Source organism: Streptomyces roseoverticillatus (genome assembly GCF_000719265.1).
GTDB classification, from domain to species: Bacteria; Actinomycetota; Actinomycetes; order Streptomycetales; family Streptomycetaceae; genus Streptomyces; species Streptomyces roseoverticillatus.
Genome location: NZ_JOFL01000003.1, coordinates 1 through 229,935 on the forward strand (window position 1 = coordinate 1; position 229,935 = coordinate 229,935).

At 73.8% G+C, this 229,935-nt stretch carries 189 protein-coding genes, 3 pseudogenes and 2 riboswitches; of the genes and pseudogenes, 103 read left to right on the plus strand and 89 right to left on the minus strand.

Annotated features, from left to right (window positions below; translation table 11 throughout):
* The coding region (locus IF61_RS0103860) for a serine/threonine-protein kinase (RefSeq protein ID WP_030364779.1) at window positions 1-924 on the minus strand (924 nt) is incomplete at its 3' end.
* 154 nt (window positions 925-1,078) lie between these two features.
* Window positions 1,079-1,843, minus strand: a complete 765-nt coding sequence (locus tag IF61_RS0103865; RefSeq protein ID WP_030364780.1) for a DUF72 domain-containing protein — start codon at window positions 1,841-1,843, stop codon at window positions 1,079-1,081.
* Window positions 1,844-1,970: 127 nt separating this feature from the next.
* Here IF61_RS0103865 and IF61_RS0103870 point away from each other — a divergent pair, with 127 nt between their 5' ends.
* From IF61_RS0103870 to IF61_RS0103880, 3 genes and pseudogenes are all read left to right on the plus strand, one after another.
* Window positions 1,971-2,420, plus strand: a complete 450-nt coding sequence (locus IF61_RS0103870; protein ID WP_030364781.1) for an HIT family protein — start codon at window positions 1,971-1,973, stop codon at window positions 2,418-2,420.
* Between the two features lie 138 nt (window positions 2,421-2,558).
* Window positions 2,559-3,209: pseudogene (locus IF61_RS0103875) on the plus strand (phosphoribosyltransferase); the annotation flags it as partial.
* Window positions 3,210-3,217: 8 nt separating this feature from the next.
* Window positions 3,218-3,493, plus strand: coding sequence for a DUF1876 domain-containing protein (locus tag IF61_RS0103880; RefSeq protein ID WP_030364783.1), 276 nt, complete (start codon window positions 3,218-3,220; stop codon window positions 3,491-3,493).
* 100 nt (window positions 3,494-3,593) lie between these two features.
* Here the strand turns inward: IF61_RS0103880 and IF61_RS0103885 are convergent, their stop codons facing one another.
* Complete coding sequence (locus tag IF61_RS0103885; RefSeq protein WP_030364784.1) at window positions 3,594-4,877, minus strand: erythromycin esterase family protein; 1,284 nt, start codon at window positions 4,875-4,877, stop codon at window positions 3,594-3,596.
* Window positions 4,878-5,026: 149 nt separating this feature from the next.
* The gene (locus IF61_RS0103890) at window positions 5,027-6,376 is read right to left on the minus strand and encodes a radical SAM protein (RefSeq protein ID WP_030364785.1); all 1,350 of its coding nucleotides are present in this window, start codon (window positions 6,374-6,376) and stop codon (window positions 5,027-5,029) included.
* A gap of 246 nt (window positions 6,377-6,622) precedes the next feature.
* Here IF61_RS0103890 and IF61_RS0103895 point away from each other — a divergent pair, with 246 nt between their 5' ends.
* The gene (locus tag IF61_RS0103895; protein ID WP_030364786.1) at window positions 6,623-8,029 is read left to right on the plus strand and encodes an amino acid permease; all 1,407 of its coding nucleotides are present in this window, start codon (window positions 6,623-6,625) and stop codon (window positions 8,027-8,029) included.
* Between the two features lie 223 nt (window positions 8,030-8,252).
* Here the strand turns inward: IF61_RS0103895 and IF61_RS0103900 are convergent, their stop codons facing one another.
* Window positions 8,253-9,917 carry an APC family permease gene (locus IF61_RS0103900; RefSeq protein WP_030364787.1) on the minus strand — a complete coding sequence of 555 codons (1,665 nt, stop codon included), beginning with the start codon at window positions 9,915-9,917 and terminating at the stop codon, window positions 8,253-8,255.
* Between the two features lie 332 nt (window positions 9,918-10,249).
* Window positions 10,250-11,212, minus strand: coding sequence for a threo-3-hydroxy-L-aspartate ammonia-lyase (locus IF61_RS0103905; RefSeq protein WP_030364788.1), 963 nt, complete (start codon window positions 11,210-11,212; stop codon window positions 10,250-10,252).
* A 154-nt stretch (window positions 11,213-11,366) separates the two neighbouring features.
* On the opposite strand from IF61_RS0103905, the gene IF61_RS0103910 reads away from it, so the two are divergent.
* On the plus strand, window positions 11,367-14,357 hold the full coding sequence (locus IF61_RS0103910) for an AfsR/SARP family transcriptional regulator (RefSeq protein WP_030364789.1): 2,991 nt from the start codon (window positions 11,367-11,369) through the stop codon (window positions 14,355-14,357).
* Between the two features lie 53 nt (window positions 14,358-14,410).
* On the opposite strand, the pseudogene IF61_RS0103915 reads toward IF61_RS0103910, so the two are convergent.
* From IF61_RS0103915 to IF61_RS0103940, 6 genes and pseudogenes are all read right to left on the minus strand, one after another.
* Window positions 14,411-20,371, minus strand: a pseudogene (locus IF61_RS0103915) (amino acid adenylation domain-containing protein); the annotation flags it as partial.
* 46 nt (window positions 20,372-20,417) lie between these two features.
* Window positions 20,418-20,618 carry an MbtH family protein gene (locus tag IF61_RS0103920; RefSeq protein WP_030364791.1) on the minus strand — a complete coding sequence of 67 codons (201 nt, stop codon included), beginning with the start codon at window positions 20,616-20,618 and terminating at the stop codon, window positions 20,418-20,420.
* 68 nt (window positions 20,619-20,686) lie between these two features.
* Window positions 20,687-21,475, minus strand: coding sequence for a thioesterase II family protein (locus IF61_RS0103925; RefSeq protein ID WP_052392373.1), 789 nt, complete (start codon window positions 21,473-21,475; stop codon window positions 20,687-20,689).
* A gap of 184 nt (window positions 21,476-21,659) precedes the next feature.
* Complete coding sequence (locus IF61_RS0103930; RefSeq protein WP_030364793.1) at window positions 21,660-23,513, minus strand: non-ribosomal peptide synthetase; 1,854 nt, start codon at window positions 23,511-23,513, stop codon at window positions 21,660-21,662.
* Complete coding sequence (locus IF61_RS0103935) at window positions 23,510-24,523, minus strand: TauD/TfdA family dioxygenase (RefSeq protein ID WP_030364794.1); 1,014 nt, start codon at window positions 24,521-24,523, stop codon at window positions 23,510-23,512. The genes IF61_RS0103930 and IF61_RS0103935 overlap by 4 nt, the downstream gene beginning before the upstream one ends.
* Window positions 24,524-24,881: 358 nt before the next feature.
* The gene (locus IF61_RS0103940) at window positions 24,882-26,165 is read right to left on the minus strand and encodes an MFS transporter (protein WP_043187740.1); all 1,284 of its coding nucleotides are present in this window, start codon (window positions 26,163-26,165) and stop codon (window positions 24,882-24,884) included.
* 195 nt (window positions 26,166-26,360) lie between these two features.
* On the opposite strand from IF61_RS0103940, the gene IF61_RS0103945 reads away from it, so the two are divergent.
* A complete protein-coding gene (locus IF61_RS0103945; protein WP_245684388.1) occupies window positions 26,361-27,410 on the plus strand; it encodes a helix-turn-helix transcriptional regulator in 1,050 nt (349 codons plus the stop codon).
* Between the two features lie 34 nt (window positions 27,411-27,444).
* Here IF61_RS0103945 and IF61_RS0103950 read toward each other — a convergent pair whose 3' ends face one another.
* Complete coding sequence (locus IF61_RS0103950) at window positions 27,445-28,749, minus strand: condensation domain-containing protein (protein WP_245684389.1); 1,305 nt, start codon at window positions 28,747-28,749, stop codon at window positions 27,445-27,447.
* A 392-nt stretch (window positions 28,750-29,141) separates the two neighbouring features.
* Between IF61_RS0103950 and gndA the strand changes: the two genes are divergently transcribed.
* The 5 genes from gndA (at window position 29,142) to IF61_RS0103975 (ending at window position 35,626) form a co-directional block, all read left to right on the plus strand.
* Window positions 29,142-30,602: an NADP-dependent phosphogluconate dehydrogenase gene (gndA, locus tag IF61_RS0103955; RefSeq protein WP_030364798.1), complete on the plus strand. Its 1,461-nt coding sequence runs from the start codon at window positions 29,142-29,144 to the stop codon at window positions 30,600-30,602.
* Between the two features lie 233 nt (window positions 30,603-30,835).
* Entirely contained in the window at window positions 30,836-31,339 is a 504-nt protein-coding gene (locus IF61_RS0103960; protein WP_030364799.1) for a DUF6643 family protein, read from the plus strand.
* 84 nt (window positions 31,340-31,423) lie between these two features.
* Window positions 31,424-32,260, plus strand: a complete 837-nt coding sequence (locus IF61_RS0103965) for an MOSC domain-containing protein (RefSeq protein ID WP_030364800.1) — start codon at window positions 31,424-31,426, stop codon at window positions 32,258-32,260.
* Window positions 32,261-32,481: 221 nt separating this feature from the next.
* Complete coding sequence (locus IF61_RS0103970) at window positions 32,482-33,087, plus strand: Rv1733c family protein (RefSeq protein WP_078659951.1); 606 nt, start codon at window positions 32,482-32,484, stop codon at window positions 33,085-33,087.
* 106 nt (window positions 33,088-33,193) lie between these two features.
* The gene (locus tag IF61_RS0103975; RefSeq protein WP_030364802.1) at window positions 33,194-35,626 is read left to right on the plus strand and encodes a right-handed parallel beta-helix repeat-containing protein; all 2,433 of its coding nucleotides are present in this window, start codon (window positions 33,194-33,196) and stop codon (window positions 35,624-35,626) included.
* Here IF61_RS0103975 and IF61_RS0103980 read toward each other — a convergent pair.
* Window positions 35,596-38,022 (minus strand): hypothetical protein, encoded by a 2,427-nt coding sequence (locus IF61_RS0103980; protein WP_397945293.1) that lies wholly within the window; start codon window positions 38,020-38,022, stop codon window positions 35,596-35,598. The genes IF61_RS0103975 and IF61_RS0103980 overlap by 31 nt on opposite strands.
* Before the next feature lie 188 nt (window positions 38,023-38,210).
* On the opposite strand from IF61_RS0103980, the gene IF61_RS0103985 reads away from it, so the two are divergent.
* Window positions 38,211-39,071, plus strand: a complete 861-nt coding sequence (locus IF61_RS0103985; protein WP_030364804.1) for a DeoR/GlpR family DNA-binding transcription regulator — start codon at window positions 38,211-38,213, stop codon at window positions 39,069-39,071.
* Window positions 39,072-39,082: 11 nt separating this feature from the next.
* On the opposite strand, the gene cds1 is transcribed toward IF61_RS0103985, so the two are convergent.
* A complete protein-coding gene (cds1, locus tag IF61_RS0103990; protein ID WP_030364805.1) occupies window positions 39,083-40,180 on the minus strand; it encodes an L-cysteine desulfhydrase Cds1 in 1,098 nt (365 codons plus the stop codon).
* Between the two features lie 133 nt (window positions 40,181-40,313).
* Here cds1 and IF61_RS0103995 point away from each other — a divergent pair, with 133 nt between their 5' ends.
* Both IF61_RS0103995 and IF61_RS32010 read left to right on the plus strand, forming a co-directional pair.
* Entirely contained in the window at window positions 40,314-40,667 is a 354-nt protein-coding gene (locus tag IF61_RS0103995) for a hypothetical protein (RefSeq protein WP_030364806.1), read from the plus strand.
* Window positions 40,668-40,866: 199 nt separating this feature from the next.
* A complete protein-coding gene (locus IF61_RS32010; RefSeq protein ID WP_043187744.1) occupies window positions 40,867-41,433 on the plus strand; it encodes an ATP-binding protein in 567 nt (188 codons plus the stop codon).
* 236 nt (window positions 41,434-41,669) lie between these two features.
* Here IF61_RS32010 and IF61_RS0104005 read toward each other — a convergent pair whose 3' ends face one another.
* Window positions 41,670-41,960 carry an SHOCT domain-containing protein gene (locus tag IF61_RS0104005; protein WP_030364808.1) on the minus strand — a complete coding sequence of 97 codons (291 nt, stop codon included), beginning with the start codon at window positions 41,958-41,960 and terminating at the stop codon, window positions 41,670-41,672.
* A gap of 205 nt (window positions 41,961-42,165) precedes the next feature.
* The gene (locus tag IF61_RS0104010; protein ID WP_030364809.1) at window positions 42,166-43,386 is read right to left on the minus strand and encodes an ROK family protein; all 1,221 of its coding nucleotides are present in this window, start codon (window positions 43,384-43,386) and stop codon (window positions 42,166-42,168) included.
* A gap of 17 nt (window positions 43,387-43,403) precedes the next feature.
* Here IF61_RS0104010 and IF61_RS0104015 point away from each other — a divergent pair, with 17 nt between their 5' ends.
* Both IF61_RS0104015 and IF61_RS0104020 read left to right on the plus strand, forming a co-directional pair.
* Window positions 43,404-44,648 carry an MFS transporter gene (locus IF61_RS0104015; protein WP_030364810.1) on the plus strand — a complete coding sequence of 415 codons (1,245 nt, stop codon included), beginning with the start codon at window positions 43,404-43,406 and terminating at the stop codon, window positions 44,646-44,648.
* 80 nt (window positions 44,649-44,728) lie between these two features.
* Entirely contained in the window at window positions 44,729-45,628 is a 900-nt protein-coding gene (locus IF61_RS0104020; protein ID WP_030364811.1) for a DUF2797 domain-containing protein, read from the plus strand.
* Between the two features lie 25 nt (window positions 45,629-45,653).
* Here the strand turns inward: IF61_RS0104020 and IF61_RS0104025 are convergent, their stop codons facing one another.
* The 3 genes from IF61_RS0104025 to IF61_RS0104035 form a co-directional block, all read right to left on the minus strand.
* Entirely contained in the window at window positions 45,654-46,364 is a 711-nt protein-coding gene (locus tag IF61_RS0104025) for a response regulator transcription factor (RefSeq protein WP_211264829.1), read from the minus strand.
* An 82-nt stretch (window positions 46,365-46,446) separates the two neighbouring features.
* Complete coding sequence (locus IF61_RS0104030; RefSeq protein WP_030364813.1) at window positions 46,447-47,691, minus strand: sensor histidine kinase; 1,245 nt, start codon at window positions 47,689-47,691, stop codon at window positions 46,447-46,449.
* Window positions 47,692-47,805: 114 nt separating this feature from the next.
* Window positions 47,806-49,032, minus strand: a complete 1,227-nt coding sequence (locus tag IF61_RS0104035) for a geranylgeranyl reductase family protein (protein WP_030364814.1) — start codon at window positions 49,030-49,032, stop codon at window positions 47,806-47,808.
* 176 nt (window positions 49,033-49,208) lie between these two features.
* On the opposite strand from IF61_RS0104035, the gene IF61_RS0104040 reads away from it, so the two are divergent.
* Complete coding sequence (locus tag IF61_RS0104040) at window positions 49,209-50,606, plus strand: dipeptidase (RefSeq protein ID WP_052392374.1); 1,398 nt, start codon at window positions 49,209-49,211, stop codon at window positions 50,604-50,606.
* A 404-nt stretch (window positions 50,607-51,010) separates the two neighbouring features.
* On the opposite strand, the gene IF61_RS0104045 is transcribed toward IF61_RS0104040, so the two are convergent.
* Together IF61_RS0104045 and IF61_RS0104050 are read right to left on the minus strand one after the other, a co-directional pair.
* Complete coding sequence (locus IF61_RS0104045; protein ID WP_030364816.1) at window positions 51,011-52,048, minus strand: NUDIX hydrolase; 1,038 nt, start codon at window positions 52,046-52,048, stop codon at window positions 51,011-51,013.
* A gap of 139 nt (window positions 52,049-52,187) precedes the next feature.
* Window positions 52,188-53,159 (minus strand): ROK family protein, encoded by a 972-nt coding sequence (locus IF61_RS0104050; RefSeq protein WP_030364817.1) that lies wholly within the window; start codon window positions 53,157-53,159, stop codon window positions 52,188-52,190.
* Window positions 53,160-53,344: 185 nt separating this feature from the next.
* On the opposite strand from IF61_RS0104050, the gene IF61_RS0104055 reads away from it, so the two are divergent.
* The gene (locus IF61_RS0104055) at window positions 53,345-54,331 is read left to right on the plus strand and encodes a LacI family DNA-binding transcriptional regulator (protein WP_245684409.1); all 987 of its coding nucleotides are present in this window, start codon (window positions 53,345-53,347) and stop codon (window positions 54,329-54,331) included.
* Between the two features lie 347 nt (window positions 54,332-54,678).
* Here the strand turns inward: IF61_RS0104055 and IF61_RS0104060 are convergent, their stop codons facing one another.
* From IF61_RS0104060 to IF61_RS0104080, 5 genes are all read right to left on the minus strand, one after another.
* Complete coding sequence (locus tag IF61_RS0104060) at window positions 54,679-55,959, minus strand: DUF6986 family protein (RefSeq protein ID WP_030364819.1); 1,281 nt, start codon at window positions 55,957-55,959, stop codon at window positions 54,679-54,681.
* A gap of 143 nt (window positions 55,960-56,102) precedes the next feature.
* Window positions 56,103-57,065 carry an electron transfer flavoprotein subunit alpha/FixB family protein gene (locus IF61_RS0104065; RefSeq protein ID WP_030364820.1) on the minus strand — a complete coding sequence of 321 codons (963 nt, stop codon included), beginning with the start codon at window positions 57,063-57,065 and terminating at the stop codon, window positions 56,103-56,105.
* A 57-nt stretch (window positions 57,066-57,122) separates the two neighbouring features.
* The gene (locus IF61_RS0104070) at window positions 57,123-57,911 is read right to left on the minus strand and encodes an electron transfer flavoprotein subunit beta/FixA family protein (RefSeq protein ID WP_030364821.1); all 789 of its coding nucleotides are present in this window, start codon (window positions 57,909-57,911) and stop codon (window positions 57,123-57,125) included.
* Between the two features lie 188 nt (window positions 57,912-58,099).
* Window positions 58,100-58,603: a flavin reductase family protein gene (locus tag IF61_RS0104075; protein ID WP_030364822.1), complete on the minus strand. Its 504-nt coding sequence runs from the start codon at window positions 58,601-58,603 to the stop codon at window positions 58,100-58,102.
* A gap of 332 nt (window positions 58,604-58,935) precedes the next feature.
* The gene (locus IF61_RS0104080) at window positions 58,936-59,262 is read right to left on the minus strand and encodes a TlpA family protein disulfide reductase (protein ID WP_030364823.1); all 327 of its coding nucleotides are present in this window, start codon (window positions 59,260-59,262) and stop codon (window positions 58,936-58,938) included.
* Window positions 59,263-59,526: 264 nt separating this feature from the next.
* Between IF61_RS0104080 and IF61_RS0104085 the strand changes: the two genes are divergently transcribed.
* Window positions 59,527-60,258: a lysophospholipid acyltransferase family protein gene (locus IF61_RS0104085; RefSeq protein ID WP_030364824.1), complete on the plus strand. Its 732-nt coding sequence runs from the start codon at window positions 59,527-59,529 to the stop codon at window positions 60,256-60,258.
* Window positions 60,259-60,358: 100 nt separating this feature from the next.
* Here IF61_RS0104085 and IF61_RS0104090 read toward each other — a convergent pair whose 3' ends face one another.
* From IF61_RS0104090 to IF61_RS0104100, 3 genes are read right to left on the minus strand one after another with little or no spacing between them, the layout of a single operon-like run.
* Window positions 60,359-61,441, minus strand: a complete 1,083-nt coding sequence (locus tag IF61_RS0104090; RefSeq protein ID WP_030364825.1) for a threonine aldolase family protein — start codon at window positions 61,439-61,441, stop codon at window positions 60,359-60,361.
* Window positions 61,438-62,199 carry an SDR family NAD(P)-dependent oxidoreductase gene (locus IF61_RS0104095; protein WP_030364826.1) on the minus strand — a complete coding sequence of 254 codons (762 nt, stop codon included), beginning with the start codon at window positions 62,197-62,199 and terminating at the stop codon, window positions 61,438-61,440. Before IF61_RS0104095 ends, IF61_RS0104090 begins: the two co-directional genes overlap by 4 nt.
* 23 nt (window positions 62,200-62,222) lie before the next feature.
* Entirely contained in the window at window positions 62,223-63,620 is a 1,398-nt protein-coding gene (locus tag IF61_RS0104100; protein WP_052392378.1) for a DUF6421 family protein, read from the minus strand.
* A gap of 371 nt (window positions 63,621-63,991) precedes the next feature.
* On the opposite strand from IF61_RS0104100, the gene IF61_RS0104105 reads away from it, so the two are divergent.
* From IF61_RS0104105 to IF61_RS0104115, 3 genes are read left to right on the plus strand one after another with little or no spacing between them, the layout of a single operon-like run.
* The gene (locus tag IF61_RS0104105; protein ID WP_052392379.1) at window positions 63,992-64,927 is read left to right on the plus strand and encodes an ABC transporter substrate-binding protein; all 936 of its coding nucleotides are present in this window, start codon (window positions 63,992-63,994) and stop codon (window positions 64,925-64,927) included.
* Between the two features lie 38 nt (window positions 64,928-64,965).
* Complete coding sequence (locus tag IF61_RS0104110; RefSeq protein ID WP_043187822.1) at window positions 64,966-65,844, plus strand: amino acid ABC transporter permease; 879 nt, start codon at window positions 64,966-64,968, stop codon at window positions 65,842-65,844.
* Window positions 65,841-66,593: an amino acid ABC transporter ATP-binding protein gene (locus tag IF61_RS0104115; protein ID WP_030364830.1), complete on the plus strand. Its 753-nt coding sequence runs from the start codon at window positions 65,841-65,843 to the stop codon at window positions 66,591-66,593. The genes IF61_RS0104110 and IF61_RS0104115 overlap by 4 nt, the downstream gene beginning before the upstream one ends.
* A 143-nt stretch (window positions 66,594-66,736) precedes the next feature.
* Here IF61_RS0104115 and IF61_RS0104120 read toward each other — a convergent pair whose 3' ends face one another.
* Window positions 66,737-67,279 (minus strand): GNAT family N-acetyltransferase, encoded by a 543-nt coding sequence (locus tag IF61_RS0104120; RefSeq protein ID WP_030364831.1) that lies wholly within the window; start codon window positions 67,277-67,279, stop codon window positions 66,737-66,739.
* A 227-nt stretch (window positions 67,280-67,506) separates the two neighbouring features.
* Here IF61_RS0104120 and IF61_RS0104125 point away from each other — a divergent pair, with 227 nt between their 5' ends.
* The 6 genes from IF61_RS0104125 to IF61_RS0104150 all read left to right on the plus strand — a co-directional run bounded on the left by IF61_RS0104125 (window position 67,507) and on the right by IF61_RS0104150 (window position 73,103).
* The gene (locus tag IF61_RS0104125; RefSeq protein WP_030364832.1) at window positions 67,507-68,091 is read left to right on the plus strand and encodes a DUF5134 domain-containing protein; all 585 of its coding nucleotides are present in this window, start codon (window positions 67,507-67,509) and stop codon (window positions 68,089-68,091) included.
* An 87-nt stretch (window positions 68,092-68,178) separates the two neighbouring features.
* Complete coding sequence (locus tag IF61_RS0104130; RefSeq protein ID WP_030364833.1) at window positions 68,179-69,129, plus strand: M56 family metallopeptidase; 951 nt, start codon at window positions 68,179-68,181, stop codon at window positions 69,127-69,129.
* Between the two features lie 83 nt (window positions 69,130-69,212).
* Entirely contained in the window at window positions 69,213-69,941 is a 729-nt protein-coding gene (locus IF61_RS0104135) for a phosphatase PAP2 family protein (protein WP_030364834.1), read from the plus strand.
* Between the two features lie 163 nt (window positions 69,942-70,104).
* Window positions 70,105-70,800: an HAD family hydrolase gene (locus IF61_RS0104140; RefSeq protein WP_030364835.1), complete on the plus strand. Its 696-nt coding sequence runs from the start codon at window positions 70,105-70,107 to the stop codon at window positions 70,798-70,800.
* Between the two features lie 197 nt (window positions 70,801-70,997).
* On the plus strand, window positions 70,998-71,615 hold the full coding sequence (locus tag IF61_RS0104145; protein WP_030364836.1) for a TetR/AcrR family transcriptional regulator: 618 nt from the start codon (window positions 70,998-71,000) through the stop codon (window positions 71,613-71,615).
* A gap of 132 nt (window positions 71,616-71,747) precedes the next feature.
* Window positions 71,748-73,103, plus strand: coding sequence for an FAD-dependent oxidoreductase (locus tag IF61_RS0104150; protein ID WP_030364837.1), 1,356 nt, complete (start codon window positions 71,748-71,750; stop codon window positions 73,101-73,103).
* 24 nt (window positions 73,104-73,127) lie between these two features.
* Here the strand turns inward: IF61_RS0104150 and IF61_RS0104155 are convergent, their stop codons facing one another.
* A complete protein-coding gene (locus tag IF61_RS0104155) occupies window positions 73,128-73,496 on the minus strand; it encodes an ArsR/SmtB family transcription factor (protein WP_030364838.1) in 369 nt (122 codons plus the stop codon).
* A 167-nt stretch (window positions 73,497-73,663) separates the two neighbouring features.
* Between IF61_RS0104155 and IF61_RS0104160 the strand changes: the two genes are divergently transcribed.
* The 4 genes from IF61_RS0104160 (at window position 73,664) to IF61_RS0104175 (ending at window position 77,995) form a co-directional block, all read left to right on the plus strand.
* The gene (locus IF61_RS0104160) at window positions 73,664-74,758 is read left to right on the plus strand and encodes an NADH:flavin oxidoreductase/NADH oxidase (RefSeq protein ID WP_030364839.1); all 1,095 of its coding nucleotides are present in this window, start codon (window positions 73,664-73,666) and stop codon (window positions 74,756-74,758) included.
* A 192-nt stretch (window positions 74,759-74,950) separates the two neighbouring features.
* Window positions 74,951-75,628: a uracil-DNA glycosylase gene (locus IF61_RS0104165; protein ID WP_030364840.1), complete on the plus strand. Its 678-nt coding sequence runs from the start codon at window positions 74,951-74,953 to the stop codon at window positions 75,626-75,628.
* 237 nt (window positions 75,629-75,865) lie between these two features.
* Window positions 75,866-76,930 (plus strand): N-acetylglucosamine kinase, encoded by a 1,065-nt coding sequence (locus tag IF61_RS0104170; protein WP_030364841.1) that lies wholly within the window; start codon window positions 75,866-75,868, stop codon window positions 76,928-76,930.
* Between the two features lie 126 nt (window positions 76,931-77,056).
* On the plus strand, window positions 77,057-77,995 hold the full coding sequence (locus IF61_RS0104175; protein WP_078659953.1) for a sirohydrochlorin chelatase family protein: 939 nt from the start codon (window positions 77,057-77,059) through the stop codon (window positions 77,993-77,995).
* 227 nt (window positions 77,996-78,222) lie between these two features.
* Here IF61_RS0104175 and IF61_RS0104180 read toward each other — a convergent pair whose 3' ends face one another.
* Together IF61_RS0104180 and IF61_RS0104185 are read right to left on the minus strand one after the other, a co-directional pair.
* Entirely contained in the window at window positions 78,223-79,287 is a 1,065-nt protein-coding gene (locus tag IF61_RS0104180; RefSeq protein WP_030364843.1) for a lactonase family protein, read from the minus strand.
* A gap of 64 nt (window positions 79,288-79,351) precedes the next feature.
* Entirely contained in the window at window positions 79,352-80,854 is a 1,503-nt protein-coding gene (locus IF61_RS0104185) for an FUSC family protein (RefSeq protein ID WP_245684410.1), read from the minus strand.
* A gap of 279 nt (window positions 80,855-81,133) precedes the next feature.
* On the opposite strand from IF61_RS0104185, the gene IF61_RS0104190 reads away from it, so the two are divergent.
* From IF61_RS0104190 to IF61_RS0104200, 3 genes are all read left to right on the plus strand, one after another.
* A complete protein-coding gene (locus IF61_RS0104190; protein ID WP_030364845.1) occupies window positions 81,134-81,616 on the plus strand; it encodes an Lrp/AsnC family transcriptional regulator in 483 nt (160 codons plus the stop codon).
* Window positions 81,617-81,651: 35 nt separating this feature from the next.
* Window positions 81,652-82,347 (plus strand): HAD family hydrolase, encoded by a 696-nt coding sequence (locus IF61_RS0104195; RefSeq protein ID WP_030364846.1) that lies wholly within the window; start codon window positions 81,652-81,654, stop codon window positions 82,345-82,347.
* A 107-nt stretch (window positions 82,348-82,454) separates the two neighbouring features.
* A complete protein-coding gene (locus tag IF61_RS0104200) occupies window positions 82,455-83,375 on the plus strand; it encodes a D-alanyl-D-alanine carboxypeptidase family protein (RefSeq protein ID WP_030364847.1) in 921 nt (306 codons plus the stop codon).
* Window positions 83,376-83,441: 66 nt separating this feature from the next.
* Here IF61_RS0104200 and IF61_RS0104205 read toward each other — a convergent pair whose 3' ends face one another.
* Window positions 83,442-83,873 carry a YjbQ family protein gene (locus tag IF61_RS0104205; RefSeq protein WP_030364848.1) on the minus strand — a complete coding sequence of 144 codons (432 nt, stop codon included), beginning with the start codon at window positions 83,871-83,873 and terminating at the stop codon, window positions 83,442-83,444.
* A gap of 54 nt (window positions 83,874-83,927) precedes the next feature.
* Here IF61_RS0104205 and IF61_RS0104210 point away from each other — a divergent pair, with 54 nt between their 5' ends.
* From IF61_RS0104210 to IF61_RS0104230, 5 genes are all read left to right on the plus strand, one after another.
* Window positions 83,928-85,022 carry an FAD-dependent oxidoreductase gene (locus IF61_RS0104210; protein ID WP_030364849.1) on the plus strand — a complete coding sequence of 365 codons (1,095 nt, stop codon included), beginning with the start codon at window positions 83,928-83,930 and terminating at the stop codon, window positions 85,020-85,022.
* An 85-nt stretch (window positions 85,023-85,107) separates the two neighbouring features.
* Complete coding sequence (locus IF61_RS0104215) at window positions 85,108-85,896, plus strand: (Fe-S)-binding protein (protein WP_030364850.1); 789 nt, start codon at window positions 85,108-85,110, stop codon at window positions 85,894-85,896.
* Window positions 85,893-87,380 carry a lactate utilization protein B gene (locus tag IF61_RS0104220; RefSeq protein ID WP_030364851.1) on the plus strand — a complete coding sequence of 496 codons (1,488 nt, stop codon included), beginning with the start codon at window positions 85,893-85,895 and terminating at the stop codon, window positions 87,378-87,380. The genes IF61_RS0104215 and IF61_RS0104220 overlap by 4 nt, the downstream gene beginning before the upstream one ends.
* On the plus strand, window positions 87,377-88,045 hold the full coding sequence (locus IF61_RS0104225) for a LutC/YkgG family protein (protein WP_030364852.1): 669 nt from the start codon (window positions 87,377-87,379) through the stop codon (window positions 88,043-88,045). The genes IF61_RS0104220 and IF61_RS0104225 overlap by 4 nt, the downstream gene beginning before the upstream one ends.
* Window positions 88,046-88,145: 100 nt before the next feature.
* Complete coding sequence (locus tag IF61_RS0104230; RefSeq protein WP_245684392.1) at window positions 88,146-89,342, plus strand: CaiB/BaiF CoA transferase family protein; 1,197 nt, start codon at window positions 88,146-88,148, stop codon at window positions 89,340-89,342.
* On the opposite strand, the gene IF61_RS0104235 is transcribed toward IF61_RS0104230, so the two are convergent.
* Together IF61_RS0104235 and IF61_RS0104240 are read right to left on the minus strand one after the other, a co-directional pair.
* Entirely contained in the window at window positions 89,339-90,655 is a 1,317-nt protein-coding gene (locus IF61_RS0104235) for an MFS transporter (protein ID WP_030364854.1), read from the minus strand. The two genes, IF61_RS0104230 and IF61_RS0104235, sit on opposite strands and share 4 nt — an antisense overlap.
* Window positions 90,656-90,787: 132 nt before the next feature.
* The gene (locus tag IF61_RS0104240) at window positions 90,788-92,605 is read right to left on the minus strand and encodes an ABC transporter ATP-binding protein (RefSeq protein ID WP_030364855.1); all 1,818 of its coding nucleotides are present in this window, start codon (window positions 92,603-92,605) and stop codon (window positions 90,788-90,790) included.
* A gap of 96 nt (window positions 92,606-92,701) precedes the next feature.
* Here IF61_RS0104240 and IF61_RS0104245 point away from each other — a divergent pair, with 96 nt between their 5' ends.
* Entirely contained in the window at window positions 92,702-93,142 is a 441-nt protein-coding gene (locus IF61_RS0104245) for a MarR family winged helix-turn-helix transcriptional regulator (protein ID WP_030364856.1), read from the plus strand.
* A 69-nt stretch (window positions 93,143-93,211) separates the two neighbouring features.
* Here the strand turns inward: IF61_RS0104245 and IF61_RS0104250 are convergent, their stop codons facing one another.
* Window positions 93,212-94,828 (minus strand): peptide-N4-asparagine amidase, encoded by a 1,617-nt coding sequence (locus tag IF61_RS0104250; RefSeq protein WP_030364857.1) that lies wholly within the window; start codon window positions 94,826-94,828, stop codon window positions 93,212-93,214.
* Between the two features lie 150 nt (window positions 94,829-94,978).
* Between IF61_RS0104250 and IF61_RS0104255 the strand changes: the two genes are divergently transcribed.
* Both IF61_RS0104255 and IF61_RS0104260 read left to right on the plus strand, forming a co-directional pair.
* Window positions 94,979-96,802, plus strand: a complete 1,824-nt coding sequence (locus IF61_RS0104255) for an ABC transporter transmembrane domain-containing protein (protein WP_030364858.1) — start codon at window positions 94,979-94,981, stop codon at window positions 96,800-96,802.
* Window positions 96,799-98,580, plus strand: a complete 1,782-nt coding sequence (locus IF61_RS0104260) for an ABC transporter ATP-binding protein (RefSeq protein WP_030364859.1) — start codon at window positions 96,799-96,801, stop codon at window positions 98,578-98,580. Before IF61_RS0104255 ends, IF61_RS0104260 begins: the two co-directional genes overlap by 4 nt.
* Before the next feature lie 30 nt (window positions 98,581-98,610).
* On the opposite strand, the gene IF61_RS0104265 is transcribed toward IF61_RS0104260, so the two are convergent.
* Window positions 98,611-99,402, minus strand: a complete 792-nt coding sequence (locus IF61_RS0104265) for a metal-dependent hydrolase (protein ID WP_030364860.1) — start codon at window positions 99,400-99,402, stop codon at window positions 98,611-98,613.
* Window positions 99,403-99,537: 135 nt separating this feature from the next.
* Between IF61_RS0104265 and IF61_RS0104270 the strand changes: the two genes are divergently transcribed.
* Both IF61_RS0104270 and IF61_RS0104275 read left to right on the plus strand, forming a co-directional pair.
* The gene (locus IF61_RS0104270; RefSeq protein ID WP_030364861.1) at window positions 99,538-102,051 is read left to right on the plus strand and encodes a DEAD/DEAH box helicase; all 2,514 of its coding nucleotides are present in this window, start codon (window positions 99,538-99,540) and stop codon (window positions 102,049-102,051) included.
* Between the two features lie 49 nt (window positions 102,052-102,100).
* Window positions 102,101-102,964: an acyl-CoA thioesterase gene (locus IF61_RS0104275; RefSeq protein WP_030364862.1), complete on the plus strand. Its 864-nt coding sequence runs from the start codon at window positions 102,101-102,103 to the stop codon at window positions 102,962-102,964.
* 30 nt (window positions 102,965-102,994) lie between these two features.
* Here the strand turns inward: IF61_RS0104275 and IF61_RS0104280 are convergent, their stop codons facing one another.
* Both IF61_RS0104280 and IF61_RS0104285 read right to left on the minus strand, forming a co-directional pair.
* On the minus strand, window positions 102,995-103,945 hold the full coding sequence (locus IF61_RS0104280; protein WP_052392382.1) for a DUF6397 family protein: 951 nt from the start codon (window positions 103,943-103,945) through the stop codon (window positions 102,995-102,997).
* A gap of 89 nt (window positions 103,946-104,034) precedes the next feature.
* A complete protein-coding gene (locus IF61_RS0104285) occupies window positions 104,035-104,457 on the minus strand; it encodes a roadblock/LC7 domain-containing protein (RefSeq protein ID WP_030364864.1) in 423 nt (140 codons plus the stop codon).
* 125 nt (window positions 104,458-104,582) lie between these two features.
* Here IF61_RS0104285 and IF61_RS0104290 point away from each other — a divergent pair, with 125 nt between their 5' ends.
* Window positions 104,583-105,236 (plus strand): class I SAM-dependent methyltransferase, encoded by a 654-nt coding sequence (locus tag IF61_RS0104290; protein ID WP_052392383.1) that lies wholly within the window; start codon window positions 104,583-104,585, stop codon window positions 105,234-105,236.
* 27 nt (window positions 105,237-105,263) lie between these two features.
* On the opposite strand, the gene IF61_RS0104295 is transcribed toward IF61_RS0104290, so the two are convergent.
* On the minus strand, window positions 105,264-106,034 hold the full coding sequence (locus IF61_RS0104295; RefSeq protein ID WP_030364866.1) for an alpha/beta fold hydrolase: 771 nt from the start codon (window positions 106,032-106,034) through the stop codon (window positions 105,264-105,266).
* 101 nt (window positions 106,035-106,135) lie between these two features.
* Between IF61_RS0104295 and IF61_RS0104300 the strand changes: the two genes are divergently transcribed.
* Window positions 106,136-106,663, plus strand: coding sequence for a PadR family transcriptional regulator (locus tag IF61_RS0104300; protein WP_030364867.1), 528 nt, complete (start codon window positions 106,136-106,138; stop codon window positions 106,661-106,663).
* Here IF61_RS0104300 and IF61_RS0104305 read toward each other — a convergent pair.
* The gene (locus IF61_RS0104305) at window positions 106,646-107,632 is read right to left on the minus strand and encodes an oxygenase MpaB family protein (protein ID WP_078659955.1); all 987 of its coding nucleotides are present in this window, start codon (window positions 107,630-107,632) and stop codon (window positions 106,646-106,648) included. The genes IF61_RS0104300 and IF61_RS0104305 overlap by 18 nt on opposite strands.
* Before the next feature lie 125 nt (window positions 107,633-107,757).
* Between IF61_RS0104305 and IF61_RS0104310 the strand changes: the two genes are divergently transcribed.
* Entirely contained in the window at window positions 107,758-108,021 is a 264-nt protein-coding gene (locus tag IF61_RS0104310) for a hypothetical protein (RefSeq protein WP_052392415.1), read from the plus strand.
* A 19-nt stretch (window positions 108,022-108,040) separates the two neighbouring features.
* On the opposite strand, the gene IF61_RS0104315 is transcribed toward IF61_RS0104310, so the two are convergent.
* Window positions 108,041-108,583, minus strand: a complete 543-nt coding sequence (locus IF61_RS0104315; RefSeq protein ID WP_245684393.1) for an MOSC domain-containing protein — start codon at window positions 108,581-108,583, stop codon at window positions 108,041-108,043.
* Window positions 108,584-108,722: 139 nt separating this feature from the next.
* On the opposite strand from IF61_RS0104315, the gene IF61_RS0104320 reads away from it, so the two are divergent.
* From IF61_RS0104320 to IF61_RS0104330, 3 genes are read left to right on the plus strand one after another with little or no spacing between them, the layout of a single operon-like run.
* Window positions 108,723-109,619, plus strand: coding sequence for an alkaline phosphatase family protein (locus IF61_RS0104320; protein ID WP_078659956.1), 897 nt, complete (start codon window positions 108,723-108,725; stop codon window positions 109,617-109,619).
* Window positions 109,620-109,621: 2 nt separating this feature from the next.
* The gene (locus IF61_RS0104325; RefSeq protein WP_052392384.1) at window positions 109,622-110,941 is read left to right on the plus strand and encodes an MFS transporter; all 1,320 of its coding nucleotides are present in this window, start codon (window positions 109,622-109,624) and stop codon (window positions 110,939-110,941) included.
* Window positions 110,938-111,954 (plus strand): TolB family protein, encoded by a 1,017-nt coding sequence (locus IF61_RS0104330; protein WP_030364873.1) that lies wholly within the window; start codon window positions 110,938-110,940, stop codon window positions 111,952-111,954. Before IF61_RS0104325 ends, IF61_RS0104330 begins: the two co-directional genes overlap by 4 nt.
* A gap of 54 nt (window positions 111,955-112,008) precedes the next feature.
* Here IF61_RS0104330 and IF61_RS0104335 read toward each other — a convergent pair whose 3' ends face one another.
* Window positions 112,009-112,191, minus strand: a complete 183-nt coding sequence (locus IF61_RS0104335) for a hypothetical protein (RefSeq protein WP_030364874.1) — start codon at window positions 112,189-112,191, stop codon at window positions 112,009-112,011.
* Window positions 112,192-112,258: 67 nt separating this feature from the next.
* Complete coding sequence (locus IF61_RS0104340) at window positions 112,259-113,293, minus strand: fatty acid desaturase family protein (protein WP_030364875.1); 1,035 nt, start codon at window positions 113,291-113,293, stop codon at window positions 112,259-112,261.
* A 239-nt stretch (window positions 113,294-113,532) separates the two neighbouring features.
* Here IF61_RS0104340 and IF61_RS0104345 point away from each other — a divergent pair, with 239 nt between their 5' ends.
* The 3 genes from IF61_RS0104345 to IF61_RS0104355 all read left to right on the plus strand — a co-directional run bounded on the left by IF61_RS0104345 (window position 113,533) and on the right by IF61_RS0104355 (window position 118,729).
* Window positions 113,533-116,433 (plus strand): DEAD/DEAH box helicase, encoded by a 2,901-nt coding sequence (locus IF61_RS0104345; RefSeq protein ID WP_030364876.1) that lies wholly within the window; start codon window positions 113,533-113,535, stop codon window positions 116,431-116,433.
* A complete protein-coding gene (locus tag IF61_RS0104350) occupies window positions 116,430-117,746 on the plus strand; it encodes an SWIM zinc finger family protein (protein ID WP_030364877.1) in 1,317 nt (438 codons plus the stop codon). The genes IF61_RS0104345 and IF61_RS0104350 overlap by 4 nt, the downstream gene beginning before the upstream one ends.
* A gap of 101 nt (window positions 117,747-117,847) precedes the next feature.
* Window positions 117,848-118,729, plus strand: a complete 882-nt coding sequence (locus tag IF61_RS0104355) for a YceI family protein (RefSeq protein WP_030364878.1) — start codon at window positions 117,848-117,850, stop codon at window positions 118,727-118,729.
* 578 nt (window positions 118,730-119,307) lie between these two features.
* Here IF61_RS0104355 and IF61_RS0104360 read toward each other — a convergent pair.
* Entirely contained in the window at window positions 119,308-120,192 is an 885-nt protein-coding gene (locus IF61_RS0104360) for a phosphatidylinositol-specific phospholipase C/glycerophosphodiester phosphodiesterase family protein (RefSeq protein WP_030364879.1), read from the minus strand.
* 268 nt (window positions 120,193-120,460) lie between these two features.
* On the opposite strand from IF61_RS0104360, the gene IF61_RS0104365 reads away from it, so the two are divergent.
* The 3 genes from IF61_RS0104365 to IF61_RS0104375 all read left to right on the plus strand — a co-directional run bounded on the left by IF61_RS0104365 (window position 120,461) and on the right by IF61_RS0104375 (window position 124,754).
* Window positions 120,461-121,678: a phosphodiester glycosidase family protein gene (locus tag IF61_RS0104365; RefSeq protein ID WP_043187755.1), complete on the plus strand. Its 1,218-nt coding sequence runs from the start codon at window positions 120,461-120,463 to the stop codon at window positions 121,676-121,678.
* A gap of 151 nt (window positions 121,679-121,829) precedes the next feature.
* Window positions 121,830-123,242 (plus strand): family 2B encapsulin nanocompartment shell protein, encoded by a 1,413-nt coding sequence (locus IF61_RS0104370; protein ID WP_030364881.1) that lies wholly within the window; start codon window positions 121,830-121,832, stop codon window positions 123,240-123,242.
* 105 nt (window positions 123,243-123,347) lie between these two features.
* Window positions 123,348-124,754, plus strand: coding sequence for a family 2B encapsulin nanocompartment shell protein (locus tag IF61_RS0104375; RefSeq protein WP_030364882.1), 1,407 nt, complete (start codon window positions 123,348-123,350; stop codon window positions 124,752-124,754).
* Between the two features lie 72 nt (window positions 124,755-124,826).
* On the opposite strand, the gene IF61_RS0104380 is transcribed toward IF61_RS0104375, so the two are convergent.
* Entirely contained in the window at window positions 124,827-125,021 is a 195-nt protein-coding gene (locus IF61_RS0104380; protein ID WP_030364883.1) for a hypothetical protein, read from the minus strand.
* Window positions 125,022-125,175: 154 nt separating this feature from the next.
* Here IF61_RS0104380 and lysX point away from each other — a divergent pair, with 154 nt between their 5' ends.
* Together lysX and IF61_RS0104390 are read left to right on the plus strand one after the other, a co-directional pair.
* The gene (lysX, locus tag IF61_RS0104385) at window positions 125,176-128,535 is read left to right on the plus strand and encodes a bifunctional lysylphosphatidylglycerol synthetase/lysine--tRNA ligase LysX (protein ID WP_030364884.1); all 3,360 of its coding nucleotides are present in this window, start codon (window positions 125,176-125,178) and stop codon (window positions 128,533-128,535) included.
* A gap of 87 nt (window positions 128,536-128,622) precedes the next feature.
* Complete coding sequence (locus IF61_RS0104390; protein WP_078659957.1) at window positions 128,623-129,561, plus strand: DMT family transporter; 939 nt, start codon at window positions 128,623-128,625, stop codon at window positions 129,559-129,561.
* A gap of 31 nt (window positions 129,562-129,592) precedes the next feature.
* Here IF61_RS0104390 and IF61_RS0104395 read toward each other — a convergent pair whose 3' ends face one another.
* From IF61_RS0104395 to IF61_RS0104425, 7 genes are all read right to left on the minus strand, one after another.
* A complete protein-coding gene (locus IF61_RS0104395) occupies window positions 129,593-130,273 on the minus strand; it encodes an ABC transporter ATP-binding protein (protein WP_030364886.1) in 681 nt (226 codons plus the stop codon).
* Window positions 130,266-131,165: an ABC transporter ATP-binding protein gene (locus tag IF61_RS0104400; protein WP_052392386.1), complete on the minus strand. Its 900-nt coding sequence runs from the start codon at window positions 131,163-131,165 to the stop codon at window positions 130,266-130,268. Before IF61_RS0104400 ends, IF61_RS0104395 begins: the two co-directional genes overlap by 8 nt.
* Window positions 131,166-131,296: 131 nt before the next feature.
* Window positions 131,297-132,121 (minus strand): ABC transporter permease, encoded by an 825-nt coding sequence (locus IF61_RS0104405; protein WP_030364888.1) that lies wholly within the window; start codon window positions 132,119-132,121, stop codon window positions 131,297-131,299.
* Entirely contained in the window at window positions 132,114-133,070 is a 957-nt protein-coding gene (locus IF61_RS0104410; protein ID WP_211264832.1) for an ABC transporter permease, read from the minus strand. The genes IF61_RS0104405 and IF61_RS0104410 overlap by 8 nt, the downstream gene beginning before the upstream one ends.
* A 41-nt stretch (window positions 133,071-133,111) precedes the next feature.
* Window positions 133,112-134,707: an ABC transporter substrate-binding protein gene (locus tag IF61_RS0104415; protein WP_030364890.1), complete on the minus strand. Its 1,596-nt coding sequence runs from the start codon at window positions 134,705-134,707 to the stop codon at window positions 133,112-133,114.
* 124 nt (window positions 134,708-134,831) lie between these two features.
* Complete coding sequence (gene lepB, locus IF61_RS0104420) at window positions 134,832-135,518, minus strand: signal peptidase I (protein WP_342667962.1); 687 nt, start codon at window positions 135,516-135,518, stop codon at window positions 134,832-134,834.
* Between the two features lie 171 nt (window positions 135,519-135,689).
* Window positions 135,690-136,766, minus strand: a complete 1,077-nt coding sequence (locus IF61_RS0104425; RefSeq protein WP_030364892.1) for a LacI family DNA-binding transcriptional regulator — start codon at window positions 136,764-136,766, stop codon at window positions 135,690-135,692.
* 113 nt (window positions 136,767-136,879) lie between these two features.
* On the opposite strand from IF61_RS0104425, the gene IF61_RS0104430 reads away from it, so the two are divergent.
* From IF61_RS0104430 to IF61_RS0104470, 9 genes are all read left to right on the plus strand, one after another.
* Window positions 136,880-138,178 (plus strand): ABC transporter substrate-binding protein, encoded by a 1,299-nt coding sequence (locus tag IF61_RS0104430; RefSeq protein WP_030364893.1) that lies wholly within the window; start codon window positions 136,880-136,882, stop codon window positions 138,176-138,178.
* A complete protein-coding gene (locus IF61_RS0104435; RefSeq protein WP_043187842.1) occupies window positions 138,175-139,074 on the plus strand; it encodes a carbohydrate ABC transporter permease in 900 nt (299 codons plus the stop codon). Before IF61_RS0104430 ends, IF61_RS0104435 begins: the two co-directional genes overlap by 4 nt.
* Window positions 139,071-139,901: a carbohydrate ABC transporter permease gene (locus IF61_RS0104440; RefSeq protein ID WP_030364895.1), complete on the plus strand. Its 831-nt coding sequence runs from the start codon at window positions 139,071-139,073 to the stop codon at window positions 139,899-139,901. The genes IF61_RS0104435 and IF61_RS0104440 overlap by 4 nt, the downstream gene beginning before the upstream one ends.
* Before the next feature lie 40 nt (window positions 139,902-139,941).
* A complete protein-coding gene (locus IF61_RS0104445) occupies window positions 139,942-141,174 on the plus strand; it encodes a glycoside hydrolase 5 family protein (RefSeq protein WP_030364896.1) in 1,233 nt (410 codons plus the stop codon).
* 148 nt (window positions 141,175-141,322) lie between these two features.
* On the plus strand, window positions 141,323-143,416 hold the full coding sequence (locus IF61_RS0104450) for an endo-beta-N-acetylglucosaminidase (RefSeq protein ID WP_030364897.1): 2,094 nt from the start codon (window positions 141,323-141,325) through the stop codon (window positions 143,414-143,416).
* A gap of 27 nt (window positions 143,417-143,443) precedes the next feature.
* Window positions 143,444-146,461 (plus strand): alpha-mannosidase, encoded by a 3,018-nt coding sequence (locus tag IF61_RS0104455; protein WP_030364898.1) that lies wholly within the window; start codon window positions 143,444-143,446, stop codon window positions 146,459-146,461.
* Between the two features lie 165 nt (window positions 146,462-146,626).
* A complete protein-coding gene (locus IF61_RS0104460; RefSeq protein WP_078659959.1) occupies window positions 146,627-147,202 on the plus strand; it encodes a DUF1697 domain-containing protein in 576 nt (191 codons plus the stop codon).
* 60 nt (window positions 147,203-147,262) lie between these two features.
* On the plus strand, window positions 147,263-149,986 hold the full coding sequence (locus tag IF61_RS0104465) for an alpha/beta fold hydrolase (RefSeq protein WP_030364900.1): 2,724 nt from the start codon (window positions 147,263-147,265) through the stop codon (window positions 149,984-149,986).
* Window positions 149,983-150,858, plus strand: a complete 876-nt coding sequence (locus IF61_RS0104470) for an ABC transporter permease (protein WP_030364901.1) — start codon at window positions 149,983-149,985, stop codon at window positions 150,856-150,858. Before IF61_RS0104465 ends, IF61_RS0104470 begins: the two co-directional genes overlap by 4 nt.
* Window positions 150,859-151,011: 153 nt before the next feature.
* Here the strand turns inward: IF61_RS0104470 and IF61_RS0104475 are convergent, their stop codons facing one another.
* Both IF61_RS0104475 and IF61_RS0104480 read right to left on the minus strand, forming a co-directional pair.
* Window positions 151,012-151,899 (minus strand): SDR family oxidoreductase, encoded by an 888-nt coding sequence (locus tag IF61_RS0104475; RefSeq protein WP_030364902.1) that lies wholly within the window; start codon window positions 151,897-151,899, stop codon window positions 151,012-151,014.
* Complete coding sequence (locus tag IF61_RS0104480) at window positions 151,896-152,690, minus strand: SDR family oxidoreductase (protein WP_030364903.1); 795 nt, start codon at window positions 152,688-152,690, stop codon at window positions 151,896-151,898. The genes IF61_RS0104475 and IF61_RS0104480 overlap by 4 nt, the downstream gene beginning before the upstream one ends.
* A gap of 91 nt (window positions 152,691-152,781) precedes the next feature.
* On the opposite strand from IF61_RS0104480, the gene IF61_RS0104485 reads away from it, so the two are divergent.
* From IF61_RS0104485 to IF61_RS0104500, 4 genes are read left to right on the plus strand one after another with little or no spacing between them, the layout of a single operon-like run.
* Complete coding sequence (locus IF61_RS0104485; RefSeq protein WP_030364904.1) at window positions 152,782-153,570, plus strand: enoyl-CoA hydratase family protein; 789 nt, start codon at window positions 152,782-152,784, stop codon at window positions 153,568-153,570.
* 53 nt (window positions 153,571-153,623) lie between these two features.
* On the plus strand, window positions 153,624-154,472 hold the full coding sequence (locus IF61_RS0104490) for a CoA transferase subunit A (RefSeq protein ID WP_030364905.1): 849 nt from the start codon (window positions 153,624-153,626) through the stop codon (window positions 154,470-154,472).
* A complete protein-coding gene (locus IF61_RS0104495) occupies window positions 154,469-155,230 on the plus strand; it encodes a CoA-transferase subunit beta (protein WP_030364906.1) in 762 nt (253 codons plus the stop codon). The genes IF61_RS0104490 and IF61_RS0104495 overlap by 4 nt, the downstream gene beginning before the upstream one ends.
* Window positions 155,227-156,288, plus strand: coding sequence for an NAD(P)H-dependent flavin oxidoreductase (locus IF61_RS0104500; protein WP_030364907.1), 1,062 nt, complete (start codon window positions 155,227-155,229; stop codon window positions 156,286-156,288). Before IF61_RS0104495 ends, IF61_RS0104500 begins: the two co-directional genes overlap by 4 nt.
* A 92-nt stretch (window positions 156,289-156,380) precedes the next feature.
* Here the strand turns inward: IF61_RS0104500 and IF61_RS0104505 are convergent, their stop codons facing one another.
* The 3 genes from IF61_RS0104505 to IF61_RS0104515 are packed head-to-tail and all read right to left on the minus strand — an operon-like array spanning window position 156,381 to window position 159,008.
* Entirely contained in the window at window positions 156,381-157,538 is a 1,158-nt protein-coding gene (locus tag IF61_RS0104505) for an acetyl-CoA C-acetyltransferase (protein WP_030364908.1), read from the minus strand.
* 28 nt (window positions 157,539-157,566) lie between these two features.
* Window positions 157,567-158,181 carry a TetR/AcrR family transcriptional regulator gene (locus IF61_RS0104510; RefSeq protein ID WP_030364909.1) on the minus strand — a complete coding sequence of 205 codons (615 nt, stop codon included), beginning with the start codon at window positions 158,179-158,181 and terminating at the stop codon, window positions 157,567-157,569.
* Between the two features lie 14 nt (window positions 158,182-158,195).
* Entirely contained in the window at window positions 158,196-159,008 is an 813-nt protein-coding gene (locus tag IF61_RS0104515) for an SDR family oxidoreductase (protein ID WP_052392389.1), read from the minus strand.
* A 135-nt stretch (window positions 159,009-159,143) separates the two neighbouring features.
* Between IF61_RS0104515 and IF61_RS0104520 the strand changes: the two genes are divergently transcribed.
* The 6 genes and pseudogenes from IF61_RS0104520 to IF61_RS33895 form a co-directional block, all read left to right on the plus strand.
* On the plus strand, window positions 159,144-159,998 hold the full coding sequence (locus tag IF61_RS0104520; protein WP_030364911.1) for an enoyl-CoA hydratase: 855 nt from the start codon (window positions 159,144-159,146) through the stop codon (window positions 159,996-159,998).
* On the plus strand, window positions 159,998-161,224 hold the full coding sequence (locus tag IF61_RS0104525) for an acyl-CoA dehydrogenase family protein (protein ID WP_078659960.1): 1,227 nt from the start codon (window positions 159,998-160,000) through the stop codon (window positions 161,222-161,224). The genes IF61_RS0104520 and IF61_RS0104525 overlap by 1 nt, the downstream gene beginning before the upstream one ends.
* 67 nt (window positions 161,225-161,291) lie before the next feature.
* Entirely contained in the window at window positions 161,292-162,314 is a 1,023-nt protein-coding gene (locus IF61_RS0104530; RefSeq protein ID WP_030364913.1) for an acyl-CoA dehydrogenase family protein, read from the plus strand.
* Window positions 162,315-162,336: 22 nt separating this feature from the next.
* Complete coding sequence (locus IF61_RS0104535) at window positions 162,337-163,938, plus strand: FUSC family protein (protein WP_030364914.1); 1,602 nt, start codon at window positions 162,337-162,339, stop codon at window positions 163,936-163,938.
* Between the two features lie 71 nt (window positions 163,939-164,009).
* Entirely contained in the window at window positions 164,010-164,516 is a 507-nt protein-coding gene (locus tag IF61_RS0104540) for a MarR family winged helix-turn-helix transcriptional regulator (RefSeq protein WP_030364915.1), read from the plus strand.
* A gap of 209 nt (window positions 164,517-164,725) precedes the next feature.
* Window positions 164,726-165,428, plus strand: a pseudogene (locus IF61_RS33895) (HAD family hydrolase); the annotation flags it as partial.
* Here the strand turns inward: IF61_RS33895 and IF61_RS0104550 are convergent.
* The 4 genes from IF61_RS0104550 to IF61_RS0104565 all read right to left on the minus strand — a co-directional run bounded on the left by IF61_RS0104550 (window position 165,324) and on the right by IF61_RS0104565 (window position 168,973).
* Window positions 165,324-165,878 (minus strand): hypothetical protein, encoded by a 555-nt coding sequence (locus IF61_RS0104550; RefSeq protein WP_052392390.1) that lies wholly within the window; start codon window positions 165,876-165,878, stop codon window positions 165,324-165,326. The pseudogene IF61_RS33895 and the gene IF61_RS0104550 sit on opposite strands and share 105 nt — an antisense overlap.
* Window positions 165,875-167,374: an ATP-binding protein gene (locus IF61_RS0104555; protein WP_052392391.1), complete on the minus strand. Its 1,500-nt coding sequence runs from the start codon at window positions 167,372-167,374 to the stop codon at window positions 165,875-165,877. Before IF61_RS0104555 ends, IF61_RS0104550 begins: the two co-directional genes overlap by 4 nt.
* Window positions 167,371-168,069, minus strand: coding sequence for a response regulator transcription factor (locus IF61_RS0104560; protein ID WP_030364919.1), 699 nt, complete (start codon window positions 168,067-168,069; stop codon window positions 167,371-167,373). Before IF61_RS0104560 ends, IF61_RS0104555 begins: the two co-directional genes overlap by 4 nt.
* A gap of 154 nt (window positions 168,070-168,223) precedes the next feature.
* The gene (locus tag IF61_RS0104565) at window positions 168,224-168,973 is read right to left on the minus strand and encodes a PaaX family transcriptional regulator C-terminal domain-containing protein (RefSeq protein ID WP_030364920.1); all 750 of its coding nucleotides are present in this window, start codon (window positions 168,971-168,973) and stop codon (window positions 168,224-168,226) included.
* Window positions 168,974-169,100: 127 nt separating this feature from the next.
* On the opposite strand from IF61_RS0104565, the gene IF61_RS0104570 reads away from it, so the two are divergent.
* From IF61_RS0104570 to IF61_RS0104590, 4 genes are all read left to right on the plus strand, one after another.
* Window positions 169,101-170,747 carry an acyl-CoA dehydrogenase family protein gene (locus tag IF61_RS0104570; RefSeq protein WP_030364921.1) on the plus strand — a complete coding sequence of 549 codons (1,647 nt, stop codon included), beginning with the start codon at window positions 169,101-169,103 and terminating at the stop codon, window positions 170,745-170,747.
* The gene (locus tag IF61_RS0104575) at window positions 170,744-171,616 is read left to right on the plus strand and encodes a crotonase/enoyl-CoA hydratase family protein (RefSeq protein ID WP_078659961.1); all 873 of its coding nucleotides are present in this window, start codon (window positions 170,744-170,746) and stop codon (window positions 171,614-171,616) included. Before IF61_RS0104570 ends, IF61_RS0104575 begins: the two co-directional genes overlap by 4 nt.
* A gap of 83 nt (window positions 171,617-171,699) precedes the next feature.
* Complete coding sequence (locus IF61_RS33175; protein ID WP_157848540.1) at window positions 171,700-172,716, plus strand: hypothetical protein; 1,017 nt, start codon at window positions 171,700-171,702, stop codon at window positions 172,714-172,716.
* 139 nt (window positions 172,717-172,855) lie between these two features.
* The gene (locus IF61_RS0104590; RefSeq protein ID WP_030364923.1) at window positions 172,856-173,611 is read left to right on the plus strand and encodes a bestrophin-like domain; all 756 of its coding nucleotides are present in this window, start codon (window positions 172,856-172,858) and stop codon (window positions 173,609-173,611) included.
* Between the two features lie 87 nt (window positions 173,612-173,698).
* On the opposite strand, the gene IF61_RS0104595 is transcribed toward IF61_RS0104590, so the two are convergent.
* Window positions 173,699-174,988 (minus strand): cytochrome P450, encoded by a 1,290-nt coding sequence (locus IF61_RS0104595; protein ID WP_245684394.1) that lies wholly within the window; start codon window positions 174,986-174,988, stop codon window positions 173,699-173,701.
* Window positions 174,989-175,084: 96 nt separating this feature from the next.
* On the opposite strand from IF61_RS0104595, the gene egtA reads away from it, so the two are divergent.
* From egtA to IF61_RS0104625, 6 genes are all read left to right on the plus strand, one after another.
* On the plus strand, window positions 175,085-176,383 hold the full coding sequence (gene egtA / locus IF61_RS0104600) for an ergothioneine biosynthesis glutamate--cysteine ligase EgtA (protein ID WP_030364925.1): 1,299 nt from the start codon (window positions 175,085-175,087) through the stop codon (window positions 176,381-176,383).
* Window positions 176,380-177,705, plus strand: coding sequence for an ergothioneine biosynthesis protein EgtB (gene egtB, locus IF61_RS0104605; RefSeq protein WP_030364926.1), 1,326 nt, complete (start codon window positions 176,380-176,382; stop codon window positions 177,703-177,705). The genes egtA and egtB overlap by 4 nt, the downstream gene beginning before the upstream one ends.
* On the plus strand, window positions 177,705-178,460 hold the full coding sequence (gene egtC, locus IF61_RS0104610; RefSeq protein WP_030364927.1) for an ergothioneine biosynthesis protein EgtC: 756 nt from the start codon (window positions 177,705-177,707) through the stop codon (window positions 178,458-178,460). The genes egtB and egtC overlap by 1 nt, the downstream gene beginning before the upstream one ends.
* Entirely contained in the window at window positions 178,457-179,449 is a 993-nt protein-coding gene (gene egtD, locus IF61_RS0104615) for an L-histidine N(alpha)-methyltransferase (RefSeq protein WP_030364928.1), read from the plus strand. The genes egtC and egtD overlap by 4 nt, the downstream gene beginning before the upstream one ends.
* A gap of 9 nt (window positions 179,450-179,458) precedes the next feature.
* Window positions 179,459-179,944 (plus strand): universal stress protein, encoded by a 486-nt coding sequence (locus IF61_RS0104620; protein ID WP_245684395.1) that lies wholly within the window; start codon window positions 179,459-179,461, stop codon window positions 179,942-179,944.
* A gap of 273 nt (window positions 179,945-180,217) precedes the next feature.
* A complete protein-coding gene (locus tag IF61_RS0104625; RefSeq protein ID WP_030364930.1) occupies window positions 180,218-180,433 on the plus strand; it encodes a dodecin in 216 nt (71 codons plus the stop codon).
* 21 nt (window positions 180,434-180,454) lie between these two features.
* Here IF61_RS0104625 and IF61_RS0104630 read toward each other — a convergent pair whose 3' ends face one another.
* Complete coding sequence (locus IF61_RS0104630) at window positions 180,455-181,777, minus strand: NAD(P)/FAD-dependent oxidoreductase (protein WP_245684396.1); 1,323 nt, start codon at window positions 181,775-181,777, stop codon at window positions 180,455-180,457.
* Between the two features lie 271 nt (window positions 181,778-182,048).
* Here IF61_RS0104630 and IF61_RS0104635 point away from each other — a divergent pair, with 271 nt between their 5' ends.
* Window positions 182,049-182,747 (plus strand): PAS domain-containing protein, encoded by a 699-nt coding sequence (locus IF61_RS0104635; protein ID WP_169748796.1) that lies wholly within the window; start codon window positions 182,049-182,051, stop codon window positions 182,745-182,747.
* Here IF61_RS0104635 and IF61_RS37405 read toward each other — a convergent pair.
* Entirely contained in the window at window positions 182,678-183,400 is a 723-nt protein-coding gene (locus IF61_RS37405; RefSeq protein WP_030364933.1) for a (2Fe-2S)-binding protein, read from the minus strand. The two genes, IF61_RS0104635 and IF61_RS37405, sit on opposite strands and share 70 nt — an antisense overlap.
* A 77-nt stretch (window positions 183,401-183,477) precedes the next feature.
* On the opposite strand from IF61_RS37405, the gene IF61_RS0104645 reads away from it, so the two are divergent.
* From IF61_RS0104645 to IF61_RS0104655, 3 genes are all read left to right on the plus strand, one after another.
* On the plus strand, window positions 183,478-185,871 hold the full coding sequence (locus tag IF61_RS0104645; protein ID WP_078659963.1) for an excinuclease ABC subunit UvrA: 2,394 nt from the start codon (window positions 183,478-183,480) through the stop codon (window positions 185,869-185,871).
* 88 nt (window positions 185,872-185,959) lie between these two features.
* Entirely contained in the window at window positions 185,960-187,117 is a 1,158-nt protein-coding gene (locus IF61_RS0104650) for an FAD-dependent monooxygenase (RefSeq protein ID WP_030364935.1), read from the plus strand.
* Window positions 187,118-187,502: 385 nt separating this feature from the next.
* A complete protein-coding gene (locus IF61_RS0104655) occupies window positions 187,503-188,369 on the plus strand; it encodes an Fpg/Nei family DNA glycosylase (protein WP_030364936.1) in 867 nt (288 codons plus the stop codon).
* A gap of 73 nt (window positions 188,370-188,442) precedes the next feature.
* Here IF61_RS0104655 and IF61_RS0104660 read toward each other — a convergent pair whose 3' ends face one another.
* Window positions 188,443-189,885, minus strand: a complete 1,443-nt coding sequence (locus tag IF61_RS0104660; protein ID WP_030364937.1) for an amino acid permease — start codon at window positions 189,883-189,885, stop codon at window positions 188,443-188,445.
* 99 nt (window positions 189,886-189,984) lie between these two features.
* Entirely contained in the window at window positions 189,985-192,312 is a 2,328-nt protein-coding gene (locus IF61_RS0104665) for a GH92 family glycosyl hydrolase (RefSeq protein ID WP_030364938.1), read from the minus strand.
* Window positions 192,313-192,726: 414 nt separating this feature from the next.
* Between IF61_RS0104665 and IF61_RS0104670 the strand changes: the two genes are divergently transcribed.
* Window positions 192,727-193,938, plus strand: coding sequence for an MFS transporter (locus tag IF61_RS0104670; protein WP_043187765.1), 1,212 nt, complete (start codon window positions 192,727-192,729; stop codon window positions 193,936-193,938).
* Between the two features lie 19 nt (window positions 193,939-193,957).
* Here IF61_RS0104670 and nicT read toward each other — a convergent pair whose 3' ends face one another.
* Together nicT and IF61_RS0104680 are read right to left on the minus strand one after the other, a co-directional pair.
* On the minus strand, window positions 193,958-195,070 hold the full coding sequence (gene nicT, locus IF61_RS0104675; RefSeq protein WP_030364940.1) for a Nickel transporter NicT: 1,113 nt from the start codon (window positions 195,068-195,070) through the stop codon (window positions 193,958-193,960).
* A gap of 29 nt (window positions 195,071-195,099) precedes the next feature.
* A riboswitch (cobalamin riboswitch) is annotated at window positions 195,100-195,319 on the minus strand.
* Between the two features lie 411 nt (window positions 195,320-195,730).
* Window positions 195,731-196,960, minus strand: a complete 1,230-nt coding sequence (locus tag IF61_RS0104680; protein ID WP_030364941.1) for an FAD binding domain-containing protein — start codon at window positions 196,958-196,960, stop codon at window positions 195,731-195,733.
* Between the two features lie 173 nt (window positions 196,961-197,133).
* Between IF61_RS0104680 and IF61_RS0104685 the strand changes: the two genes are divergently transcribed.
* Both IF61_RS0104685 and IF61_RS0104690 read left to right on the plus strand, forming a co-directional pair.
* A complete protein-coding gene (locus IF61_RS0104685; protein WP_052392395.1) occupies window positions 197,134-198,693 on the plus strand; it encodes an APC family permease in 1,560 nt (519 codons plus the stop codon).
* A gap of 11 nt (window positions 198,694-198,704) precedes the next feature.
* Entirely contained in the window at window positions 198,705-199,304 is a 600-nt protein-coding gene (locus IF61_RS0104690) for a hypothetical protein (RefSeq protein ID WP_030364943.1), read from the plus strand.
* Between the two features lie 133 nt (window positions 199,305-199,437).
* Here the strand turns inward: IF61_RS0104690 and IF61_RS0104695 are convergent, their stop codons facing one another.
* From IF61_RS0104695 to IF61_RS0104715, 4 genes are all read right to left on the minus strand, one after another.
* Window positions 199,438-200,649 carry a cytochrome P450 family protein gene (locus IF61_RS0104695; protein WP_030364944.1) on the minus strand — a complete coding sequence of 404 codons (1,212 nt, stop codon included), beginning with the start codon at window positions 200,647-200,649 and terminating at the stop codon, window positions 199,438-199,440.
* A gap of 249 nt (window positions 200,650-200,898) precedes the next feature.
* Complete coding sequence (locus IF61_RS0104705; RefSeq protein ID WP_030364945.1) at window positions 200,899-202,110, minus strand: MAB_1171c family putative transporter; 1,212 nt, start codon at window positions 202,108-202,110, stop codon at window positions 200,899-200,901.
* A complete protein-coding gene (locus IF61_RS0104710) occupies window positions 202,103-202,693 on the minus strand; it encodes a hypothetical protein (RefSeq protein ID WP_245684411.1) in 591 nt (196 codons plus the stop codon). The genes IF61_RS0104705 and IF61_RS0104710 overlap by 8 nt, the downstream gene beginning before the upstream one ends.
* Window positions 202,694-202,755: 62 nt before the next feature.
* Window positions 202,756-203,238 carry a helix-turn-helix domain-containing protein gene (locus IF61_RS0104715; protein ID WP_030364947.1) on the minus strand — a complete coding sequence of 161 codons (483 nt, stop codon included), beginning with the start codon at window positions 203,236-203,238 and terminating at the stop codon, window positions 202,756-202,758.
* 511 nt (window positions 203,239-203,749) lie between these two features.
* Between IF61_RS0104715 and IF61_RS0104720 the strand changes: the two genes are divergently transcribed.
* Entirely contained in the window at window positions 203,750-204,688 is a 939-nt protein-coding gene (locus IF61_RS0104720) for a trypsin-like serine peptidase (protein ID WP_030364948.1), read from the plus strand.
* 40 nt (window positions 204,689-204,728) lie between these two features.
* Here IF61_RS0104720 and IF61_RS0104725 read toward each other — a convergent pair whose 3' ends face one another.
* The 5 genes from IF61_RS0104725 to cobN form a co-directional block, all read right to left on the minus strand.
* On the minus strand, window positions 204,729-205,490 hold the full coding sequence (locus IF61_RS0104725) for a hypothetical protein (RefSeq protein WP_030364949.1): 762 nt from the start codon (window positions 205,488-205,490) through the stop codon (window positions 204,729-204,731).
* Window positions 205,490-206,761: a VWA domain-containing protein gene (locus tag IF61_RS0104730; RefSeq protein ID WP_030364950.1), complete on the minus strand. Its 1,272-nt coding sequence runs from the start codon at window positions 206,759-206,761 to the stop codon at window positions 205,490-205,492. Before IF61_RS0104730 ends, IF61_RS0104725 begins: the two co-directional genes overlap by 1 nt.
* Before the next feature lie 10 nt (window positions 206,762-206,771).
* Window positions 206,772-206,990, minus strand: a complete 219-nt coding sequence (locus IF61_RS0104735; RefSeq protein ID WP_030364951.1) for a hypothetical protein — start codon at window positions 206,988-206,990, stop codon at window positions 206,772-206,774.
* A gap of 123 nt (window positions 206,991-207,113) precedes the next feature.
* Window positions 207,114-207,830, minus strand: a complete 717-nt coding sequence (locus IF61_RS0104740) for a Crp/Fnr family transcriptional regulator (RefSeq protein ID WP_052392396.1) — start codon at window positions 207,828-207,830, stop codon at window positions 207,114-207,116.
* Window positions 207,831-207,840: 10 nt separating this feature from the next.
* Window positions 207,841-211,455, minus strand: a complete 3,615-nt coding sequence (gene cobN / locus IF61_RS0104745; RefSeq protein WP_030364953.1) for a cobaltochelatase subunit CobN — start codon at window positions 211,453-211,455, stop codon at window positions 207,841-207,843.
* Between the two features lie 112 nt (window positions 211,456-211,567).
* Window positions 211,568-211,641: riboswitch (cobalamin riboswitch) on the minus strand.
* A 160-nt stretch (window positions 211,642-211,801) separates the two neighbouring features.
* Between cobN and IF61_RS0104750 the strand changes: the two genes are divergently transcribed.
* The 3 genes from IF61_RS0104750 to IF61_RS0104760 are packed head-to-tail and all read left to right on the plus strand — an operon-like array spanning window position 211,802 to window position 215,381.
* A complete protein-coding gene (locus IF61_RS0104750; protein WP_245684397.1) occupies window positions 211,802-213,223 on the plus strand; it encodes a cobalamin biosynthesis protein CobG in 1,422 nt (473 codons plus the stop codon).
* Entirely contained in the window at window positions 213,220-213,870 is a 651-nt protein-coding gene (locus IF61_RS0104755; RefSeq protein WP_030364955.1) for a precorrin-8X methylmutase, read from the plus strand. The genes IF61_RS0104750 and IF61_RS0104755 overlap by 4 nt, the downstream gene beginning before the upstream one ends.
* Complete coding sequence (locus IF61_RS0104760) at window positions 213,867-215,381, plus strand: precorrin-2 C(20)-methyltransferase (protein WP_030364956.1); 1,515 nt, start codon at window positions 213,867-213,869, stop codon at window positions 215,379-215,381. The genes IF61_RS0104755 and IF61_RS0104760 overlap by 4 nt, the downstream gene beginning before the upstream one ends.
* Before the next feature lie 21 nt (window positions 215,382-215,402).
* Here the strand turns inward: IF61_RS0104760 and IF61_RS0104765 are convergent, their stop codons facing one another.
* From IF61_RS0104765 to IF61_RS0104775, 3 genes are all read right to left on the minus strand, one after another.
* Window positions 215,403-215,672: a hypothetical protein gene (locus IF61_RS0104765; RefSeq protein WP_030364957.1), complete on the minus strand. Its 270-nt coding sequence runs from the start codon at window positions 215,670-215,672 to the stop codon at window positions 215,403-215,405.
* Entirely contained in the window at window positions 215,665-216,024 is a 360-nt protein-coding gene (locus tag IF61_RS0104770; protein ID WP_030364958.1) for a hypothetical protein, read from the minus strand. The genes IF61_RS0104765 and IF61_RS0104770 overlap by 8 nt, the downstream gene beginning before the upstream one ends.
* A 159-nt stretch (window positions 216,025-216,183) precedes the next feature.
* Window positions 216,184-216,942, minus strand: a complete 759-nt coding sequence (locus IF61_RS0104775; RefSeq protein ID WP_030364959.1) for a cobalt-precorrin-6A reductase — start codon at window positions 216,940-216,942, stop codon at window positions 216,184-216,186.
* Window positions 216,943-217,047: 105 nt separating this feature from the next.
* On the opposite strand from IF61_RS0104775, the gene IF61_RS0104780 reads away from it, so the two are divergent.
* Window positions 217,048-218,238 carry a cobalt-precorrin-5B (C(1))-methyltransferase gene (locus IF61_RS0104780; RefSeq protein WP_030364960.1) on the plus strand — a complete coding sequence of 397 codons (1,191 nt, stop codon included), beginning with the start codon at window positions 217,048-217,050 and terminating at the stop codon, window positions 218,236-218,238.
* Here IF61_RS0104780 and IF61_RS0104785 read toward each other — a convergent pair.
* The 3 genes from IF61_RS0104785 to IF61_RS0104800 form a co-directional block, all read right to left on the minus strand.
* The gene (locus tag IF61_RS0104785) at window positions 218,235-219,485 is read right to left on the minus strand and encodes a serine hydrolase domain-containing protein (protein ID WP_030364961.1); all 1,251 of its coding nucleotides are present in this window, start codon (window positions 219,483-219,485) and stop codon (window positions 218,235-218,237) included. The genes IF61_RS0104780 and IF61_RS0104785 overlap by 4 nt on opposite strands.
* A 41-nt stretch (window positions 219,486-219,526) precedes the next feature.
* Complete coding sequence (gene cobM, locus IF61_RS0104790; RefSeq protein ID WP_030364962.1) at window positions 219,527-220,288, minus strand: precorrin-4 C(11)-methyltransferase; 762 nt, start codon at window positions 220,286-220,288, stop codon at window positions 219,527-219,529.
* A gap of 118 nt (window positions 220,289-220,406) precedes the next feature.
* A complete protein-coding gene (locus IF61_RS0104800) occupies window positions 220,407-221,687 on the minus strand; it encodes a bifunctional cobalt-precorrin-7 (C(5))-methyltransferase/cobalt-precorrin-6B (C(15))-methyltransferase (protein WP_052392397.1) in 1,281 nt (426 codons plus the stop codon).
* Between the two features lie 131 nt (window positions 221,688-221,818).
* On the opposite strand from IF61_RS0104800, the gene tsaD reads away from it, so the two are divergent.
* On the plus strand, window positions 221,819-222,883 hold the full coding sequence (gene tsaD, locus IF61_RS0104805) for a tRNA (adenosine(37)-N6)-threonylcarbamoyltransferase complex transferase subunit TsaD (RefSeq protein ID WP_030364964.1): 1,065 nt from the start codon (window positions 221,819-221,821) through the stop codon (window positions 222,881-222,883).
* 259 nt (window positions 222,884-223,142) lie between these two features.
* Here tsaD and IF61_RS0104815 read toward each other — a convergent pair whose 3' ends face one another.
* Together IF61_RS0104815 and IF61_RS0104820 are read right to left on the minus strand one after the other, a co-directional pair.
* On the minus strand, window positions 223,143-223,817 hold the full coding sequence (locus IF61_RS0104815; RefSeq protein ID WP_030364965.1) for a PhzF family phenazine biosynthesis protein: 675 nt from the start codon (window positions 223,815-223,817) through the stop codon (window positions 223,143-223,145).
* 10 nt (window positions 223,818-223,827) lie between these two features.
* Window positions 223,828-225,321 carry an SDR family NAD(P)-dependent oxidoreductase gene (locus IF61_RS0104820; RefSeq protein ID WP_030364966.1) on the minus strand — a complete coding sequence of 498 codons (1,494 nt, stop codon included), beginning with the start codon at window positions 225,319-225,321 and terminating at the stop codon, window positions 223,828-223,830.
* A 256-nt stretch (window positions 225,322-225,577) separates the two neighbouring features.
* Between IF61_RS0104820 and IF61_RS0104825 the strand changes: the two genes are divergently transcribed.
* On the plus strand, window positions 225,578-225,820 hold the full coding sequence (locus tag IF61_RS0104825; RefSeq protein WP_030364967.1) for a chaplin: 243 nt from the start codon (window positions 225,578-225,580) through the stop codon (window positions 225,818-225,820).
* 344 nt (window positions 225,821-226,164) lie between these two features.
* On the opposite strand, the gene IF61_RS0104830 is transcribed toward IF61_RS0104825, so the two are convergent.
* On the minus strand, window positions 226,165-226,995 hold the full coding sequence (locus IF61_RS0104830) for a SigB/SigF/SigG family RNA polymerase sigma factor (protein WP_043187769.1): 831 nt from the start codon (window positions 226,993-226,995) through the stop codon (window positions 226,165-226,167).
* A gap of 378 nt (window positions 226,996-227,373) precedes the next feature.
* Here IF61_RS0104830 and IF61_RS0104835 point away from each other — a divergent pair, with 378 nt between their 5' ends.
* Window positions 227,374-229,794 (plus strand): phosphoketolase family protein, encoded by a 2,421-nt coding sequence (locus tag IF61_RS0104835; protein ID WP_030364969.1) that lies wholly within the window; start codon window positions 227,374-227,376, stop codon window positions 229,792-229,794.
* Window positions 229,795-229,935: the final 141 nt, after the last annotated feature.

Consider the following 229,935-nt stretch of genomic DNA (forward strand, 5'->3'; position numbering starts at 1 on the left):
GGCGGGGGCCGGCGGGGGCGGCGGGGTGGGTGCGGAGGCCGCGGTGGGCACGTACCCGGCGGGCTCGGGCCTGCTCCAGTCGGGCTGGGTGAGCAGCCGGCCGGAGGCGACGGCGTCCAGCAGGCGCTGTGCCTCGGTCGAGCCCATGCGGGTCTGCGGGTCCTTGCGGAGCAGGCCTTCGAGGAGCGGGGTGAGCGGCCCGGCGCGCCGCGGCGCGGGCGGGTCGTCCTGGACGACGGCCTGCAGCGTGCTGAGCGCCGACGTGCGGCGGAAGGGCGAGACGCCCTCGACGGCCGAGTAGAGCGTGGCGCCCAGGGACCACAGGTCGGAAGGGGTGCCGGGCCGTTCGCCGAGGGCGCGCTCGGGCGCGAGGTAGTCGGGCGAGCCGACGAGGTCGCCGGTGCGGGTGAGGGTGCCGGAGCCCTCCACCAGGGCGATGCCGAAGTCGGTCAGCACGACGCGGCCGCCGGGCTCCAGCAGGACGTTGGCGGGCTTGACGTCGCGGTGCAGGACGCCGCAGGAGTGCGCGCTGCGCAGCGCCTGCAGCACCATGGAGCCGACCTTGGCGGCCTCTTTGGGGCTGAGCACGCCTTCGTGCTGCAGGATCTCGGCGAGCGACCGGCCGCGGACGAACTCCATGACGATCCAGGGGCGGCCCTCCTGCTCGACCACGTCGTGGACCGTGATGACGTTGGGGTGGCTGATGCGGGCGGCGGCGCGGGCCTCCTGCTTCAGGCGCGCGTAGAGGGTGCGGACGTCCTGCTCGCGCATGTGGTCGGGGGCCCGGACCTCCTTGGCGGCGACCTCCCGGTCGAGGAGCTCGTCGACGGCGCGCCAGACCACGCCCATGCCGCCGCTGCCCAGCTGGTCGATGAGCCGGTACCGGCCGGCCAGTAACGGATGCCGCTGCTGCTCGCCGTCCATGATTCGTGCGCCCCCTTCCCCGTACGCACGGCGCCCCGGGCCGTGCGCGTTTTCGGGCCACACCGGCTGGGACGAGCCGGGTCCGGGCGGCGTTCCCGGTTCCGCTGCCGTCCGGGGAGGCATGCGGCGCACGGTGCGGCGCACCGGCGTGAGCTCAGGCGCGCACGTCCGGGGTGCGGCTCACCTTGCGCCCGAGCGCGGCCGCCGCGCGGGCGAAGGCGGCGGCGTCGTGGACGGCCGCCCCGCCGGGGTCGTTGTTGAAGTAGGCGTAGACGTGGGCCCGGCCGGGCCAGGTGCCGGCGATGCGCGCGGCCCAGCTCGCGAGCGCGGTCCGGCCGTAGCGCGGCCAGGGCCGGGCCCGTCCGCTGTGGAAGCGCACGTACCCCCAGGAGGCCGTACGCCACAGCGGGGTGACGGGCCGGGAGCCGTGGTCGGCCCAGCACAGGGCGGCGCCGTTGCCGTGCAGGACGTCCTGCACCTCGTCGGTCCACCAGGAGTCGTGGCGGGGCTCGACGGCCACGCGGACGCCGTCGGGGAAGCAGCCGAGCGCGGTGTCCAGGAGCGCGGGGTCGGCGCGCAGGGTGGGCGGCAGCTGGAGGAGGACGGGGCCGAGCCGGGAGCCCAGCCCGGCGGCGTGGCGCATCAGCCGCCCGACCGGCTCCTCGGGGTCGCGCAGCCGCTTGATGTGGGTCAGGTAGCGGCTCGCCTTGACGGCCATGACGAAGTCGGCGGGCGTGCGATCGTGCCAGTCGGCGAAGGTCCCGGGCGTCGGCAGCCGGTAGAAGGCGTTGTTGTTCTCGACGGTCGCGAACTGCCGCGCGTACTCCTCCAGCCACAGGCGCTGCGGGCAGCCGTCCGGGTAGAGGACCCCGCGCCAGTCCTTGTACTGCCAGCCCGAGGTTCCGACGTGGAGAGGCATGGGTCTTCCCTGCCCCGGCCGGGCGGGGGCGTCACGGGCGGCCCGCGAGGAACGCCGGATCGGCGGCGGTGCGGGACGCCGGCCGGGGATCGCGGGGGCGTGCGGCCTGCTGCGGTTGACTGGGGGCATGGACGAGGCTGCCTGCATCTTCTGTGAGATCGCCGCGGACGGCTCCGCGGGGCACCGGGTCTTCGAGGACGCGACGGCGGTCGCCTTCCTGGACGCCCGGCCGCTCTTCCCCGGCCACGTGCTGGTGGTGCCCCGGCGGCACGCCGAGACGCTCACCGACCTGTCCGCGGACGAGGTGGGGCCGTTCTTCGCCCGGGTGCAGCGGATCGCGGGGGCCGTGGAGCGCGCGATGGGCGCCGCCGGGTCGTTCGTGGCCGCGAACAACCGGGTGAGCCAGTCGGTGCCGCACTTCCACGTGCACGTGGTGCCGCGCAACCGCAAGGACGGCCTGCGGGGCTTCTTCTGGCCGCGGGGGCGCTACGCCTCGGACGAGGAGGCGGCGGAGGTGGCGGCGCGGGTCCGGGCGGCACTCGCGGCCGGGCCCGGGGACACGGAGCCTGTGCCCTGACGTGGACGAGCGCCTGACGTGGACGAGCGCCTGGCACGGACGATCGTCTGACATGGACGAGCGGCGGGAATCTGACCATATTGGAGGTATGGCTTCCCTCGTTCTCCGGAGCGCCGTCCCCGGGAGAAGAGGTGGATCATGAGATTCCGCGACCGTGTGGATGCCGGCCGCCGTCTGGCCGAGCGGCTGGGCCACCTGCGCGCCGAGGACCCCGTCGTCCTGGGCCTGCCGCGCGGCGGCGTCCCCGTGGCCTACGAGGTCGCCCGGGCGCTCGGCGCCCCCATGGACGTGGTGCTCGTGCGCAAGCTCGGGGTGCCCTTCCACGAGGAGCTGGGGTTCGGTGCCATCGGCGAGGGCGGGGTGCGGGTCGTGCACAGCGACATCGTCCGGATGAGCCGCGTGGAGGAGGACGACCTCGCCGAGGTGCAGCGGCGCGAGGAGGCGAACCTGGCCCGCCAGGCCGAGCGGTTCCGCGGCGGCCGCCCGCGGATCCCCCTGAAGGGCCGCACCGCGATCGTGGTCGACGACGGCATCGCCACCGGCGCCACGGCGTCGGCCGCCTGCCAGGTGGTGCGGGCCCAGGAGGCGGCCCGCGTGGTGCTCGCCGAGCCGGTGGCGCCGCCGGACGCGGCACAGGCGCTCCGCGCGGAGGTGGACGAGCTGGTCTGCCTCAGCACGCCGGAGGTCTTCTTCGCGGTCGGCGAGTGGTACCAGGACTTCTCCCAGACCCCGGACGAGGAAGTCATCGACCTGCTGGAGCGCAACAGGGCGGCAAGGACGGACCCCGGAGGTGTGCGATGACCACGGAGAAGATCGTCGAGAGCCCCATCGACATGGAGTTCCGCGAGGCCGGCGCGCTGACCCAGGCGGCGGTGCGACTGCACATGCACGACGGCACGGACTTCACCGCCGTCGGGACGACCAACCGCAACCCCGCCGACCCCTCCCAGCAGCGCGTCGGCGAGGAGGTCGCGGCGGCGCGGGCGCTGCGCGACCTGTCCGAGCAGCTGCTCGACAAGGCGGGGGTGGACATCGAGGAGGCCACGCACGTCACGACACGGCTGAACCACTGACCGGGACGTGGCCGCCCCACTGACCGGCCCGGGCGCGACCCCGCCGCGCCCGCGGCCGTCCGGGCCGACCGGATGCCGGCCCGGAACGAACGGTCACCGGTCAGATCTCGATGCCGTCGGCCACCCTTGAGGACGGGACGCAGAGCATCCCGTCGAAGGCGTCGGTGACCGGTACGTGCAGGTACGCGCTCTGCAGCCGGGTCCGGTCGGGGCTGCCGCCGCCCTTGGGCGCCCGGCGCAGCCCGGCGAGGCCGATGGCCCCGGCCGGCAGGGCGCCGGCGAAGGCGGCTTCGATGCTTCCCCGCTCGGGCGGCTCCAGCTCCGTGTCGTCGACGGTGAAGCCGAACCGGGCGTTCTCGTCGAGCGGCATCTCCGCCGTGCGGCCGGCGGCGCTCGTCACGCCGAGGGCGAAGTAGTCGTCGCCCAGGGCGCGGTGGAGGTAGTGGCCCATGGGCAGCGTCGCCGGGGACCCGTCGAAGGCGACGGGTTCCTTCTGGAGGTGGGCGTTGTGGGCCATGAGCACGACGCGTGTTCCCGGCTCGGCGCGTTCCAGGTGCCACAGGACGGACCCGGCCATGTAGGTCTCGCGGGCCGAGAGGTCGGGGGTGATTCCGTCGCCGGCGAAGAGAGCGGCCATGGCCCGGAGGGTGTGGTCCGCGTGGGCGGCGGCTTCCAGGCGCCGGAGGGCGACCTCGTACGCGTACCGGCCGGTGCGGGCCACCTGCAGGGGCTCGGTGGCGCGGAAGCGGATGAGGAGGCGGGCGAGGGCGGCCGTGAGGGCGTCCTGCTCGGCGGCGGCCAGGCGCCCCCACGCGGGCGCCGCCGCGGCGGCGGACCCGGCGGCGAACCGCTCGGCGGTCCCGATGGCGGTCTCGGCGAGCGGGAGCGCCCCGGGGTCGGCCTCCCGGAGGTGGTCGGCGACCGGGCGCAGCGCGGGCAGGAGCGAGCCGCCCGCCGCCGGGATGTCGACGCCCGCGAAGCCCACGGGCCGGGCCGCGGTGCGGTTGTGCAGGCGCAGGGCGTGCAGCAGCTCCCGCGCGCCCACGGGGAGGTCCGCCGCGGTGATCCGGGCGAGGTCGTCGTCCGGGCCGGCGCCCCGGACCCAGGCGTCCAGGGGCAGGGCTTCGCTGAACCCGTACTCGAAGGCGAGGACGGTGAAGCCGCAGCGCTCGACGAGGAACCGCAGGAGGCGCCGGCGCGTGAGGCCGAATTCGTGGATGAAGTGCGAGTTCTCGCCGATGCCGACGACCCGGGCGTCGCCGATGAGGGCGCGCAGCGGCTCCAGGTCGTCGAGCGGTGCGTCCGGGTCGAGGGTGGTCAGGGTGGTGGCGTGGTCGCGCAGCCAGTACGCGAAAAGGTCATGGCCGGAAGGCTGAACAGGCATGCTGAAGGCTCGTCTCTCGGTGTGCGGTGCACAGGTGCGGAACCGCACCTGTGCAGGGGTATGCGGCTTCCCGAGGGAGCGTCAGCGGAAGAGGGTGCCCGGAACCATGATCGAAGGCTAACCGGCGCCGTGAACCGCGGGCAAAGGGTTTATTGCGGCGCGGTCCGCTGACCGGCCGCTGCCGGTTCCTCCGCCGGGAGGCTGTCCATGAAGGAGCTCACCGAGAAGACGGCCCGCCCCGGCCCGGGCGGCCCGTAGCCGGGGGGCGAGGCCAGTCCGTACTCCTCCAGGGTCGCGCGGTACACCTCCAGCAGCCGTACGTGGTACTCCAGCGGGGCGCCCTCGGGGTTGAGCCTGCCCAGGGGCGTGGTCGGTTCGGGGCACCAGGTGGTGAACCGCGGGACGATGCCGTGGGACATGAAGAACCGCAGCCCCTCCGCGGTGGACGCGATCGCCTCGTCGACGCCTGCGAATCCGTCCGGGGCGGCCATCTCCACGCCGGCGACGAAGTTGGGGATGACGTTGCGGGCGCCGAAGACGTCGGCGGAGTCGAGGATCCGCCGGTGCCACTCGGCGCGGCCCACGTAGCGCTCCTTGCCCGGGCAGTAGAGCTGGAAGAGCCGCTCGTCCCACACCTCGAAGTTGGGGTGGTAGATGCGGACGCCGTAGTCGTGGAAGCGCTGCACGTCGGCCTTGGGGAGGGCCTGGGCGACGACCTTGCCGATCCAGCGGCCCGGAAAGCGCTCCTCGATGGCCTGGGCGTAGCGGCCGTAGAAGTCGGCCTCGGTGTGCCCCGCGACCTTCGAGGTGATGGCGCCGCCGGTCAGGGTGTACGCCTGCGAGGCCCGGCCGGTGTCGTACCGGTCGATGATCTCCAGGGCCTCCAGCACCTCCTCGACCGGCTTGACGCCGGTGTAGGGGCGCCCGGCGGCCTTGTGCTGGCGCCAGTTGTGGTTGATGTCGCAGTACTGGCACTCCTCCTTGGCGCCGAAGTACTGGCACACGCGGAAGACGGTCAGGTAGACGAGGTAGCCCCACTGGATGGTGGGGGCGACCTCCATGACCGACTTTCCGTTGGAAAGGGTCTGCCGGTAGTAGTCGGGCATCGGCGGCAGGCCGACGTCGGAGATCCGCCGCCCGTCGAGGTAGAGGCCCAGCGCGCCGTCCTCGCCCGCCCGGACCCGGTAGGGCGAGGCGGGGTTGACGCGGACGGAGACGACCGTGCGGCGCAGCTCGTAGGGGCCGCCCGTCAGCACGATCTCCTCGGGCGGGCGGCGCAGGGCGGCGGCGCCGAGCTCGGGGAGGGTGCGGTGGTCGAAGGAGAAGATGAAGTACGACTTGGGTTTGATCCCGCCGGACGCCTCGTTGGCGGTGTCGCTGAGCGCGGAGTCGTCGAAGGCCATGCCGCCGCGCAGCAGGTCCTCCTTGATGACGGCTTCCCGCGGGATGTGCGGGAACCGTTCCATCAGGCCCTCGATCAGGTGGGTACGGCCGGTCATGTGCGGTGCTCCCCCTTCGTGCGTGCGCTGCGGGCGGGGTCCGCCCTTGATCACTGACGCTAGTCCCGCGCGGTGCGGGGGACGCAGCCGGGTCCGCCGTTCCGGGCTGTACGGTCCTCGGATGGAATGCTGCGAAACGATCACCCTGTGTGAAGGGACTGTCCGGATAACGGACGAGTTAACCGGATCTCCGTTTGCCTGCACATACTCGAACATCCCGATCTCGCATGATGGACAGGCACGACCATGAGCCGGACAGACATAACTTCTCCCCCGCAGACGGAGGACGCCCCCGCGCAGGGGTCGCCGCTCTCGAACGGGCTCAAGCAGCGGCACTTGTCGATGATCGCCCTCGGCGGCGTCATCGGCGCGGGCCTCTTCGTGGGCTCCGGTGCCGGCATCGCCGCCGCCGGCCCGTCGATCGTGCTCGCGTACGCCGTCTCCGGACTGCTCGTGATGTTCGTGATGCGGATGCTCGGCGAGATGTCCGCCGCCAACCCCGCCTCCGGCTCCTTCTCCGTCCACGCCGACCGGGCGATCGGCCCGTGGGCCGGCTTCACGGCGGGCTGGATGTTCTGGACCCTGCTGGTCGTGGGCGTGGCGATCGAGGCGATCGGCGCGGCCCACATCGTGCAGGGCTGGCTCCCGGGCACCCCGTCGTGGATGTGGGTGCTGGTCTTCATGGCACTGTTCTGCGGCAGCAACCTGGCCGCGGTCTCGAACTTCGGTGAGTTCGAGTTCTGGTTCGCCGCCCTCAAGATCGGCGCCATCGGGCTCTTCCTGGTCCTGGGCGCGCTCGCCGTCCTCGGCGTGCTGCCCGGCAACGACTCCCCCGGCGCGGCGCACCTGTTGCACGACGGCGGCTTCCTGCCCACGGGCGTGAACGGCCTGCTGATCGGCCTGCTGGCCTCGCTCGCCGCCTACGGCGGCCTGGAGACGGTGACCATCGCCGCCGCCGAGGCGGAGGACCCCGTGCGCGGCGTGGCCAAGGCCGTGAAGACGACGATGTGGCGGATCGGCATCGTCTACGTCGGCTCGATGCTGATGATCGTCACGCTGATCCCGTGGAACGACAAGAGCGTCACCGAGAGCGGCCCGTACGCGGCCGTGCTCGACCGCCTGAGCGTCCCCGGCGGCGGGCAGATCATGAACGTGGTCGTCCTGATCGCCCTGCTGTCGGCCATGAACGCCAACATCTACGGCTCCTCGCGCATGGCCTACTCGCTGGTCTCCCGCGGCCAGGGCCCCAAGGCGCTGGGCAAGGTCTCCGGCGGGGTGCCGCGCCGCGCGGTGCTCGCCTCCTCCGCCTTCGGCTTCTTCGCCGTCCTCCTGTCGTACTGGTACCCCACCACGGTCTTCGCCTGGCTCCTGAACATGGTCGGCGGCGTCGTGCTGGTGGTGTGGGGCTTCATCGCCGCCTCCCAGCTGGTGCTGCGCCGCCGCCTGGAGCGCGAGGCGCCCGGCACGCTGGTCGTGCGGATGTGGGCCTTCCCGTACCTGACCTGGCTGACGCTGGCCGGGGTCGTCGGGGCCCTGGTGCTCATGCTGCTGGAGGACGACACCCGCGTGCAGCTGTACTCGACCGGTGGCCTGGCGCTGGCCCTGGCGCTGGTCGGGTACGTGCAGCAGCGCCGCGCGGCCGCGAAGCGCTGACCACGCGGCGCACCCCGGCAAACGGCGAAGGCCGGTTCCCTCGGTGAGGGAACCGGCCTTCGCCGCACGTACGGGGCTCGTGACCCCGCCGCACGTACGGGGCTCGTGACCTGCCCAGCGGGCCTTTCCGGGCTGCACCCGGTTCGGCACCGCCGGTCAGCAGCGTCGTGGCGCGCCACCGTCGCGGCGGGAGGAAGCCGCCCGCCGCAACGACGAGGGGGACCTAGGAGGCGGCGGCAGCCGCTTCACGCTCGCGCCCCTGCGCCGGGACGGTGCCGGTGGCGGGCTCGGCGTCCGCGCCGGCGAGCACCGGGTCGGGGCCGGGCAGGCCCGCGCGGTGGGCCTGGACGCCCGCGCGCACCGCCCAGAAGTAGAAGCCCAGGGCCGACACGCCGACCAGGGCGGTGTCGAGGCCGCCCGGGATCACGCCGTGGCCGCCGAACTCCTTGCTGCCGAGGGCCGACAGCAGGGACAGCCACAGCAGGAACCCGACCATCCACCAGGCCGGCGCGAACTGGCGGCGCAGGTTCTCGCCCCGGCGGCGCAGCACGACGGCGGCGATGGGGACCGAGACCAGGGTGAGCAGGGTCACCTTGCCGGTGTTGGGCCACTTCGACCAGTACAGGGCGCAGGCCGCGAAGGCGAAGATCAGCGGGCAGAGGACCTTGGCGGCGGGCAGCCGGAAGGGGCGGGGCAGCTCCGGCTTGGTCTTCCGGAAGACACCGACGGCGATGGGGCCCATGAGGTAGGAGACGACCATCGCGGCGGAGACGACGCTGGCGAGGGCCTCCCAGCTGTGGCCGATGGTCAGCAGCAGGAGGACGGAGAAGCCCAGGTTGAGCCACATGGCGGGGCGGGCGACGCCGTAGCGGGGGTGCACCTCGGCGATCTTCTTGGGGAAGAAGCCGGTGTCGGCGAGGTTCTGCGCCAGGTAGGCGGAGGAGGCGACGTTGCCGATGTTGGCGCCGTTGGGCGAGATGAAGGCGCCGAACTGGAGCATGGTGACGACCCAGTGCAGCATCAGCAGCTTGGCGAGGTCGGCGAAGGGCGAGGCGAAGTTGATGCCGCTCCAGCCGCCGGCTTCGGCAAGCTTCTCGGGCGGGACGGCGCCGAGGAAGGCGACCTGCAGGGCCAGGTAGATCACGAGGCCGAGGGAGAGCGCGCCGACGAGGGCGAGCGGGATGGCGCGGCCGGGGTTCTTGGCGTTGCCGCCGAGGTTGACGACGGCCTGGAAGCCGTTGAAGGCGAAGACGACGCCGGAGGCGGTGACGGCGGTGAGGACGGCGGACCAGCCGTTGGGGGCGAAGCCGCCGTGCGCGGTGAAGTTGTCCGTGTGGAAGCCGGAGGCTATGAGCGCGCCGACCGCGAGGACGGGGATGGCGAACTTGACCAGGGTCAGCAGGTTGTTGGCGCGCGCCAGCAGCTCGACCGACCAGTAGCAGGCCAGCCACAGGGCGAAGGTCAGGAGGAGGGCCATCGCGATGCCGGTGCCGGTGAGGCTGCCGTCGGCGACCAGCCCGCGGGCCCAGCCGAAGCTCCACGAGGACATGTACTGGGTGCCCGCGATGGCCTCGATCGGGATCAGCGAGGCGGTCGCGATCCACACGGCCCAGCCGGTGATGAAGCCGAGCACCGGGCCGTGCGAGATGGAGCCGAAGCGGGCCATCGCGCCGGGCAGCGGGTAGGCGGCGCCGACCTCCGCGTACGACATGGCGATCATGCCGATGAAGATCGCGCCGATCACCCAGGCGACCAGCGCGGCCGGGCCCGCGACCTGAGCCGCCTGACCGGCTCCGAAGAGCCAGCCGGAGCCGAAAATGGACCCCAGCCCGATCATGATCAGGGCGAAGAGGCTGAGGCCTTTTCGATTGGCCGCGCTCAGATCCACGACGTGCATTCCGTTCTGCCGGAGACAAAGTCTGCGGGCAGCACGGTGCACCTCATCGGCCGTCCGGCTGCCCTGCCTGCGTCGGCTCGCGCCGACGGGTACTCCGTCTTCCGGGCCGGGCGGGAAATGCGGCAGGGAATTCGATCAGCAGTGGTCCGATCTCGCCTGCGACGAGATCACCGAGGGCGCAAATAACGACGCCGGTCATGCTACGGCAATGGACGGATCCACTCCAATCGCCCTTGATCGGAAACTTATTTCCAAAATAATTCCTGTATTTCGGCGCACGCGGAGCACGGACCCGTTCCTCCGGCCCGTTCGCAAGGCGTCGTTCACGAGCCGAGGAGCGCCGAGAACCGTCCGAGGTCGATGTTGCCGCCGCTGACGATCACGCCGACGCGCTGTCCGCGCAGCCGGCCGGCCGTGCGCCGCAGGGCGGCGAAGCCCAGGCACCCGGTGGGCTCGGCCACGATCTTCATGACGCCGGCGAAGGTTCCCATGGCCTCGACGAGTTCGGCGTCGGTCACGGTGAGGACTTCGGGGGCGGCGCTGCGGAGGACGGCGAACGTGAGAGCGCCCAGGGCCTCGGTCCGCGCCCCGTCGGCGATGGTCCGCGGCGTGCCGATGCGGACGATGCGGCCCTCGCGCAGCGACCGCCGGGCGTCGTCGCCCGCTTCCGGCTCGACGCCGTAGAGCCGGCAGCCGGGGGACAGCGCGGCTGCGGAGAGCGCCGTGCCGGACAGCAGACCGCCGCCGCCCAGCGGCACGAAGAGCGCGTCGAGCTCTCCCGCTTCGTCGAAGAGCTCCTTCGCCGCGGTGCCCTGACCGGCGATCACGTGGGCGTGGTCGTAGGGCGGGATCAGCGTGAGGCCGCGTTCGGCGGCGAGCGCGCGCCCTATCTCCTCCCGGTCCTCGGTGTCGCGGTCGTAGGCGACGATCCGGCCGCCGTACGCCTCGGTGGCCGCCCTCTTCACGGCCGGGGTGTCGTGCGGCATGACGATCGTGGCCGGAATGTCCAGCAGGCGGGCGGCCAGCGCGACCGCCTGGGCGTGGTTGCCCGAGGAGTACGCGACGACGCCGGCCCGCCGCTGCCCGGGCGAGAACCGGGACAGGGCGTTGTACGCGCCGCGGAACTTGAAGGCCCCCGCGCGCTGGAAGTTCTCGCACTTGAACAGCACCCGCGCCCCGGTCTGTTCGTCGATCAGCCGCGAGCGCAGCACCGGGGTCCGGTGGGCGTGGGGCGCGATCCGCTCCGCCGCGGCCAGGACGTCCTCATACGTCGGAAGGTCTCGCATGCTGATCCTCTCGGTTGGGAACCACGGCACGGCGACGATATCCGGTCAACTGCCCCTTACACCGCACGGATTTCGGGCCGCCCCATGTTTATGATCAACGGCAGAAGATCCACAAGGTCCGGAAGGTCGGCGTACGGGAGACGTGCGGGTGGAGATGTCACAGGTGCCTGCGGTGGACGGGGCGGTCCGCATCCGTCTGCTGGGGCCCGTCCGGTACGTCTCGGCCCGGGGGGACGTCAGCCGGCCCGGGGCTCCCGGGCCGCAGGCCGTGCTGGCGGCGCTGGCGCTGAGCGCGGGGACGCTGGTGACGGTCGACGAACTGGTCGACGGCCTCTATGACGACCACCCGCCCGCCTCCGCCCGGCGGGTGGTCGTCAACTACGTCCACCGGCTGCGCACCCATCTGGAACGCGAGGACGGCGCGGAGCCGGGCGGCGAGGGGCGGGGCGCGGTCATCGCGACCACGGCCGACGGGTACGTGCTCCGGCTTCCCCGGGAGCAGGTGGACGCCCTGCGCTTCGGCGAGTTCACAGCGCGGGCCCGGCGCCACGCCGAGGCCGGCGGACCCGCGGCGGCGGGCGCCTGTCTGGAGGAGGCGCTCGCGATGTGGCAGGGCCCCGCGCTGGCGGGGCTGCCCGGGCCGTTCGCGCAGGCCTGGCGCCGCACGCTGGGCGAGCAGCGCGCGTCCGCGCTGGAGCTGCGCCTGGAAATGCTGCTGGCGTGCGGACGCCATGCGGAGGCCGTGCCGGACATCGTGCAGGCCCTCAAGGCGTACCCGTACCGGGAACAGCTGCACGGTGCGCTGATGCTGGCCCTGTACCGGTCGGGGCGCGGCGCCGAAGCGCTGGCGGCGTACGACCGCGCCCGCCGGGTGCTCGCCGACGACCTGGGCATCGGCACCGGCCCCGCGCTGCGCGAGCTGCACGCCGCGATCCTGGCGGGGGATCAGGCCCTCCTCCTGCCGCCCGCCGACGGCGGCAGGGACGCCGCCGCGCCGCCGGACGTCCCCGGGACGCAGGAGCCCGCCCAGCTGCCGCCGGTGCCGTCCGACTTCACCGGCCGCCACGAGCAGGTGTCCACGCTGGTCGCCGCGCTCACCGCGGGCCGCCCGCACGCCGTGGCCGTCATCACGGGCATGGGCGGGGTCGGCAAGACGGCGCTGGCCCTGCGGGCGGCGCACGCGGTCGCCGGTTCCTACCCGGGCGGGCAGTTGTACGCGAGCCTGCGTGCCCCCGACGGCACCCCGGGCGAACCGGCCGGGATCCTGGCGGGCTTCCTGACGGCACTGGGCGTCCCCGGTGAGCGGATACCGGTGTCCCTGGCCGATCGCGCGGCGCTCTTCCGCACCCTGCTCGCGCGGCGGGCCGTCCTGGTAGTGCTCGACAACGCCACGACCGTCGCCCAGGTCGAACCGCTGCTGCCGGGCGCGGGCCGGTGCGCCGTGCTGATCACGGCCCGTTCCCTGACCGCCATGCCCGCCACGGTCACCGTGCCGCTGAAGGGGCTCGGCGCCGACGACGCCGTGGAGCTCGTCGGCAGGATCGCGGGGATCCGGCGGATCGAGGAGGAGCCGGACGCCGTCGCGGCGCTGGCGGCGACCTGCGGATCCCTGCCGCTCGCGCTGCGGGCGGCCGGCGCGCGGCTGGCGGCCCGGCCCGCGTGGAGCGTCGCCGCGCTGCTGGAGCGGCTCTCGGACCAAGCCCGGCTGCTCAGCGAGCTGCGGGTGGGCGACGCGACGGTCGAGGCGGTGTTCGAGATGTCGTTCGCGCAGCTGTCCGCCCCGCACGCCGGAGCGTTCCTGGCCCTGTCGATCCCGCACTGCACCGAGTTCGGCGTCCAGGCGGCCGCGGCGGTCCTGCGGATGCCTGAACGGGACGCGGAGCACACGCTGGAGGCGCTGGTCGACGCCGCGCTGCTGGAGGCCGGCGCACCGGGCCGCTACCACTTCCACGACCTGGTCGGGGCGTACGCGCGGGAGAAGGCCCGCACCTCGCTGTCCGCGTCCGAGCGCCGCGAAGTGGTGCGCAACGCGGTCGACTTCCTGTGCGCCGGGGTCGTCGCGGCCGTGGTGGCCTCCCAGCCGCTGGCCGGCCCGCTGACCGCTGACCTGCACCCGCGCCGGACCGTGAACGTGGACGTCGGCAGCGGGCGCGACGCGGTGCTGTGGATCCGCCGCGTGCTGCCCGAGCTGACCGCCGTCGTCGAGCAGGCGGCGGTCAGCGGCGACGCGGAGTCGGTGGCGCTGGCCGTGGACGTACTGGTCCTCGTGCCCTGCTTCGAGGAGGTGCTGCCCCTGGGGCAGCTGGCAGGGGCGGCCACCGCGCTGGTCCCGGCCGCGCTGGCGCACTGCGGCGAGAGCGTGGTCGGCACGGCGTACTACGCGGCGGGGGTTGCCCTCAAGAAGCACCTGTCCCCCGGTTCCCTGCGCCGCTCCCGGGAATACCTGCTGAAGGCGGTGGAGATCTTCGGTGAGGCGCCCCGGCCCGCCGACGGCCCGCGGCCCTTCCTCGCGGTGCTCTTCGCCCTCGCCATGCTGGCCCAGATCGACGTGCAGCTGGAGGACTTCGCCTCGGCCCGCGGCCACGCGCAGCGGTCGGTGGCGCTGGCCGCGGCCACCGGCGACCAGTCCCTGGTCGCACGGCGCAGCACCGTCCTGCTCCAGGTCGAGGTCCAGGACCCCGGCCGGCGCACGGACCTGGCCGCCATCGGGGCGCGGTGCCGGGAGCTGGCCCGGGTCTTCACCCGCGGTGAGGACGTGAAGTGGCTGATCAGGGTGATGATGACGGAGGCTGACAGCCTGTCGTACGGCGGTGATCACGCGGCGGCGGCCCGCCTCTACCAGCGGGCGCTCGAACGGGCCCGGGCCACCGACCACGTCCGCAACGAGACGGAGTGCCGGTTCCGGCTGGCCGGGGCCCTGCTGGCGACGGGGGAGGCTGAGGCCGCCGTCGGCCACGCCCGGGAAGCCGTGGCCGTGGCCCGGCTCACCCAGGAACACCAGCTGATGGCGGGCAGTCAGCAGGCGCTCGGCGAGGCCCTGCGGGCCGTGGGACGGACCGCCGAGGCGGACGGCCATCTCGCGCGGGCCGCGGAGCTGTACCGGGAGATGCGGCTGCGCGGGCCGGCGGACGCCGTGACGCCGTGACGCGGCCCCGCCCGGGCGATGGGGGGCACCCGGGCGGGACCGCGCCGTCCATGTCACCCGCGCGCGGGTGTCCGCAGCCCTCCGGCCAGCCGGTCGGCGAGTACCGGCCCTATCTGAGCGAGCCGGTCCGGGCGGGTCAGCTCGCCGTGTTCGCCCTTGACGGGGGTGACGTCGATGCGGCCCGTGACGTACGGCCGCCAGGCACCGGGCCGGGGCGAGCCCGCGGCCTTGCCCTCGGTGGCCTCGAAGAGCAGCACGTCGCCCTGGAAGGCCCGGGGCACGAAGCCGCTCTGGAGGGCGCCGTGGTGGGCGAACACCCGGACCATGGCGGCGAGGCCCCGTTCGCCGAGCAGCGCGAGCGGCCCGTCGGGGTCGGCGGCGTCCGGCCGGTGTCCCAGCGAGGCGAAGAGCGCCTGCCGGAGCTCGTCCTCGTCCGCCGCCTCTCCCCCGTCGGGGACGCCGCCGGCCGGCGGATAGCTGTCCATCAGCACGAGGGAGGTGACCTCCTCCCCCTCCTCCTGCAGCCGTACGGCCATCTCGTGGGCCACCAGCCCGCCGAAGGACCAGCCCAGCAGCGCGTAGGGACCCTGCGGCCGCACCGAGCGGATCTGCGCGAGATACGCCTCCACCATCTCGGTCATGCTCGCGGGGGCGGCGTCCGGATCGGTGAGCCCGTGCGCCTGGAGGCCGTACACCGGCTGGTCGGGCGCCAGGTGGCGGAGCAGCCCGGAGTACACCCAGCTGACGCCCGCCGCCGGGTGGACGCAGAAGAGCGGGGCGGGCGCGGCGGCCGTGCGGGAGGGCGCCGTACGGGCCGTGGAGCGCGCCCTGCGCAGGGGCAGCAGGACGGCGAGGGAGTCCTCGCGCCGCTCCTCGGTGAGGCGTTCACCGAGCTCGGCGACGGTGGGGGCGTCGAACAGGGTCCTGATGTCCAGTTCGGCCCCGAGCACCGAACGCACCCGGCTGATCAGCCGGGTGGCGAGCATCGAATGGCCGCCCAGGGCGAAGAAGTCGTCGTCGACGCCCACTTCCGGCACGCCCAGCACCTGCGCGAACAGGCCGCACAGCAGCTCCTCGCGCACCGAGCGGGGGCCGCGCCGGTGCACCGTCGCGCCGTCGCCCGGTGCCGGCAGCGACCGCCGGTCCAGCTTGCCGCGCGAGGTCAGCGGCAGGGCGTCGAGGAGGACGAAGGCGGACGGGACCATGTGGCGCGGCAGTGCGGACGCCGCGAAGCGCCGCAGGTCGCCGGCGTCCGGTGCCGCCGGGCCGCCGCCGGAGCGCGTGCTGTCCCGCTCGGGGACGACGTAGGCCACGAGCCTGCGGTCGCCCGGCCGGTCCTCGCGGACGACCACGGCGACCTGGCGGACCGCCGCGTGCGCGGCGAGCACCGTCTCCACCTCGCCCGGTTCGATCCGGAAGCCCCGGATCTTGACCTGCTCGTCGGCTCGGCCCACGTACTCCAGCGCCCCGTCGGCGGTCCACCGCACCAGGTCCCCGGTGCGGTACATGCGCTCGCCGGGCGCGCCGTACGGGCAGGCCACGAACCGCTGTGCGGTCAGCGCGGGCCGGCCGACGTAGCCGCGGGCCACCCCGGCACCGGCCAGGTAGAGCTCGCCGACGACCCCCGCCGGAGCGGGCCGCAGACCCGGGTCCAGGACGTACACCCGGTTGTTGCCCATCGGCCGCCCGATCGCCGGCCGCTCGTGCTCCGCGGCGTGCGCGTACGAGACGTACACGGTGGCCTCGGTCGGGCCGTAGCCGTTGACGGTGGCGGTTCCGGGCACGGCCCGCAGCTCGCTCCACAGGGCCTGGTCGCAGCCCTCGCCGCCGAGCTCGATGATGCGTGGCCGTGAGGGCCGCGCGTCGGAGAGCAGCCCCGCCGCCAGCAGTTGGCGGCAGAACGTCGGTGAAACCTCCAGGTAGTCGACGGCCTCGGCCGCGACGTACTCGACCAGCGCCTGCGGGTCCCGGCGGATCTCGTCGTCGACCAGGTGCAGCTCGTGGCCGCCCATCAGCCACAGCAGCGGGCACCAGGAGGAGTCGAAGGTCAGCGGCCCGGTCAGCGCGGCCCGGACGCGTCGCCCGCCGGCCGTGTGGGCCGCGTACACCTCGCCGAGGTGGCCGTGGAGCAGGTTGACCAGGCTGCGGTGTTCGACCGCCACGCCCTTGGGCCGCCCGGTCGAACCGGAGGTGTAGATCACGTAGGCGAGGTGGTCGGGGCGCAGGCGTACGGGCCGGTCCTCGCGGGCGGGATCGACGTGCGCGTACCGGGTGCGGACGGCCTGGACGGAGGGGTCGTCGACCGGCAGGACCGGCAGGTCCGCCGCGCAGTGCGGCCGCAGCCGGGCCTCGTTCGCCACGTCGGTCAGCAGCAGGGCCGGGGCCGCGTCCGCCAGCATGAGGGCGAGCCGCTCCACCGGGTCCTCCGGGTCCAGCGGTACGTGGCAGCCGCCGGCCTTGAGCACGGCCAGTTGTGCGACGACGTGCTCGCTGGTGCGCGGCAGCAGCGTGGCCACGTGCTGGTCCGGCCCCACGCCCTGGCCGATCAGCATCCAGGCCAGCCGGTTGGCGCGGCTGTTGAGCTCGTGGAAGGTCACCGGGCCGTGCGCGTCGACGAGGGCCGTGGCGGCGGGCGTGCGCCGGGCGTGCTCCTCGAAGACCTCGTGCAGCAGCCGGTCGTCCGGCAGCGCGCGGGCGGTGTCGTTCCACTGGGTGAGGATGCGACTGCTCTCCTGCGGGGACAGCAGGTCCAGTGCGTCGACGGGGGTGTCCGGGGCCCCGGTGACGGCGGTCACGAGGCGCAGCAGGCGCTGGGCCAGGGACGCGGCGGTGCCGCGGTCGAACAGGTCGGCCGCGTAGTGCAGGACGCCGCGGATCCCTTCGGGCGATCCGTCCGCCGCGTGCCGCTCGACGAAGGTGAAGTCGAGGTCGAACTTGGTGGGCGCGGCGTCGAGGGGCTGCGCCGTGACGGTGGTGCCGGGGAGGTCCAGGGCGGCCTCGGCGTTGTTCTGCAGGACGAGCATGGTCTGGAAGAGCGGGTGCCGGTTGCTCGTGCGGTCCGGGTTGAGCTCCTCCACCAGCCGCTCGAACGGCAGGTCCTGATGGGCCAGCGCGGCGAGGTCGGCTTCCCGTACCCGCTGCAGCAGCTCCGCGAAGGTGGGGTTGCCGGAGGTGTCGGTGCGCAGGACCAGCGTGTTGACGAAGAAGCCCACGAGGTCGTCCAGGGCTTGGTCGGTGCGTCCGGCGGTGGCGGTGCCGAGCGGGATGTCGGTGCCGGCGCCGAGCCGGGTGAGCAACGCCGCCAGCGTGGCCTGGAGGGTCATGAAGAGGGTCGCGCCGTGGTCGCGGGCGAGGGACTCCAGGCGGGTGTGGAGTTCCGCCGGGATGTCGAAGTGGAGGAGTCCGCCGGTGTGGGTGGGGTGGGCCGGGCGGGGCCGGTCGGTGGGCAGGGCCAGTTCCTGCGGCAGGCCGGCCAGGGTCCGGGTCCAGAAGTCCGCCTGCTCCTCGGCCGTCTCTTCCAGGAGCTCACGCTGCCAGAGCGTGTAATCGGCGTACTGGACCGGCAAGGGCTCCCACTGCGGCGCACCTCCCGCGCGCCGGGCCTCGTAGGCGGCCGACAGATCCCGCAGCAACGGCGCCTCCGACCACCCGTCACTCGCAATGTGATGCAAGGTCAGCAGCAGGGTGTGCTCGTCGGGGGCCGTCGTGAACAGTGTGGCCCTGACCGGGAGTTCGTCTGCGAGCCGGAAGGGGGCGAAGGCGTCCGCGTGGAAGCGGGCAGTGACGTCCTCGGGCGCGCACCGGACCACAGCGAGCTCTACGGAAGCCTCCTCAGGAGCGAGGACCCGCTGGAAAGGCTCGCCGTCGACAGCGGGGAACACCGTCCGCAGCGACTCGTGACGCCCCACGACGTCACCGATGGCCGACCGCAAGGCACCCACATCCACCACGCCCCGGACCCGGAAGGCGAACGGCGCGTTGTACGTAGGACTCTGCTCGAACCCGTCAAGAAACCACAGGCGCTGCTGAGCGAAGGACAACGGCAGCACCTCCGGCCGCGCGCGGCGCGTCACCGCCGGACGAGCCGTCACTCCGTCGGCCAGGCAGGCGGCGATCCCCGCCACGGTGGGGGCGCCGAACAGCGCACGGACGCCCAGTTCCACGCCCAGCACCGAGCGGATCCGGCTGATGAGCCGGGTGGCCTTGAGGGAGTGGCCGCCCAAGGCGAAGAAGTTGTCGTCCACACCCACGCCCGGCACGCCCAGCACCTGTGCGAACAAGCCGCACAACAGCTCTTCCTGCACCGACCGCGGGCTCCGCTCCTCGCGGACCGCTACCGCCGCGGACGCCGCTGCCGCCTCGTCGGCGACGGCTCTGCGGCGCTCCTGGCTGCGGCTGCGGAACGCGCGCTCCTGCTCCGCCGTCTCGAAGATCTCCAGCGCGCCGACGGGGGCCTCCGGATCCGCGGCGGCGGCACCGAGGAGACGCGCCAGGAGGCGGTGGAGGGACTCGGCGGTCTCGTGGTCGAAGAGGTCGGTGGCGAACTGCAGGATGCCCGAGATTCCCGCCGGGTTGCTGCCGGCGTCCCGTTGCTCGGTGAAGCTCCAGCCGAGGTCGAACTTGGAGGGCGCGGCGTCGAGGGGCTGCGCCGCGACGGTGGTGCCGGGGAGGTCCAGGGCGGCCTCGGCGTTGTTCTGCAGGACGAGCATGGTCTGGAAGAGCGGGTGCCGGGCACTGGTGCGGTCCGGGTTGAGCTCCTCCACCAGCCGCTCGAACGGCAGGTCCTGATGGGCCAGCGCGGCAAGATCGGCTTCCCGTACCCGCTGCAGCAGCTCCGCGAAGGTGGGGTTGCCGGAGGTGTCGGTGCGCAGGACCAGCGTGTTGACGAAGAAGCCCACCAAATCGTCCAGGGCCTGGTCGGTGCGTCCGGCGGTGGCGGTGCCGAGCGGGATGTCGGTGCCGGCGCCGAGCCGGGTGAGCAACGCCGCCAGCGCCGCTTGCAGGGTCATGAAGAGCGTCGCCCCCTGCCCGCGGGCGAGGGACTCCAGCCGGGAATGGACCTCGGCGGGGATGTCGAAGTGGATGAGTCCGCCGGCGTGGGTGGGCTGCGCCGGGCGGGGCCGGTCGGTGGGCAGGGCCAGTTCCTGCGGCAGGCCGGCCAGGGCCTCGGCCCAGAACTCCGCCTGTTCCTTCCCCGTCTCCTCCAGGAGCTCACGCTGCCAGAGCGTGTAATCGGCGTACTGGACCGGCAAGGGCTCCCACTGCGGCGCGCCTCCCGCGCGCCGGGCCTCGTAGGCGGCCGACAGATCCCGCAGCAACGGCGCCTCCGACCACCCGTCACTCGCAATGTGATGCAACGTCACGAGAAGGATGTGGTCGTCGGGCGCGACCGAGAACAACGTCACCCGGATGGGAAGCTCGATGGCCAGCTGGAAGGGCGCGAAGGCGTCCTCGTGAAAGCGCGCGGTGACCTCCTCGGCCGCGCACCGGACCACAGCGAGGTCCACCGAAGCCTCGCCGGGAGCGAGGACCCACTGGAAAGGCTCGCCGTCGACGGCAGGGAACAGCGTCCGCAAGGACTCGTGACGCCCCACGACATCACCGATGGCCGACCGCAACGCATCCACGTCCACCACGCCCCGGACCCGGAAGGCGAACGGCGCGTTGTACGTAGGACTCTGCTCGAACCCGTCAAGAAACCACAGGCGCTGCTGGGCGAAGGACAACGGCAGCACCTCCGGGCGCGTGCGGGGCGTCACCGCCGGACGAGCTGCCGCCGCACCGTCCGCGGTCCGTGCCGCCAGCCGCTCCGCCAGGCCCGCCACGGTGGGCGCGCCGAACAGCTCCCGCACACCCAGTTGGACGCCCAGCACCGTCCTGATCCGGCTGAGCAGTTGGGCGGCCTTGAGCGAGTGGCCGCCCAGGGCGAAGAAGTTGTCGTCCACACCCACGCCCGGCACATCCAGCACCTGCGCGAACAAGCCGCACAACAGCTCTTCCTGCACCGACCGCGGGTTCTGCGAATGCGTCATGACGCTCCCTTGAAGATCCGAGACGGATTCACTTGCCGACGGCCGGTTTCGGCGTCAGGTCGCGCCAGTGCTCGTCGACGTAGTCGAGGCACGCCTGGTAGCCGGCCGCGCCGTGCGCCACGGTCCAGCCCATGGGGGGTGCCAGCCGCGCCGGCCACAGGGAGTGCTGGTTGCTGTCGTTGGTCAGGACCAGGTAGGTCCCGTCGGCGTCTTCGAAGGGGTTCGTCACCACTGGGGTGTCCTTTCCGGCAAGGCAAGGAGGGAGGAGGGGAGGGGAGGAGGGGGTACGGTGCAGGCTCAGGCGGGGGCGCCGAGCGGTGCCTCGGTCAGCGCGCGGATGCGGACCGGCAGCTCTCGCCAGATGTCCGGGGTGTAGAAGTGGCCCCCGGGCAGCACGTCGTGGCGGTACGGGCCCGTCGCGACCCGGCGCCACTGGTTCCCGGCGTCCTGCTCGATGACGTCGTCGCCGGTCGCCGAGAGCATCTGCACCGGGACGCTCACGACGGTCCCCGGCGTGTAGCGGAAGGTGTCGCGGACCTGGATGTCCGCCCGCATGAGCTCCACCGCCATCTCCTGGAGGTCGGGGTCCTCCAGGACGTGCGCGGGCATCAGGCCGTTGGCCCGCATCCAGTCCAGGAGCGACGCGTCGGTGTCCTGCCGGGCGGGGAACATGTCACGGGGCGTCAAGCCGCGGTCGGGCGCGTTGCACGAGGAGACGACCAGCGTCTCGGGCAGCGGCCCGCCGCCGCGCTCGATGCGGGCCGCGACATCGAAGGCCATCCAGCCGCCCATGCTGTGGCCGAACAGGACGTACGGGCCGTCGACGGCGGAGAGCACGGCGGCGGTGGTGTCGGCCGCGAGCTCGTCCCAGTCCGTCGCGCAGGGCTCCGCGAACCGCCCTTCGCGGCCCGGGTAGCAGACGGCGGACAAGGCCACGTCCGCCGGGACGCACGCGCTCCACTCGTGGTACGGCCCGGTGCCGCCGCCGCAGAAGCCCAGGCAGATGAGCGTGCGCGAGGTGTGCTCGTCCCGCTCCTTGATCCGGATGACGGTGGTGTCCTGTTTTTCAGGCGTTCGTCCAGCCATGGCGGTCTTCTTCCTCATCTTCTCGTGCTTCTCGTGCTTCTTGCACTTCTTGTGCTTCTTGCTGCTTCTTGCTGCTTCTTGTGCTTCTTGTGCTTCTCGAACGGATGCCGGCCGGGCGTCGCCGGTCCCGGCGGCGGGGCGGTGACCGGCGGGCCCGTGCCCCGCGTGCCCCGTCGCGCTGCGGTCAGGCGCCGGCGCGCAGCGCATCGACGTGGCGGGCCAGGTCCCGGAGCCGGGGGTGCCGGTAGACCTCGCGGGCCGACATGGCGATCCCGAACTGCTTCTTGATCCGGGCCACGACGCGCAGCGCGATCAGTGAGTGGCCGCCCATGGCGAAGAAGTCGTCGTCGGCCCGGATGCGCTCGCGGCCGAGCACCTCGGACCACACGGCCGCGATCAGCGTCTCGGCCTCGCCTTCGGGGGCGTCGTCCGGGGCCTCGTGCGCTGCCGGTTCCGCGCTCTCCTCGGGTGCGGGCAGGGCGGCGACGTCGACCTTGCCGTTCACCGTCAGCGGCAGGGCGTCGAGGGCGGTGTAGACGGTGGGGAGCATGAACTGCGGCAGGACGCCGGCCAGCCGCCCGCGCAGCGTCTCGGCGGTCGGAACCCCGTCCGCCGCGTCGGCCGCCGCCACGTAGTACGCGACGAGCTGCTCGCCGGTGACCGGGCTGCTGTGCAGCGTGACCGCGGCGGCGGCCACGCCCGGCTGACCGGCCAGCGCCGTCTCGATCTCGCCCAGTTCGACGCGGTAGCCCCGGATCTTGACCTGCCGGTCGATGCGGCCCAGGTACTCCAGGGCCCCGTCGGCACGGGTGCGCACCTTGTCCCCGGTGCGGTACATGCGGGTGCCGTCGGCGGCGAAGGGGTCGGCGACGAACCGCGTCGCGGTCTGCGCGGGCCGGTTCACGTACCCCAGGGCCACCTGGGGCCCCGCGAGGTAGAGCTCGCCCTGCGCGCCGCCGGCCACCGGCTGCAGATCGGCGTCCAGGACGTACGCCCGTACGTGCGCCAGCGCGGGGCCGATGTGCGGGGTGCCGCCCTCGATCCAGGCCGCGGTGGCGTCCACGGTGCACTCGGTCGGCCCGTACAGGTTCAGCGCTTCGAGCCGCCCGGCGGTGCGTGCCTCCGCCAGCTCGCGCCAGGTCTGCTCGGGCACCGGCTCGCCGCCCATGAACAGCCGCAGCGTCCCGGCCCGGCCCTCGGCCGCGCGCACGAGCAGGTCGGCGCGGAGCAGGTGCCAGTGCGAGGGGGTCAGGTCGAGGTCCTGCACGCCGTACGCGTCCAGGGCCGCGACCAGCCGCGCGGGGTCGGTGCGCTCGTCCTCGCCGAGCACGACCAGCGTGTCGCCCCGGCACACCCGCGCCCACTGCTGGACCGAGGCGTCGAAGGAGACGCTGGCGTTCCAAGCGACGACACGAGGCCGCGCGGCGTACATGCCCGCCTCCTCCAGCCCGTCCACCAGGGCGGCCGCACCGCCGCGCGTGGTCTCGACGCCCTTGGGCGTGCCCGTCGAACCGGAGGTGTAGATCACGTAGGCCGGGGTGTGGGCGGCGACCGGCACGGGCGGCGCCGGGGGCTGGTCCGCGGCGGCTACGGGCCGGCCGGCCTCCACGGTCCGCACGCCGTCCGGCCATGCGCGGCCGGCACCGGCGGTCACCAGGACCCGGACTCCGGCGTCGCGCACCATGCCGTGCCGCCGCTCCTGCGGGTACTCGGGGTCGATGGGGACGTACGCCGCGCCCGCCCGCCAGACGGCGAGCAGCGCGACGACGAGGTCCGCGCCCCGGGGCAGGCTGACCCCGACCCGGTCGCCGGGGGCGACGCCCAGCCCGGTCAGCACGCCGGCCGTCTCGGCGGTGCGCCGGTCGAGTTCGGCGAAGGTCAGGCGGCTGCCGTGGTCGTGGACGGCGGTTCCGGACGGGTCGTTCGCCACGGCCTGCGCGAAGCGCGTCAGCAAGTCGACGGGCACGGGCCGGCCGCACGCCGCGGCCGGGGAGACGGCCGGCTCCGGGCTGTGGGGGCCTTCGAGAACGCCGGTCACGCGGCCTGCTCCTCTCGTGCGGCGGCGGCCACGGTGGGCCGGCAGGCGTCGAGTCCGACCGGGTCGCCCATGGCGACGACGATGCGCCGGTCGCCGCGGAAGGGGTCGCGGCCGTGGGTGGCCAGGACGTTGTCGACGAGCAGGACGTCGCCCGGACGCCAGGTCCGGCGCAGCGTCGCGCCCTCGTAGGCGGCGTTGATCGTCTCGATGTCCTCGCCGGTCAGGGGCTTCCCGTCGCCGAGGGCGGTCTCGAACGGCAGCCCGTCCGGGCCGAACTCGTCGAGCAGCGCCTCCCGGATCTCCTCGTCGAGCGACCACGAGTTCCAGAAGGCCATGTGGTTGAACCAGACCTCCTCGCCCGTCGCGGGGTGCCGGATGATGCCCGGCCGCAGCTGCCGTGTGCGCAGCGCGCCGGAGGAGTCCCACTCACAGGAGATGAGGTTGTCCGCGCAGTACTTCTCGACGTCCTCGCGGCTCTCGGTGGCGAACGCCGTGCGCCAGTCCAGCGAGATGTGCTCCGAGTAGGTGCGGGACAGCACCCAGCCCGCGGCGCGCATCCGCGCGACCAGGCCGGCGGGAAGGCGGCGCAGCACCTCGCGGCAGTCGGCGACCGGCGTGGCCCCGCCCTCTTCGGGGGCCGTCAGGCAGGCGAACAGCAGCAGACCGGGGAAGGTCAGGGTGTAGCTGTTCTCGTTGTGCATGCGGATCGGCTGATTCGGCGGCAGGTCGGTGGAGGAGTAGACGTCGTTGCCGTAGCTGCTGCGCGGGGTGGCCTTCTCGCGGTAGGGCGTGCGCTGCGGGATGAGGACGTCCCGCACCTTCGCGAAGTCGTCGACGTCGTGCACGGGCAGGCCGCGGAGGTAGAGCGCGCCGTGCCGGTGCAGTGCCGCGCGCAGCTCGGAGCGGACCGAGGCGAGCCAGGCGCACGCCTCGGCGGCGTCCGCGAACTGCGGGACCCGGGTCGTCGCCGGTTTCCCGGTCTCGGTGGCCCAGGAGAGAGAATCGCTCATCGTGTTGCGCGTCCTGTCGTGTCGTTGCTGACGGATTGCCTCGTACGCCGCCGGATCCCGCGCGTCATCCCCATCCGGTGTCGTCTCCGTCGTTCGCGTCGCGGTGCACGGCTGTCGGGAATCGGCGTAGGAGCATGGGGGATTTCCTCGTACTTCCAAAACGGGAGGGTGGATTCTTTTTCTGACCGGCGTCTTCGAGCTCAGCCATGGGTTGCGGCCACCGGATTCGGGCGCCGGATGCGTTCGCCGGCCAACGGGATTCACGTTGTCATCCGAAATGCACACCGACCAAGGCCGTTCGGGGCTGGTGTTCACGCCTGTCGCATAGATGAGAGGGGGACGAAACGGGCAATTAAGGTCACAGGGAGTGCCCGGCCCGGGCCGTCGCCTCCGCTCGTACCGGCAGGTCGCGACGGGTTCGGACGGGCGAACAGAGCAGGATCAGCGCGGTCAGCGGGATGCCCGCGGTCATCAGCCACAGCGTCGGGCGCACACCGAGCCAGGTGCCCAGCCCGCCGGCGAGCAGTGCGCCCAGCGGCAGGGTGCCGTAGTTGAGGAACGACGAGCACGCGGTGACCCTGCCGAGCACGCGCGGCGGGCAATAGGCCTGGTTGAAGCCCGCCTTGATGACGTTGCCCGCCACGACGCCGACCGAGGCGGACGCGTAGCCCACGACGAAGAAGGCCAGGCCCGCGCCCCGGGTGGTGAGCGCCATGAGCGGGGCGAGCGCGGGCACGCCGAGTTCGAACACCAGCAGCGCCCGGGCGGTCCCGAAACGGGCCACGCCGCGGCGCACCAGGAGCGCGCCCAGGACACCGCCCGCCCCGCCGATCGCCATCAGCACGCCCACCCCGGTGCCGGTCAGACCGACGTCGCGCACCAGGAACACCACGAACAGCGTCTGGCACCCGCCCAGGAAGAGGTTCGAGGCGGCGCCGAAGCACGTGAGGCTGCGCAGGTAGGGATCGCGTGCCACCAGCCGCACACCCTCGCCGACCTCCTTGAAGAGGGCGCCCCGCGCCCGTGCGACGGCGGGCGCCGGCGGCTCCCGGTGCCGGATCCGGGCCACGCACACGAGGGACACGAGGAAGGTCGCCGCGTTGGTCAGCATGCCGTCGACCGCGCCGGCGGCCTGGGCGATCAGGCCGCCGGCGCCGGTCCCGGCGAGCTGCGCGGCGGAGGCGCTGCCGTGCAGCTTCGCGTTGCCCTCGGCCTGGTCCGCCGCGCCGACGATGCCGGGAAGGTAAGCGGTGTACGCGGTCTGGAAGAAGACCGCCGCGGTGCCGGCCAGCAGGGCGGCCAGCAGCAGCCCGCCCACGTCGAGCACGCCGAACCGGTGGGCGAGCGGCACGGCCACGAACAGCGCGCAGGAGACGGCGTCGGCGGCCAGCATGACCGCCCTGCGCCGCAGCCGGTCCACCCAGACCCCGGCCGGCAGGCCGATGACGAGCCAGGGCACCCAGGTCGCGGCGTTGAGCAGGCTCACCTCGAAGGTGCCGGCGTGCAGGACGGAGACGGCGACCAGCGGCAGCAGCACACCGGTGACCGCGGCGCCGAATTTCCCCGTGGTCTCGGCGTACCACAATTGCCGGAAGTCCCGGTTCCGGCTCAGCAGCCCGCCGTTCCCGGACCGGCCCGCCATTCGCCTCCCGGCGGCCTTCCCGCTGCTGTCCGCCACCCCTTCTCCGCGGTTCTCCCGCCCCCTCACCGCCATGGGAACAATTCCGTCTGCTCACCGTTGACCGGTTGTTGATCAGTCATCTCTAGACTGCTCCCGATCGGGGGAAATCTCGGGTACGGCAGGGGGGCCATGAATACCTCACACTCACTCGGTGAAATGCAGCTGAGCCGGGAAGCACTGGACGTCTTCGCATTCGCGGCGGACCGGACCGTATTCGGCACCGGAGAACTCACGGCCGTCGGTCTCGACGCCGACGACGCGGAGCGGGCGGTCAAGGAGCTCGTGGAACTGCGGCTCCTGTGCTACGCCGAGGGCGTGCCGGACCGACTCACCGTCGTGCCGCCGGCGGTCGCCGCGAGCCGGCTGCTGCGTCCGATGGAGCGCCGGATCCAGCACCAGCAGGAGGAGATCGAGCGGTTCCGGTGGATGTTCGACGCGCTGCTGCCCGCCTACGAGTCGAGCCGCGCGCGCAACTCCTCGGCCGCGCCCGTCGAGCTGGTCACCGACCTGCACGTGGTCCAGGAGGTCATCGAGGAGCTGACCCTGACCTGCCGAGAGGAGGTCCTCACCGCACAGCCCGGCGGGGCGCGCTGCCCCGAGGCGCTGACGGCGGCTCAGGAGCGGGACCGCCGGATGCTCGCGCGCGGCGTCGCCATGCGCACCCTGTACCAGCACCCCGCCCGCTACCACCAGCCGACCATCGACCACGTGCAGCGCGTGACGGGCCTGGGGGCGGAGGTGCGCACCCAGTCCGAGGGCTTCTGCCGCATGCTGATCTTCGATCAGCACACGGCGCTGCTGGGCGTGCCGGACGATCCGCGAGCGGCCCTGCTCGTGCGCGAGCCCCACCTCATCCACAGCATGCGGGTCTTCTTCGACTGTGCCTGGCGCAGCGCCTCACCCTTCCCGCTCGTCTTCGACGCCGCGTCGGCCGTCCGCATCTCGGGCGAGATCCAGGAAGCGATCGTCGCCATGCTCGCCGAGGGGCTGGAGGACAAGTCCATCGCGCGGCGGCTGGGAATGTCGGTGCGCAGTTGCCAGCGCCACGTCGCGGAGGTCATGAAGGCGCTCGGCGCCAAGAGCCGCTTCCAGGCCGGATTCCTCATCGGACAGTTGCGCAACGACTCGACGGAGGGGGCACTGCCCGGGTCCGAGTGCCGCGTGCTCGCGAGCGCCGGCCCGCCGGACGCCCGGCGCCGGGGATGACGGCGAGGATCCGGCCGCCCCGGGGGGCGAGTCCTCAGCCGGACCGGCGGGCCGGGACGGGCACGGGTGGTCCGGGGTCGGCCACGGCCAGGTCCACGACGAGACGGCCGAGGTCCTCGGCGTGGCGGTCGGCCTGCTCGGGCGAGTAATTGGCCGGATTGGCCTCCACGCACACGGTCGTCCCCTCGCCCGGCGACCCCACGTCGAAGAACAGGCTGAGGTCCGGGACGGGACCGGTGACCAGCGTGCGCACCGAGCCCCGGGCCGTCCCGAACTCCAGGGCTCGGTCGAAGTTCACGACGTTGACCAGCGGTCCGACTCCGAGCGGAGCCACCGGGCCCGCGGCGGCGAGCAGCGCGCGCCGGAACTCCTCGTAGCGGTGCCGGTGGTGACGCATCGCCTTCCTGACCCGGCCGTCCGCCTGCAGGCAGGCGTCCCGTAGCGAAGCCTTCGGATCCACGCCCACCCGCACGGGCAGGATGTTCGCCAGCGGCGCGACCACGCCGCGCAGCACGCGGGTGGGCCGGCCGGCCACGGAGCACCCGAAGGTCACCTCGTCCGCTCCGGTGACCTGCCGCAGGTAGAGGGCGGTGGCAGCGATCAGGAAGTGGGCCGAGGGGATCCCCAGGAGCTCGCTCTGCTTCTCTATCGCCTCGACCGCGGACGCCGGCAGGTGGTGACGGCCGTGCAGGGCCGCGGACGCGGGCGGCGCCTCCGCGTGGAGCCGTCCCGTGGCGGGCCAGGCCGCCGCCTCCTGCGCCCAGAACTCCTGGTCCGCCCGGTACGTGCGGCCGGCCGCGTACGCCCGGTCGTGCTCGACGGCCGCCGTGACGGGCTCGAAGGGATGCGGCTCCGCAGCGCCTCCGCTCAGCAGCGCGTTGTAGACGCCGGCCGTCCTGCGGGCGAGGGCGGCCTGGCCGTAGCCGTCCGCCACGATGTGGTGGACACGGCGGTACCACAGGTGGCGGTCGGGCGACACCCTGATCAGGGCGGCGCCGAGCAGCGGGCCGGTGGTGAGGTCGAACGGCCGGGCGAGGTCGGCGCGCATCCAGGCCACGGCCCGCCCGTCCGGGTCGGGCCCCTCGCTCATGTCGAGGACCTCGAACTCCCACTGTGCGGGCCGCAGCTCCTGCACCGGCGTCCCGTCGGGCTCCGTCACGAACCGCGCGCCCAGCGACCCGGCCTCGTCCACGGCGGTGCGCGCCGCCCGCTCCAGCAGCGCCGCGTCGAGAGCGCCGGTGATCTCGTAGTAGTCGCCCACGTTGTAGGGCGTGCCGGCCGGCTCCAGGATCTGGGAGATCCAGATCTCCAGCTGGCCTGCTGTCAAAGGGACTCGCACGTTTGCGCTCCAGACGCCTCGGGACCGTCGTCCCCTCACCCTGGCACCCGCCCCGACCTGCGCACAGGCCTCACCGGGGGTGGTGTTCCCGCCTGTCGTGCACCCGAGGGGGGACGGCAGGCGGGAACACCCGGGCCGGTCCCTGCACCGTGTGCGGATCACACCGTGCGCCTTGTCCGGATCACACCATCGGACCACGCGTACCGGGGTTTCCGTTGCGCGAAGAAGGTGACAGTCTCCGAGCGGCCCCCGGCGCGCACCCGGTCATCCGACACGCCCCGTGTCACGATGGCCGGGCGGTATCCGGCTGCCCGCGGGGAAGTTCCCGGTGCCCTCCGGCGCCGGGTCCTCGCGCAAGCCTTTCGACGTACGTGACAGGAGTGGAGCCCGCCATGCCCAGCACCCCCGCCCCCACGGCCACCGCTCACATCGGCGTCACCGGGCTCGCCGTCATGGGCAGCAACCTCGCCCGGAACTTCGCCCGGCACGGCCACACCGTCGCCGTCCACAACCGCACGTACGCCAAGACCGAGGCGCTCATCGACGCGCACGGCCACGAGGGGAACTTCGTCCCCGCCGAATCCGCCGAGGAGTTCGCCGCCGCGCTCCAGAGGCCGCGCCGCATCGTCATCATGGTCAAGGCCGGAGACCCCACCGACGCCGTCATCGAGGAGTTCGCCGCCCTCCTCGAACCCGGGGACGTGCTCATCGACGGCGGCAACGCCCACTTCGGCGACACCCGGCGCCGCGAGAGGCAACTCCGCGACAAGGGCATCCACTTCGTCGGCACCGGCATCTCCGGCGGTGAGGAAGGCGCCCTCCACGGGCCCAGCATCATGCCCGGCGGCTCGGCCGAGTCCTACGAATCCCTCGGCCCGCTCCTCGAATCCATCGCCGCCGAGGCCCCCGACGGCACCCCCTGCTGCACCCACATCGGGCCCGACGGCGCCGGACACTTCGTCAAGATGGTCCACAACGGCATCGAATACGCCGACATGCAGCTCATCGCCGAGGCGTACGACCTGCTGCGCCACGTCGCGGGCTACGAGCCGGAGCGGATCGCGGAGACCTTCCGCACCTGGAACACCGGCCGGCTGGACTCGTATCTCATCGAGATCACCGCCGAGGTGCTGGCGCACACCGACGCCGCCACCGGCCGCCCGTTCGTGGACGTCGTAGCCGACGGGGCCGAGCAGAAGGGCACCGGCCGCTGGACCGTGCAGACGGCCCTCGACCTGGGCATCCCCGTCTCCGGCATCGCCGAGGCCGTGTTCGCACGGTCCGTTTCCGGCCACGCGGACCTGCGCGGCGCCGCGCGCGAACTCCCGGGCCCCGGACGGGAACCCCTCGCCCCGGCCGAGGCCGGGGAGTTCGCTTCCCTGGTCGAGGAGGCGCTGTACGCGTCGAAGGTCGTCTCGTACGCCCAGGGCTGGAACATGATCACCGCGGCGAGCGCCGAGTACGGGTGGGACATCGACCTCGGGGCCGTCGCCGCCATCTGGCGCGGCGGCTGCATCATCCGGGCCGCGTTCCTCGACCGCATCCGCGCCGCGTTCGCCGCCGACCCGCAACTGCCCACGCTACTCGCCGACAAGGGGTTCGCCGCGGAGGTCGGCAAGGCGCAGGACGCCTGGCGCTCGGTGGTCGCCACCGCGGTCGGCCGGGGTGTGCCCACGCCGGGTTTCTCTGCGGCGCTCGCGTACTACGACGCGCTGCGCGCCGAGCGGTTGCCGGCCGCTCTGACGCAGGGACAGCGCGACTTCTTCGGTGCGCACACCTACCGGCGCACCGACCGCGAGGGCTCGTTCCACACGCTGTGGGGCGGGGACCGCAGCGAGGAGCAGACCGGCTGAAACCGCCCTGCCCTTACCGTGCGTACGGCCGTCCGCGCGGCCGCACGCACCTCCGCCCGCACGGCTCCGCACGGTGGCGACGGGTGCACAGCGCGATACCCCCGGATGGCCGTACGTACGGATGTGTCCGACCTTGACGGTTCTGTCCTGACCTGCGTCTTTGCAGGTCAGGGAAGTGTTAGTACGGACCGGGGCATGGACCGGGCGAGGGGCGTGGGCTTAACTTATGCGCTATGACCTCCCCCCGCAGCACCTACGGCGGCGGCTACTACGCCTCGTCGTCGTTCCCGGACACCCCGATTTACGACAGCCTCGTCGCCGAGCGGGGCACCCCGCAGATCGCCCCGATCCGCGTGTCGTCCCCGTACGACGGCGGCGGCAGCAACCTGCCCGCGCTCCCCGCACTGCCGTCCGGCCCCTCGGCCGCCCCGGCGGCCCCGGCCCCGCAGGCCCAGTACGGCGCCCAGGGCGGCGCCCCGTACGGATATCCCGCGCCCGGCCCGCAGCAGCCCGCCGGACTGCAGCAGGCGGCCGCCCCGTACATCCCGCAGCAGACGCCGCAGCGCGCCTACCCGGGGCCGGGCCCGCAGCAGTACCAGCAGCGGCCCGGGGCGGCCCCGGCAGGCCAGGCAGGCCCCTCCGGATACGACGCCATGCGCCCGGCCACACCCCGCCCGGCGGCGGGGCAGTACGAGGACCCGTACAACCGCCAGTACCCGAATCAGGGGGGTTACTGACCTTCTGTCCGTTGTGCTGGGGGTCCCGCTACGGCGGGCAGGGGTACTCGTTCAACCGCCCGGCCGGGGTGGCAAGATGACCGCATGTCCACGTCGCCCACGCTGACCGCGCTGCACTTCTACCCCGTCAAGTCACTGGCGGGGTGCACCGTCCCGGAGGCGGCCCTCGAGCCGTGGGGTCTGGCCGGGGACCGGCGGTGGATGGTGGCGGACGCCGACGGGATGATGATCACCCAACGGCAGCAGCCGAGGCTCACCCTGGCCTCGGCCCGCCCGCTCCCGGGCGGCGGCGTCCTGCTCGACGCGCCCGGGGCGGAACCGCTCGACGTCGCCGTGCCCTCCCTCGCGGAAGCGGAGGGCACGGTCACGGTGCAGGTGTTCCGGGACAAGGTCGAGGCGGTCCCCGCGGGGGCCGCCGCCGACGCCTGGCTCAGTGCCCATCTCGGGACCACGGCCCGCCTCTTCCACATGGACGAGCCCGCGAGCCGCCGCCCGATCGATCCCGGATTCTCCCTCCCGGGCGAGACCGTGAGCTTCGCCGACGGCTATCCGCTGCTGGTGACCACCCTCGCCTCGCTCGACGCCCTCAACGCGCTCGTCGCGCAGGGCGACCTCCCCGGCGAGGGCCCGCTCCCCATGAACCGCTTCCGCCCCAACGCCGTGGTCGACGGCACCGAACCCTGGGCCGAGGACGGCTGGCGGCGCGTGCGGATCGGCGAGGTGACGTTCCGGGCGGTCAAGGATTGCGGCCGGTGCGTAGTCACCACCACCGACCAGACCACCGCCGAGCGCGGCAAGGAGCCCCTGCGCACGCTCGCCCGGCACCACCGCATCGGCACCAAGGCCGTGTTCGGCAAGAACCTCATCCCCGAGCACACCGGGACCCTGCGGGTCGGCGACACCGTCGAGATCCTCGACTGAGCAGCGCGCCCGCTCGCCCTTCGCCGCATTTCCCTCACTCTTCTCCCTCCGCGCCGTCACTCCTCTCCCCCCGGCTTCCTCACTCCCCTCCCCCGCCGCACGCCACCCGTCAACGCGCTGCCGTGAACGGCATCCGGAGGAGGTGATTTTGCTCTCTCCGCCGTCTTCCTCCGCATGCGGTGCCCTGTGTGAGGTATTTACGGACCCGGAAGGGGGTGAGCATGGTGCGCGCTACGGCACTCGCATGGCGATGGCGGCGCAATCCCCTGCGTCGCCGGACCGACGTCCTGGAGTCATGGGTGGGACTGGTCGCCGTGGTTCTCATGCTGCTCGCGGGCCCGGTCACCGGCTGGGTGACGGGGTCGCTCGCCCACGAGGCCCTGCGGCACACGGTCCGCGAACAGCATCGGCACCGCCATCTGGTGACGGCCACGACGCTGCGCGCCCTGCGCGGCGGACCGGCCGAGACCGACCGCGAGGCCACGGCCGGCCGGGAGGGACACCATCGGGTGGTCGCCCGCTGGCCCGGACCGGACGGCGGGGAGCGCTCCGGTGTGGTCGCCGTGCGCCATGCCACGCGCCCCGGGCAGCCGTTCCCGCTGTGGACGGACGATCAGGGACGGCTCTCCGGCAGGCCCATGGACCCCGACACGGCCGCCGTCCACGCCGGTCTGGCGGGCGCCGGGGCGGCCATGGTCGCCTGCGGCCTGCTGGAGGCGGTGCGCCGCCTGGTCGTATGGCGGCTCATGCAGCGGCGGTACGCCCACTGGGACCGCGCGTGGGAACGGGCCGGGCAGACCTGGGGCCGGGCCGACGCGGGCAGCTGACCGGTCAACTCCCGGGGCCTGCGCGCGCTACGGTGGCTCCGGTGGCCGGTCCGGTACGCACCGGTCCCGGGTGGACGCACGCACGAGGTGGGGGCAGAGCAGCACCATGGCACAGGGCTCGGTCCAGGTGACGCACACCGGCACGGCGCGATGGCGGCGGCGCACGGGCGAGTACGACTCCCTCGCCTCGGCCCTGGAAGCGGCGGCCGACGGGGACGTGCTGTCCGTCGCGCCCGGAACCTACCGGGAGAACCTGGTCGTCACGCGCGCGGTCACGCTGCGCGGCGCGGAGGGTTCGCGCGGCAGCGTGCGCATCGCTCCCCCCGACGGGGTCGCCCTGACCGTACGGGCCTCCGCCGCGCTGCAGGACCTGCACGTCGAGGGGCACGACGCGGCGGCGCCCGCGCTCGTCGTCGAGGACGGCGCCCCGGAGCTGTCCGGCCTGCGCATCGTGACCCGCTCCGCGGTGGGCATCGAGGTGCGCGGCGGCTCCCGGCCGACGGTGCGTCAGTGCACGGTCGACAATGCGGGCGGCGTCGGCATCAGCGTGCTGGACGGTGCGGGCGGCGTGTTCGAGGAGTGCGAGGTGGTGGCCGCCGGCCAGTCGGGAATCGCGGTCCACGGCGGGGCGCATCCGCGCCTGGAGCGCTGCCGGGTGCACCACGCGTCGGGCGCCGGGCTCTCCCTCACGGGCGAGGGCAGTTCGCTGGAGGCGGTGGGCTGCGAGGTGTACGAGGTGCGGGGCGCCGGAGTGCAGGTGGCCTCCAGAGCCGCCGGCCGGCTGACCGACTGCCGGGTCCACCGCACGTCCGGTGACGGCGTGACGCTGGACACCGACGCCGTGCTCTCCCTCGTCGACTGTGACATCCACGACGTTCCGGAGAACGGGGTGGACCTGCGCTCCCGTTCGGTGCTGTCGATGACGCGCTCGGCGATCCGCCGGTTCGGGCGCAACGGCCTGTCCGTCTGGGATCCGGGCACGCGTGTCGACGCCGACCTGTGCGAGATCCACGACAGCAAGGGCGACTATCCGGCGGTCTGGATCAGCGACGGGGCGACCGCCTCCCTCGGCTCCTGCCGCGTGCACGACGTCCCGGACGCCCTGTTCGTCCTCGACCGCGGTTCCCACGTCGACGTGGTCGACAGCGACCTCTCCCAGGTCCGCAACACGGCGGTGTCGGTGAGTGACGGGGCGTCGGCCCAGCTGGCCGGGTGCCGGATCCGCGAGGCGGGCACGGGCGCCTGGTTCCGCGACCACGGCAGCGGCGGCTCCATGGCGGGCTGCACCATCGACGCCGCGGCGACGGGCGTCATCGTCACCAAGGGCGCCGACCCCGCCGTCGAGCAGTGCACGGTGAGTTCGCCGGTGGAGGCGGGCTTCTACGTGTCGGCGGGCGGCCGGGGCACGTTCCACGAGTGCCGGGTGACGGGCAGCGGCGGCTACGGCTTCCACGTCATCGACGGCTGCCGCTCGACGCTCACCCGCTGCCGCACCGAGCGCTGCGAGCGCGGTGGTTACGAGTTCGCCGAGGCCGGCCCCGTCAGCGAGGGCTGTACGAGCGACGAGCCCGTGACGTCGGCGGCCGTGGCCGCGCTGCCCTCCGGGGGCGGCGCGGGCGCGGCGCCGGTGGCGACGGCCGTCCCGCGGACGGTGCTGAAGCCGGTGGCCGTGCCGGTGCAGCGCTCGGCCGAGGAGGCGTCGCCCGCGCCCGCCACCGGGCCCGGGGCGCGCGCCTCGGTGACCGTGCTGCAGGAACTGGACGCGCTGGTGGGCCTGGAGAGCGTCAAGAAGGAGGTCCGCGCCCTCACCGACATGATCGAGGTCGGGCGGCGCCGGCGGGAGGCCGGGCTGAAGGCCGCCTCGGTCCGCCGGCACCTGGTGTTCACGGGCTCGCCCGGCACGGGCAAGACGACGGTGGCCCGGCTCTACGGCGAGATCCTCGCCTCGCTCGGCGTGCTGGAGCGCGGCCATCTGGTCGAGGTGTCGCGCGTGGACCTGGTGGGCGAGCACATCGGCTCGACGGCCATCCGCACCCAGGAGGCCTTCGACCGGGCCCGCGGGGGCGTGCTGTTCATCGACGAGGCGTACGCGCTCGCCCCGGAGGACTCGGGGCGCGACTTCGGCCGGGAGGCCATCGACACCCTGGTGAAGCTGATGGAGGACCACCGCGACGAGGTCGTGGTGATCGTCGCCGGCTACACCGAAGAGATGGAGCGCTTCCTGACCGTCAATCCGGGCGTGGCCTCGCGGTTCTCACGCACCATCACCTTCGGCGACTACGACGCGGAGGAGCTGCTGCGCATCGTGCGGCGGCAGGCGGACGAGCATGAGTACCGGATCGGAGCGGGGGCGTCGGAGGCCCTGCTCCAGTACTTCCGCGACATCCCGAGGGGGCCCGCGTTCGGCAACGGCCGTACGGCGCGGCAGACCTTCGAGGCGATGGTCGAGCGGCACGCGGGCCGGGTCGCGCAGCTGGCCGACCCGAGCACCGACGACCTCACCCTGCTCTACGCCGAGGATCTGCCGGCGCTGCCCTGAGGGGGCACGGGCATCCAGGCGGCGAGGCGCGCGAGCAGGGCCGCGCGGGTCCGGGCGAACTCGGGGTCGGACTGGTACTGGGAGTGGCCCAGGATGCCCGCGGGCAGCGGATGTTCGGCGGTCCGGCCGTAGGCGAGGGGGTCCTTGAGGGGGCCGTGGTCCACGGCGGCGACGCCGGCGCCGTCACCGTCGCCGGGGAGGCTGACGGGGCCGCCGATGGGGTCGGTGAGCCGCCACAGGTTGCACCAGCAGTGGACGTCGTCGTGGAGGGCGGCGAGCTTCACGGGGCCGAAGTAGGCGGGGAACCAGCGGCCGTAGAGCCGCTCCAGGGGCGAGCCGTAGGTGAGCAGTGCGACGCGGCTGCGCGTGGCGGCGGGCAGCTGCCAGACGGCGGCCGCGGCGAGGACGCTGCCCTGGGAGTGGCCGGAGATGACGAGGCGGCCGCCGGTGCGTTCGGTCCAGGTGCGCATCCGCCAGGTGAGGTCGGGGACGGCGCGCTCGGCGTAGCAGGGCGGGGCGAAGGGGTGGGCGGCGCGCGGCCAGAAGGTGCCGACGTCCCAGAGGATGCCGACGGTGCGCCGGGCGGCGGGGTCGCGGTAGGCGCGGCGGCCCCAGGCGATCAGCAGGACGAAGCCGAGGCCGACGCACCACGAGCCGAGCGCCTGGGCGGTCTGGGCGACGTCCTCGACGGCGGCGGGGGCGCCCCCGGCAGCCCGGCCCGGGACGTCGTGGGTGCCCCAGGCGCCGGCGACCGCGCCGCCGCCGAGGAGGAGCGTGAGCGCGGCGACGGTGCCGAGCACCCAGGGGGTGGCGTCGGTGAGCCCGGCGCGGGCGATGCTGCCGGCGATGGCGCGCGTACGGGCCTGCTCGTGCCGCTCGTCGGGATAGCCGTCGGGGACGGTGCGGCACAGGCGTTTGCGCAGGCGCAGGGTGCGGGCGGCCAGAACGAGGAGCAGCAGGAGCAGGACGGCGAAGAGCGGCGGGATGACGGACGCCTGCCAGGTGAGCAGCACCGGCGGGCCGCCGATCGGGCCGTCGCCCATGCCGGGGGTGGCCGGGCCGTCGAGCCAGTCCGCGACGCGGTGGGCGACGCCCGCGGTCATGACGCCGCCGAGGGCGCAGGCGAGGGTGGCGACGGCGGGGCCGGCGAGGCCGCCCAGCGGGGTCCGCTCGACGGGGGCGGCGCGGTGCAGCCGGCGGGCGGCGAGCGCGAGGAGGAGGACGAGGGCGCCCTGCCCGAGGGCGATGAGGCCGAAGACGCGGTCGCCGGGGAGCATGCCGTGGGACTGCCAGCCGGGGCGGTCCCAGGCGGCGTACACGGCGGAGAGCAGGAGCAGGCCGAGCGCGGTGAAGGGCAGGGCGGCGACGGTGAGGCGGTCGGCCGTGTGGTCGGGGGCGTCTTCGCTGCGGCCCCTGCGGCAGACGGTGTGGACGACGAACAGGGCGGCGGCGGCCAGGACGGCGCCGAGGATCCGGCCCAGGGCGTCGAGGGCGGGGCTGCCGCCCGGTGCGCGGTCGTGGTGGGAGGCGGCCTGGACGAGGAAGGCGGCGACGGTGAGCAGGGCCGCGGCGGTGTGGGCGGCGCGCAGCCGGGCGACGATGCGCCGCCCGTACCAGAAGCCGGGCAGGCACAGGGCGGGGCGCCTGCGGGCCGCGTGGCCGTCCTCGCCGGGGCCGGGACGGACGGGCGGCTGGGTCTCGTACGCGCTCCAGGTGCGGCGGGAGAGGAGCCACAGCAGGCCGGTCACGGCGGCCGGCACGGCGGCGGCGAGGGCGAGCCGGCGGCCCGGCGGGCTCCACCAGCCGCCCCGGTCGGCGGACATGAAGCCGAGCCAGGCCTTGCCCGAGGAGCAGGCGGGCGTGCCCGCGCACTGCCAGGCCGTCAGGTCGAGGGCCACCTCGCAAGCCGCCGCGGTGAGCAGGACGGTGAGGGTGAGGGCGACGAGGCGCACCAGAAGACCGTAGGCCCGTGTGGTCGTGGTGCGGCCTTCGGAGGTGGGGCGCATCCAGTGGGCGAGGTTGATGACCATGAAGGGCAGGAGCACCAGCCAGAGCGCGCGGGAGCCGTCGCCGGAGGTGAGGTTGGACCACACGTAGGCCTCGCGGACGGGCTCGCGGCGGTGGTCACCGGGGCGGTCCTCGGCGTCGAGGTCGCCCGTGCGGCGGTGGATGCCCGCGACGGCGTCGCCCGTGACGCGCACGGTGCGCGGATCGTCCAGCATGGCCTGCGGGGTGGTGCCCCCGACGCCGTGCACGAGCAGCTCCAGGGCGAGCCCGGAGGCTGCCGCGGGCGTGGGCGCCTGTGCTTCGGTTTTCGGCGTCTTTGCTGTCTTCGGCGCTTCGGTCTTCGCCGTCTTCGCCGTCTTCGCCGTCTGGGGTCGTTCGTCCGCTGTCACCGCGTCCCCCGGTCCTGCTGTGTCGTACCGTCAACCAGCATGGTGCCAGGGGCCGCTGACAGTGCGGGGCGTCGTCGGCAGGATAGGCCCGTTCGTGATCCGGCCGAACGAAGACGATCGTTGCGGCGTGCCGCGTGGGAGGATGAGCGCGCACGACTGCCGGTGGCTGACCGGAAAGGACGGGCCGGGTGAGCGACAACCAGAACCTCCTGGCGGAGCAGCGGCGTGCGCTGATCCTCGACGAGGTCAGGAGGCGCGGTGGGGTGCGGGTCAACGAACTGACGCGGAGGCTCAATGTCTCGGACATGACGGTCCGCCGGGATCTGGACGCGCTGGCCCGGCTGGGCATGGTGGAGAAGGTGCACGGCGGAGCGGTGCCGGTCGCGGAGGCCACGGCGCACGAGCCGGGCTTCGAGGCGAAGTCGGCGCTGGAGATGGCCGCCAAGGAGGACATCGCGCGGGCGGCGGTGCCGATGGCGCCGCCGGGCAGTGCGATAGCGCTCGCGGGCGGGACGACCGTGTTCGCGCTGGCGCAGCGGCTGGTGGACGTTCCCGACCTGACGGTGGTGACGAACTCGGTGCGGGCGGCCGACGTCTTCCACAGCTCCCAGCGGCCGGTGACGGCGGCGGGGCCGTCGGCCCGGCCGGGGGCGGCCACAGTGGTGCTGACGGGCGGGGTGCGCACGCCCTCGGACACGCTGGTGGGGCCGGTCGCGGACGCGGCGATCCGCTCGCTCCACTTCGACGTGCTGTTCATCGGGGTGCACGGCATATCCGCGGAGGCGGGGCTGTCGACGCCGAACCTGGCGGAGGCGGAGACCAACCGGCACTTCGTGCGGTCGGCCCGGCGCGTGGTGGTCCTTGCGGACCACACCAAATGGGGGACGGTGGGGCTGAGTTCGTTCGCAACGCTGGAGGAGGTGGATGCGCTGGTCACGGACGCGGGTCTGCCGGAGGCGGCGCGGCGGGAGATCGCCGAGCGGCTGCCGGAGCTGGTGGTGGCCGACGCTTCCGGGGACTCCACGACGTGCGGCGGCGTGCCGGGCTGAGGCGCGCGGCGTCAGTCCGGCCAGTGCCCGGTGGCCAGGAAGGTGGTGATGGCTCCGGCGTACGGGCCGATGTCCAGGCCCTGTCCGGCGAGCCAGGCGTCGGAGTAGTACGTGTCGAGGTAGCGCTCGCCGGGGTCGCAGATGAGGGTGACGATGCTGCCCTTGGTGCCGTTGCCGGCCATCTCCGCAACGATCTTCAGTGCGCTCCACAGGCCGGTGCCGGTGGAGCCGCCCGCCTTGCGGCCGATGGCCTCGTCGAGCGCGCGCACGGCCGCGATGCTCGCGGCGTCAGGGACCTTCATCATCCGGTCGATCACGCCCGGCATGAAGCTGGGCTCCATGCGCGGCCGGCCGATGCCCTCGATCCGCGAGCCGCGCTCGCCCGTCGCCGTGGGGTCGTGGTTGCGCCAGCCGTCGAAGAAGCAGGAGTACTCGGGGTCGGCGACGCAGATGCGGGTGTCGTACTGCATGTAGCGCACGTAGCGGGCGATGGTGGCGGAGGTGCCGCCGGTGCCCGCGGTGGCGACGATCCAGGCGGGCACGGGGTGGCGCTCGCTGCGCAGCTGGCTGAAGACGGACTCCGCGATGTTGTTGTTGCCGCGCCAGTCCGTGGCCCGTTCGGCGTAGGTGAACTGGTCCATGTAGTGGCCGCCGGAGCGTTCGGCGAGGGCGGCCGCCTCCGCGTACATCTTGCGGGGGTCGTCGACGAAGTGGCACCGGCCGCCGTGGAACTCGATGAGGCGGCACTTCTCGCGGCTGGTGGTGCTGGGCATGACGGCGACGAAGGGCACGCCGATCAGGCTCGCGAAGTACGCCTCGGAGACGGCGGTGGAGCCGCTGGAGGCCTCGACGACCGGGGCCTCGGGGCGGATCCAGCCGTTGCACAGCCCGTGCAGGAAGAGCGAGCGGGCGAGACGGTGTTTGAGGCTGCCCGTGGGGTGGGTGGACTCGTCCTTGAGGTAGAGGTCGATGCCCCATTCCTCGGGCAGCGGGAAGCGCAGCAGGTGGGTGTCGGCCGAGCGGTTCGCATCGGCCTGGACCTTGCGGACCGCTTCGCTGAGCCAGGCGCGGTAGGCCGGGTCGCTGCGGTCGACGTCGGTGGTGTGCACGCCGCCTCTCCCGTTCCATCCGGGCCCATGCGGAGCACTCGGACGTTTCGATCATAAATGGGCACTGGTGCGTGAGCCCCCTCACGGGCAGACTGCGCACGAGGCACACGAATCGGCCGGGGAGGCGGTTGGCGTGGCGGAGCCGGAGTTCCAGGAGCCGGAGTTCACTGCGACCGGGGTGCGGATCGAGCGGTCCCTCCGCTCGCTCACCCGGGCGGGCCAGGTGAAGATCAAGGACGGCAGGCTGGAGCTGCTCACCAGCTACGGCCGGGAGATCGACAGCGCTCCCCTGGGGGCGGTTCACGCGAGCAAGCCGTGGTTCGCCGGCCGGGACCGCGCCCGGGCGACGGTGAACGGCACGCGCTACGTCCTGACGCTGGGCCGGCTGGAGGATCCCTCGGAGTCCGGGGAGACCACGGGGGAGGCCGCCGTCCGGCGGTTCCTGGAGGCCGTCCGCTCCGGACGCGGCGGTGACGCCAGGGGCTGACGGTGCAGAAGTTGCGCGTCCGGCTGCCGGAGCCGACCCTTGACTCGTACCAGCATCACTGAGGGTTCGCGGACGGTTACGCTCTGGATGAGTAGCCGCCGCGCGGCTCGGCAGCCACCGCCGCCGGCCCGGCCCCAGCGCGTGCCAGAACGCGTTCCTGAATCAGGCTAGCCCTACTTCTTTCCAGGGAGTCGCAGCCGTGATCAGCCGACCGAACAAGCACTGCACCGTAGAGCTCCAGGCTCTTCCGCCGCGGATCGGCCAGGTCCGCAGAATCGTATCTGCGCAATTGCGGTACTGGAATCTCGATCCCCTCATCGACCCCGCGGCACTGTGCGTCACCGAGCTCCTCACCAACGTGCACCAGCATGCCGAACCGGACAAACGCTGCACCGTCGAGATCGTCCTCGTGCTGGACCGGCTCACCGTCTCGGTCCGCGACCACGACCCGCGCCTGCCCCGCCTCGCCGACGCCGACACCGGCAGCACGCACGGCCGCGGCCTCGCCCTGATCGCGGCGGTCAGCGACAGCTGGGGGGTGCAGGAGCGCCACGACGGCGGCAAGGTCGTCTGGTTCTCGCTGCCCGTCCCGGAACACGCGTCCGCCGCCCGGCAGGCCCGCGACGACCGGACGACCGTCACCCTCGAACAGCCCGCCCCGGCTCTGCCACTCCTGGAGGAGCCCGCCTTCGAGCAGCCCGCCCCCGCCCGCCCGGCGGCCGCGGTGCGGGGCCTCTCCCCCGTCCGCTCCGCCGTTCCCGGCTGACCGGACGGGGGTTCCCGGCGTCCGGGACGGATGCGCGGCGCTCATTTACGGACTTGCTCGCCGTTACGGCGGAGGGGTGCGCAGGAACGGGGGCGCCCCGTCATCACCACTGCCGCAACAGCCCTCCGCCGCAACGGCGAGCAACCACAGCCGCGGGATCCGGCGGCGCACGGTCGGCGCCGAGGCCGTCCGGCAACCGCAGGAGCCCCGGCGGCGTCAACGGCACGCGCCCGCGCTCACGACGCACCGCGCTTACCGGGAGCCCCGAAGTGCTCCTCCAGGACGGAGACGCGCCGCCAGTACTCGTCCTCGTCGATATCGCCGGCGGCGAACCGGCGGCCGAGGACAGTCAGCGGGGAGTGCTCGGCGCGCGCCTGACGCTGGTGCCAGGGGGCGCGGCCGCCGCGCCACACGGTGCGGCGCAGGACGGTGACGACGCCGATGACGACGGCCGCCCAGACGAGCGGGAAGAAGAGAATCCAGGGGCCGGGGCCGCCGTCGGCCAGGGCGTGGGCGAGGGTGCTCATGAGAGCTCGCCTCCTCGGTGGTGAAAGGGTGCCGGCGGCGGTTTGCCGCCCACCACCGAGCCTCCTCGCCGAGGGCCTCCCGGTCGTCGTACGGCCGGCTGCAGTGCCGCTGCGGCGCGGGGAGTACGCGGGGGTGGAGCGCGTACTCCGCGGCGCGTCGCGCGGTCCGCCGCGTGCGGTCGCGGCCGGCGTGCCCGTCCGGCCGTCAGCCCAGGACCGTCAGCGGGTCGTCCAGGACGGGCTGCCAGGCCGCTTCGGCCGCGCCGATGAGGCTGTTGAAGTCGAGCGTGCAGGGCAGGATCGGCACGCTGCCGCTGCGGCCCCACAGGCTGCGGTCGGCGACGACGGCGCGCAGCCGCTCGGGGTCGGCGTCCAGCAGGGCGCGGTGGAGCCCGCCGAGGATGATGCGGTCGGGGTTGAGGATGTTGACGAGGCCCGCGAGGCCGAGGCCGAGCCGGTCGACGATCAGCTCGGCGGCGGCGCGGACGGCCGGGTCGGCGTACTCCGTACGGAGCAGGTCGCGGGCCTGCTGCAGCAGGGACACCTCGGGGCCGGGGGTGCGGCCGGCCGCCGTGAGGAAGGCGAGCGGGTCGGTCTCGACGTCCAGGCAGCCGCGGCTGCCGCAGTGGCAGGGCAGGCCGGCCGGGTTGACGGTGAGGTGGCCGACCTCCAGGGCGAGGCCGGAACTGCCGCTGTGCAGGCGGCCGTCGAGGACGAGCGCGCCGCCGACGCCGCGGTGGCCCGTGGCCACGCAGAGCAGGTGGCGCGCGCCGCGGCCGGCGCCGTGCCGGTGCTCGGCGAGCGCCGCGAGGTTGACGTCGTTGCCGGTGACGCCGGTGGCGGGGCCCTCACCGGGGCCCGGGACGCCGGCCTTGGCCAGGGCTTCGGTGAACAGCCGGCGGACCGGTGCCCCGGCGGGCCAGGAGAGGTGCAGCGGATTGAGGGCGGTGCCGTCCGGTTCGGCGACGGCCGAGGGGACGGCGAGGCCCGCGCCCAGGCAGCGGCGGCCCGTCTCGCGCAGCAGGCCGGCGCCCGCCTCGACGACGGCGTCGATGATGTGCGACGGGTCGGCGGGGACGGTCATGCAGCCGGGCGCGGTGGCGACCATCCGCCCGCCGAGGCCGACGAGGGCGGCGCGGAAGCCGTCGGCGTGGATCTGGGCGGCGAGCACCACGGGGCCGCCGGGCGCGACGGAGAGCCGGTGCGAGGGGCGGCCCTGGGAGCCGGCGGCCGCGGGGTGGGCGTCGACGGTGATCAGTCCGAGGGCCTCCAGCTCGGCGGCGACGGCACCGGCGGTCGCGCGCGTCACCCCGAGTTCGGCGGTGAGCACGGCGCGCGTGGGGGCGCGGCCGGTGTGTACGAGCTCCAGGGCCGGGCCGAGGGCGCCGCGGCCACGCTCCAAACGTGTTGTCCGAGTCTGGGTCACGCCCCTATTGTGACTTTGTGCCGACACTAAACAAAATACGGACGGCTCTTCTGGGCGACACGCGGACGGTCCTTCCGGGCGAACGACGCCCGGACCGGGGCGGTCCCGCCCTCCGCCGGCTCCGTATCGCCCTCACTCTGTTCTTCGCCCTCGACGGCTTCCTGTTCGCCGGCTGGGTGGTCCGGATCCCCGCCATCAAGGAGCAGACCGGCGCGTCCGCGGGCGCCCTGGGACTGGCACTGCTCGGTTTGTCGGCGGGTGCCGTGGCCACCATGGTGCTGACCGGGCGGCTGTGCCGCCGGTTCGGGAGCCACCTGGTGACGGTCGTCGCCGGCGTGCTGATGTCCGCGGGGATCGCGCTCCCGCCCCTGACCCACTCGGCAACGGCCCTCGGCCTGGTGCTGCTCGTCTTCGGTGCCGCCTACGGCGGCATCAACGTCGCCATGAACAGCGCGGCCGTCGACCTCGTCGCGGCGCTGCGCAGGCCCGTGATGCCCAGCTTCCACGCCGCGTTCAGCCTCGGCGGGATGCTCGGCGCGGGGCTGGGCGGGCTGGTCGCGGGGCACCTCTCCCCCACCCGGCACCTGCTGCTCCTGACCCTGGCCGGGCTCGCGGTCACGGCGGCCGCGGGGCGCACGCTCCTGGCGCACCCCGCGCCGCAAGCCGAGCGGCCGGTGCCCGCACCGGCGGCGGACGGCGGCGGTCCGCGCCGCGGCAACCGGACCGTCGCCCTCTTCGGGGTGATCGCCCTGTGCACGGCCTACGGGGAAGGGGCCCTCGCCGACTGGGGCGCGCTGCACCTGCAGCAGGACCTCGGGGTCCACGCGGGCGTCGCGGCCGCCGGCTACTCCGTCTTCGCGCTGGCCATGACCCTCGGCCGGCTCAGCGGCACCTTCCTCCTCGAACGCCTCGGCCAGACCACGGCGTTGGTCGCGGGCGGGGCGGCGGCCGCGGGCGGCATGCTGCTCGGGGCGCTGGCGCCCACGGTGTGGGCGGCGCTCGCGGGCTTCGCCGTCACGGGTCTGGGCCTGGCCAACATCTTCCCCGTCGCGGTCGGGCGGGCCGGTGAGCTGGGCGGCCCGGGCGGCGTGGCCGCGGCCTCCACCTTCGGCTACGGCGGGATGCTGATCGGGCCGCCGGTCATCGGCCTCCTCGCCGACGCGTCGTCCCTGCCCGTCGCCCTGACCACCGTCGCGGGCCTCGCGGCCGTGGCGGCGGCGATCGCCTACGCCACCCGCCGCACGGTCTCCGGACCGCGCTGACCTGCGGGTCCGCCCACCGCGCGACGGCGTTGTCAGTGGCGGCTGACACAATCCGAGGGCGTGGACGGAAGGGGTGGGCCATGAGAGCCGAGCAGGAGGACTGGCGCTGCGGCGGGGTGCGCTGGGGGGCCGCCGGGCCGGCCCTCGTCTGGCTGCATCCCGCGCACGGGGAGCGCAGCACTCCTCTGCCCGCGGGGCGTCCGGTCGCCTTCACGACGGGTGCCGCGCGGCGCTGCGTGGGGGTTCGCAGGGGCGGCCGGCGCACCCCGTGTCCCGTGGGCGCGGAGGTGGCGCCTACAGCGGTGTCGGCGCAGTGCGCGGAGTGTGCGCGGCTCGACCGCTCGCATTCGGTCGCGGCCGACACCGCTCTCGACGACCCGCGCCCGTACGACGTGTACCTGGCCTGGTCCGTGCCCGGCGCGGTGAAGGTCGGGATCACCGCGGCCGAGCGCGAGGGCGTCCGCCTGCTCGAACAGGCCGCTCTGTCCTACGCCCTGCTGGGGCGCGGGCCGCTGATGGCCGCGCGCCGTGCGGAGGCCGTGCTCGGCGCGGCGCTGTCGGTCCCCGACCGCATCCCGTACGCCGCCAAGCGGGCCGCCCGCTGCCCCACGCCGGCCCAGGAGCTGCGGACGGCCGAGCTGGCGAGCCTGCACGCGCGGGCGTGCGAGCCGGCCACGCTGCCGGAGTCACTGGCGGTACTGCCCTTCGCCCCGGTGCACCACGACGCGGCCTTCCACCTCGGCCGGCTGCGGCCGGGCTGCGGGACGGTCGTCCTCGCTCCCGGGCGCACCATAGCGGGCACGGTCGCCGCCGTTGCCGGGCCCGACCTGTATCTGGACGCGGCGGACGGGCGGCAGCTGCTGGTGGACGCCCGGCAGCTGGCCGGGTGGGCGCTCACGGCCGCGGCGCCGGGTGCGGAGACCACCGCGGAGGTGCTGATACGGCCGCCCGCGGCCGCCGGTCCCGAGGCGCTGTTCTGACCCGCCGCGCCGTACGGCGGCGGGTTCAGCCCAGCCAGCCGGGGCGGACGAGCCCGCTCTCGTAGGCGAGGACGACGAGCTGCGCCCGGTCGCGGGCGCCCAGCTTGACCATCGCGCGGCTGACGTGGGTCTTGGCGGTCAGGGGGCTGACGACGAGCCGCCGCGCGATCTCCTCGTTGGACAGGCCGATGCCGACGAGCGTCATCACTTCGCGCTCACGGTCGGTCAGCTCCGCGAGGCCGGGCGCCTCGGCGGGCTCCTTGGAGCGCGCGGCGAACTCGGCGATGAGGCGGCGGGTCACGCTCGGCGAGAGCAGGGCGTCGCCGTGGACCACGGCCCGCACCGCGCGCAGCAGTTCCTCCGGTTCGGTGTCCTTGACCAGGAAGCCCGAGGCGCCGGAGCGGATCGCCTCGAAGACGTACTCGTCCAGTTCGAAGGTGGTGAGCATGATGACCTTCACGTCCGCCAGGGCCGGGTCCCCGGTGATCCGGCGGGTGGCGGCGAGGCCGTCGAGGACGGGCATGCGGATGTCCATGAGGACGGTGTCGGGGCGCAGTTCGCAGACGAGCGCGAGCGCCTCCTCGCCGTCGGCGGCCTCCCCGGCGACGGCAATGTCGGGCTGGGCGTCCAGCAGGGCGCGGAAGCCGGCGCGGACGAGCATCTGGTCGTCCGCGAGCACCACACGGATCACCTGGGCCTCCTCCGTCGCAGCCGTCGCCTCCCTGGTCTCGTTCATCCTGTCTCCCTCACGGCACCCCACGTCCCACGTCTCATCGCATCTCTCGTCCCGCCGCTCACCACACCTCTTGTCCCGCCCCTCACCGCGCCCCCGTCCCGCCTCGTTCGCCCTGGGGTCCCCGTCGCCCCCGGAGGGGCAGCCGGGCGCGGACGCGGAAGCCTCCGTCCGGGCGGGCGCCCGCCTCGGCGGTGCCGCCCAGGGCCGCCGCCCGCTCGCGCATGCCCACCAGGCCGTTCCCACCGCCGGAGACCGTGCCGGAGAGGGCGGGTCCCGCGTCGTCGACGGTCAGTTCGAGGGCGTCAGGCCCGTAGTGCAGCCGGACGTCGGCCGTGCGGGAGCCGGAGTGGCGGACGATGTTGGTGAGGGCTTCCTGGACGATACGGAAGGCGGCGAGGTCGGCGCCGGGCGGCAGGTCCGTCCGCGGGCCCTCGGTCGTGACGCGCACGTCGAGCCCGGCGCCGGCCGCCTGCCGGATCAGCTCCTGCAGCCGGCCGAGGCCCGGGGCCGGGGAGCGGGGCGCGTCGCCGGGCGTGCGGAGGGTGTCGAGGACCTGGCGGACCTCGCCGAGCGCCTCCTTGCTGGCGGCCTTGATGGTGGTGAGGGCGGCCCGGGCCTGCTCCGGGTGGGTGTCGATGAGGGCGAGCCCCACCCCGGCCTGGACGTTGATGACGGAGATGCTGTGCGCGAGGACGTCGTGCAGCTCACGGGCGATGCGCAGCCGCTCCTCGCCGGCGCGGCGCTGTTCCGCCGCGGCGCGCTCGGCCCGGGCCTGCGCCCACTGCTCACGCCGTACGCGTGCGAACTCGGCCGCGGCGACGAGGGCGACGGCCCAGGCCGCGGGGGCCCACTCCGCTCCCCAGGCGGCAGCTCCGTCGCCGCGCGGCGGCAGCCATCGGTAGAGCCAGTGGGCGATGAGGAGGTGGCCGGCCCACAGCAGGCCGACGGCGGACCAGACGGCGCGGCGGTGCCCCGCGACGACCGCGGTGAAGCAGCTGACGGCAACGCTGAGGAAGACCGGCCCGTAGGGGTAGCCGCCGCCCAGGTAGAGCGCGGCCGCGAGACAGGTGCCGAAGACGGCGGCGACCGGGTGCCGGTGGCGCAGGAGCAGGAAGGCCGGGCCTGCCGTGAGCAGCACGCGCGCGAAGGAGTCCAGCGGGGTCCGGCCGGGCTGGCTGAACGCGGCGTAGTAGCTGCCGGCCTGCTGGAAGGCGGCGACGGCGAGCGCGGACGCCCAGGGCAGGCGGCCCGGGCGGGCCGGCCACCGCTCCCACGGCGGCCCGGCGCCGCGCTCCCGCGCCCACGGCGCCCGTCTCTCGCAGCCCATACGGGCAAAGCTAGCCGCCGCCGGCGGCCGCCGCGTCGGCCGGGCGCGGTGGGCGCGCCTACTCCACCGGGAGTAGGCGCCCGGCCCACCGCGCGGGACGGCGCCGCGGAGGAGCTACCGGTCGACGGTGGAGAGCACGCGGCGCGCCACCGGGTGGGTCCGGACGATCTCCGCGAGCGTCGTCTGCCCCCGGGTGATCCGGGTGAAGGCGTGCCACGCGGGGCGGAAGCCGGTGAGCGCGGCGTGCATCATGCCGGGGCGGCGCTCGAAGAAGGTGAGCATGCGGCGCCCCACGCCCATCTCCACGCCCAGCCCGGCCTTGATGGCGAACGCGTAGTTGAGGGCCTGCCGGCGGGCGTCGACCGCATCCTGCGCCTCGCCGATGCGGACCGCCCACTCGCCGGCCAGGCGGCCCGAGCGCAGGGCGAAGGAGATGCCCTCGCGGGTCCACGGCTCCAGCAGCCCCGCGGCGTCGCCGCAGACGATGACGCGGCCGCGGGAGAGCGGGGAGTCGTCCGAGCGGCAGCGGGTGAGGTGGCCGGAGGAGATGCTGGGCTCGAAGCCCGCGAGGCCGAGGCGGGCGATGAAGTCCTCCAGGTACCGCTTGGTGCCCGAGCCGTCGCCGCGCGCCGAGATCACTCCCACCGTGAGGGTGTCGCCCTTGGGGAAGACCCAGCCGTAACTGCCGGGGATCGGGCCCCAGTCGATGAGCACGCGCCCGGCCCAGTCCTCCGCGACCGTCGGGGGCACGGGGATCTCGGCCTCCAGACCGAGGTCGACCTGGGCGAGCTTCACCCCGACGTGTGCTCCTATCCGCCCGGCGCTGCCGTCGGCCCCGACGACCGCGCGGGCGAGGACGGTCTCGCCGCCAGCGAGCACGACGGCGACCGTGCGCCGGTCGGGCACGGCCGGGCCGTGCTGCTCCACGCGCGCCACGGCCACGCCCGTGCGCACCTCGGCGCCGGCGTCCTTGGCGGCCTCCACCAGGGCGGCGTCGAACTCGGGCCGGTTGATGAGGCCGAACAGCATCCGCTTGGAGCGGCGTGTGCGCGTCAGCTTGCCGTTCAGGGAGAAGGTGACCGCGTGGACGCGGTCACGCAGCGGCAGTTCGAAGCCCGGCGGCAGGGCGTCCCGCGAGGGGCCGATGATGCCGCCGCCGCACGTCTTGTACCGCGGCAGTTCGGCCTTCTCCAGGAGCAGCACCCGGCGGCCGGCGGAGGCGGCGGCGTGGGCGGCGGAGGCCCCGGCGGGCCCTGCGCCCACCACCACGACGTCCCACACCGGCTCCCGGTCCCCGCCCGCGTCCCGCCCCGCGCCCTGGGCTGCGTTGTCGCTGCTCACCTGTGCTTCTACTCCCGCTCCATCGCCGGTTTCGGCTGTCTGCCGCATCCTACGGCCCGCCATCCGCAGCCCTGCCACGGGAAGCCCGTGGGTGCTGCGGACGGCGGGCGTGGGAGGATCAACGGCACAATCGCCCATTCGTACGGATACAACGCCGCGTCCACAAGGAGCGTTCCATGGAAGCGTCCTCGCACCACCGGCCCGGGCCGGTCCCGGCCGAGCTGGCGGCCACCGTCGCCTCGCTGCAGTCCCGCGCCCGCACCGAGCTGGCCGAGCTGGTGGCCTTCCGGTCCGTGGCGGACGAGGCGCAGTTCCCGAAGAGCGAGTGCGAGGCCGCCGCGAACTGGGTGGCGGACGCGCTGCGCGCCGAGGGCTTCCAGGACGTCGCCCTGCTCGACACCCCCGACGGCACGCAGTCCGTCTACGGCTACCTCCCCGGCCCCGCCGGCGCCCCCACCGTGCTGCTCTACGCGCACTACGACGTGCAGCCGCCGCTGGACGAGGCCGCCTGGATCTCGCCGCCGTTCGAGCTGACCGAGCGCGACGGCCGCTGGTACGGGCGCGGCGCGGCCGACTGCAAGGGCGGCGTGGTCCTGCACCTGACGGCGCTGCGCGCGCTCAAGGAGCACGGCGGCGTGCCGGTCAACGTGAAGATGATCGTCGAGGGCTCCGAGGAGCAGGGCACCGGCGGCCTGGAGCGCTACGCCACGGCGCACCCGGAGCTGCTGGCCGCCGACAGCATCGTCATCGGCGACGCCGGCAACTTCCGCGTGGGCCTGCCGACCGCCACCGCCACGCTGCGCGGCATGACGCTCGTCCGCGTCCAGGTGGACACGCTGGAGGGCAACCTGCACTCCGGGCAGTTCGGCGGCGCGGCGCCCGACGCGCTGGCGGCGCTGATCCGCGTGCTCGACTCGCTGCGCGCCGAGGACGGTTCGACGACGGTCACCGGCCTGGAGGCCGAGGCGGCGGCGAGCTGGGAGGGCATGCAGTACCCGGACGAGGACTTCCGCAAGGACGCCAAGGTCCTGGACGGCGTGGAGCTGATCGGCTCCGGCACGGTCGCCGACCGGCTGTGGGCGCGCCCGGCGGTCACGGTCCTGGGCATCGACTGCCCGCCGGTCGTCGGGGCCACCCCCTCGGTGCACGCGGGCGCCCGGGCGCTGATCAGCCTGCGCGTGCCGCCGGGCACGGACGCCGCCACGGCGACCAAGCTGCTCGCCGAGCACCTGAAGGCGGCGGCCCCCTGGGGCGCGCGCGTCGCGGTGGAGCAGGTCGGCCAGGGCCAGGCGTTCCGCGCGGACACCGGCAGCCCGGCCTACACGGCCATGGCCGACGCCATGCGCATCGCCTACGAGGGCCAGGAGATGCAGATCTCCGGCATGGGCGGCTCGATCCCGCTGTGCAACACCCTCACCGCGCTGTACCCGGAGGCGGAGATCCTGCTGATCGGGCTGAGCGAGCCGGAGGCGCAGATCCACGCGGTGAACGAGAGCGTCTCGCCGGAGGAGCTGGAGCGGCTCTCCCTGGCGGAGGCGCTGTTCCTCGGGCGCTACGCGGAAACGAAGCGGTAGGCCGTACCGGCAGGGTGCGCCGCCGTACGAAGCGGGCGGACGCGCATTCCGCCGGACCCTCGCGGTCGTAGGGTTGCGTCGTTGCGGCGGGCGGTTCTCGTCCGCCGCTGCGCGATGGATCACGGCCTGCGCGCCGGCCCTGGTGCGTGCGCATTACGCCGCTGCGGCGGACTGCTGCCGTCCGCCGCGTGTGACGAACCGACGGCTCACGACGTACGCGCCGGACCCGGCGGGTGGGCTTTCCGCCGAGCCCTCGCTGTCGTGGCGTTGCGCCGTTGCGGCGGACCATTGTTGTCTGCCGCAAGGGTTGGAATGCCGCGGCGGGACGGACCGGCGGGACACGGCGCACGCGCCGATCCCGGGGTACGCGCCAGGCACGCCTCAGGCCGCCGCAGGGCGCGCGCTCACCCGACGGGGACCCCCGCCTCCAGGTTCAGCGGCCGTCCCTGCTCGCGGGCCCGCAGGGCCCACCGCAGCCTGCTCAGCCGTACGGGCGGCAGCAGGGCCGCCGCCTCGCCCTCGGTGACGAAGCGCCAGCCGCGCAGTTCGGCGCCGGGCAACAAGAGCCGGCGGGCGTCGGCCCCGGCCAGCCGCCCGCCGTCGAAGAGGAAGCGCAGGCCGCCGTAGCCCGGCGGCTTGGGCGGCTCCCAGTCGACGACCAGCAGGCGGGGCACGGCGGGGAGTTCGATGCCGATCTCCTCGGCCACCTCGCGCATCCCGGCGCGGGCGGGCGCCTCGCCCGGCTCCACGACCCCGCCGGGGAACTCCCAGCCCGGCTTGTAGGTGGGGTCGACCAGCAGGACCCGGTCCTCCTCGTCGAAGAGCAGCACCCCGGCGGCGAGCGTCTCGGCGGTCGGCTCCGGGGTCTGCACGATCTGGCACGCTCCGGCGGCGCCGCTGCGGACGGCGTCCGCGACCCGCTCGGCCACCTCACGCGGCGTCAGGTGTCCGGTGTCGACGGCGTACGCGTCCGCGCGGAGCCACGGCAGAGCCTCGCGGTAGGGGGCGATGTGGTCGAGCGCCCACCGGCGGACGGACTCACTGCGCTCGGGGTCGTCCGCGAACTCCTCGCGCCCGGCGACCCGTCCGCGCAGGATCGTTTCGTCGACCTCCAGCAGCACGTGTCGCACCGGGATGCGGCGGGCGGCCAGCCCGCCGAAGATCTCGTCCCGGTACTCCTGGCGCAGCAGCGTCATGGGGACGACGAGCACCCCGCCGATCTCGGCGAGCAGGGCCGCGGCCGCGTCCACGACCAGCCGCCGCCAGACCGGCAGGTCCTGGTAGTCGCCGACCTCACCCATTCTCTTGGGCGGCAGCAGGTGCTTCAGCGCCCCGCCGATCACCTCGGGGTCGTAGAGGGTGCTGTCCGGGATCAGCTCGGTCAGTTCCCTGGCCGTATTGGTCTTCCCCGCGCTGAACGGGCCGTTGAGCCAGACGATCACGGTTCCCCCTTCTCCGTAGCCCCCTGTGAAGTGCCCGGAACACCTTGCCACGGAAACGCTTGTGAGGGGCACGGTGCCGGGGCTCCCTGCGGGTGCGCCCATCGCCGCAGGAGCAGCTACTGCCGCTGTCCGGCGCGTTCTACGCCGGGCCGGGCTCCCGCCCCGCCCACAGTCCGAACTCCTGCGCCGCAGCGGCGGCGGCCCCCACGAGGCCCGCGTCGGAACCGAGTTCGGCGGGCAGCACCTCGACGCCGGAGGCGAAGGAGAGCGTCGCGTAGTCGCGCAGGCGCTCGCGCAGCGGAGCGAAGAGCACCTCGCCCGCGCCCGCCACACCGCCGCCTATGACGGCGACCTCGATCTCGACCAGCGTCGCGGTCGCTGCGATGCCCGCGGCCAGCGCCTGCGCGGCCCGCTCGAACGAGGCGCGCGCCACGGCGTCCCCCGCCCCGGCCGCCGCCGCGACGGCCGCGGCGCTCCGGTCGCCGTCCGGCCCCGGCAGCCAGCCGGCGTCCAGCGCGCGCCGGGCGATGTTCGGGCCGCTGGCGATGCGCTCGACGCAGCCGCGAGCGCCGCAGGGGCAGACGTCCCCGTCGAGGTCGACACTGATGTGCCCGATGTGACCGGCGTTGCCGGTGGGGCCCGGATGCAGCCTGCCGCCCAGCACCAGGCCACCGCCCACCCCGGTGGACACCACCATGCACAGGGCGTTGGCGCGCCCCCGGGCGGCGCCCTGCCAGTGCTCGGCCGCGGTCATCGCCACGCCGTCGCCGACGAGCACCACCGGCAGCCCGCCCACCCGCCGCGCCACTTCGGCGACCAGGGGATAGTCCCGCCACCCCGGAACGTTGACGGGGCTGACGGTCCCCCGGGAGGCGTCCACCGGCCCCGCGCTGCCGATGCCGACGGCCCGCACGCGCGACCAGTGCGCCGCGCCCCCGAGCGCGTCGATCACCGCCGCCACCGCGCCCATCACCGTGGCCCCGTCCTCGCGCGCCGGCGTCGGCCGCTGCGCGCGGGCCAGCAGCCGGCCGCGGTCGTCGACCAGCGCCCCCGCGATCTTGGTGCCGCCGATGTCGAGGGCTGCGACAAGATCGGCGAAGTCGGTGCGCATGGGGACGATCTCTCCTGGTCGGGCAGGGGTTCAGGCTCTGCGGACGCCAGTCTGTCCGGATCTGACAACGTTGTCTAGGCTCTATGCTCGACGTCACCCCGCACGCCCCCGGTAAGGACGAGCCCGTGCCGAGCAGCGCCCAGCCCACCCGCAGCCCCTCGCCCCGATACGGCGCCCGCCCGACGATGAAGGACGTGGCGGCCCGCGCGGGCGTCGGCCTCAAGACCGTCTCCCGCGTGGTGAACGGCGAGCCGGGCGTCACCGCGGACACCGAGCGGCGCGTCCAGGACGCCATCACCGCGCTGGGCTTCCGGCGCAACGACAGCGCCCGCATTCTCCGCAAGGGCCGCACCGCCTCCATCGGACTCGTCCTCGAAGACCTCGCCGATCCCTTCTACGCACCCCTCAACCGGGCCGTCGAGGAAGTCGCCCGCGCCCACGGCGCCCTGCTCATCAACGGCTCCAGCGCGGAGGATCCCGAGCGCGAACGGGAGCTCGCGCTGGCCTTCTGCGCCCGCCGGGTCGACGGCCTCATCGTCATCCCGGCCGGCGACGACCACCGCTACCTCGAACCCGAGATCGCGGCCGGCATCGCCACGGTCTTCGTCGACCGGCCCGCCGGACAGATGGACGCCGACGCCGTCCTCTCCGACAGCTTCGGCGGCGCCCGCGAAGGCGTGGCCCACCTCGCCGCCCACGGCCACCGCCGCATCGGCTTCATCGGCGACCGCCCCCGCATCCACACCGCCGCGGAGCGGCTGCGCGGCTACCGCGCGGCCATGGCGGACGCGGGCCTGCCCGTGGACGAGTCCTGGGTGTCCCTGGGCCCCACGACGCCCGAGCGCGTCCGCGCCGAAACGGAACGCATGCTCGCCGGCCCGGCGCCGGTGACGGCGCTGTTCACAGGGAACAACCGGGTGACGGCGACGGCAGTACGCGTCCTGGCCCGCGTGCCCCGCCGAGTCGCGCTCGTGGGCTTCGACGACCTCGAACTCGCCGATCTGCTCTCCCCTGCGGTCACCGTCGTAGCCCAGGACGCGGCCCGCCTGGGCCGCACCGCCGCCGAACAACTCTTCCGCCGCCTGGACGGCGCGGACGAACCGCCGCGGCGGGTGGTGCTGCCCACCCGCCTGATCGCGAGAGGTTCAGGCGAACTCCGCCCGGAGGAGTGACGGTAGTCCGCGGGGCGAAATGCGTACGCCTGGCACGGCACCGCCGAAATCCCCGGTGGGGGCGAACCACCGCGGCGGCGGAAACAAGGGGCAACGGCCTGCCCCTTGACCAGCCGCCCCCCTGGCGGGGACAGGGTGTTCAGCCGGGCACGGCACCGGCAGTCGGGTGACGGGCGGGAGGGGTGGGGGCGCAGGGGTAGGGGTCCGGGACGCTGACGTGTATTTGCGGGTCCGATGCGCAAGAGGGCACGAATGCGGCACCGGGGGCGGGCCCGTAAATATACGGTCCCGGACCCCTGCCCCGGAGCCCCCGCCCCGCACCCACCACCCACCGAAACCGCCCCACCTCAGCGCCCAGCCACCCCCTCCAGCCCCTCCCGCCCCAGCCCCGTCAAAGCCGTCACCTCGCCCTCATCCACCGCACCGCAATCCATCCCCCGCAGCAGATACCCGCTCAGCGCCCGCGCCGTCGCCGGCTCGTCCAGCACGTCACCACCGGCCCGGTTCACATACGCGTCCAAGCGAGCCGCCGCGCTCCCCAGCCCCTCCCGGTAGAACGCGTACACCGCCGCGTACCGCGTCGGCAGATGCCCGGGATGCATGTCCCACCCCTGGTAGTACGCCCGCGCCAGCGACCGCCGCACCAGGCCGAAGTGCAGCCGCCACGCCGCGTGCACCTGGGACGCCGACCCCACCGGCAGCACGTTCGTCGACCCGTCCGACACCCGCACCCCCGTCCCCGCGGCCGCCACCTGCATCACGGCCTTCGCGTGGTCGGCCACCGGGTGGTCCAACGCCTGGTACGCCGCACCGACCCCGCACGACGCGCTGTAGTCGAACGTCCCGTAGTGCAGCGAGCCGACCCGACCCGCCCCCGCGTCGATCATCCGCGCCACCGTGGCGCGCCCGTCCGCCCCGAGCACCGCCTGCGTGGTCTCGATCTGTATCTCGAAGCGGATGCGCCCCGGCTCCAGCCCCCGCGCCTTCTCGAACTCCCCCACCAGTTCGGCCATGGCGGCGACCTGCTCCGCGTAACTCACCTTGGGCAGCGTGAGCATCAGCCCCGCGGGCAGCCCGCCCGCGTCCATGAGCCCGGTCAGGAAGATGTCCAGCGTACGGATCCCACGATCCCGGACAGCAGCCTCAAGACACTTCATCCGGATCCCCACGAAGGGCGGCGCCACACCACCCGCACCCCCGCCCCCGCCCATCGCAGCCACAAGCCCCGCCGCCCGTGCCGCCGCCGCATCCTCCTCGTCATCGGACCGCGGCCCGTACCCGTCCTCGAAGTCGATACGAAGGTCCTCGACCGGCTCCCGCAGCAGCTTGGCGCGCACCCGCTCGTAAACCGGCACGGCAAGGTCCTCGGAGAGCCCGAGCACCGCACCGAGCGAGGAAGCGTCGGGCGCATGCTCGTCGAGCGCGTCCAGCGCCTGGTCGCCCCAGAACCGCACCGTGTCCGCGGCGACGACGTCGGCGGGGACGTACACGGTGTGGACGGGCTGCCGCGTGCCGTCGTCGCCGGGATAGCGGCGCGCGAGGTGGGCGTCAACGTCGGCGAGAGAGACGCCGATACGTTCCTTCACCGCCCCCGTAAAGGTCGTCGCAACCAACTGCCGCTGTCCCATGGCTGGCCCACCCTCCACGTTTCCGCTGCGCGGAACCGACCGTCCGCGCGGGCGAAGCTATCCACGCCACCGAGGCAGGTCAACAGGAAGGCCCCCGTACGCGGAAGCGTACGGGGGCCTCACCGGGAGCCGAAGGGAACGGATCAGCCCTTGCGCGTCTTGACCTCGTCGGTCAGCTGCGGGACGACCTCGAAGAGGTCGCCGACCACGCCGTAGTCGACCAGGTCGAAGATCGGGGCCTCGGCGTCCTTGTTGATGGCCACGATCGTCTTCGAGGTCTGCATGCCGGCCCGGTGCTGGATGGCACCGGAGATGCCCGCCGCGATGTAGAGCTGCGGGGAGACCGACTTGCCGGTCTGACCGACCTGGTTGGTGTGCGGGTACCAGCCGGCGTCCACGGCGGCGCGGGAGGCGCCGACGGCCGCGCCGAGCGAGTCGGCCAGGGCCTCGATGATCGAGAAGTTCTCGGCGCCGTTGACGCCGCGGCCGCCGGAGACCACGATCGCGGCCTCGGTCAGCTCGGGACGGCCGGTCGACTCGCGCGGGGTGCGGGAGACGACCTTCGTGCCGGTGGACTTCTCGCCGAAGGAGACGGCGAGCTGCTCGACCGTGCCGGCGGCCGGGGCGGCCTCCGGGGCGGCGGAGTTGGGCTTGACGGTGATGACCGGGGTGCCCTTGGTGACGCGGGACTTGGTGGAGTACGAGGCCGCGAAGACGGACTGCGTGGCCACCGGGCCCTCGTCGCCGGCCTCCAGGTCGACGGCGTCGGTGATGATGCCGGAGCCGATGCGGACCGCGAGGCGGGCCGCGATCTCCTTGCCCTCCGCGGAGGACGGAACGAGCACGGCGGCCGGCGAGACGGCCTCGACCGCGGCCTGCAGCGCGTCGACCTTCGGTGCGACCAGGTAGTCGGCGAACTCGGCGGCGTCGGCCGTGAGGACCTTCACCGCGCCGTACTCGGCCAGCGCCGCGGCGGCGGCGTCCGCACCGGCACCCAGGTGCACGGCGACGGGCTCGCCGATGCGGCGGGCGAGGGTGAGCAGTTCGAGGGTGGGCTTGCGGACGGCGCCGTCCACGTGGTCGACGTAGACGAGGACTTCAGCCATGGCGTTGCTCCTGCTGGAAATGTGGGGCGGGTGACGGTTCGTTCGGGATCAGAGAGCTCAGATGAACTTCTGGCCCGCGAGGAACTCGGCGAGCTGCTTGCCGCCCTCGCCCTCGTCCTTGACGACGGTGCCGGCCGTGCGGGCCGGGCGCTCCGTGACCTCGTCGACCTTGGTCCAGGCGCCCTCCAGGCCGACCTCTTCGGCCTCGAGGCCGAGGTCGGAGAGGTCCAGGGACTGAACCGGCTTCTTCTTGGCCGCCATGATGCCCTTGAAGGACGGGTAGCGCGCCTCGCCGGACTGGTCGGTCACGGAGACCACGGCCGGGAGGGAGGCCTCCAGCTGCTCGCTGGCGGCGTCGCCGTCGCGGCGGCCGGTCACCTTGCCGTCCTCGACCTTGACCTCGGAGAGCAGGGTGACCTGCGGGACGCCGAGGCGCTCGGCGAGCATCGCCGGGACGACGCCCATGCCGCCGTCGGTGGAGGCCATGCCGGAGACGACCAGGTCGTAGCCGACGTGCTCCAGGGCCTTGGCCAGCACCAGCGAGGTGCCGAGCGCGTCGGTGCCGTGCAGGTCGTCGTCCTCGACGTGGACGGCCTTGTCCGCGCCCATCGACAGCGCCTTGCGGAGCGCGTCCTTGGCGTCCTCGGGACCGACCGTCAGAACGGTGATCTCCGCGTCGTCGTCAGCCGCCTCCTTGATCTGCAGCGCCTGCTCGACCGCGTACTCGTCGAGCTCCGAGAGCAGGCCGTCCACGTCGTCGCGGTCGACGGTCAGGTCTTCGGCGAAGTGCCGGTCGCCGGTGGCGTCAGGCACGTACTTCACAGTGACAACGATCCTCAAGCTCACGCCGGCTCTCCTACTGCATCGTCTCTTCGTAGCTGCCTTGGCAGGCAGCATAGGCGCCTTGTGGGGCGGATTCCGCCCGATGCGGGCCGCGCCTCGAACGGAATGTTACTCGTCAGTACAGCGACCCGTTCACCCGGACGCAAGGCCGGTCGGCTGTGATCTGTCCAACGCGGGAAACGCGGGACGTCTCAGTCCCGCAGACCGTTGAAGCGCCCCTGGTGGTAGACGAGCGGGCGCCCCGCTCCGGCGGAGTCGCCCGCGACGACCTCGGCGAGCACGACCCGGTGGTCCCCGGCGGGCACCCGGGCCACCACGCGGCACACCAGCCACGCGAGGACGCCGTCCAGCAGCGGCACGCCCTCCGGGCCGGGACGCCAGCTCGTGGGCGGGGCGAAGCGGTCGGCGCCGCTGCGCGCGAAGGTGCCGGCGAGCTCCCTCTGGTGCTCGCCAAGTATGTGCACGCCGACGTGCCCGGCCTCGGCGAGGACGGGCCAGCTGGACGAGCCGGTGCCCACGCCGAAGGAGACGAGGGGCGGCTCGGCGGCGACGGACGTGAGCGAAGTGGCCGTGAAGCCGACCGGGCGCGCGCCCTGCGCGGTGATCACGGCGACTCCGGCGGCGTGCCTGCGGAAGACGGAGCGCAGCAGTTCAGGAGTGGCGAGGGAGGTGCCGAGCCCGGGCATGGCCGTCATGGAACTGTCCTTCTGCTGGTGGGTCGAACCGGTCTGTACGGTCGTCGCGGGCATCGTCGGCGCGGGCATCGTCGTCACGGACATTTCGTCGTCTCGTCACGGACGTCTCGTCTCGTCACGGACATCTCGTCGTCGCCGTCCTCACGGGCTCGGACAGCCCGCGCTCACCATCCGCACCGGGTCGGTGTGCGCATGTCCGTACAGCACGTGGAGAAACGGTCCTGGCCACATAACGTCACACTGACGATTCGCGGTGCGAAGCGTCAAGGCCGGCCTGGGAGATGGGAGGCGGATCACGGGGCAGGCCGGGGGGATGGGGTTCCCGCGGCCGGTCACACCGCCGCCCCGAGCGCCGCGATGACGTCCGCCGTGCGCGGCTGGCCGGCGGCGCGGCGCACGATGCGGCCGGCGGCGTCGAGGACGAGGACGGTCGGCGTCGCGGTGATCTCCAGGGCCCGGACGAGCGCGAGGTGCGCCTCGGCGTCGACCTCGACGTGCGCGACCCCCTCGACCATTCCCGCGACCTGTTCCAGGGTCCGCCTCGTGGCCCGGCAGGGCTGGCAGAAGGCGCTGGAGAACTGGACGAGCGTGGCCCGCGCCCCGAGCTCCCCGCCGATGTCGGCGGCCCCCAGCCGCGGCCCGTCGTCGCCCTCGCGCACCCTCGGTCCCTCTTTCCGTCTCGTTTTCTTCGCAGGTTTTGCGGGCCTTGCGGGCCCCCGCGTCCACCGGTGCAGCATCGCGCGGACCGGAGAAAATTCCTCGTTCCCGGCGCCGACGTGATGAGGATCTCCCGGCCGCCGGGCCCTCCTCGCTGGCACCCGGGCCGGGCATTCGGGCACGATCTGGCAGAAGCCGAACCCTACGGCCGCGTAACTTAGCCCGGGAGACCCCCTCCTCCCCAAACCCGGAAGGATCCTCCCCCGATGGCAGAGCTCGTCTACCCCCCGGTGATCGGTGTCGCCCGCACCATGTTCAAGGCGCTCGACCTGCGCTTCGACATCCAGGGCGCCGAGCACGTCCCTGCGCGGGGCGGGGCGGTCCTGGTGAGCAACCACATCGGCTACCTCGACTTCGTCTTCTGCGGGCTGACCGCCCGCCCCGCCAAGCGGCTGGTGCGGTTCATGGCCAAGGAGTCCGTGTTCCGGCACAAGGTGTCGGGGCCGCTGATGCGGGCGATGAAGCACATCCCCGTGGACCGCGCGGCCGGCATGGACGCCTACAAGCACGCGCTGTCCGCACTGCGCTCCGGCGAGATCATCGGGGTGTTCCCGGAGGCGACGATCTCGCAGTCGTTCACCCTGAAGAACTTCAAGTCCGGCGCGGCGCGGCTCGCCCAGGAGGCCGGGGTGCCGCTGCTGCCGATGGCGCTGTGGGGCACGCAGCGGCTGTGGACCAAGGGGCACAAGCGCGACCTGGGCCGCAACCACGTGCCGATCTCGATACGGGTCGGCGAGCCGATGACCCCCGAGGCCGGCGAGCACCCGGATACCCTCAGCGACCGGCTGCGCTCCCGCGTCCAGGAGCTCCTGGAGGCGGCGCAGCGCGCCTACCCGGTGCGGCCGAAGGACGCGGACGACACCTGGTGGATCCCGGCGCACCTCGGCGGCACGGCGCCCTCGCCGGACCTGGCGGCGGCGATGGACCGGCGCCGCTAGAGCGCGCCGGACCTCACACCGAAGCGCACCCGTCACGGCAAGGGGCGCCCGGCCGCACACGCGGCCGGGCGCCCTTTCGCTTGTGCCGGGCGGGCCGCTGCTACTGCCGGCCCATCTCCTCGGCCAGGGCCGCCGCGAACGCGTCGACGTCGGCCTCGGTGGTGTCGAAGGAGCACATCCAGCGGACGTCGCCGGCCGCCTCGTCCCAGAAGTAGAAGCGGTAGCGCTTCTGCAGGCGCTCGCTCACGTCGTGCGGGAGCCGGGCGAAGACGGCGTTGGACTGCACCGGGTGCAGGATCTCCACGCCCTCGACGGCCCGTACGCGCTCGGCCAGGCGCGCGGCCATGGCGTTGGCGTGCGAGGCGCTGCGCAGCCACAGGTCGCCGCTGAGCAGGGCCTCGAACTGGGCCGAGACGAACCGCATCTTGGACGCGAGCTGCATGGACATCTTGCGCAGGTGCTTCATCGCCCGCACCGCGTCCGGGTTGAGGACGACGACGCACTCGCCGAAGACCAGGCCGTTCTTGGTGCCGCCGAAGGAGAGCAGGTCCACTCCGGCGTCGGTGGTGAAGGCCCGCAGGGGGACGCCCAGGGTGGCGGCGGCGTTGGCGATGCGCGAGCCGTCCAGGTGGACCTTCATGCCCCGCTCGTGGGCGTGGTCGCAGATCTCGCGGATCTCCTCGGGCGTGTAGCACGTGCCCAGCTCGGTGGTCTGGGTGATCGAGACGATCTGCGGCTGCGCCCGGTGCTCGTCGTCCCAGCCGAAGGCCTCCCGGTCGATGAGCTCCGGGGTGAGCTTGCCGTGCTCGGTGGGCACGCTGAGCAGCTTCAGGCCGCCGACGCGCTCGGGGGCCCCGCACTCGTCGACGTTGATGTGCGCGGTGGCGGCGCAGATGACCGCGCCCCAGCGCTCGGTCGCGGCCTGGAGGGCGACGACGTTGGCGCCCGTGCCGTTGAAGACGGGGAACGCCTCGGCGGTGGGGCCGAAGTGCCCGCGCATCACGTCCTGGAGGTGGGCGGTGTAGTCGTCCTCGCCGTAGGCGACCTGGTGCCCGCCGTTGGCGACGGCGAGCGCCGCGAGGATCTCGGGGTGGGCGCCCGCGTAGTTGTCGCTGGCGAAGCCGCGCACCTCGGGGTCGTGGCGGCGTATCGCGTCGGTCGCTGCCGACGGGGTCGTGCTCACGCTTGCGGAGTCAGCCACAGACGGGTTCCGTTCACTTCCTGGGCGGGCTTCTCCCAGACGCCGACGATCGCCTCGGCGAGGTCCTTGACGTCGGTGAAGCCCGCGAACTTCGCGTTCGGGCGCTCGGCGCGCATGGCGTCGTGCACCAGTGCCTTGACGATCAGAATGGTGGCGGCGGCCGGCGGCGCCCCCTCGCCCCCCGCCTTGCGGAAGGAGTCGGCGAGCGCGAGCGTCCACGCCTCGGCGGCGGCCTTGGAGGCGGAGTACGCGGCGTTGCCCGCGGTCGGCTTGCTGGCGCCCGCGGCACTGATCAGCACGAACCGGCCGTTGCCGCTGCGCTGGAGGGCCGGCTCGAAGGCGAGCGAGGTGTGCTGCACGGTGCGGATGAGCAGCTTCTCGAGCAGCTCCCAGTCGGCGAGGTCGGTCTCGGCGAAGGTCGCCGAGCCGCGCCAGCCGCCCACCAGGTGGACCAGGCCGTCGATGCGGCCGAACTCCTTCTCGGTGCGGTCCACCCAGCTGCGGGTGGCCTCCAGGTCGAGGAGGTCGACGGTGTCACCGGTGACCGTGGCGCCGCCGTGGGCGTAGCGGGCGGCGTCGACGGCCTCCGCGAGGCGGGCCGCGTCCGCATCGGCGGCGACGACCGTCGCCCCGGCCTCGGCCAGGCGCAGCAGCGTGGCGCGGCCGGCGGGGCCGGCGGCACCCGCCACTGCCACGACGGCACCGTCCAGCGGGCCGTTGCCGTTGGTGGGAGTGCTCATGGTCGTCTCCTTCGTCTGCTCGCTCACGCGGCCACCCGCTCGGCCTTCGCCGCGGTGATCCCCTTGGTCGAGGCGATCACGTGGCGCAGCTTCTTGGCAAGCGCCTCGTAGAACATGCTGAGCGGGAACTCGTCCGGGAGCACGTCGTCCACGAGCTTGCGGGGCGGCTGGGCGAGGTCGAGGGCCTCGGGGCCCTTGGCCCAGACGGAGCCGGGGTGCGGGGGGAGGTAGCAGGAGACCAGTTCGTAGGCGGCGAGCCAGTGGACCAGCTTGGGGCGGTCGATGCCGTCGCGGTAGAGCTTCTCGATCTCGCCGCAGAGCTGGTTGGTGATCTGCGGGGCGCGGTCCCAGTCGATGTGGAGGGTGTTGTCCGTCCAGCGTACGACGTCGTGGCGGTGGAGGTACGCGAAGAGGAGCTGGCCGCCGAGGCCGTCGTAGTTGCGGACGCGGTCGCCGGTGACCGGGAAGCGGAACATCCGGTCGAAGAGGACGGCGTACTGCACGTCACGGCCGTGCGCGTTGCCCTCGGCCTCCAGCTTCACGGCCTCCTTGAAGGCGGTGAGGTCGCAGCGGAGCTCCTCCAGGCCGTACATCCAGAACGGCTGCCGCTGCTTGATCATGAAGGGGTCGAAGGGCAGGTCGCCGTGGCTGTGGGTGCGGTCGTGGACCATGTCCCACAGGACGAACGCCTGCTCACAGCGGTGCTGGTCGCCGATCATGTCCTGGATGTCGGCGGGGAGCTCCAGGCCGAGGGCGGCGACGGCCGCCTCGGTGACGCGGCGGAAGCGGGCCGCCTCGCGGTCGCAGAAGATGCCGCCCCAGGTGAAGCGCTCGGGGGCCTCGCGGACGGCGATGGTCTCCGGGAAGAGGACGGCGGAGTTGGTGTCGTAGCCCGCGGTGAAGTCCTCGAAGGTGATGCCGAGGAAGAGCGGGTTGTCGTAGCGGGTGCGCTCCAGCTCGGCGAGCCACTCGGGCCAGACGACGCGCAGGACGACGGCCTCGAGATTGCGGTCGGGGTTGCCGTTCTGCGTGTACATCGGGAAGACGACGAGGTGCTGGAGGCCGTCGGCGCGCTGGGCCGCGGGCTGGAAGGCGAGGAGCGAGTCCAGGAAGTCGGGCACGCCGAAGCCGGCCTCCGCCCAGCGGCGCAGGTCGGCCACGAGGGCCTCGTGGTACGCGGCGTCGTGCGGCACGAGCGGCGAGAGCTGCCCGACGGCCGTGACGACGCGGTCCAGCTGGGCCCGGACGGCCTCGCCCGGTGGTGCGTCCTCGGCGGTGAAATCGATGGAGCCGTCCCGGGACTGCCACGGCCGGATTGTTTCCACGGCGTCCTTGAGCTCGGCCCACGCGGGGTGATCGATCACCGGCTCGGCGGTCGATTTGTCGGCCCGTATCGCCGTCGACGCAAGGATTTCCGTCATGGCTGCTCCTCCTCGGGAGAACTTGGCGTTAAGACACCGTATCCGTGCGCGCTTCTCCTGCTCAAGAGGGGAGGCCACAAATTATCCTGCCGACCCCCAGGTAGGGCCGCCGTTTTTCCTGCACGCCTCCGCCATATGTGTTCCCGGATCCACAATTCCGACACATCGGCCCCAGCAGCCCCGTGAACTGTCCTAGTCGAGTTCCAGCCATTCCGGGCCGTCCCGGCGGCCCGGGGGTCCGCCCCTCCCACGTCCTCCGGGCCTACCCGCCCGCCGCCGGTGAATTCACGAAGGTGCAACAGTCTTCCGGTATTCGGACGACCGGTGATCTGACCTGGACAGACCGGTGATCACGCTGCCAGTCTCGCGCCATGCCCGTCGCCAACCGGCCCACGCGCCGCACCGCCACCCCGGCCGCGCCCTCCGCCGTCCGCCGCACGGCCCCGGTCGCCGCCTGCCTCGCCGTCCTCCTCGCGGCCACCGCCGGCTGTGCTCCCCAGGACGACAGCAGCTCCGGCTCGTCGAACTCCTCCGCAGCGCCGCCCGCCGCGGCCGCGTGCACGAAGGGGAAGCTGGCCACGCAGGTCCCCGGCAAACTGACCGTGGGCACCGACAAGCCCGCCTACGCGCCCTGGTTCGAAGGCGACGACCCCGCGAACGGCAAGGGCTTCGAGTCGGCCGTCGCCTACGCCCTCGCCGAGCGGCTCGGGTACGACCGGGCCGACGTGGCCTGGCGGACCGTGCCCTTCAACACCGCCGTCGCCCCCGGCGCCAAGAAGTTCGACGTCGACCTCAACCAGGTCTCCGTCAGCGACGAGCGCCGCCGCGCCGTCGACTTCTCCTCCGGCTACTACGACGTCCGCCAGGCCGTCATCGCCCTCAAGGACTCCCCCGCCGCCAAGGCCGGGAACGTCGCCGACCTCAAGCACGTCAAGCTCGGCGCCCAGGTCGGCACCACCAGCCTCGACGTCGTCAACGACGTCATCAAGCCCGGCGAACGGCCCGCCGTCTTCCAGAAGAACGACTACGCCAAGACCGCGCTCAAGAACGGCCAGGTCGAGGCGATCGTCGTGGACCTGCCGACCGCCTTCTACATCACCTCCGCCGAGATCCAGGAGGCCAGGATCGTCGGCCAGTTCGAGGCCGGGGGCGGCAAGCCCGAGCAGTTCGGTCTCGTCCTCGACAAGGGCAGCCGCCTCACCTCGTGCGTCAGCGGCGCCGTCGACTCCCTCCGCAAGGACGGCACGCTCGCCCGCCTGGAGAAGAAGTGGCTCTCCGAGGCCGCCGACGCCCCGGTGCTGAAGTGAGCGCCGGCGAAGCGGCCGCCGCCGGGCCCGGGGACGCCGTGCCGTCCCTGGTGAAGAACGCCGCCCAGGACGCCTACACCCCCTCCGCACGGCGCCTCGAACGGGAGCGCTTCAAACGGACGCGGGCGCGCCGCGCCACGGCCGTCGCCGCCGGCAGCACCCTGGTCACGGGCGCCGTCCTGTTCGTGGCCGTCGTCAGCTCCCCCGGCTGGCCGCGCACCCGTGAAACGTTTCTGAACGGGCACTACGCGCGCGAGGCGCTGCCCCAGGTTCTGGAGGGCCTCTGGCTGAACCTCCGCCTGCTGGTCGTGTGCGGGGCGGCCGTGCTCGTCCTCGGCCTGCTGATCGCCGTCGCCCGTACCCTGCGCGGCCCGGTCTTCTTCCCGCTGCGCGCGCTCGCCACCGCCTACACCGACTTCTTCCGCGGGCTGCCCCTGGTGATCTGCCTGCTGATGGTCGTCTTCGGCGTCCCGGCGCTGCGGCTGCAGGGAGTGACGACCGACCCGGTGCTGCTGGGCGGGACGGCGCTGGTGCTGACCTACTCGGCGTACGTCGCCGAGGTCTTCCGCGCGGGCATCGAGTCCGTGCACCCCAGCCAGCGCGCCGCCGCCCGCTCGCTGGGCCTCAGCGCCCGCCAGACCCTGCGGTTCGTCATCCTCCCGCAGGCCGTGCGCAGGGTCGTGCCGCCTCTCCTGAACGACCTGGTCTCGCTGCAGAAGGACACCGGGCTCGTCTCGATCGCGGGCGCGGTGGACGCCGTCTACGCGGCCCAGATCCTTTCGAGCAAGAGCTTCAACTACACGCCGTACGTGGTCGCCGGGCTCATCTTCGTCGCCCTCACCATCCCCATGACCCGCTTCACCGACTGGGTCACGGCACGGACGGACCGCCGGCGGGCACAGGGAGGGATCGTATGAGCACGCAGCCCGTGCTGCGCCTCGAAGCGGTGCGCAAGACCTTCGGGGGCACGGTGGTGCTGCGCGACGTGGACCTGGACGTCGCCCCGCACACGGTGACCGCCCTCATCGGCGCCTCCGGCTCCGGCAAGTCGACGCTGCTGCGCTGCGCGAACCTGCTGGAGGAGATCGACGACGGGGCGATCCTCCTCGACGGCGAGGACATCACCGACCCGCGCGTCGACCCGGACACCGTCCGCCGCCGCATCGGCGTCGTCTTCCAGGCGTACAACCTCTTCCCGCACATGACCGTGCTCGACAACATCACGCTGGCCCCGCGGCGGGTCCACGGCGTCCCCCGCGCGGAGGCCGAGGAACGGGCCCGGGAGTTGCTGGAGCGGCTCGGCCTGGGCGGCAAGGCGGGCGAGTACCCCGACCGGCTCAGCGGCGGTCAGCAGCAGCGCGTGGCGATCGTCCGGGCGCTCGCGGGCCGGCCGCGGCTGCTGCTCCTGGACGAGATCACGGCGGCCCTCGACCCCGAGCTGGTCGGCGAGGTGCTGGGCGTCGTGCGGGACCTCAAGGAGGACGGCATGACGATGGTCCTGGCCACGCACGAGATGGGCTTCGCCAGGGACGTCGCCGACCAGGTGTGCTTCCTGGACGGCGGGGTCGTGCTGGAGCGCGGCACCCCCGAGGAGGTCTTCGGCCGGCCTCGCGAGGAACGCACCAGGCGGTTCCTGCGGCGGATCGTGGAGGCGGGGCGGCTGTGAGCCGACCGTGAGTTGCGCGGCCCTGGAATGAGAAGCCTTGGGGTGAGAACCCTGGGGATGAGGGCCTCGAAGTGAGAAGGAGTAACTCGAAGTGAGAAGGAGTAAGGGGCGCTGCTCAATGGGCAGCGCCCCTTACCGCGTCCTCAGGCCAGTTCCTTGATCAGCAGCTCGAACTCCAGGTCGTCACGCTGCGGGATACCGAAGCGCTCGTCCCCGTACGGGAACGGGCTCATCCGCCCGGTGCGCCGGTAGCCCCGGCGCTCATACCAGGCGATCAGCTCGTCACGCTGCCTGATGACGGTCATGTGCATCTCCGTGGCGCCCCACTCGGCGTGGACCAGCCGCTCGGCCTCCGCGATGACCACCTTGCCGAGCCCGCCGCCCTGGATCTCCGGGCTGACGGCGAACATCCCGAAGTACGCGTGCGCTCCCCGGTGTTCGAGCTGGCAGCAGGCCACTATCCGGCCGCCGCGCTCGACCACCAGCAGCCTGCTCGCCGGGTCCGTCACCACGGCCTCGACGCCCTCGGGGTCGGTGCGCTGGCCGTCCAGCAGGTCCGCCTCGGTCGTCCAGCCGGCGCGGCTCGCGTCACCGCGGTAGGCCGACTCGACGAGCGCCACGAGTACGGGCACGTCGTCGGCGGTCGCGTCCCGGAAGCTCGTCTCGGTGCTGCTGATGGTGTCCATCGTGTTCCTGGGGTCCTCTCCGTACGGCGGTTCCGGCTCCACGTGAACACTAACCCGGCCCCGGCGCGCGGCCGTCGCCCGCTTGCGCGCCCCTGGCGTGCGACCGCGCGTGCGCGGGCGCACTTCTACCCCTCCTATTCCCCTTCCGTGCGCCCATGCGCCCCCATGTGCACTCGTCCCCGGGGGAATCAACCGGAGGTGGGTCTGCGCGTCAGGGGAGGTGTGCCGTGCACGGACCGCCGCTGATCGGCTGGCTGCTGGTGGCGCTGTGCGCCGCGACGGGCGCGTACTGCCTGGTGCGCCTCCACGCGGGCCCTGGAGGGGAGCGCCGGGCCGTCGGGAGCGATGCCCTCATGGGGCTCGGCATGGCCGCCATGGCCGTTCCGGCCACGGTCCTGGACACGCGGCCGTGGGGTGCCCTGCTGTTCGCCGTCGTCTTCGGGGCAGCCGGGGTGCACACACTGGTGGCCGTGGCCCGGGGCCGCCTGGACACTGCTCACCTCCACCACGCCGTGGGCGCGTTCGCCATGGTCTATATGGCGCTGGCGATGGCCGGCGGCCCCGCGGGCGGCCGGAGCGTGCACGCGGGCACGGCCGCGCACGCCGCGGTGGCGCACGAGCCGGCCGGCACCCCGCTGCTGACGGGGCTGCTGCTGGTGTACTTCGCCGTGTACGTGGTCCGCACGGTGGCCGTGCTCGTCCCCGTCACCGTCGCCTCGGGGCAGCTCACCTGGCCGGGCCGGCCGGACCTCACGCACGCCTGCCGGCTGTCCATGGGCATCGGCATGCTGGCCATGCTGCTGACGCTCTGAGCGCGCGCCCCGGCCACCCCGTGGCGTGCGTCACTTCGCGTACGGGACCGTACCCCTGCCCGCGCCGCCGCTCATAGGCTGACGGCCATGATGGTCCCGCTCGCGCTGCTGGTCCTCGGCGCACTGGTGGCGGCGCTGGCGCCGCGTGTGCTGACGCGCTCCGACTGGCCGGACCGCGAGCCGGTCGTGGCGCTGTGGGTGTGGCAGTGCGCGGTGGCGGCCGTGCTGCTGTGCTGTCTGCTCGCCATGGCGCTGAGCGCCGCCGCGGCCTGGGAGGCCGTGCGCGGGCACGTCTTCGCCGCAGCGCCGCACGGTGTGGTCGAGGCGTACGCCCTCACCGCCTACGCCGCGTGGGCCGCGCCGCTGGCCCTGACGCTGGCGAGCGGTGCCGCGTGGACGGCGTGGATGCTGAGCCGCGAGATCCGCTGGGCGCGCGCCGGTCGCCGCAGGCGCCACGCAGAGTTGCTGGTGCGTTCCCCCTTGCTGCCCGGCGAGGAGCCCGGCGGGGACCGGCTCGTGGTGCTGGAGGGCGACCGCCCGGACGCCTGGTGGCTGCCCGGCGGCCAGGCCCCGCAGCTGGTGATCACGACGGGGGCGCTGCGCCGCCTCAAAGGCTCGCAGCTGGATGCGGTGCTGGCCCACGAGCAGGGTCACGCCCGGGCCCGGCACCACTGGCTGCTGCACGTCTCCTCAGCGCTCGCGAACGGCTTCCCGCAGGTGCCGGTGTTCGCGGCGTTCCGCGACCAGGTCCACCACCTGGTCGAACTGGCGGCGGACGATGCCGCGTCGCGGCGCTTCGGCCGGCTGACGACCGCCCTGGCCCTGGTGGAGCTGAACGAGGACCGCGGGGTGTTCGGGCCGTGCCCGTCCCAGCTGTCCCAGGTGCCGACGCGGGTGCAGCGGTTGCTGGCCCCCGCGCCCCGGCTGACTGCGGCGCGGCGGCTGCGGCTGACGGCGGTGGCCTCCCTGGTGCCGGCGGTCCCGCTGCTGGTCACGTTCATGCCGGGCCTGAGCGCACTGAGCCGGTCCGGCTCGTAGGCGCGGCACGGCCGAACGGCCGGGAGCAGGCGGCCGTTGCGAACGAGTAGCCCTGCCGGGGCACCATGGGCCACGATCGCCCCATGCACGCCCCGCCGCGGCCTTCGCCCGCACTCCCCCGCTCCCCTTCCCGCACGACCGCCCGGCCGGTGGCGATCCGCACCGGACTCGCCCTCGCCGCCGTGTTCGGTGTGCTGCTGGCCCTGGTGGCCTGCGCGTGGGAGCCGCTCGTCTCACTCGACCGGTACGTCGCGGACGGGCTGCACCCCGTGGCCGTGGAGCACCGCGGCTGGACGCGGTGCGTCCGTGTGCTCTCCGACCGGCTGTGGGACCCCTGGACGATGCGCGCCGCCCTGGCCGTCGCCGTGCTGTGGCTCGCGCGGCGGCGCGACTGGCTGCTCTGCGCCTGGATCGCCGGCACGTCGGCCCTGGGCACCTCGCTCCAGCAGGGGCTCAAGGCGGCGGTGGGGCGGGCCCGTCCGAGCTGGCCGGACCCGGTGGCGACCGCGCACTACGCGGCGTTCCCCTCGGGGCACGCCCTGACGGCGACGGTCACCTGCGGGCTCCTCGTGTGGCTCCTGTGGCGACACGGCGTACGGGCAGTGGGGCTGCGGGCCGCTCTGGCGGCCGGCGCGGTGTCGGTGCTCGGGGTCGGCTTCACCCGGCTGTACCTGGGGGTCCACTGGCTGTCGGACGTCGTGGGCGGGTGGCTGCTGGGCGGGGCGCTGGTGGCGGTTTCCGCGGCGTTGTTCGAGTTGCTGACGGGCAGGCGGGCGGACGGGGCGGGAACGGGTGGGGCGGCGCGGCGGTGAGCCGATCCGCGGCCCTCGGCCCGATACCCGGCAACCGTCCGGCGCTCCGTGCGACGCTGGCCTCTCTGACATCAAGCCGGCCTCTCTGACACCAAGCCGGCTTCTCTGACATCAATCAATGAGCCCGCCGTCTGCTCGCACGGACGGGGGCTGAGGGGGCGTCATGACGGTCAAGGGAGTGCTCTTCGACTTCTCCGGCACGCTGTTCCGGGTCGAGTCGGCCGTGTCGTGGCTGACCGCGGCGCTGGAGCGGACGGGCGTACGGATGGGTGAGACCGAAGCGGCCGGGGCCGCCCGGCGGTTGGAGGAGGCGGGCGCGCTCCCGGGCGGTGCGCATCCGGGCTCCGTACCGCCGCATCTGACCGAGGTGTGGGCCGCGCGCGACCGCAGCGCGGAGGAGCACCGCGCCGCGTACACCGGCCTGGCGCGCGAGGTGCCGCTGCCCCGGACCGAGGTCTACGACGCGCTGTACGAGCGCCACAAGGAGCCGGCCGCCTGGCGCCCGTACGCCGATGCGTGCGGTGTCCTCGGTGAGCTGCGGCGGCGCGGTGTGCGAACGGCCGTGGTCAGCAACGTGGGCTGGGATCTGCGGCCGGTGTTCCGGGCGCACGGCCTCGACACATGGGTGGACGCCTATGTCCTGTCCTTCGAACACGGTGTGCAGAAGCCCGATCCACAGCTGTTCCTGGCGGCCTGTCAGGCGCTCGGGCTGACTCCCGGGGAGGTGCTGATGGTGGGGGACGACCGCCGGGCCGACGGGGGAGCCGCCGCGCTGGGCTGTGCGGTGCATCTGGTGGATCATTTGCCCGTCGAGGAGCGGCCGGCGGGCCTGCGGCCGGTGCTCGGGCTGCTCGGCTGACGGCCGCCGGCAGGCCTGCCGGCGAAGCCCGCTGCTGAGCTCCCCCGGGCTGTACGAGACCGCCCCGCTGGTCTGGGCGGTCCCCCGCTCCGCCCAGGCCAGCCACACGCCGGAGTCGTACCACGCCGGGGCGGGCAGGACGGCCGGACAGCTCCTGAGTATATTGGCCCGGAGCCAGTCAACGCAGGAGTTACGGAATGTCCCCGCGCAGCGCGTCGGCCAACGAGGAGATGCGCCGCCGTTCCCGTGAGCGGCTGCTCCAGGCGACGGTCGAGCTCATCGGTGAACGCGGGTACGAGGCGACGACGCTCGCCGACATCGCCGACCGGGCGGGCACGGCGCGCGGCCTCGTCTCGTACTACTTCCCGGGCAAGCGGCAGTTGCTGCAGTCCGCGGTGCACCGCGTGATGCACTTGGAGCTCGAGGCCGGCCTGGAGCGCGCCCCGTGCGCCCGGGACGGCCGCGAGCGCCTCGCCCGCGCGATCGACGCGATCCTCGGGCTCGCGCGGGACCGGCCGCTGCTGATGCGCACCCACATGGCCGGAATCCTCCAGGCGGAAGGATTCATCCAGTGCCCTGAGCAGCAGCGCCTCGCGCACCTGCTGCACGACACGGTGGCGGCCTACGGTTCCCCCGACCCCGACACGGACTACCCGCTGCTGCGCGCGCTGCTGATGGGCGCCGTCGTGGCGGTCCTGCTGCCGGGCGCCCCCATGCCGTTCGAACGCCTGCGCGCGGAGCTGTTCCAGCGCTACGGGCTCGACTGGGGCCTGGGGATTCCGCCCGGTCCCGAGCCGCCGCCCGCCGGCACCTGAGCAGCGGCTACGCCCCGTCCGGCCCTCCCGAACCGGCCATGCCCGCCTGTCGCACTCCCGTCCAGCGGTCCCCGGTGCGATCCTGGAGGGACCTGCGGGACATCTGCGGAGATCCGCGGAAAGGGGCCCACCGTGCTTCGCATCGCCGTCGTCGGGTCGGGGCCGAGCGGGGTCTACACCGCCCAGGCCCTGGTGCAGCAGCGGGACGTCCCCGGCGTGACGGTGGACGTGCTGGACCGGCTGCCCTGCCCGTACGGGCTGGTGCGCTACGGCGTCGCGCCCGACCACGAGAAGATCAAGTCGCTGCAGAACAACCTGCGGGCCGCCATGGAGCACCCGGGCATCAGGTTCTTCGGCAACGTCCCGGTGGGCGACGGCCCACGCGGCCTGGCGCCGCGCAGGCTGCTGGAGATGTACCACGCGGTGGTCTACTGCGTCGGGGCCGCGACCGACCGGCGGCTCGGCATCCCGGGCGAGGAGCTGCCCGGCAGCTTCTCGGCCACGGAGTTCGTCTCCTGGTACAGCGCCCATCCGGACGCTCTGCCTGGCGGGTTCGTGCTGGGCGCGCGCTCCGCGGTCGTCATCGGCATGGGGAACGTCGCCGTCGACGTGGCCCGCGTGCTGGGGCGCGGCCCCGGCGAACTGCACCACACCGACGTGCCGGACGCCGCCCTGGGAGCGCTCGCGGAGAGCCGGGTGACGGACATCCACATGGTCGGCCGGCGCGGGCCCTCGCAGGCGAAGTTCACCACGAAGGAGCTGCGCGAGCTGGGCGCTCTGCCGGGTGCGGAGACGCTCGTACGGGCCGGGGAGGCGGCGCTCGATCCCGCGTGGGCCGACCCCGGCGGGCTGCCCGCGGCGGGGCGGCGCAACGTGGAGGTCCTGCGCGACTGGGCCGGACGGCCTCCGGCGGGCCGCCCGCGCCGAATCCACCTGCGGTTCTTCCTCCGGCCCGTCGCCCTGCTCGGCGACGGTGCGGTGCGCGCCGTGCGCTTCGAGCGGACGGTCCCGGACGGCCGCGGCGGCATCGCCGGGACGGGTGAGTTCGAGGACGTCGAGGCGCAGCTGGTGCTGCGCTCGGTGGGCTACCGCGGGGTGCCGATCGCGGGTCTGCCGTTCGACGGCGGGCTGGGGACCGTGCCGAACGCGGAAGGCCGGGTGCTGCGGGACGGCGTGCCGTCGCCCGGCGAGTACGTGGCGGGGTGGATCAAGCGCGGTCCGACGGGTGTGATCGGCACGAACCGCTCGTGTGCGAAGGAGACGGTGACGTCCCTGCTGGCCGATGCCGGGGCGCTCGCGGAGCGCACGCCCGTGACCGCCGAGGAGGCGCGGGCCGCCCTGCGGGCGGCGGGGCGGCAGCCCGTGGAGTGGACGGGCTGGCTGGGCATCGAGGCCGCGGAGGCCGCTCTGGGCCGGCGGCTGGGGCGCGGGCCGGTGAAGATCCCGGACTGGGCGGGGCTGCTGTCCGCGGCGCGCGCCGGCGGCTGACGGCCCCCGGGCCGGAGGTCTCCGTCAGGACTCGCCGCCCGGGCGGGACGCCTGGAGCGACGCCGCCGTGAGGACGGAGTCGAGCAGCCCGGGGAAGAGCGCTTCGAGGTCCTCGCGGCGCAGGGCGTTCATCTTCGCGGTGCCCCGGTAGATCTGCCGGACCACGCCGTTCTCGCGCAGCACGCGGAAGTGGTGGGTCGTCGTCGACTTACTGACCGGGAGGTCGAAGACCGAGCAGTTCAACTCGCCCTCTCCCGCAGCGAGGTCACGCACGATCTGCAGGCGCATGGGGTCGGAGAGCGCGTGCAGCACGCCCTCCAGGCGGATGTCCGCGCGGTCCGGGTGCTCCAGGGAGCGGCCGCTCGGCGACGGCTGCTTCTTTGCTCTCTGCACCGGCACGGCTGCTCCTCCAGGTACGCCGGGGATCTCCACGACGCCCCCATTGTACGAGGACCCTCGTAGTTTGACATCTCTCGTACTACGAGGGTTATCGTACGACCAGCCCGCCGTGGAGACCCCCGGCGTATCTGGAGGAGCCCGCTGTGACTGCCATGACCGCCATGACCGCACTCTTCACTCCGTACGACCTGCGCTCGCTCACCGTTCCCAACCGGATCTGGATGGCCCCGATGTGCCAGTACAGCGCCGAGGTCTTCGGACCGAACGCGGGCGTCGCCGGCGACTGGCACTTCGCGCACTACGCCGCCCGCGCGACCGGCGGCGCGGGGCTGATCCTGGTGGAGGCGACCGCGGTCAGCCCCGAGGGCCGCATCAGCCCGGCCGATCTCGGGCTCTGGAACGACACCCAGGCCGGGGCGCTCCGCCGCATCGCCTCGTTCCTCAAGGAGCGCGGCACCGTGCCGGGCATCCAGCTCGGGCACGCCGGCCGCAAGGCGGCCACCGACCGGCCGTGGCGCGGCGGCGGGCCGGCGGGCCCGGACGAGGGCTGGCAGCCGGCCGCCCCGAGCGCGCTGCCGTACGCGCCGGGCCATCCCGTACCCGACGCGTTGACGGTGGAACAGATCCAGCAGGTGGTGCGGCAGTTCGCGGAGGCGGCGCAGCGCGCCCTGGCCGCCGGCTTCCAGGTCGTGGAGGTGCACGGCGCGCACGGCTACCTCATCCACGAGTTCCTGTCCCCGCTCAGCAACCGGCGCACCGACACCTACGGGGGTTCGTTCGAGAACCGGGCGCGCTTCGCGCTGGAGGTCGTGGAAGCGGTGCGCGCGGTGTGGCCGGAGGAACTGCCGGTGTTCTTCCGGACGTCGGCGACGGACTGGGTGGCGGAGAACCCCGAGGACGGGCGCGACGGCTGGACCGCCGACGACACCGTGCGCCTCGCGCGCGAGCTGCGGGTCCGCGGCGTGGACCTGCTGGACGTCTCCACGGGCGGCATCACCTCAGGCATCCGCATCCCCACCGGCCCCGGCTACCAGGTGCCGTTCGCCCGCCGGGTCCGCGCGGAGGCCGGCCTGCCGACCGCCGCGGTCGGCCTGATCACCGAGCCGCAGCAGGCCGAGAAGATCCTCGCCGCCGGTGAGGCCGACGCCGTTCTGCTCGGCCGCGAACTGCTCCGCGACCCGCACTGGCCCCACCGCGCGGCGGCCGCGCTCGGTGCGGCGAAGCGCCTGCCCGACCAGTACGGCTGGGCCGTCTGAGACGCAAGGGGCAGCCGCGGCCCGTGGGCCACACGTACGGCTGAATCCGCCGGACGGGAAAGGGCGGGCGTACGCGCTGCTCCCGCCCGGCCCGGCCCCCGGAGCCGGGATGCGAGCGCGGCCCCTCCCTCGCGTACGATCCTAGACTTGCGCAACTGCCAGCAGTCTGTATTACAGGGAGGGGCGGCAGCTGTGGCTGCACGACCTTTGCACGAGATCGTCGAACCGGGCTGGGCAAAGGCCCTGGAGCCGGTGGCCGACCGGATCGCCGCGATGGGCGACTTCCTGCGCGCCGAAATCGCCGCGGGCCGCACGTACCTGCCATCGGGCGCCAACGTCCTGCGCGCCTTCCAGCAGCCGTTCGACGACGTCCGGGTGCTGATCGTGGGTCAGGACCCGTACCCGACGCCGGGGCACGCAGTCGGGCTGAGCTTCTCCGTGGCGCCCGAGGTGCGCCCGCTGCCCGGCAGTCTGGAGAACATATACCGCGAGATGCACACCGACCTGGGGCTGCCGCGGCCGTCCAACGGCGACCTCACGCCGTGGACCCGGCAGGGCGTCCTGCTCCTCAACAGGGCGCTGACCACCGCCCCGCGCAAGCCCGCCGCACACCGCGGCAAGGGTTGGGAGGAGGTCACCGAGCAGGCGATCCGGGCGCTGGTCGAACGGGGGCGGCCGCTGGTGGCGATCCTCTGGGGGCGCGACGCGCGCAACCTGCGGCCACTGCTGGGGCAGGTGCCGTCCGTGGAGTCGGCGCACCCCTCCCCCATGTCGGCCGACCGCGGCTTCTTCGGCTCGCGGCCGTTCAGCCGCGCCAACGACCTGCTGGCGCGCCAGGGCTCGGCCCCGGTGGACTGGCAGCTTCCGTGATGCGTGCGGCGGCCTCCGCGGTGCTTGCGGCATCCGCCGTGCCGCCTGCGGCCGTGCCCCCGGTCCGGGCGGCGGCCCGGGGGCTGCTGCCGCATCACCGGCAGTGCGGCCTCGCCGCAGGGCGCCTGCACGTGGGGGCGGCCCAGTGAACACGGCGGCCGAGTACGTGCCGGGCACCGCGGCGGCAGGCCGGGAGCCCGGCCCTGCCAAGGGGCGCCTCCTGACGCGGCCGGCCCGGTGAGCCCGGCGACCGGTCACGTCCTCGGCGTCGACTCCGGCGGCTCGGGGATCCGCGTCGCCCTGCGCGCGGTCCCGGCCGGCAGCCCGGACCTGGCCTGGTCCTCCTCCGTCCCGGCAGCCGTCGGCGAGCAGGGCATCGACGCCCGGGACCTGCTCGGCCAGGTGCTGCCCGCGGCCCGGAGCCTGCTGGCGCGGGCCGGGGCGCAGCACTGCGAGGCCGTCTGCGTGGGCGCCGCCGGCATGGTCTCGCTCGGGGCGGACCTGCGCGCCGTCCTGCCCCCGGCCCTGCGCGAGGCCCTCGGCGCGCGAAGGCTCGCCCTGGCCGCGGACGCCGTCACCGCCTACGCCGGCGCCCTGGGCCAGCGGCCGGGAGCCGTCGTCGCCGCGGGCACCGGGCTGATCGCGGTGGGCACGGACCTGACCGCGGAGGGCGGCTGGCGGCGCGCCGACGGCTGGGGCCATCTGCTCGGCGACTGCGGGAGCGGCGCCTGGATCGGCCGCGCCGGCCTGGAGGCGGCGATGCGGGCGTACGACGGGCGGGCCGGCGGTTCGCACGCGCTGCTGGAGCGGCTGCAGGCGGTCTTCGGCCCGCCGCCGGAGCTGCCCGCCGCCCTGTATCCCCGGGCGGACCGGCCCGCCGTCCTCGCCTCGTTCGCCCCGGAGGTGTCCCGGTGCGCCCCGGCCGACCCGGTGGCGGCCGGCATCCTGCGCCGGGCGGCCCGGCACATCGCCGAGGCGGCGGCGGCGGTCTGCCCGCCGCCCCGGCCCGGCCGGGAAGCGACCCGGGCAGCAGTCGGCCGGCAGGCAGGTCTGGTGGATCCGGCCGACGAGGTGTATGGGACCGGCGATGCTTACGACGTGGCCGTTACCGGCGGCCTCCTCCGCATGGGCGCACCCCTGCTCGCACCCCTGCGCGAGGAGTTGCAATTGCAACTTCCCCGTGCGCGTCCGGTCGCCGCGGCGGGCGAGCCCCTGGACGGCGCGTTGTGCGTGGCCGAAGCCCTGCTGACGGACAGTCTGCTGCTGCCGGCCGATCCACCGATGCTCCGCATCGTTTGCTGACCGCTTCCGATCACGCCCGTACGCTTCTGCGATGAGCGTATTTTTGGGCGAATAAATCCGGACAGACACCACCGGGACGCCCCCACCCGAACGGCCGAGTGCCCCGAACGACTAACATGCGGCGCCATGAGCTCCCCCACAGGGCCTGCGCCTGGCCTGCCTGTACGAATGCCGCGACCCCGTCAGCCCGGACGGCACCGGCGGCCGGAGCCGGCGGCCGCCCCCGCCGGCGCGCCGCCGCTGGTGCTCGCCGTCCCGGGGCTCCCCGACACGGCGACGCGCCTCCTCGCCGAGGAGGTCCTCAGCATCGCGCGCTCCGAGCTCCCGGGGCTCGACGCCCGCATCGGCTACGTGGACGCCGACGGCGGCGCCGAGGGCTACCCGCCCCTCGAGTCCGTCCTCGCCTACGCCGCCGCGCAGCGCACCGCTCGCGCGAGCGAAGCCCGCGAAGCCGGTGCCGAGGACGGCGCCGCCGACGTCTGGGACCAGTGGCCCCCGGCCGTCGTGGTGCCGCTCCTGGCCGGCCCCGACAACGCCCTCCTGCGCCGCGTCCGCCAGTCCGTCATGAGCAGCGGTTCCGCCGCCGAGCTCACCGACGCGCTCGGCCCGCACCCGCTGCTCGCCGAGGCCCTGCACGTCCGCCTGTCGGAGGCCGGCCTGGCCCGCGCCGACCGCGCGCGACTGTTCACAGTTGCAACGGCGGCGGACGGGATCATCCTGGCGACGGTCGGCGGCGAGGAGGCCGTACAGGCCGCCGGGATCAGCGGCATGCTGCTCTCCGCCCGCCTCGCCGTGCCGGTCCTCGCGGCCGCTCTCGACATCGAGGGCGACATCGCGCGCGCGGCCGACCAGCTGCGCGGCTCCGGCTCGCGGAACCTCGCGCTCGCTCCCGGCCTCATCGGCCCGGAGATCGCCGAGGGGATCGCGGACGCCGCCGCCAAGGAGGCGGACTGCACGGCGGCCGCGCCGCTCGGCGCCTACCCGGCGATCGGCAAGCTCGTCCTGGCGAAGTACGCCGAGGTGCTGGGCATATCCGTGCAGCCGGCCCAGAGCCCGGCGCGCTGACCGTCCTCGCGACTGCGTTTCCGTACGGGTCCTGCGACCAGAGGGTGCCGTGACCGTCTGACCGCTCGACCCGCCGTTTCCCGGAAGAGGGGCTCCTGCACTGCGGAGAGCCCCTCTCGGCTTTCCTGGGCCCCGGGGCAAGGGATCGGGCCGAGGGCTCAGCGCACCTGACTCAGTGCCCGGGCTCAGCGCCTCGGGCTCAGTGCCTCGGGCTCAGTGCCTCGGGCTCAGTTGAAGATCACGCAGGATGCCGCCGGCACGGCGACCGTGCCGGCGAAGGCCGGTATGCCGGTGTCCGGGTCCACGACGAACCACGAGACGTCGCCCGACCGCTCGTTGGCGGCGTACAGGTACCGGCCCGACGGGTGCAGGGTCAGGTCCCGCGGCCAGGCGCCCCCGCAGCCGACGACGTCGCGGAGCCCTAGGACGTTCCCCGATCCGTCGAGGGCGAGGACCGAGATGCTGTCGTGGCCCCGGTTGGCCACCCAGAGGAACCGTCCGTCGGCGGAGACCACGGGCTCGGACGGATACGTCGGGACGCCCTCGCCGGGCGGCAGGACGCGCGTCTCACCGAGGGGCTCCAGCAGCCCGTCCGCGCTGCTCCAGCGGCAGACGGTGACGCTCGGCGCCAGCTCGTTCAGCACGTAGACGCGGTCAGCCTGAGGAGCGAACGCCAGGTGCCGCGGTCCCGTGCCGGACCGCAGTCGGGTCTCGCCGTGGAGGCGCGGCAGGCCCGTCACCGGGTCGAGCGCGTACGTCCACACCGAGTCCGTGCCGAGGTCGGCGGCGAGGAGCGTGCGGCCCGAGGGGTCGGGCACGACGGCGTGGGCGTGCGGGCCCTTCTGCCGGTCCGCGACGGGGCCGCTGCCCCGGTGGGCCAGCACCGCCGCAGGGGTGCCGAGCCCGCCGCCCCTGCGGACGGGGAGGGCGCTGACGCTGCCCGAGCCGTAGTTGGCGGTGAACACGTGGGTGCCGGTGACAGCGAGGTGGGTGGGGGCGTCGCCCCGCACGGGCACGGGCTCGCCGAGCAGCCCCGGCCGTACGGGGTCGGCGAGGGAGAACGCCGCGACGGCGCCCTCGTCGGTCTCGCTCACCGCGTACAGCACGTCGGCCCCGGGCGAGAGGGCGAGGAAGGAGGGGTTCGCCACGGCGTCCGTGGAACCCAGGAGCTTCAGCGCGCCCGTGCCGGGGTCGGTCTCGGCGACCGTGACGCCCCGGCCGCCGGCCGCCGTGTACGACCCGATGTACGCGAGCCGCCCGCGCTGCCCGGCCCGTCCGCCGTCGACCGTCATGCCGCCCTCCCCGCCCCGAAGACTGTGATCCCGACGCTACACGGCGCCACCGACATACCGGATGTCAGGCCTCCGCGAACACTCCGCGGGGACCGCTGCGCAGCGGCTCGGCCAGCGAGGACAGCGCGGCCTCCAGGTCGCGCAGATGGGCGAGCGCGGCCTCGGCGCCGGGGTGGTGGTGCGGTGCCGCACCGGGCAGCACGGCCGCCGACCGGGTCTCCCCGCCGGGCGCGACGAGGCCGAGCAGCGCCGTCTCGACACGCTGGCAGGCGGCGGTGAGCCGGGCGTCGTGCGAGGCGTCGGGGTCCGCGGCGACGGCCGCGAGGCCGCGTGCCTGACGGGCGCAGTCGTCGAGGTGCAGCATGACCTGCCGCGCGCGCTCCTTACGGGCGCGCAGCGGGCTGAGCGGGTGCAGCAGCGGGGCCAGGGAGACGCGGACCTTGCCGAGGAGGAGCTCGAGCTCGGCGACGTGCGGTGCGGGGTCCGCGGACGCGTCTCCGGCCAGCCGCCGCGCGGAGTCGGCCGTGCAGTGCCGTACGGCGACCAGGGCGCGCTGGATCCAGGCGTCCGTGGCGGCGTGGGTGGTGACGGGCAGGACGAGCGCGACGGCGATGGCGGCGCCGGCGGCTCCGACGAGGGTCTGCTCGAAGCGCAGGGCGAGCAGGCCGGGGTGGAGGACGCCCAGCAGACCGTAGAGCAGGCCGGCCATGACGGTCACGAAGAACATCATCCAGCTGTACGAGGGGGCCGCGGTGTAGAAGATCCCGAAGACGCAGAGGGCGACGAGGACGGCGGTGGGCCCGGGCGCGCCGTGCAGCGGTACGGCCACGAGGAGGCCGGCCGCGATGCCGGCCAGGGTGCCGATGACGCGGCGGAACCCGCGGACGAGGGTCTCGCCGCGCGAGGCGGTGTTGACGAAGATCCACCAGGCGGTGCCCACGGCCCAGTACCAGCGTTCGTCGGAGACCAGCTGGCCGACGCCGAGGGCGACGGCGCAGGCGAGGGTGTTCTGGAAGGCCAGCCGCGTGGTGGGGCGGGCGAGGCCGCGCCCGGCGAGCGGGGCCGGTCCGGCCGGCGGCGGGGTGCGGCGCTCGATGCACCACAGCCCGAAGCGCACCAGGCCGCAGGCCGCGAGGGCCATGATCACGGCCGCGTAGAGGTGCGGGAGCTGGGCGGGCACGGCGTGCAGGAACTGGGTGGCGAAGAACATCATGAAGCCGAAGATGCCGAGCGCCTGTCCGCGCGGTCCCCAGCGCCGGGCGTAGACCCCGCAGAACACGACGGCGAGGAACGCGGCGTCGCGCACCAGGGGCATGCCGTGCAGGGCCGCCGCCAGGGCGAGCACGGGGAACCCGACGGCGGGCAGCAGGGCCGTGGTGACCACCTGACGCCCCGGCGTCGCGTCGCCGACGGTGAACATCGCGAGCAGTGCCGCGAGGCCGCCCGCGATGGAGGCGGACAGCGGCAGGCCGGACAGCTCCACGACGGTGACCGCGAATCCCACGCCGATGACGGCGCGGACGGCGGTCCGCAGCCGGAGCAGGCCCGGATCCGGAGCCACGAAGATCCTCTTCAGTGCTACCGCCCCTTCTCCCCGAGTTGGGTACGCGCGCACGCACGCGTACGGATGGTTTTCGGCATGTGGTTTCGCCATGTGGTTTCGGCATGACAAAGGCGCTGCGGGGGTCCGGCGCGGCTCCTTCGCCGCCCGGCGCAGCCCATCGCAACGCCATCGATGGATAGAGGAAAACATCTGTGGCCTCAGTGGCTCAACAGCGCGCCCGATGAATGGGCCATTGGTACAGTTACTGACGGGAAACTCCGACCACGAGGAGGCCGTTGGCCCATGGCCGTGGACACACTGGACGCGAAGATCCTCCGGTTGCTGCTGGAGCAGCCCCGGACGAGTGTGCGCGAGTACGCGCGCGTGCTGGGCATCGCCCGCGGCACGCTGCAAGCCCGGCTGGACCGGCTGGAGCGCGACGGTGTGATCACCGGTTCGGGGCCGCGCCTGTCGCCCGCCGCCCTGGGCCACCCCGTCCTGGCGTTCGTGCACATCGAGGTCACCCAGGGGCACCTGGACACGGTCGCCGAGGCGCTGGCGGAGGTCCCGGAGATCATGGAGGCCTTCTCGACCACCGGGGGCGGCGATCTGCTGGCCCGGGTGGTCGCGCGGGACGCGGCACACCTGGAGGACGTGATCCAGGTGCTGGTCCGGACGCCGGGGGTGGTGCGCACCCGTACGGAGATGGTGCTGCGCGAGCGCGTGCCCTACCGGGTGCTGCCCTTGGTGGATTCCGTGGGACGCGCGGCGCAGCGGGGCGGGTGAGGGGCTGCCGGGCCGTCTGCAGCATGCTGGTCCGCATGAGCTTTTCGCGTCATTCCCGGAATCCTGCGGTCATTTTCGATCTCGACGGAACGCTCGTGGACAGCGAACCGAATTACTACGAAGCGGGTCGCCGGGTGCTGGAGCAATACGGCGTGCCCGGCTTCAGCTGGGAGGAGCACACCCGGTTCATCGGGATCGGCACCCGGGAGACGCTGGAGACCCTCCGCCGTGAGCACGGCATCGAGGCCCCGGTCGACGAGCTCCTCGCCGCCAAGAACCGCGCCTATCTGGAGCTGGCCGGGGCGCACACGGAGGCGTTCCCGGAGATGCGCAGGTTCGTGGACCTGCTCCACGGGGCGGGCGTGCCGCTCGCCGTGGCGTCGGGCTCCTCGCGGGCGGCGATCGAGGCGGTGCTGGCCCGTACGGGGCTCGGCGGCGTGCTGACCACGCTGGTCTCGGCCGAGGAGGTCGAGCACGGCAAGCCCGAGCCGGACGTGTTCCTGGAGGCCGCACGGCGGCTCGGGGCGGCGCCGGGCGACTGCGTGGTGGTCGAGGACGCCCCGCCCGGCGCCGAGGCGGCCCACCGGGCGGGGATGGGGTGCGTGGCGGTGCCCTACGTGCCGGGGACCGCCGGCGACCCCGCTTTCGCGTCGGCGGGGCTGCTTTTCCCGGGCGGCCAGAAGGAATTCGACGCCCGGCGGGCCTACGAGTGGGTCACCGGGGGAAACTGAGGCGCCCCCAGTTTCTTGCCACCGAAGGACCGGTGCGATTATCGGCTCGCTCGGCATTACGGGTGAGGTGAATCGCCCGGCTCAACACGCGAGGAACAGAGGCATACATGGAGCGATCCGGAAGACCGGTCCGCCGCTGGGGCGCGGCCGCGGTCGCATCGGCCGCGGCGGTCGCCGTCGTGCTCCCGGCGACGACCGCCGAGGCCGCGAGCGGCCCGTCGGTCAGCGCCAAGGGCGCGTTCCTGCTCGACAGCGGCAAGAACAGCGGACTGTGGGGCAAGGACGCCGACACCAGGCGGCAGATGGCCAGCACCACCAAGGTGATGACCGCGGTGACCGTCCTGGACACCAAGGGCGTGGACCTCGACAAGAAGGTCACCGTCAAGCAGTCGTACCGCGACTACGTGGCCCGCCAGGGCGCGAGCACGGCCGATCTGCGCACGGGCGACAAGCTGACCGTACGGCAGCTGCTGTACGGCCTGATGCTGCCCTCGGGCTGCGACGCCGCGTACGCGCTCGCGGACACCTTCGGCAGCGGCGGCACCGAGGCGGCGCGGACGGCGTCGTTCATCGCCAAGATGAACAAGAAGGCCGCCGACCTGGGCCTGAAGAACACCAAGTACGACTCCTTCGACGGCATATCCCGGGCGGGGAACAACTTCACGACCCCGCGCGACTCGGCGCAGCTGGCCCGGCACGCACTGGGCAACAGCACGTTCCGGACGGTGGTCAAGTCGTCGGCGACCCGCCAGAAGGCGGCGAACATCAACCGCACCTACTACTGGGACAACACCAACAAGCTGCTCGGGTCGTACAAGGGCGCCATCGGCATCAAGACCGGCACCGGCACGACGGCCGGTGCCTGCCTGGTCTTCGCCGCCGAGCGGAACGGCCGGACGGTGGTCGGCGTCATCCTCAACGACGGCGCCGACCGCTACCCGGACGCCGTGAAGATGCTGGACTGGGCCTACCGGGCCAAGACCAGCGTGAAGCTCCGCCAGCTGCCGGAGTCGGCGCAGAAGGACTGACGGGCCCGGCCCGGGCGGGCCACAGCGGGCCCCGCCGGCTCAGCCGGCTCAGCCGGCTCAGCCGGCTCAGCCGAGGAACGTCAGCCGCACCTGGCGGTCCGGATTGTCCCTGTTGGTGTCGACCAGGCACACCGACTGCCAGGTGCCCAGCTCCAGGTGCCCGCCGATGACCGGGAGGGTCGCGTGCGGGGGCACGAGGGCGGGGAGCACGTGGTCGCGGCCGTGGCCGCGGCTGCCGTGGCGGTGGCGCCAGCGATCGTCCGCCGGAAGCAGGTCGTGGAGGGCGGACAGCAGGTCCTCGTCACTGCCGGAGCCGGTCTCCAGGACGGCCACGCCTGCCGTGGCGTGCGGGACGAAGACGTTGAGCAGCCCGTCGCGGCCGGCGGCCGCCTCGCGCAGGAACGCCTCGCAGTCGTGCGTGAGGTCGTACACCGTCTCCGCGGAACCGGTGGCGATGTCGAGGACGTGGGTGCGGAAGGAGCCATGGGTGTCTGCCATGGCTCCATTTTCGTACGCGGGAAGAGATCTCCCCTCCTCCGGGTTGGTAGAACCATGAACAATCCTGGGGTGCGTGAGACCGAGGTCGTGGTGATCGGCGCCGGGCAGGCGGGACTGTCCGCCGCCTACCACCTGCGCCGCGCGGGGTACGAGCCGGACCGGGACTTCGTCGTCCTGGACCGCTCCCCGCGCCCGGGCGGCGCCTGGCAGTTCCGCTGGCCGACGCTCACCTACGGCAAGGTGCACGGCATGCACGCCCTGCCGGGCATGGAGCTGACCGGTGCGGACGGCTCCCGGCCGTCGTCGGCCGTGATCGGCGGCTACTTCGCCGACTACGAGCGCGCCTTCGACCTGCGCGTGCACCGGCCCGTCGACGTGCGCGCGGTGCGCGACGGGCAGGACGGGCGGCTCACCGTCGAGAGCTCCGACGGCCCGTGGTCGGCGCGGGCCCTGATCAACGCGACCGGCACCTGGGACCGGCCCTTCTGGCCCCGCTACCCCGGCCAGGCGGCCTTCCGCGGCCGTCAGCTGCACACCGCCCGCTATCCCGGCCCCCAGGCGTTCGCCGGGCAGCGCGTGGTGGTGGTCGGCGGCGGCACCTCCGCGGTGCAGCACCTACTGGAGATCGCCGAGGTTGCCGCCGCGACGACGTGGGTCACGCGCAGGCCGCCGGTCTTCCGCGAGGGTCCCTTCGACGAGGAGTGGGGCCGCGCCGCGGTCGCCCGCGTCGAGGAGCGGGTGCGCCAGGGGCTGCCGCCGCAGAGCGTCGTCTCGGTGACCGGGCTGCCCATGACGGAGGCCATGGAGCGGGCGCGGGCGGCCGGCGTGCTGGTCCCGCGGCCCGTGTTCGACCGCGTGACCCCCACCGGCGTGGCGTGGGCCGACGGCAGCACCCTCGACGCCGACGTCATCCTCTGGGCCACCGGCTTCCGGGCCGTCGTGGACCACCTCGCCCCGCTGAAGCTGCGCGAGCCCGGCGGCGGCATCCGCCTGGAGGGCACCCGCGCGGCACGCGACCCCCGCGTCCACCTCGTCGGCTACGGGCCGTCGGCGAGCACCATCGGGGCCAACCGGGCGGGCCGTGCGGCCGTACGAGAGATCCGCGCACTGCTCGGTTCTTCACAGCCGCTGGTCCCTGCGGCAGTATGAGACCCTCCGGATGATCACCGCGGGAACGCCGGTGACGGGATCCGCCGCGCGGTGACGGCCGCCGCCCGGCGAGCGAGGAGGGGTCATGCGCGTCGGGCTGTTCGTGACCTGCGTCAACGACACCCTCTACCCGCGCACCGGCCGGGCGGTCGTCACCCTCCTCGAACGGCTCGGCGTCCAGGTGGACTTCCCAGCGGAACAGAGCTGCTGCGGCCAGCCGCTGTTCAACACCGGCTACCGGCACCGGACCGAACCCCTGCTGCGCCGCTACGCCGCCGCCTTCCGCGACCACGACTACATCGTCACCCCTTCCGGGTCCTGCGCGGCCATGGTCCGCGACAACTACCCCCGGATCGCAGCGAAGGCCGCCGCCGAGGGCCGGGACGCGGCGGTTCCCGAGGCCGTGACCGAGGCGGCGGCCAGGACCTATGAGCTGACGGAGTTCCTGGTCGACGTCCTCGGAGTGACCGACGTGGGCGCCTGCTACCCGCACACCGTCACCTACCACCCCACCTGTCACGGGCTGCGAGTGCTCGGCCTCGGTAACCGGCCGCGCCGGCTCCTGGAGCACGTCGAGGGCCTGGAGCTGCGGGAGCTGCCGGGAGCGGAGGAGTGCTGCGGCTTCGGCGGCACCTTCGCCGTCAAGAACCCGGCCGTCTCCGCCGCCATGGGCGCCGACAAGGTCCGAGCCGTCACCGCGACCGGCGCCCGCGCCCTGTGTACGGTCGACAACTCCTGCCTCATGCACCTCGGCGGGATCCTCGCCCGGGAAGGCTCTCCGGTCCGCCCCGTGCACATCGCCGAGATCCTGGCCGGGACCAAGGACGACCCGGTGCGTCCGCACGGCACGGCCCGCAGGGGAGGCGCCCGGTGACCGGCACCTACTTGGGGATGCCGTCCTTCCCGCGCGCCGCCGAGTCCTCAACGCGGGACGGCCGGCTCCGCGCCAACCTCCGCCGCGCCACCCGCACCATCCGCGCCAAGCGCGACCGGGCCGTCGCGGAGCTGGACGACTGGGAGCGGCTGCGGGCCGCCGGAGCCGCGGTCAAGGACCGGACCCTGCGCCACCTGGACCACTACCTCGTCCAGCTCGAGGAGTCCGTGGCCCGGGCCGGCGGCACCGTCCACTGGGCGGCCGACGCCGCCGAGGCCAACCGGATCGTCACCGGTCTGGTGCTGGCCACCGGCGAACGCGAGGTCGTCAAGGTCAAGTCGATGGCCACCCAGGAGACCGGTCTCAACGGCGCCCTCGCCGCGGCCGGCATCCGCGCGTACGAGACCGACCTCGCCGAGCTCATCGTGCAGCTCGGCGACGACCTGCCCTCGCACATCCTGGTGCCCGCCATCCACCGCAACCGGTCGGAGATCCGCGACATCTTCCGCAGCCGCATGGCGGACTGGGGCCTCCCGGCGCCCGAGGGGCTTACCGACGCCCCCGCCGATCTCGCCGAGGCCGCACGGCTGCACCTGCGCGAGAAGTTCCTCCGGGCGAAGGTGGCCGTTTCCGGGGCCAACTTCGCGGTGGCGGAGACCGGCACGCTCGTCGTGGTCGAGTCCGAGGGCAACGGCCGCATGTGCCTCACCCTCCCGGAAACCCTGATCTCGGTGGTCGGCATCGAGAAGGTCGTGCCCACCTGGCGCGATCTGGAGATCTTCCTGCAGCTGCTGCCGCGCTCGTCGACGGCGGAGCGCATGAACCCGTACACCTCGATGTGGACGGGCACCACCGACGACGACGGCCCGCGCGCCTTCCACCTGGTCCTCCTCGACAACGGCCGCACCGACACCCTTGCCGACGCGATCGGCCGCCGCGCGCTGCGCTGCATCCGCTGCTCGGCCTGCCTGAACGTCTGCCCCGTGTACGAGCGGGCCGGGGGCCATGCGTACGGCTCGCCGTACCCGGGACCGATCGGGGCCGTGCTCACGCCCCAGCTCCGCGGCCTCGCCTCGCCCCTGGAGGAATCGCTCCCGTTCGCCTCCACCCTGTGCGGCGCCTGCTTCGAGGCGTGCCCGGTGGCCATCGACATCCCCGAGATCCTGGTCCATCTGCGGGAGAGGGTCGTGGAAGGCGGCCCGGTGACGGTCCGGGGCACCCGCACCGTCATCAAGCCCGCGAAGCGGCACGGCGCCGAGCGCGCCGTGATGCGGGCCGCGGGCTGGGCGTTCGACCACCCGCGCGCGCTGCGCCGGGGCCAGCGACTGCTGGCCCGCACCCGCGGCCTCCACCCCCGGCGGCTCCCCGGACCGGGCCGCGCCTGGTCGGACACCCGCGACCTGCCGGACGTCCCGCCCGAGTCGTTCCGCGACTGGTGGGCCCGCACCCGAGGCGGAACCGGCCGTACAGGAGGCACCTCTTGACCGGCGAATCCGGCAGGGAACTGATCCTTGGCCGCGTACGACGGGCCCTCCGCGACGTGCCGGCGTCGGAGCAGCCGGCCGATCACCCCGTGCCGCGCGACTACGCGGAGAAGCACGGCGAGCGCTCGCACGACGCGACCGTCGGCCTCCTTGCGGAGAACCTGGCGGACTACCGCGCCCTCGTCCACCGCACGGACGCGCCGGGGCTTCCCGCACTCCTCGCCCGTCTGTTCCTCGAACGCGGCGCCCGCCGGGTGGCCGTACCGGCAGGGCTTCCGGTCGGCTGGCTCGCCGGAGCACCCGCCGAACTCCTCGTAGACTCCCCCGATCTGACGGCCGATGAGCTCGACTCCGTCGACAGTGTCGTGACCGGCTGCGCGCTGGCGATCGCCGAGACCGGGACGGTCGTGCTCGACGCGGGCCCGGACCAGGGGAGCCGCCGCCTCACGCTCGTGCCGGACCACCACATCTGCGTAGTGCGGACCGGCGACCAGGTCGTGGACTCCGTCCCGCAGGCCGTCCGGCGGCTGTCCCCGGCACGGCCGCTGACCTGGATCTCGGGCCCGTCGGCGACGAGCGACATCGAGCTGGAGAGGGTCGAGGGCGTGCACGGGCCGCGCACCCTGGAAGTGGTCCTCGTGACGGGCGACCCGCGCGAGCTGTGAGCAGTTGTCCATGGGCGCGACGCTACGCCCGATGCGATCGCCGATGCGGCGGGTTGTCCACAACCCCTGCCATATGAACTGCTTAGTGGGAGGAGTCGAGTTGAAGCTGCCCCTGCACGACATCACGGTCGTCGCCCTCGAACAGGCCGTGGCCGCCCCGTTCGCCACCCGCCAGCTCGCCGACCTCGGCGCGCGCGTGATCAAGGTCGAGAGACCGGGGCGCGGGGACTTCGCCCGCGACTACGACCGCAGGACCAGGGGACTCTCCGCCTATTTCGTCTGGGTCAACCGCGGGAAGGAGAGCGTCGTCCTCGACCTCAAGGCCGGGGAGGACCGCGCCCTGCTCGGCCGGCTCCTCGCCCGCGCCGACGTGTTCGTCCAGAACCTGGCCCCCGGCGCGGCGGGACGGCTGGGCCTCGGCAGCGACGTGCTGCGCGCCCGGCACCCCCGCCTGATCACCTGCGACGTCTCGGGATACGGCGCGGAGGGTCCGTACCGCGACAAGAAGGCCTACGACCTGCTCGTGCAGTGCGAGACCGGGCTGGTCTCGCTCACCGGGGACGCCGGCGCCCCGGCCCGCCCCGGCATCTCCATAGCCGACATCGCGGGTGGCATGTACGCCTACACCGGCATCCTCACCGCCCTCTACGAACGGGAGCGCACCGGCGAGGGCACGGCCCTGTCCGTCTCGCTCTTCGACGCGCTCGCGGAGTGGATGGGGCAGCCGTACTTCGCGGAGGCCTACGGCGGCGCTCCGCTCCCCCGCAGCGGGGCGCGCCACCCGTCCATCTCGCCGTACGGGCACTACCGCTGCGGCGACGGCGAGCAGGTGTTCCTGAGCGTGCAGAACGACCGGGAGTGGACGGCCCTGTGCGAACAGGTGCTGCGGCAGCCCGGGCTGGTCCGTGACCCCCGCTTCGCGGACAATCCGCTGCGCCGGTCCCACGACGACGAACTCACCGCCGTCATCGAGGAGCAGTTCGCCCCGCACACGGCGGACGGGGTGGCCGCGCTGCTCGACGGGGCCGGGATCGCGAACGCCCGGCTGCGGACGGTGGCCGGGTTCACGGCCCATCCGCAGCTCGCGGCACGCGACCGCTGGCGCGAGTTCGGTTCCCCCGCCGGTCCGCTGCGCGGACTGCTCCCCCCGGTCGAGGTGCGGGGCCGGGAGGCGGCCATGCGGGCGGTGCCTGCGCTGGGGGAGCACACGGACGCCGTCCGCGCCGAGTTCGCCGCACCGGACGGCACTGCAGCGGCGGCCTCCGACGCCGGTGAGGAGCGGAAGCCGGCGGGCTAACCGGCCCGGTCGAGGGGGCGCTTCGCGGTCTCCGGGAGGATCACGTAGACGCAGGCGGACACGAGGCAGAGCCCGGCCACGTACCAGGGGAACGCCCCCGGGTGGCCCGCATCCTTGAACCAGGTGCCGAGGTACGGTGCGGTGCCTCCGAAGAGTGCCACGGTCAGCGAGTAGGGAAAGCCGATCCCCGCGGCCCGCACCCGCGCAGGGAACACCTCGGCGTTCACAGCCGCGGCGATCGAGGTGTAGCCGGTGAGCAGCACCATGCCCGCGCACTGCACGAGCAGCAGCGACGCGAAGGAGCTGCCGATCGCGTGCAGCAGGGGGACGGCCAGGACGGCGAACCCCACTGCGAAGCCGATCAGCAGGGGCTTGCGGCCCACGCGGTCCGACAGCAGTCCGCCGAGGGGCTGCAGCGCGGCGAAGAAGGCCAGCGAGATCGTGCCGACCGCAAGCGCATCGCCCTTGCTGATGCCGGCGTTCATCTGGGCGTAGGCCGGCAGGTAGGTGGTCCACGTGTAGTAGGCCAGTGTGCCGCCGGCGGTGATGCCGCAGATCAGCAGGGACTGCCGAGGATGGCGGCGCAGCGCCTCGAAGACGGCCGGGCGCTCGGACGTCTTGTCCGGCACGTCGTGGGTCTCCTGGGCACCCTGCCGGATCCAGAAGCCGGCCAGGCTGATGAGCGCGCCGACGAGGAACGGCACGCGCCAGCCCCAGTCCCCCATCTGGCCTTCGGTGAGGAGGTGGGCGAGCAGGGCGGCCGTGCCCGAGGCGAGGAGCTGACCGATGGTGGTGGACACGTACTGGAAGCTGGAGAACAGCCCCCTGCGGCCCGGGCCCGCGGATTCCACGAGGAACGTCGTGGACGCGGCGAACTCTCCTCCGACCGAGAGCCCTTGGACCAGCCGGGCGACCACGAGGACCAGTGGGGCGAGGACGCCCGTGGCGGCGTAGGTGGGGGTGAGGGCGAGGAGCAGGCTGCCGGCGCCCATCAGCAGGATGGTGACCGTGAGGGCCGCCCGCCTGCCGCGCCGGTCGGCGACCGCCCCCATGAGCAGGCCGCCGACGGGGCGCATGAAGAAGCCGACCGCGAAGACGGCGAAGGCCGAGAGCAGCGGCACGAGGGAGTCGCCGGAGCCTTTGGGGAAGACCTGGTCGGCAAAGTAGACCGCCAGGAAGGAGTAGGCGTACCAGTCGTACCACTCCGCGGCGTTGCCGACGGACGCCGCGGCGAGCTGGCGCACGGAGGAACGGGGTGGAGGCGGGGAAGGGGGCTTGGATGGTTCGCGGCCCGTCCCGCCGCGGGTGGCCATGCCGCCGTCGGCGGGTCCGGACAGTGGCTCGGATTGCGTCATGATCCTTTGGATCCCCCCGGCAACGGTTCCGCACACCCGTACGAACTCCGTTCATGGAGCCTTCACAGAGCAGCCGTCATGGACCGGCCTTCACACGTCGGCCGTCACGCGCCCTTCGTCCCGTCGTACGAGCGCGGCGTAGTGCCCATCCCCCGCGAGGAGTTCCTCATGGGTGCCGCGCTCGGTGACCCGCCCTCCGTCGAGGACGATGATCTCTTCGGCGTTGCGGACGGTCGAGAGCCGGTGCGCGATGGTGATCGTCGTCCGCCCGGCGGAGAGGGCGTCGATCGCCTGCTGGACGGCGTGTTCGGTGCGGGTGTCCAGGGCGCTGGTCGCCTCGTCGAGGATGAGGACGGGAGGGTCGCGCAGGATTGTGCGGGCGATGGCCAGACGCTGCTTCTCGCCGCCCGAGAAGCGGTACCCCCGCTCGCCGACGAGGGTGTCGTACCCGTCGGGGAGGGCGTCGATGTGGTCGTGGATCTGTGCGGCGCGGGCCGCCGATCTGATCTCCTCGTCCGTCGCGTCGGGCTTGGCGAAGCGGAGGTTGTCCGCGACGGAGGCGTGGAAGAGGTAGGTCTCCTGGGAGACCACTCCGACGGCCCTGGCCAGGGTGTCGAAGTCGAGATCGCGGACGTCGACGCCGTCGATCAGGACGCGGCCGCCGGTGACGTCGTAGAGCCTGGGGACGAGATAGCTGAGGGTGCTCTTGCCGGAGCCGGTCGGCCCGACGACGGCGAGGCTGCCGCCCGCCGGCACGGTCAGGCCGATCTCGCTGAGCGTGGGGGCCGAGGGCTCGCTCGAGCCCGGCGCGTCGTAGGCGAAGGTGACGTCCTCGAAGCGCACTTCGCCCCGCACCTCCTCCAGCCGGACCGGCTTCTCCGGCTCGGCGATGTCCACCGGCAGGTCGAGGTATTCGAAGATGCGCTGGAAGAGCGCCATGGAGGTCTGCATCTGCACGCCCGTGGACAGCAGGCTGACGGCCGGCCGGAACATGCCCTGCTGCAGGGAGACGAAGGCCACCAGCGTGCCGGTGGAGATGCCCGGGCCGCCCGTCTCCAGGGCGATGCCCGCGGCCCAGTAGATGACGGCGGGCATGGCGGCCATGACGATGCCGATGGTCGACATGCGCCAGCGCCCGGCCATGTTCGCCCGCACTTCGAGGCCGACGAGCCGCTCGGACTCCTTGCTGAAGGCCTGGGTCAGGGAGTCGGCGCGGCCCATCGTGCGGCCGAGCAGGATGCCGCTGACGGAGAGCGACTCGGTGACCATCGCGGCCATGACGGCCATCTGCTTCTGGCGCTGCGACGTGATCCTCTTGCGCTCGCGGCCCACACGGCGGCTGATGGCGACGAACACCGGCAGCAGGAGCAGCGAGACGACGGTCAGCCGCCAGTCGAGAGCCAGCATCGCGACCACCGTGGCGACGACGCTGGTGAGGTTGGAGACGAGCGAGGTGGCCGTGGAGGTGACGGTGGCCTGCATGCCGCCGATGTCGTTGGCGATGCGGGACTGCACCTCGCCGGTGCGGGTCCGGGTGAAGAACGCGAGCGGCATGCGCTGGAGGCGGTCGTAGACAGCGGCCCGCAGGTCGTGCATGACGCGCTGGCCGACCGTCGTGGAGAGCAAGGTCTGCAGGACGCCGAAGACGCTGTTGACGACCGCGGAGACGATCATGCCGAGCGCGAGGAGGGTCAGCAGTCCCGTGCGCCCCTGGGGGATCGCGGTGTCGAGGATCTCGCGGAGCATGAACGGCGAGGCGACGGAGACGAGCGAGGAGGCGGCGACGAGAAGGCCGACGAGGGCGAGCCGGCCGCGGTAGGGGCGGAAGAGCCGGAGGATGCGCCGGACCTGGGCGGGCTGCTCGGGGTCGGCGGGCGGTGGGGTCCAGTGCTGTTCGTCGTGTTGCATGAGCTCCTGGATTTCGGAGACGACAGTGACGATTGCCGAGCTTAGCTCACTGTTACCTAAGCTCACAATAGACATTGTCCTGGTAACCTTGCGATCATGACCGCCCCCGACCCGTCCGGACAGCTCGCCGAGCAGTTGCTGCGGCTCACCCGCAGGCTCCACCGGGCCCAGAAGCGCTATCTGGACCCGGTCGGGATCACGCCCGCCCAGTCCCGGCTGCTGCGCACCGTCGCGCACTGCGACCACCCGCCCCGGATGGCCGACCTGGCCCAGCGCCTGGAGGTCGTGCCGCGGGCCGTCACCACCCTCGTCGACGCCCTGGAGACCGGCGGCTCGGTGCGCCGGGTGCCCGATCCGTCCAACCGCCGGGTCATCCGGATCGAGCTGACCGACGAGGGCCGCCGGATCCTGCGGAAACTCAGGGAGGCCCGCCGCGCAGCCGTGGAAGACGTCCTGGCGCCCCTCTCCGCCGCGCAGCGCGATCAGCTGGGAAGCCTCCTGGACGAGCTGATGGCGGGCCCGGGTCCCTCCCGCTGATGCCCGGACCGGGCGGGCGCGGCGCCCCGGGAGCGCCTCGCGCCCGCCCGGCGGGGGCGATCAGGCCGGTCAGCAGGACCGGCTGTCCTCCGTCAGTTCGCCCTGGGCGGTGGCCAGGGTCCGGTCGTAGCAGGCGCCCGGCCCGAGGAGGCGGTAGCGCTCGCGCGAGACGCCGGTCGCGTGCCGCCGCTCACGGGGGACGTTCTGGTTGTACGCGGCGTCACCCGTGTAGGTGTCGTCGAGCCGCGACCAGTCGATCCGCTTCCCTGCGCGGAGCGTGACGCTGTCGGAGCGGTCGCCCATGGTCATCACGGTGCGCAGCCGGTCGCCGGAGCCGGTGGAGATCTCGCCGTCCATGCTGTAGACGCGGTGGGCGCTGGTCGTGACGGCGGGTCCCCGGCCGTCCACGGTGACGTTCTCGTCGTCCGTCCAGCGGGCCCGGAGCCCGTCCTTCGATTCTCCGTCGGTCCAGCGGTGGGTGGAGGCTCCGGCGACCTTGCGGGTCACCGTGGTCGCCACCCTGCCGTGCGAGGTGTCGACGTAGCCCGCGACCGTCAGGGAGTGCCCGCCGTCGGCCTTCAGTGTGTGCTCGGTGCCGGGCTCGTAGGCGACCTTGTTCGCAGGCGTGCCGGTCGTGTGCGCGGTGAGCGCTCCGGTGACGCGGTTCGCCCTGGAGTCCTGCCACACCAGGACGTTGGTGGGGGTGCTCCAGCCGCTCTGGCCCTCGGGGACTCCGGTCACCGAGATCGCGATCCGGTGTGGCTTGCCGTCGTTGAGCCGCCCGGCGAACGGCGTCAGGTCGTACTCCAGGGGCCGCACGTCGAAGGCGCGCGGCCCGGGGATGACGTACCACAGGAAGGGGTTGGACCAGCCGCCCGTCCATACCGTGGGGAAGGGCGCGGCGATGCCGGCGAGCTTGCCGTCCACGGACACCTGGACCTCGCGGTACGGGCCGTCCTTGGCCTTGCAGGAGTACGGTGCCGCGTCCGGCACCGTCAGGTACCAGAACTCCTCGCAGCCGCCGCCCGAGCCCGTCGCGTACACCTCCGCCACGATCCGCTCACTGTTGCGCGGCGTGGTCAGCATGCCTTCGTAGGACGTACCAACGTTGTGCGCGCTGTCGAGAGTGAGGACTTTGTCAGGCGTCTGCGCCGGCCGGGCCCGTCCCTCGGCGGCGTAGAAGGCCAGGGTCGCCTTGACTTTGATGACACCGGTGTAGGTCTCGTTCACCAGGTTGCCGATGAGCATCTCGACGGGCTGCCGCTCCCGGAAGGTGGCGGAGTAGCGGGTGACGTCCTTCTCGACATGCCAGGTGATGCCTTCGGGCGAGGGCTCCGGGGTGGAGGTGCGCAGAACTTCCACCCCACCGACCTGCAGGTAGCCGAGGCGGTCGTACTGCCGTCCGGCGACGGCACCGTCGAGCCGCAGGACGACCTTGTTCCAGCGGTCGCCGCAGCCCTTGGGCGGCAGGTACGTGCTCTTGTAGGGCGTGTAGTCGCGGAATTCGGTGTCGGCGAGCGTCACGGTGCAGGACGTGGTGTCCGGCGTGGCGACGGGCGGGCCGGCGGTGACCGGGTCGTGCCAGTCGGTGCCGAACTCGGCCGGCGGGCCCGCGGCCAGGGCGGGGCCCGCTCCCAGCGCCAGGCCGGCGGCCGCGGCGCACACTGCGAGGAACAGTCGTCTCATGGGGCAGGAGTGAAGCGCTTCGTACTGCAGTGCGCCAGGGCCCCTTTTGGCCTGACTCGGCGTCAGTGTGTGAAAACCAGTTGAATGCGGCACTCCAGTGGCGCGAACCTTTCACAGCTCCTGCCGCCCCGCCCAACCCCCTGGGAAGTCATGCAGATTCGCGACCTTCCGTACTCCGATCCCGGCCGGCCCGACGCGAGGTCGGGACCGCGCCTCCTGCTCTGGCTCGGGCGGAACCAGCCGGCGGGCCAGGTCAAGGCCCTGGCGTGGGGCGTGGTGCACATGGCCGCCGTGGCCGCGCTGCCGGTAGCCCTCGGCATCGCCGTCCAGGCCGTGGTGGACCGCTCGGGCGCCCGGCTGGCCCTGGCGGGCGGGCTGATGCTGCTGCTGGGCGCGCTCATAGCGCTGGGCGACACCATGCTGCACCGTGCGGCGATCACCAACTGGATCACGGCCGCCGCCCGGCTGCAGCAGCTTCTGGCCCGCAAGACGGCCGAGTTGGGGGCCACGCTGACCCGCCAGGTCGCCGCCGGAGAGGTCGTGGCGGTGTCGACCGGCGATGTCGAGAAGATCGGATGGTTCGTGGAGGCCCTCTCGCGCTTCGCCTCCGCGCTGTTCACCACGCTCGCCGTGTGCGTGGCCCTCGTGATCTACCAGCCCGCCCTGGGCACGCTGATCGCGCTGGCGGTGCCGGCGCTGGTCCTGGCCGTGCTGCCCCTGCTGCCGCCGGCGACGAAACGTGCCGACGAGCAGCGGGAGAAGGCGGGTTACGCCACGGAGCTGGCCTCCGACACCGTGGCCGGGCTGCGCGTGCTGCGCGGCATCGGCGGCGAGGAGCTGTTCCTGGACCGCTACCGGCGCGCCTCCCAGGAGGTGCGCCGGGCAGCCGTGCGCAGCGCCCGGATGTGGGCGCTGATCGCGGCCGTCCAGGTGCTGCTGCCGGGGGTGCTGCTGATCGCGGTGGTCGGGTACGGGGTCGGGCTGGTGGAGGACGGCCGGGTCGGCGTCGGCGAACTGGTCACCGTCTACGGCGTGGTGACGTTCCTCCTCTTCCCGCTGCGGGTGTTCGAGGAGATCGCCATGGCGTACTCCTTCTCCCGTCCTTCGGCGGCGCGCGCGGCCCGCGTGCTGTCCTTGGCTCGCACGGCCGGCGCGGATGCGGGTGAAGGGCCCGCATCCGCGCCGGCAGGGGATCTGTACGACCCGGAGAGCGGGCTGTCGGCTCCGGCGGGGCGGCTGACCGCGGTGGTGTGCGGCGATCCGGACCTGGCGGGCCGGCTGGCCGACCGGCTGGGCGGGCATGCCTCGGCCGGTTCCGAGGGGGCGCCGTCGGCGTTGCTCGGCGGTGTCGCACTGGACGATCTGCCGCTGGAGGCGGCCCGTACCGCGGTGCTCGTCCAGGACAAGGACCCGGTGCTGTTGTCGGGGACGCTCGCCGAGCTGCTGGACGTGCCCGCCTCGGGTGCCGTAGCGCCCGGAGCCGCACTGGCCGCGGCGCAGTGCGGCGACGTGCTGACCGCCCTGGCGCAGGCCTCTCCGGACGCCTCGGGCGACCCGATGCGGACCCGGATCACCGAGCGGGGCCGCTCGTTGTCGGGAGGGCAGCGGCAACGGCTGGCGCTCGCCCGGTCACTGGTGACGGACCCGCAGGTGCTGGTGCTCGACGAGCCCACGTCGGCGGTCGACTCGCACACGGAGGCGCGGATCGCCGACGGGCTGAGAGGCCTGCGGCAGGGCCGTACGACGGTGGTGTTCTCCTCCAGCCCGCTGCTGCTCGACCGGGCGGACCGCGTGGTGTTCGTGCAGGAGGGCCGGGCCGTGGCGGTGGGCACGCACCGCGGGCTGCTGCGCGACGACCCGGCGTACCGCGCCGTGGTCACGCGGGAGACGGACGCCGTGCCGGCGGCGGCAGGGAAGAGGGACCCGGAGCTCTCCGAGCTCGGTCGGAGCGAACAGATCGAGGAGTCGGCATGATCGGTGTGGCACCCCCCGCGCACGACCCCGCGGCGCCGGAGTCGGCGACCACGCTCCCGGTCGCCGGTCCCGCGACCGTCCGGGCCTACGTGCGCGAGCTGCTCCGCAGACACCGGAGAGCGTTCGTGCTGCTGGTGACGGTGAACGCCGTCGCCGTGACCGCTTCCATGACCGGCCCCTATCTGCTGGGCGGGATGGTCGAGGACCTGGCGGCCGGGGCGGAGAACATCCGCCTGGGGCGCACGCTCTCGCTGTTCGCCGTCGCTCTGGCCGTGCAGGCCGTGTTCGTGCACATGGTGCGGCTGCGTGGGTCGGTGCTCGGCGAGGAGATCCTGGCGGACCTGCGCGAGGACTTCCTCGTGCGGTCGGTGGGGCTGCCGCCGGGCGTCCTGGAACGGGCCGGCACCGGTGACCTGCTGTCGCGGATCACCACGGACATCGACCGGCTGGCGAACGCCATGCGCGAGGCCGTGCCCCAGCTGGCGATCGGCTTCGTGTGGGCGGCGCTGCTGCTGGGAGCGCTGGCGGTGACAGCGCCGCCGCTCGCGCTGTGCGTGCTGGTCGCGGTGCCGGTGCTCGTCATCGGCTGCCGCTGGTACTTCCGCCGGGCGCCCGCCGCCTACCGTTCGGAGGCCGCGGGGTACGCGGCCGTGGCGGCGTCGCTCACCGAGACGGTTGACGCCGGGCGGACCGTCGAGGCGCACCGGCTGGGCGAGCGCCGCGTGGCGCTGTCCGACCGGCGGGTCGCCGAGTGGACCCAATGGGAGCGGTACACGCTGTGGCTGCGGTCGGTCCTCTTTCCGGTGATCAACGTGACCCACTCGCTGGTCTTCGGCTCCGTGCTGATCATCGGCGGTGTCTTCGTGCTGCGGGGCTGGGTGTCGGTGGGGCAGCTCACGACGGGCGCGCTGTTCGCGCAGATGCTCGTCGAGCCCGTCGGCCTGATCCTGCGCTGGTACGACGAGCTGCAGATCGCGCAGGTGTCGCTGGCCCGGCTGGTGGGGGTGCGCGAGATCGGGACGGGGGACGCGGACGACGGCACGGACCCGAAGGGCCGGGAGGTGCGGGCCGACGAGGTGCGGTTCGGCTACCTGGCGGGCAACGACGTCCTGCACGGTGTCTCCCTGGCGGTCCGGCCGGGGAGCCGGGTGGCGCTCGTCGGGCCGTCCGGCGCGGGGAAGTCGACGCTGGGCCGGCTGCTGGCCGGCATCTACGCGCCGCGCTCGGGCGCGGTGACGCTCGGCGGCGCGGAGCTCGCGCGGATGCCGGCGGAGCGGGTGCGCCGCCACGTGGCCCTGGTCAACCAGGAGCACCACGTCTTCGTGGGGTCACTGCGCGACAACCTGCTCCTCGCCCGGACGGACGCCGGGGACAGCGAGCTGTGGGCCGCTCTCGGCGCGGTGGACGCCGACGGCTGGGCCCGGGCGCTCACGGCCGGCCTGGACACCGCGGTGGGCTCGGGCGGGCTCGCGCTCACCCCCGCCCAGGCCCAGCAGGTCGCGCTGGCGCGGCTCGTGCTCGCCGATCCGCACACGCTGGTGCTGGACGAGGCGACTTCGCTGCTGGACCCGCGGGCGGCCCGGCACCTGGAGCGCTCGCTGGCGACGGTCCTGGAGGGCCGTACGGTGGTGGCCATCGCGCACCGGCTGCACACCGCCCATGACGCGGACGTGATCGCGGTGGCGGAGGACGGCCGGATCTCCGAGCTGGGCAGCCACGACGAGCTGGTCGCGGCGGGCGGCACGTACGCGGCGCTGTGGCGCTCCTGGCACCGGTAGCCGCCCGCCGGGCGGGCCGGGGTGCCCCGGTCAGATGAACTCCAGGGCCCCGAGCCCGCCCAGGCCGCCGAGCACGAGGAACGCCGGCATGAGGACCTTGAGCTCCACCCAGCTGCCCGCCCGGAAGCGCATGGCCTTCGGCGGTCCGACCGGGTACCAGCGCTTGCGGCCGACGGGGATGGGCCACAGGATCGGGCAGCCGGAGACGGTGAGCGCGTCGCCGATGTCGTGCACGAGGGCGCCGAGGACGATGGGCAGGCCCAGCCACAGGTACTCCTGGCCGGGGCCGGAGAAGAGCCAGCCGGCGCCGTTGCCCGGCTCGTTCAGGACGCCGGCCAGTATCCAGGCGCTGGTGGCCCCGAGGAGCCACACCAGGACGTCGCTGGAGGTGCGGGCCGCGCGCCACAGGAGCCCTTCGACCGCGAGCACGAGGTGGACGAAGAGGATGCCGAGCACGGCCCAGCGGCCGCCCGTGACCGCCAGTGCCGAGGCGCCGGCGCCTATGAGGACGGCCCACAGCCAGGTGTGGGTGAGCGTGCGGTGGCCGCCGTTGCGGCGCGGGTCGCCGTGCCCGCGGGTGGCCTTGTAGACGGAGTGCGACAGCTTGTCGATGACGCCGCACAGCGCGCGGGACACCGGGCCGAAGGCGCGCGATATCGTCGCTGACTTGTGGTCGAGGTCGGGGGCGAGTGCCGCTCCGGCGCAGATCAGGGCGCCGACAACGAGCACCGGCCAGGGCATCGGCTCGCCGGCGGCCGCCATCGCGGCCCCCACTCCCAGCCAGGCGGCCGCTCCCGAGAGCGAGTGCGCCGGTCCCATCATGGTCGTTCCCACTTCCTCGTGCCGGACGGCGTCCGCTGTTCTGACGCCGGGTCGGCGACTCAGCGTAGCGTCCGGATGATCACCATTGGACCGGCCGGTTCCCTGATCCGGTCCGGGGCCAGGCAGTATGGAGGGGTGACCCTTATCGATCAGATGCCGAGCCATGCCGAACCCGATGCCCTCTTCGAAGCCTTCTCGACCTGGGCCGAGGAGCGGGGCATCTCGCTGTACCCCGCGCAGGAGGAGGCGCTGATCGAGGTGGTCTCCGGGGCGAACGTGATCCTTTCGACCCCCACCGGCTCCGGCAAGAGCCTCGTCGCGGCCGGGGCGCACTTCACCGCGCTCGCCAACGACCAGGTGACCTTCTACACCGCGCCCATCAAGGCGCTGGTGTCGGAGAAGTTCTTCGACCTGTGCAAGATCTTCGGCACGGAGAACGTCGGCATGCTCACGGGCGACGCCTCGGTCAACGCCGACGCGCCCATCATCTGCTGCACCGCCGAGGTGCTCGCCTCCATCGCGCTGCGGGACGGCAGGGACGCCGACATCGGCCAGGTCGTGATGGACGAGTTCCACTTCTATGCGGAGCCGGACCGGGGCTGGGCGTGGCAGATCCCGCTGCTGGAACTGCCCCAGGCGCAGTTCATCCTGATGTCGGCAACACTGGGCGATATGTCCCGGTTCGAGGAGGACCTGACCCGGCGTACGGGGCGCCCCACCGCCGTGGTCCGCTCGGCGACCCGGCCGGTGCCGCTGTCCTACGAGTACCGGTCGACGCCGCTCACCGACACCCTCACCGAGCTGCTGCAGACGCACCAGGCGCCCGTCTACATCGTGCACTTCACGCAGGCCGCGGCCGTGGAACGGGCGCAGGCGCTGATGAGCATCAACATGTGCTCGCGCGAGGAGAAGGACGAGATCGCCAAGCTGATCGGCAATTTCCGCTTCACCACCAAGTTCGGCCGGAATCTCTCGCGCTACGTCCGGCACGGCATCGGCGTGCACCACGCGGGCATGCTGCCCAAGTACCGCCGCCTGGTGGAACGGCTCGCGCAGGCCGGTCTGCTGAAGGTCATCTGCGGCACGGACACCCTCGGCGTCGGCGTCAACGTGCCGATCCGCACGGTGCTGTTCACCGCGCTCACCAAGTACGACGGCCAGCGGGTGCGGACGCTGCGGGCGCGGGAGTTCCACCAGATCGCGGGCCGCGCGGGGCGGGCCGGCTATGACACGGCCGGCTTCGTCGTCGCCCAGGCACCGGACCACGTCGTCGAGAACGAGAAGGCGCTGGCGAAGGCCGGCGACGACCCCAAGAAGCGGCGCAAGGTGGTCCGCAAGAAGGCTCCCGAGGGCTTCGTCAACTGGGGCGAGAACACCTTCGAGAAGCTCATCGCGTCCGAGCCGGAGCAGCTGACCTCGCGCTTCCGCGTCACCCACGCCATGCTGCTCGCGGTCATCGCACGCCCGGGCAACGCCTTCGACGCGATGCGCCGCCTGCTGGAGGACAACCACGAGCCGCGCAGGAACCAGCTGCGGCACATCCGCCGCGCCATCGCGATCTACCGCTCCCTGCTGGACGGCGGCGTGGTCGAGCGGCTCGACGAGCCCGACGCCGAGGGCCGCATCGTCCGCCTGACCGTGGACCTGCAGTCGGACTTCGCGCTCAACCAGCCGCTGTCGACGTTCGCGCTCGCCGCCTTCGAGCTCCTGGACCCGGAGTCGCCGTCCTACGCCCTGGACATGGTCTCGGTGGTCGAGTCCACGCTGGACGACCCGCGGCAGATCCTCGCGGCCCAGCAGAACAAGGCGCGCGGCGAGGCCGTCGCCGCGATGAAGGCGGACGGCGTCGAGTACGAGGACCGCATGGAGCGGCTCATGGACGTGACCTACCCCAGGCCGCTGGACGAGCTGCTGACCCACGCCTACGGGCTCTACCGCAAGAGCCACCCCTGGGTCGGCGACCACCCGCTCTCGCCGAAGTCGGTCATCCGCGACATGTACGAGCGGGCCATGACCTTCACAGAATTCACCTCCTTCTACGACCTGGCGCGCACCGAGGGCATCGTCCTGCGCTACCTGGCCGGTGCGTACAAGGCTCTGGACCACACCGTCCCCGACGACCTGAAGTCCGACGACTTCGAGGACCTGATCGCCTGGCTGGGCGAGATGGTGCGCCAGGTCGACTCCAGCCTGCTGGACGAGTGGGAGCAGCTGGCCAACCCCGAGGAGGAGTCGGCCGAGGAGGCCCAGGACCGCGCCGACCAGGTCAAGCCGGTCACGGCGAACGCCCGCGCCTTCCGGGTGCTGGTGCGCAACGCGCTCTTCCGCCGGGTCGAGCTGGCCGCCCTCGACAACGTCCGCGAGCTCGGCGAGATGGACGCCGACTCCGGCTGGGACGAGGACCGCTGGGCCGAGGCCATGGACGCCTACTGGGACGAGTACGAGGACCTGGGGACCGGCCCCGACGCGCGCGGCCCGAAGCTGCTGCGCATCGAGGAGAAGCCGGAGGACGGGCTGTGGCGGGTCCGGCAGACCTTCGCGGACCCCGATGGCGACCACGACTGGGGCATCACGGCCGAGGTGGACCTCACCGCCTCCGACGAGGAGGGCCGCGCGGTGGTCCGCGTCGTGGAGGTCGGTCAGCTGTAGCCTCCGAGGCGCGGCCCACGCGGCCCGCCCCGGCAGCGAAGGAGGCCCGATGACCACACCGACCGACCGTCTGGTGGGTCTGCTCGACCTGGAGCGGATCGACCTGAACATCTTCCGGGGCCGCAGTCCCGACGAGTCGCTGCAGCGCGTCTTCGGCGGGCAGGTGGCCGGGCAGGCGCTGGTCGCGGCCGGGCGGACCACCGAAGGTGACCGCCCGGTCCACTCGCTGCACGCGTACTTCCTGCGCCCCGGGCGGCCGGGCGTGCCGATCGTGTACCAGGTGGAGCGCGTGCGCGACGGGCGCTCCTTCACCACACGGCGCGTGGTGGCCGTCCAGCAAGGCCGGACGATCTTCAATCTCACCGCCTCCTTCCACGAGCCCGAACCGGGCTTCGAGCACCAGGTGGCCATGCCGGACGTACCTGCTCCGGAGGAGCTGCCGCGGCTCGCCGACGAGATCCGCGATCACCTCGGCGAGCTGCCCAGCGCGCTGCGGCACATGGAGCGCCGGCTGGCCTTCGACATCCGCTACGTGGACCGGCTGCGCTGGAGCCCGCAGGAGCTGGCGGACGCCGAGCCCCGCAGCGCGGTGTGGATGCGCGCGCTGGGGCCGCTGGGCGACGACCCGCTCGTGCACACGTGCGCCCTCACGTACGCGAGCGACATGACGCTCCTCGACGCCGTACGCATCCCGGTGGAGCCGCTGTGGGGGCCGCGCGGCTTCGACATGGCCTCGCTGGACCACGCGATGTGGTTCCACCGGCCGTTCCACGCCGACGAGTGGTTCCTCTACCAGCAGGAGTCACCGATCGCGACGGGCGCCCGGGGGCTGGCCCGTGGTCAGATCTTCGACCGCGAAGGCCGGCTACTGGTGTCGGTGATGCAGGAGGGGCTGTTCCGCAAGGTCGGCTGAGCGCCGCCGGAGCAGGCCCCTCCGAGGCGTTCACGCGATGCGGCGCAGTCTGCGGAGCCATCCCCGCAGACCCGCCGGCGCTGCCGGTTCCGCCGGTGCCGCTGCTGCCTGCGCCTCCCGGTCCCCTTCCGGCCCCCGCTTCAGCTCCGGTGCCGGAGCGAGGGCAGGCCCGGCAGCAGGCCGGGGCACGGGCACGTAACCCTCGGGCTTCGGCGCCGCCCGGTCCGCGCGGGCGGTGGCCAGGGCCCGCGCGAGCCGCTCCCGGTGGCGCCCGATCTCGCCGGCGTCGACGGCGAGCGTCACCCGCTCGATGACGTCCCGCGCTGCCGCCGAGTCCGTGCGGATCCCGGCGAGATCCGGGCGCAGCAAGCTCAGGTACGCCCGCTCGTACGGGTCGGGCACGGCGTCCGCCAGCTGGTCGGGGGCTAGCACGGCCGCGACGGCCGCCGCGCGCTCCCAGGGGTCCGCCGTCAGCACGGTCAGCTGGCCGAGCCGCCGGGCGCGCCAGCTTCGGGCCCGCTGGTCGTCGCGCTCCTCCAGCTCCATGCGGAGCGCGGGGTCCGTGCGGCCGGTGAGGAGCTCCGGATTGGCGTCGGCGAACTCCACGAGGTCGGCGGCCAGATAGTGCCAGACCACCGCGCGGTAGCGATTGACGTAGAACCTCACGGGGGCGAAGCAGCCCGCCCTGGCGAGGCGGGCGAAGCGGGCGGGGCTCACGCCCATCAGCTGGGCGGCCTCTGCCGTGCCCACGGCCCACAGCCGGTTGCGCAGCGATTCGGGGAATCCCGCGCCGGACCGGAGCCGTTCGATCTCCTCGCGGGCGACCCGCGGTCTGCCGCCGGCGGCGACGGACACCGTCCGCACGTGCCCCAGCTGCACGGCGAGCTCGAATTCGCGGGGCCTCAGACCCAGCTCACGCGCCGCCGTCCCGCGGGCCACCGTGGCCGCCGTCCCCCGCTCCCGGCATTCCTGCACTGCCATGAAACCTCCCCCGACACCGTCCGATCACTGACAGTGACGACGATAGCGGTGGAGTACGACAGCGTGTCCGGCCTGTGGATAACCTTCCGTCAGCTCCCGCTGCCCGGGCCCCCCACCGCCCCGCTCTGCTGCCGGGCCGCGACGCCGAGGTGTTCGCCGACGCGGTTGACGAGCAGCGTCATCTCGTAGCCGATCTGGCCGATGTCGGCCTCCGCTTCCCCCAGGACGCACAGACAGCTGCCGTCGCCCGCAGCCGTCACGAACAGCACGCCTTCGTCGAACTCGACCATCGTCTGCCGCACCCGGCCGGCCCGGAACTGCCGGCCCGTGCCCTTCGCGAGGCTGTGCAGCCCCGACGCGACGGCGGCCAGGTGCTCGGCGTCCTCGCGCTGCAGGCTCGTGCTGGCCCCCGTCACCAGTCCGTCGTTGGAGAGCACCAGCGCGTGCCGTATGTGCTCGATGCGCTCGGTCAGGTCGTCCAGCATCCAGTCGAGCCCCTTGCCGACTGCCATGTCCCGCCTCCCCGTTCCGCTGTTCCCCGTAACTGCCGTGCAAGCCTTGCTCACCTGCGTGCTGTCGGCAACCCGTCCCGGCCCGTCGGCACGCCTCCGTGCACAAGTTGGCACATGATGGGGACATGGCACAGGAAACGACCAAGGACCAGTGGCGCGATCCCGCCCACGTGCAGGAGTTCTTCAGCGTGCGGGCGCGCGACTGGGACGCCCGGTTCCCCGACGACGGGCCGGCCTACGACGCCGCCGTCGCCGATCTCGGGCTGCGGCGGGGCGATGTGGTCCTGGATGCGGGGTGCGGCACCGGCCGGGCGCTGCCGGCGCTGCGTGCGGCCGTCGGCCCGCAGGGCGTCGTGCTCGGGGCGGACCTCACGCCCGCGATGCTGGAGGCAGCCGTGCGGGCCGGCCGGCAACAGGCCGGCGGGCTACTGCTGGCCGATGTCACCAGGCTCCCGCTGCGCGACGGTTCACTCGACGCCGTCTTCGCCGCGGGGCTCGTCTCGCACCTGGCGGACCTGGTGGAGGGCCTGTCCGAGCTGGCCCGCGTCGTACGGCCCGGCGGGCGGCTCGCGCTCTTCCACCCCGTCGGACGGGCCGCGCTCGCCGCTCGCCACGGCCGCCGGGTGACGCCCGACGACGAGCGCGCGGAGCCCAATTTGCGCCCTCTACTGGCGCGCGGCGGCTGGCGCCTCGACTCGTACACGGACGAGGACACGCGGTTCCTGGCGCTCGCGAGCCGCCCGGACCGCCCTGCGCAAAACGGTGCGGTCCGGGGCTGAGCGGCTGAGCGGGCGGCGGAGGAGGGCCTACGAGGACAGCAGGGACTGCCCGGCGACCGCCTCCACAAAGGCGGCGGGGTTGTCGAACATCATGTTGTGCCCGGCACCGGGCACGGTCTCCACGACCACGCCCGAGGCCTCCAGCCCCTCGCGGCCCGGGAGTTCGCCGCTCAGCTCACCCATCAGATACGTCCGCGGAATGGCCAGTTCCTGCAGCATGCGGCGCATCGTCGGCCGGGTCCCCCGCACCAGGCCGACCGCGCTGCGGTGGAGCGCGGTGGGGTCGGCCAGCCGCATCGTCGCGCGCCAGAGCGGGCCCACCCGCTGCAGCGTCTCCGTGAAGCCGCCGCCGTGGACGAAGCCCTCCTCCGTGTAGGAGGCGATGCCGCTGCTGCCGGCCGTGCGGGGCGGGTCGGGGTCCAGGTTCGCCTCGGCGAGGACGAGGCTCGAGACCAGTTCGGGCCGCCGCGCCGCGAGCACGATGGCGACCGCTCCGCCCATGCTGTGGCCCACGACCTCGGCCCCCGTGACCCCGGCCGAGTGCAGGGCCGCGGCCACGGCGTCGGCGTGCTCCTCCAGCGTGTAGCCGAAGTCCAGAGGGCGGTCGCTGATGCCGTGTCCCGGCAGGTCGATGAAGAGCGAACGCCGGTCGGCGAGCGCAGAGGCGGCCGCGATGTGCGCGTGGTAGACGGCCGAGGCCGATCCCAGACCGTGGAGGTAGACCCGCGCCGGGCCGCCTCCGGCGGCCTCGGTCCATCGCACACAGGCCCCCGTGGATCCGAACTCCGCCTGTCGCATGCCCTTCTCCCCTCCAGCGATTCCGTACTGGATCATCACCATACATCGATCACGATGTACCGCCATAGCGATGTACAGCGGCTGTCGGGTTGAATACCGCCATGCTCGAACTCGCCATCCTCGGTTTCCTCTACGACGCTTCGCTGCACGGATACGAGCTGCGCAAACGCATCGCCGCGCTCACCGGGCACGTCAAGCCCGTGGCGGAGGGGTCGCTGTATCCGGCGATCAAGCGGCTGGAGTCGGCGGGGCTGCTGGCCCGCGAGACCCGGCCCGGCTGCGGAGCCGCCCCCCGGCACGTGCTGAGCCTCACGGCGCACGGCCGCGAGGAGCTGCGCCACCGGCTGGCGGAACCGGCCGAGAGCGACATCACGGACGAGAACCGCTGGTTCACGGTGCTCGCGTTCCTGCGGCACCTCGGTGAACCGGCGGGGCAGGCCGTCGTGCTGGAACGGCGGCTCGCCTTCCTCCAGCAGCCGGCGAGCTTCTTCTACGCCGGCGACCGGCCGTTGCGGGCCGAGGAGATCGAGGATCCCTTCCGGCGCGGAGTCCTCACCATCGCCCGCGCGACCAGCCGCGCGGAACTGACCTGGCTGCGCGAGACGATCGGCTCACTCCGCGGCGTCTGAGCCGCTCCCCGCCGGGCCGGGAGCGGCACCGGCGGCACCGGCAGCACCGGTCCCGGCGGTTCCGGCGGTCGCGGGGTCCGTGGCGGGCCGTCCGTGCGGCACGGGGCAGACCGCGCCCGTGCGGCCGGCGGGGAACGTGCCCAGCTCCGCGACGACGTAGCCGTCGGGATAGCCCTTGATCTCGGGGTTCTGGCGCGTGTAGTGAGGAGTGCGGCGCGGCGGGAGCAGGCGTACGGCCCTGCCCCGGGCCCGCAGGGCGCCCCGGACCAGTGCCCGGGTGGCGGGGTGGGGCTGCTCGTAGCGGAACGCGCGCAGCAGGGAGTCGTCGAGCAGGGCCATGCTCGCGCCGCGCACGAGCGGGGCGAGCGGACGCGGGTACCAGGAGGCCATCAGGCCGAGCGTCGCGTCGGACACCCGCCGGCCGCCCTCGTCCCAGCCGAAGTGCTCGGCCTCGTAGTCCTCCAGGCAGCGCTCGAACTCGTCGTAGGAGCCGGGGATGTCCTGGATTCCCATGTGCTTGCCCAGCGTGCGGTAGTACACGGCGAGCGCGTGCCGCTCATGGGCGGAGAGCCTTCGCCAGCCGTACGCGTCCACCCACCTCCGCGGGACGACGACGAAGGTGCACAGGACGTAGCGCATGTCGTCGTTGCTGATGTCATAGCTGCGGTGCATCTGGTTGATTCGGCGGATCGCGGTCCGGCCGCTCTCGCTGTCGAATCCGTGCTCCACGACGGTGTCGAGCAGCAGGGCCGTGTCGTCGTAGCGCTTCTGCGGGCGGCCGGAGAACTCCCCCGTTCCGGCCAGCAGGCGGCCGATGCTGGGCACCGCATAGGTCCTGTAGAGGGCGAGCTCCAAAGCGCGGGTGATGTCCCAGGGGAACTCCAGGGTCGCCGTGATCCGGTAGATCCTGAGGAAGTCCCGTTCGGGGTCCAGCCTCCGGATCTCCTTGAGCCGGTCGTAACGCTTCACGCGGCAGTCGCCCCTTCGTTCGTCGGCGGTTCAACTCTACGGGCGGCGGGCACACTTGAACGACCACGGCACGGAACGCTCGCGGAGGCAGGTGAGGATCGGTGTTCGGCAAGCTCCGCAAGCGCATCGAGGAGGGCCGGCAGCCACCGGAGCCCCTGCCACCGGTCCGGCGGCAGCGCAATCTCTTCGAGGCGGCCGCCACTTATGTGGCGGCCTGCGCCGAGGACGACCACGAGAGAAGCGCCGAGGCGGCCCGCTGGGTCTCCCCCGAGGCGCTCTGCTTCGGCGTGAACGAGCTCGCGTGCCGGGCGGTCGTCGCGCTCGCCCGGGAACACGACGAGACGCCGCAGCACATGGCGCGCAAGCTGCTCAACCTGCCGGTCGCCTGAGCCGCGGGCCGGCCGCGGCTCAGACGCGGTCGAGCGGGACGTGCGGCCCGTCGGGCAGCTCTGCGCGTATGAGGTCTCCCGGCCGGACCTCGCCGCCTTCGAGCACGACGCCCATGACGCCGCCCTTGCGGACGACCGCCCCGCTCTCGTCCCGGCCGACGACGTGCTTGAGCAGCCCCTTGCGGAAGCCGTCGATCTGCAGGCACGGGTTCCGCAGCCCCGTCACCTCGACCACGGCCCGGTCACCGAGGTGCAGACGGGTGCCGCGCGGCAGCCCGAGCAGGTCGATCCCGCTGGTCGTGACGTTCTCCCCCAGGTCGCCCGGCCGGACCGCGAAGCCCGCGCCGGCGACCTCCGCGAACAGCTCCTCGTGGATCAGGTGCACCTGACGGAGGTTGGGCTGAGTGGGGTCCTGTGCGACCCGCGAGCGGTGCTGGACGGTCACGCCGAGATGGGCGTCCCCCTCCACCCCCAGGCCCGCCAGCAGCGTGATGCTCTCGCCCACCGGCTTGCTGAACGTGTGCTCACCACTGCGGCACACGGCCGTCACTGTCCCCGCCACGGCAGGCCCTCCCCCCTCGGTCACGCACGCCTGTGCGTATGTCAGCCGGACTTCGAGCCTAACCGGTGGCACCGACAGTTCCCGAAGCCGTCACCTTGAAGGCGTGTACATGACATGCACACCGTCCTACATTGCCCGTATGTCCCCCGCCACCAGCCACCCCCGCGGACCGCGCCGGCTGCGCCGCCGCCATCTCGGCGCCCTGGGCACGGCCCTCGGGCTCGCCGCCGCCTCCCTCGGCCTGTGGGTCCCGGACTCCACCGCGGCAGCGGCCGTCCCCACTCCCGACCACGTAGTGGTCGTGGTCTTCGAGAACCACGCCTACGACCAGGTCATCGGGAACGCGGGCGCCCCCTATATCAACTCGCTCGTCTCGGGCGGGGCCGGCCTGACGGCCTCCTACGCCGAGACGCACCCCAGCCAGCCCAACTACTACGCCCTCTTCTCGGGCGACACCCAGGACGTCACGGACGACAGCTGCGTCACCCCCGGCTTCAGCGACGCTCCCAACCTCGCCTCCGAACTGACCGCCGCGGGCAGGACCTGGGCGAGCTACAACGAATCCCTGCCCGCCGAGGGGTCCACCACCTGCAAGAGCGGAAAGTACGCACAGAAGCACAACCCCTGGTTCGGCTTCAGCAACGTGCCCACCGCCACCGCGCACACGATGGGCGCCTTCCCCGGTGACTACGCCAAGCTGCCGACCGTCTCGTTCGTCGTGCCGGACCTCTGCAGCGACATGCACGACTGCTCCGTCGGCACGGGCGACACCTGGCTGAAGAACAACCTCAAGGGCTATGCGGACTGGGCCAAGGCCCACAACAGCCTGCTCCTCATCACCTTCGACGAGGACAACAGGCTCAGCGGCAACCGCATCCCGACCGTCCTGTACGGACAGCCCGTCAAGCCGGGGTCCACGTCCGGCACCACCTACAACCACTACGACGTCCTGCGCACCATCGAGGACATGTACGGCACCGCGCACGCCGGCAGGGCGGCGAGCGCGCGCGACGTCACCGGCATCTGGAACAGCTGACCGTGTACCTCGCGGACAGCCGCACCGCTCCGGGTGTCCCCGACACCGCCGGCCGGTCACCCTCCCCCGGCCGGCGGGCCGCCGTCCCCGCGACGGTGCTCACCCTGGGCACCGTCAGCCTCGTCACCGACATCTCCTCGGAGATGGTCACCGCCGTCCTCCCGCTCTACCTCGTCGCCGAACTGGGCCTCTCGCCGCTCGGCTTCGGTCTCCTGGACGGCATCCACAACGGTGTCAGCGCGCTCGTCCGGCTCGCCGGCGGCAGGCTCGCCGACCGGGGTCCGGGCGGCCACAAGGCCGTGGCCGCGGCCGGCTACGGCCTCTCCGCCCTGTGCAAGCCGCTGCTGCTCCTCGTGCACGGCGTGCCCCTGATCGGCGCGGTGCTCGCCGCCGACCGCACGGGCAAGGGCCTGCGCACCGCGCCGCGCGACGCCATGATCTCGCTGGCCTGCGACCCGGCCGCCCGGGGCCGGGCCTTCGGGGTGCACCGCGCGATGGACACCGCGGGCGCGCTGATCGGGCCCCTGGTCGCCTTCCTCGTCCTGCGGGCCGCGGCGGGCGGCTACGACGCCGTGTTCACGGTGAGCGGCTGTACGGCCGCCCTCGGGGTGCTCATCCTCCTGCTGTTCGTCCCCGGCCGCACGGACGCCCCCGGCCACCGCGGCACGCCCGCGGGGCGGGCTCCGCTGCGCGCCGTGGCACGCCGCCCGGAGGTCCGCCGGCTGACCGCGTGCGCGGTGCTGCTGGGGCTGACCACCGTGAGCGACTCGTTCCTGTACCTCGCCCTGCAGCGGCGCCTGGACCTGTCCGAGACGTGGTTCCCGCTGCTGCCGCTGGGGACGGCCGGCGCCTTCCTGCTGCTGGCCGTACCGCTGGGCGCCGTCGCCGACCGCTTCGGGCGGCGGCGGCTGTTCCTCTGCGGCCACCTCGCGCTCCTGGGGGCCTACGGGCTGCTCACCGCCCCGCCCGGCGGCCCGCCCGCCCTGCTGTGCATCGCCCTCGCGCTGCACGGGAGCTTCTACGCCGCGACGGACGGCGTGCTGGCCGCGGCCGCCGCCGACGCCGTCCCCGAGGCCGTCCGCGGCAGCGGGCTCGCCGTCGTGCAGACCGGGCAGGCAGCCGCCCGCTTCGCCTGCTCGATCGCCTTCGGCGCGGCCTGGGCCGCGTGGGGCGACCGCACGGCGCTGGAGGCGGCCGCGGCCGGGCTGGCCGTCTCCGCCACGGTCAGCGCCCTGCTGCTGCGCCCGCCGACGACACCGAAGAGCGCGAAGAGCCCCAAGAAGTGCGAAGGACCCGGCCCGATGAAGGACACGGCCCGATGAACCGCAGAAACCGTCTCCTGATCCTGCTCGTGGCCGTCCTGGTCCTCGGCGGCGTCGCGCTGGCCGCCACGCTGCACGCTGCCGGGCGGGCCGCCGAGAAGGACCGCGCGCGGCCCGGTGACCCGCGGGTCGCCCCCGGCAAGGTCACCCTGGACGCGCCCGGCCGGAGCGTCTTCCGGAACATGGCCTGGGGGCCGCACCGCGACGAGATCGCCTCGGTGCCCGCCGCCGACCCCTCGGGCACCCGGACGTCATCCGGGGTGCGCTGCCTGCGCTTCCATGCGGCGGGCGGGACGGGCATCTGCCTGCAGGCGGTGCACGGCGGGCTCCGGGACGGCTACCGCGCCGTCGTCCTGGACGCCCGGCTGCGCGAGCTGCGCCACTACGACCTGGCCGGCATACCGACCCGGGCCCGCGTGTCCCCCAGCGGCCGTACCGTCGCCTGGACCGTCTTCGTCAGCGGCGACTCGTACGCGGGTACGAACTTCTCCACCCGCACCTCCGTCCTGGACGTGCGCACCTGGACGCTGGACCGCAATCTGGAGGACTACCGGTTCTTCCTGGACGGGCAGCCGCACAAGGCCGTGGACACCAACGTCTGGGGCGTCACGTTCGCCGACGACACGCACTTCTACGCGACCGTCGCCACGGGCGGGCGGACCCGTCTCGTGCGCGGCGACCGCACCGGACGGACGCTGCACGCCGTGCACAGCAATGTGGAGTGCCCGTCCCTGTCTCCCGACGGGACGCGCATCGCCTACAAGAAGCGCGTCGAGGGCGCGCCCGACGACGCGCCCTGGCGGTTGTACGTCCTGGACCTGCGCACGCAGCGCGAGACCCCGACGGCCGAGCGGCGCAACATCGACGATCAGGCCGTCTGGCGGGACGGCGGCACCCTCGTCTACGCGCTGCCCGGCGACTACGGATCGGATCTGTGGACCGTTCCGGCGGACGGTTCCGGCAGCCCGCGGCTCACCATGGCCGCGGCACTGGCCCCGGCCTTCACCGGCTGACCTCCGCACCACCCGCCCCCGCGCGGGGCCGCTGCCCGCGGCCTCGCGCGGCCGTCAGCGGCCGAGCTCCTTGCGCGAGACCCGGCGCAGCCGCTTGCGCTGCGAGGGGTCCAGCAGCAGGTACGCGCCCACCGGGACGCCGACCATCACCAGCAGTGCGGCCCAGAAGGGCAGCAGCCACAGCAGGATCACTCCGACAGCCACGCCTCCGGCGGCGACCTTGGCCCTGTTGCTCATTTCCCTGCCTCCTTCGCGACGGCTGCCGCTCTGTCCGTGAGAACGCCCGGCGGCGCCGCCCGGTTCCTCACCCGGTCCGCAGCGGGGCGCCCACCTCGTGCATGTGCTGCAGCGCCTGGCGGTACGAGTCGACGATTCCAGTCTCCGTGTACGGCAGCCCCGACGCGCGGCAGTGCTCGCGGACCAGCGGCCGGGCGAGGCGCAGGTGGGGTCGGGGCATGTTCGGGAAGAGGTGGTGCTCGATCTGGTAGTTCAGGCCTCCCATGAGCCAGTCCGTGACGGCCCCGCCGCGCACGTTGCGCGAGGTGAGGACCTGGCGCTGCAGGTGTCCCCAGCGCTCGCCGCCCTGGTCGGGCATCTCCATGCCCTTGTGGTTGGGGGCGAAGACCATGCCGAGGTGGAGGCCGAAGAGGGCGTGGTGGACGAGGGCGAAGACGACGGCCTTGCCGGGGGACATCGAGGACAGCAGCAGGCCGGCGTAGCCGGCGACGTGGAGGACGAGGAGCACCGCTTCCGTCCGCCGCTCCCCTGCGGTCTGCCGCCCGAGGTCGCGCACGCTCGAGATCTTCAGGCTGATGCCTTCGAGCAGGAGCATGGGGAAGAAGAGGCGGGCCTGGTTGCGGGTGAGCCACCGGACGGCGCGCCCCTGGCGCTGTGCGGCCTGCCGCTGTGTCCACACGAGCGCGCCGACACCGACGTCGGGGTCCTTGTCGACGTGGTTGGGGTTGGCGTGGTGGCGGTTGTGCTTGTCGTTCCACCACGCGTAACTCATGCCCAGCAGGAGGTCGGCGTGGAGGAGGCCGATCAGCCGGCCCGTGCGCCGGGTGGCGGCTATCTGGGCGTGCCCGCTGTCGTGCCCGACGAAGGCGGTGCGGGCCCAGAACAGGGCGGCGGGGACGGCCAGCAGGACCGTCCACCAGGAGTCACCGCTCAGCACGATCCCGGCTGCCGTGGCGGCGAGCGCCACGGCGTTCACCGCGATGCTGCGTGCGTACCAGCCCCTGCGGCGTTCGAGGAGGCCCTGGTCCCGGACCTGGCGGAGGAGAGGGGCGAAGTCACTGCCCGCAGTGGGTTTCGCGAGCAGCGTGGCGGCCTGGGGCATGAGGTCTCCGGACGGTCGGATAGCTGGGCTGACCTCATAGAACGTACGGACCGGGGCCTGCTCGGGACCATGGCGTCACCACCCGGCTCCTGCGGGGGCAAACCCCCCTCCGGAGGCGGGGGTTTGGGTACACCCTCACGTCCGGCGCTGTGGCCCGGCTCACGCCGCGGAGGTCTTCGCCGGGGGCGCGCTTCCTGTACCCTCGGCCGCTCCGGACCCCGACTAGTCAAATTTGAGGAATGCGCAGCGCTGTGACACCGCCCTCCGCCGCAACACCCTCCGAGATCTCCCGGCTCGCCCGCTGCTCGGCGGCTTTCCTTCCCGGTGACCCCGCACGCACCGGGCGGGTGGCCTTCTGGCTTCCGGGCAGCGAACCGCCCGCCTCCCCGGGCGGCGTCGAGGACCTGACCATCGCTGTCGCGGACGGCGCCGGCGTCGCCACGACGACCGTGCGGGCCGCCGTCCTGCCCGTGCGCGACGCCGTGCCCGTCCTCACCCGCGCCCGGGCCGCGCGGGCCGACGAGGCGGCCGCCTTCTGGGGCGCCGCCGCCGTGCTCGCCCTGCAACTGGCGGCGCGCGGGCGCCTGCTGCCCGGGCTGTCGGCCACCGACCACGACGCGTGGCGCGTCGGCCCGCTCACCGCCGACGACCTGCGCCGGGTGCGCGACCTGGCCGCCGCGATGCCGCCCGCGGCGCACGCCGTGCCGCTCCCGGGCACCGGCCCCCTGATGCTGCCCGAGCCGGAGCAGCTCGTCCGCGCCTTCCTGGACGCGGTCGCCGACGGGCTGCCGCGCTCCCCCGCCGCGGCCCTCGCCGCCGGCGGGCCCGCATTCGCCGCGCCGGAACCGCGCCGCCTGCCCGAACAGCGCGCCTGGGCGGAGAGCGTCGCCGCCGGGCACGATGCGGGCGTACGGCTGTCCCTGCGCGTCGAGGCGCTGAGCCCTCTCGGTGACGACGAGCACGCTGCCCCGCGCTTCCGGGCCGTCCTGCAGCTCCACAGCCTCTCCGACCCGGCCCTCGTGGCCGACGCCGCCGAGGTGTGGGCAGGCGAGCCGCCGGCAGGCGCGGCGCTCGGCCGGGACGCGCGGATGAAGGCGCTGCTCGCCCTGCGCCGGGCCGCCCACGCCTGGCCCGCGCTCACGCCCCTGCTCTCCGCCGCGGTCCCCGACGCCGTCGACCTCGCCGACGAGGAGGTGGGGGACCTGCTGGGCGGCGCTTCTGCGGCGCTGGATGCCGCCGGGGTCGAGGTGCACTGGCCGAAGGAGCTCGTCCGCACGTTCACCGCACGGGCCGTCGTCGGCCCTCCGGACGACGACGGCGACGACGGCCCCGGGCCCGGGCCCGGCCACGAGCGTTCCGGCATGCCGTCCCTGCTGTCGGCCGATGCGCTCCTCACCTTCCGCTGGCGCTTCGCCGTCGGCGGCCTGGACCTGACCCAGGACGAACTGGACCGGCTCGCGGAGGCCGGCCGGCCCGCCGTACGACTGCGCGACCAGTGGGTGCTCGTCGACCCCGAAGCGGTGCGCCGCGCCCGCGCTCAGCAGGACCGCAAGCTCACGCCGGTCGAAGCGCTGGGCGCCGCCCTGACGGGCAAGGCTCCCGCCGAGGAGGACGACGAGGACGGCCCTCAGGCCGACGTCCGGCCCACCGGCTGGCTGGCGGCGCTCCGCGACCGCATCGCCGACCCCGAGCACGGCCGCGACCCCGTTCCCCCGCCCGCCGCGCTCGCCGCCACCCTGCGCGACTACCAGCTGCGCGGCCTGGACTGGCTGCACCGGATGACCTCACTCGGGCTGGGCGGCTGCCTCGCCGACGACATGGGGCTCGGCAAGACCATCACCCTCATCGCCCTCCACCTGCACCGGCAGACGCTGCCCGACGCGGCCGGCCCCACGCTGGTCGTCTGTCCCGCGTCCCTGATGGGCAACTGGCAGCGGGAGGTCGAGCGGTTCGCGCCCGGCACGCCCGTACGCCGCTTCCACGGCGCGTCGCGGTCCCTGGAGGAGCTGTCCGGCGGGGAGTTCGTGCTCACCACGTACGGCACGATGCGGCTCGACGCCCAGCAGCTGGCCGGCACGTCCTGGGGCCTGGTCGTCGCGGACGAGGCCCAGCACGTCAAGAACCCGTACTCCGACACCGCGAAGCAGTTGCGCACGATCGGCGCGAAGGCGCGCGTGGCGCTCTCCGGCACGCCGGTGGAGAACAACCTCTCCGAACTGTGGGCGATCCTCGACTGGACGACTCCGGGGCTGCTCGGCCCGCTGAGCCGGTTCCGCAGGCGCTACGCCCAGGCCGTGGAGGGCGGCACGGACCCGGCCGCGGCCGAGCGCCTCGCGGCCCTGGTCCGCCCGTTCCTGTTGCGCCGCCGCAAGTCCGACCCCGGCATCGCGCCGGAACTGCCGCCGAAGACCGAGACGGACCGCGAGGTGGCGCTCACCAAGGAGCAGGCCGGCCTGTACGAGGCGGTGGTGCGGGAGATGCTCGCCGAGGTCGAGGCGGCGGACGGCTTCGAGCGGCGCGGCCTGATCGTCAAGCTGCTGACCGGCCTGAAGCAGATCTGCAACCACCCGGCGCAGTTCCTCAAAGAGAAGTCCCCGCGGATCGCCGGGCGCTCGGGCAAGGTCGAGCTCCTGGACGAGTTGCTGGACACGATCCTCGCCGAGGGGGCGAGTGTGCTGGTCTTCACGCAGTACGTGGCGACCGCCCGCCTCCTGGAGCAGCACCTGGGGGCGCGCGGCGTCCGCACGCAGCTGCTGCACGGCGGCACGCCCGTCCCGCGCCGCGAGGAGATGGTGCGCCGTTTCCAGGACGGCGAGGTCCCCGTCTTCCTGCTGTCCCTGAAGGCCGCCGGCACGGGCCTCAACCTCACCCGGGCGGAGCACGTGGTGCACTTCGACCGGTGGTGGAACCCGGCGGTGGAGGCGCAGGCGACCGACCGCGCGTACCGGATCGGCCAGACGCAGCCGGTGCAGGTGCACCGGTTCGTCACCGAGGGCACGGTCGAGGACCGGATCGCCGAGATGCTCGTCCGCAAGCAGGCGCTGGCGGACTCCGTCCTGGGCGGCGCCGAGGCGGCCGTGACCGAACTGACCGATGCCGAGCTGGCGGATCTCGTCGCACTGAGGGGGAACGGACGTTGACCGGACAGGAAGTCACCGGCCGGGCGGAGCGCACCTTCGAGGCGCTGGCGCCCGAGCACGTGCGGAGCTCCGCACGTACCTGGTGGGGCCGGGCGTGGCTCAAGGCGCTGGAGGACACGGCGCTGGACGGCCGGCAGGTGAAGGCGGGACGCAGGCACGCGCGCGCGGGCGCGGTGGGCGCGGTTTCGGTGCGGCCCGGCCGCATCACGGCCCTCGTACGGGACCCGGACGGCACCCCGTACCGTGCCGACGTGGTGGTGCAGGAGTTCGGCACGGCCGACTGGGAGTGCCTCCTGGAGCTGGTGGCGGGTCAGGCCGGGCACATCGCGGCGCTGCTCGACCGCGAGATACCACCGCACCTGGCCGAGGACGCGCTGGCGGCGGGGGTGGAGCTGCTGCCGGGCATCGGGGATCTGGAGCCGGAGTGCTCGTGCGGGGCCTGGGACCACTGCGCGCACACGGCGGCGCTGTGCCATCAGATGGCGCTGCTGCTCGACCGGGACCCGTTCGTGCTGCTGCTGATGCGCGGGCGCGGGGAGCGCGAGCTGCTCGACGAGCTGCAGGAGCGCAACGCCGCGTCCGGGCCGGACCGGGCGCCGGGGCGCAGCGCCGGGACGCGCTCGGGGGTGCCGGCCGTGGACGTGTTCGCCGCGGCCTCCTCCGTGCGCCCGCTGCCGGATCCCCCTCTTCCGGTGGAGGCGCCGGGCCGTTCTCCAGTGCTCGGCGGCGACGTGGCGCCCGCGGCCGGACTGGACGCGGAGGCGCTGGAGTTTCTGGTGGCAGCCGCGGCGGCGCAGGCGCGGCAGCTGCTGGCCGAGGCGCTGACCCCGGGTCATGAGCGCGCTCCGGTCGCGCGGGAGCTCACGCTGTGGGAGGACGCCGTGCGGCTCGCGGCAGCCGGACCGGACGAGCGGATCGCCGTGCGGCTCGCGGCGGGCTGCGGCCGAGAGCGGTCCGGGCTGGACCGGGCGGTGCGCGCGTGGCGGCACGGCGGGCCCGCCTCGCTCGCCGTCCTGGAGGAGGAGTGGACCCCGGAGCCGGAGGCCCTCGCGCGCGCCCGCGCCCGGCTGGCGGACGCATGGCCGGAAGAACAGGCTCCGCAGCTGCGGGCCGTGCGCAACCGCTGGACCGTGGTGGGCGCGGGCGCGCAGCTGCGCTACGGCAGGGACGGCCGCTGGTGGCCGTACCGGAAGGAGGGCGGCCGCTGGCAGCCCGCGGGGCCCTGCGAGAGCGATCCGGCGGCTGCGTTCTCCGCGCTCCTCACGGACACACTCCCCCTCGGCGACCAGCAATGCGAAGGCGAATGGGAATAAAAAGGAACCTTTCATAGGTAACCCCGAGGATTCTTCCCATCAGCGACAGATTATGGTGATCTACAGTTCAATCACCTTCTGTCATGGAAAGGCCCTTTGGGATGGCTTTCGCCCTGCTCCGCCGGTTCACGCGTTTCTCCCGTCCGGAGACCACGCCGATTCCGTTCGGAGCGGGGGCCCTCGACTGCGCCGTGGCGGACACGGCGCAGTCACCGCTGCACAGAGCGGAGGTCTCCGTGCGGGACGGCGCCGGGCAGGAAGTGGTGCACGGCCAGACCGACCCGCACGGCCGGTTCGCGACCACCCTCGCGCCCGGCGAGTACAGCCTCGCACTGTCGGCCGACGGGTTCCGGCCCGTCCTGCACACCGTCACCTGCGCGGAGGGCGTGAGCACTTCCCTCGGCACGGTCGCGATGGAGACGGCTCCGGCGCCCGCCATGCCCGCGCCGGGCGCCTGGCGCATCGACCCGGACCACACGGCGGTGCGCTTCATCGCCCGGCACATCGGACTCGCCGAGGTGCACGGGCGCTTCAACCGCTTCGAGGGCACCCTGTGGATCGCGGAGGACGTCGAGCGCTCCCGCCTCGACGTCGTGATCGACACGGCCAGCATCGACACGGGGGTCGCACAGCGCGACGAGCACCTGCGTTCGGCGGAGTTCCTGGACGTCGCCCACTATCCGTACATGCAGTTCACCAGCGAGCGGTTCGTCCACCGCGGCGGCTCGCGGTGGACCGTGCAGGGCGTGCTCAACCTGCACGGCGTCAGCCGGAACATCGCGCTCGACACCCGCTACCTGGGGATCGGCACCGGCATCATGGGCGAGACCCGCACGGCCTGCTCCGCCTCGACCGAGCTGCACCGCGAGGACTTCACCCTGGACTGGCGCTCCATGCTCCGGCGCGGCATCGCCATGATCGGCGCCACCATCAGGATCGAGCTCGACATCCAGGCCGTACCGCAGCAGGCTCCCGCCGCCTGACGGCCCGTGCGACACCGGCGGTCCGCCGGTGTCGCCGGAGACCGGAAGCAGGCCCGTGGGGAAGCCGCTCGGCAAGGCAGTGGGCCAGGACGTGGGCAGACTGCTGGGGAAGCCGCTGGGCAGTCCGGACGGCAGCGCCGTCGGCCACTGGGACAGGAGCCCGCTGGGGACCGCCAGCGAAGGCGATGCGGTCCCGCCGGGGGACGAACCGTCACCCGGCCCGCCCTGCTTGCCGTCCTTGTTCCCGACGACGAGGACGGCGCCCAGCCCGAGCGCCGCGACCGCCACCAGAGCGGCGGCGAGGAGCGCGGCCCGGCGCCCGCCGCCGCCCCGGCGAGGAGGCGGCGGCGGAGGCGTGCCCCAGGGCGGCTGGGCGGGCCCGAAGCCGCCCGGGGGCGGGCCCGGCGGCGGCCCGTACGGCGGTCCAGGTGGAGTGGCCATGCGGCCAGCGTCCCGCCGGGCGCGCACACACCGGACGGCGGTGACCGTACCGCCACACGATCCGCCCCGGACCGGGACATTCCACCGGCCGGCCCGGCGGACGCGCCGGAAGTCCGGCGACCCGTCAGGCCACGCGCTCAGCCTGCCGCGCGCAGGAACGCTTCGAGGCCCGCGAGGTCGTCCGTGTTGAGGTAGTCCACGCCGGCGGAGAACAGCGCCCGCCACACGGCCTCGCGCGCCGGGCCGGGCTGATCCGGTGTGGCCCAGAACCGCACGGACCGGCCCTCGGCGTGCGCGGTGGAGACGATCTGCCGGAGGCGGGCCTTCTCTCTGGCCGGCATCGGGCCGGTGCCCTGCCAGCCGAAGATGCTGTTCCAGTTGTCGCTCACCAGGGGGATGAAGGACGCGGGGGCACCGGCACCGAGGTCGGCGAGCCGGCCGTCGTAGAACGCGTGACGCAGCCGCTCGTCCGCCATGGGCCCCCGGGCGCTCCGGTCCCCCGAGATCACGGCGGTGACGGCGCCCCGGCGGATCCGGCCGTCGGCACAGGAGGTGAACAGCGTGCCGTAGCGGCGAAGCCGGCGCGAGAGCTCCCGGTACGTCGCGGCGCCGTCGGTCTTGATGTCGACGAGCAGTTTCAGCGAGAGGTTGTACCCCGGGTAGACCCGGCCGTGACCAGCTCTGACCCGGCGCTGCAACGGGTCGAGGTACAGCGCTTCGAGGGTGCGGGCCGGGTCGAGGCCGGACGCGTCGTGGGTGACGAGGAGTTTGCCCTCCACGAGCCAGATGTCCGCCTCCACGCTGCCGAACCCGTGGGCGAGCGCATCGGCCAGGGGGTGGGGGTGCTCGTAGTCGTTGTGCGCGTGCGCACGGCGCAGCGGCGGCCTGTCCGGCGCGCCGGGCGCGTCGCGCTCGACCGCCGCCGGGGCGGCGGAGGCCGGCGGGGCGAAGGACCCCGTGAGCGCGGCGCCGAGGGCGGCTCCGAAGGTGACGACGGCCGTGCGGCGCGAACGAAGGCTCATGGCAGCTCTCCCAGTTCTCCAGGAACTCCCAGGTCGGTGTGGGCCGGTGCGCGGCGGCGGGCCGTCCGCACGGGCCGGTACGAGTGAGTATCCGGGCCCGCCGGGCCCCTGGGCAGGGATGTGCCGGGAGTTGCCCGCGCCGGCGCCGGTGCGTTCCCTGTCGTTCTTCCGCGTGGCCTGTCGTTCTTTCGGGGCATGGTGAACCGTTCTGCTCCGTGCCAGAGTTGACGGGACCTCTGGGGTGACTGTGAAGAGACGCAGAAGACGTGTGTCCTCGGTACTGACGGTTCTGGTGGCGTGGACCTCGCTGATCGGCGGGGGCACCGCCCTGGCGGATGCGGGTGACCGGCCCGCGCCGCGGCTGGGGCCCCTGGCCCCCGTCGCACCCGGTGTGGAGTACCGGGAGTTCTCCCTGTCGGCTTCCCACGGCCCTGCGTACGGGCACGTGCTGAGGGTCGACCTGAGCGAGCCCGGCGTCTCGCTCGACCTGTTGCACCCGGGCTCGGTCGCCGCACGGGCGACGGTGTCGCGGATGACTGCCGCCCGCGGTGCGGTGGCCGGGGTCAACGGCGACTTCTTCAACATCACGGAGACCCAGCACCCGGGCGTCGAAGCCACGGGCGCGCCGGTCGGCCCGTCCGTCGCGGGCGGCCGCCGGCTCGGCGCCGCCGTGCCCGACGGCCAGCGCTTCGGGCCGCTGCTGCCCCCGGGCGCCACCACGCGGGACGTCATCGGCCTCGGCACCGACGACCGGGGCCGGCTGGACCGGCTCACGCTGAAGGGCACCGTGACCGCCAAGGGCAGGAAGCTGCCGCTGCGCGGACTCAACCAGTACGCCCTCCCGGTCGGCGGGATCGGCGCGTACAACTCCTCCTGGGGTTCGGCGTCACGGCTCCGGGCGACCTGCGGCACGGACACCAACAGGGCCGCCCCCTGCACGGACGACACCTACGAACTGACGGTCCGGCACGGCAAGGTGACCGACACGGCGCACAGGCCGGGACACGGCGCGATCCCCTCGGGCACGCTGGTGCTCGTCGGGCGGGAGGCTGGGGCGCGCGAGCTGAGCCGGCTGAAGGCCGGTGACGCGGTGCGCGTCGAGGAGCGGCTGCAGCCCGCCGAGCGGGGCGCGTTGCGCTTCGCGGTCGGTGGCTTCCCCGTGCTGCGCGACGGCCGGCTGCAGTCCGGGCTGGACTCCACCACCTCCGCGGTGCGGACCTCCGCCGGCGTGGGCGGAAACGGCCGGACGTTCTACCTGCTGGCGCTGGACGGCGGCGCCGGCTACCGCTCGGGGCTCACCGTCGCCGAGCTCGCCGACCTGATGCGCGACCTGGGCGCAGACGACGCCGTGAACCTGGACGGGGGCGGCTCCAGCACTCTGGTCACCCGCGATCCGGACAGCGGGCGGACAACAGTCCGGAATCATCCGTCGGGCGGCGCGGAACGGCCGGTGGCGAACGGCATCGGCGTTTTCCTCCGAACGTAACATCATCGATCAATCCACCCTTTTGAGTGACTGCGCCCGCCGATATCCCACTGCTAGCTTCGAAGGCGGTCAAAGGGGAATTCTTCGGCACGCCCGCAGCCCGTCCGTAGGGGCCGCGGGCTGTCCATAACGGATGGGTGGGCATTCCGATATGACGACGTCAGTGGAGACCGGCACCGACGGCAATAACGGCCCCGGTCAGCTGAGCCTGGGCACCGAGGCCGCACGGAATCTGGCGACCACGACAAAGTCCGTACCGCAGATGCAGGGAATCACCTCGCGGTGGCTCCTGCGCATGTTGTCGTGGGTGCAGGTGCCGGGCGGCACGTACCGGGTCAACCGGCGCCTGACACACACACTGGGCGACGGCCGGGTCGAGTTCGTCTCGACGGGCGCCGACGTCCGGGTCATCCCCGCGGAGCTGGGCGAGCTCCCGCTGCTGCACGGCTTCGGTGACGCGGCGGTGCTCGAAGCGCTCGCGGGCCGCTTCACCCAGCAGGAGTTCCGGCCGGGTGACGTCCTCGTGGAGGCCGGACAGCCGGCCGACCAGGTGGTGCTGGTCGCCCACGGCAAGCTCAACCAGGTCCGCGCGGGCGAGTACGGAGATCCGGCCGTCCTCGGCGTCATCGCCGACGGCGGCTATTTCGGCGACAAGGCCCTGGCCGCCGCCTCCGAGAGCAACTGGGACTTCACCATCAAGGCCGTCACCGCCTGCACCGTCCTGACCTTGCCGCGTCAGGCGTTCCAGGAGGTCCTGGAGGGCTCGCAGGAGCTGCGCACCCACGTGGAGGCGTTCCGCGCGGCCGCCGCCCGCCCGCGGAACGAGGACGGGGAGTCCGCCATCGACGTGGCCGCCGGCCACGCGGGCGAGCCGGTGCTGCCCGGCGTCTTCGCGGACTACGAACTCGCCCCGCGCGAGTACGAGCTGAGCGTCGCCCAGACCGTCCTGCGCGTCCACACCCGCGTCGCCGACCTCTACAACGAGCCCATGAACCAGGTCGAGCAGCAGCTGCGGCTGACCATCGAGGCCCTGCGCGAGCGCCAGGAGCACGAGATGATCAACAACCGGCAGTTCGGCCTGCTGCACAACGCCGACCTCAAGCAGCGCATCCACACCCGCAGCGGCCCGCCCACCCCCGACGACCTCGACGAGTTGCTCGCCACGGTCTGGAAGGACCCGGGCTTCCTGCTGGCGCACCCGCGCACGATCGCGGCGATCGCCCGCGAATTCAACCGGCGCGGAGTATATCCGGACAATGCCACCGTCGGCGGCCACTCGATTCCCGCCTGGCGGGGAATTCCCATCTTCCCGTGCAACAAGATCCCGATCAGTGAGAACGGCACCAGCTCCGTTCTCCTGATGCGCACCGGAGAGGAATCCCGGGGTGTCGTCGGGCTGCACCGCACGGGAATTCCCGATGAATACCAGCCGAGCCTCTCCGTGCGTTTCATGGGCATCAGCGACCAGGCCATCATGTCCTATCTGGTGAGCGCCTACTACTCCACCGCCGTCCTGGTGCCGGACGCCCTCGGAATTCTGGAGAACGTCGAGATCGGGCACTGACCCCGCCGCCGTACCGCACTCCGCGCACCACGTTCCGCGCACTTGCGGATCCGCGAACCCGCCGATCCGCGCCGAGTACCGCACACAGATGGGTGACAACCAGCTATGACCACGTCAGTCGAGTCCGGAGAGGCCGCACCGTCCGGGGAGGCTCAGCTCAGCCTCGGCACGTCCGCGGCACGCCAGCTCGCCACGACGACCAAGTCCGTACCGCAGATGCAGGGGATCTCGTCCCGCTGGCTGCTGCGCGTGCTGCCATGGGTACAGGTGTCGGCCGGCACGTACCGCGTGAACAGGCGGCTCACGTACACCGTCGGGGACGGCCGGGTCGAGTTCATCTCGACCGGCTCGGAGGTCCGGGTCATCCCGCCGGAGCTCGGGGAGCTGCCCCTGCTGCGGGACTTCAGCGACAACGACACGCTGGAGGCGCTGGCGGACGGCTTCGTCCAGCGCGAGTACGCCGCCGGTGACACGCTCGTCGAGGCCGGTACCCCGGCCGACCAGATCTTCCTCGTAGCCCACGGCAAGCTCAACAAGACGGGCACCGGCAAGTACGGTGACGAGACCGTGCTCGGCGTGCTGGCCGACGGTGACTACTTCGGCGAGCAGGTGCCCCTGGAGCCCGACGGCACCTGGGGGTTCGGCGTCCGGGCCGTGACCCGCTGCACGGTGCTCGCGCTCCCCCTGCGGACCTTCCAGGAGCTGGCCGAGCGCTCCGAGGCGCTCCGCGCGCACGTCGCGGCGTACGCGTCCCGCCCGGCGCGGCCGCAGAACAAGCGCGGTGAGGCCGACATCGCGGTGACGTCCGGCCACGTCGGCGAGCCGGCCATCACCGGCACCTTCGTGGACTACGAGCTCTCCCCGCGCGAGTACGAACTGAGCGTCGCCCAGACCGTCCTGCGCGTCCACACCCGCGTCGCCGACCTCTACAACGACCCGATGAGCCAGCTCGAGCAGCAGCTGCGGCTGACGGTCGAGGCGCTGCGCGAGCGCCAGGAGCACGAGATCGTCAACAACCGCGAGTTCGGTCTGCTGCACAACGCCGACATCAGCCAGCGCATCCACACCCGCAGCGGCCCGCCCAGCCCGGACGACCTCGACGAGCTGCTCGCGCGCCGCCGCAAGACCAAGTACATCCTCGCCCACCCGCGGACCATCGCGGCGTTCGGCCGGGAGTGCACCGCCCGGGGCCTCTACCCGCAGTCCATCGACGTGCTGGGCTCCTCCGTGCGCTCCTGGCGCGGTGTGCCGCTGCTGCCCTGCAACAAGATCCCGATCAGCGAGTCCGGGACGAGCTCGATCCTCGCGATGCGGACGGGCGAGGACAACCAGGGTGTCGTGGGCCTGCACCAGACGGGCATCCCGGACGAGTTCCAGCCGAGCCTCAACGTGCGGTTCATGGGCATCAACGAGCAGGCGGTCTCCTCGTATCTGGTGAGCGCCTACTTCTCTGCGGCGATCCTCGTGCCGGACGCGCTGGGTGTCCTGGAGGACGTCGAGATCGGCCGCTAGGGCGCGCCGAAGGGCGATTGTCCCGGGCCGGGTCCCCCTGACGGCGGGGCCCGGCCCGGCGGCGCGGACCGCTCAGGGGCGTACGCCGCTCACGATGCGTGCCGTGGTGGACAGGCCGTCGGAGATCGTCGGCGCGATGCTCGTGCTCGCCAGGAGAAAGCCGAGCAGGACGCAGACCAGAGCGTTCGACACCTTCAGCGAGCCGCTCCGCAGGAACACGACCACCAGGACGAGCAACAACAGGACCACGGAGAGCGAAATGGCCATGGCGAACCTCCTGGGTGGTGCGGTTGTCCGTCAGTCTGGCCCACCGGGCGCCCCGGGCCGCGGCGCCGCGTGTACTCCATTCAGGTACGAGCGACTTCGTCCGGGCCGCCGCTCTCGGCAGGCAGGCCGCCCGCAGGGTGCCTAGGCTGGCGGAATGAGCCGCACAGCCGCCGACAGCAGGCCTTCCGCGGAGCGGCCCGCCCCGGCTCCCAAGGGCCGTGAGGGCGGGGAGCGCGAGTCCGCGTGGCGGCGGCTCCTGCACCGGGTCCCCAATGGTTTCGCGGTCTTCTTCGGCGCCCTCGGCCTGTTCTGTGCCATCACCTCGCTGATCGTGCCGCTGCGGCGGGCGGTGGGGCCGCTGACGGACGCGCTCGACACGCTGACCGTCCCCACGGCCCCGAACCTCGCGTACGCCGTCTTCCTGCTGCTGCTCGCGACGGCGATGGCCGCCCGCAAGCGGGTCACCCTCTGGTTCGTCCTGGCGTATCTGACGCTGCTGCTGATCGCCGACGCCCTGCTGCTGGCGGTGGGCTACTGGGACACGATCCCCTCGCTGGTGCTGTGCGTGGCGGCGATGACGCTGCTGGTCCTGGCCCGCCGGGAGTTCTACGCGGCGTCGCGCCGGGGGGCGTTCCTGCGCGCGCTGCTGGTGCTGGCGGCGGGGCTCACCGTGGCGATCCTGGTGGGCTGGGGCCTGGTGTCGCTGTTCCCGGGTTCGCTGGAGCGCGGGGCGGGGAACCGGCTGCTGTTCGTCGCCAACAAGGTGTGCGGCGGGCTGGTGAGCGGCCGGCACTTCACCGGCCATCCCCCGCACTGGCTGTACTTCCTGCTCGGGCTGTTCGGCGCGCTGGCGCTGCTGAACGCCGCCATGGCGCTCTTCCGCTCGCAGCGCCTGGAGGCAGCGCTGCACGACGACGAGGAGCCCCGGATCCGCGCCCTCCTGGCCCGCTACGGCGGCCAGGACTCGCTCGGCTACTTCGCGACGCGCCGGGACAAGGCCGTGGTCTTCTCCCCCAGCGGCAAGGCGGGGGTGACGTACCGGGTCGAGGCGGGCGTCTGCCTGGCCTCGGGCGACCCCCTGGGCGATCCGGAGGCATGGACTCCGGCGATTGACGCCTGGCTGGAGGTCGCGGGCCGCTACGGCTGGCAGCCGGCCGTGATGGGCGCCAGTGAAGCGGGGGCGAAGGCGTATGCCCGCTCGGGGCTGGGCGCGCTCCAACTGGGCGACGAGGCGATCCTGCAGGTCGCCTCGTTCGACCTGGACGGGCGCGAGATGCGGGTGACGCGGCAGGCCGTGCACCGGGTCGAGCGCACCGGCGCCTCCGTGCGGGTCCGGCGGCACTCGGCGCTCACCGACGAGGAGATGGGCGAGGTCATCCACCGGGCGGACGCCTGGCGGGACACCGAGACCGAGCGGGGCTTCTCGATGGCGCTGGGCCGGCTCGGCGACCCGGCCGACGGCGACTGCCTGCTGGTGGAGGCCTTCGACAGCGAGGGGACGATGATCGCCCTGCTGTCGTTCGTGCCGTGGGGCCGGGACGGGGTCTCGCTGGATGTGATGCGCCGCGACCGGGCCGCGCCCAACGGCGTCATGGAGTTCATGGTCGCGCAGCTGTGCGCGCAGGCCGGGCGGTTCGGCGTCAAGCGCATCTCGCTCAACTTCGCCGTGTTCCGCTCCGCGTTCGAGGAGGGGGCGCGGATCGGGGCGGGGCCGGTGCTGCGGCTGTGGCGCAAGCTGCTGCTGTTCTTCTCCAAGTGGTGGCAGCTGGAGGCCCTCTACCGCTCGAACGTGAAGTACAACCCGGAGTGGCACCCGCGGTTCCTCTGCTACGCCGACGCGGGTGCGCTGGCGCGGATCGGGCTGGCGGCGGGCATCGCCGAGGGCTTCGTCGCGGTGCCGAGCCTGGGCCAGCTGTGGAGCCGGGGCCGGGCCAGGGGCGTCACCAGCCCGGCGTCCACGGCGGGCCTGCCGCCGCTCTCCGAGCTGGGTCTGGAGGCCGGCGCCGAGGAGGCCGGGGCGGACGGGCTCGCGGGGCTGCCGGAGCAGGTGCGGGTGCGGCGGCGGAAGCTGGAGCTGCTGCGGGCGGCGGGCGTGGACCCGTATCCGGTCGACGCCCGCCGTACGCACACGCTCGCCGCGATCCGTGCCGCCCACGCGGGGCTCCCGCCGTCGTCGCGCACGGGCGAGCGGGCGACCGTGGCCGGCCGCGTGCTGCTGGTCCGCAACCACGGCGGGGTCGCGTTCGCCGTGCTGCGTGACTGGTCGGGCGACCTGCAGCTGACGTTCGCCCGCGAGGACTGCGGGCGCGAGGGCCTGCGGCGCTTCGCCACGCACATCGACCTCGGCGACCACGTCGAGGCGGAGGGCGAGATCGGCACCACCGACCGCGGCGAGCTCACCGTCTTCGTGAGCAGCGCCCGGATGACCGCCAAGTGCCTGCGCCCCCTGCCCGACAAGCGGCACGGCCTGAGCGATCCCGAGGCGCGGGTGCGGATGCGCTACGTGGACCTGGCGGTCTCGCCCGAGGCGCGGCGGACGGTGCGGGCCCGCAGCGCGGCCGTGCAGGCGCTGCGCCAGGGGCTGCTCGACCGCGGGTTCCTGGAGGTCGAGACGCCGATGCTGCAGCAGATCCACGGCGGCGCGAACGCCCGGCCCTTCACCACCCACATCAATGCGTACGACCTCGACCTGTATCTGCGGATCGCGCCGGAGCTCTATCTGAAGCGGCTGTGCGTGGGCGGCATGGAAAAGGTCTTCGAAATGGGCCGCACCTTCCGCAACGAGGGGGTTTCGTACAAGCACAATCCGGAATTCACGATGCTGGAGGCGTATCAGGCGTTCGCGGACTACGACGTGATGCTCGACCTGACGCGCGAGCTGATCCAGGCCGCGGCGGCCGCCGCCCACGGGTCGGTGGTGGCCCTGCGGCCGGACGCCGGCGGGAAGCTCGTCGAGCACGACATCTCCGGGCCGTGGCCGGTGAAGACCGTCTACGGCGCGGTCTCGGAGGTCCTCGGCGAGGAGGTCGGTGCGGATACGCCGGTGGGGGTGCTGCGGCGGCACTGCGACGCGGCGGGGGTGCCGCACCGGCCGGAGGACGGGCGCGGGGACATCGTGCTGGAGATGTACGAGCGGCTGGTCGAGGAGCGCACGGCGCTGCCCGTCTTCTACAAGGACTTCCCCACCGACGTCTCGCCGCTGACGCGGCCGCACCGGGCCGATCCGCGGCTCGCGGAGCGCTGGGACCTCGTGGCGTTCGGCACGGAGCTGGGCACGGCGTACTCGGAGCTGATCGACCCGATCGAGCAGCGGCGCCGGCTGACCGCGCAGTCGCTGCTGGCCGCGGGCGGCGATCCGGAGGCGATGGAGCTGGACGAGGACTTCCTGCGGGCCCTGGAGTACGCGATGCCGCCGACGGGCGGGCTGGGGATCGGGGTGGACCGGCTGGTGATGTTCCTGACGGGGCTGTCGATCCGGGAGACGCTGCCGTTCCCGTTGGTGCGGAGGCGGTGACAGCGAGCCACCCCTAAAAGAAATCCTTTGAGAATGGGATAGAATTCTTTATTTGCCTTATAGATCGGCCGTTGTTAGCTTGCCGGTATGACCTCGGAACAGCGCACCAGAATCCCGTGGATACCCATGGCGGCGACCGCGCTGCTGTGGGGTTCCGCGTTCACCGCCATCCAGGTGGCGCTGCCGGACTACTCCCCGGCCTCCATCGCGCTCCTGCGCATGGCCATCACCGTCGCCCTCCTCCTGCCGTGCCTGTTCCTCGGGCACATCGGCCGGCTGCGGCGCTCCGACGCGCTGCGCATGGCGGCCTTCGGGCTCACCGGGATGACGGCCTATCAGGTGCTGCTGTGCGCCGGCGAGCAGAGCGTGGACGCGGGCACCGCGGCCATGCTGATCGCCGCTTCCCCGGTCTTCACCACCGTGCTCGGCATGGCCTTCCTCGGCGACCGGCCCGGCCGGCGGGGCCTCGCCGGCCTCGCCGTGGCGCTCACCGGCGCGCTCGCCGTCGCCGTGACCTCGGGCGGTGGGAGCGGTTCGCTCATGGGCGCGCTCATGGTGCTGGGCGCCGCCGCCACGCAGGCGACGTCGTTCGCGCTGCAGAAGCCGCTGCTGAAGAAGTACTCGGGCGCGGAATGCGTCTTCTACGGCAGCCTGTTCGGCATGCTGCCGCTGCTGCCGGCGGCCCCCGGCGCGGTGGGGCAGATCGCCGCGGCCGACGGGCACCGCACGCTGGCCGTGCTGTGGCTGGGCGTGGGCTGCACGGCGATGGCCTTCTGGACCTGGTCGCGGACGCTGCGGGCCACGACGGCGTCCACGGCGTCGCTGGTGCTGTACGCGGTGCCCGTTGCCGCGCTGCTCCTGGACGCGCTGTTCCTGGGGAACCTGCCGTCGCTCAACGCGGCCGGAGGCGGGCTGCTGGTCCTGGCCGGTGTCGCCGTGGCCGCGGTGCGGAGGGCGCCGAAGGCGCCGGAGCCGGAACAGGCAGAGGCCGCCGTCGAGCGTGAGCTCGTGGGCAGCAAGCGCTAGGTCTTCGGGGCTCCGCCCCGGACCCCGGTCCTCAAACGCCGGACGGCTCTATTTTTTGTGGGCTCAGCTCGTCCCAGTGCACCGTTTCGTCGCACCAGCGGTCCAGCAGCACCTTGTCGTGTCCCACGGCCAGCAGTCCCGCGCCGCTCTCGGCCCGGTAGTCCTCCACGACCGCCACGAGAGCGGCCGTCGTCGACGCGTCCAGCATCGCCGTCATCTCGTCGCAGATCAGCCAGCGCGGGCGCAGGACGAGGGCCCTGGCCAGGCAGGCGCGCTGCAGCTGGCCGTCGCTGACCTCGTGCGGCCGCCGCCGGAGGAGTTCCCCGGAGAGCCCGACGCGCTCGGCCAGTGCGGCCACCGCCGCTGCCGCCTCGCCCCGCCGGCCGGTCGCCCGCAGCGGCTCCGCGATCAGGTCGGCGAGCCGCATGCGCGGGTCCGCGGCGAGCCGGGGCTGCTGGAAGACCACGCCGAAGGCGGTGCGCTGCTCGCGCGTGGCGCGGTGGCGCGCGCCCCGGGCGAGGTCGCCGTCGACGACGACCGTGCCGGAGTCCGGCCGGTGCAGCAGGGCGGCCACCCGGGCGAGGGTGGACTTGCCGCAGCCGCTCGGGCCGAGCAGGCCGACGGCCCGGCCGGACCCGATCGTCAGGGAGACGCCGCGGACGACGGGCCTGCGCGGGTCGTACCCCGCGGTGATGCGGCTCAGCTCAAGCACGCGAGGTCTCCTCCGGATGGTGGCAGGCGACGCCGCCGACGGTCGCCGGGAGCGTCCCGCAGCGGTCGCTCGCGCGTGCGCAGCGGGCGGCGAAGGCGCAGCCGGCCGGCAGGTCGCCGAGTTCCGGGGGCATGCCGGGGATCGGGGTGAAGGCGCGCTCGGGGAGGGCATCGAGCAGGGCGCGGGCGTAGGGGTGGCGGGGGCCCGGCTCGCCGAAGAAGGCGGGAGCGTCGGAGATTTCCACAAGGCGGCCCGCGTACATGACGGCGACGCGGTCGGCGATGCGCCGGGCCGCCGCGAGGTCGTGGGTGATCATCAGCAGGGCGCGGCCGGCGTCGGCGTGCCGCCGCAGTTCGTCCACCGTGCGGTCGACGAGCTCGCGGTCGAGGCCGGTCGTCGGCTCGTCGGCGAGCAGGAGCGGGGCGTCGCCGACGAGGGCGAGGGCGGTGGCCGCGCGCTGCGCGAGGCCGCCGGAGAGCTGGTGGGGGTGGCGGTCCAGGTGGGTGGCGGGGAAGGCCGCCCGCTCGGCGGCGGCTTCGGCCGCTGCCCGCAGCCCGGCCCTGGGGACGCCCGTCAGCTCCCGGACGGTCTCCTCCAGCTGGGAGCGCACGGTGCGGACGGGAGTGAGGTGCGCGGAGGGGCTCTGCGGCACGAGGCCGATGCGGCGGCCGCGTACGGTGCGGGCGAGCGTGCGCTCGTCGGCGGTGAGCAGGTCCAGGTCGCCGAGGAGGGCCCGGCCGTCGGTGCGGGCGTTTCCGGGCAGGAGGCCGAGGAGCGCCGAGGCCAGGACGGACTTGCCGCAGCCGCTCTCGCCGATGAGGGCCAGGCATTCGCCGGGGCCCAGCTCGAACGAGGCGTCGGTGACGGCGGCGATCCGCCGCCCGCCGCGCATCCGGAACCGTACGGAGAGGTTCCGTACGGACAGGACGGGGCCGGAAGATACGGGGCTGGACGATGCAGGGCCGGACAGGACGGGGCTGGACGATGCGGGGCCGGACAGACCGGGGCCGGACAGTTCGGGGCTCACAGCGTCAGCTCCGATCGGCGCCTGGGGTTGAGCCGTTCGCGCCACGCGCCCGCCAGCCCGGCCACGGCCAGGGTGGGGACGATGATGAACAGCCCGGGGAAGAGCGTCGGCCACCAGTCGCCCGCCAGGAGGGAGCCGCGCGCGCTCTGGACCATGTTGCCGAGGCTCGCCTGGTGTGTGGGCAGGCCCAGGCCCAGGAAGGACAGTGCGGACTCGTGCCAGATGGCGTGCGGGATCATCAGCACCGCCGCGAGACCGGCCTGCGGCAGGACGGCCGGGAGCAGGTGGCGGACGGTCACCCGCCAGCGTGACGCGCCGCCGGACACGGCCGCGTCGACGTACGGGCGCGAGCGCAGGGACATCACCTCGGCCCGTACGATCCGGGCCGTCGACAGCCAGTGCGTGACGACGACGGAGGCGACCACGGGCCAGACGCCCGGGCGGAACATCGTGACGACGAAAATGCCGAGCAGCAGGTGCGGCACGGACGAGAAGAGGTCGACGATCCGCATCAGAACGCGGTCCGCCCAGCCGCCGAGGGCACCCGCCGCCGCGCCGACGGCCGTACCGATCACAGTGGCGGCGAGGGCCGCGGCGACGCCGACGAAGAGGGAGACGCGGAGCCCGTAGACGCTGCGCAGCAGCAGGTCGCGGCCCACTTCGTCGGTACCGAAGGGGTGCGCCCAGGAGGGCGGCTGAAGCTTTGCGGCCAGGTCGACGGCCTGTTCGTCGAGGGGAACGGCGAACGGCACGGCCAGCACGGTGAGGACGGCCGCCGCCGTGACGGCGGCGGAGACTCCGGTGCGCACGCGGTCACCCATCGAAGCCCACCCTCGGGTCCGCCAGGCCGTACAGCAGGTCGGACAGCAGGTTGCCCACGAGCACGGCGGCCGTCGCGAGGACGGTCAGGGCGGCGAGCAGCGGGAAGTCGACCTTGGTCGCGGCTTCCACGGTCGCGGAGGCGATGCCGGGCCAGCTGAAGACGGTCTCCACCAGCAGGGCGCCCGTGATGAGTTCGGGGACGCGGGAGCCGGTGAGGGTGAGGACAGGCAGCAGCCCGGAGCGCAGGGCGTGGCCGAGCAGGACGGTGCGTTCGCGCAGGCCGCGGGCGCGGGCGCCGCGCACGGGGTCCTCGGCCAGGGCGTCGCCGACGCCCTGGCGCACGTACAGCACGAACCAGGGCAGCTGGGACACGGCGAGCACCGCCGCAGGCAGGACGACGTGGGAGGCGATCTGGCCGGGCGTGGCGACGTCGCTGCCGGTGTCGGTGAGGCCGCCCGCGGGCAGGGCGTCGAGCTTGAGGGCGAAGAGCCAGATGGCGAGGAGGCCGAGCCAGAACGGCGGGGCGGCTTCGAGCGCGTACGCGAGCGAGGTCACGGCCCGGTCGAACAGGCCGCCGCGGCGGCGTGCCGCGAGGACGCCGAGCGCCGTTCCGACGGTGACGGCCAGGGCGAAGGCAAGGCCGCACAGCAGGACGGACCAGCCGATGCGTTCGCCGATGACCTGGGCGACGGGCTGGCGCAGCGAGGCGGAGACGCCGAGGTCGCCGGTGAGGGCCGAGGTCAGCCAGTCCCACCAGCGGGCGGTGAAGGGCCGGTCGGCGCCGAGGTTGTCGCGCAGCTGGTCGAGGACGTCCTGGCGGGCGCCGAGCCCGGCGCTGCCCGCGTACGCCTTCGCCGGGTCGAAGGGCGAGGCGGCGGCGAGGGCGAAGACCCCGAAGGTGACGGCCGCGAGGACGGGGACGGCGGCGAGCAGCCGCCGTCCCGCCATGCGTGCCATGGGCCCCCACGGGAGCCCGGTGGTGCTGCGGGTCACTTCTTGGACTGCCAGTCCTCGACGTTCCACCAGGGACCCGCGCCGAGGCCGTGGTCATGCGGCTCGACCTGGGTGGAGAGGTCCTTCCACTCGTCGTTCATGACGTAGAGGTGGTCGACGTGGGTGAGGAAGGTGTAGCCGGGGTTGTCGGCGAGGCCCTGCTGGACCTTGTCGTAGGCGGCCTTGCGAGCGGCCTTGTCCCCGCTGCGCCGGCCCTCCTCCAGGGCCTTGTCGACGTCGGGGTCGGCGTAGGCGGCCATGTTGTTGAAGCCGTTGAGGGCCAGGGAGGAGTGCAGCAGGTTGTAGAGGTCGAAGTCGGGGTCGGCGGGGTTGCCGCCGCCGGCGAGGACCGCGTCGTTCTTCATGCGCGGCTCGATGACCTCCCAGGTGCCGCTCTGCACCTTGGCCTCGATGCCGGCCTTCTTGGCGTCCGAGGCGAAGGCGAGGGCGTGCTCCTCGCGGAGCTTGTCACCGGCGGGGAACCAGAGGGTGAAGGAGGCGCGCTCTCCGTCCTTCTCCCGGATGCCGTCGGCGCCGGGGCGCCAGCCGGCGTCGTCGAGGAGCTTCTTCGCCTTGTCCGGGTCGTACGGGCGCTCGGTGCCCTTGGCGAACCAGTCGCTGCCGGTGGGCACGGGCCCGTAGCCGGCGCGGCCGGCGCCTTCGAGGAGCTTGTCGACCATGGCCTTGCGGTCGACGGCGAGGTCGAGGGCGCGGCGTACGGCGAGGTCGCCGGTGACCTTGTTCGCGGTGGGCAGGGTCACGCCGCGGAAGTCGGTGGTACGGGCGGTGATGGTCACCTTGGACTTGTCGCCCTTGAAGCCCTTGGCGAGGTTGGGCGGCAGGATGGCGCCGTCGAGGTCGCCGGAGCGCAGCCGGGTGGCGCGCACGTCGTCGTCCTTGATGATCGCCATCGTGAGCTTCCTGACCTCCGGCTCGCCGCCCCAGTAGCCGGGGTTGGCCTTGAAGGTCAGCTTCTCGCCCTTGCTCCAGCCGGTCAGGACGTACGGACCCGTGCCGATGGGGGCGGTGTTGAAGGAGCCGGAGTTGACGTCCTGCCCCTTGGCCGCGTGCTCCGGGACGATGGGCAGCACGGTGCGCTCGGCGAAGGGCGCGTAGGGGTACTTCAGCGCGAAGACGACGGTGTCGTCACCGGCGGCGGTGACTTTGTCGACGGCGTCGAGCTCGCCCTTGGCGGCGTTGTTGGTCTTCTCGTCCAGGATGGTGCGGTAGGTGAAGACCACGTCCTGGGCGGTGAACGGCTTGCCGTCGCTGAACTTCACGCCTTTGCGGAGGGTGAAGGTGTACGTACGGCCGTCGTCGGTGACCTTCGGCAGCTCGGCGGCGAGGGCCGGCCGGAGCTTCATCGACGCGTCGCGGCGGAGCAGCCCGTCGAAGATCTTGGAGTTGCCGTCCTTGCCGTAACCGAGGAGCGGGCTGAGCGTCTCGGGCTCATTGGCCAGACCGACGACCAGGGAGTCCCCGGGACCCTTGGCGCCGTCGCCCCCGCCCGGTGTCGAACAGGCCGCCGCACCTGCCGCGAGAACGCCTGCCATGGCCGTGGCGGCCACTCCCCGTACGGACCGGGCCGTCATGCCCCACACCTCTGCTCAGTACTTGTGCTTAGCCACACTTGTGCTTAGTCACTTGCTTTTGCGAACCAGTCGCAATTAAACAGTATGCAAAGTTACGGTCATGGGCGGGGTGTGGAATCCGAGGTCAGGGGCGTACGGGCGGGGAGCTCCCCTTAGTGGCGGGCACCGGCAGTGTGTCCCAGCGGGTGACAGGCCAGGCCACGACGAAGGCACGGCCGATCACGTTGTCGACGGGAACGAAGCCGTCGCCGGGTTTCTGCAGGTGGTGGTAGCGGGAGTCCCAGGAGTCGTTGCGGTGGTCGCCCATCACCCAGAGATGGTCTTGGGGCACCTTGACCGTCCCGACCGGGTAGTCGTCGCACGGGGTCGAACCGGGGTAGATGTACGGCTCGTCCAGTGGCACGCCGTTGACCTTCACCGGACTGCCGATGTTGCACTCCACGGTGTCGCCACCGACCGCGATCACCCGCTTGATGAGGTCCTTCTCGTTCGATGAGGGCATCAAGCCCACGAAGGTGAGGATGCTCTGCGCGCCGCGCAGAACCGCGTTGGTCTTTTCCGGGGCCTGTTCCGGGAGCCAGCCGCCGGGATCACGGAAGACCACGACTTCCCCGCGCTGCGGCTCGGCACCGAACAACGGGGTCAGCTTGTCCACCAGGACGCGGTCGCCTTCCTGCAGGGTGTTCTGCATCGAGGCCGAGGGTATCGAGAAGGCCTGCACGAAGAACGTCTTGATCCCTAAAGAGAGCAGCAGGGCGACGGCTACCAGGACCAGCAGCTCGACCCACCAAGGGCGCTTCGTGCGCGGCACACGTCCTGGCTTACTCCGCGTGGGGCCGGCACGGCCGGAACGCACGGTTGCCTTCTCCGAGCTCATCTCTTGAGTTCCTTTGCGCGTTCCGGACCGGCCTGTGGCCGCTGCACGAACATTGGCTGAGCTGGGCAAGTTTAGGAAAGCGACCATTCGCGAGGCGTAAAGGAACTACGCCTCGCAGGGCGGCGGGGCCGTCGAGGCTCGGTGGAGGAGGGTGGGGGTCGGGTCCTGGGTCCGGCGGGGCGGGGCGCCGTCGAGGAGGGCCAGCAGGTGTTCCGCCGCGCGCCGGCCGAAGGCGGCGGTGTCCCGGGTGAGGGCCGTGAGCGCGGGGTGGGTGTTGCGGCAGAGGACCGAGTCGTCCCACGCCACCACGGACAGGTCTCCCGGGACCGAAAGGCCGCGTTCCGCGGCCACCGCCAGGCCCGCCACGGCCATCACGTCGTTGTCGTAGACGATCGCGGTGGGCGGGCGGGGGCCGGCCAGGGCGCGGCGGGTGGCCTCGGCGCCCTGCGCGTCGGAGTAGTCGGTGGTCACCGAGCGCGCGTCCGGCAGTCCCCGGCGGGCGGCCTCGGCGCGGAGGCAGGCCATCCGGCGCCGGGTGTGGGCGAGTTCCGGCAGGCCCGCGATGTGGGTGATGCGCCGGTGGCCCAGGGTGTGCAAGTGGCTGATGACGGAGGCCATCGCGCCGGTGTCGTCGGCCCACACCGTGGAGATCGCCGCACCGGGCGGGGCCGTGACGGCCGGGGCGCCGATGACCACAGCGGGCAGGCCCAAGCCGTCCAGCAGGCCCGGGCGCGGGTCTTCCGCGCGCGGGTCGACGACCAGCAGGCCGTCCACGCGGCGCTCGGCCCACCAGCGGCGGTAGACCGCGCACTCGGCGTCGAGGTCCTCCACGACCTGGAACAGCAGCCCGAAACGGCGGGCGGCGAGCGTTTCCTGCACGCCGGAGACCAGCCGCAGGAAGAACGACTCGACGCCCAGGGTGCGGGCGGGCCGGGCGAGGACGAGCCCCACCGTCGCCGCGCCCTCGCCGGACAGGGCGCGGGCCGCGGTGCTCGGTTGCCAGCCGAGCTGCTCGGCGACCCGGCGCACGCGCTCGCGCGTGGCCTCGGAGACCCCGGGGCGGCCGTTGAGCGCGAACGACACCGCGCTCTCCGAGACGCCGGCGCGGCGCGCGATGTCCTTGATCGTCGGGCGGCGGGGCGGTGTGCGGCGCACGCTCCTGCCCTCCTCCAGGGGTTCCATGGCATCAACACACTAAAGCGCATTAGTTGTTGGCGGCAGTATTGACTAACTCCCCTTCCCGGTGCACCTTTTGGACCGCACCTCCCGGCCCCGACCGAAGGAGACCGCCGGCCATGCCGATACCCCGCAGAGCCGTCGCCGCGACCGTTCCGCTGCTCGTGTCCGCCCTCACGCTGACCGCCTGCGGCTCGGGCGGCTCGGACTCCGGGGGCGGTGACGCGGGCGGGAAGCCGGAGGGCGACATCACCTTCCAGACGTGGAATCTGCGCAGCAACTTCAAGGACTATTTCACCGGCCTGGTAGCGGAATTCGAAAAGGCCAACCCGGGCGTCCGCGTCAAATGGCTGGACCAGCCCGCCGACAACTACGCGGACAAGCTGAGCGCGGACGCCGCCGCGGGCACCCTCCCCGACGTCGTCAACGTCTCCCCGGATCTCTCCTATCCCCTGGCCAAGGCCGGTCTGCTGATGAACCTCGACAAGGAGCCGGCCGCGGCGAAGTTCAAGGGCGAATACACCCCGGAGGCGTGGCGGGGCAACGAGCTGCCGGGCCTGGACGGCTCGTACTCCTTCCCCTGGTACCTCAACACCGGCCCGCTGTTCTACAACAAGGCCCTGTTCCGGCGGGCCGGCCTCGATCCGGAGAAGCCGCCGAAGAGCTACGGCGAGCTGTTCGCGGCGGCCCGCACCATCGCGGAGCGTTCGGGCGGCAGGACCGCGACGCTCGGCGGCACACCCGCCGTCGAGGACTTCGGCCGCTACGGCGTGCGGCTGATGAACGGCGACGCCACCCGGTTCACGTACAACGAGCCGAAGGGCGTGGAACTGCTCACCGAGTACAAGAAGCTCTACGACGCCGGCGGCCTCGACCCGCAGTCCCTGACCAACACCCCGGACAAGACCGGCCAGAAGTTCCTGGAACAGAAGGTCGCCATGAACCCCGGCAGCGCCCACGACCTGGAGACCTTCAAGAAGAACGCCCCCGGCCTCTACCGGGAGCTCGGCATCACCGACGCCCCCAACAACACGGGCAAACCCAATATGTACGTCATGGGTCTCGGCGTCAGCAGCCGCAGCGAGCACAAGGCCGCGGCCGTCGCCTTCGCCCGCTTCATCACGGACAGGAAGAACCAGGAGGCGTTCGCCCACAAGGTCGCCGTCTTCCCCAGCACCAAGGGCTCCCTCGACGGTCCGTACTGGACGAAGGACGACGGCACCGACGAGGGCCGCGTACGGGTCGCCTCCGCGAAGATGCTCAAAGGGGCGGTCAATTACACGCCCGTCGTGCTCAGCGAGGAGATGAAGACCGTCCTCAAGAACGAGGTCGCCAAGGCCCTCCAGGGAAAGAAGACACCGAAGCAGGCCCTGGACGACGCGGTCGCGCAGAGCAACAAGCTGCTCAAGCAGGGCTGACGGGCGTGAAGCATGTCAGGCGCATACGTACGCACCGGGCCGTGAGCCCCTGGCTCTTCCTCCTCCCCGGCCTCGCCACCGTCACCGCCTTCAGCCTCTACCCCTTCCTCACCACCCTCCACAAGGCCTTCACCGACGCCCGCACCCTCACGCCCGGCGACTGGGTGGGGCTGCGCAACTTCCGGGACATGGCACAGGACGAGCAGTTCTGGGTCGCGCTGCGCAACAGCGGCCTGTACGTGATCCTCGTCGTCCCCTTCACCGTGCTGCTGCCGCTGCTGCTCGCGCTCCTGGTGCAGAAGCGCATCCCGGGCGTCGCGTTCTTCCGGTCCGCGTTCTACACGCCGGTCGTGGCCTCCACCGTCGTGGTCGCCCTGATCTGGGGCTGGATGCTCGACGACCGGGGGCTGGTCAACGGGATCCTGCGGGTCCTCGGGGCCGGCCCGTTCGCCTTCCTCGGCGACGAGTGGCTGCTGCTGTTCAGCGCGATGGCCCTGACGGTCTGGAAGGGACTCGGCTACTACATGATCATCTACCTGGCGGCGCTGGCACACGTGCCGCGCGAACTGTACGAGGCGGCGGCCGTCGACGGCGCGGGCGCGCTGCGCCGCTTCACGGCCGTCACCGTGCCCGGCGTGCGCTCGACGATGGTCCTGGTCGGCGCCCTGTCGTCGGTGGCCGCCTTCAAGGTCTTCTCCGAGGTCTTCCTGCTGGCGGGCCCCACCGGCGGCCCGGCCGGGCAGGACACCACGCTCGTCATGCTCGTCCAGCGCACGGGCACGGGCCTCAACGGCCGGGTCGGCTACTCCTCCGCGCTCTCGCTGGTCGTCTTCGCCGTCGCCCTGCTGCTGATGCTGCTCGTGTTGCGCGCCGACCGGACGAGGAGGCAGGAATGAGCCGCACGACCCCCTGGGAGAAGGCCGTGCGCTACGTCCTCCTCCTCGCCGTGCTGGCGCTGACGGTCGGCCCGTTCCTGTGGCAGCTGTCGACGTCCTTCAAGAGCACCACCGAGGACGTCTACACCTCCCCGCCCCGCTTCCTGCCGGCCCACCCGACCGTGCACAACTACACCGCGGTCGCGGACATCATCCCCGTCTGGGACTACGCCCTGAACTCCCTCAAGGTCGCCGTCGCGAGCGTCCTCACCAACCTCGCCGGCGCCTCGGCGGCCGGCTACGCGCTCGCCCGGCTGCGGTTCCGCGGGCGCCGGGCGGCGACGCTGGCGTTCGTGGCGGCGGTGCTGGTCCCGCTGGAGTCCATCGTCGTCGCCCAGTTCACGATGATGCGGGACCTGGAGCTCAACAACACGCTCGTGGCCGTCGTCCTGCCGGGCGCGGTCGGCGCGCTCAACGTCCTGCTGATGCGCAACGCCTTCGCGAACCTGCCCTACGAGATCGAGGAGGCGGCCGTCATCGACGGGGCGAACGTGTGGCAGCGGTTCGTACGGATCGCGCTGCCGTCCGTGCGGGGCACCCTCGCCGTCGTCGCGGTCTTCTCCTTCATGGGGGCGTGGGACGACTTCCTGTGGCCGCTGATCGTCCTGTCCGACCCGGACCGCTTCACCCTCACCGTCGGCCTGAACCACCTGCACGGCACCTTCCAGCAGGACCCGCGGCTGGTCGCCGCCGGCACGGTCGTCGCCGTCGCCCCGCTCGTCGTGATGTTCGCGTGCCTGCAGCGGTACTTCTTCCGCGGCGTCGGGGAGGGCGCCGTCAAGGGCTGACCCTCACGCCTCCGCCCAACAGAAGGGACACCCCCGCCCCATGCGCTTCGGCGTCAACTACACCCCCGCCCGCGGCTGGTTCCACCACTGGCTCGACTTCGACCTGGACGACGTCCGCGCCGACCTGGACTCCGTGGCGGCGCTCGGCCTCGACCACATCCGCGTCTTCCCCCTCTGGCCGCTCTTCCAGCCCAACCGCACCATGATCCGGCCGCGCGCCGTCGAGCAGCTCGTGAGCCTCGTCGACGCGGCCGGCGAGCGCGGGCTCGACGTCAACGTGGACGGGCTGCAGGGGCACCTGTCCAGCTTCGACTTCGTCCCGTCCTGGACCACCACCTGGCACCGCCGCAACCTCTTCACCGACCCGGACGTCGTCGACGCGCAGGCCCGCCTCCTCACCGAGCTCGCCGGCGCGCTCGCCGGACGGCCCAACTTCCTCGGCATGACCGTCGGCAACGAGTTCAACCAGTTCTCCGGGCCGCCCCACCCCGACCCCGACCGCATCCGCCCCGCCCAGGCCGGCCGCTGGCTGCGCCGCATGCTCGCGGCCTGCGAGGAGGGCGCGCCCGGCAAGACCCACCTGCACGCCTCGTACGACGCCGCCTTCCACGACGGCGAGCACCCCTTCACGCCCGCCCACTCGGCCCGGCTGGGAGCCATGACGGCCGTGCACTCCTGGGTCTTCAACGGCACCGCGCAGCGGCACGGCCCCGCCGGCGTCGCCGAACACCTCGCCGCCTACCTCGTCGAGCTGTCCAAGGCCTGGGCCGACGACCCCGCCCGACCCGTATGGCTGCAGGAGACCGGCGCGCCCGCCCCGCACGTCCCGCCCGGCCGCGCCGCGGCGTTCACGGAGGCGACCGTCCGCCACGCCCTGGACTGCCCCGGCCTCTGGGGCATCACCTGGTGGTGCTCCCACGACGTCGACCGTGCCCTCGCGGACTTCCCGGAGCTGGAGTACGGGCTGGGGCTGCTCACCAACGACCGCGAGGTCAAACCGGCCGGGGAAGTGTTCGCACGCCTCGCCCGGGAGCACCGGAGCGCCGGGCCGCCTCCGCCACGGCGGACCGCCCTGGTCCTGGACGCGGGCGACGCCGAGGAGGCTCCGGGGCGGGCCGTGAGCGCGCCGGGCGGGGCGTTCTTCGAGGCGTGGATGAGGGTCGCCTCCGGCGGGGGGCGGCCGGCCGTGGTGCTGGCCCAGCGGGCCGGGGACGCAGCGCATTTGGCTGCGCGGGGCATCACCGAGGTCGTCGCCGTCGAGCAGGTGCCTTAGCGGTGCGGCCCCGCCACCCGTTTCGGGGCTCCGCCCCGGCCCCCGGTCCTCAATCGCCGGACGGCTTAAAGGAAGACGGGGCAGCTCGAAGGAAGACGGGACGGCTTGAGAGGAAGACCGGACGGCCTGAAAGGAATGAGGAACCACCATGCGCATCACTCGCCGGAAAGCCCTCGCCGCCGGCGCCGCAGGCCTCGCGGCGGCCGCACTGTCCGGGGAGCGCAGCGCGGCAGCCGCGCCCTCCCCCGCCCTCCAGCCGTACGCCTCCTACTGGTTCCCCGACAGCCTGCCGGCCGGCTCGCCCGCGCCCGGGGTCGTCTGGCGCGGCCTCGCCGCGTGGGACCCCGCGAAGGACCCCGACCTGCCGTTCAACCGGTCGACCGTGCCGCTCGCCGAACGCTTCGCTCCCCCGCCGCCCAACGCCGGCGCCCGCGCCGGCCAGGCCCGCGTCTGCGCGCTGGCCGCGTTCGCCCACACCTCCGGGAACCCCTCGCAGGGCGCGCCGACCGCCGACTTCTACGCGCTGACCCACTGGGCCTACCTCGACGAGCTGGTCTTCTGGGGCGGTTCCTCGGGCGAGGGGCTGATCCTTTCGCCCAACGCGCCCGTAGTGGACGCGGCCCACCGCAACGGCGTGCCCGTGCTCGGCACGGTGTTCCTGCCGCCGGCGGCGTACGGCGGGCAGCTGCAGTGGACGCGGGACCTGGTGCGGCGCGGCCCGGACGGCGGCTTCCCGCTGGCCGACCGGCTGATCCGGGTGGCGTGGGAGTACGGCTTCGACGGCTGGTTCGTCAACGCCGAGACCGGCGGCGGCGACGCGCGGCTCGGCGCGGACATGCGCGACTTCATCGCGTACCTGCAGACGCGGGGCAAGGCGCGGAGCGGGGCACGGGACAGGGCACGGGGCGCGGGCCTGCGCGTCACCTGGTACGACGCCATGACCGTCTCCGGCGGCATCGACTGGCGGAACGGGCTCGACGAGCACAACGCGCCGTTCTTCCGCGCCGCGCGCTCGATGTTCCTGAACTTCAACTGGGACCGGGCCGGTCTCGGCTCCTCCGGCGGGCTGGCACGGCAACTGGGCCGCAGCCCGTACGACCTGTGGGCCGGGATCGACGTCGAGGCGCGCGGCTGGGACACGCCCGTGGACTGGGACGCCGTCGTCCCGGCGGCGGGCCCGCACGTCACCTCGTACGGCTTCTACCGCCCCGAGTGGACGTGGACGAGCCTGCCCGCGGGGGCCCGCGGTCCGGCCGCGTTCCACGCGCGCGACGACCGCTTCTGGTCCGGCCAGGCGCTCGACCCGTCCGCGCCGGAGACGGGCCCGTGGCGGCCGCCCGCCGCGTCCGTCGCGGACCGGTCCACGCTCACCGCGCTTCCCTTCGCCACCACCTTCAACACCGGTCACGGGCTGGGCTGGTACGAGAAGGGCCGGCGTACGGGTGAGTCGGCCTGGAACCACCTGGGGCTGCAGGACCGGCTGCCGGGCCGGCGCTGGGTGATCCGTACGGCGGGCTCGCGGCCGACCGTCGGTTTCGCCTTCGACGACGCCTGGCGGGGCGGCAGCAGCCTCCTGGTCGAGGGCGGGCTCGCCGCCCCGGCGGAGGTGGAGCTGTACGCGTGCCGGCTGCCGTTCTCGGACGCCACGGTCGTGGAGCTGGCCCACCGTACGGATCCCGGTTCGGCGGCGGTGCGCGTCGAGCTGGCGGTCGCCGTGGACGACGGCGTCGCGTATCTCCCGGCCGGCGTCCTCCGCGCGGGCGGCCACGGCTGGACCACCGCGAGGGTGCGGGCCGGAGCGAAGCTGCGCGGCCGCAGGGGGCGGACGATCCGGGCGCTCGGCGTCCGGCTCTCTTCCGGCTACCGCGGGGAGGTGCCCCCAGCGCCGGACGGCGGTGCGGTGAGCTGGCGGCTGGGCCGCCTGGCGGTGCGCAACGCGGCCCCCGCGGCCCCCGCCCCGCCCGTGGGGCCGGAGGTCACCGCATCGCGCGTGGGGCCCGGCGGCACGGCCGAGCTGCGCATGGCCTGGGGTGCCCCGGCGGGCACGGCGGTACGCCAGTACGAGCTGCGTCAGGTGCTGCCCGGCGGGCGCTTCCGCTTCCTCGGAGGCACCTGCGGGCATGCCTATTACGTCCCGGCGCTGCGTCGTACGGACGGCGAGGCGGCCACCCGGATCGAGGTACGCGCCGTGGACGAGCTGTACGCCGTCTCGGCGCCCGCTTCCCTCACCTTCCGCTGGTAAGGCAACCGACGTAAGGAAACCGACCTGATGCACAACGACCGCACCATCACCGAAGCCCGGCTGAAGCGCGTGCTGGACGAGCGCATCCGGCCCGCCGTGTACCCCGAGTCGGTGCCGCTGGCCGTCACCGTCTGGCACGCGCCCGGCGAGCCCGTCCCGGTGGCCGAGGGGATCGCCGCCGGGGGCGTGCCGATCGAGGCGGGCGCGGCCTGGGGGCCGCCGTGGGGCACGAGCTGGTTCACCGTCGCGGGAAGCGTGCCGCAGGAGTGGGCGGGCCGGACGGTCGAGGCCCTGCTCGACCTGGGCTTCGACGAGAACATGCCGGGCTTCCAGTGCGAGGGGCTGGTCTACCGGCCGGACGGTTCGCCCGTGAAGGGCCTCAACCCGCGCAACCAGTGGGTCCGGATCGCCGAGCGGGCGGCCGGCGGCGAGGAGGTGCGGCTGCACGTCGAGGCGTCGTCCAATCCCGTGATCCTCGATTACCACCCGTTCGTGCCGACCGAGCTGGGCGACCGGGAGACGGCGGACGGCGAGCCGCGCTACCGGCTGGCCCGCATGGACCTGGCCGTCTTCGACCGGACGGTGTGGGAGCTCGTCCAGGACCTGGAGGTGCTGGAGGGGCTGATGAGCGAGCTGTCCCCGGACGCGCCCCGCCGCTGGGAGGTCCTGCGGGCGGTCGAGCGCGCGCTGGACGCGGTCGACCTGCAGGACGTCGGCGGTACGGCGGCCGTGGCCCGCGAGCAGCTCGTGGCGGTGCTGTCCGCGCCCGCGCACGCCTCCGCGCACCGGATCAGCGCGGTCGGGCACGCGCACATCGACTCGGCGTGGCTGTGGCCGCTGCGCGAGACGGTGCGCAAGGTCGCCCGCACCACCTCGAACATGACCGCGCTGCTGGAGGACGAGCCGGAATTCGTCTACGCCATGTCGCAGGCGCAGCAGTTCGCGTGGATCAAGGAGCACCGGCCCGAGGTGTACGCGCGGGTGAAGAAGGCGGTCGCGGACGGCCGCTTCGTGCCGGTGGGCGGCATGTGGGTGGAGTCGGACACGAACATGCCGGGGTCGGAGGCGCTGGCCCGGCAGTTCGTGCACGGCAAGCGCTTCTTCCTGGAGGAGTTCGGGATCGAGACGGAGGAGGTGTGGCTGCCGGACTCCTTCGGCTACTCCGCCGCGCTGCCGCAGCTGGTGCGGCTGGCGGGGGCCAGGTGGTTCCTGACGCAGAAGATCTCGTGGAGCCGGACGAACAAGTTCCCGCACCACACGTTCTGGTGGGAGGGCCTGGACGGCACCCGGGTCTTCACGCACTTCCCGCCGATCGACACGTACAACGCGCAGCTCTCGGGCCGGGAGGTCGCGCACGCGGTCCGCAACTTCCGGGAGAAGGGCGGGGCCACACGCTCGCTGGCGCCGACGGGCTGGGGCGACGGGGGCGGCGGCACGACGCGCGAGATGCTGGCGCGGGCGAAGCGGCTGGCGGACCTGGAGGGCTCGGCGCGGGTGGCGTTCGAGAAGCCGTCGGCGTTCTTCGAGAAGGCGCACGCCGAGTACGCGCAGGCGCCGGTGTGGGTGGGCGAGCTGTACCTGGAGCTGCACAGGGCGACGCTGACCAGCCAGGCCAGGACCAAGCAGGGCAACCGGCGCAGCGAGCACCTGCTGCACGAGGCGGAGCTGTGGGCGGCGACGGCGGCCGTGCGGGCGGGCTTCCCGTATCCGTACGAGGCGCTGGACCGGATCTGGAAGACGGTGTTGCTGCACCAGTTCCACGACATCCTGCCGGGCACGTCGATCGCGTGGGTGCACCGGGAGGCGGCGGCGACGTACGCGGCGGTGGCGGCGGAGCTGGAGGAGATCGTCGCGGGGGCGCTGGCGGCGCTGGCGGGCGACGGCTCGGGCGGTGGGACGGTGGTCTTCAACGCGGCGCCGCACGGGCGCGGGGAGGTGCCGGCCCTCGGTGCGGCGGTCGGCGGCGGGCCGGTGCCGCCGGTGCGGCCCGGGCCGCGCGACGGCGGCGGGTTCGTCCTCGACAACGGCTTGCTGCGCGTCGAGATCGACGGCAGGGGCCTGGTGGTGTCGGTGTACGACCCTGCGGCGGAGCGGGAGGCGATCGCTCCGGGCGCGGCGGCCAACCTGCTCCAGCTGCACCAGGACTTCCCGAACATGTGGGACGCGTGGGACGTGGACCACTTCTACCGGAACACGGTGGCCGATCTGACGGACGCCGACACCGTGGAGGCGGCGGGCGACGGGGCGGTGCGGGTGGTGCGGGCCTTCGGGTCGTCCCGCGTCGAACAGTGGATCTCCCTGCCGGCGGGCGAGCGGCGGCTGGACATCGCCACGGAGGTCGACTGGCACGAGACGGAGAAGTTCCTCAAGGCCGCGTTCCCGCTGGACGTGCACGCGGACCGGACGGCGGCCGAGACCCAGTTCGGCCACCTGTACCGGCCCACGCACACCAACACCAGCTGGGACGCCGCCAAGTTCGAGGCGTGCGCGCACCGCTTCGTCCACCTGGAGGAGCCCGGCTGGGGCGTGGCGGTCGTCAACGACTCGACGTACGGCTACGACGTGACGCGCACGGTCCGCCCGGACGGCACGGGCACGACCACGACCGTGCGGCTGTCCCTCCTGCGGGCCCCGCGCTTCCCCGACCCGCGCACCGACCAGGGGACGCACCGCTTCCGGTACGCGCTGGTGCCGGACGCGTCGATCGGCGACGCCGTCCGCGAGGGCTACCGCATCAATCTGCCCGAGCGGCGGGTGCCGGGCGGCGCCGCCGTCCCGCCGCTGGTCCGCGCCGGGAACGACGCGGTCGTCGTCTCCGCGGTCAAGCTCGCGGACGACGGCAGCGGCGATGTGGTCGTGCGGCTGTACGAGTCGCGGGGCGGCCGGGCCCGCACCCGGCTGGAGGCCGGCTTCCCGCTCGCCTCGGCGGCGGTGTGCGACCTGCTGGAACGGCCGCTGTCCGCGGCGCCGGCGGATGGCGACGCGGTGGCGCTGGCGCTGCGGCCGTTCCAGGTCCTGACGCTGCGGCTGGAGCGGCGTGACTGAGCGGACTTGCTGAGTCCGGTGGTTTTGCCCGCGCTCCGTAAGGGGCGCGGGGGCCAGGCGTTCCCGTCCCGGCCGGCGGGGAGCAGCAGCCGCTCGCCGGCGGGCCTTGTGCACCATGTGACGCCCCCTCACGTCCGGTGATGTGCGTCATATTACGGTGAGGGTGTGACAACGTATGTGGCGCTGCTGCGCGGTATCAATGTGGGCGGCAAGAAGCGTGTTCCCATGCAGACCCTGCGGGAGCTGCTCTCCGGTATGGGGTGCGGCTCGGTCCGTACGCATCTCAACAGCGGCAACGCCGTGTTCACCCGTCCCGGGGCGGATCCGGACGAGCTGGCCCGGGAGCTGGAACGGGCGATCGAGCGCGAGCTGGGCTTCGCGGTGACGTGCATGGTGCGCGATGCGGGTGACATGCGCCGTGTCGTCGACGCCGATCCGTTCGCCGGACGGGAGGTCGACCCCGCGCGGTACGTGGTGACCTTCCTCGCCGGGCCCGCCGATCCCGCCGCCGTAGCGGACGTCGACCCGGCGGCGTACGCGCCGGAGGAGTTCGTCCTGGCCGGGCGCGAGCTCTACGTGTACTACGCGGAGGGCATCCGCGACGCGAAGCTCGCGAAGGTGCTGACGGAGCGCCGCCTGGGCACGGCGGGCACCGGGCGCAACTGGAACACGGTCACCAAGCTGGCCGCCATGGCGCAGGAGACGCAGCAGGCGGAGGAGACGGCGGCGGCCGGGGAGTGACTCCGGCGCAACCGCCCGCCCGCGGCTCAGCCGGATGAGGTCTCCGCTTAGCATGCGGGCATGAAGCTGCGTTTTCCCCGCCTGCGCGGGCGACGGCTCGCCGCCACCGCCGCCGCGGCCGTCGTGCTCGCCGGCGGCGGCACCTGGGCCGTGGCCTCCGGCACCGGCGGCGATCCGCCCGTGCACCGCGAGGACCGCTTCATGACGCTGCCGGAGGCGCCCGGCGGTGGCGGTTCCGTACGCATCGACACGTCGTTCTTCACGGCGGGCGGTACGGGCCGCAGGCCGGCCGTCCTGCTCGCGCACGGCTTCGGCGGCAGCAAGGACGACCTGCGCGGGCAGGCCGAGGAGCTGGCGCGCTCCGGCTACGCGGTGCTCACGTGGTCCGCGCGCGGCTTCGGCCGCTCCACGGGGCGGATCGGGCTCAACGACCCCGACCGCGAGGTCGCCGACGTGAGCCGGCTCCTCGACTGGCTGGCCACGCGCCCCGAGGTGGAACTGGACGGGGACAAGGACCCCAGGGCGGGCATCGCGGGCGGCTCGTACGGCGGCGCGATCGCGCTGCTCGCGGCCGGTCACGACAAGCGCGTCGACGCGATCGCCCCGCAGGTCACGTACTGGAACCTCGCCGACGCGCTCTTCCCCGGAGGGGTGTTCAAGAAGCTCTGGTCGGGGATCTTCTTCACCTCCGGCTCGGCGGCGCCGGGGCCCGTGTCGAACGGCAAGGCCGGCGCGGCCCCGCCCGGCGCACCGGCGTCCCCGTCCGCGGCGCTCGGCTGCGGGCGGTTCGAGAAGCAGCTGTGCGACATGTACGAGCGGGTTGCGGTGGCCGGCAAGCCGGACGCGGAGGCCCGCGAGCTGCTGGAGCGCCGCAGCCCCTCCGCGGTCGCCGGCCGCATCAAGGTGCCGACGCTGTTCTTCCAGGGCCAGACCGACTCGCTCTTCCCCCTGGACCACGCGGACGCCGCGGCCGGGGCGATCGGCCAGGGCGGCGCGCCGGTCGCCGTCGACTGGATCGCCGGGGGCCACGACTCCGGCATCGGCGAGACCGACCGGACCGCTCTGCGCACGCGCGCGTGGTTCGACCGCTACCTCAAGGGCGACGAGAGCGCGGGCACGGGCCCCGCCTTCCGGGTCAGCAGGACGGGCGGCATCGACACCACCGACGGCAAGGCGCAGCTGCGCGGCGCGAGCGGGGACAGCTACCCGGGCCTGCGGAACGACCCGCGGACGGTCGGGCTGTCCGGGCGCCGGCAGACCTTCGCCAACCCGCCGGGGGCGGCGCCGCCGGCGATCTCCGCCGTGCCCGGCGTCGGGGGCGCGGCGTCGCAGCTGTCCGGGCTCGGCCTGGGGCTGTCGCTCGACTTCCCCGGCCAGCACGCCCGCTTCGACTCGGCGCGCCTGGACGAGGGCGTCCGCGTGACGGGTTCGCCGGCGGTGAAGGTGAACGTCACGTCCGACACGGGCGAGGCGGTGCTGTTCGCCAAGGTCTACGACGTCGGCCCGAACGGGCAGCAGGTGCTGCCCGCGCAGCTCGTCGCCCCGGTGCGCGTGACGGACGCGAAGGGCGGCCGGACGGTGGAGCTGCGGCTGCCGGCGGTCGACCACACCTTCGAGGCCGGGCACCGGATGCGGCTCGTCCTCGCCGCGACCGACCTGGGCTATGCCTCGCCGGCGGCGCCCGCCACGTACGGCGTCTCCCTGGAGGGCGGACTGAGCGTGCCGACCGCGCCGGACGTGCGGACGGCCTCGTCCGCGCTGCCGTGGTGGACGTGGGGGCTGCCACTGGCCGGTGCGGTCGTCGCGGCCGCCCTGCTGCTGACCGGGCGCCGGCGGGTGACCGCGCCGGCCCCGGACCCGGCCCTCGCCGGGGTGCCGCTGCAGATCACCGGCCTGAGCAAGCGGTACGCCAAGTCCGCCGACCGGTACGCCGTGCGCGACCTGTCGTTCCGGGTCGAGCGCGGCCAGGTCCTGGGGCTGCTGGGGCCGAACGGCGCCGGCAAGACCACGACGCTGCGCATGCTCATGGGGCTCATCCGCCCGGACGCCGGCGAGATCCGCGTCTTCGGGCAGGCGGTGCGGCCGGGTGCGCCGGTGCTGTCGCGGGTGGGGGCGTTCGTGGAGGGCGCCGGCTTCCTGCCGCACCTGTCCGGGCGCGCCAACCTCGACCTGTACTGGCAGGTCACGGGCCGGCCGGCCGAGGACGCGCACCTCGACGAGGCGCTGGAGATCGCGGGGCTCGGCCCGGCCCTGGAGCGCGCCGTGCGGACGTACTCGCAGGGCATGCGGCAGCGGCTCGCGATCGCCCAGGCCATGCTGGGGCTGCCGGACCTGCTGATCCTCGACGAGCCGACGAACGGGCTGGACCCGCCGCAGATCCGGGAGATGCGCGAGGTGATGATCCGCTACGCGGCGGCCGGCCGGACCGTCATCGTCTCCAGCCACCTCCTCTCCGAGGTCGAGCAGACCTGCTCCCACCTGGTCGTCATGGACCGGGGCCGGCTGGTGACCGCCGGTCCCGTCACGGACATCGTCGGCTCGGGCGACACACTGCTCGTGGGCGTCGAAGGCGAGGTCTCCGACGTGACGGCGGACAAGGTGGCCGCGCTGCCGGGGGTGGCCTCGGCGGTACGGGCCGAGGACGGCCTGCTGGTGCGGCTCGACGGCGCGACCGCGCCGCAGCTGCTGGCCGAGCTGGTGCGGCTGGAGGTCCCGGTGGCGCGCGTGGGTCCGCACCGCCGCCTGGAGGACGCGTTCCTGACCCTGATCGGAGGCCCGTCGTGAGTGCTGCGGTGGACGAGGTGCGGAAGGCCGGCGAGACCGCTCCCGGCTACCGGGCGCGGCACACGCTGCCGCTGCGCGTGGAGGCGGTGCGGCAGCTGCGGCGGCGCCGGACGATGGTGGTCGGGGCGGTGCTCGCCGCCCTGCCGTTCGTGCTCATCGCGGCGTTCGCGATCGGCGGGCAGCCGAGCGGGCGCAACGGGCGGGTCACCCTCATCGACACGGCCACGGCGTCCGGGGTGAACTTCACGGCGACGTGCCTGTTCGTCTCGGCGGGCTTCCTGCTGGTGGTGCCGGTCGCGCTGTTCTGCGGCGACACGGTGGCGTCCGAGGCCGGCTGGTCGTCGCTGCGCTACCTGCTGGCGGCGCCGGTGCCGCGGACGCGGCTCCTCGTCAGCAAGCTGACGGTCGCGCTGGCGTTCAGCGCGGCGGCGATGGTGCTGCTGCCGGTGGTGGCCCTGGCCGCGGGCACGGCCGTGTATGGCTGGGGGCCGCTGCAGATCCCCACGGGCGGTTCGCTGCCGGGCACCACCGCCGTGGGGCGGCTCGCGATCGTCGTCGCGTTCGTCTTCGTGGGGCAGCTGGTGACGGCCGGGCTGGCGTTCTGGCTCTCGACGGTCACGGACGCGCCGCTGGGCGCGGTGGGCGGCGCGGTCGGCCTGACGATCGTCGGGAACGTCCTGGACGCGGTGACGGCGCTGGGGCACTGGCGGGACTTCCTGCCGGCGCACTGGCAGTTCGCGTGGGCGGATGCGTTGCAGCCGCGGCTGGAGTGGGGCGGGATGGTGAAGGGGACGGCGGTGTCGGTGGCGTACGCGCTGGTGCTGTTCGCTCTGGCGTTCCGGCACTTCCGGGGGAAGGACGTCGTGTCCTGACGGACGGTTCGACGCCACGGGCCGTGACAGAACGGTCCGGCACCGCCGGATTCCCCGGTAGGGGCTGAGCGCCGGCGCGGCGGGAGAAGGTGCCCCGGCCCCGCCCTTTCAGCGTCTCCGGGGGCGAGCCCCCAGCCCCCGGCGAGCCCGGGGTCACCCCGCTCCGTACACCGCCCCCGGCTTCCGCGCCCCCGCCAGCAGCCCCCGTACCGCCTCCCCCGCCTCCCGTGGCGTCCAGCGGTCGCCCTTGTCGGTGGCCGGGCCCGGGTGCCAGCCCTCCATGACGGTGATGCGGCCGGCTTCGGCGGCGAAGACCTGGCCGGTGACCCCGGTCGCGTCGGCCGAGCCGAGCCAGACGACGAGCGGGGAGACGTTGCCGGGGGCCATGGCGTCGAAGCCGGCGGCGGGCGCGGCCATGGCCGCCGCGAACACCCGCTCGGTCATCCGGGTGCGGGCGGCCGGGGCGACGGCGTTGACCTGGACGCCGTAGCGGCCCAGTTCGGCGGCGGCGACGAGCGTCAGGGCGACGACGCCCGCCTTCGCGGCGGCGTAGTTGGCCTGTCCGACGCTGCCGAGCAGCCCGGCCCCGGACGTGGTGTTGACGACGCGCGCCCGCGGCGACCGCCCCGCCTTGTGTTCCGCGCGCCAGTGCGCGGCGGCGTGCCGCAGCGGCAGGAAGTGGCCTTTGAGGTGGACGGCGACGACGGCGTCCCAGTCGTCCTCGCCGAGGTGGACGAGTCTCCGGTCGCGCAGGATGCCGGCGTTGTTGACGAGCGTGTCGAGCCGCCCGTAGGCGCCGAGGGCCGCGGCGACGAGGGAGGCCGCGCCCTCGTCCGTGGAGATGTCGCCGAGGTGCGGGACGGCGTCGCCGCCCCGGCCGCGGATCTCCTCCACCACGCCGCGCGCCTCGCCGGCCGAGGGCTCCGTTTCGTTGACGACGACCCGCGCCCCCTCCGCCGCGAAGGCGAGCGCGTGGGCCCGGCCGAGGCCGCGGCCGGCTCCGGTGACGGCGGCGACGCGCCCGGTGCAGATTCCGGTCATGCGGGCGGCTCCTCGTGGTTGACGGTGGCGGCGGCGAGGAAGGCCGGGCGTTCCCCGCCGCCGTGGACGAGCAGTTCGGCCCCGGTGATGTGGGCGGCGTCGGCGGAGGCGAGGAAGACGGCGGCGGCGCCGATCTCGTCGGGCTCGGCGAGCCGTCCGGCGGGCACGGTGCGGGCGACGGCGGCGAGCCCGGCCTCGTCCCCGTAGTGGAGGCGGGTGGACTCGGTGCGCACCATGCCGGGGACGAGGGTGTTGACGCGGACGGCGGGCGCCCATTCGACGGCCATGGTGCGCGCGAGGCCGTGCAGCCCGGCCTTGGCCGCTCCGTAGGCGGCGGTACCGGGCGAGGGCCGGGTGCCGCTGACGCTGCCGACCATCAGGATGCAGCCGCCGCCGGGCTGTTCGCGCATCAGGGGGTACGCGGCGAGGGACGCCGTCAGCGGTGCGACGAGGTTCAAGCCGATGACCCGGGCGTGCCGGTCCGCGTCCGCCGCGCCCAGCAGCCGGAAGGGCGTGCCGCCCGCGTTGTTCACGAGGACGTCGAGCCGCCCGTACTCCGCCGCCACGCGGTCGAAGAGGGCGGTGACGGCGGCCGTGTCGCGCAGGTCGGCGGGCAGGTGGCGGGCGGTGCGCCCGGCGGCGGTGACGGGCCGGTCCGGCGGCCGGCGGGCGCAGACGACGACGCGCGCGCCGGTGCGCAGGAAGGCCCGCGCGATGCCCGCGCCCACGCCGCGCGTGCCGCCGGTGACGACGACGGTGCGCGATTCCGTGTGCCCCGTACCGGCCGGCATGGTGCCACCTCCCACGGCGGGTCGTCCGCTGCTACCTTCGAACCACAGCACTACCTAACAAACGTTTGGTGGAAAGGTAGCGGATCCTCCGATGAGTGTCTCCACCTCACGCCCCGAACCGGCCGTCGCCGTCGTCACCGTGGACTTCCCGCCCGTCAACGCCCTGCCCGTGCAGGGCTGGTACGACCTGGCGGCCGCGGTGGGCGCGGCGGGCGCCGACCCCGCGGTCCGCTGCGTCGTGCTGGAGGCCGCGGGCCGCGGCTTCAACGCCGGCGTGGACCTCAAGGAGATCCGGCGCTCCCCCGGCCACGAGGCCCTGATCGGCGCCAACCACGGCTGTGCGGCCGCCTTTTCGGCGGTCTACGACTGCCCGGTGCCGTTGATCGCCGCCGTGCACGGCTTCTGCCTGGGCGGCGGGGTCGGCCTGGCGGGCAACGCGGACGCCGTCGTCGCCTCGGAGGACGCCGTGTTCGGCCTGCCCGAGCTGGACCGCGGGGCGCTCGGCGCCGCGACGCACCTGGCCCGGCTCGTCCCCCAGCACCTCATGCGCACGCTCTACTTCACCTCGCGCACGGTCACCGCGCAGGAGCTGCACCGCCACGGATCCGTCTGGCGCGTCGTCCCGCGCGCGGGGCTGCGCGCGGCCGCCCTGGAGCTGGCGCGGGAGATCGCCGCGAAGGACGGCGCGCTGCTGCGGCTGGCGAAGGCCGCGCTCAACGGCATCGACCCGGTCGACGTGCGCCGCAGCTACCGCTACGAGCAGGGCTTCACCTTCGAGGCGGGCCTGAGCGGCGTGGGGAACCGCCTGCGCGAGGCGTTCGCGCAGCCGGAGAGGGAGCAGGAGAAGGAACGGCAGGAGAAGGAGAGGGAGGCCCCGTGACCGGCGGCGACAGGACGATACCCGCGGACAGGACGACGAGGGCGGACAAGACCATGACCGCCGACGAAGCCGTCGCCCGCCTCGCGAGCGGCATGACCGTCGGCATCGGCGGCTGGGGCTCCCGGCGCAAGCCCATGGCCCTCGTCCGGGCCCTGCTGCGCTCGGACGTCGGCGACCTCACCGTGGTCTCCTACGGCGGCCCGGACGTCGGCCTGCTGGTGGCCGCCGGGCGGGTCCGCAAGCTGGTCGCCGCCTTCGCGACGCTCGACTCGATCCCGCTGGAACCGCACTTCCGCGCCGCCCGCCAGCGCGGGGAGGTCGAACTGGTCGAGCTCGACGAGGCGATGTTCATGTGGGGCCTGACGGCCGCCGCGCACCGGCTGCCGTTCCTGCCCGTCCGCGCCGGCCTCGGCTCGGACGTCATGACGGTCAACCCCTGGCTCCGTACCGTGACGTCCCCTTACGGGGACGGCGAGGAGCTCGTCGCCGTCCCGGCGCTCACCCTGGACGCGGCCCTGGTGCACCTCAACCGGGCGGACGCGCGCGGCAACGCCCAGTACCTGGGCCCGGACCCGTACTTCGACGACCTGTTCTGCGAGGCGGCGCGCGAGGCGTACGTCTCCTGCGAACACGTAGTCGACAGCACCGAGTTCACCAGGAGCGCCGGCCCGCAGACGCTCCTCGTGCAGCGGCACTGCGTCACCGGCGTGATAGAGGCGCCGGGCGGGGCGCACTTCACCTCCTGCGTCCCGGACTACGACCGGGACGAGGCGTTCCAGGCGGCGTACGCGGCAGCGGCGGCCGATCCGTCGGCCTGGCGGGAGTTCACCGCCCGCTTCCTGTCCGGCGACGAGGACGCCTACCGGGCCGCGGTCGCCGACTTCGCCGGGAGCGCGGCGTGAGCGCCGGGCGGGCGGGCCGGGCTGAGGTGTGCGTCGTGGCGTGCGCGGAGGCGTGGCGCGGCGACGGGGAGGTGCTGGCTGCCCCCATGGGAGTGGTCCCGGCGATCGGGGCGCGGCTGGCCCGGCTCACCTTCGCCCCGGACCTGCTGCTCACGGACGGGGAGGCGATGCTGGTCGCGGATGTGCCCGCGCTGGGCGCGAAGGCCCGGGCGGTGGAGGGGTGGCTGCCGTACCGCCGGCATCTGGCGCTGGTCACGGGCGGGCGGCGGCACGTGATGATGGGAGCGGCCCAGCTCGACCGGTACGGCAACCAGAACATCTCGTGCATCGGCGACTGGCGGCGGCCCGTCCGGCAGCTCCTGGGCGTCCGCGGGGCACCGGCCAACACCCTCAACAACCCCACCAGTTACTGGATCCCCCGGCACTCGCCGCGCGTGCTCGTCGAGAAGGTCGACATGGTGAGCGGCGTCGGCTACGACCGGGCTGCCGCCGCGGGGCCCTCGGCGACGCGCTTCCACCGCATCCCGCGCGTGGTCACGGACCTGGCGGTGCTCGACTTCGAGACGCCCGGCCGCACGATGCGGGTCCGCTCGCTGCACCCCGGAGTGACGGCCGCCGAGCTGCGCGCGGCCACGGGCTTCCCCCTGGAGGTCCCCCGCGACGTGCCGCTCACCCGCCTTCCCTCCGCCGAGGAACTGCGGCTGATCCGGGAGGTCATCGACCCGGACGGGCTGCGCGCGCGGGAGGTACGGGGATGAGGACGGCCCTGACCGATCTGGTGGGTGTCCGGCATCCGCTCGTCCAGACGGGCATGGGCTGGGTCGCGGGCCCGCGGCTGGTGTCGGCCGTGGCGAACGCGGGCGCCCTCGGCGTCCTCGGCTCGGCGACCATGACGCCGGACGCTCTCAGGGCCGCGATCAGGAAGGTGCGCTCCCGTACCGCGGGGCAGCCCTTCGGGGTCAATCTGCGGGCGGACGCGGGCGATGCCCGGGAGCGCGTGGACATCCTGATCGAGGAGGGGGTGCGGGTCGCGTCGTTCGCGCTGGCGCCGTCCCGGGAGCTGATCGCCCGGCTCAAGGACGCGGGGGTGCTCGTCGTCCCGTCCGTGGGCGCGCGGCGCCACGCGGAGAAGGTCGCGGCGTGGGGCGCGGACGCGGTCGTGGTGCAGGGCGGTGAGGGCGGCGGCCACACGGGGGAGGTCGCGACGACCGTCCTGCTGCCGCAGGTGGTGGACGCGGTGGGCATCCCGGTCGTCGCGGCGGGCGGCTTCCGCGACGGGCGCGGCCTGGTGGCGGCCCTGGCGCTGGGCGCCGCGGGGGTCGCCATGGGCACGCGCTTCCTGCTGACCGCCGACAGCACGGTGCCGGACGCGGTCAAGGCGGCGTACCTCGCGGCGACGGTGCGGGACGTCGTGGTCACGACGAAGGTCGACGGCCTCCCCCACCGGATGCTGCGCACGCCCTTCGTCGCGGGCCTGGAGCGCTCGGGCCGGCTGGGCGGGCTCGTCCGGGCGCTGCGGCACGCGGCGTCGTTCCGGGCGCTGTCGGGGATGGGCTGGCCGGCGCTGGTGCGGGACGGCCTGGCGATGCGGCACGGTCGCGAGTTGACATGGAGTCAGGTCCTGCTGGCGGCGAGCACGCCCGTGCTGCTGAAGGCCGCGATGGTGGACGGGCGTACGGATCTGGGGGTGATGGCCGCGGGGCAGGTCGCCGGGGCGATCGACGACCTGCCGACGTGCGCCGGGCTGGTGGAGCGCGTGATGGCGGAGGCGGAGGAGGTGCTGGCGGCGCTCGGGGGCCGCGGCGCCGCCGGCTGAGCCGGGCCGGCCGTACGGCACGACACCGCCGGCTGAGCCGCGCGGGCCGCACCGCTCCCCCGGATGACCCGTGGCCGGGCCGGCCGTACGGCTCAGAGCCGCTCGATGACCGTCACGTTCGCCTGGCCGCCGCCCTCGCACATCGTCTGCAGGCCGTAGCGGCCGCCCGTGCGCTCCAGTTCGTGGAGCAGCGTCGTCAGCAACTTGGCGCCCGTCGCGCCGAGGGGGTGGCCCAATGCGATGGCGCCGCCGTTGACGTTGACCTTCTGCGGGTCGGCGCCGGTCTCGCGGAGCCAGGCCAGGACGACGGAGGCGAAGGCCTCGTTGATCTCGACGAGGTCGATGTCCCCGATCGTCAGCCCGGCCCTCTTCAGGGCGTGGGCGGTGGCCGGGATGGGCGCGGTCAGCATGCGGATAGGGTCCTCGCCGCGTACGGACAGGTGGTGGATGCGGGCGCGCGGGGTCAGCCCGTGGTCGCGCACGGCGCGCTCGCTCGCGAGCAGCAGGGCGGCCGCGCCGTCGGAGATCTGCGAGGAGAGGGCGGCCGTGAGCCGGCCGCCTTCCACGACGGGCTTGAGCGCGGCCATCTTCTCCAGGGAGGTGTCCCTGCGGGGCCCCTCGTCGGCGGTCAGCCCGCCGTACGGGGCGAGTTCGCGGTCGAAGCGGCCCTCGTCGGCGGCGCGCACGGCCCGCCGGTGCGAGAGCAGCGCGTACTCCTCCATGGCCGGCCGGCCGATGTCCCACTGGCGGGCGATGAGCTCGGCGCCGTGGAACTGGCTGACGGGCCGGTCGCCGTAGCGCGCCCGCCAGCCCTCCGAGCCGGCGAACGGCCCCTGGGTGAGGCCGAGCGGCACGGCTGCCCGGTGGACGGCGTAGGCGATGGGGATCTGCGACATGTTCTGGACGCCGCCGGCGACGACGAGGTCCTGGGTGCCGGAGAGGACGGCCTGGGCGGCGAAGTGGACGGCCTGCTGCCCGGAGCCGCACTGCCGGTCGACGGTGACGCCGGGGACCTCCTCGGGCAGCCCGGCGGCCAGCCAGCTCGTCCGGGCGATGTCCCCGGCCTGGGGGCCGACCGTGTCCAGGCAGCCGAGGATCACGTCCTCGACGGCGGCCGGGTCGGCGCCCGTGCGTTCCATCAGGGCGCGCAGGACGTGCGCGCCGAGGTCGGCGGGGTGGGCGGCGGAGAGGCCGCCGCCGCGCCGGCCGACGGGGGTGCGGACCGCTCCGACGATGTACGCCTCGGCCATGGCTGATCGCTCCTCGGTGTCCCTGGGGTCATTCGCGTACGGCGATGCCCTCCAGCACCATCGACAAGTACTGACGGGCGATCTCCTCGGGGCTGTGCGCGCCGCCCGGCCGGTACCAGGACGCGGCGACCCACACGGTGTCGCGCACGAAGCGGTAGGCGAGCCGGACGTCGAGGTCGGCGCGGAAGACGCCGGCCGCCGCGCCGCGGCGCAGGGTGCCGAGCCAGGCCTGCTCGAACCTGCGCTGGGACTCGGCGAGGTAGGCGAAGCGCGGCTGCAGGGCGAGGTGGCGGGACTCGCGCTGGTAGATGGCGACGGCGGGGCGGTGCCGGTCGATCTCCCGGAAGGACTCGGTGACCAGGGCCTCCAGGGTCTCCCGGGGGCCGAGGCGGGCGGCGAGCACCGCGTCGTAGCCGTCCCACAGCTCGTCGAGGAAGGTCGACAGGATCTCGTCCAGCATCGACTCCTTGGAGTCGAAGTGGTAGTAGAGGCTCCCGGCGAGGAGCCCGGCCTCGTCGGCGATGCGCCGCACGGTGGTGGCGTTGTAGCCGTGCGCGGCGAACACCTCGGCGGCGGTCGCGAGGAGTTCGCCGCGCCGCTCGGGCGCGGGCCGCTCGGTGGCGGTCTTCTTGCTGTTCGGCACGGGTCCATTGTCGGTCACGCGCGCTGGCTGCTGACGGAGACCGTCTCGCCGGTCATGTACGAGGAGTAGCCGCTGGCGAGGAAGACGATGACGTTGGCGACCTCCCAGGGCTCGGCGGCCCGCCCGAACGCCTCGCGCCGCACCAGCTCGTCCAGCAGCTCCGGGGTGGTGACCTTGGAGAGGTGGGGGTGGAGGGCGAGGCTCGGCGCGACGGCGTTGACGCGCACGCCGTAGGCCGCGGCCTCCACCGCGGCGCAGCGCGTGAGCGCCATGACGCCGGCCTTGGCCGCGGCGTAGTGGGCCTGCCCGTGCTGGGCGCGCCAGCCGGCGACGGAGGCGTTGTTGACGACGACGCCGGTGCCGCGGGCGCGCATCCGGCGCAGGGCGGCGCGGGTGCAGCGGAAGGTGCCGCCGAGGGTGGTGCCGACGACGGCGTCCCACTGGTCGTCGGTCATGGCGGTGAGCTCCGCGGTGCCGCCGAGGCCCGCGTTGTTGACGACGACGTCGAGGGCGCCGTGCCGCTCCTCGGCCAGCTCGAACAGGGCCGCGACCTGCTCCTCGTCGGTGACGTCGCACGGCAGGCCGGCGACCTGCCGGCCGCCGAACTCCTCGCTCAGGGCGGCCACGGCGACGCGCAGCCTGCGGGCGTGCCGGTCGCCGAGCACGACGCGGGCGCCCTCCTCCAGGAACCGGCGGGCGGTCGCGGCGCCTATCCCGGCGCCGGCCGCGGCGGTGATGACGGCGGTGCGGCCGGACAGCAGGTCGTGAGCGGGAGGACAGGACGGCGGGCCGGGCCGGACAGCGGTGGACTCCTCGACGCTGCTCATGACCGTACGTTAACCTACCAAACACTTGTTAGGGAAGGATGGTTGATGACCACTGACCCTGTACGGGCCGCTGACCCTGCGATCACCCCTGCCCCTGCGATCACCCCTGCCCCTGCGAAGACCGCCGACCCCGCGATGGCCGCTGACCCCGTGGTGCGCTACGAACGCAGCGGCCCCGTCGCGACGGTCACCATGAACCGGCCCGCCTACCGCAACGCCCAGAACTCCGCGATGACGTACGCCCTGGACGGGGCCTTCTACGAGGCGTCGGCCGACGACGCCGTCAAGGTGATCGTCCTCGCGGGTGCGGGCGCGCACTTCTCGTCCGGCCACGACATCGGCACGCCCGGGCGCGATGCCCACCTGCCGTTCGACCGCCGGGCGGGCCTGTGGTGGGACCACTGCGGCAAGGCGGGCGCGGAGAGCCGGTTCGCGCGCGAGTCCGAGGTCTACCTGGGCATGTGCCGCCGCTGGCGCGAACTGCCCAAGCCGGTGATCGCCGCGGTGCAGGGCGCCTGCGTGGCGGGCGGGCTGATGCTGGCCTGGGTCTGCGACCTGATCGTCGCGAGCGAGGACGCCTTCTTCGCCGATCCGGTGGTGCGGATGGGCATCCCCGGCGTGGAGTACTTCGCGCACCCGTGGGTGCTGCCGCCGCGCGTCGCGAAGGAGCTCCTCTACACGGGCGACCGGATGACCGCGCGGCGCGCCCACGAGCTCGGCATGGTCAACCGCGTCGTGCCGCGCGAGCAGCTCGCCGCGCGCACTCTCGAACTCGCCGAGCGGGTCGCCGCGATGCCGCGCATGGGCCTCGCCCTCGCCAAGCGCGCGGTCAACCAGGCCGAGGACCTCCAGGGCCTGCACGGCGGCCTCGACGCGGCGTTCGCCCTGCACCACCTCGCGCACGCGCACAACGCCGAGACGGCCGCCGACCCTCTCGGCGGCATGGACATCCGCGCGATGAAGGCGGGGACGGAAGCGGGCGGGGCCTGATGGACCTGGACTTCACCCCCGGGGAGGAGGCGTTCCGCGCGGAGGCCCGTGCCTGGCTCGCCGCGCACGTGCCGCGCACGCCGCTCCCCTCGCTGGAGACCCGGGAGGGCTTCGCCGGACACCGCGCGTGGGAGCGGACGTTGCACGCGGGACGCTGGTCGGCCGTCTCCTGGCCGCCCGCGTACGGGGGCCGTGGCCGGTCGTTCCTGGAGTGGCTCGTCTTCGAGGAGGAGTACTGGGCGGCCGGCGCGCCCGCCCGGGTCTCGCAGAACGGCATCGGCCTGCTCGCACCGACGCTCTTCGAGCACGGCACAGAGGAGCAGCGCGCCCGGATCCTGCCCGCGATGGCGAGCGGGGAGACGGTGTGGGCGCAGGCGTGGTCCGAGCCCGGGGCCGGCTCGGACCTCGCGTCCTTACGGTCGGTGGCCGTGCCGGCGGCCGGCGGGTGGCGCTTGAGCGGGCAGAAGGCGTGGTCCTCGCGGGCCGCGTTCGCCGACCGGGCCTTCGGGCTCTTCCGCAGTCACCCGCCGGCCCCCGGACGGCCCCACGAGGGCCTGACATACGCGATGTTCGGGCTGGACGCGCCGGGGGTGACGGTGCGTCCGGTCGCCCGCCTCGACGGCCGGCCGGCGTTCGCGGAGATCTTCCTGGACGAGGTGTTCGTGCCCGAACGGGACGTCGTGGGCGCGCCCGGCGACGGCTGGCGCGTCGCCATGAGCACCGCCGGCAGCGAGCGCGGCCTCGCCCTGCGCAGCCCGGGCCGCTACGTGGCCGCCGCGCGCCGGCTCGTCGCGCTGTGGCGGGCGGCGGCCGACCCCGGGGACACGGCGCTGCGCGACCGGGTGGCGGACGCGGTCGTGCGGGCGCGCGCTTACCAGCTGTACGGGTACGGGTGCGCGAGCGCGGCGGGCGGCCCGCGGGGCGCAGAGCCGAGCCTGACGAAGCTGTTCTGGTCGGAGCTCGACCTGGCCCTGCACGAGACGGCGCTCGACCTGCTCGGCCCGTACGGCGAGCTGGCCGCCGCCGCGGACGACGCCCCTGCGCACGGAGCCTGGGCGGAGGGCTGGGTCTTCGCCCTGGCGGGTCCACTCTACGCGGGCACGAACGAGATCCAGCGGGACATCGTGGCGGAACGGCTGCTGGGCCTGCCGAGGGGGCGGCGCCCGGCGGCCGGGCCGCCGGGCGGAGCTGACACCCCGCCGGCCGTACGGGAGCGGCCGGCGTGACGGCCGCACCCGGAACCGCAAGGGCCCGCGCACGCGGCCCCCGGACCGCCTCATGGGAGCAGACGGCATGAAGTTCGTCCTCGGTACCGAGCAGCGGGACTTCGCCCGCGTCCTCGGCCGGATGCTGGGTGCGGCGGACACCCCGGCGGCCGTACGGGCCTGGGCCCGGGGTGATCACGGGCCCGGTCTCGCCGTGTGGGAGCGGGTGGCGCGGGCGGGAGTGTTCGGGCTGGCAGTGCCGGAGGCGTTCGGGGGTGCGGGGCCGCTGCCGGCGGAGGTAGCGGTGGCGTTCACCGAGCTGGGCCGGTACGCGGTGCCCGGCCCGGCCGTGGAGACGGTCGCCGTGACGGCGCTGCTGGCGCGGCTGGCCGCGGAGGGCCGGACCGTGCTCGCGCAGGCGTGGCTGCCGCGGGTGTGCGAGGGCGGGGCCCTGGTGACGGCGGCGCTGCCTGGGGCGCCGGGCGGGAGTCCGTACGCGCTGGACGCGGACGTGTGCGACGCGGTGTTCGTGGTGCCGGCCGGGACGGACGATCTCTTCCTCGCCGCCGGGCACGGCCCCGTGCAGCCCTCCCTGGACCCGGCGCGGTGGCTCGCGATACCGCGCTGCGGGGCCGAGCCGGTGGCCTCCGGGCGGGCGGTGCGCGAGGCGGCGCGGCACGCCGCGGACTGGGCGGCGTTCGCGGCGGCCGCGCAGCTGCTCGGCGTGGGGTCGGCGCTGCTGGAGCGGACGGTGGCGTACGTGCGGCAGCGCCGGCAGTTCGGGACGCCGGTCGGTGCGTTCCAGGCGGTCAAACACCGGCTGGCGGACACGCGCGTGGGGCTGGAGTTCGCCGGGCCGCTCGTGCACGGGGCCGCCGTGGCCCTGTCGGCGGGGGCACCGGGCGCGGCGGCGGAGGTCGCCGCGGCGAAGGCGGCCGCGTCCGACGCGGCCTACGCCGCGGCGCGGGCCGCCCTTCAGCTGCACGGCGCGATCGGCTATACCGCGGAGCACGACCTGTCGCTGTGGCTGGGCAAGGCGCGGGCGCTGCGGTCCGCATGGGGGTCGCCCGCGGGCTGCCGGGCCCGCACCCTCGATATATTTCGCGAGTAAAACACTTGCTAATCTCTTGGGCATGGTGAAACGCCCAGCCCTGCCCGGGACCCTGCACGCCGCCTTCCGGCTCGGCCGCCCGGCGGACATCCGGCACAAGTCGGCCCTCAGCGCCGTCGTGGCCATGGCCGTGCCGGACGCCGCCCTGCTCGCGGCCGGCCGGCTGGACCTCGCGCTGTACACCTCCGCCGGGGCCCTGTGCGCGCTGTACGGCCACGACCGGCCGTACGCCGACCGCGCCCGGGCCCTCGCCCTCGTGGTGCTCGGCATGACGGCGGGCGTCGGCACGGGCCTGGTCGCCGCGGCCCTCACGCGCTCCCCCGCCGTGCTCGTCCTGGTCGCCGCGGCGCTCGCGGCCGTGCAGAAGACGGTCTGCGACGCCGCCCGTACGGGCCCGCCCGGCAACATCGTGCTCACCTTCGTCTCGGCGTCGGCGTGCTTCGTACCGCAGCGGGCCGCCGGCCTGCCGCTCCACCTCGGGCTGACGCTGGCCTGCGGGCTCTGGGCGTGGCTGGTCTGCATGGCGCCCGCCCTCGTCCGGCCGTACGGGCCCGACCGGATCGCCGCCGCCCGCGCGCTGGAAGCCGCGGCGCGCGCAGTGCGCGCGGACGCGGCGGCCGCTCCCCGCGCCCGGCACGCCGCCTGGCAGGCACTGCTGCGGGCGCCCGCGCAGGTGCGCGCCCACGTGCACGGCGGACTCGCCCGCATGGAGCCGGACGCACAGGGCGGCCACGCCCGGCCGGCACCCCCGAACGCCGCGCAGGACACCACGCCTGGCATCGCCCCGGACGCCGGCCGCTGGGAAGCCTGGGCGCGGGACCTGCGCAAGGGCCGCTCCCTGCCCGGGGACGCCCCCGCCGCACCCGGCCCGGGCGCACTGCCCCTGCCCCCTCCCCGGCTGCGCCCGCACCTTCCCGCCGGCGTCCGCGTCCTGACCGGCTCCGCCCTCGCCGGCTGGGCGTCACTCGCCTGCGGCGTCGGGCACCCCTACTGGGCCGTGGTCACGGCCGCCTCCGTCGTTCAGGCCAACTCCGCACTGTCCTGGCACCGTGCGCTGCAGCGCACCCTGGGCAACCTCCTCGGCGTGCTGCTCTTCGCCACGCTCGTGCCGGTGGTCCGCGCCGGCGCCGTGGCCATGGTGCTGACCGCGCTCGCCCTGCAGGCGGGCGCCGAGGCGCTCATCTCCCGCAACTACTGGCTCGGCACGGTCTGCGTCACCCCGATGGCCCTGCTGCTGACCGAATTCGGTGGCAGCCACCCCGCCCGGGAGCTCGTCGGCGACCGCTGGACCGATACGCTCGTCGGCGCGGCGACGGGCCTGCTCGCCTGCGCGCTGGTCGGCAACCGGCGGGCGGCGGACCGGGTCGAGGCCGCCGCGGCCCGGGTGGACGGGGCGCGCGCCGCGGCCCTCGCCGTGCCCGCCGGTGCCGACCGGGACCGCGAGAGGGCCCGCGACCGGCTCGCGGCTGCCCTCGTCGAGCTGCGGGAGGCTGCCGACACCGCCGCAGGCGAGTGGCGGCGGACCCCGCCCGGGGAGCGGGTGGCGCGTGCCGAGCGCGACGGCCACCGGGCGCTGGCCTCGCTCGTACGGGGGCACGCCCCCGGTGGCGCGGCGGCGTTCTGAGCCTCCTTCCGGACGGGCACCGGCGGGGCGGCAGAATCTACCCGGAGCACCGACTGGAAAGGATCACCACCGTGACCGAGGACATCGTCGCGCGCGTGCTGCGGCAGTGGCAGCAGGTCCACCCCGGACTCGACACCGCGCCGATGGCCGTGATCGGCAGGCTCAACCGCTGTGCGGCGCTGCTCCAGCAGGCCACGGACGCCCCGCTGGTGCGGGAGGGGCTGACGCGCGCGGAGTTCGACATCCTCGGCACCCTGCGGCGCACGGGCCGGGAGCTGACGCCGGGCCAGATCGCCCGGGAGACCTTCGCGTCGGGGGCCGCGGTGACCAAGCGGCTGCGGGTGCTCGAAGCGCGCGAGCTGGTCGCGCGCCGCGCCGACGAGCGGGACCGGCGCATGTCCCATCTCTCCCTGACGGAGGGGGGCCGGGAGCTCATCGACCGCCTGATCCCGCATCAGCTGAGCTACGAGAACGCGCTGCTGGAGGGGCTCGGCGGGGAGCGCCGGACCGAGCTGGCGGAGACGCTCGCCGAACTGCTCGTCCTGCTGGAGGGACGGCTGGGCGGCCTTCAGCCCTGAGCCGTTCCGGCGGATGACGGCGAGCCCACCCATCACGGTGGCCACGCATGCCGCAGGCCCTCGCCGCTGCGGCTTCGCGCCGTTGCGGCGGGGCGACTTCTTCCGCAGCCGGCGCTCCGGATCGCACCCCTCATTTCTTTCGCAGCCCGTACCCCCTGGAGGTACGGCTGCGGCCCTTCCCCGCACCTTGCGCGAAATACACCCCAGGGGTCGAGGCCGGCGCGGGCGGCCCGGCCACCGGCGCGACCCTCAACGCGGGCGGCCGCCTCGTCGTGGAGGCCGGCCGGGTCGGCGCGGACACGCAGCTGGCCCGGATGGCGAAGCTCGTCGAGGACGCCCGGAACGGCGAGGCGGCGGCCCGGCGGCTCGCCGACCGCATCTCCGCCGTCTTCGTCCCCGTCGTCATCGCCCTGGCGCTCGGCACGCTCGGGTTCCGGCTCGCGACCGGAGCCGGGCCGACCGCCGCGTTCACCGACCGCCGTGACCGTGGCCGTGGCCGTGGCCGGAGCTTGCCGGAGGCCCAGGGGGAGGGCGATGGCGCTGCCCGGCGAGTTGCGCGAGGCGCAGGAGGCCGCGGGCCGCACCGCGGTCCTGGTCGCCTGGGACGGCGAGGCCCGCGCCGTCCCAGAGGTCGCGGACGCGGTCAAGGACACCAGCGCCGAGGCCGTCCGGCGGCTCCGCGCGCTCGGCCTCGCGCCGATCCTGCTCACCGGCGACAACAAGGCCGTCGCCGAGGTGGGCATCGGCGAGGTGATCGCCGAGGTCACGCCGCGGGACAAGGTGGACGTCGTCAAGCGGCTGGCCGCGTCAGGGCGACGGGGCCGGCGTCGGCAGCTTGGCCGCGGGGAAGGCGTTGTTGCTGTCGCAGACGAGGTCCGAGATCACGAGCCCGCCGCCGCTGAGCTCGACCTTCACGTCGTGGATCTGCCGCCCGCGCGGCACCTCGTTGGCGGCCGCGGTGCACACGAACTGGCTCCGGGCGACCGGCGAGAGCTTGAGGACGTTGTACGGCATCTGGATGCTCACCCGCAGCGTACCGGTGGTGACGTGCACCTCGCCCTTCATCTTGGGCACGTCGGAGTACAGGCCCCGGATCCGCTGGTCCTCGTCCGGCCCCTCCAGCAGGAGCACGATGGCGTCCTCCGCGCCGAGCTTGGCCTTGGCCTGGCGGGTCACCTGCGTCACGCCGGTGGGCGACATGAAGTAGAGCTTCGCCTCCGCCGCGTTGGCCTCTCCCTGCCGCTTGGCGCCCGTCGCGGGCTGGCCCACGTCGATGACGTCGGTGGTCGTCACGCCGCAGCCCGCGAGAGCGGTCAGCAGCGCGGTGGCCAGGGCGGCGCGCCGCAGTCGCCGTGCCGTCATGCCGGCTCGCCCCCGCCCTGCCGCAGCGGCAGCTCCACCGTGAACACCGCGCCTCCTCCGGGTCGGTTGGCGGCCCGCACGGTCCCGTCGTGCAGGCGTACGTTCTCCAGGGTGATCGCGAGGCCGAGGCCGCTGCCCTCGGAGCGGGCGCGGGAGGAGTCGGCCTTGAAGAACCGCTCGAAGACGTGCGGGAGCACGTCGGGGTCGATGCCCTCGCCGCGGTCGGCGATCTCGATCAGCAGGCGCCGGCCCTCCTCGCCGTGGGCCACCCGGACCGCGACGTCCACCGGTTCGCCGCCGTGCTTGAGGGCGTTGCCCACGAGGTTGGCGACGACGACGTCGATGCGGCGCGGGTCCAGCCGGGCGCGGACGCCCTCGGGCAGGTCGGCGGCGACCTTGTCCTGCCAGCCGCGGGCCTGGACGGTCTTGCGGATCGTCTCGGAGACGTCGACCTCGTCCAGGTGGAGGGCGGCGGCGCCCGCGTCGAAGCGGGAGATCTCCATCAGGTCCTCGACCATACGGGCGAGCTTGCCGGTCTCCTCGCTGATGAGGCGGACGGCGTAGGCGGTGTCGGGGTCGAGGGTGGCGGCGTCCTCGTCGAGGACGTCGACGACGGCGGTCATCGCGGCCAGGGGGGTGCGCAGCTCGTGCGAGACGTCGGCGGCGAAGCGCCGCGAGTTGGCCTCCATGCGGCGCAGTTCGGCGACGTTCTCCTCCAGGGCCTCGGCCATGTCGTTGAAGGTGCGGGAGAGGTCGGCGAGTTCGTCGCGGCCGGTGACCTTGAGGCGGGTGTCGAGCTCGCCGGCGGCGAGCTTGCGGGAGGCGCGGCGCAGCTCTCGCACGGGCCGCAGCACGCCGCGCGCGGCGATCAGGGCGGGCACGGCGGCCAGGGCGACGGCGGGCAGGGCGCCGCTCTGGGCGGCCTTGACCAGGGCCTGGACGTTCGCCTCGTCCTCGCGGAGCGGCATCTGCGCGTACACCTCCAGGCCGGAGTCCTCGCTGGTGCCGCGGTAGGTGACGGGCAGGCCGATGGCGAGCCACGGTTCGCCGCCGCTGTCGAGGCGCTGGAAGGCGGGGATGCCCGCGCGGACCTTCTCCTGGACGCCCTGCGGGATTCGCCTGGGGTTGCCGCCGGGCGTGAGCCCGCCGCCCCGGTAGCGCAGCTGGATGGTCCAGCGCTGGGCGCTGCCCGCCGCGTTCAGCCGGTGCTGGAGGTCCTGGAGGGACTGCTGGGACAGCGGGAAGGTGTAGTCGGGGACCTGCGAGTTGACCTGGGAGCGCAGCGCCTCGATGGCCGTGTCCTGGGTGCGCTTGAGGATGGCCGTGCGGGCCTCGCGGAAGGTCAGGGCGGCCGTGGTGAGCGCGCTGAGCGCGGCGACCAAGAGGAACGCGAGCACGAGGCGGGCGCGGAGGCCGGCGGCGACGGCGCGCAGGGACGGGCGGCGGAAGGCGGGGCGGCGCAGGACGGGCCGGCGCAGGAAGGCGGGCCGGCTCACAGGGGTCCGAAGCGGTAGCCGAAGCCGCGGACGGTCTGGATGTACTTCGGCGACCGGGTGGATTCCTCGACCTTGGTGCGCAGCCGCATCACGCACGCGTCCACGAGGCGGGCGTCCCCGTGGTAGCTGTGCTCCCACACGTGCTCCAGGAGCTGCTGGCGGCTGAAGACGCGGCCCGGGGTGGCGGACAGGTACAGCAGCAGCTTCATCTCGGAGGGTGCGAGCGGCAGGTCCTGGCCGTGCTTGGCGACGAGGAGGCCCTTGCGGTCGATGGTCAGGTCGCCGTGGATCTCCACGGGCTGCAGGGCGGCCGGGTCCGGTCCGCCGTCGCCGGGGGCGGCGCGGCGCAGCACGGCCCGGATCCGGGCCTCCAGAACCTCGCCGCGGGCGGGCTTGACGATGTAGTCGTCGGCGCCGGCCTCCAGCCCGAGGACGACGTCTATGTCGTCGCCGCGCGCGGTGAGCATGATGATCGGGATCTGCTGGGTGGCGCGGATGCGGCGGCACACCTCGAAGCCGCTCTTGTCGGGCAGCATGAGGTCGAGCAGGACGAGGTCGGGGCGGAAGGTCTCCATGGCGGCGAGCCCGGCCTCGCCGGTGGCCGCGCCCTCCACCTCGTGGCCGCGGCGGCGCAGGGTGAGGGAGACGCCTTCCCGTACCGCGCGGTCGTCCTCGATCAGCAGCACCCGTGACATGCGGACAGTATCGTTCCCTTCCGCACACTCGTGCGCAGCAGGGCCCCCGATCGGCAGATCTGTCACAGAGTGCTCACATTCCCCTCCCGCACCACTTCCCGGGCCGCTTCCCGACCGTTTCCCGACCGTTTCCCGTTCCTGCGGCGGCCGCCGGTCAGATGCCGATGTGCTGCCGCAGCAGGGCCCGGAAGTCCCGGTCGAACGCCTCGTAGCGGCGCCGCAGCCCCTCCCCCGGCCAGTCCGCCGGGAGCAGGGCCTCCGGCAGGACCGGGTCCGCCAGGAGGTGGCGGAGGACGGCGGCCGAGACCGTGAAGCGCCCGGCGAGGTCCGCCGTGCGGTCCTCGCGGAGGGCGGCCTCCAGGGCCCGGGCCCGGGCGGCCCAGCCGTCCAGGTCCCACAGGGCCGCCGCGAGGGCCGCCGGATCGCCCTCCGGGGCGCCGGTGAACAGCGCGCACTGGGCCGTGACGACCGGCGGCCGGTCCCGCGGCTCCCGCAGGAGGTTGGCCGGGCGCATCCAGCAGCCCTCGCGGAGCTCGCCGAGCCGGAGCGCGGCCATGGCCTGCCGGAAGGCGGCGCGGTCGGGCGCGGAGCGGCGGTCGGCCGTGACGACGGCGATCTCCCAGTCGCCCTCCCAGCACACGGTGCGGGGCGCCCTGCTGTCGTCCTGGCGGGCCTGGCGGGCGACGAGCCGGTCGGTGAGCCGGTAGGTGCCGTCGTGCTGCTCCAGGTCCCCCGCCGCGACCATCCGGGTCAGGGCCGTCCGCACCGTGCCCTCCGCGGTCCCGAAGAGCTCCCCCACGCGGACGAGGGCGCGGGCGGGCAGAGCGGGCGGGTGGTGCCCCAGGAGCGTGGAGAGTACGACCGAGCGCGCGGTCAGGGGGCGCAGCGAAAGGGATTCGTCCATGACCGGCCCCAACCTACCCACCGCCCCAACCTACCCACCGCCCCGCCTGCCGCCCCTCACGGTCTATCCATTACGGTCTCGGATCACGCATCATGAAAGTGTAATGCCGCCACCGCAGGAGGTCGCCGTGAGCGCCACGCACGAAGTCTTCAACCAGGCCCCGCCCCTGACCGGCTTCACCACCGCCGACGACCCCGCCCTGCTGGAGGCGCTGCGCCGCGACGGCGGCGCGTGGGGCGAGGCCGGGGTCCGCGAGCTGGGCGCGCGGGCCGGGTCGGAGGAGGTGCAGGACTGGGCGCGCCTGGCCGAGGCGCACCCGCCGGTGCTGCGCACCCACGACCGGTACGGCCACCGCATCGACGAGGTCGAGTTCCACCCCGCCTGGCACCGGCTGATGGCCGCCGCCGTGGCGAGCGGTCAGCACGCCGCCCCCTGGGCCGATCCCCGCCCCGGCGCGCACTTGGTGCGGGCGGCGAAGTTCTACGCGTGGGCCCAGGCCGAGCCCGGCCACGGCTGCCCGGTCTCGATGACGTACGCCGCCGTCCCCGCGCTCCGCGCCCAGCCGGAGCTCGCCGCCGCCTACGAGCCGCTGCTGGCCTCCCGCACGTACGACTACGGGCTGCGCCCCCCGCTCGGCAAGCAGGGCCTGATCGCGGGCATGTCGATGACGGAGAAGCAGGGCGGCTCGGACGTCCGCGCCAACACCACCACGGCCGTGCCGGCGGGCGACGGCTCGTACGTCATCACCGGCCACAAGTGGTTCACTTCCGCGCCGATGAGCGACGTCTTCCTCGTCCTCGCGCAGGCCGAGGAGGGGCTCACCTGCTTCCTGATGCCGCGCGTCCTGCCCGACGGCACCCGCAACGCCATGCGCCTGCAGCGCCTCAAGGACAAGCTCGGCAACCGCTCCAACGCCTCGGCCGAGATCGAGTACGAACAGGCCGTGGCCTGGCCGGTCGGCGAGCCGGGCCGCGGGGTGCGCACGATCGTCGAGATGGTGAACATGACCCGGCTCGACTGCGTCCTCGGCTCCGCGGCCGGCATGCGCGCGGGCCTGCGGCAGGCCCTGCACCACACGGCGCACCGCAAGGCGTTCGGGGCGGAGCTGATCGACCAGCCGCTGATGCGCAACGTCCTGGCCGACCTCGCCGTGGAGTCGGAGGCCGCGACGGTCCTCGCGATGCGGCTGGCGGCGGCGGTCGACCGCTCGGTGGCGGGCGACGCCGCCGAGGGCGCGCTGCGCCGGCTCGCGCTCGCCGCCGGGAAGTACTGGGTCTGCAAGCGCGGCAGCACGCACGCGGCCGAGGCGCTGGAGTGCCTGGGCGGCAACGGCTACGTCGAGGAGTCCGGCATGCCGCGGCTCTACCGCGAGGCCCCGCTGCTGTCCATCTGGGAGGGCTCGGGCAACGTCGCCGCCCTCGACGTGCTGCGCGCGCTCGCCAAGGAACCGGCCGCCCTGGACGCCTACTTCGCCGAGGTCGGCGCCGCGGCGGGCGCGGACGCCCGGCTCGACGCCGCGGCCGCGCGCGTACGGGACCTGCTCGGTTCGCTCGGCGACCCCGGCCGCGCCCAGCTCCTGGCCAGGCGCCTCGCCGAGCAGCTCACCCTCGTCCTCCAGGGCAGCCTGCTGGTCCGGTACAGCACCCCTGCCGTGGCCGACGCCTTCTGCGCCTCCCGCCTGGACGGGGAGTGGGGCCACGCCTTCGGCACGCTGCCGCCGGGGGCGGACCTGGGGCAGATCCTCGACCGCGCCGCGCCGAAGGCCGAGCGGTGACGGCGGACGGGGGCGCGGGGCGGAACGGCCCCGCGGGAGCGGGCAGTCGCTCCTCCGGCGGGCGTCCCCCGGCGGTCCGTACCGAACGCCGCGGCCCCGTCACCACCGTCATCCTGTCCCGGCCGGACGTCCGCAACGCCGTCGACGGGCCGACCGCGCGCCTGCTCGCCGACGCCTTCCGCTCCTTCGAGGCCGACGACGAGGCCCTCGTCGCGGTGCTGTGGGGCGAGGGCGGCACGTTCTGCGCCGGAGCCGACCTGAAGGCGTTCGGCAGCGAGCGCGGCAACCGGGTGGAGCCCGGCGGCGACGGCCCGATGGGGCCCACACGGATGCGGCTGCCGAAGCCGGTCGTCGCGGCGGTCAGCGGGCACGCCGTCGCGGGCGGCCTGGAGCTCGCGCTCTGGTGCGACCTGCGGGTTGCCGAGGAGGACGCCGTCTTCGGGGTCTTCTGCCGCCGCTGGGGCGTGCCGCTGATCGACGGCGGCACGGTCCGCCTGCCCCGCCTGGTCGGCACGGGCCGCGCCCTGGACATGGTGCTGACGGGCCGCCCGGTCCCGGCCCCCGAGGCGTACGCGATGGGGCTCGCCGACCGCGTCGTCCCCACGGGCACGGCCCGTGCCGCCGCGGAACGGCTGGCCGCGGAGATCGCCCGCTTCCCCCAGGACTGCCTGCGCGGCGACCGGGCCTCCGTCCTCGGCCAGGAGGGCCTCGGCGAGGAGGCGGCGATGGCTGCCGAATTCGCCCACGGCAAGGATTCGTTGGCCGGAGCCGCCGAGGGAGCGGCGCGCTTCGCCGCCGGCGCGGGCCGGCACGGGGGCTTCGCTCCTCCGCCCCGTTCGTCCTTCTTGCCGGGTGAATCCCGCACATAAAACACACAGTTCTTCATCCCTTCGGTGGGATTGCCCCCGTCGCCGGGCAGTTGAGGGCTGGACAACCGGCAGGATCTCTCCTCGTGAGCGGATGGGTGCGCGCAGGGCGTGCGGGGATCGTGGCCTTCGCGGCCGTACTGGCGACGGCGGGCGCAGCGGCGGGAGCCGGGCCCGTTCCGGGGGAGGACCCCGGTGCCGGGCAGGTACGGGGCCGCACCGTCCGGCCCGGCGGACCGCCGGCGGGAGCCGTCGAGCGGACGCACAGCGTCGCGCCGGCTGCCCGCCGGGCCGTACAGGCCGGCGGACAGCGCCACGCCGATGGGCAACGCCGGGAGGACGGGCGGCGCTCGGCCGGCCGACAGCGCCCGGCCGACGGCGGCCACCACCGCATTGATGAGCAGCACTGGACGGACGGGCAGCGCACGGCAGGCAGGCAGCACCGGGACGACGGACCGCGCCACGCCGGCAAACAGCGCCACGCCGGCGGTGGTCAGCGGCGCCTGGCCGGGGCCGGCCAAGAACGCCCGGCCGGCAGTCCGCCGCCGCCCGAGTCCCGCCACCGCCCCGGCTCCGCCCTCGTCGAGTACGGTCCCGGCCGGCTCCGCGTGGTGGCCGGCGATCCCGGAGATCCCGGCGACGACACCGCCGCCGCGCTGATCGTGAACAGGCCCGGCTGCCTCACCCTCACCGCAGGTGACGCGGCAGCCTCCGCGACGCTCGTCATCGGCTGCCACCAGACCCCGCCCCCGGACCCGCCGGCTCCTCCGCAGCCACCCGCACCCCGGCCCGTACCGCCACCGCCGTCCCGGCCCGCACCGCCGCCCCCTGCGCCCCGGGTGCACCACGCGCCGGCAGCGCCCGTGGCGGTCATCGCGCCGCGGGCCGTCGTGGCGGCGCCGCGCCGCGAGCCGCCCCCCGCACCTGAGCCCACGCCGCCGGCGCCCCCGCACATCGTCCCGCGCGCCTATCACCAGTCCGCCGCGCCACCGCCCCCGGGCGGCGCGTCGCTGGTCACGCTCACCCTGCTGCTGACCGCCCCGGCCGTGCTCGCCGCCGCCATGCTGCGGCCGCGGGGAGGCGGCAGCGGGCGCCGCGGCTGACGCCCGCACGCCCCGCCCGGCGTCCGTCCGAACCGGTGGCCGCGCGGTCCTCCGCACCGCCCGGCCGCCGGCGCCCTTCGCGCACCTCAGCCGTACCCGCACCAGCCCGTACCCGCACTCTCGTCTCCGGAGGTTCCCCTTGTCCGAGTGGCTGGTCCTGGTTCTCGCCATGGCCGCGGCATGCGCGGTCGTGCTGACCATCACCGTGCTCAGGGAGCGCAGGCTCAGCGAGGACGACGACCCGAGCGAGACGCCCGACGTCATCGAGTACATGACGATGATGGTCGGCGTCGTCTACGCCATCGTGCTGGGCCTGGCCATCGCCGGTGTCTGGGAGGCCCGCAACAGCGCCCAGGACGTGGTCCGCGCCGAGGCCCAGGCGCTGCACGAGGTCAGCGAGCGGGTGCAGGCGTACGCCCCCGCGGCGCGGGACCGCACCCGCGAGGACGTCAACACCTACGTGACGTACGTGGTGCACAAGGAGTGGCCCGTCATGCTCAAGCGCGGCGAGCTCACCGACCGCGGGGCGATGCTGCTGGACAAGGTGCGCGAGGACCTCACCTCGTACGAGCCGCGCAACGACCACGAGGGCCAGTCCTACCAGCCGCTGCTGGACCAGGTCGGCGCCGCGGACACCGCGCGCAACACCCGGGCGCAGAACGCGGGCGACACGATGCCGGGCGTGGTGTGGTTCGGGCTGGTCGCGGGCGCGCTGGTGGCCGTGGGGCTGATCTTCACGCTGCAGATCCGGCGCTCGCCGCGCGAGCTGCTCCTGGCGGGTCTCTACAGCGCCCTGATCGCCTTCCTGCTCTTCCTCATCTGGGACTTCAACGCGCCGTTCGGCCACGAGATCGCCGATGCGACGAGCCCGTTCACGGATTTGTTCGCCGCCTGAGCGCACCTACGGCCGTAGCAACTCCACATCCCGAGCGGCTCCTCAGCCCGAGCAACTCCACGGCCCGAGCGGCTCGATGGCGCGTGCTCACCACCTGACGGGCAGGTGTTTGAGGCCGTTCTGGAAGTTCGACGTGAGCCGCACCGCCTCGCCCGCCCGCTCCAGGCCGGGCAGCCGGTCGAGGACCGCCCGCAGCAGGGCGCGCATCTGCGCGCGGGCGAGGTGGGCTCCCAGGCAGAAGTGCGGGCCGAAGCCGAAACTGACATGGTCGTTGGGGCTGCGGGTGATGTCGAAGCGGTCCGGGTCGGGGAAGACGCGCTCGTCGCGGTTGGCGGACGGGTGGAAGACCACGACCTTCTCGCCGCGCCGGACGCGCTGCCCGCCGAGCTCGGTGTCGCGGGCGGCGGTGCGCCGGAAGTGCACGACCGGCGACCAGTAGCGCAGCATCTCCTCCACGGCCGGGGGGATCAGCTCCGGCCGGGAGCGCAGGAGCGCGAACTGGCCGGGGTGGTCGAGGAGCGCGAGCATCCCCCCGGGCAGGGCGTTCCGCGGGGCCTCGCTCCCCGCGACCGCGAAGAGGAAGAACATCATCTCGAACTCGTCCCGCGTCAGGCCCCCTTCGCGCATCACGGCCATCACGCTGCCGGGCGCGGGCCGCTCGGCCAGGGCGTGGGCGTAGTGGAACATGTCGGCCAGCGCCTCGCGCGAGCGCGGGTTGACCGGGTACCCGTCGGGCCGGGTGCGCGGGGCGGGGCGGCGGGCGAGGGCCTCGCGGCCCATGGGTGTGAGCCCGTCCGGGGCGGCGGTGTCCGACCGTGCGTAGTCCGTGTCCTGGTAGCCGATGATCCGGTTCGCCCAGTCGTAGATCAGCGCGCCGTCTTCCTCCGGCACGCCCAGGATGTGGGCGAGGGTCCGCACGGGCAGGTCGGCGGTGAGCGCCACGAGGTCGGCCTCGCCGCGGGCGGCGACGCCGTCGACCAGCGCGCGGGCGCGTGAGCCGATCACGGCTTCCAGTTCGCGCACGGCGCGCGGCGTGAGCGACGCGGCGACGATCCGGCGCAATCTGCTGTGGCCGGGCGGGTCCTGGTTGAGCATGGTGGCCCGTACGAAGTGCAGGTCGGCCTCGGTGTCGGGGTCGCGCAGCTGGGTGGCGCCCAGGTGCGAGGAGAAGGTCTCCGGGCTGCGCAGGACGTGTTTGACGTCGGCGTGCCGGAAGACCGCCCAGAAGCCGGGGCCCGGCGGCCAGGGGCCGACGGCCGGTTCGCCGATGCGGCACACGGGGCTCTCGTCCCGCAGCTCCCGGAAGCGCGCGTACGGCACGCCGCGGGCGTAGGTGGCGGGCAGGAAGACGTCGGCGGTCACCTGTTCTACGGTCACGCGGGGACGGTAGACCCTCCTCTGGCGGGCGGGTCAAGGGCTCGCCACAATGTGTGGGGTGACCATCGGCCGGCACAACGGACGGAGGTACGGACAGTGACCGACATCAAGTCCGGCACAGCGGGCCCGCCCCGCGTCGTCGACGAGGCCGAGGCGGAGGCCCTGATCCACGGGATCTGTTTCAAGACGGGCCCGCCGCGCTTCCTCGGTGTCGAACTGGAATGGCTCGTCCACGACCTGCAGGATCCCTCCCGGCCCGTCTCCCCCCGCCGCCTGGCAGCCGCCGCCGACCGGCTGCGGGCCCTCCCGTTCCGCTCTCTGATCACGATCGAGCCCGGTGGCCAGCTGGAGTTCAGCTCCCGGCCCGCGGAGTCCCTCACCGCCTGTGTGGAAGAGGTCTCCGCCGATCTGGCCGCGGCCCGCCCGGCGCTCCGCTCCCTCGGCCTCTCCCTCGCCGGTTACGGCAAGGATCCCTGGCATCCCCCGCGCCGCGTCCTGACCACGCCCCGCTACCGGGCGATGGAGGACTTCCACGACCACTGGGGCGGCGCCGGCCGCACCGTGATGACGAAGACCGCCTCGGTGCAGGTGTGCGTCGACGCCGGGCACGAGGAGCCCGGGCCGCTCGGCTTCGGGCGGCGCTGGCGGCTGGCCCACCTGCTGGGCGCCGTCCTCGTCGCCGCGTTCGCCAACTCCCCGCTGGACGGGGGCCGTCCCACCGGCTGGCGCTCCACCCGGCAGGCCTGCTACGAGCGGATGGACCCGAGCCGCACGGTGGCCCCGGACGAGGACCTCGACCCGCGGGCGGCGTGGGCCGCGTACGCCCTGGACGCGCGGATCATGTGCGTACGGTCCGGGGAGGGCCCGTGGGAGCCGCCCTGGGGGCTGGACCTGCGCGGCTGGACCCGTTCGGCGCGGCCCCGGCCGGCCACCGCGGAGGACGTGGCGTACCACCTGACCACGCTCTTCCCCCCGGTGCGGCCGCGGGGGCACCTGGAGCTGCGCATGATCGACGCCCAGCCGGGCGAGGACGGCTGGGTGGTGCCGCTGGCCGTCACGGCCGCGCTCTTCGACGATCCCGTGGCCGCCGAGACGTCCTACCGGGCCGTCAAGGCCCTGGCCGATACGGCGGGCCGGGAGCCCGCCCCGCGCAACGCGCTCTGGCGCACCGCCTCGCGCGCCGGGCTCGCCGACCCCGAGCTGCACGCCGCCGCCGTCGTCTGCTTCGCCGCCGCCCGCGAGGCCCTGCCCAGGCTCGGCGCCACGTCCCGCGTGCTGGCGGCCGTCGACGCCTTCACCGGGCGCTACGTCGACCGCGGCCGATGTCCCGCCGACGACCTCCTGGACCGGCTCGCCGGCGAGCCGGTCCGGGAGAGCAAGGAGAGCACCGCATGACCGCCCCCGGCACGGATCCCGGCGTCCTCCGCCGGCGCGCCACGGACGCCCTGCTCCGCGCTCGTGCGCGCACCCGGCTCCTCACCGGCTGCGTCGACGACCACGATCTGACCGCGCAGCACTCGCCCCTGATGTCGCCGCTCGTGTGGGACCTGGCGCACATCGGCAACCAGGAGGAGCAGTGGCTGCTGCGCGCCGTGGGCGGGCACGAGGCGCTGCGCCCGGAGCTCGACCCGCTGTACGACGCGTTCCAGCACCCGAGAGCCGCGCGGCCGGCGCTGCCGCTGCTGCGGCCCGCCGAGGCCCGCGCCTACGCCGCGGACGTCCGCGGCCGGGTGCTGGACGTGCTGGACGCCGTCCCGTTCGAGGGCCGTCCGCTGGTCGAGTCCGGCTTCGCGTTCGGCATGATCGCCCAGCACGAGCAGCAGCACGACGAGACCATGCTGATCACCCATCAGCTGCGGCGGGGGGCGGCGGCGCTCGGCGCCCCCGAGCCGCCGCCCGCCGCGCCGGACGCCGGGCTCCTGCCGTCCGAAGTGCTCGTCGAGGGCGGCCCGTTCACGATGGGCACGTCGACGGAGCCGTGGGCGCTGGACAACGAGCGGCCCGCCCACCACCGCTTCGTGCCGTCGTTCTTCATCGACACGCTGCCGGTGAGCAACGGCGCTTACCTGCGCTTCGTCGAAGACGGCGGCTACGGCGACGCCCGCTGGTGGCACCCGGAGGGGTGGCGGCAGGTCCGGGCGCACAAGCTGGCGGCCCCGCTGTTCTGGCGGCGCTCGGGCTCGCGCTGGCTGCGGCGGCGCTTCGGCGCCGTCGAGCCCGTGCCGCCCGGCGAGCCGGTCCTGCACGTCAGCTGGTACGAGGCCGCGGCGTACGCCGCGTGGGCGGGGCGGCGGCTGCCCACCGAGGCCGAGTGGGAGAAGGCCGCCCGGCACGACCCCGCCTCGGGCAGATCCCTGCGCTATCCGTGGGGCGACGCCGACCCGGCGCCCGAGCACGCCAACCTCGGCCAGCGGCACCTGCGGCCGGCGCCGGTGGGGGCGTATCCGGAGGGTGCCTCGCCGCTGGGCGTACGGCAGCTGATCGGCGACGTGTGGGAGTGGACGTCCAGCGACTTCCTGCCCTACCCGGGGTTCCGGGCCTTTCCCTACCGGGAGTACTCGGAGGTCTTCTTCGGCAGCGCCCACAAGGTGCTGCGCGGGGGGTCCTTCGCCGTCGACCCGGTCGCCTGCCGGGGCACGTTCCGCAACTGGGACCTCCCGGTCCGCCGGCAGATCTTCGCCGGTTTCCGCACCGCGCGCGACGCCGAGCCCGCCTGATGTGCCGTCATATCGCGGTCCTGGGGCCCGCGGAGCCGATCGGCGCGAGCGTCGCGGACCCGCCGCACTCCGTCGTGCGCCAGTCCTGGGCGCCGCGCATGCAGCGCCACGGCACGGTCAACGCGGACGGCTTCGGCGTCGGCTGGTACGCGGACGGCGACCCGGTCCCCGCGCGCTACCGGCGCGCCGGGCCCATCTGGGCCGACCTGTCGTTCGCCGACCTCGCCCGCGTCGTCCGCACCCGCGCCCTCCTCGCGGCCGTACGGGACGCCACCGGCGCGGGTGCGGACGGCGAGGCCGCCGCCGCGCCGTTCGCCGCCGGGCCCTGGCTGTTCAGCCACAACGGCGCGGTCTCCGGCTGGCCGGGCAGCGCCGCGCCACTGGCCGCCCTGCTGCCCGCCGAGGTGCTGCTGCGGCTCGCGGCGCGCTGCGACGCCGCTTTCGTGTGGGCGCTCGTCGAGCACCGGCTGCGCGGCGGCGACGCGCCCGGCGGCGCCCTGGCCGACACGGTCGCCGAGCTCGCCGAAGCCGCGCCCGGCTCGCGGCTGAACCTGCTGCTCACGGACGGCACCTCGATCGCCGCCACCACCTGGGGCGACACGCTCTGGTACCTGGCGGACCCGGCCGGCCGCACCGCGGTCGCCTCCGAGCCCTACGACGACGACCCCCGCTGGACTTCAGTCCCCGACCGCACCCTGCTCACCGCGACCCGCACCGCCGTCACCCTGACACCGCTCAAGGAGCCCTGCCCGTGAGCCCGTTCGCCCTGACCCGCACCCTCCCCGCCGACGCGACCGCGGCCGCCCTGCGCGCCGACGTCGCCACGGGCCTGACCCGCACCCCCAAGGAGCTCCCGCCGAAGTGGTTCTACGACGCGCGCGGCAGCGAGCTGTTCGACGAGATCACGCGGCTGCCCGAGTACTACCCGACGCGCGCCGAGCGCGAGATCATCATCGCCCGCGCGGACGAGATCGCCGCGGCCACCGGAGCCCGTACCCTCGTGGAGCTCGGCTCGGGCTCCTCCGACAAGACCCGCCATCTCCTCAGCGCCCTGGCCGCCCGCAACTCCCTCGGCCACTACGTGCCCGTCGACGTCAGCGAGAGCGCCCTGACCGGCGCGGCCGAGGGCCTGCTGGCCGACCACCCGGGGCTCACGGTGCACGCCCTCGTCGCCGACTTCCAGTACGGCCTGCACCTGCCCGCCACCCCCGCGCCCCGTCTGCTCGCCTTCCTCGGCGGCACCATCGGCAACCTCCGTCCGAAGGAACGATCCGCCTTCTTCGCCGCCGTCCGCGCCGGACTGGCCCCCGGCGACGCCCTGCTCCTGGGCACGGACCTGGTCAAGGACGAGGGGACGCTGGTACGGGCCTACGACGACGCGGCGGGCGTGACCGCCGCCTTCAACAAGAACGTCCTCACCGTCATCAACCGCGAGCTGGAGGCCGACTTCGACCCGGACGACTTCGACCACGTCGCCCTGTGGGACGCGCGGGAGGAGTGGATCGAGATGCGGCTGCGGGCCCGCGGCGCCCTCGTAGCGAAGATCCCCGCGCTCGACCTGGCCGTCCACTTCGCCGCGAGAGAGGAACTGCGCACGGAGATCTCCGCCAAGTTCCGCGAGCCGGGGGTACGGGCCGAGCTGGCGGCGGCCGGGCTGGAGACCACGCACTGGTGGACGGACGAGGAAGGGCGGTTCGCGCTGTCGCTGTCGGTGCCCGTGCCGGTGCCGGGGCGCGCCGGTTAGCCTCGCCGTGTGAAGGATGAGGTGAACGAACCGCAGAACAGAGGCCTGCCGGCCGGCTTCGAACGCGGAACGGACGGGCCGAAGGTGATCGTCGCCGGCGTCGACGGCTCCGACACGTCCTGGCGTGCCGCCGCCTACGCCGCCGGCCTGGCCCGCCGTCAGCACGCGCTGCTCGCCGTCGTCTACGTGCAGCCGCTGCTGACGGGCGGCGCGGCGCTCGGCGCGCCGGTGGCGGAAGTGACGGAGGAGGTCGCCGAGGAGCTCCTCGCCGAGATCCGCGACGCGGCGGAACGGCTGCGCGGCGGGCCGGGGGTCCGCTGGGAGTTCCACACCTTCCGCGGCGACCCCTACCAGGGCCTGGTCCAGGCCGCCGACGACCTCAAGGCGGACGCGGTGGTCGTCGGCGCCTCGAAGCACGCCGGCCACCGCATCGTCGGCTCGGTCGCGGTGCGCCTGGTGAAGGCGGGCCGCTGGCCCGTGACCGTGGTGCCGTAGCGGACGGCGGGGGTGTCCCGGGACGTCGTTCCCGGGGCCTCCCCGTCCTCGGCGAGTCCGGGAAGCTCCTGGCGGTCCGCACGGCGGGCCCGTCCGCGCCGCCCGCGTCCGGGTCCGCGCCCGGCGTCCTCGCGGAGCGCACGGTGGTCAGGCTGCGGTGAGCCGGGCGTACGCGCTCGCCTCGCGCACGGGCGCGGGGTGCGCCACGGTGGTGGTGACCGCACCGCTTCGGTGGTGACCGCACCGCTTCCACCCGCACCTGGAGCAGCGCCCATGACGCACCACACCTACCGCGTGACCGAGATCGTCGGCTCCTCCCCGGACGGCGTCGACCAGGCCGTCCGCAACGGACTCGCCCGCGCCTCCCAGACCCTGCGCAACCTCGACTGGTTCGAGGTCACGCAGATCAGGGGCCATTTGGTGGACGGCGCGATCGGGCACTACCAGGTGGGCCTGAAGGTCGGTTTCCGCCTGGACGACGGCGACTGACCGGACGGCGGCTGACGGGCCCTACGCCTCCCACCCGGGCGTGCGGGCCACCTCGGGGCTCTCCGTGTCCAGGGGGACGGATCCGGCGCGGACGAGCCCCAGCTGGACGCCCTGGCGGGGCAGGACCGCGTCCAGGAGCCAGTCGGCGGCCACGCGCACGCGGTTGCCGGGCATGGCCGCCAGGTGGTAGCCGCGGGTGACGGCACTGGCCACGGGTCCGGACAGCGGGACGTGCAGCGGGTCGGCCGCGGCCTGGACGCCGCCGAGGTCGACGGTGAAGCCCAGGTCGCGGTGGCGGTACGGGCGGCGCTCGCCGCACCCGAAGGAGGCGGCGATGTTGCGGCCGGCGGTCCGGCCCTGCCGCTGGGCGTGCTGGGCGGTCATGGGGGTGTGCTCGCCGGGCCGCGTGAGGTCGGGCACGGCCGCGGCGTCGCCGCAGGCGAGGACCTCCGGCCGGCCGGGCACGGCCAGGTACTCGTCCACGCACAGCCGCCCCTGCTCCGTGGGCAGGCCGAGGCCGGCGACCAGCGGGTCCGGGCGGACGCCCACGCACCAGACGAGGGAGCGCGTGGGGACGAACTCGCCGTCGTCCAGGTGCACGCCCTCGCGCGTGGCCTCTTTGACGGACGTGCGCGTACGGATCTCCACGCCGCGGCGGCGGAGCACGCGGTCCGCGGTGCGCGACAGGCGCTCGTCCAGGCCGGGGAGGAGGCGCGGGGCCAGGTCGAGCAGGAGCCAGCGGGGGCGGGCGCCCGCCGCGCGCAGAACGCTGTTGCGGCGCACGAGGGAATCCGTGAAGAGCACGCCGTGCGCGGCCACTTCGGTGCCGGTGTAGCCCGCGCCGGCGACCACGAAGGTCAGCCGGGCGGCACACTCGTCCGCGGAGGCCGCGGAGGCGGCCAGCTCGGTCTGGCGCACGACGTGGTCGCGCAGGTAGAGGGCCTCGGGCAGGCCGCGGAAGCCATGGGCGCGCTCGGCGACGCCGGGCACGGGCAGCAGCTTGTTGACGCTGCCCACGGTCAGCAGGAGCCGGTCGTAGCGCAGGGACCCGCGGTCGCCCTCGGGGCCGGTGTACCCGACGCGCCGCCCGTCGAGGTCGACCGTGTCCACCTGCCCGAGGACCAGCCGCACGCGCGGCAGCGTCCCGGTCAGGGACACCGTCACCCTGCGCGGTTCGAGGAGGCCCGCCGCGACCTCGGGGAGGAGGGGCAGGTAGAGGAAGTGGTCGTGCGGGTTGACGAGCACGATCTCGGCGGCGCCGCGCGCCCTGCGGGACAGCTCGCGGGCGGCCTGGTAGCCGGCGAATCCGGCTCCGACGATCACGATCCGGGGTCGGCTGTTCACGACCGCCTCCTGGGTTCCGGTTGCGTGGGTTCTCCGGTGGTCCGCGTTCTCCGGGTGTCCGCCGGGCAGCGGTCCAAACGGGACCGGCCGGATGCCGGGGCCTCCGGACGCAGTGACCGGCCCGGCAGCAAGTCGCTTATTCCGGTCGTATACGGAACTGCACGATTGTGCAGTGGTTCGCGGCCCGACGCTCCCGGGCGCGGCCCGCCGGGCAAGCACTGGACAGGCCCTTGGACGGGCACGGGACGAGCGAGGGGCCGGGCATACCGTGGTGAGCGACGAATACATCAGTTGGCGCAATCATTTCCTGCTGCTCCTCGACCGCATCCCGACGCCGATCGCGGTCTGCCGGCCGGACGGCGAGGTCACGGTCGCGAACCCGGCCATGGCCGCCGAGTGGGGCACGTCCCCGGGCCGGCTGCGCGGCCGGAACCTGCACGAGCTGTTCCGGCCCCGGCTGCCGGGCCGGCTCGACCGGCACATCGAGGCGCTGCGCCTCGGCCGCCGCCCGCGTCACCCGATCGAGGTGCGCTGGCTGGCGGGCGCGGGCGGCGTCGAGCGGGAGGGCGAGCTGCTCGTGGACCCGGTCGGCGACGGCTTCCCGCCGAGCCCGATGCTGCTCGCGGTGCTGCGGGTGCGGGCCGCCGCCGAGACGGTCCCCCGGCCGGCGGAGCCGGTGGCCGAGGTCAGCGTGGTGGAGGGGCACATCCTGGCCCTGGCCGCCGCGGGGGCGACGACGGCCGCCATCGGCAAGGCGGTCGGGCTGACCGTGGACGGGGTCAACTACCACCTGACCCGGCTCACCCGGCGCTGGCGGGTGCCCAACCGCACGGCGCTGGTGGCGAAGGCGTACGTCCTCGGGGTGCTCTCGACGCGCGAGTGGCCGCCCGCCCCGTTCCCTCAGCGCACGCGGGGCGGCGCGTGCCGCAGCACGCAGTCGCCGCACATCCCGCCCGGCAGCACGCGGTAGTAGAGGCAGCAGGTGCCGCGGACGAAGGACGGCGCGGCGTGCGGCGGGCCGCCCGCCGTGAGGGTGCCGGTGCCACGCAGGAGCGGGTCGCCGAGGACGGCGCGGGCGAGTGCGGTCGCGCGGGCCGCGTCCTCCGGCCGGCCCTGGTCGCGGCACCAGGTGTGCAGCACGCGCAGGGAGCCGGCGAGCGAGGACGCGGCGTTGCCCCACAGCAGGCGGCCGGAGATCGCGACGACCGTGCGCGTGGTGCGGTGCAGGCCGGCCAGGGGGCCGTGCAGGACGTGCTCGCGGATCAGGTCCGCGAGCCCGCCGTCCGCGGGGTGCGGCAGGGCAACGGGCCCGGGCAGCCACAGGTCGTCCGGCGCGGTGCGGGCCGGGTGCCAGAACAGCCGGTCACCGGCGAGGTCGGGGACCTCGCCGGTGAGGACCGCCGAGCCCAGGGCGACCGACAGGAGCCGCCCCGCGATGCCCTGATAGGCGACGGACGCGGCCACGCGCCGGTCCTCCGTGCCCAGCCGCTCCGCGACGGTCTCCACCCGGGCCCGCACGGTCCGCTCGTCGAGCAGCGGCCCGTACTCCGCGGCGCCGGCGGGCGCCTCGCCGGTCCGCAGGGCGAAGAAGGGTCCCACGGATGCGAGTTCGGTCAGGCGCATGAGGCGATGATCCCATTCCGCCGGGCGGGGACATAAACTCGGCACCGATCCCTGCCGGCGCGCCCCCGGAGTTCCTCATGCACGACCCCTACGTCCGGGTGCGCGGTGCCCGCGAGCACAACCTCAAGTCCGTCGACGTCGACATCCCCCGCGACGCGCTCGTCGTCTTCGCCGGGGTCTCCGGTTCCGGCAAGAGCAGCCTCGCCTTCGGCACCGTCTACGCCGAGGCCCAGCGCCGCTACTTCGAATCCGTGGCCCCGTACGCGCGCCGGCTGATCCACCAGGTGGGCGCACCCAGGGTCGAGGAGATCACCGGGCTGCCGCCGGCCGTGGCCCTGGAGCAGCGCCGCTCCGCGCCCACCTCGCGCTCCTCCGTCGGCACGGTCACCACGCTGTCGAACTCCCTGCGCATGCTGTTCTCCCGCGCGGGCGACTACCCCGAGGGCGCCGCGCGCCTCGATTCCGACGCGTTCTCGCCGAACACCGCCGCCGGCGCCTGCCCGGAGTGCCACGGCCTCGGCCTGGTGCACCGGGTCACCGAGGATTCCCTCGTCCCCGACCCCTCGCTGTCCATCCGCGAGGGCGCGATCGCCGCCTGGCCCGGCGCCTGGCAGGGCAAGAATCTCCGGGACATCCTCGACGCCCTCGGCCACGACGTCGACCGGCCCTGGCACGAGCTCCCGCAGGCCGACCGCGACTGGATCCTCTTCACCGACGAACAGCCGGTCGTCACCGTCCACCCCGTCCGCGACGCCGAGCGCATCCAACGCCCCTACCAGGGCACGTACATGAGCGCCCGCCGCTACGTCCTGCACACCGTCGCCGACTCCAAGAGCGCCTCGCTGCGCGCCCGCGCCGAGCGGCACCTGGTCAGCGCCGCGTGCCCGGCCTGCCACGGCAGGCGGCTGCGCCCGGAGGCGCTCGCCGTCACCTTCGCGGGGCAGGACATCGCCGCGCTCGCCGCCCTGCCGCTGTCCGCCCTCGCGGAGACGCTCCGGCCCGCCCTCGACGGCGACGGCGCCGCGGCCACCCTCGCCGGGGACCTCGTCGCCCGCATCGAGGTCCTCACGGAGCTCGGCCTCGGCTACCTCGCCATGGACCGGCCCACCCCCACCCTGTCCGCGGGCGAGCTGCAGCGGCTGCGGCTCGCGACCCAGCTGCGGTCGGGCCTCTTCGGCGTCGTGTACGTCCTGGACGAGCCCTCGGCCGGCCTGCACCCCGCCGACAGCGCCGCGCTCCTGACCGTCCTCGACCGGCTCAAGGCCGCGGGCAACTCCCTCTTCCTCGTCGAGCACCACATGGACGTCGTACGCCGGGCCGACTGGATCGTCGAGGTCGGCCCGGGTGCCGGGGAGCACGGCGGGCAGATCCTCTACAGCGGCCCGGTCGAGGGCCTCGCGGACGTCGGGGAATCCGCGACCCGCCGCTTCGTCTTCGCCGAGGAGAGCCCGGCGCCGCGCACGCCCCGCGAGCCCTCCGGCGCGGTGCGGCTGCGCGGCGTCACCCGGCACAATCTGCGCGGCCTCGACGCCGAGTTCCCGCTCGGCGTGTTCACCGCGGTCACCGGCGTGTCCGGCTCCGGCAAGTCCACGCTCGTCGGGCAGGTCCTGGCCGACGCCGTCGCCGCCCGCCTGGAGGGCCGCGGGCCGGAGTTCGCGGCCGAGGGCCTGGCCGCCGTCGACCGCCTGGTGCGCGTCGACCAGAAGCCGATCGGGCGCACGCCGCGCTCCAACCTCGCCACGTACACCGGTCTCTTCGACGCCGTGCGCAAGGTCTTCGCCGCCACGGACGGCGCCCGCGAGCGCGGCTACACCGCGGGCCGGTTCTCCTTCAACGTCGCCGCCGGCCGCTGCGAGGCCTGCCAGGGCGAGGGCTTCATCGCCGTCGAACTGCTCTTCCTGCCCGGCTCGTACGCCCCGTGCGACGCGTGCGCAGGAGCGCGCTACAACCCGGAGACGCTGGAGATTACCTACCGGGGCGCGAACATCGCCGAAGTCCTCGGCATGACCGTCGACGCCGCCGCGGACTTCCTCGCCGGCGTACCCGCCGCGCGCCGCGGCCTGCGCACCCTCCAGGACGTCGGCCTCGGCTACCTGCGCCTGGGCCAGCCCGCCACCGAGCTCTCCGGCGGCGAGGCGCAGCGCATCAAACTCGCCACGGAGCTCCAGCGCACCCACCGCGGCCACACCCTCTACGTCCTGGACGAGCCCACCACCGGCCTGCACCCGGCCGACACCGAGCTGCTCATGCGCCAGCTGCACGGCCTGGTCGACGCCGGCAACACGGTCGTCGTGGTGGAGCACGACATGACGGTCGCCGCGGGCGCGGACCACGTCCTCGACCTCGGCCCCGGCGGCGGCGCCGCGGGCGGCCGTGTGGTGGCGGCCGGAACGCCACGGGAAGTGGCGGGGGCCGCGGGGAGCGTGACGGCACGCTATCTGGCGGAGGCGCTGGCCGGGGGCGGCAGCTGACTACGCGCCGCGCGCCGGAATCCGGAGCCGCAGCGCAGCGCCCACGCGCTCTGGACGCACCGCCCCCCTCCCCCATTACGCTCGGAGCATGACCCACGCCCTGGTCATCGGCGGCGGCATCGCCGGACCCGTCACCGCGATGGCGCTGCGGCGCGCCGGCATCGAAGCGACCGTCCACGAGGCGCATCCGACCGGCGCCGACCACCTCGGGGCGTTCCTCGTCCTCTTCGCCAACGGCCTGGCCGCGCTGCGCGCCGTCGGCGCCGACGAGCCCGTCCTCGCCTGCTCCTTCGCCGCGGACACCGTGGAGTTCCTCGGCCCCACCGGCGCGCGGCTCGGCGCGCGGCCCCTCACCGGCGCGGGCGACGACGGCCTGAGCCCGCGCACCCTGCAGCGCGCGGCCCTCTACCGGGCGCTGCGCGACGAGGCCGTCCGCCGGGGCGTCCGCGTCGCGTACGGCAAGCGGCTCGTGGACGCCACGACCGGTCCGGACGGCGTCGTGGCGTACTTCGCGGACGGCACCCGCGCCGAGGGCGACGTCCTCATCGGCGCCGACGGCATCCACTCCCGCACCCGCACCCTCCTCGACCCCGCGGCGCCCCCGCCCCGCCACACCGGCCAGCTCACGGTCTGCGGCCGCACCCGGGACGCCGGCCACGCCGTCCCGGACCGCACGTACCGGATGGTCTACGGGCAGCGCGCCTTCTTCGGCTGCACGAGCGCGCCCGACGGCTCCACGTACTGGTTCGCCAACATTCCCGCGCCCGAGCAGCCCCGGCCGGCGCTCGCCGCGATCAGCCCCGCCGGCTGGCGGGAGCGCGTCCTCGCGGCCTTCGCCGGCGACCACACGCCCGTGACCGAGCTCGTCGCCGCCACCGGCGACGCGGTCGTCGGCGTGAACGCCTACGACATTCCCACGCTCCCCGTCTGGCACAGCGACCGCACCGTCCTCGTGGGCGACGCCGTGCACGCCACCGCGCCCAACGCCGCGCAGGGCGCGTCGATGGCCATCGAGGACGGCGTCGTCCTCGCGCGCTGCCTGCGCGACCTGCCCGGCCCGGCGGAGGCCTTCGCCGCGTACGAGCGGCTGCGGCGCGAGCGGGTGGAGCGGGTGGTGGCGCTCAGCGCCGCGATGGCGGGGCGCGTCGCGGCCCCGCCGGAACAGCCGCGGACCCCCGCGACGTCCGACGGCGCCGACGACTGGCTGACGTCGTACCGCGTCGAGTGGGACGCACGCGTCAGCTGACCGCGCCCCGTGACGGCCGAGGCGGCTCCGGCACCGCCGGAACGCGCCGTAGTGGCCGATCGCCACCGCGGCGGAAGAATTACGCCGCGCACAGGCCACGTCCGTCCCGCCGGCCGCGTTCGGCCGGTTCCGCCGGCTGACCGCGCCCCGTGCGCCGTCGCCGGTTGACGGCCGAGGCGGCTCCGGATTGCGCCGCCACGGCTGATCGCCGCCGCGGGGGGTAAGTGGTGCCGTCCCGGCCCGCCGGGGCCATCGGGCCGGGACGCGCCGGCCGTGCCGGTCCCGTCCTCCGGCTCGCCGCGGCGGCCCGGCCGCTCGTAGCGTGGCACACCCTTGCGCCACGCGTCCCGCTTGCCGGAGCCGGTCGCTGCGGCAGACTGGAGCCATGCCCGAGCTGCCGGAGGTCGAGGCCCTCGCAGGGTTCCTCAGCGGGCACCTCGCCGGCCGTACGGTCGAGCGCGTGCTGCCCGTGGCCGTGAGCGTCCTCAAGACCTACGACCCGCCGCTCACGGCCCTGGAGGGCAGGGAGGTGACCGGCGTGCGCCGGTTCGGCAAGTTCCTCGACCTCGCCACCGGCGGCGACGGCCCGCACCTCGTCGTCCACCTGGCCCGCGCCGGCTGGCTGCGCTGGCGGGACACCTTGCCGGAGGCACCCCCGCGGCCGGGCAAGGGCCCGCTCGCGCTGCGCGTGCGGCTCGCCGGGGGAGGCGGCTTCGACCTCACCGAGGCGGGCACGCAGAAGCGGCTGGCCGCCTACTGCGTGCACGACGTCGCGGAGGTGCCCGGCATCGCGCGGCTGGGCCCCGACCCCCTCTCCCCGGACTTCACCCTGGACGTCTTCGCCGCCCTGCTGCGCGACGAGCGGCGGCAGCTCAAGGGCGTCCTGCGCGATCAGGGCGTGATCGCGGGCATCGGCAACGCCTACTCGGACGAGATCCTGCACGCGGCCCGCATGTCCCCCTTCAAGCCGGCCGCGAACCTGACGGAGGACGAGACGGCCGCCCTGTACGGGGCGTTGCGCACCGTGCTGCACGAGGCGGTGGAGCGGGCGCGGGGGCACGCCGCGGCCGAGCTGAAGGCGGAGAAGAAGAGCGGGCTGCGGGTGCACGGCCGCGCCGGGCAGCCGTGCCCCGTGTGCGGCGACACCATCCGCGAGGTGTCCTTCAGCGACTCCTCGCTGCAGTACTGCCCCACGTGCCAGACGGGCGGCAAGCCCCTCGCCGACCGCCGCCTGTCGCGCCTGCTGAAGTAGCCGTTCCGCCGAACCCTCGCGGCGAGGACACCACGACGCAACCGGACCGGCGGTGCCGGACCGCCCCGGCCGGTCAATCCCGCGGAATACCCCTCGCATCCGCATGGGCCAGCTCCGAGTGCTTGTACGAGTACGCGAAGTACACCACCAGCCCCACCACGAACCACACCGCGAACCGCACCCACGTCTGCCACGCCAGATACGTGATCAGCCAGATCGACGCGGCGACCCCGATCCCGGGCACCACCGGCACCCACGGGCAGCGGAAGGAGCGCGGCAGGTCGGGCCGCCGGTAGCGCAGCACGATCACCGCCGTGCACACGACGGCGAAGGCCAGCAGGATGCCGATGTTGGTCAGCTCCGCCGCCTCGCCGATCGGGACGAGGCCCGCGATGGCCGCCGACGCCGCGCCCACGATCCAGGTCACGCGCGTCGGCACGTGCCGCGTCGGGTGGGTCTTGGCGAACCACTTCGGCAGCAGGCCGTCCCGGCTCATCGCGAACCAGACGCGGGTGACGCCGAGCATAAAGGTGAACATGACGGTGAGGATGCCGATGATCGCGCCCGCCGCGATGACGTCGGCGATCCCGCCGAGCCCGACCGACTTGAAGGCGGTGGAGAAGCCGCTGGCCTTGTCGATGTCCTTGTAGTTCTGCATGCCGGTCAGTACCAGGCAGGCCAGTACGTACAGCACCATCGAGATCGCGAGCGAGTACAGGATCGCCCGCGGCATGTGGCGCTGCGCGTCCTTGGACTCCTCGGCCGCCGTGGACATCGCGTCGTAGCCGAAGACCGCGAAGAACACCGTGGCCGCGCCCGTGAACGCGCCGCTGATACCGAAGGGGAAGAAGGGGGTGTAGTTGTCCGAGTTGATGTGGAAGAAGCCGACGCCGATCACCAGCAGCACCACGATGACCTTCAGGCCCACGACCACGGTCTCGAAGCGGGCCGCGCTCTTGATGCCCATGTTGAGCAGCCAGGCGATCAGCAGGCACAGCAGCGCCGCGAACAGGTCCACCCGGTGCCCCGCGCCGGTGCCCGGCGCGCCGAGCATCCACGCCGGAAGGTGGGCGTTCGCCTCCCCGAGCAGGAAGTTGATGTACCCGGAGATGCCGATGGCCACCACCGCGACGATCGCCGTGTACTCCAGCAGCAGGTCCCAGCCGATGAACCAGCCGCCGATCTCGCCGAGGACCGCGTAGCCGTAGGTGTACGCGGAACCGGCCCGCGGGATCATGCCGGCGAACTCCGCGTACGAGAAGGCCGCCGCCGCGCTCGCGACGCCCGCGATGAGGAAGGAGACGAGCACGGCGGGCCCGGCGACGCCGTTGGCGATGGTGCCCGCGAGGCTGAAGATGCCCGCGCCGATGATGCCGCCGACCCCGATCGCCGTGAGCTGCCAGAGCCCCAGGACCCGGGTCAGGTGCTCGCCGTGCGCCTCGGTCTCCTCCGCCTCCTCGATCGTCTCGATCGGTTTGCGGCGCAGAATGCCCTGTCCCGTCCGGAGCTCGGCCATGTCATGCCCTCTCGTCGGCGCTGACGGCGGATCATCGCGGTCATCATGGACCGCGCGGGGCGGCGACGGAAGGCGCCGCCCCGCGCCGGCGGGCAGGGTTCAGCCGATGGCGGGTGCCGCGGCGGCGGCCCCGGTGCCCCAGTCCGAGGGGTCGGCGCCGACCGTGAAGCCGAGCCTTCCGCCCCCGGTGATCTGCCGTGACGTCAGATACGTCCGCTCGTAGCGCTCGCCGTCGAGCCGCACCGACTGCACGTAGCGGTCGCGGTCCGAGGTGCCCGGGGCGGTCACGGTGAACCGGCTGCCGTCGAGGTCGACGTCCACGCGGTCGAACACCGGTGTGCTGAGCCCCCACACGTCCGCACCGGGCTGCACGGGGAACACCCCGATGGCGGAGAGCACCATCCACGCGGACATCGTGCCCAGGTCGTCGTTGCCGGTCATGCCGGTGGGCGCGTCGGTGAAGAGGGTGAGCGCGGCGTGCACGACGTCGGTCGTCTTCCACGGCTGCCCGGTCGACAGGTACGTGTACGGGGCGATCAGGTCGGGCTCGTTCTGCGGGTTGTACTTGTCGGCGTTGTAGTAGTCGTACGGGCCGTGGACCCACACCTCGCGGGCCGTGCGCGCGGGGTCGCGGACCAGCCGGTCGTAGGCGAAGAAGGAGTCGAGCCGGGTGTTCGCCCGCTCCCTGCCGCCGATCAGGTCCACCATCCCCGGCAGGTCCTGCGGCACGAGCCACTGGTACTGCCACGCGGTGCCCTCGTGGAAGCAGATGCTCTTCGCCGGGTCGGCCGGGCCCGTGAACGCGCCGTCGGCGCCGCGGGCCCGGAAGAAGCCCGTCTCCGGGTCGTAGACGTTGCGGTAGTTCCGGGAGCGGGCGGCGTAGCGCTCGGCGTCCGCGCGGTGGCCGAGCGAGCGGGCCATCTTCGCGAGCATGCCGTCGGCCAGCGCGTACTCCAGGGTCGCCGATCCGCCCTGGTGCAGGTCGGAGTCGCCCGGCTTGTCCTTGGGCCGGGAGGGCGTGCAGGGCACGTAACCGTCCTTGATGTAGCGGTCGTTGCCGTCGCGGCCCACGTACGGGGAGTCCTTGGGCGGCACGCCGTCCGCGTTGCGCTTCAGCACCCGGTACGCCTCCTCCTCGTGTCCCTTCAGCAGCCCGTGCTGGTAGGCGTTGGTGAGGAAGGGCGTCACCGGGTCACCGGTCATGATGTTCGTCTCGACCGTGCCGTAGCCCCACTTGGGCAGCCAGCCGCCGTCCTCCTCCACCCGCAGCACCGACAGCGCCATGTCCCGCGACTCCTGCGGCGCGAGCAGCGCGAGCAGCTGCGCCTGGGTGCGGTAGGTGTCCCACAGCGACCAGTTCTGGTAGTAGGTGAAGCCGCGGGCGCGGTGGATCCGCTGGTCCCAGCCGGTGTAGCGGCCGTCGGCGTCGCTGCCGGTGTTGGGCGCGAGGAACGCGCGGTACAGCGAGGAGTAGAAGGTGCGGCGCAGCGCTTCGGGGCCGCCCTGGACGCGGATGCCGCCCAGGCGGTGCTCCCACGCGTCGCGCGCGGCGCGGGCGGTGCGGTCGAAGCCGTCGTCCTCCGCGCGCAGGTTGCCGGCGGCGCCGGCCGCGTCGACGTAGCTGATGGCCGTGGTGGCCTCCACGGTGCGGTCGCGGGTGGTGTCGAAGCGCACCCAGGCGCCGTTGCGGCCGGTCGACGTGGACGTGCGGGTGCCCTGGGTGACCTGGTCGCCGTTCCAGGTGCCGAAGGCGGTGAAGGGCCGGTCGAAGCGCGTGATCGTGTACACCGTGTACGGGCGGGTGTCCTGGCAGAAGCCGCGGCCGGTGATGGCGGAGCGGACGGTCCGGGAGTCGAGGACCTCGGCGGTCGTGGTGACCGTGCGGTGCAGCGACTGCCCGGTGTTGAGCAGGACGTTGGCCTTGTCGGTGGCGGGGAAGGTGTAGCGCTGGTGGCCGGTGCGGCTGCCCGCGGTGAGCTCGGCGGTGATCCCGCCGTAGGAGGAGAGGCCGACCCGGTAGTAGCCGGGGCGGGCGGTCTCGTCGCGGTGGCTGAACTCGGCGGCGTAGCGGGCGTTGTCGGTGCGGGTCACGTCACCGGTGGTGGGCAGGACGGGCAGGTCGCCGCCGATGCGGCAGCCCACGCCGGAGAGGTGCACGGTGCTGAAGCCGCGGATGTGGTTGTGCTTGTAGTCGTAGCCCGTGCTGTGGCCGGTGTCGGGGGAGAGCTGCACCATGCCGAACGGCACGGCGGCGCCGGGGAAGGTGTTCCCTTCGTTCTGGGTGCCGATGAAGGGGTTCACCAGGCCGGTGAGCCCGCCGGCCGCCGCGGCCGGCTCCGGGGCGGTGAGCGAGGTCCCGCCCAGTACCGCCGCGAGTGCGAGTGCGGCCGCGCAGGTGCGCGAGCGCAGGTGTCCGGTCCATCTCATCGTCCACGCCCCTCGGGTGACGCCACGTAGGATGCCGACATCGTTGTCAGCGCCGAGGGTAGCGAGTGGTTGACGTGCTGTCATGATGCCCCGCGCGGCATGTGTGGCGACGGGCGCCTCCGGCGGCTCGCGCGTCGGCCGTGCGCCCCGAGGACACTCCCGCCACCGCCGCCGGGCGCGTGATCCTCGCCGGGCCCCGTGCGCGCGGGCGGCGCCCGGCCTCCTCCGCGGCCTCCGCCCGGACAAGCCCCCGCGGGCTGCACCGCCGTACGGGCGGCCCGGGTGCGTTCCGTCACCGTCCCTTGACGGCTCACGTGTTACGTATAACGATCGTCGGGTGACCCCATCCACGAGCGCGTCAGCACCGACCAGGGCCCTGCGGCCGGAGGATTCGGCTCACGGGGAGGTCTCCCCGTGAGCTATGCGGATCTGCTGCGCGGCCCCCATGTAATGCGGCTGCTCCTGGGCACGCTCGTCGGGCGGCTGCCGAGCGCGATGGCCGCCGTCGCGGTCCCGCTGGCCCTGCGTCAGGCGGGCGCGTCGTACGGCTTCGTGGGCGTGGCCGTCGGGGCGTTCGCGGTCGCCTCCGCCGTGGGCGGGCCGCTGCTGGGCCGGCTCGTGGACCGGGTGGGGCAGCCGCGCGTCCTGCTGCCGACGGCCCTCGTGGCGGCCGTGGGCTTCGCCGTCGTCGCCGTCGCGCCCGGCAGCACCGCGGCCGTCCTGGGCGGGGTCGTGCTCGCCGGCGCGGCCACTCCCCCGCTGGAGCCGTGCCTGCGGGCCCTGTGGCCGGACATCGTCGCGCCCGGGAAGCTGGAGTCGGCGTACGCGCTGGACTCCGCGTCCCAGGAGCTGGTCTTCGTCGGCGGGCCGCTGGTGGTGGCCGGCGGCGTGGCGGTCGCCTCGCCCGCGGCGGCGCTGTGGGCGGGCGCGTTCCTGGGCGTCGCCGGGGTGCTCGTCGTCGCCACCGCCCCGCCCGCCCGGGCCTGGAAGGCGCCCGCCCGGCCCGCCGGCTGGCTGGGGCCGCTGCGCAACCGCGGCTTCGTCGTCCTGATTACGGGCCTCACGGGCGTGGGTGTCGCCATCGGCACGCTCAACGTCCTCGTCGTCTCCTACGCGGAGGGGCACCGGCTGCCCGGCGGCGCCCCGACGCTGCTCGCCCTCAACGCGCTCGGCGCGCTCACCGGCGGGCTGGCCTACGGGGCCGTGCGGCGCTGGCGGGTGGCGCCGCCGCGCCGGACGCTGCTGATGATGCTCGGTCTGACGGCGGGGTACGGGCTGCTGTGCCTGCTGCCGGCCCCGCCGTACATGGCCTGCCTGATGCTCTTCACCGGGCTGTTCCTCGCGCCCGTGCTCACCGTCGTGTTCGTGCTGGTGGGCGAGCTCGCGCCGGCGGGCACCGTCACCGAGGCGTTCGCGTGGCTGGTGACGCTCATGACCGCGGGCGTGGCGCTGGGGTCGGCCGTCACCGGCACGGTCCTGGAGGAGGCGGGGGCCACGTGGGCCGCGGCGTGCGGGGTCCTGGGGCTCGCCGTCGGGACGCTGGTGATCCTCGCGGGGCAGGCGCAACTGGTGCCGGGGGCGGCGCGGAAGGATGCCGGGGAGGCGCCCGCCCGCACCGCCGCCTGACCGCGGGCCGGCGCGCGGGTCAGCTCTCGGCCGGAGCCGCAGTGCGGGCGGCCCAGCGCTGTTCGACCTTGCCGAAGCGCCAGTAGCCGAGGGCGGCCGCCCACACCACCACGAACAGGCCGACGATCACGAAGCCGACGTTGTCGAGGTTCAGGCCGGCGATCCAGCCGGTCACCGCGTCGTCCAGGCCCAGCTTCTCGTGCAGGACGCCGACGAGTTCGATGGTGCCGATGAGGAAGGCGACGGCGATGGACAGCCCGGTGATGGTGAGGTTGTAGTAGACCTTGCGGACCGGGTTGGAGAACGCCCACTGGTAGGCAAAGTTCATGAACGTGCCGTCGAGAGTGTCGAAGAGGCTCATGCCCGCGGCGAACAGCAGCGGCAGGCACAGGATCGCGTACCAGGGCACGCCCGCGGCGGCGCCGCTGCCCGCCATCACCATCAGCGTGACCTCGGTGGCCGTGTCGAAGCCGAGGCCGAAGAGGAAGCCCAGCGGGTACATCTGCCCCGGGCGGGTGATCGAGCGGGTGAAGCGGCCGAGGATGCGGTTCATGAAGCCGCGCGAGTCCAGGTGCTGCTCCAGCTCGGCCTCGTCGTAGCGGCCCTCGCGCATCGCGCGGAAGATCCGCAGGATGCCGGCGAGGGCAACGAGGTTGAGTGCGGCGATGAGGTAGAGGAAGCCGCCGGAGGCGGTCGTGCCGACGATGCCGAGCGTCTGGTGGGTGGTGGACTCCTCGTCCATCAGCGTGCCGGCCAGCTGCGTGCCGCCGGCCACCAGCAGGGTCAGCAGCACGACGACGCTGGAGTGGCCGAGGGCGAACCAGAAGCCGACGGACACCGGGCGCTTGCCGTCGGCCATCAGCTTGCGGGTGGTGTTGTCGATGGCGGCGATGTGGTCGGCGTCGAAGGCGTGCCGCATGCCGAGGGTGTAGGCGGTGATGCCGAGGCCGACGCCGTAGACCTTGGAGCCGACGGTGTAGTGGTTGGGGACGACGAGCAGGTAGAGCACGCCGAACGCGACGACGTGCAGGGCGGCGATGACGGCCAGCAGGCCGGCGGTCCGCACGGTGTCCTGGCGGCGCCAGCGGAAGGCGGGCACGGCGCCGCCGGGAGAATCGGTGGGTCGGGACATGGGGTTGAACGCTCCAGCACCTCGTGGACCATTTGCGAGATGCCGTGGCCGGTCTCCTGGCTTACGGGTCCGTTCGCGCCCGTCCCCGCCTTCCCGGCAGCCGGCTGCGGCCAGTGGCTCCGCGCGCCCGTGGGGCGGCGCGCGGAATGGGACGGTCACTCCCCGATCACAGTGGCGAGGGCCGCTCCGGACTGGGACCTCGACGGTCCGTCACCGGTCTTCCCGAACACCACGGCCGGGTCACTTTAACGCCCGGGGGACGCGGATGCGAAGACATCGCAGCTGCGATGGATTTGCAGGGGCCCGCACCGGGCGGCCTTGGCCGGCCCGGGATCACCGCCGCCCCTGAGCTCTGCACGGCACCGCCGGGCTCCGGCGTTTCGGCTTGGCGCCGTTGCGGCGGAAGCACGGGTTGCGGCCCGGCGGCCGAAGCGAGCGGCCCGGGTGCGCGGAGCCCGCTCCCGTTCAGGCCAGGGGCCGCCGCGGGCCGGGCCCGGCTCAGGCCTCCCGCCGGCCCGCCGGCCCCTGGCCGACGGCGTGACCCGGAGCGCAGGGCGTGCGGCTCCGGGCCGCACCCCGCTCGGGCCTCCTGCCGTGCCTCCGGCGCCCGGCCGGAGGCCTGACCCGGAACGCAGGCGCGCAGCCCCGGGCCCGGCCCCCTCAGGACCCCCGCCGGACGTCCAGCGCCTGCCCCCCGAACTCGCCCTCGCCCTCCGACGCCCGCTGCCACCAGGTCTCCAGGGCCGGCTGGTCCATGGCCGCCCAGTCGGGCGTGGCCTGCACCTGGGCGCGGCCCAGCCGGCGGCCGACGCCCACGACGGCGCGCCCGGCGGGCGTCCGCGCCGCGTCGTACGCGGCCACGGCCTCCGCCCAGCTCCCGGCGGAGGCCAGGCAGCGCTCCAGCACGGTCGCGTCCTGCAGGGCCTTCACGGCGCCGCTGCCGGAGTGCGGCCGGGCGACGGCGGCCGCGTCGCCGAGGAGGACGAGCCGGCCCTCCCCGTAGCGCGGCACGCACAGGTCGAGGACGGGCTGGACGTACGTGGCGTCCTTGGGCGTGCGCCGGACGACCTCCTGCCAGTACGGCGGGAAGTGGGCGTCCACGACCGTGCGGTGATATGCCGTCAGCGCGTCGGGGACCCGGCTCGGCGGGAGGCCCGCCGCGTCGTCGACGGACAGGGCGTGGGCCGGGTCGGCGGGCGCGGTGTAGAAGACCCAGTTGGCGCTGGTGCCGGTGCCGCCCGGCCCGGGGATGCGGTAGACGATCATGTGGCCGCCCGGGAAGACGACGGTGGCCGCCTCCTCACGGGCCCACGCGCCGGCCGGCCCCGGCAGCTCCTCCTCCGGGAGGGCGCCGCGCCACGCCAGGTATCCGGCGTAACCGGGCACGGTCGCGTCCCGGGTTGCGGCCCGGACGGCGGAGCGGTATCCGTCGGCGCCGATGACGAGGTCGAAGCGCTCCTCACGGCCACCGGCCAGGCGCAGCACGGCTCCGTCGGGCCCCGGCAGCACCCGCTCGACCGCCGCGCCGCGCTCGTAGGCGACGGAGGAGGGTATGCGGGCCCGCAGCGCGCTCCACAGCGACCCCCAGTTGTACGAACGGAACCCGAACGGCAGCGCTCCCACCCGTCGCCCGGCCCGGCTCCCGTCCTCCCTCACGAACCAGGGGCGCGAGGTCAGCCGCACCCACGGGATGCCCGGGTCCAGGTGCCCGGCCGCCTCCAGCTCGGCGTAGCGCCGCTCGTGGACGGCGAGGCCGATGCCCCGGTCCGCAAGCCCTCCGGCCGCCCGCTCGAAGACCACCACCTCGCCGGCGCCCGCGCGCGCCACGGCGAGCGCGGCCGCACATCCGGCGATCGAGCCGCCCACGACCGCCACCCGTCCTGCAAGCATCCCCCACCCCTTTCGTCACGTCTGCCGCCGACGGAACCTACCCGGCCGTTTGCAGCTGCAGCCACCGGGCGTGTCGTAACGGTGGACGGGGCCGACACGCCGGTGCTACCAGTGCATTGAACGCATAATCAGGTCAGCCGGACCCCATCCGGCACGAGAAGGGGCTGACCGCCATGGCAGGTACGGGAAGACCGCCGACGGATCAGGTCGGCTTCGTGCGCCGGATCGGCCTGTTCCAGGCCACCGCCATCAACATGAGCCAGATGTGCGGCATAGGCCCGTTCGTCACCATCCCCCTGATGGTCGCGGCCTTCGGCGGCCCGCACGCCGTCATCGGGTTCGTCGCGGGCGCCGTGCTGGCCCTGGCCGACGGGCTGATCTGGGCCGAGCTCGGCGCCTCGCTGCCCGGCGCGGGCGGCAGCTACGTCTATCTGCGCCAGGCCTTCCAGTACCGCACGGGAAAGCTGATGCCGTTCCTGTTCGTCTGGACGATGATGCTCTACTTCCCGGTGGCCCTGTCGACGGGCGTCATCGGCTTCGTGCAGTACCTGACGTACCTTTGGCCCGGCATGACGCAGACGCAGGGCGACCTCACGGGCCTGGCGCTCATCGCCCTCGTCGTCGCGCTGCTGTGGGGCCGGGTGGAGAACCTGGCGCGGATCACCGCCGTGCTCTGGTGCGTGATGATCGCCTCCGTCGTCCTGGTGATCGCCGCCGCCTACACCCACTTCAGCCCGGACCTGGCCTTCACCTACCCGGCGGGCGCCTTCGAGCTGACCTCGAGTCATTTCTGGATCGGGTTCGCGGCGGGCCTGACCATCGGCATCTACGACTACGGCGGCTACAACACGACCGCGTACATGGGTGCCGAGATCAAGAACCCGGGGCGCAACATCCCGCGCTCCATCATCTACTCCATCCTCGGCATCATGGCCATCTACCTGCTGCTGCAGATCGGCACGCTGGGCGTGGTCGACTGGAAGGAGATGCTCGACCCGGAGAGCCCCGCGTCCTCGTCCATCGCCTCGGCGGTGATGGAGACGACGTGGGGCAAGGGCGCGGCGGACGCCGTCACCGTGCTGATCCTCGTCACGGCCGTGGCCTCGGTCTTCACGGGGCTGCTCGGAGCCTCCCGGATCCCGTACAACGCGGCCCGGGAGAAGGTCTTCTTCCGGCCGTTCGCCATCCTGCACCAGCGCCACCGCTTCCCCGTGCTGGGCCTGCTGTCCATGGGCGGCATCGGCTGCGTGGCATTCCTGATAGGGCGTCACACGGACCTTGCGACGCTCATCCAGCTGCTGCTGACGGTCGTGGTGCTCGTCCAGGCGCTCGGTCAGATCGCGGCCGTCACGGTGCTGCGGCGGCGCCAGCCCGGGCTGCGGCGCCCGTACCGGATGTGGCTCTACCCGCTGCCGAGCCTCGTCGCGCTCGTCGGCTGGCTCGTCATCTACGGCTACGCGGACCGGAATTCCCCCGGCCGGCACCCCATCGAATGGTCCCTGGCCTGGGTCGGGGCCGGCTGCGTGGCCTTCCTGCTCTGGGCGCGCTACGAGAAGGTGTGGCCGTTCGGGCCGCGGGAGATCAGCGAGGAGTACCTGCACGGCGCCGACCCCGACACCGAACCGGCCGCGGGGGCGGGCTCGGTGCCCGACCCCCGCCCGGACGCCGGGGGCGCCGGTCCCGGCACGGACCCCGACGGCGACCCCGGCACCGGAGTCCCCGCCGAGCGGTGATACTTGCATTCATGCCTGTTTCTGCCTCCCCTCACTCACCTCCCGCACCACGCACACCTGCCGCTCGCCGCAGGCTGTACTGGCACCGTCTCTTCTTCGGGCTCTGGTACCGCCCGGTCGAGATCCTGGACGAGGCGCGGGACCGGAGCGTGTGGGGAGCGGCGGCGTTCCTCTGCGTGCTCTGCGGGGCGCTGGGCACGATGGGCCGGGACTCCTTCTGGGAGGGGTGGCGGGTGGGCCCCGCGTTCGCCCTGGAGGCCATGGCGATAGCCGACGTGGTCCTCGTCCTCGCGAGCCTGCTGCTGGGCATCGCCACGCAGGCGATCGCGCGCCGGCTCGGCGGCAACGGCAAGTTCGGCCCGACGGTCACGCTGTTCGTCGTGGTGTTCTGGGCGACGGACCTGCCACGGCTCGCCCTGGACGCGTGCCTGCCCGGGGACTCCTTCCCTGTGCGGGCGGCCGCCTGGATCACCTCGGCGTTCGGCTACGCCTTCGCCACGCTGCTGATCCGCGGTCAGCACCACCTGCCCACGCACAAGGCCGTCGCGGCGGTGAGCATACAGATGCTGGCGGCGGTGGCCCTGCTGAAGTTCCCGGCCGCCACGGGCTGATGCGCCCGGAGATCCCCTTGAGGGAGTCGACGGCCCGCCCGGTGCGACGGGGGATGCACACCGGGCGGGCTCGAGGACAGTTCTACCTCATCAAGGATGGGTCATGCATCAAAAACCTGTTCGGCTTTGCCCGCTACCAGCGAACAGGGAGCGAAATCAGGCCACGTGCCCGCACCGAGGGCCTCCACGCCAGCTCCTCCCGCGCCACGTCGAGCGCGAGCCCCGGGAACCGCTCCAGCAGCGCCGCCAGCGCGGTTTCCGTCTCCATCCTGGCCAGCGGGGCGCCGAGGCAGTGGTGGATCCCGTGCCCCAGCGCGAGGTGACCGGAACGATCACGGTTCAGATCCAGCCGATCCGGATCGGAAAAGTGATGAGGGTCACGATTGGCGGCGGCGAGGGACAGCAGGACGGTCTCCCCGGCCGGTACGGTCACGCCGCCGATCTCCACGTTCTCCAGCGGAAACCTGCGGATCGCGAGCGCCGCGGGCCCGTCCCACCGCATGAACTCCTCGACGGCCGTTCCGAGTCCGGCCGGATTCGCTCGCAAAGACTCCATCAAGACCGGGTGGTCCAGCAGCGCCAGCACGGCGTTGGCGATCAGGTGGACGGTGTTCTCGTAGCCCGCGAAGAGGATCAGGAACGCGAGCGAGGACAGCTCGTCCTCGGAGAGCCGGTCGGCCCCCTCGCCCCCGTCGCCGTCGCGGACCGCGATGAGGTCGGAGAGCAGGTCGTCGCCGGGGGTGGCGCGCTTGCTCGCGATGAGCTCGGTGAAGAAGCGCATCATGTTGCCGATGGCTTCCTTCATGAGGTGGGTCCGCGTGGGATCGGGCACGAGCATGGCGTCGGTCCACGCCCGGAAGTCCGGCCGCTGGTCCTGCGGCACGCCCAGCAGGTCGCATATGACGGTGATGGGCAGGGGGCCCGCGTAGGACGCCAGCAGGTCCGTACGGCCCTCAGCCTCGACGGCGTCGAGGAGTTCGTCGGCGACCTTGCGCACCGGCTCGCGGAGCTTGTCCACGCGGCCGGAGGTGAAGGCCTTGACCACGAGGCGGCGGATGCGGGTGTGGTCCGGGGGATCCATGTTCAGGAGGTTCTGGTCGAGGGCCGGAGGCAGGCTGAATCCGGTGTAGTTGTCGCGCGCGGCGTTGGCCTTGTCCAGGGACAACCGCGGGTCGGCGAGCGCCCGGCGGACGTCCTCGTAGCGGGTCACCAGCCAGGCGGGCCGGCCGTCGGGGCCGGTGAAGCGGTGGACCGGGCCGGCCTCGCGCAGCCTGGCGTAGGTGCCGTACGGGTCGTTGATGAGCGCGCTGACGTCGAAAGGCGCGGAAGGAGCGGGGTTCGGCATAGGACCCGACTTTAGAAGACCGGTTGAGAAGACCGGCCGCTTGGCGGCGGAGGGACGGGTGCGAGGCCGAAGGCCGGGGTGGCGGGGTGCGTGCCGCACGGCTCGCCTCACCCCTTCGCCTGACCCCGCCGGAGGCGGACGCGCACGGGCGGCGCCGGGACCGTCGTGGTGACGGACCCCGGCGCCGGCCTGTGGCGCAGGCGGCCTTGACCCCCGTCCAGGGCCGCCTCGTCCATGGGCCGCACGCCGTCAGGGACGGCGTGCCGCGCTCATCTCCCGTAGCTCTTCGAGCACGGCGTCGACCATCGGGTCGTGGTAGACGTCCGCGACGAGGGCCAGGTGCTCGTGCTCCTCGGCCGGATCGGCGCTGACGGTGATGACGACGCTGTCGGCGTGCGGTGCGGGCACGTGCCCGGTGACCTGGTTCTGCAGGCCGCGCCGGAGGGCCGCAGCCTCCACGACCGCGGCGCCGCGGCGCTCGTCGAGCGCGGCGCCGGTCGCCTTGCGGCGGGCGATGTCCAGGGCGGCGGGCTCGACGTGGCGGCGGATGCCGCGCTGGATGTCGCGGATCTCCGCCATCTGCCGGTTCGCCCGCCACTCCAGGTCGGCGAAGGGCCAGCGGCCCGTCAGGCCGTGCCCGGTGAGGGTGACCTCGGGGGCGTGCGCGGTGACGTCCTGCCAGAGCGGCTGCAGCCGGCGGAGGCGGTGCCACGCGGCGACCCGGGGCCCCGCGGCGGGCAGTGAGAAGCCGAGCAGGACCAGCAGGGCGGCCACGGAGGCGCTCATCGGGGCGACGCCGTTGGACAGCCAGTAGGCGTCGTGGCCCACCCATGTCAGCACGAATCCGGTGAGCTTGCACAGGCAGTAGAACAGGCCGAGCCAGCAGCCCGCGGCGAGCGTCCGCAGGCCCTTGGCGAGCCATCCCGGGCCGAGCTGCGTGGCGTAGCGCGGGCAGAGGGCGCCGAGGCCGGCGAGGCTCGTGCCGAAAATGGCCAGATACAGCACCAGGAAGGCAACGACTCCGGGCGCGTCGGCGTAGGCGGTGCTGAAGTCGCGGGGGTGCTCCACGGCGTCGGGGCGGCCGACGGCGAAGCACACGATGGCCGCGGCCCAGGCGGCGGTCACGACGGCCACGGCGAACCGGGAGCGCGCGGCGGCCCGCGCGTGGGCGGCGGCGTCGCCCCGGCTGGTCCAGCGCAGCAGCAGGATCGTGGCGCCGGAGGCGAACAGGACCACGGCCGAGTAGAGGAAGACCATGGCCAGGTTGGCGACGCCGGTCAGCCGGTCGAAGGCGCGGTAGACGCTCGGCGCGGAGAACAGGAAGACGACGGGAACGCCGGAGGTCATCAGGGCCGTCAGGCCCAGGTCGACGTTGCCGCGGTCGCGGAACCACGCGCGGGCCTTGTAGCCGACGATGGCCCAGGTGATCGCGCTGAAGGTCAGGTAGAGGGCGTCAAACAACGTCGCCTCCGCCGCTCGCGCCGGCCGCGCCGTGCTCCCGGATCTGCTGACGGACGTGCTGCAGGGCGGGGCCGAGGGAGGCCGCCAGCTCGGCGGCCTCGCCCTCCAGACGGGCGTCCTGGCCGGGCGGCGGGGGCACGACCTTCTCCATGAGGAGGGTGCCGAGGATCTCGGTCTCGCGCTCGGTGAGGTTGTCGTAGCAGTGGTGGCGGGCGAGACCCACGGTCAGGCCCATGCGGCGCATGGCGGTCGCCACGTCGACCGAGGGGGTCCACACCTTGAGGGCGTCCTCGGTGACGGCCGGGTCCTGGTCGTGGCCGAGGAGCAGGTGGCCGATCTCGTGCAGCACGATGTGGACCTGGTGCCAGGGGGACGTCTTCTGCTCGTAGATGACCCAGTACGCGTCGTCGGTGGTCGCGGTCATGCCGGAGACGACGCCGTCGAGGCTCATGGGAACCAGGCGGATCGGGCGGCCGACGCGGCGCGCGACGACGTCGCACAGGCCCTGCAGGTCGGTGGACGCGGGCAGCGCAAGCTCCTGGATGAGCTGCTTGCACCGGCGCCGTATGCGCCCCACTCGCATCCCTGCACCGTCCTCGTCCTCGGTACGCCGCCAGTACGTGAAGAGCCGGTCATCCGTGACGGTCACGGGCGGTCCTCACCACCCGCGTCGGGCGGGTCGGACGGAAGGTTCATCTGCTGCCGGAACTGGCTGATGATGGTGGTCAGGCTGTCCTGCACCTCCGGGGGCAGGCCGACCGAGCGCAGGGCGATGGCCCGCACCCGCTGGTCGCGCATGGCGACGAGGAAGCGGACCTCCTCCTCCACGCGCTCGGCCTGCGAGGCCGAGAGATCGCCCATCAGATAGCCGACCGGCACCGCGAAGAACTTCGCCAGGGCGCGCAGCACGTCCGGGCTGGGGTTGGCGCGGCGGCCGTTGCGCAGCATCGACAGATACTGCTCGGTGAGGCCGGTCCCGCCGTACTCCTCGCCGCCTGTGATCTCGTCGGCGACGTGGCCGTTGGTATAGGGCGCGCCGGGCGGGTGCATGTTCGCGAACAGGTAGTTGAGCCGCGCCGCGAGCGTGCTGCGCGCGTCGCCCGCCTCCCTGCCGCCCCCGACTGCCATCTGCTCCCGCCCTCACCGGCCGACGTTCCCCCATGCACCTCACGGCCAGTTAAGCCGAAGGTGACCGCGAGAGGCATCCTGTCACGGCCTAGGCCCGTAGCACTAGTCCACCCGGGGTCTCAGCTCGGTGACGGACTTAACCACGAGTTGATGGCGAGATGAACGACCGGGACGTTCCGGGCCGCGGGCGTTCGCATCCGTACAGGGAAGCGCCCGGGACGCCGCAGACATTCCGCCGGTCCTCCGGGGCGGGCCCCCGACGGTCACGGCCGGCCGCACGCGCCGCGCCCGGCGCGCGAACTCGACCGGGGACGGCCGCACTTGCCGCCCCGCTTCGGTCCCTCCGGGCCCGCTGCGGCGGTGACCGCGGTCGTGACGGCCGTCCGGGGCGAGGCGACCGTCGCCGCTCCGGCGTGTCCCACGTCCTCGTGAATCCTGTCGCGTCCTGGCCTGTTCACCCCGGTCCCGTGCGTAGGACGATGACACGCTCGCCACGAGGAGGTATCCGACCATGCCCAGACCTCACAGACCCCGCGCCCTGCACGGCCTGGCCGCCGCCCTGCTGTCGGGGCTGCTGGTCGCCGCCGCGTCCGGCACCGGCGCGGCCGCCGCCGGCGGGCCGCCGCGGCGCGCCGCGGCCGAGGCCGACGCCTACTGGACACCGGAGCGCATGACGGGCGCCCTGCCGGCCGGGCAGCGCGCGGGAGGGGCCGGGGGCCGGGCGCACGCCGGTGACGTGCCGCCCAGCCATCCGTTCGACGGGCTGCCGCAGGTGGGCACGTTCTTCTGGACCGACGGGAACAACACCGGCCGCTTCTGCGGCGGTACGGTCGTCCGCAGCCCGCACCGGGACCTGGCCGTGAGCGCGGCCCACTGCCTGCGCTCGCCGGACCCCAAGAAGCGGCTGACGTTCGTGCCCCAGTACCACGACGGCCTGAAGCCCCACGGCGTCTTCCCCGTGGAGGACATCTACATCGACCAGCGCTACTACGACCTGGGGACGGACCGCGGCGCGCGCTGGGACTACACGGTGCTGCGGCTCGGCGAGCGCGCCGACGGCGAGAGCGTGCAGGACGCCGTCGGCGGCTTCGGTCTCGGCATCCGCCCGGGGTACGCGCACCGCGACGTGCGGCTGATCGGCTATCCGGGCAGCAGCGACGCCAAGTACCCCAAGCCGCTGGACTGCTCCTCCTCCACGCACCGCTACACCAGCACCGACCCGAACGCCCCGGGCGACTTCCTGGAGATCGCTTGCGCGGGCTACGTCGGCGGCACGTCGGGCGGGCCGTTCCTCGTCCGCGGGGAGGACGGGTACGAGGTCATCGGCGTGATCGGCGGCTACCACACCGGGGGCGACACCCCGGACATCTCGTACAGCTCGTACTTCACGCACGACCTGCTGGAGCTGTATCTGGACGCCGTGGACGGCGACCGGCCCGCGGGCCGGTGAGCGGGGCGCCGCAGCCCCCGCCCACCGGCCGCGCGAGGCGCTACTGCTGTGCGGGGCGCCGCGGGTGGCGGGTGAGCACGTAGCCGCCGATGGCCGCGAGCGCGCCGAGGACGGCGCCGCCGACGGTCCACGCCCAGCGGTCGGACCACCAGCTGCCGTTCCAGCCGTCCTCCGGCTCCTCGACGGCCGCGGCGTGCAGCGGGGCCGCCTCGCCGCCCTCGGCGCGGGCGCCGCCCGCGTCCTTCGCCGTCGCCTCGACCTCCGCCTTCACGGGCAGGCCGTGGTCCCGGTCGGGGCCCTCGGTCAGCGTGAGGCGGACGTAGTACGCGCCGGGCAGCGGGTCGTTCGCCCACTGCTCGGCCCACGGGCGGACGGTCCGCAGCGTGCAGGTCAGGGTCACCGAGGCGTCCTGCTCGGAGGCCCGCCGCGTGGGCTCGCCGGAGGCGCAGGCCTGGCGGCGGCGCAGCCCGTCGTAGACGTCGAGCTGCCAGACGGCGGCACCGTGCCGCGCGGACGCCTCCGGCAGGTTCACGGTGGCCTTCACCTGCGGCTGCTGCCCGGCGCCGGCCGGGAACTGCCAGTAGAGGTAGTCGCCCGTGGAGGCGTCGGCCGTGGCCTTCTGCCCCTGCTTGAGAACGGTGGCCGTGCGGAAGCCCGTACCGGCCTCCGTGGGAGCGCCGTCCTCACCGGCCGAAGCGCTCGGGCTCGGGGAGGCGGCAGCGGCGGCGCCGGCCGAGGTGAACAGTGCGGCGGCGGCCAGCAGTCCGGCCGCGGCCGCGCGGGCCGCGCGGGTGATTCTCATCAGTTCGCCCTCCACACCGAGACGCGCCAGCGGGAGACCCAGCCCCACACCAGCCCTGCGATCAGCCCGGTCAGGGCCAGGACGCCCAGCAGCACCCAGCCCCGGCCGAGGCCGAAGGCTGCCAGGTCGGAGGGGTTGTCCGGGGCGTCCACGAGGTCCACGGCCAGCTCGACGGGCAGGCCCGGGTCGCGCTTGACGTTCGCGGGGGCCGCGAAGGAGCTGGAGACCTCCAGGCAGACGGTCCGCGGCTCCTTGCCCTTCTCGTCCTTGTCACCGGACTGGCCGTTGGGATAGCGGAGGCCGGACGAGATGACGTCCGTCCGCCCGCTGCCCGCCTCCGCGCCGCGGACGAGCTCTTGCCCGCCCTCGCTCACGGCGCGCACCAGCACGCCGTAGTCACGGTCGACGGCCCGGTCCGCGCCGATGCTCACCGACGTCCGCAGCTCCTGGCCCGGCTTCACCTTGACGCGGTACCAGCGGTGCTCGGAGAAGGTCTCCCGGTCGGTCCACAGGCCGGCGCCGATCTCGGGGGCCTTGGAACAGGAGTCCGTGCCCTGGAGGGGCTTCGGGGTCTCGACGGGCGTCTCGGACCGGCGCACGAGCTGTTTGATCCGGCCGGACAGCTCCTTGGTGTGCCGCACGGTGCTGTACGTGCCGCCGGTGGCCTCGGCGATGCAGCTGAGCTGCTCGCGCGTCTTGTCGTCCTGGGCCAGGCCCAGGGTGTCGATCGTCAGGTGCGTGCCCTTGGCCGCGAGTTCGCGGGCCACGTCGCACGGGTCCGGCTGGCCGCAGGAGTCCTCGCCGTCGGTGATGAGGACGATCCGGCGGGTGCCGCCGTCCGTGCCGAGGTCCTGGTCGGCGCCGCGCAGGGCGTAGCCGATGGGGGTCCAGCCGGTGGGCCGCAGCGTCGCGACGGCGGCCTTGGCCTCGGTGCGGTCGACGCGGCCGACGGGGTAGAGCTGCTTGCTGTCGCGGCAGCCGAGCTCCTTGCTGTCACCGCCGTAGTCGGCGCCGAGGGTGCGGATGCCGAGCCGCACGCCCTCCGGGACCGCGTCGATGACCTCGTTGAACGCCTGCTGCGCGGCGGCCATGCGGGTGCGGGTACCGCCGTCCACGTCCTGGGCGCGCATCGAGCCGCTGACGTCCAGCACCAGCTCGACCTTCGGGGAGTCCTTCGGGGGGCCGTCGGCGGCGTTCGCCGGCGCGATCCCCCCGGCCAGGGCGGCGAGGAGGGCGCACGCGCCCGCTGCCAGCCGTTTTCTGATGATCATCCAAACGATCCTACTGACCGCCGGAGGCCGAAATTCCCGGGGACGGCCGCCGCACCGGCCCGCCGTGCGGATCGTCGTGCTCCTGACCGCCGTTCAGCAGCCCCCAGCCGAGGAGGAGGGCGACGGCGAGCGCGATCCAGCCTCCGCCGCGCTTGCCTCTCTCGTCTCGTACCGGCGGCTTCGTGCAGGCGCAGCCGGCGTGCCGGCAGCAGCAGGTGTGGTCGGTCATCGGGAACTCCGCTCCTCGGTCCGGCCGGTGCCCCTCCCCCCGCGAGGGGCACCGGTACGGTCAAGGCTCGGCGCAACGGCCGGGAAGGAGTGCACCGGGCGTGCACAGCGGAAGTGGCGCGCGTCACACGTTCCGGGGACCGCCGCGGGCGAACGAGCGCAGCCCGGCCAGGTCGTGGACGATGATGCACTTGCGCCCCGCGCCGACGACGCCGGCGCCGATCTCGTGCAGCCGGGCGCTGACGGTGTTGCGGGAGACGCCCAAGTACTGGGCGAGGTCGGATCTGGTGACGGCCAGTTCGACGCCGGAACCGGCGGCGGCCGCGGCCTCGCCCATGGCGGCCACGAGCGCGAGCAGCGCCTGCGCGACCCGCTCGCAGGAGCCGCCGCGGCCGGCCCGCGCGCGGTCGGACTCCCCGAGCCGGGTCAGGGCGTGCTCGTGCAGGACCGGCGACAGCGCGTGCCGCTCGACGAACCGGCGGAAGCGGTCCTTCTCCACCACGGCGACCGCGCAGGCGGAGATGGCCTCGACCGTGGCCAGCCGGGCCGCGCCGCCCCGGGCGACCGCGGCCTCGCCGACCACGTCGCCCGCACCGCGGAACGCCAGCACGCGCACCGTGCCGTCCCGCTCCGCGTAGGTCACCTTGACGACCCCGCAGGCCAGGGCGAGCGCGTGCGTGCCGGGGTCGCCCTGCCGCAGTAGCACGTCCCCGGCGCGGTGCGCGCGCCGGTGTCCCTCGGCGAGCAGCGCCCCCCACAAGGGGGCGCCGATCAGGTCGGCGAGGGTCACGCCCAGGGCATGCCCGGGCGGTTCCTCCGCCGCGTACGACCGTCCGCCCATAGGGCAGACCTTAGCCCTCCGTGCCCTCCTCCAGGGATCCCTCGGTCTCCAGGAAGACCTGCCGCAGCGCTTCGAGCGTCTCCGCGTCGGGCTTGGCCCACATGCCGCGGCTCTCCGCCTCCAGGAGGCGCTCGGAGATGCCGTGCAGGGCCCAGGGGTTGGCCTCCTGCAGGAAGGCGCGGTTCTCCGGGTCCAGGACGTAGGTCTGGGCGAGCTTGTCGTACATCCAGTCCGCGACCACGCCGGTCGTGGCGTCGTAGCCGAACAAGTAGTCCACGGTGGCGGCGAGTTCGAACGCGCCCTTGTAGCCGTGGCGGCGCATGGCCTCGATCCAGCGCGGGTTGACCACGCGGGCGCGGAAGACGCGGGAGGTCTCCTCGACGAGGGTGCGGGTGCGGATCGTCTCCGGGCGGGTGGAGTCGCCGATGTACGCCTCCGGGGCCTTGCCCCGCAGCGCCTTGACCGTGGCGACCATGCCGCCGTGGTACTGGAAGTAGTCGTCGGAGTCGGCGATGTCGTGCTCGCGGGTGTCCGTGTTCTTGGCCGCGACCGCGATGCGCTTGTACGCCGTCTCCATCTCCTCGCGGGCCGGGCGGCCTTCGAGGCCGCGGCCGTAGGCGTAGCCGCCCCAGACCGTGTAGACCTCGGCGAGGTCGGCGTCGGTGCGCCAGTCGCGGCTGTCGATCAGCTGGAGCAGGCCGGCGCCGTAGGTGCCCGGGCGGGAGCCGAAGATGCGGGTGGTGGCGCGGCGCTCGTCGCCGTGCGCGGCGAGATCCGCCTGGGCGTGGGCGCGGACGTAGTTCTGCTCGGCCGGTTCGTCGAGCGAGGCCACCAGTCGTACGGCGTCGTCGAGGAGGCCGATCACGTGCGGGAACGCGTCGCGGAAGAAGCCGCTGATGCGGAGGGTGACGTCGATGCGGGGGCGGCCGAGCTCCTCCGGGGAGACGGCCTCCAGGCCCGTCACGCGGCGCGACGCCTCGTCCCACACGGGGCGGACGCCCAGCAGGGCGAGGGCCTCCGCCACGTCGTCGCCCGCCGTGCGCATCGCGCTCGTGCCCCACAGGGACAGGCCGACCGACTGCGGCCACTCGCCGTTGTCCGTGCGGTAGCGCTCCAGGAGGGAGTCCGCGAGGGCCTGGCCGGTCTCCCACGCGAGGCGGCTCGGGACGGCCTTGGGGTCGACGGAGTAGAAGTTGCGGCCGGTCGGGAGGACGTTGACGAGACCGCGCAGGGGCGAGCCGGAGGGGCCCGCGGGGACGAAGCCGCCCGCCAGGGCCTTGACCGCGTGGTCGAGTTCGGCCGTGGTGCCTGCCAGGCGGGGGACGACCTCGCGGGCGGCGAAGTCCAGGATGGCGGCGACCTGTTCGCCGTGCTCCGCGGCCACGGAGGCGACCGCCGCCGGGTCCCAGCCCGCATCCTCCATCGCCTGGACCAGGGCGCGCGCCTCGGCCTCCGCCTCGTCCGCGGTGGTGCGGGTCGCCGCCGACTCGTCCAGGCCGAGGGCCTCGCGCAGGCCCGGCAGGGCGGACTTGCCGCCCCAGATCTGGCGGGCGCGCAGGATCGACAGCACGAGGTTCACCCGCGCCTCGCCGGTGGGCGCGCCGCCGAGGACGTGCAGGCCGTCGCGGATCTGCGCGTCCTTGACCTCGCACAGCCAGCCGTCGACGTGCAGCAGGAAGTCGTCGAAGCCGTCGTCCTCCGGGCGCTCCTCCAGCCCCAGGTCGTGGTCGAGCCTGGCGGCCTGGATGAGGGTCCAGATCTGGGCGCGGATCGCCGGCAGCTTGGCCGGGTCCATGGCGGAGATCTGCGCGTACTCGTCCAGGAGCTGTTCGAGGCGCGTGATGTCGCCGTAGGACTCGGCGCGGGCCATCGGCGGCACGAGGTGGTCGACGAGCGTGGCGTGGGCGCGGCGCTTGGCCTGGGTGCCCTCGCCGGGGTCGTTGACGAGGAAGGGGTAGACGAGCGGGAGGTCGCCGAGCGCGGCGTCGGGGCCGCAGGCGGCGGACAGGCCGGCGTTCTTGCCGGGCAGCCACTCCAGGTTGCCGTGCTTGCCGAGGTGCACCATGGCGTCGGCGCCGAAGCCGCCGTCCTCGGCGGCGGCCGCGATCCAGCGGTACGCGGCGAGGTAGTGGTGCGAGGGCGGCAGGTCGGGGTCGTGGTAGATGGCGATGGGGTTCTCGCCGAAGCCGCGCGGCGGCTGGATGAGGATGAGCAGGTTGCCGCGGCGCAGGGCGGCGAGGACGATGTCGCCCTCGGGGTTGCGGCTGCGGTCGAGGAACATCTCGCCGGGCGGCGGGCCCCAGTGCTGCTCGACGGACTCGCGCAGCTCCTGCGGCAGCTTCGCGTACCAGCGCTTGTAGTCGGCGGCCGGGATGCGGACCGGGTTGCGGGCGAGCTGCTCCTCGGTGAGCCAGTCCTGGTCGTGGCCGCCGGCCTCGATGAGGGCGTAGATGAGTTCGTCGCCGTCGCCGGACTCCAGGCCGGGGACCTCTTCCGCGCCGAAGTCGTAGCCCTCCTCGCGCAGCCGGCGCAGGAGCGCGACGGCGCTGGCGGGGGTGTCGAGACCGACGGCGTTGCCGATGCGGGAGTGCTTGGTGGGGTACGCGGAGAGGACGAGCGCGATCCGCTTCTCGGCGGCGGGCACGTGGCGCAGCTTGGCGTGGCGGACCGCGATGCCGGCGACGCGGGCGGCGCGCTCGGGGTCGGCGACGTAGGCGGGCAAGCCGTCCTCGTCGACCTCCTTGAAGGAGAACGGGACGGTGATGATGCGGCCGTCGAACTCGGGCACGGCGACCTGGGTGGCGGCGTCGAGCGGCGAGAGGCCCTCGTCGTTCTCCTCCCAGGCGCTGCGCGGGCCGGTCAGGCACAGGGCCTGCAGGATCGGCACGTCGAGGGCGGCCAGCGCGCCGGCGTCCCAGGACTCGTCGTCGCCGCCGGCGGAGGCCTCGGCGGGCTTGGTGCCGCCCGCGGCGAGCACGGTGGTGACGACGGCGTCGGCGCCGCGCAGGGCGTCGATCAGCTCGGGCTCGGGGGCGCGCAGCGAGGCCACGTACAGCGGCAGGGCGCGGCCTCCGGCGTCCTCGACGGCGCCGCACAGGGCCTCGACGAACGCGGTGTTGCCGCTCATGTGGTGGGCGCGGTAGTAGAGCACCGCGATGAGCGGGCCGCTCGCGCCGGGCCGGGGGGTGCGCTCCAGCTCGCCCCAGGCGGGGGCGGCGGCGGGGGGCTCGAAGCCGTGACCGGTGAGGAGCACGGTGTCGGAGAGGAAACGGGCGAGCTGTTCGAGGTTGGCCGGGCCGCCGTGGGCGAGGTAGGCGTGGGCCTCGGCGGCGATGCCGACGGGGACGGTGGAGGCCTCCATCAGCTGGGCGTCGGGCGCCTGTTCGCCGGTCAGCACGACGACGGGGCGGTCGCCGGCGAGCAGCAGGTCCAGGCCCTCCTGCCAGGCGCGGATGCCCCCGAGGAGGCGGACGACGACGAGGTCGGTGCCCTCCAGGAGCTCCGGGAGGTCGTCGAGGACGAGCCGGGCGGGGTTGGCGAGCCGGTACGGGACCGGAGCCCCCTGAGCAGCAGCCGCGCGGGCGCTGAGCAGGTCGGTGTCGGACGTCGACAGGAGAAGGATCACGCGGCGCTCCCCAGGGCATCGAGGGTCGCCCGGGGTGCCCGGCACCGGAATGTGCGCATGCGGCGGCAAGCCTTCCTCGGGGTCCGCGCCCCGGGCGGTTGGAGGACGGCGGGAGTTCCTGACTCGCCCGGCACGAGGGCCGGGCTCACAGTGGCGGGACCGTGCCGGAGTCTCACCGGCTTCCTCCCCTGTCGCCGTCGCTGGCGTTTGGCGGAGCGGCGCTCGCGGAGCGGGCACTGTTCCACCGTGGAGCATAGTAAAGCCCAGGCAGACGGCGGTGCGGGAGTGTCCGGGGCGTGCGGTACGGGGCCGTGCGCCGGGCAGGGGCGTCGGTATGCTCGCGGCCATGTCCACCACCCCCGCACCTCCCCCGGACCGGGCCGCCGCCGGTGCCGGCGCACCCTCCGCGGGGCCCGTCCGCGAGCGGGGCGACGCCTGCCCCGGCGCGCTGCGGCTGCACGCCGCGGACGACGGGGCGCTGGCGCGGATCCGGTTGCCCGGCGGGTTGTTGACGGCCCGTCAGGCTCTGGAGCTGGCCCGGATCTCGGAGGATCTCGGGGACGGGCACCTCGACCTCACCTCGCGCGGCAACGTCCAGCTGCGGGGGCTCGCCGGCGGCTGCGGTGGCACGGTCGCCGGGCGGCTGCGGAAGCACGGAATGCTGCCGTCGGACCGGCATGACCGGATCCGCAATGTGGCGGCCTCGCCGCTGTGCGGCCTGGACGGCTTTGCTCCTGAATCCGCTTCCGGTTCCGGTTCCGGCTCGGAAGAGGCGCCGGCGAACATCCAGGCATGGGTTCGTGAGCTGGACGGACTGCTCTGCGCCGACGACGCTCCCGTGGACCTGACGCACCTCTCAGGAAGATTCCTCTTCGGACTGGACGACGGGCGCGGCGACATCGTGGCCCTGCGGCCCGATGTGACATTGATCGCAAGCGGCCCCGGGCGGGCCGGCCTGTACTTCGGCACCTCCGGGCCCGGCCTGCGCGTCTCCGCCGCGGACGCCCCGCGCGCGGCGGTCCTGGCGGCGGCGGAATTCCTGGCGGCGCGGGAGGCGTGCGGCAGCACGGCATGGCGCGTACGGGAACTGCCCGCCGGGCAGCGGCCGGCCGTCGCCCGGCTCGTGGAGCGGCTCGCGGAGGCGGACATCCTCTCCACGCCGCTCCCCTCCCTACGGCTCCCCCTGGGCGAACCGCCTGTACCGGGCGTGGTGACGGGCCCGGACGGGCTCCGCGCCCTGTCCGTGACGGCGCCGCTGGGGCGGCTGACCAGCGCTCAGTGGCGGCTCGTCAGCGGCATGGCCGGCCGGGAAGGGAACGGGGAACTCCGCGTGACCCCTTGGCGCGGCCTCGTCGTCCCCGGCCTGGCTGCCGCGAAGGCCCCGGGCCTGCTGGCGACGCTGGCGGACGCCGGGTTCGTCACCTCCCCGGACTCCGCCTGGCACCGCGCGGGCGCGTGCGCCGGGCGCCCCGGATGCGCCAAGTCCCTCGCCGACGTGCGGGCGGACGCGGCGGCCTGCCTCGCGAGCGGGCAGGCTGCTGGTGCGACGGCGCTCCCGGTCTACTGGTCCGGGTGCGAGCGGCGCTGCGGGCATCCCGGGGGCGGCCCGTGGGTCGACGTCCTGGCGACGGGCGACGGCTACCGGGTGACGGTGCGGGACGGAAACCGGATAACGGTGCAGGACGGCGGCCGGCAGGACGCCGCGCCCCGGACGGTGACGACGGCAGGACTCGCCGGCGCGGTGGCGACGGCACGTACCACGACATGAACGAGGACAACGAGGCCACAGTGTTCGACTACGACAAGGACGGCGCGTCCATCTACCGCCAGTCCTTCGCCACCATCCGCGCCGAGGCGGACCTCGGCGGGCTGCCGCCCGACGTCGGCCGGGTCGCGGTGCGCATGATCCACGCCTGCGGGATGACGGACCTCGTCAAGGACCTCGCCTACTCCCCCGGCGTCGTGGCGAAGGCGCGCGCCGCGCTCCTCGCCGGGGCGCCCATCCTGTGCGACGCGAACATGGTCGCCAGCGGCGTCACCCGCAAGCGCCTGCCCGCGGACAACGAGGTACTGTGCACGCTCGCCGACCCGGCGGTGCCCGGGCTGGCGCAGCGCATGGGCACGACCCGCAGCGCCGCGGCCCTGGAGCTGTGGCGCGAGAAGCTGGACGGCGCCGTCGTGGCCGTGGGCAACGCGCCCACCGCACTGTTCCGGCTGCTGGAGATGGTGGCCGAGGGCGCGCCCCGGCCGGCCGCCGTGCTCGGCATACCGGTCGGCTTCATCGGCGCCGCCGAGTCCAAGGACGCCCTGGCCGCCAGCCCGCTGGGGCTGGAGTACCTGGTGGTGCGGGGGCGGCGCGGCGGCAGCGCCATGGCCGCCGCCGCGATCAACGCGATAGCGAGCGAGGAAGAGTGAGCGAGCAGCATTCGCAGACGACGGGCCGGCTGTACGGGGTGGGGCTCGGCCCCGGCGACCCGTCGCTGATGACCGTACGGGCCGTCGAGGTCATCGTGGCGGCCGACGTCGTCGCGTACCACAGCGCCCGGCACGGCCGCTCCATCGCGCGCTCCATCGCCGAACGCCACCTGCGCCCCGAGCACATCGAGGAGCGCCTGGTCTACCCGGTCACCACCGAGACCACGGACCACCCCGGCGGCTACCGGGGCGCGATGGAGGAGTTCTACGAGGAGGCCGCGGCGCGGCTCGCCGCGCACCTGGACGCCGGGCGCACGGTCGCCGTCCTCGCCGAAGGCGACCCGCTCTTCTACAGCTCCTACATGCACATGCACAAGCGCCTCGCGCACCGCTACCCCACCGAGGTGATCCCCGGGGTCACCTCCGTGAGCGCCGCGGCCGCCCGGCTCGGCGAGCCGCTCGTCGAGGGCGAGGAGGTCCTGACGATCCTGCCGGGCACGCTGCCCGAGGAGGAGCTCGCGGCACGGCTCGCCGCCACCGACTCGGCCGTCGTCATGAAGCTCGGCCGGACCTTCCCCGCGGTGCGGGGCGCGCTGGAGCGCTCCGGACGGCTCGCGGACGCGCGGTACGTCGAGCGCGCGACGATGAGCGGCGAGCGCACGGGGCGGCTCGCCGACGTGGACCCCTCGTCGGTGCCGTACTTCTCGGTCGCCGTCCTGCCGAGCCGCGTGGACGCCGCGCCCGGCGCGGAACGGGGCGAGGTCGTGGTCGTCGGACTCGGCCCGGCGGGCCCGCTGTGGCTCACGCCCGAGGCGCGCGGCGAGCTCGCGGCCGCGCAGGACATCGTCGGCTACAGCACCTACGTGGACCGGGTGCCGGCCCGCCCCGGCCAGCGCCGCCACGCCTCCGACAACAAGGTGGAGTCGGAGCGGGCCGAGTTCGCGCTGGACCTGGCGCGGCAGGGGCGGCGCGTCGCCGTCGTCTCGTCCGGCGACCCCGGCGTCTTCGCCATGGCCACGGCGGTCCTGGAAGTGGCCTCCGAAGGCCCTTACCTCGACATCCCGGTGCGGGTGGTGCCCGGCATGACGGCCGCCCACGCGGCCGCCTCCCGCGCGGGCGCCCCGCTGGGCCACGACTACGCCGTCATCTCCCTCTCCGACCGGCTCAAGCCGTGGGAGGTCATCGCCGAACGGCTGCGCTCCGCCGCCTCCGCGGACCTGGTCCTGGCCCTGTACAACCCCGGCTCCCGCAGCCGCGTCTGGCAGGTCGGCAAGGCCCGCGATCTGCTGCTGGAGTTCCGCGCCCCGGAGACGCCGGTGGTCGTCGCCCGCGACGTGGGCGGCCCGGCGGAGTCCGTCCGCATCGTCCCCCTCGGCGAACTCGACCCCGCGGAGGTCGACATGCGCACGATCCTCCTCGTCGGCTCGACGCAGACGCGGGTGGCGAGCCGCACGGCGGACGGCTCACCGGAGAGGATCGTCTGGACGCCGCGGAGGTATCCGGAGGGGTGACCGATCAGCGGTGGGTACGGCTCACGTACCGAGGAAGGACACCCGGCGGATGTAGACCCGCTGGTGTCGCGGGATGACCTGGTACACGAACATGCCCGACGCGTCGACGGCCTCTTCCTGCATAGGGGGCGAAGCGCCCGTGTACTTCGCCCCGTCCAGGTAGAGCGCCGCAGCCGCGCGGACCAGCTCATCGGCCCGCTCCTCGACCTTCGCGATGAACGCGAGGCTCTCGATGCCGCCGATGACGAACCCGGGGTCCGGGTCGTACTCCCACGCCCAGCCGTCAGTCACCGGTCACCGCGGCCCGGGCCTCGTCTCGTACGGCCATGCACTCGTCCATGGCCGTACGCCACCTCGGGTCCTCGCGGTCCAGCGCGTTCGAGGCGTCAAGGGCGGCGTGATAGCGAGCCGCCAGGCCGGGGCGACGCTCGATCTCGATCTCGGTCGCCCATTTGACCTGGAACATCCGGATCGGGTTGAACGAGGCGTGCTGCGTGGCCGCGGTGAACGCCGAATCGCGGTCCGCCTGGAACTCCGCGAGCCGGGACGGAGCGACGCGCGCCAGCGCTGCACGAAGGGCCGGGAACGTCATGTCGGGACGCGGAAAGAGCTCGGCGGGCTCTTCTGAATGCTGTGCGGTCATCGGTCCTCCGTCGTCCGTCCGGCGCTCTCCGAACCGTACCGGCTCGGCCTTGGTGCCGGTGGGAAACCGACCGGCCGAAGCCGTCCTAGGACGCTTTCCACCCGCCCAGGCAGCCGCCGCCCCGGCACGGCACGGCACGACCGCAGGAGCGGGCTCGGCTCAGGTGCCGGAGAAGCAGCGGCGCAGCCACTCCCCGGCCTCGGCCGGGTCCGCCGCCGTCGGGACGCCCTCCGGGGCCGGGGGCCGGCGGACCACCACGACCGGGACGCCCGCCTCGCGGGCCGCGGTCAGTTTGGCCGACGTGGCCGCCGCCCCGCTGTCCTTCGTCACCAGGACGTCGATCCGGTGGCGCCGCAGCAGCTCGCGCTCGCCGTCGACCGTGAACGGGCCTCGGTCCAGGAGGACTTCCATGCGGGGCGGGGCCGGCGGCCCGGGGGCGTCCACGGAGCGGACGAGGAACCACATATCCTCGAGGTGCGCGAAGGCCGCCAGGCCCATCCGGCCCGTGGTCAGGAACGCGCGCTCCCCCAGCGCGGGCAGCACTCCGGCGGCTTCCGCCAGGGAAGCGACCGGGTGCCAGCAGTCACCCGGGCCGGGCTCCCAGCCGGGGCGGCGCACGGCCAGCACGGGAACGCGGACGGCCGCGGCGGCCTGCGCCGCGTTGAAACTGATCGTGCCGGCGAAAGGATGGGTGGCGTCGATGAGCGCGTCCACCTGCTGCTCGCGCAGCCACCGGGCGAGGCCCTCGGGGCCGCCGAACCCCCCGATGCGGACCTCTCCGGCGGGCAGGCGCGGCTGCGCCACGCGGCCCGCGAGGGACGTGGTCACACGGAGCCCGGGGTCCGCGTCGAGTTCGCCCGCAAGCCGGCGCGCCTCGGTCGTGCCGCCCAGGATCAGGATGTGGCGCTCGGCCCCCACGTCGTGCCTTTCTGTTCGCGTTCGCGTCACGGCCGGTTCGGCACCGCCGGTCCCCCACATTGTGGGTGTTCACCGTCGCGGCGGGAAAATCTTCCGGAGCGCCCCATGACCGACGTCGCCGATGCCACCGCAACCGCCGGTACGCCCGGCGAGGCTCCGGGTACGGCCGGCAAGGCCGCCGGCGGGCGCGCCGCCCAGCTGCAGCACACTGGTCTCCGCCACGGCTGGACGACCGGCGCGTGCGCGACCGCCGCGACCACCGCCGCATACACGGCCCTCCTCACGGGCGAGTTCCCCGACCCCGTGACGATCACCCTGCCCAAGGGGCAGACGCCCGCGTTCGCTCTCGCCGCTGAGCAGTTGGAGGAGGGGCGGGCCATGGCCGGCATCGTCAAGGACGCCGGTGACGATCCGGACGTCACCCACGGTGCGCTGATCCGTGCGACGGTACGGATCCTCCCGCCCGGTTCCGGGGTCGTGTTCCGGGCCGGGCCGGGCGTGGGCACCGTCACGCGCCCCGGGCTGCCCCTGGACGTGGGCGAGCCCGCCATCAACCCCGTGCCCCGGCAGCTGATGCGCGACCACGTCGCCGGGGTCGCGGCCCGGCACGGCGGCTCGGGCGACGTCGAGATCGAGGTCTCGGTCGACCACGGCGCGGAGATCGCCCGCTCGACCTGGAACCCCCGGCTCGGGATCCTGGGCGGCATCTCCATCCTCGGCACCACGGGCATCGTCGTGCCGTACTCGTGCTCCGCCTGGATCGACAGCATCCGGCGCGGCGTGGACGTGGCCCGCGCGGCGGGCCGCCGTCATGTCGCGGGCTGTACGGGATCGACGTCGGAGAAGGTCGCGGTCGCCGTGCACGGCCTGCCGGAGGACGCCCTGCTGGACATGGGCGACTTCGCGGGCGCGGTGCTGAAGTACATCCGCCGGCACCCGGTGGACCGGCTCACCGTCGCGGGCGGCTTCGCCAAGCTGTCGAAGCTGGCCGCCGGCCACCTCGACCTGCACTCGGGGCGGTCCCAGGTCGACAAGGGGTTCCTCGCGGAGCTGGCCCGCCGCGGGGGTGCCGGCGAGGAGCTGGCGGCCGCCGTCGCCGCCGCCAACACGGGCCTGGAGGCCCTGCGGCTGTGCGAGGCCGCCGGCGTCCCGCTCGGTGACCTGGTCGCCGCCACCGCCCGCGACGAGGCGCTCGCCGTGCTGCGCGGCGCGCCCGTCGCGGTCGACGTCATCTGCATCGACCGCGCGGGCGCGATCGTGGGGCGGGCGGGGCCGGTAGGGCCCCGTGGGGACTAGCGGAGGGTGTTGACCGTTGCGGCGGTCAGCTGCTTGTCCTTCGCCGGCTTGTCCGCCGCCGGCTTCGGCAGCGCCCCGCAGAACTCGCCCTCAAACATGTTCTCGAACGGCGGGCTCTCGTTGAGCCAGTCACCGTTGATGTTGAAGGTGAGCATGTGCTTGCCGTCGCGCGTGCCCGCGGCCCCGGTGAGGGAGCCCCAGACGACGCCGTCGTGGCCGTACACCTGCACGCCGCAGGTCAGCTTGCGGGAGATGATGCCGAGGCCGTAGGTGTAGTGCTCGCCCGTCTCGACGGTGGTGAGCATCTCGTCCAGCTGCTTCTTCGGCAGCAGCTTGCCCTGCAGCAGGCCGCTGAAGAAACGGTTGAGGTCGCCGCTCGTGCTCACGGCCTCGCCCGTGGCGCCGGACCAGGACGGCCGGTACTCGGTGGCGTCGTAGATCTCCGGGCCCGGGTCCGGCACGTAGAGCTTCGAGTAGCCGACCGGGTGCGGTGCCGGCAGCTTCGGGTCCGTGCCGGGGAAGGTCGTCTCCTTCAGGCCCAGCGGCTTGACGATACGGCGCTCGGCCTCGCGGGCGTACGGGTTCCCCGTCGCCTTCTCGATGATCATGCCGCCGAGGACGAAGTTGGTGTTGGAGTACCGCCAGCCCTTGCCGGGCTCGAAGTCCGGGCCGTACTTGATGCCCATGGCCACGATCTGCTGGGGCGTCTTGATGTCGTAGCGGTGCTCGAAGAAGCCCTGGCCGTTCATCTGCTCGTTCCACTCGGGCGTGTACACCATGTCGTGCACGCCGCTGGTGTGGTTGAGGAGATGACGGATCGTGATCTTGTTGGCGTCGTAGCCGTTGCCCTTGACCACGCCGGGGAGCCACTTCTCGACGGAGTCGTCGAGGCTCAGCTTCCCCTCCGCCTCCAGCTGCAGCAGGACCGTCGCGACGAAGGTCTTCGTGATGCTGCCCGCGCGGAAGTGGTCGGCGGCGGTGCGCTTGCGCTTCGTGGCGGTGTCCGCGTAGCCGGCGGAGCCGGACCAGGTGCCCTTGGGCGTGAGGGTTCCCGCGGCGACGCCGGGCATGCCGGCGGCGACGAGGCCGTTCAGGGCGGCCTGGGTGGCGGCGTGGCTCTCGGCGCCGGTCTCGGCGCCGGCCGGGGTGGTGGCTGCGGTGGCCGGGCCGATCGCGGTGGCTGCGATCGTGGTTGCCGTGAGGGCTACGAGGGCTGCTCGTACGGCCTTTGACGTGCGCTTGGGCATGCTGGTCCCCCCTGGGATGATCATTTCCTAGTAAGCATAGGCTAACCTTCCTTTCCGCATGCGTTCCGGTCCCGGTCCACCGAGTACAGGTAGCTGTCCGGGAACTGTTCCGCCGCCAGCGTGCGGCCCACGACGATGACCGCCGTGCGGACCACTCCGGCCTCCCTCACCTTCTCCGCGATGTCGGCGAGCGTCCCGCGCAGGACCAGTTCGTCCGGGCGGCTGGCCATCGCGACGACGGCGGCGGGGCAGTCGGCGCCGTAGTGCGGGAGGAGTTCCGCGACGACCTCGTCGGTGTAGCGGGCGGCGAGGTGAAGGACGAGCAGGGCGCCGCTGCGGCCCAGGGTGGCGAGGTCCTCGCCGGGGGGCATGGGGGTGGCCTGGCGGGCGATCCGCGTGAGGATCACCGTCTGGCCGACCGTCGGCACGGTCAGCTCGCGGCCGAGGGCGGCGGCCGCCGCGGCGAAGGCGGGGACGCCGGGCACGATCTCGTACGGGACGCCGGCCGCGTCCAGGCGGCGCATCTGCTCGGCCACGGCGCTGAAGACGGAGGGGTCGCCGGAGTGCAGGCGCGCCACGTCCTGACCCGCTTCGTGGGCCCGGGTCAGCTCCTCGGTGATCTCGTCGAGGGTCAGGCCGGCGGTGTCCACCAGGCGCGCGTCCGGCGGGCATTCGGTGAGGAGTTCGCGCGGGACGAGGCTGCCCGCGTAGAGGCAGACGCCGCAGCGGGCGAGGGTGCGGGCGCCGCGCAGGGTGATGAGGTCGGCGGCGCCGGGGCCGGCGCCGATGAAGTACACGGTCACGGGGCGGGGTCTCCTGTCGGTGGGGGGTCGGTGCCGGGGCGGGGCCGGCCCTTCCGGGGCTGCATGATTTAGGCGGGCACTGTCAACACGTCAAGGAACTCCGAACTTCCGCCACAAATCACGCTTTACGCCCCTCCCAGGGCCGGCCCCGCCCCGGCCCCTCCTCCTCGTCCTGCGTCTGCGGCCCGGTCTTCACCACGGACCACTGGGTGACCGGCATCGCCTGCCTCCAGCCCGTGAAGCCGCCCACGGGGACCGCCTGGGCGACCGCCAGGCGGGTCAGCTCACCGCCGGCGCGGCCGTACCAGTAGGTGAGCAGCGACTCGGACTCGAGGGTGACCGTGTTGGCCACGAGGCGGCCGCCCGGAGGCAGGGCCTCCCAGCAGGCGTCCAGCAGGCCGGGAGTCGTGAGGCCGCCGCCGATGAAGATCGCGTCGGGGGTGGGGAGTCCGGTGAGTGCGGCGGGAGCCCGGCCGGTGACGGTCCGGAGGCCGGGGACGCCCAGTTTCTCGGCGTTTCGGGTAATGCGGGCCGCTCTTGCGGGGTCGCGCTCGATGGTGACGGCGCGGCAGGTGCCGTGGGTCCGCATCCATTCGATGGCGATCGAGCCGGAGCCGCCGCCGATGTCCCAGAGGAGTTCGCCGGGGGCGGGGGCGAGTGTCGCGAGGGTGACCGCCCGTACGTGACGCTTCGTCAGCTGGCCGTCGTGTTCGTAGGCGTCGTCGGGCAGGCCCGGCGTGAGCGGGAGGCGGGGCGCGCCGGGGGCGCGGTGGCAGGTGACGGCGATGACGTTGAGGGCATCGCCGGGGGCGTGGTGCCAGTCGTCGGCCGTTCCCTCGATGCGGCGTTCGGCCTCAGCTCCGAGCTGTTCCAGGACCGTCATGCGGCTCTGGCCGTAGCCGTGCGTGCGGAGGTGGGCGGCGACCTCGGCGGGCGTGTCCGCGCCGGAGCTGAGGACGAGCACGTGGTGGTTGTGGTGGAGGGCCGCGGTGAGCGTGGAGAGCGGGCGGCCTACGAGGCTGACCACTTCCGCTTGTTCGAGTGGTATGCCCAGGCGGGCGCAGGCGTACGAGACCGATGAGGGGTGCGGGAGTACGTGGAGCGCGTCCGGGCCGACGGTTTCGGCGAGGGTGCGGCCGATGCCGAAGAACATGGGGTCGCCGCTGGCGAGCACGCAGACGCGGCGGCCCGCGTGCGCCGCCAGCAGGCCCGGGACGGCCGGGCGGAGAGGGGAGGGCCAGGGGACGCGTTCGGCAGTGCAGGCGGCGGGCAGCAGGTCCAGCTGGCGGGGGCCGCCGATAATCACCTCGGCGGTGCGCAGCGCCTCCTGAGAGGCGGGGGCGAGGCCGGTCCAGCCGTCGGCACCGATGCCGACGACGGTGACGGGGGCGGGGCTCACGGGGCTGTCACCTCGGCGTTCGCTACGGGCTGGGGCACGGGAACTCTACTGACCGCGGACGGTGGCGCGGCATGCGGGCCCTTATTGCATATGCTGTGCAATTGCTATTGGAATGCGGGAGGTGCGGCGTGGTGCGTTCGCCGGTGGTGCTGGGTATCGAGTCGTCCTGCGACGAGACCGGCGCCGGGTTGGTGCGGGACGGGAAACTGCTGGGCCACGCGGTGGCCTCCAGCATGGACGAGCACGCGCGCTACGGCGGCGTCGTCCCCGAGATCGCGGCCCGCGCGCACGTGCACGCCGCCGCGCCCGTCGTGCACGCGGCGCTCGCCGACGCCGGGCTGACGATGCGGGACATCGGCGCCGTCGCCGTGACCACCGGGCCCGGCCTCTCCGGCGCGCTCCAGGTGGGCCTGGCCGCGGCGAAGGGGATCGCCTACGCGCTCGGCGTGCCGCTGTACGGCGTGCACCACCTCGCGGGGCACGTGGCCGCGGACACGCTGGAACACGGGCCGCTGCCGGACCCCTGCATGGTGCTCATCGTTTCCGGCGGGCACACGTCGCTGCTGCTCGTACGGGACCTGGCGCGCGATCCGATCGTGCACCTCGGTGACACGCTGGACGACGCGGCGGGCGAGTGCTTCGACAAGGTGGCCCGGGTCTTCGGGCTGCCCTATCCCGGCGGGCCCGCCGTGGACCGTGTGGCGCGCGAGGGCGATCCGCGGGCGGTGCCGTTCCCGCGGCCGCTCACGGGGCCGCGGGACGACCCGTACGCCTTCTCGTTCTCCGGGCTGAAGACGGCCGCCGCGCGGTGGGCGGAGCAGCACCGCGCGGCCGGGCGTCCGCTCCCCGTCGCGGACGGGGCGGCGTCCCTGCAGGAAGCGGTGGCCGACGTCCTCACGCGCAAGGCGGTGGCCGCGTGCGCCGAGCACGGGGTGGGGACACTGGTCGTCGTCGGCGGCGTCGCCGCCAACTCCCGGGTGCGGGCCCTGGCCCAGCAGCGGTGCGCCGCCGCGGGCATCGAACTGCGGGTGCCGCCGCTGCGGCTCTGCACGGACAACGGCGCGATGATCGCCGCCGTCGGCGACCTCCTGGCCCGCGCGGGCGCGGCCCCGGCCCCGCTGGACATCTCCATCGACCCGTCAGCCCCCCTGGAGTACGCGACGCTCCATCCGGTCGCGCGACGCGCCACGGTGTAGCCGGGGCGGATGGTTCGGCACCGCAGCGCCGGAAGACGGCGGCCGTGCCGCCCCACGACAGGCCCGTCCGGCACCGCCGACCCCCTGCGTGGGGGCTCATCACCGCCGCGGCGGAAAGAGCTGGTCGGCCTCCAGCCGCATCACTTCCGCCGCCACGGCGAGCAACCGCCACAGCGGCACTCGGCAGTGCCACCGCACTTCTTCCGCCGCCGCGGCGAACAACCACCGCGCTGCCATCCGGCGGTGCCGAGCCCTCCCGTCACTCCCCGATCGTTCGGACCCCTACGAAGTCGACCCCGCCGCCGAGCGTGACGCAGTCACCCTCGTACCGCGTACGGATGCATGAAGCCGAGCCCTGGGCGATGGTGAGGTCACGCCTCAAGGCGGCGGTGAGGGAAACCGCCGCCGCCCCCGTGGCCTCGTCCTCGGCGATGCCGTCGCCGCGGCGCGGGAAGCCCCGGGCGCGGACGCGGCCCGTCGGCTCGTGCTGCCAGGACCAGGCGTAGAGCCAGCCGTCGCCGGGCGGCGGGGCGGGGAGGGCGTCGACGTCCGCGGGCAGGGCGTGCTGCTGGAGGAGGCGGCCCGCGGACCAGGAGGCGCGGGCGCGGATCCACGTGGCGCCGTCCGCCGTCCAGGACGGCACGTCGCCCGCGGGCGGCCGCAGCACGTCCGCCGCATAGCCGGACTGCCGCAGGTGCCAGGCCATGCCCACGAGCGGGTGCCCGGCGAAGGGCAGGCGCCCGCTCGGGGTGAAGATGTCGGCCTCGCCGCGGGCGGGGTCGCCGACGAACACCGTCTCGCTGAAGCCCAGCTCCGCGGCCAGCCGCTGCCGGGCGGCGGCGCCGGGGACGGCCGGGCCGTCGTGGACGACTCCGAGGAGGTTGCCGCCGGAGCCGTCCGGGCCGGTGAAGACCCGCAGGACGCGGACGTCCACGGCCGGCGCCTTACCAGCCCGCCGGGCGGTAGTCCTTGAGGAAGCAGCCGTACAGGTCCTCGCCCTGTTCGCCGCGCACGATCGGGTCGTAGACGCGCGCCGCGCCGTCGACGAGGTCGAGGGGGGCGTGGAAGCCGGCCTCGGCGAGGCGGACCTTGTCCGGGTGGGGGCGCTCGTCGGTGATCCAGCCGGTGTCGACGCTGGTCATGAGGATGTTGTCGGTCTCGAACATCTCCTGCGCGCTGGTGCGTGTGAGCATGTTGAGCGCGGCCTTGGCCATGTTGGTGTGCGGGTGGCCCGCGCCCTTGTAGCCGCGGCTGAAGACGCCTTCCATGGCGGAGACGTTGACCACGTACTTGCGGCGCGCGGGCGACGCGGCCATCGCCGGCCGCAGCCGGTTGACCAGCACGAACGGGGCCGTGACGTTGCACAGCTGGACTTCGAGGAGCTCGACGGGGTCGACGTCGCCGACCGCCTGGATCCAGGTGTTCGTGGCGTCCAGGTCGGGGACGAGCCCGCCGGCGTCGATGGCGGTGCCGGCCTCGACGCGGGCCAGGGACGCGGAGCCGCTGGTGAGGGCGAGCTCGGTGAGGGCCTGCGGGGTGAGGGAGTCGTGCTTGCTGCCGGCGGGGGCGGGCAGCTCGGGCTGGGCGCCGCTGCCGAAGGCGCCGAAGACCTCGGAGGCGGGCAGCTCACCGGCGGGCAGCGGGGCGGCCTCGGCGCTGATCAGCTCGCGGTAGGCGGCCGGGGTGCGGCGCACCGTCTGGGCCGCGTTGTTGATCAGGATGTCGAGGGGGCCCTCGGCGCCGACGGAGTCGGCGAGGGCGACGACCTGCGCGGGGTCGCGCAGGTCAATGCCGACGATCTTGAGCCGGTGCAGCCAGTCCGCGCTGTCCTCCATCGCCTTGAAGCGGCGGATGGCGTCATTGGGGAAACGCGTGGTGACGGTGGTGTGCGCGCCGTCGCGCAGCAGCCGCAGCGCGATGTACATGCCGATCTTCGCGCGGCCGCCGGTGAGCAGGGCCCGCTTGCCGGTCAGGTCGGTGCGGGCGTCGCGGCGGGCGCGGTTCTCCGCCGCGCAGGGCTGGCAGAGCTGGTGGTAGAACGCGTCGACCTCGGTGTAGCGGCCCTTGCAGGTGTAGCAGGACCGGGGACGTTCGAGGATGCCGACGATCTTGGTGGCGGCGGTGGCGGCGAGCGGTATGCCGCGGGTCTCGTCGTCGATGCGGTCGGCGGCGCCGGTGGCCGTGGCCTCGGTGACGGCCTTGTCGTGCGCGGTCTTGGCGGCGCGGCGCTCCTGGCGGCGGCGCTGCTTGACCGTGCGGTAGATGCCGGACGTGGCCCGGCGGACCGCGATCGCGTCGGGGTGGTCGACGGGCAGTTCGTCGAGCTCTTCGAGCACGCTCAGGCAGACCGCCATGCGCTCGGGGTCGATGCCCGGCCCGTACTCGTCCGCTGCGCCCGCGCCCACGCGGCTGTCCTCAGTGACCTCGGTGACCGTCATCGCCGCTGTTGTTTCCCGGTTCGTCTGTTCGAATGAAGCTGCCAGGAAACTGTACGTATGCGGGGGTGGTGGCACCAAACCCGCAGGCGCGGGGCCTGCGCCACGGGCTTCACGCCCGGCACCCCGCGCCTCAGACATCACATACCACTTATTGGGTCTTCCGGGTTAATTGCGTCTTTCAGCGCCTATATCCGACCTGTCTCCACAGTTACACCGGACACAATTGCCGCTCACCACCCATGAGAAAGGTTTAGCCATGTCGCGTATCGCCAAGGCCGCCGTCCTGACCGCTGCCGCCGGCGTCGCCGTCACGGGCGCTGCCGGAGTCGCCTCCGCAAGTGCGGGAGCGAACGGCGCCGCCGTCGGCTCGCCCGGCGTCATCTCCGGCAACACCATTCAGGTCCCGATTCAGGTCCCGATCAACCTGTGCGGCAACACGATCGACATCATTGCCCTCCTGAACCCGACCTTCGGCAACACCTGCGTCATCGCCGGCTAGTGACCCCCGCGCCCAGGTGGGACCACCGGACCCACCTGCGCGGCAGGCGCGGGAAGGGTCACAGTCAGCCGCCGGAATCCTGACCTGCGCTTTCGTGGCGCCCATCACGCTCTGCGCGGTGGGCGCCACGGTCATGTCCGGCCGCCTCCCGCCCGCCCTCGCCGCCCTCGCCGCCCTCTGCCCCGGAGCGGCCGGGCCGCTGGGCGCCGGGGAGATCGGGTATCTCCACGACCGGCGGAAGGTCGGGGGTCAGGTGCGTATGGCTTGCGGTCATCGTCGGTGCCTGCCTTGTCGGAGAGGAAAGGAAAGAAAGAGGGGGAGAGGGGGGAGAGGACGGCGGCGGGTCAGCCCGGGGCCGGGGTGTGCTGCGGGGCCACCGCGGGGGCGAGGAGCTCCTCGCGCAGCCGCGCGCAGGTCCGGCTGAGGATGCGCGATATCTGCATCTGGGAGACGCCCAGCCGCGCGCCGATCTGCTTCTGGGTGAGGTTGCCGAAGAACCGCCAGTAGAGGACGTACCTCTCCCGCTCGGAGAGCGCCGTGAGCAGCGGTTTGAGGGACTGCCGGTCGACCACCAGGTCCAGCGCCGGGTCCGTCCCGCCGAGAGTGTCGGAGAGCGGGAGGTCGCCTGCGCCCAGCACCGGGTGGTCCAGCGACAGCGTGTTGTGCACGCCCTCGGCGGCCAGGCCCCGGCGCACCTCGTCCTCGGTCAGGCCGCACTCGGCGGCGAGCTCGGCGGGACTGGGCCGGGTGCGGGCGTCGCGCTGGCCGAGGGCCGTCTGCGCGGCGCGCACGGCCGTGCGGAGCTCCTGGTCCCGGCGGGGGATGTGCAGCGACCAGGCGTGGTCGCGGATGTGCCGCCTGAGCTCGCCGGCGATCGTGGGCACGGCGAAGGTCTCGAAGGCGTGGCCGAGCCGCGGGTCGTACCGGTCCACGGCGTTGACCAGCCCCAGCGCCGCGACCTGCCGCAGGTCCGCGGGGGTCTCGCCGCTGCTGCGGAAGCGCAGGCTGATGCGCTCCGCCATGGGCAGCCAGGCGGCGATGAGCTCCTGCCGCAGCCGGTCGCGCTCGGCGCCGGCCGGCAGCTCCGCCAGGCGGGCGAAGGAGGCGGCGGTGTCGGGGGCGTCGCGGTTGCGCCGCCGTGTCGCCCCCCGGTCCATGGTCGTCGTCCGGTCCATGGTCACAGTCCTCCTCGCTCCCGGGCAAAAGGAGTGCCTGCCGGCCGGAAGCACCTTCCGGTAGTTGCGGCTGCCCTGGCAGGGCCCCCGCAAACAGGTCGGCGGAACGCCTCCGCGGGGCCGCGGGGGCGGCGGCCGGGAGGCCGGTCGCATTCCCAAGGGTCACCCGGGCGGGCCGATTCCGCGACTCGGAGCATCTGATTAGTCACGGAAGGTGACAGGCTTCCGTGCGGCGGGCAAGGGCCGGGCGGGCCGCAAAGCTGGCCGGACCGGCCCTACGCGCGGCCCACCGGCGGCTGGCAGCGTGTGCGGTGCCCGGCGGCGGGCGTTTGGCGCGCCCGGCGGCGGGTACCCGGCACCGCGTCCCGAGGAGGCTGTATGCCCGAGCACGCCGACCGCACCGCCGGACCGGGAACGGGCGGACCCGCAGACCCGCGGCCGGACGGGCCCTCCGACGCCGAGCTGGCCGCGCTCGACGCCCACTGGCGCGCCGCCAACTACCTGGCCGCCGGCCAGATCTACCTGCTGAGCAACCCGCTGCTGTCCGTCCCCCTGGAACCCGAGCACATCAAGCCCCGCCTGCTCGGCCACTGGGGCACCTCCCCCGGCCTCAACCTGATCCACACCCACCTCAACCGCGTCGTCAAGGCGCGGGGGCTGAACGCCGTCTGCATCTGGGGGCCGGGGCACGGCGGCCCGGCGGTCCTCGCGAACTCCTGGCTGGAGGGCAGCTACAGCGAGGTCTACCCGGACGTGAGCCGGGATGCCGACGGCATGGAGCGGCTGTTCCGGCAGTTCTCCTTCCCCGGCGGCGTGCCCAGCCACGTCGCCCCGGAGACCCCCGGCTCCCTCCACGAGGGCGGCGAGCTGGGCTACTCCCTCGCCCACGCCTACGGTGCCGCCCTCGACAACCCGGGCCTGCTCGTGGCCTGCGTCGTCGGCGACGGCGAGGCCGAGACCGGCCCGCTGGCCGCTTCCTGGCACGCGAACAAGTTCCTCGACCCGGTCCACGACGGCGCCGTCCTGCCGGTCCTGCACCTCAACGGCTACAAGATCGCCAATCCCACGGTGCTCGCCCGGCTGCCCGAGGCCGAGCTGGACAAGCTCCTGCGCGGGTACGGCCACGAGCCGATCCACGTCGCCGGCGACGATCCCATGGAGGTGCACCGCGCCCTCGCCCACGCCATGGACCGGGCCCTGGAGCACATCGCGCTCGCCCAGCACATCGCCCGCGAGGAGGGCGTGACCGACCGCGTGCACTGGCCGGTGATCGTGCTCCGTACGCCCAAGGGCTGGACGGGTCCGCGCGAGGTCGACGGCGTGCCCGTGGAGGGCACCTGGCGCTCCCACCAGGTGCCGCTCGCCGGCGTCCGCGACAACCCGGAGCACCTGCGGCAACTGGAGGCGTGGCTGCGCTCGTACCGGCCGGAGGAGCTCTTCGACGAGGCCGGGCGGCCGCGCCCCGAAGTCCTCGCGCACGTACCGGAGGGCAACCGGCGGCTCGGCGCCAACCCGCACGCCAACGGCGGCCTGCTCACGCGCTCCCTGCCCGTCCCGCCCCTGGAGCACTACGCGGTGCCCGTCGACAAGCCGGGCGCCACTCTGCACGAGCCGACCCGGGTCCTCGGCGGGCTGCTGGCCCAGATCATGGCCGACACGGCGGTCAGCCGGGACTTCCGCGTCGTCGGGCCGGACGAGACCGCCTCCAACCGCCTCGACGCCCTCTACGCCGCCACCGGCAAGGCGTGGCAGGCCGAGCAACTGCCCACGGACGAACACCTCGCCCGCGACGGCCGGGTGATGGAGGTGCTGTCCGAACACCTCTGCCAGGGCTGGCTGGAGGGCTACACCCTCACCGGCCGGCACGGCCTGTTCTCCTGCTACGAAGCGTTCGTCCACATCGTCGACTCGATGGTCAACCAGCACATCAAGTGGCTCAGGACCGCGCGGAACCTGCCCTGGCGCCGCCCCGTGCCCTCCCTCAACTACCTGCTGACCTCGCACGTCTGGCGCCAGGACCACAACGGCTTCTCCCACCAGGACCCCGGCTTCGTCGACCACGTCCTCAACAAGTCCCCCGAGGTCGTGCGCGTCTACCTGCCCCCGGACGCCAACACGCTGCTGTGCGTCGCCGATCACGTGCTGCGCAGCCGTGACTACGTCAACGTCGTCGTCGCCGGCAAGCAACCCTGCTTCGACTGGCTCGACCTGGACGCGGCCCGCGCCCACTGCGCCCGCGGCGCGGGCGTGTGGGAGTGGGCGGGCACCGAGACCGGCGACCGGCCCCCGGACGCCGTCCTGGCCTGCGCCGGCGACGTCCCCACCCAGGAGGTGCTGGCCGCCGCCGACCTGCTCCGCCACGAACTGCCCCAGCTCGCCCTGCGGGTCGTCAACGTCGTCGACATGACACGGCTCCTGCCCCAGGAGGAGCACCCGCACGGCATGCCGGACACGGAGTACGACGCGCTGTTCACGACCGACCGGCCCGTCGTCTTCGCCTACCACGGCTATCCGTGGCTGATCCACCGCCTCGCCTACCGGCGCGCGGGCCACGCCAACCTGCACGTCCGCGGCTACAAGGAGGCCGGGACGACAACCACCCCCTTCGACATGGTCGTCCGCAACGACCTCGACCGCTACCGCCTCGTCATGGACGTCATCGACCGGGTGCCGGGCCTGGGCGTGCGCGCGGCGTCCGTACGGCAGGCCATGGCGGACGCGCGGACGCGGCACCACGCGTGGATCCGCGAGCACGGGGTGGACATGCCGGAGGTCGCGGAGTGGAGCCGGCAGGGGTGAGCCGCCGGCGCACAGGAGTGACCCACCGTCACGCATGACGTGGGTCACTCCGGCGAAACCTTGACGCCCCGGGCGTGTAATCGATTTCCTGACTCGCACGGCAGCCGCACGAAAACGATTGCACGACCGGGCCGGGAGGCG

Coding starts and splice junctions, on each gene's coding strand:
- IF61_RS0104120 (WP_030364831.1), bottom strand. CDS start 67,279: ATGGACACCATCAGCAGCACCGAGACGAGCTTCCGGGACGCGACCGCC.
- IF61_RS0104735 (WP_030364951.1), bottom strand. CDS start 206,990: ATGACCGACCACACCTGCTGCTGCCGGCACGCCGGCTGCGCCTGCACG.
- IF61_RS0104290 (WP_052392383.1), top strand. CDS start 104,583: ATGGCACAGGAAACGACCAAGGACCAGTGGCGCGATCCCGCCCACGTG.
- IF61_RS0104175 (WP_078659953.1), top strand. CDS start 77,057: ATGAGCTCCCCCACAGGGCCTGCGCCTGGCCTGCCTGTACGAATGCCG.
- IF61_RS0103870 (WP_030364781.1), top strand. CDS start 1,971: ATGGACGAGGCTGCCTGCATCTTCTGTGAGATCGCCGCGGACGGCTCC.
- IF61_RS0104715 (WP_030364947.1), bottom strand. CDS start 203,238: ATGGCAGTCGGGGGCGGCAGGGAGGCGGGCGACGCGCGCAGCACGCTC.
- IF61_RS0104660 (WP_030364937.1), bottom strand. CDS start 189,885: ATGGCCGAGCTCCGGACGGGACAGGGCATTCTGCGCCGCAAACCGATC.
- IF61_RS0104415 (WP_030364890.1), bottom strand. CDS start 134,707: ATGACGGCCCGGTCCGTACGGGGAGTGGCCGCCACGGCCATGGCAGGC.
- IF61_RS0104050 (WP_030364817.1), bottom strand. CDS start 53,159: ATGCGCACCGACTTCGCCGATCTTGTCGCAGCCCTCGACATCGGCGGC.
- IF61_RS0104130 (WP_030364833.1), top strand. CDS start 68,179: ATGATGGTCCCGCTCGCGCTGCTGGTCCTCGGCGCACTGGTGGCGGCG.
- IF61_RS0104770 (WP_030364958.1), bottom strand. CDS start 216,024: ATGACCGCACAGCATTCAGAAGAGCCCGCCGAGCTCTTTCCGCGTCCC.
- IF61_RS0104025 (WP_211264829.1), bottom strand. CDS start 46,364: ATGAACGAGACCAGGGAGGCGACGGCTGCGACGGAGGAGGCCCAGGTG.
- IF61_RS0104075 (WP_030364822.1), bottom strand. CDS start 58,603: ATGACGGCCATGCCCGGGCTCGGCACCTCCCTCGCCACTCCTGAACTG.
- IF61_RS0104275 (WP_030364862.1), top strand. CDS start 102,101: ATGACCACACCGACCGACCGTCTGGTGGGTCTGCTCGACCTGGAGCGG.
- IF61_RS0104655 (WP_030364936.1), top strand. CDS start 187,503: ATGCCCGAGCTGCCGGAGGTCGAGGCCCTCGCAGGGTTCCTCAGCGGG.
- IF61_RS0104335 (WP_030364874.1), bottom strand. CDS start 112,191: ATGAGCAACAGGGCCAAGGTCGCCGCCGGAGGCGTGGCTGTCGGAGTG.
- IF61_RS0104300 (WP_030364867.1), top strand. CDS start 106,136: ATGCTCGAACTCGCCATCCTCGGTTTCCTCTACGACGCTTCGCTGCAC.
- IF61_RS0104340 (WP_030364875.1), bottom strand. CDS start 113,293: ATGCCCCAGGCCGCCACGCTGCTCGCGAAACCCACTGCGGGCAGTGAC.
- nicT (WP_030364940.1), bottom strand. CDS start 195,070: ATGTCCCGACCCACCGATTCTCCCGGCGGCGCCGTGCCCGCCTTCCGC.
- IF61_RS0104820 (WP_030364966.1), bottom strand. CDS start 225,321: ATGACGGTCACCGAGGTCACTGAGGACAGCCGCGTGGGCGCGGGCGCA.
- IF61_RS0104160 (WP_030364839.1), top strand. CDS start 73,664: ATGACCGCACTCTTCACTCCGTACGACCTGCGCTCGCTCACCGTTCCC.
- IF61_RS0104240 (WP_030364855.1), bottom strand. CDS start 92,605: ATGCAACACGACGAACAGCACTGGACCCCACCGCCCGCCGACCCCGAG.
- gndA (WP_030364798.1), top strand. CDS start 29,142: ATGCCCAGCACCCCCGCCCCCACGGCCACCGCTCACATCGGCGTCACC.
- egtB (WP_030364926.1), top strand. CDS start 176,380: ATGACCGCCCCCGGCACGGATCCCGGCGTCCTCCGCCGGCGCGCCACG.
- IF61_RS0104235 (WP_030364854.1), bottom strand. CDS start 90,655: ATGGCCACCCGCGGCGGGACGGGCCGCGAACCATCCAAGCCCCCTTCC.
- IF61_RS0103880 (WP_030364783.1), top strand. CDS start 3,218: ATGACCACGGAGAAGATCGTCGAGAGCCCCATCGACATGGAGTTCCGC.
- IF61_RS0104205 (WP_030364848.1), bottom strand. CDS start 83,873: ATGGCAGACACCCATGGCTCCTTCCGCACCCACGTCCTCGACATCGCC.
- IF61_RS0104115 (WP_030364830.1), top strand. CDS start 65,841: ATGAGCACGCAGCCCGTGCTGCGCCTCGAAGCGGTGCGCAAGACCTTC.
- IF61_RS0104085 (WP_030364824.1), top strand. CDS start 59,527: ATGGCAGAGCTCGTCTACCCCCCGGTGATCGGTGTCGCCCGCACCATG.
- IF61_RS0104485 (WP_030364904.1), top strand. CDS start 152,782: ATGAGTGTCTCCACCTCACGCCCCGAACCGGCCGTCGCCGTCGTCACC.
- IF61_RS0103960 (WP_030364799.1), top strand. CDS start 30,836: ATGACCTCCCCCCGCAGCACCTACGGCGGCGGCTACTACGCCTCGTCG.
- lysX (WP_030364884.1), top strand. CDS start 125,176: ATGAGCCGCACAGCCGCCGACAGCAGGCCTTCCGCGGAGCGGCCCGCC.
- IF61_RS0104490 (WP_030364905.1), top strand. CDS start 153,624: ATGACCGCCGACGAAGCCGTCGCCCGCCTCGCGAGCGGCATGACCGTC.
- IF61_RS0104400 (WP_052392386.1), bottom strand. CDS start 131,165: ATGCGCGGCGGGCGGCGGATCGCCGCCGTCACCGACGCCTCGTTCGAG.
- IF61_RS0104215 (WP_030364850.1), top strand. CDS start 85,108: ATGCGCGTCGGGCTGTTCGTGACCTGCGTCAACGACACCCTCTACCCG.
- IF61_RS0103945 (WP_245684388.1), top strand. CDS start 26,361: ATGCAGCTGAGCCGGGAAGCACTGGACGTCTTCGCATTCGCGGCGGAC.
- IF61_RS0104565 (WP_030364920.1), bottom strand. CDS start 168,973: ATGGACGAATCCCTTTCGCTGCGCCCCCTGACCGCGCGCTCGGTCGTA.
- IF61_RS0103925 (WP_052392373.1), bottom strand. CDS start 21,475: ATGGCTGGACGAACGCCTGAAAAACAGGACACCACCGTCATCCGGATC.
- IF61_RS0104430 (WP_030364893.1), top strand. CDS start 136,880: ATGCCGATACCCCGCAGAGCCGTCGCCGCGACCGTTCCGCTGCTCGTG.
- IF61_RS0104505 (WP_030364908.1), bottom strand. CDS start 157,538: ATGGCCGAGGCGTACATCGTCGGAGCGGTCCGCACCCCCGTCGGCCGG.
- IF61_RS0104755 (WP_030364955.1), top strand. CDS start 213,220: ATGAACGAGGACAACGAGGCCACAGTGTTCGACTACGACAAGGACGGC.
- IF61_RS0104685 (WP_052392395.1), top strand. CDS start 197,134: ATGGCAGGTACGGGAAGACCGCCGACGGATCAGGTCGGCTTCGTGCGC.
- IF61_RS0104710 (WP_245684411.1), bottom strand. CDS start 202,693: ATGCGAGTGGGGCGCATACGGCGCCGGTGCAAGCAGCTCATCCAGGAG.
- IF61_RS0103885 (WP_030364784.1), bottom strand. CDS start 4,877: ATGCCTGTTCAGCCTTCCGGCCATGACCTTTTCGCGTACTGGCTGCGC.
- IF61_RS0104030 (WP_030364813.1), bottom strand. CDS start 47,691: ATGGGCTGCGAGAGACGGGCGCCGTGGGCGCGGGAGCGCGGCGCCGGG.
- IF61_RS0104525 (WP_078659960.1), top strand. CDS start 159,998: ATGGACCTGGACTTCACCCCCGGGGAGGAGGCGTTCCGCGCGGAGGCC.
- IF61_RS0104645 (WP_078659963.1), top strand. CDS start 183,478: ATGCACGACCCCTACGTCCGGGTGCGCGGTGCCCGCGAGCACAACCTC.
- IF61_RS0104695 (WP_030364944.1), bottom strand. CDS start 200,649: ATGCCGAACCCCGCTCCTTCCGCGCCTTTCGACGTCAGCGCGCTCATC.
- IF61_RS0104830 (WP_043187769.1), bottom strand. CDS start 226,995: ATGGACCGGACGACGACCATGGACCGGGGGGCGACACGGCGGCGCAAC.
- IF61_RS0104455 (WP_030364898.1), top strand. CDS start 143,444: ATGCACAACGACCGCACCATCACCGAAGCCCGGCTGAAGCGCGTGCTG.
- IF61_RS0104465 (WP_030364900.1), top strand. CDS start 147,263: ATGAAGCTGCGTTTTCCCCGCCTGCGCGGGCGACGGCTCGCCGCCACC.
- IF61_RS0104520 (WP_030364911.1), top strand. CDS start 159,144: ATGGCCGCTGACCCCGTGGTGCGCTACGAACGCAGCGGCCCCGTCGCG.
- IF61_RS0104250 (WP_030364857.1), bottom strand. CDS start 94,828: ATGAGACGACTGTTCCTCGCAGTGTGCGCCGCGGCCGCCGGCCTGGCG.
- IF61_RS0104835 (WP_030364969.1), top strand. CDS start 227,374: ATGCCCGAGCACGCCGACCGCACCGCCGGACCGGGAACGGGCGGACCC.
- IF61_RS0104680 (WP_030364941.1), bottom strand. CDS start 196,960: ATGCTTGCAGGACGGGTGGCGGTCGTGGGCGGCTCGATCGCCGGATGT.
- IF61_RS0104140 (WP_030364835.1), top strand. CDS start 70,105: ATGACGGTCAAGGGAGTGCTCTTCGACTTCTCCGGCACGCTGTTCCGG.
- IF61_RS0104405 (WP_030364888.1), bottom strand. CDS start 132,121: ATGGGTGACCGCGTGCGCACCGGAGTCTCCGCCGCCGTCACGGCGGCG.
- IF61_RS0104320 (WP_078659956.1), top strand. CDS start 108,723: ATGTCCCCCGCCACCAGCCACCCCCGCGGACCGCGCCGGCTGCGCCGC.
- IF61_RS0103975 (WP_030364802.1), top strand. CDS start 33,194: ATGGCACAGGGCTCGGTCCAGGTGACGCACACCGGCACGGCGCGATGG.
- IF61_RS0104260 (WP_030364859.1), top strand. CDS start 96,799: ATGATCGGTGTGGCACCCCCCGCGCACGACCCCGCGGCGCCGGAGTCG.
- IF61_RS0103940 (WP_043187740.1), bottom strand. CDS start 26,165: ATGGCGGGCCGGTCCGGGAACGGCGGGCTGCTGAGCCGGAACCGGGAC.
- IF61_RS0104040 (WP_052392374.1), top strand. CDS start 49,209: ATGGAAGCGTCCTCGCACCACCGGCCCGGGCCGGTCCCGGCCGAGCTG.
- IF61_RS0104480 (WP_030364903.1), bottom strand. CDS start 152,690: ATGCCGGCCGGTACGGGGCACACGGAATCGCGCACCGTCGTCGTCACC.
- IF61_RS0104105 (WP_052392379.1), top strand. CDS start 63,992: ATGCCCGTCGCCAACCGGCCCACGCGCCGCACCGCCACCCCGGCCGCG.
- IF61_RS0104730 (WP_030364950.1), bottom strand. CDS start 206,761: ATGATCATCAGAAAACGGCTGGCAGCGGGCGCGTGCGCCCTCCTCGCC.
- IF61_RS37405 (WP_030364933.1), bottom strand. CDS start 183,400: ATGCGCCTGACCGAACTCGCATCCGTGGGACCCTTCTTCGCCCTGCGG.
- IF61_RS0104550 (WP_052392390.1), bottom strand. CDS start 165,878: ATGACGGCACGGCGACTGCGGCGCGCCGCCCTGGCCACCGCGCTGCTG.
- IF61_RS0104195 (WP_030364846.1), top strand. CDS start 81,652: ATGAGCTTTTCGCGTCATTCCCGGAATCCTGCGGTCATTTTCGATCTC.
- IF61_RS0104200 (WP_030364847.1), top strand. CDS start 82,455: ATGGAGCGATCCGGAAGACCGGTCCGCCGCTGGGGCGCGGCCGCGGTC.
- IF61_RS0104285 (WP_030364864.1), bottom strand. CDS start 104,457: ATGGCAGTCGGCAAGGGGCTCGACTGGATGCTGGACGACCTGACCGAG.
- IF61_RS0104450 (WP_030364897.1), top strand. CDS start 141,323: ATGCGCATCACTCGCCGGAAAGCCCTCGCCGCCGGCGCCGCAGGCCTC.
- IF61_RS0104060 (WP_030364819.1), bottom strand. CDS start 55,959: ATGGGACAGCGGCAGTTGGTTGCGACGACCTTTACGGGGGCGGTGAAG.
- IF61_RS0104530 (WP_030364913.1), top strand. CDS start 161,292: ATGAAGTTCGTCCTCGGTACCGAGCAGCGGGACTTCGCCCGCGTCCTC.
- IF61_RS0103970 (WP_078659951.1), top strand. CDS start 32,482: ATGGTGCGCGCTACGGCACTCGCATGGCGATGGCGGCGCAATCCCCTG.
- IF61_RS0103905 (WP_030364788.1), bottom strand. CDS start 11,212: ATGCGAGACCTTCCGACGTATGAGGACGTCCTGGCCGCGGCGGAGCGG.
- IF61_RS0104190 (WP_030364845.1), top strand. CDS start 81,134: ATGGCCGTGGACACACTGGACGCGAAGATCCTCCGGTTGCTGCTGGAG.
- IF61_RS0104740 (WP_052392396.1), bottom strand. CDS start 207,830: ATGGGCGGACGGTCGTACGCGGCGGAGGAACCGCCCGGGCATGCCCTG.
- IF61_RS0104055 (WP_245684409.1), top strand. CDS start 53,345: ATGAAGGACGTGGCGGCCCGCGCGGGCGTCGGCCTCAAGACCGTCTCC.
- IF61_RS0103865 (WP_030364780.1), bottom strand. CDS start 1,843: ATGCCTCTCCACGTCGGAACCTCGGGCTGGCAGTACAAGGACTGGCGC.
- IF61_RS0104355 (WP_030364878.1), top strand. CDS start 117,848: ATGGCTTTCGCCCTGCTCCGCCGGTTCACGCGTTTCTCCCGTCCGGAG.
- IF61_RS0103895 (WP_030364786.1), top strand. CDS start 6,623: ATGAGCCGGACAGACATAACTTCTCCCCCGCAGACGGAGGACGCCCCC.
- IF61_RS0103890 (WP_030364785.1), bottom strand. CDS start 6,376: ATGACCGGCCGTACCCACCTGATCGAGGGCCTGATGGAACGGTTCCCG.
- IF61_RS0104515 (WP_052392389.1), bottom strand. CDS start 159,008: ATGAGCAGCGTCGAGGAGTCCACCGCTGTCCGGCCCGGCCCGCCGTCC.
- IF61_RS0104020 (WP_030364811.1), top strand. CDS start 44,729: ATGAGAGCCGAGCAGGAGGACTGGCGCTGCGGCGGGGTGCGCTGGGGG.
- IF61_RS0104665 (WP_030364938.1), bottom strand. CDS start 192,312: ATGAGATGGACCGGACACCTGCGCTCGCGCACCTGCGCGGCCGCACTC.
- IF61_RS0103965 (WP_030364800.1), top strand. CDS start 31,424: ATGTCCACGTCGCCCACGCTGACCGCGCTGCACTTCTACCCCGTCAAG.
- IF61_RS0104380 (WP_030364883.1), bottom strand. CDS start 125,021: ATGGCCATTTCGCTCTCCGTGGTCCTGTTGTTGCTCGTCCTGGTGGTC.
- IF61_RS0104095 (WP_030364826.1), bottom strand. CDS start 62,199: ATGAGCACTCCCACCAACGGCAACGGCCCGCTGGACGGTGCCGTCGTG.
- IF61_RS0104410 (WP_211264832.1), bottom strand. CDS start 133,070: ATGGCGGGACGGCGGCTGCTCGCCGCCGTCCCCGTCCTCGCGGCCGTC.
- IF61_RS0104280 (WP_052392382.1), bottom strand. CDS start 103,945: ATGGCAGTGCAGGAATGCCGGGAGCGGGGGACGGCGGCCACGGTGGCC.
- IF61_RS0103910 (WP_030364789.1), top strand. CDS start 11,367: ATGTCACAGGTGCCTGCGGTGGACGGGGCGGTCCGCATCCGTCTGCTG.
- egtC (WP_030364927.1), top strand. CDS start 177,705: ATGTGCCGTCATATCGCGGTCCTGGGGCCCGCGGAGCCGATCGGCGCG.
- IF61_RS0104535 (WP_030364914.1), top strand. CDS start 162,337: ATGGTGAAACGCCCAGCCCTGCCCGGGACCCTGCACGCCGCCTTCCGG.
- IF61_RS0104500 (WP_030364907.1), top strand. CDS start 155,227: ATGAGGACGGCCCTGACCGATCTGGTGGGTGTCCGGCATCCGCTCGTC.
- IF61_RS0104345 (WP_030364876.1), top strand. CDS start 113,533: ATGCGCAGCGCTGTGACACCGCCCTCCGCCGCAACACCCTCCGAGATC.
- IF61_RS0104180 (WP_030364843.1), bottom strand. CDS start 79,287: ATGACGGTCGACGGCGGACGGGCCGGGCAGCGCGGGCGGCTCGCGTAC.
- IF61_RS0104750 (WP_245684397.1), top strand. CDS start 211,802: ATGTCCACCACCCCCGCACCTCCCCCGGACCGGGCCGCCGCCGGTGCC.
- IF61_RS0104360 (WP_030364879.1), bottom strand. CDS start 120,192: ATGAGCCTTCGTTCGCGCCGCACGGCCGTCGTCACCTTCGGAGCCGCC.
- IF61_RS0104475 (WP_030364902.1), bottom strand. CDS start 151,899: ATGACCGGAATCTGCACCGGGCGCGTCGCCGCCGTCACCGGAGCCGGC.
- IF61_RS0104825 (WP_030364967.1), top strand. CDS start 225,578: ATGTCGCGTATCGCCAAGGCCGCCGTCCTGACCGCTGCCGCCGGCGTC.
- IF61_RS0104145 (WP_030364836.1), top strand. CDS start 70,998: ATGTCCCCGCGCAGCGCGTCGGCCAACGAGGAGATGCGCCGCCGTTCC.
- IF61_RS0104425 (WP_030364892.1), bottom strand. CDS start 136,766: ATGGAACCCCTGGAGGAGGGCAGGAGCGTGCGCCGCACACCGCCCCGC.
- IF61_RS0104265 (WP_030364860.1), bottom strand. CDS start 99,402: ATGATGGGACCGGCGCACTCGCTCTCGGGAGCGGCCGCCTGGCTGGGA.
- IF61_RS0104005 (WP_030364808.1), bottom strand. CDS start 41,960: ATGAGCACCCTCGCCCACGCCCTGGCCGACGGCGGCCCCGGCCCCTGG.
- IF61_RS0103935 (WP_030364794.1), bottom strand. CDS start 24,523: ATGAGCGATTCTCTCTCCTGGGCCACCGAGACCGGGAAACCGGCGACG.
- IF61_RS0104625 (WP_030364930.1), top strand. CDS start 180,218: ATGACGCACCACACCTACCGCGTGACCGAGATCGTCGGCTCCTCCCCG.
- IF61_RS0104445 (WP_030364896.1), top strand. CDS start 139,942: ATGCGCTTCGGCGTCAACTACACCCCCGCCCGCGGCTGGTTCCACCAC.
- IF61_RS0104560 (WP_030364919.1), bottom strand. CDS start 168,069: ATGTCACGGGTGCTGCTGATCGAGGACGACCGCGCGGTACGGGAAGGC.
- IF61_RS0104255 (WP_030364858.1), top strand. CDS start 94,979: ATGCAGATTCGCGACCTTCCGTACTCCGATCCCGGCCGGCCCGACGCG.
- IF61_RS0104440 (WP_030364895.1), top strand. CDS start 139,071: ATGAGCCGCACGACCCCCTGGGAGAAGGCCGTGCGCTACGTCCTCCTC.
- IF61_RS0104100 (WP_052392378.1), bottom strand. CDS start 63,620: ATGACGGAAATCCTTGCGTCGACGGCGATACGGGCCGACAAATCGACC.
- IF61_RS0104725 (WP_030364949.1), bottom strand. CDS start 205,490: ATGAGAATCACCCGCGCGGCCCGCGCGGCCGCGGCCGGACTGCTGGCC.
- IF61_RS0104390 (WP_078659957.1), top strand. CDS start 128,623: ATGACCTCGGAACAGCGCACCAGAATCCCGTGGATACCCATGGCGGCG.
- IF61_RS0104330 (WP_030364873.1), top strand. CDS start 110,938: ATGAACCGCAGAAACCGTCTCCTGATCCTGCTCGTGGCCGTCCTGGTC.
- IF61_RS0104785 (WP_030364961.1), bottom strand. CDS start 219,485: ATGCCCAAGCGCACGTCAAAGGCCGTACGAGCAGCCCTCGTAGCCCTC.
- IF61_RS0104370 (WP_030364881.1), top strand. CDS start 121,830: ATGACGACGTCAGTGGAGACCGGCACCGACGGCAATAACGGCCCCGGT.
- IF61_RS0104210 (WP_030364849.1), top strand. CDS start 83,928: ATGAACAATCCTGGGGTGCGTGAGACCGAGGTCGTGGTGATCGGCGCC.
- IF61_RS0104690 (WP_030364943.1), top strand. CDS start 198,705: ATGCCTGTTTCTGCCTCCCCTCACTCACCTCCCGCACCACGCACACCT.
- IF61_RS0104720 (WP_030364948.1), top strand. CDS start 203,750: ATGCCCAGACCTCACAGACCCCGCGCCCTGCACGGCCTGGCCGCCGCC.
- IF61_RS0104650 (WP_030364935.1), top strand. CDS start 185,960: ATGACCCACGCCCTGGTCATCGGCGGCGGCATCGCCGGACCCGTCACC.
- IF61_RS0104065 (WP_030364820.1), bottom strand. CDS start 57,065: ATGGCTGAAGTCCTCGTCTACGTCGACCACGTGGACGGCGCCGTCCGC.
- IF61_RS0104245 (WP_030364856.1), top strand. CDS start 92,702: ATGACCGCCCCCGACCCGTCCGGACAGCTCGCCGAGCAGTTGCTGCGG.
- IF61_RS0104295 (WP_030364866.1), bottom strand. CDS start 106,034: ATGCGACAGGCGGAGTTCGGATCCACGGGGGCCTGTGTGCGATGGACC.
- IF61_RS0104135 (WP_030364834.1), top strand. CDS start 69,213: ATGCACGCCCCGCCGCGGCCTTCGCCCGCACTCCCCCGCTCCCCTTCC.
- IF61_RS0104780 (WP_030364960.1), top strand. CDS start 217,048: ATGACCGACGTCGCCGATGCCACCGCAACCGCCGGTACGCCCGGCGAG.
- IF61_RS0104375 (WP_030364882.1), top strand. CDS start 123,348: ATGACCACGTCAGTCGAGTCCGGAGAGGCCGCACCGTCCGGGGAGGCT.